The following is a 226,965-nucleotide window of genomic DNA, read 5'->3' as shown; positions in this document are numbered from 1 at the left end:
AATCTTGCCGATTGGACCAAACAGGTCTCGAATGGCTGAAATCACCGATGTACGCCCCTTGACCGGAGCGGCGCTCGGGGCTGCTCTGGACGACGTTGCCCGTCTGCGGATCGAGGTGTTCCGGGTCTGGCCCTATCTCTACGACGGTGATTTGGCCTATGAGCGCGAATATCTGCAATCCTACCGCGATAGCGACAAGGCCATCGTTGTCGGCGCCTTTGATGGCGACAGGCTGGTGGGGGCCTCAACCGGTGCCCCGCTGACCGATCACGCCGACGATTTCGCCGCCGCTTTCGCAGATACGGGCCTGACCCTTTCCGAGATTTTCTATTGTGCTGAATCCGTGCTGTTGCCCGCCTACAGGGGGCAGGGTGTCGGGCATAAGTTCTTTGATCAGCGCGAGGCGCATGCCCGTGCTCTGGGTTTCTCCAAATGCGCCTACTGCAGCGTGCAACGTCCCGCTGATCACCCGATGCGGCCTGATGGCTACCGCCCGCTGGATACATTCTGGCGTGCCCGAGGCTATGCGCCTCTGCCCGGGGTGGTCGCGCAGTTCGCCTGGAAGGATGTGGGCGAGGACAGCGACAGCCAAAAGCCGCTACAGTTCTGGATGCGGGATTTGTGACGGTTGGTGGGCGTAAGCCGCCCACTTGCCGTAATCTCACCACCCCATACTATGCTAGTGCCCTGAACAGACCTAGCCCAGCAGCGCTTCGATCTTGGACAGCGTAGCGGTGTTGACGGCGACGCCGTGTTGCGCGGCTGTTTCGCGGCAGCTTCGGCGGCCGTCTCCGGGCAAATGCGCGCCTTCTTGGGTGTGAATGGCAGACACGAGTTGCGCGATACCTTCCGGGAAACCGCCGGATGCGGTTGCGTCTGGGTCGATAGCAATGAAGAACTGCCCTGTCTTGGGTGGGCCGCCCGCCGTTCCCGAAAAGGGTGAGGCGTGGATACCCAGCGTCGCCCCTGTCAGCGCGGCAGCCAGAATCTCGGTCAGAAGGGCCACGCCCACGCCTTTATAGCCACCCGATGGTGCCATGGAGCCTTTGAGCCCCACATTCGGATCGGTTGTCGGATTGCCATCGGCATCCAGCGCCCAGCCAATCGGGATCGGTTTGCCTTCGCGCGCATGCTTCATGACTTCGCTTTTGGCGATGGTGCTGGCGCTTTGGTCGATCAGCAGGGCGGGTTGGCCATCGTTTCCGGGGACCGCGATTGAGAATGGGTTGGTCCCGACCACGGGCTTGGCGCCGCCGGACGGAGCGATAGAGGCAGGTGCATTGGTGAAGCCAAGCCCCACAAGGCCCGACTGTGCCAACCGGAAGGTGTGATAGCCCAGAACGCCGCAATTATAACTGTTGCGGATCGCCAGAACCGCGACGCCTTGCGCGCGCGCCGCAGGGATCAGCGCCTCGAAACCTTTGTCAATCGCTGCATGGGCGAACCCGGTCGCTGCATCAACCGTCACCACGCCGGGGCGCGGCTGGGACAGTTGAGGCGTGGCTTGCCCATCCACCTTGCCACACTGAACATGCTCGGCGTAGATCGGGATATAGGCCAAGCCATGGCTTGCCACCCCGTCCGCCTCGGTCGCTGCGGTTGCAACAGCCAGGGGCCGGGCGTTCTCGGGGCTGGTGCCCGCAGCCACCAATGCGCGGAAAGACAAATCCTCGATTTCAGCAAGGGTGAGGGTACGGGTTTCGATCATGTCGGTCTCTCATTCAGTCGTTATCGGATAGGCCAGCCCCGGCCCCCAACAGGCGGGATTCTTCGGTCGCGGGCGCATAGGTGCGATGGGCAAATCGGTTGAGCGTATCCCAGCTTGCCGAATCCGGCGTCGCGCGGGTTGCTTGTGGTCGAGGGGTGGTGATCTGACCGCCCAGCGCGACTTCAACGCCATCAGAAAGCGCGGGCCAGTCCTGCCCGGCAGTGAGGCATCCACCGTCCGTTGTGGCCATGAACTGGCCGGTCGTAAGGGTGATCACCGAATTCTGAGCGCGGGCCGCAGACGCCGCGAAGGGCATCAGAAGGATCGGTGCCGCAAGGTTTCGGATACGTATCGGACCCGCGCGCAGCAGGTCAGATCGATCGGATAGTAAAGCGCCCGTGATGATCGGACAAAGCGCGCCCTGCCCGGCCCAATCCGCGTGCGCCGCGACCGGTCGATGGTCCCTGAGCGAGGCAGCCAGACCTTGTTCGAGCAGCTGCGCCAGGGATTTCGCGCCATCCATCCCTTGCGCACAGAGCCAGCGCGTGGCCTTGCCCGCCTCTTCCGCCAACCCCCAAGGGTAACCGGCCCCGCGCGTGGCGCGCTTGGCGGTGGCTTCGATCTCGTTCAGCGACACATTCACGGTGCAAGCTCCGGATAGACCCACATATCAGCGGTTCGGTTGTTCAGATCCTCGGGATACGGCGCGCCAGCATACATGCAGATGCGCACCCAACGATCCGAACGGGGGTCGAAATGGGTTGCACCAAAAAACGAGAGTTTGGCACGCAGCATGTCGATCGGCAGAACATCGGCGCTGATCGTGTTGTCGCGGATCTCGCCGTAGGGCGCGACGCGGCTCATTTGTGCGCGGCGAATTGTGTGGCGGTGTTCGGGATGCTCAAGCAGAAAATCGGCAACGGGTGCTGTTTCCGGCCATTGAGAAAGCAACTTGTGAGCCAGAGCGGCATCGCGCGCTGGTGCAAGCGGCTGTTCATAGTCTGCAATCGGCTCATCAAATCGCTCGCCCAGTCGCGGTTCGAGCTTTTCTTCCGACACATACCAGGCGCGCGCGCAGTGTTCGGGCGCGCTCCAGTCCAGATCCAGCGCCCAGCCAAAGCTGGCGCGGATCAGGTCACGCACCCCAGCAACGGGCATCGCGCCGTCTATCACATGCGCCGTCCGGCTGCTGTCTGCCATACAGCTGGTCAGCCCATCGACCAGATCGCCGTAGGGTTCCAGGATCAGCGAGGCCAGCAGTTCCTGCCCTTCCTCGCTCAGCGCATCCTGCGACCAGAGGATCAGCCGGTTCCACGGATAATTCCGGGTCAGGTCGGTTTGGTCCAGATACTCGGATATTGCGCCCAGATCGGTATTCAGCGCGGCCAGTTTCCCGATCTGAATGGGGTGTTCGGACCGCCACCACGAGGTCGAAAGCTTGCTGCGCTCAAACACATCGCGAAAGCAGGCCAATTCAGCCTCTGAGGCTGTTTCGACGGACCGGACACGGGCAATGGCCTCTTCCCGCACCATGATCCAGTTGTTGAACAGAACGGGATGGTTGACGATGAAGGGCGCCATGCCCAGCCCGGTCGAGTTGCCGATGCCCAGCCAGCGCGCGATGTCGGGGTCCAGCTCTGCCGTCTGGTCGCCGCCTTTGGCGCGGGCCATGTGCTGCACCAGATCACGCACGAAAGTTCGTGTCAGATAGACCGACAGCATCTCGGCCTGAAATGGCGCGCTGACCTCATCACGGTCTGCAATCTTCTCGCGATCCGCTGCGCCGAATTTGCCCGAGCCGTAAACGGCGGTGGTCCGCATCAAGTAGCCGACCTTGTAAATCTGTTCGAGATCGGGTTGCTGACCGGCAGCCAGACGGTCTACCACATGCGCCCACAGACGCACCGAACGGTTGGCACGCGACAGAGACAGTTCGTTTTCGCTCACCCGCCCGGCCTCTTGCAGGGGCACGTTCCGCGACAGGCGGTCGATGTCATCTTCAGTCGGGATACCGTCAAAAAGCGCGAAGGTCGCGTCCCAGGCTTCGGCAATCACGCGATCCGAGCGTTGCTCAGGCGGCAAATCATGGGCGAACGCCACCAGCGAATAGGCCCGTTCCGGGCCTTGCGCGGTATAGACCGCGTGGCCAACACCTTTGTCGTCAATCTGGAAGACCGCGCGCGTGAACGTCCAGTTCTCAGCCGCCATCCGGCGGGTCAGTTGCCGCATGAAGCTGAGGCGGCATTGATGCAGCGATCCCAATCGCGACAGGCGCATTACCAAGGCCGGGTCGCGGCGCGCGATATGAGGGCTTTGATCGGTCATGCGCTTTGGGGGCCGAAATTGTCGGTGAAGAAGCGATACCAGTTGCCACCCATGATCCCGGCGACCTCTTCGGTGTTCATGCCTGCGGCGCGCAGGCCGGATGCGATATTTCCAAAGTCGCGGTTGTCCTGAAACCAGCCCGGCATCGGCGGGAAACCGGGGGCCGAGGCCGAGCCTTCGCCGTAATCGATCTGTTTCGTCCAGCGTCCGACCCGCATCCATTCAACCACGCTGTCGGGCTGATCCTGACACAGGTCGGTGCCAATCCCCAGATGGTGGGCACCGTATTTCTCAGCCGTGCGGGCGATCATCTCACAGAAACTCTCCAACGTGCAGTCGGACTTGTCTTTCAGGTGATGAGGATAGACCGAAAAGCCGAGCATCCCACCGTTTTGTGTAACCGCACGGATCACGTCGTCGCGCTTGTTGCGCAACGCGGGTGACCATTCGTGCGGATTGGCGTGAGTGATAGCGATGGGACGCTCGGACAGTTCGGCGGCCTCGATGGTCGACCGGTCCGCCGAATGGCTCATGTCGACAACAAGACCTACACGGTTCATTTCTTTGATCACCTGCTTTCCCATGCGGGTGATGCCGGTGTCTTCGGCCTCGTAACAACCGGTCGCCAGCAGCGACTGGTTGTTATAGGTCAGCTGCATGAAGCGGGCACCCAGGTCATGCAGGATCTCGACCAACCCGATATCGTCCTCGATCGGGCTGGGGTTCTGGAACCCGAAGAACACCGCCGTCCGCCCGGTTTCGCGGGCTGTGTCGATGTCGCTGGCCCAGCGGCCTTTCATGATCAGGTCGGGGTATTGCTCGAACCAACGGTTCCACTTTTCAAAATTCAGAACCGTTTCTCGGAAGTTTTCGTGATAGGCGATGGTGACGTGGATCGCGTCCACGCCGCCTTCGCGCAGTTGGCGGAAAATCTTTTCCGACCAGTTGGCATATTGCAGCCCGTCGATCAGCATCAGACCGGGCCTGCGCTGATATAGGCGGTTTTGACGGTGGTGTAGAATTCCGCCGCCGCCTTGCCCTGTTCGCGCGGACCATAGGAGCTGTCGCCGCGTCCGCCAAAGGGCACGTGGTAGTCGGTGCCTGCGGTGGGCAGGTTCACGGTCACCACACCGGTGCGCGCGTTGCGGCGGAAATGAGTGGCCCGGGCCAGCGATTTGGTCACGATGCCTGAGGTCAGGCCGAAATTGGTGTCGTTGACCACGCTCAGCGCTTCGTCATAGCTGCCGACCTTGATGACGCTGGTCAGCGGCGCGAACATCTCCTCGCGGTTGATGCGCATGTCGTTGGTGGTGTTCAGGAACACGCCCGGCGACATGTAGAAGCCATCATGCGGCATTTCCAGACGCTGACCGCCACAGGCCAGTTCGGCCCCTTCGGATTTGCCCAGATCGACATAGGCGAGGTTTTCGTTCAACTGCTGCTGACTGACAACGGGACCCATCTGAGTGCCCTCTTCCAGCGCATGACCAACCTTCATCGCCTGCGCACCTGCGACGAGCTTTTCGACAAAGGCATCATGGATGCCCGCGTGAACCACCAGCCGCGACGAGGCGGTGCATTTCTGACCGGTTCCACCGAATGCGCCACCCAACGCCAGCGTCACCGCCAAATCCAGATCGGCGTCGTCCATCACGGCCAGTGCGTTCTTGGAACCCATCTCCATCTGTACTTTGGTCAGGTTCTGAATGGCGGCGGCGGCGATGCCCTTGCCCACTGGCACGGAACCGGTGAAGGAAATTGCGTCGACCTTCGGGCTTTCGACCAGCCGTTGGCCGATGCTACGCCCAGACCCCATAACGAGGCTGAACAGACCCTTGGGGATATCCTGCCGCTCGATGATTTCGGTCAGAGCCACTGCCGAAGCCGGCGTAATGTTGGCAGGCTTCCAGACCACTGCGTTGCCATAGCAGAGAGCAGGTGCAATCTTCCACGACGCCGTCGCGGTGGGGAAGTTCCACGGGCTGATGATGGCGACCACGCCAACCGCTTCGCGCCGCACGTCAATCTCGATATCGGGACGGACGGAATCGGCGTTCTCGCCGATCTGGCGCAGGCATTCGGCGGCATAGTAGGTGAAGAACTGACCGGCGCGGAACACTTCGCCTTTGCCCTCGGCCAGCGGTTTGCCTTCTTCGCGGGCCAGCAGCGTGCCCAGCTCTTCGGCGCGGGCCATCAGTTCAGTGCCGATGGCGTTCAGCACAGCCTGTTTGCGCTCCAGCCCGTAAGCCGCCCACTCGGCCTGTGCGATACGCGCCTGATCCAGCGTCGCCTCAAGCTGATCGGCGCTGGCCTGAGCAAACATGCCGACCAGATCGCTCAGGTCCGATGGATTGCGGTTTTCAATTTCGCTTTCGCCCGCCAGCCATTCGCCAGCGATCAGGTTCAGTTTGGTCACGTTGCGCCCCAGAGTCAGAATTTGTTCTCCATAGGATGGATTCTTCGGGCGACATCAGTCAAACTCAAACAATTGAAGTTAAGTTCAGGAAAATTGAAATTTGACACTGAAGATCGAAATGCTGCGCTGTTTCTGTACCGTTGCCCAAACCGGCAATCTGGTCGAGGCTGCAGACCGGTTGGGCCGCACCCAATCGGCCCTGTCGATGACCCTGAAACAGCTTGAGGATCATCTGGGCAAGAAGCTGTTTGAAGGTGAACGTAAAAATCAACTCTCCGCACTGGGAGAGCAAGTGTTCGATCTGGCGCTGCAACAGGTTCGGCAGTTCGATCAGACAGTCCAGAATATCGAAGCTGCAGCCCATGCCGAGCAAGGCCTGATCCGCATCGTGTCGGTCCCGTCTGTCGGCGCGCTGATCTTTCCGAACCTTCTGGAGCATATGAGCAGACAGTACCCCGGTGTACAGATTGAGCTGCGCGACACCGACACCCAGCAGGTGCTGGACGCGCTGACCGGTGATCAGGCGGATATCGGCATCGCCTCGGGGCTGCATGCGTTGAACGGGGTCAAAGCCGTTCCCCTGTTCGAGGATGCATTTGGCCTTGTAGCGGCTTCGGATCATCCGCTGATCACACAAAAGACGCCGCCGACCATCGTGGATTTGCAGAATGCTCCCTTCATACGCAACGCGTTGTGTGACCTGATCCAGACTCCGGACTTTGCAGCCGTGGCCGAGACAGCCGAGGTCACCATCCACAACACCCATTCCCTGATCACGATGGTCCGGTCCGGAAGATGGATCACCGTCCTACCCAAGACGGTGACCGAGTTCCTGCCCTCGGAGGTCGCCTTCTGCCCCATCGCGAATCTGCACGACAAGCGGCAGGTCTATCTTTATCTTCGTGAGAGGACCCGCTTCCCCTCTCTGACAAGGGCCTGCAGTCAGTTTATCCTGTCGCACGGATTTTCCTGACCGGGAAACGTCAGACACCGCTCTGCACATTCTCTCGCCATGCTGTGAGCAAGGTTTATTGGGCAGAAACCAAGGGCAACCACATCTTTCTATCAGGCCCACAAGTGGTGTCAGAGATAGGAGAGATGATGAAAAAGTCCATCACGACATATCTGCCCGCACTCGTTGTTTTGCTGGCCGGGCAAGCTGTGGCTGCGCAGGAGATCGCGGTGCATGGCCCATCGGGATACAAGCGCGTCTCGGCATCGGATGCCGCTTTTCATGGCACGGCGGAGCCGCGTATTACGCGGTATCACACGCTTGCTGTGAACCCGGCGCAGGTTGACTTTCCGGTTGTGAAAATCAACGTGCACAAACCCAAGATCAAGCTGAAGATACACAAGAAACCCAAGGTGAAAATATACAAGCAGCCGAAGCAAAAGCAGCTGTATCATCACCCGGCATACAAGCGCCCTAAATATCGGCACCCGGCGTATAATCATCCCAGATACCGGGCGCAGAGGCTGCATCTGCGGTCCAGAGCCTATCGCGCGCCGCATTACCGCTATGCCCCCAAGCGGTATCGGCGGCACTAGCCGCCGCGCAGGCGTTGCATGAGATAGACTTCGCTGCCTTCGGGGATTGGTTCGGTCAAGCCACTGGCGATGACGCGCCCGTCTATGGCAATCGACACGCCCGCATCAATCGGGGCCTGAAGCTGCGGATGCGCGCGCACCAGTTCGCGCAGCAGCTCTCCGGTGGTTTTGGCCTCGACCTCGACCACCTCGCAACCCCCGGTCAGAGACCGGAGGCTGGACCAGAGGTGGACCTCAACCATTGTCCTTGAGCGCGGCCAGAATGCGCGGCGGGGACATCGGCAGTTGCTTCAGCCGCACGCCCGCTGCGTTGGACACAGCATTGGCGATTGCGGCCAGAGGTGGAACGATGCCGGTCTCGCCCACACCACGCACACCGAACGGGTGGCCGGGGTTGGGCACTTCGACGATCACCGTGTCGATCATCGGCAGGTCGCTGGCAACGGGGATGCGGTAGTCGAGGAAGATCGAGTTCTGCAGACGACCGTCGTCGCCATAGATATATTCCTCGTTCAGCGCCCAGCCGATGCCCTGCGCGGCTCCGCCCTGATACTGGCCTTCGACATAGGTCGGGTGGATCGCCTTGCCCGCATCCTGAATGACCGTGTAGCGGGTGATGCTGGTCTTGCCGGTTTCCGGATCAACCTCAGCGTCGACGATATGGGTGCCGAAGGATACACCCGCGCCTTCAGGCGTGGCCTCGAAATGGCCCGAGATCGGGCCGCCGGTCGCGCCCATATGGGCGGTGATATCGGCCAGCGGGCGAGGGTCGAAGTCACCGGCGTTGGGGCCTGAGGGCACAGCACAGCCGTTCTCCCACTTCACCGCATCAACCGGAATACCCCAGCTGGCTGCGGCACGGGCGCATAGCTGCTCGACCGCATGGCGGGCCGCCTTGATGGTCGCCAAGCCCGAGGCATAGGTCACGCGGCTGCCGTGGCTTACATCATTGTAACCCAGCGTTGCCGTATCGGCGACGGTCACGCGGATATTCTCGTAGGGAATACCCAGAACCTCGGCCGCCATCAGCGCCATTGACGCGCGCGAGCCGCCGATATCCGGCGTACCGACCATGACTTGGGCCGAGCCGTCCTCGGACAGGGCCAGAGAGACCGAGGTTTCGCCGCCATGGTTGAACCAGAATCCGCAGGAGATCCCGCGCCCCTGCCCCGGCTTCAGCGGGGCTGCGTAATGTGGATGCGCTTTCGCAGCTTCCAGCGTTTCGACTAGGCCGATGCGCTCATAGGTCGGGCCATAGCTGGCCTTGGTGCCCTCATGAGCCGCGTTTTTCAGACGCACATCCAACGGGTCGAGGCCCAGTTTGTTGCACAGCTCATCCAGAACGGATTCAACGGCAAACGCGCCCATCGGAGCGCCCGGTGCACGATAGGCGGCCTGTTTCGGGCGGTTGGCCATCACGTCATAGCCGACCTGACGCACATTGGTCAGGTTGTAGGGCGCAAAGGCGCACATGGCGGTCATGTCGCCGGGTGCACCCGGGAAGGCTCCACCCTGAAGGCGGAAAATGCCCTGAGCCGCCGTGATGGTGCCGTCTTTCTTCATGCCGATCTTGATATCCATCGACGCGGATGAGGTCGGGCCCGTGGCGCGGAACACCTCGGACCGGGTCATCACCAGCTTGACCGGGCGGTTTGCCTTGCGGCTGAGCGCCAGCGCGACCGGCTCGATGAACACTGTGGTCTTGCCGCCAAAGCCGCCGCCGATCTCGGACGCGGTCACGCGCAATTGCGAAGTTTCGATCCCCAGCAGCGCGGCGCAGGTTTTCTGCGCGATCCAGTGACCTTGGGTGGTGCACCACAGCTCACCCTTGCCATCCATGCCCAAGGAGCCCATGCAGGCATGCGGTTCGATATAACCCTGATGGGTGGCCTCGGTGACAAAGCTGTCTTCGACGACCAGATCGGCCTCGGCAAATCCGGCTTCGACATCACCATGGCCGCTTTCGTGATAGCGCACTACGTTGGGGTGCATGCCCTCAGGCACAGAATAATCCGCCGCACCTTCGCGGATGACGGGTGCGTCGGGGGCCATCGCCTTGTCCACGTCGGTGACATGAGGCAGGACCTCATATTCGACCTCGATCAGCTTCAGCGCATCGCGTGCCGCCAGGGCCGATGTCGCTGCAACTGCCGCCACCGCGTGGCCGTCATAGAGCGCCTTTTCACCCGCCATGACGTTTTCCAGCACGTTCCAGAATTCGCCTTCAAGCCCCGGTTTGAACGGGACATCGGCGAAATCGGCGCGGGTCACGACGGCTTTGACATCCTTGTGGGCCTCGGCCTTGGAGGCGTCGATCTTCACGATCCGCGCATGCGCATGAGGCGAGCGCAGGATGGCGCCGTGCAGCATGCCGGGGGCCGAGATATCTGCACCGAACTTGGCGCGGCCCGTCACCTTGTCCAGACCGTCGGGGCGGTCAGGGCGGGTGCCGACAAAGGTGAAATCAGATTTGCGATCGTCCAGAGCCATTATGACGCCTCCCGCATTTCAGCCGCCGTATCCATCACGGCGCGAATGATCTTGTCATAGCCGGTGCAGCGGCAGAGGTTGCCTGCCAGCCAGTACCGGGTTTCCTCTTCGGTCGGGTTGGGGTTCTTTTCCAGCAGCGATTTGGCCGCCACCAGAATGCCCGGGGTGCAGATGCCGCATTGCAGGGCGGCATATTCGATCATCTTCTTCTGCAGCGGATGCAGGACGTCGCCGTCCGCGATCCCTTCAACCGTTTCGATCTGCTTGCCCTCAGCCTCGACGCCCAGCATCAAGCACGAGCACACCAGACGGCCGTCAACGCTGACCGAACACGCGCCGCAATCGCCGGTGCCGCAGCCCTCTTTCGCTCCAGTCAGGTTCAGCTTGTCGCGCAGACAATCCAGCAGGGTTTCGCGTGGATCACAGAGGTATTCAACCGCGTCCCCGTTCACGGTGGTGGATACGTGGAACTTGCTCATACGTCTTCTCCCTTCGCGCGGGCATAGGCGATTTTCGCGGCGCGTTTGGCCAGTACACCGGCCACTTCGGTGCGGAACGCGATGGTCCCACGTTTGTCATCGATCGGGTTACAAGCGGCAGAGGCCGCAGTTGCCAGTGCTTCCAACGCCGCTTCATCCAGCGTGCTGCCAATGATCGCCTTGGCGCAATCTTCGACCAGCAAGACAGTCGGAGCCACGGCACCCAGCGACACGCAGGCTTCGGTAATGGTGTCCCCATCCAGCCGCACGTTAACGCCCACACCAACAACCGCGATATCCATCTCGGTGCGCGGGATAAAGCGCAGGTAAGCATCACCGCCGTTTTCCCCGCGTGCGGGGATGTTGACCGCCGAGATCAGTTCACCTTTGGCCAGTGAGGTCTTGCCGGGTCCGGTCGGGATGTCTTCGACCGCCACCTCTCGCGTGCCGTCCGGGCCAGTCACGGTGACCGTAACGCCCGCCGCAACCATCGCTGGCACCGAATCCGCTGCAGGTGATCCGTTGCACAAGTTGCCGGTTAGCGTCGCACGCCCCTGTACCTGAGTCGATCCGATCAGGTCCATCGCCTCGACCACCCCCGGCCAGTCGCGGCCCAACTCGGCGTGCTCGCTCATCTCGGCACCGGTCGCGGCGACGCCCAGCGTCCAGCTGCCATCGGCGTTGCGGGTGATGTCGCTGACGCCGTCGATCTTCTTGATGTCGATCAGCGTATCGGGCGTCACCAGTTCCGAGCGCAGCTGCACCAGCACATCGGTGCCGCCTGCCAGAAACCGTGTGATGCCCGTCGCGTTTGCGGCCAGAGCTGACGCCTCGGCAAAGCTGTCGGGGCTGTGATAATCCATGAAAATACCTCGCACCTGTTGATCAGGATAGACTGGGGTTCGCCGGGGACGTTAGTCCAGCAAATCGGCGGCGTCCATGGCTGGATCGACCAATTTTTCTAATTCAAAATGTCGTTTTTTCACCAATGATCACAGATCGATCTCGATCACCCCGTCTGGTTCGGCTGCCCGGCTTTGGCACAGGATGATCGCGCCCTCTCTTTGTTTGTTGGACAGGACAAAGTCGCGATGTTCGATTTCGCCGGATATCACGCCGCATTTGCAGACACCGCAAATGCCGTCGGAGCACTTCAGATCGACGTGGAAACCCGCTTCGTTCAACACCTGAGCAGCATCCTTGTCTGCCGGAACGGTCAGCTCCCGGCCCGATTTCGCCAGCCTCAGAGTGAACGGGTGATTTTCATATTCGGGCTGTTCGGGGACCGAGAAATACTCCAGATGCCGCGCCTCTTCGGGAAAGCCCTGCGCCTCGGCAGCCTGCATGACGCCGTCCATATAGCGGTCGGGGCCGCAGGTGTAGACATGCCAGCCGTCCTGATATCCTCCCAGAATCGCCTCCAGATCGGCGCGCGTGCCTTCATCCGAGAAATGATAGTGCACGTGATCGGCCCAAGGCATCGCTGCCAGATCGTCCAGATATCCGGCACCGGCGCGGGTGCTGGCGGAATAATGCAGCTCGAATGGCTTGCCCAACCCGTACAGGCGATGGGCAAAGGCAATCATCGGCGTGATACCGATACCGCCGCCCATCAGGAAGGTTCTGGTCGCGGTCTCGTCCAGCTCAAAGTGGTTGATCGGTTTCGAGATGAAGACCTTGCGCCCTTCATTGAAGATGCGATGCAGTAACGCCGAGCCTCCGCGCCCTTCATCCTCGCGCAGCACACCGATCTGGTAGGTTGTGCGGTCCGAAGGGTCGCCCGACATCGAATATTGCCGCAGGAATTCAGGCGAGACCAGCACGTCCAGATGCGCCCCAGCGGTCCATTCGGGCAAAGGCGCGCCGTCGAAGGTCGAGAATTCGTACTTAGTGACGTCCGCAGTCATCTTGTCGACCTTGGTCAGTTCGACCCGCATCACCGGAGCGTCCCCGGCGACCTGATAGCGATGGATGACCGACATATCGCCAGCCGCTTTGCGCGTCTTGTAGTCTTCGGCGGTGAGCATCGCTTCGTATGCGGCAATCCCGGCTTCGCGGTCCATGTTGAACGGGTATGGCCAAGGATGCGGTGCCAAGGGCGCAGGGTAAACGGCGAGCGTCTGGTCTTCGTATTTCAGATCGAGGTCTTTTTGCAGATCCCGCCGGTTCAAAGAATGCTGGGATGGGCGATAGGCCCCGTCGGGTTCCAGTTCGATGTCCCACCACCACTTCTTGGTATCATTCAGACCGCCATTGCCGACCGCATCATCCAGTTTGGCCAAGGCAGGCGCGGCTTGGGGGATATTCATCGCGGCCCATCGGAAGGGGCGCTCCTTGAAGATGCCTTCGAGATTCCACGGGCAGGTCTTCATACAGCGCCCGCACATCGCGCCTCCGGGCGTGGTAATTCGGTAGGTGGCGCATTTCTGGCTGTCGGATTTCCAGATTTCGTAACCGTTGAACATCAGCTTCGGCCCGGCAGTGATCGCGCCCGAAGGGCATTCCCGCGCGCACTTGTTGCACGACTCGCAAAAAGTTTGCAGGCCGAAATCGATGGGTTTGTCATGCGTCATCGGCATGTCGGTTGTCACGACACCGGATTTCAGGCGTGGGCCGAGATAAGGGTTCAGGATGACTTCGCCGATCCGGCTAACCTCTCCCAATCCCGACAGCAACAGCAGCGGCGGTTGCAGCACCTCACCATCCATCACCGTATGCGCTTTGGCCTTGTAGCCGAGATTGCGGATCTGCTGCGCGATCACGCCCCCCAGCAGCGAGAACCGCAGATAGGCCCGCATCGATTGGGCGACGCTGATCCAATCGTCACCGCTGGCACCTTCCATCGTCTCATAGCCCTGATCGATGATCATGCTGATCGCTTGATCGTGGGGCGGAACGATCTCTTCCCCGGTGGCGTCGTGGGAATACCAGCTCCACTCGGGGCACCGGCTGAGGCCGACCGCATCGACCCCAAGGAAATAGGTCGCGGCCTTGATATTCTGGGCATTTCTTTCGGCATCTGTTGGCCGCGCCGCTTCGGCTCTGTCACCGTCCTGCAGCAGAACAAACGCGCCCAGCGCGCGACGTTGGGCAAAGCTGGGGGCGGATTTGCGCACGTAGTGCCCGCCCTTGGTCGCATCCTGCAGCGATTTACCCATGTCACCGAACTGGGCCCGTGCGAACATATCCGCGCGCTTGGGCACGCGGGCTACGTTTTCCTCGTCGATATAGGTGGTCGGAGTGTCGACCCGTTTGAGGTTCTCAAACGGATGCGCCCCGTCCACATAACGCCGCTTGGCATAGGCATCCCGGTTCAGCGCGTTCTTTGCAAAGCCCGCACCCAGCCACCAAGCGGGTCCTTGCGTGCGGAACCAAGGCTGGTCGGCCATCGGGCGCAGTGGGCGGTCATGCGCGATCTCCATCTCGGTGGTCACGGCGGCCAAACCGAACCGCTTGCCTAGCCACGGCACCACAACCGCGCCGTCCTCGACCGAGGCCAGTCCCGCCGCAACCGCCAGCTTGCCCAGATCGACCTCGGACGACATTGCCGTATGCGCACGCGCATCGAAGCCCAGCAGGCGGATGTAATTGGCAATGACCACCGCATTCTCGGTCGCCAGCAGGCACGCACGATGATCCTGCGCATCGCCGATCCAGTCTGTACCCGGCTCTGACGGCTCAGGGTCGCGGTTGAACTCATAGAGGAACACAATCGCATGACGATGAGAGTCGATGGGTTTCGGCGCGGCCTCCATGCTTTCTTTCAGGTCCGCCATGATCACGTCGATGCCCGAGGCAAGTGTCTTGGTCTGCCGCGTTTTGAGCGCATGGGCCAGCCGGTCGATATCCGGGTTGCGCCGCGGCTCAGCCAGCATCGCCTCCGCAGGCAGCGGCCCGCAGCCCATCATCGACGCATCATTGAAATAGCCGAATGCTTTCAGATGGTTGGCACGATCCACAGGGTTGGCAGGAATCTCCGAGGCAACCGGATTCACGAACCCATCCCGGATCGCGTCCATCATCGCCTGAAATTCGCCCATCGCATTCACGATGCTTTCGGGCTGCTCGGGCCTGTGAAAGCTGAGTGCGCGCATCGGTTCGACCAGCGCCAGATCAGGCATCCGATCCTGCCGCGCCAGCCGTTCCAGCGGGAACGGACCCATGTGAACAGGTCTGTTCTTGTCCGAGAAAAAGCGGATCCCCATTGCGCGCCTCCTGCTTGCTGCCCACTCCCCTACCCCGGCATGGACACCAAAACCATTCATGAATAATCATAGATGGTATGAGCAGAATTGATTTCACAGATCTCGACGGCAAGGTCCTGCGAGTGTTCCTGACGATACTCGAAGAAAGCTCGGTCTCGAAAGCCGCGGACCGGCTGGGCGTGACGCAATCGGCTATCAGCCATACGCTTGGTAAGTTGCGGCAGGTGCTGGGTGATCCGCTGTTTGTCAGGTCCGGTCAGGGACTGACCCCGACCGAGCGTGCGCTATCGCTGAAAGAGCCGGTACAGCAGGTATTGGACAGCATGCGCGCGCTGACCGAAGGCCGCCCGTTTGATCCGCTGTCCGAGCAGATGGACGTTCAGATCGCCACAAATGATATGCCGCGCGAGCTTATATTTCCCGATCTGTTGCGGGAAACGCGTGAAGAAGGCGTTCGGTTGCGGCTGGAGTTCATCCCCTCGGGCGTTCCCGACCCGGACCTGCTGCGTAGCGATCGGTGTCAGTTGATGCTGACCCCTCTGCCGCCGGATGGGCCGGATATCTTTCAGAAACGGCTGATTACCAGCCCGCTGATAGTATTCTACGACGCCTCCCGTCGCGATCCGCCCAAGGATTGGCAGGCCTATTGCAACAGCGACCATGTCGAGGTGCGCTTTGCCGATGGGCGAAACGCCCGCGCTGTTATGCGTGGCGTGGATCAGAGCCAGATCAGACCGCCCGTCGTGACCTTGCCGCATTTCAACGCGATCCCGCCCTTCGTGAAAGGCAGCGACCTGATCTCGACCGATACGGCGTTGATGAAACGCGGTCCGCTTGCAGCGCTGGACTGCGCGCCGCTGCCGTTCAAATGCGAGCCGGTGTCGATCTATATGGTCTGGCACCAACGCTCGGCCAACGACCCGGCACATCGTTGGTTACGCGAACGGATTGAGGCCATTGCCACAACTCTTCAGACCTGAGACAGCAACCAGTCGCGCATCTGTCTCACCAACTCTGGTTGACGCGGTTTCTGCGGGGTGACGATGAAAAAGCTCAGGTCATCAACCAGCACCTCGGAGAGCGGCTGCACCAACCGACCCGAGGCCAGTTCTGCCGACACAAGCGGTGCGTTGGCCAGCGCAAACCCCTGCCCAGAGATTGCGGCATCTATCGCCAGGCTTGTCTGGCTGAAACTCATCATCCGGGGTCGCCCATCGACCCCGGCGCGTTCCAGAAACAGGGGCCACAGCCCATGGGAATCGCTGAGCAGAACGTGCTGCATCAGATCGTCTGGACCAGAGATTTGCGCGGCAAGCTCCGAGCTGCCAACCACCACGAACTCGGTCGAAAACAGGGGCGTCGCCTGCAAGCCCTGTGCAATCGGCATTCGGCTTTGACGCACTGCGATGTCGACTCCGTCCGACCTGAAATCCGCCAACCGCTCGCGCGCGTCGACCTGCACCGAGATGTCGGGATGTCGGGTCACAAAATCACTCAGACGCGGCACCAGCCATTTTGAGGCAAAGCTGGGCGTGACCGAGATCGTGATCTGCCGCTGATCGGCCAAATCATCTACAGCCTCTTCGATCAGCCGAAACGCCCGGCGCAGCGGTGCGTGGAACCGACGCCCCGCTTCGGTCAGGCACAAACCGCGTGGAAGGCGTTCGAACAGCGCCGTTCCCAGCCGCGCCTCAAGCCCGCGCACCTGTTGCGCAACCGCCCCCTGGGTTACGCCGATTTCTTCCGCGGCAAGGCGAAAATTCAGGTGACGCGCCGATGCTTCAAAGGCGCGCATCGCGTTGAGAGGTGGAAGAGCGGGCATTCCCTGACTGTAGATTTTCTACTGCCACCGCGCAACAGAACTGATTGGTAAAATTGATCTTGCTGCGCCATCGTCTTGCGAAACAAGGCATAGGAGTGTGTAGATGGAAAAAGTAGCTTTGATCACCGCAGGCGGCAGCGGCATGGGCGCAGACAGTGCGCGCAGATTGGCGGCGGACGGGTTCAAGGTCGGCATCCTGTCTTCCTCGGGCAAGGGTGAGGCGCTGGCGCATGAGTTGGGCGGCGTGGGCATCACCGGCTCGAACCAATCAAATGATGATCTGCAAAAGCTGATCGATGCAGCGATGGCCCATTGGGGGCGGATTGATGTGCTGGTCAACTCGGCAGGTCACGGCCCTCGCGCGCCGGTGCTTGAACTGACGGATGAGGATTGGCACGCCGGCATGGATGTCTATTTCATGAACGCCGTACGGCCCACACGATTGGTAACCCCGATCATGCAGGCGCAAGGCGGTGGGTCGATCATCAACATATCGACCTTTGCCGCCTTCGAGCCTGATCCGGTGTTTCCGACCTCTGGCGTGTTCCGCGCAGGGTTGGCGGCATTTACCAAGCTGTTCTCGGACCAATACGCTGCCGACAATATCCGCATGAACAACGTATTGCCCGGTTTCATCGACAGCCTGCCCGAGAAGGAAGAGTTCCGCGCACGCATCCCACTGGGCCGTTATGGGCGCAGCTATGATGAGATCGCCTCGGTCGTGGCCATGCTCGCCTCTGAAGGCGGAGGCTACATCACCGGACAAAACATTCGCGTCGACGGTGGAATCACCCGGTCTGTCTGACGTCAGAACCGGGCCTTGATGAGATGCGTCAGCGCCGCGCCGGTTTCGAAATAGGCGCGGCGCAGGCCAGTCCAGCGCTCGCTGTAATCGGACACCGCAGGCACCGGCAAAAGCACGGGGTCGTCCTGTAACAAGCTCTGCGCGGTCAGGCGGCCAAACACGGTGCCGGGACCGATACCGCGACCCGAATATCCGTGGATGGCAAGCGCGTTCGGTCCGATCCGGGTGATCTTGGGGATATGGTCCGAGGTCATGGCAATGCGCCCGTGCCAGCCTTGTTCCAAGGGTTGATCGGCCAGTTGCGGGTACAACTCGGCCAGTTTACGTTTGGCCCACGCGGTATGTGTCGCGCTTCCCGCATGGGCAAGATCGCCCATCGCACCGAGGATGAAGCGCCCCTCGTGATCCATCCGGAACGAGGTCATGATCAGGCCGGTATCCCACGCCCCCTCACCGCCCGGCAGAATGCTGGCCCGCAGATTGTCAGACAGAGGTGCCGTGGCGTATTGGAAATAATAGACCGGCACATAAGCCGGTGCAGAGTCGGCCAGATTCTGGTGATACGCGTTGGTCGCCTGGATCACCGACTTTGCCCGAACGGTGCCTTGTGGCGTCGTCAATATCCAGACATCGCCATCATGCCGCGTCGACCGCACCGGGCTTTGTACAAAGATCTGCGCGCCGGCCTCCTGCGCCGCGCGCGCCAGACCGCGCACATATCCCAGTGGCTGGATCGTACCTGCACGCGGGTCAAATAACGCTCCTTGAAACGCCTCGCTACCGGTGCGGTTCGTGGCCTGATCCGAAGAAAGCAACTCGACCGGAGCACCTGTCGCGCTCAGTTGCGCGTAGCGGGATTGCAGGTCGCGCAAACCGGCCGCCGAATGCGCGCAATGCAGGGTGCCATTGCGGACCGGGTCGCAATCGATCCCATGTGCTTCGATCAGGTCGAACACCTCGGATGGAGCCGCACCCAGAAGATCGATCAGGCGGTTCCCGGCTTCCGTGCCCAGATATTTGCGTATCTCTTCAGGCGGCAACCACAGGCCCGCATTGGCAAACCCAACATTGCGACCGGAGCCTCCATGCCCGATCCCCTGCGCCTCAAACACACAGACCGAGGCCCCCGCCTGCGCGGCTGTCAGAGCGGCCGAACAGCCGGTATACCCACCGCCAATGACCGCAAGATCGACGGTGATGTCGCGTGTCAGAGGTTGGCTTTCCACATGCTCGCGGCAGGTCTCTGACCAAAGGGACTGATCATGATCGCTCACATCGCGCTCCTTGCAGTATTACGGGTCCATTAGGGCGCAGGATCAGCCGGTTGCAAGCGCCCTTTGATCGTCACGACCCATGGCGATCAGGAAGGGCTGCGCCTCTTGCCGCGCCTGGAACGCGGCTTTGTCACCCATGCGACGCCAATCAGACAGAACCAGCGACTGCGCAACTGCGCCGCCCAAGGTGGCTCCGGGTCCGGTGACAATGAACAGATCGGGTGCAAATTCACGAGCCGCAGTCTGGAGCGCGCGCGTGAAATCGTAAGGTTCGGTCACCTGATGGCCCAGAGTGTAATCCCACAGCGCCTGCGTATCCGTCGCCCCCGGCCACCAGATTTTACCGCGCCCGTCGATCAGGGGGCGATCCGGCTGGCCGAAAAGGTCCGCCCCCAGCCGCGCCCGACCTTCGGCCGCAACCGGCGCTTGCAACGCCGTGTGGAACGCGGCGTGGTTGGCCAATCGCATGGGAAAGCGTTCCTGTACCGTTGGCTGAGAAGCCTCGAACGCTTTCAGGCCGTCCTCGTTGCCTGCAAGAACCAGCATGCCGCCGAGATCAATCGACAAAGCCAATGTGTGGCCTTCGATCTGGTTGATACGCGCCACGTCGGCCAAAAGGTCAGCCTTGCGGGTGGCGTCATTGGCCCAGCTATCGTCTGTGAAGGGATACACGAGTTGCCCGCCGATCAGATGCTCCTGCATCAGTGTGCCCATGGTGTTCACCACACGAAAGCCGTTCTCGGGCGACAGGGCACCGCCGGCGGCCAGTGCGATGTACCATCCCATTGAATTGCCCGTGACGGCCACCACTTCGATGTCCTCGGCCAGCGTTTGTGCATCAGCCAGCGACGCAGCATAGATCAGCGGGGACGCCACATCTCCGCGCGAGTATTTACTGACGGTGTAGCGGTCCGCACCATCCAGAGCGGTGACGGCCTCCTGCCCGGCCTCGGCGCGGATGGCGTCAAAGTCGCGGAACATCTGCATTCGGTCAGCGTGGTGGCGGTGCAGATAGCCCAGTTCAGGCTTGTTATAGGTCCCTCGACCGGGACAGATCACAACGGCGGTGCGGGTCATGATGCGCCTCCGGTCAGATTCAACGCTGCCGCGACGATATCGTCTTTTGAGGGCAGAGGCGCAGCATAGGAAGGACCAGTAGCGATGAAACAATCCTCGGCCACCACGCGGGCGGTTGGGGTGGAGGGACTTTCTTCGGCGAAGAAAGTCATCAGCGCCTCGGACTGGCTGCCAGTCTTGCGGCATTCGTCAACGATCAAAACATGCGCGCATGTTTTGGTGGCTTCACGCAAAGCTTCGACCGGCAGAGGAGCCAGCCAACGCATGTCGACAATCCGGGTTTTCAGACCCGCCGCCTCAATTTCGGGCAAAGCCTGTTGCGACAGGTAATGCCCGTTGCCATAGGTCACGATGGCGAGATCGGTGCCATCCCCATGTACGCCCACCTCGCCCAGCGCAATTATTTGATCCCGCGCAGGATAGGTGGTCATCCATCCGCCATCCTGCGCCCCGTGCAGATCACGCATGGGATAAAGTGCAATCGGCTCAAGAAACACCACCACGCGTTGTTCTTCACGCGCCAATCGCACGCACTCGCGCAGCATCTGCACCGCATCCGCCCCGGTCGAAGGGCAGGCGATAATTACACCGGGGATATCCCGCAAAACGGCCAGTGAATTGTCGTTGTGGAAATGCCCGCCAAAGCCCTTCTGGTATCCGAGCCCCGCAATCCGCAGCACCATCGGGTTGGTGAACTGCCCGTTCGAGAAGAACGGCAAGGTTGCAGCTTCGCCCCTGATCTGGTCCTCGGCATTGTGCAGATAGGCCAGAAACTGGACCTCGGGGATCGGGATGAAACCATTGTGGCCCATACCGATCGCAAGACCCAGAATGGATTGTTCATCCAGCAGCGTATCAATCACCCGGTCCGGACCAAAGCGTTGCTGCAGCTTCTGTGTCACGCCATAGACGCCACCTTTGCGGCCCACATCTTCGCCCATGCAAACGATCTCGGCATGTTCCAGCATCTGATCGGTCAGCGCCCAGTTGATCAGGCGGCTCAGCGGTTGGGGCTCATCCATCGCGCGCATGTCCCCGCCGAAGGCTTTGGCCCGCGCCTCGGCGCTGGGGCCGTTGGTCGGTTTACATGGGCGCTTGGGCGGGATCAGGCTGGCCATGACCTCGGCCGCATTGGCCAGATGGGGGCGTGAGGCAGCCTCCGCCGCCACGCGGTCGGTGCGAGCGCAAGTCTCTTCGTAGATTTTCAGCGCCTGATCCGGGGACAATGCCCCCGCCTGATCCAGCAGGCGCACGGAATGCAACAGAGGGTCGTTGGCCTCATCCGCCTCAACCTCGGCTTTCGGCAGGTAGGTCGTAGGCACATCCGCACCGGCATGGCCATAAAGACGCACGGTTTTCAGATGCAGGAAGGCCGGTTTGCGCCGGGTGCGGACATAGTCAGCAGCCTCCTGCGCCACGGCGAATGTCTCGTAGATATCAAGGCCATTGGCCTGGAAGTACCTGATCCCGGGCCGATGCTCCATCGAGGCCTGAATCCAGCCCTTGGGGGTCTTGACCGAAATTCCGATCCCGTTGTCTTCGCAGACAAACAGCAGCGGCAGCGGGGTCGATTGCACGCTGGTCCAGCCCGCAGTGTTGATCGCCCCCTGCGCGGTCGAATGGTTGGCTGAGGCATCGCCGAAGGAACACATCGCGATCCCATCTTCAGGAAGATTCCGATGTTCCGGATCATGCCGCCGCGCCGCACCCAAGCTATAGGCTGCGCCGACAGCTTTGGGCAGGTGGCTGGCAATCGTAGAGGTCTGCGGCGGGATGGTCAGAGCCTTGGAGCCCAGAACCTTATGCCGCCCGCCCGAGGTGGGGTCTTCTTTGGAACAGGCAAAACTCAACAGCATGTCCCAGGCGATCTGCTGGCCCGGCACCTGTTCGGCGCGGGCGATCTGGAATGCGGCATCGCGGTAATGCAGGAATGCGATATCCGTCGGCCGCAACGCGTGGGCTACCGCTGCCATCCCCTCATGTCCTGAAGACCCGATCGTATAGAACCCTTGCCCCGCCTTCTGCATGGCGCGACTGGTCCGATCCAGGGCGCGGCTGAGCACCTGTGACCGAAACAGCGACACGGCATCAGTCGGACTGAGCCCCGGTCGCGGAGGCGCACCTTCTGGCAGGTCGCGCTGTGCAACGCGAGTCAGGAAGTTCTCATGTACGATCTGGGCACGGTCCATGGGTCTTGCCTTGTCTGGTCGGTGTCATCGGCCCGTCGGCCACTGGCTAATTTGTCCCGCGCTCTGCCGGGGATTTCAAGCTCAACACTCTGGCGAGCATAGGGGCCATTTTGAACTCATCGCTCTGGCAGCGGGAAAAAACCAGTGCTATTGCATCCAAAAGGTATGAGGTTTCATCATATGATTGCGCCACGCCGGTTTCTTCCGTCTATCTCGTCCCTGCTGGCGCTAGAGGCCGTGGATAGACTGGGCAGTGCATCAGCCGCAGCAGAAGAGTTGTCTTTGACACAAAGTGCAATCAGCCGTCAGCTGAAGACGATGGAAGATCAGTTGGGCGTGCAACTGATCGAGCGCAGCCAGATGCGTCTGCATCTGACACCTGCGGCCAAAGACTATGTGCAAACCGCAAGGTCCGCGCTGCAGGAACTGGCGCAGGCGGCGCTTAAGCTGAAGGCAAACCCGGCGGGCGGTTCACTGGACCTGTCGATCCTGCCCGCCTTTGGCATGCATTGGCTTGCCCCCCGGCTGCAGGGTTTTGCCCGCCGCCACCCTGAGGTCACGGTCAATCTGGGCACCCGGCTGAAGCCGTTCGATTTTGCCTCTGAACCCTTCGATGCAGCCATTCATTTCGGCCAGAGAGACTGGGCAGGGGTCCACTATCTGCCAATCATGCGAGAAGAGGTGCTGCCGGTCTGCGCACCGGGGTTGATCGGAACCACCACCGACCCGTTGGAGGCCCTTCGCACCGCCCCATTGCTGCATCTGGAATCACGTCCGGACGCCTGGGAGAGATGGTTTGAAATGCAGGGCCATTCCGTCACCGGCTTGCGGGGGATGCTGTTTGATCAGTTCTCGACCATGATACAGGCCACGATACATGGATTGGGCGTCGGCCTATTACCTGCATATCTGGTGCAGGACGATCTGGAGGCCGGGCGTCTGGTGCCCGCTTGGGAAGGACCTCCTGTCAGTTTGGGCGACTATTATCTCGTCTGGCCCAATGACCGTGCCACGCCCGAACCGCTGAAATCCTTTCAGGATTGGCTAAGGGATCAACTGGCTTCGAAGTGAGGTCAGAACTTGCCGTTGTCATTTTTCCATTGCTCACGCGGCGCAATGGCTTCGACGGTGTCCCAGTGTTCGACAATCTTGCCATCCGCGATGCGGAAGAGATCATAGAACGCGCTATGCTTCCCCTGAAACTCACCCTCGCAGACGGTCAAAACAAAATCGCCCTCGGCCAAAACCCGATGCAGGTGCCGATAATTCACCTTGTCTGGGTCTGACAGTTCAGCCCGCAACGCCGCAATGTCATCGGACAGGCGCGGATTGTGTTCCACGTAGGCAGCCTCATCGATGCAAGAGGCGAGTTGCTCCAAATCACCGCCAATAAGAGCCGCCTCAACAAAGGATCGAACGAAAGCCCGGTTCTGTTCGGTCAATGCAGGATCACCAACCTCAGTCGACCCATCAACCATACTGTGACCCGACGCATTGGGGCCTTGGCGGGCCTGTATGTTGTCCCAATGCTCCACCGCCTGCCCATCTGCAAAACGGAACACCTCGAACCCGATATTGCGACGCGAGAAATCATACTCGGTATGGGCAAAAACAAACGCCCCATCCTCGAACACCCGGACGATGTTGACGCGCGGAGAGGTCTCAGACAGGCGCTTGAACAACGCAGCCAACCCCTCGCTGCCTTCATGGGTCTGCGGGTTATGCTGGATGTAGCGCGCCTCGTTCACCACCGAGATCGGGCCGGGATCACCGGTTTCGATGCTTTTGAGCAAGGCGCAGATGCGGGATTTGTTCGACGCCGCCATGAGCAAGTTCCTTTTTGCCGAACCAACTTGTGGCAATCATGGCAGGCGGATTGCGCATCGGCAATGTCGGTGCGCGTCAAAGGCTGCGCGACCTTCGGCCTTGCGTCCTGCGGACGGCAGGAGGGCCAGGCAGGCGCGGGCGGGAGCGCTTTGCCTCAGACGTCCAGCGAACGGGCGATGAGTTCTTTCATGACCTCATTGGTGCCGCCATAGATCATCTGAACCCGCGCATCCGCATAGAGCCGCGCGATCGGGTATTCCATCATGAACCCATAGCCGCCGAAAAGTTGCAGACATTCGTGCATGATCTCGTTCTGCACTTCAGAGCCCCAGTATTTCACCATCGAGGCGGTGGCCGCATCCAACTCACCTGCCTCAAGCTTGCCGATGCAATCGTTGACGAAACTGCGCAGCACTTCGGCCTTGGTTTTGCATTCGGCCAGTTTGAAGCGGGTGTTCTGGAAATCCATTACCCTCTGACCAAAGGCCTTGCGCTCCTGCACGTATTTCACCGTCTCGGCGATGGCGAAGTCAATCGCGCCCAGCGCCATGATGCCAATGGTCAACCGCTCCCATGGCAGCTGTTTCATCAGTTGATAGAACCCCTGCCCCTCTTCCGGGCCCAGCAGGTTGGTCATGGGCACTTTGACGTCTTCAAAGAACAGCTCAGCCGTATCGTTGCCCTTCATCCCCAGCTTCTTCAGGTTACGCCCGCGTCGGAACCCCTCGGCCCCTTCCGTTTCGACCGCGATCAGCGACACCCCCTTGGCGCCCAGCGATTTATCGGTTTTGGCCGCGACGATCACGAGATCGGCGGACTGACCGTTGGTGATGAAAATCTTGGACCCGTTCAGCCGATAGGAATTGCCATCCTTTTCGGCGCTGGTCTTGACCGCCTGCACGTCCGACCCGGTGCCCGGTTCGGTCATAGCCAGCGCACCGATCATCTCACCCGACGCAAGTTTCGGCAGCCATCGCTGTTTCTGATCCTCGCTGCCATAGGCAGTGATATAGTGGGTTACGATGGATTGGATCCCGTACCCCCAACCGGCGTCCCCGCGTGCGGTCTGCTCATAGAGCGTCACGGAATCAAATCCCATGCCGCCACCCACGCCGCCATACTCCTCGGCAATCGAGCCCGCCATCAGGCCCGCCTGCCCGGCCTGCAGCCAGAACGCGCGATCCACGACACCGTTTTCGATCCAGGTTTCGGCGTTGGGCACCAGTGCATCATCCATGAACCGGCCCGCCATATCGGCAAACATCCGGTGTTCGTCAGTAACCCAGGCGGCGGTGCTGGTAAAAAGCGACATCAAAAGCTCTCCAGATCAAGTGTTTGTTCAACGCTATCCTTGCACGCGATTCCTTCCAATCCATGTGACGTTGCGTCCGCGCAGTTCGCTACGCAACGTCCCTTTGTGCGCCAACCTCTTGGGATCACATCTGAGTTCCACCGGGTGACAAGCCCATCCCAAGCGGCTTTTATCCTTGCCAACCATATCGACGAGAGAAAACCCATGCCGCGTGCCTTTTCCGAACTGACCTTCACACCCGCCGTGCGCGCCCACCAAGAGCGCATGGGTTCGGCGGACGGTTATGCAAAATTCATCGAAGGTGGGCCGCAGCAAGGCCACCGGATTGGTCCGGCTGAGCAAGAGTTTATTCAGGCCCGGGACGGGTTCTATCAGGCCACCGTGTCCGAGACAGGCTGGCCTTATGTGCAGTACCGTGGCGGACCGATTGGATTTCTCAGGGTTCTGGACGACCGAACCATCGGCTATGCGGATTTCTCAGGCAATCAGCAGTATATTTCGCGCGGCAATCTGGACGGCAACGACCGGGTTGCGCTGATCCTGATGGATTACGCAAACAGCCGCCGCCTTAAGATACTTGGGCGGATGGCTTTCACCGAAGGGGCAAATGCTGCTGCCCACCTCTTTCCAGAGGGTGCCGAAGCCAAGGCTGAGCGCGCCGCGATCCTCCATGTCGAAGCGCTGGACTGGAACTGCCCGCGCCACATCACGCCCCGCTTTACTGAGGCCCAATTGAGGCCGCACATGAACGCGCTGGGTCAGCAATTGGCTGAGCTGCAGGCCGAAAATCAAAGACTGCGTCAGGAACTGGCCGCATTGAAGTCTGCAACCACCTAACCCGCGCCAAACCGACGCGGGCCAGGGAAATGATGGCTCAACCCTTGACCTTCCCGTGACTGGAACCCTTATGTCAGGGGCGAAAGTCACTTTTGGGACGACTCGGATGTCGGCATCACAACACGATCAGATCAAGATTACGGGCATGAACTGCGCCTCCTGCGTCGGCCGGGTTGAGGCCGCGTTGGGTGCGTTGCCCGGCGTCAGAGAGGCCGCGGTGAACTTTGCGACCGGCACGGCGGATGTGACTCATGACACCGCGCTTTCGGATATTCTGACTGCGTTGGATACCGCGGGCTACCCTGCGGCGACACGTCAGGCACGTTTGAAGATCGATGGGATGAGCTGCGCGTCCTGTGTCTCCAGGATCGAGCGTACTCTGCATGCCATCCCCGGTGTGACGGAGGCATCGGTCAACCTCGCCAATGCAAGCGCCGTGATCGACTATGCCGACGGCTTGACCGATCCGGCATCGCTGGCAAAACGCGTGTCCGAGGCCGGATACCCAGCCAGACCCGCCGATACGGGCGCAGAGGATCAGAATGAGAAAGCCGAAGAACTTGCCGGTTTGCACCGTACGACACTGATCGCGGCGGCGCTGGCCGTGCCGGTGTTCGTCCTTGAGATGGGCGGGCATATGATCCCGGCCTTTCATCAATGGATGATGGCCACAATTGGGGCACAGACCAGTCATGTGATCCAATTCGCCCTGACCACGATATTGCTGATCGGTCCCGGGCGCGTGTTTTATGCCAAAGGTATCCCCTCGCTTCTGCGCGGCGCGCCGGACATGAATGCGCTCGTCGCGCTGGGTACCGGGGCTGCGTATCTTTATTCGGTGATTGCAACCTTTGTACCGCAGGTGCTGCCGCAAGGCACCGCCAATGTGTATTTCGAGGCCGCAGCCGTCATTGTCGTCCTGATCCTGCTAGGCCGTTTGCTGGAGGCCCGTGCCAAAGGGCGGACCGGGGCCGCCATACGCAAACTGGTTAGGCTGCAGCCCAAAACTGCACGTGTCGAAAAAGATGGTCAGCTGATCGACCGCCCCATCGCCGAGATAGTGGTCCGTGACATCGTTCAAATCCGACCCGGAGAGCGCGTGCCTGTGGATGGTACCGTGCTGGACGGCAATTCTTATATCGATGAGAGCATGATTACGGGCGAGCCCGTGCCCGTTGGCAAAGCCATCGGTGACCCTGTTGTTGGCGGGACAGTTAACGGCACCGGGTCTCTGCGCATTCAGGCGACGCATGTGGGCGCGGATACGGTCCTGGCGCAGGTCATCGGGATGGTCGAGCAGGCGCAGGGGGCAAAGCTGCCCATTCAGGGGCTTGTCGACCGGATTACCTATTATTTCGTCCCTGCCGTTATGGCGATTGCTGTGCTGACGGTAGCGGTGTGGTTGATCTTTGGCCCTGCCCCGGCCTTGCCATTGGCTTTGGTCGCCGGGGTATCGGTCCTGATCATTGCCTGCCCCTGCGCGATGGGTCTGGCGACGCCGACCTCGATCATGGTGGGCACGGGCCGCGCGGCCGAGTTGGGCGTACTGTTCCGCAAGGGCGACGCGTTGCAACAATTGCAACAGGCCAAGGTCATCGCGCTGGACAAAACAGGGACGCTGACACTGGGCCGACCGGAACTGGAAGAGGTCATCATCACCAACGGATTTGACCGCGCCGAGGTTCTGCGCCTCGCCGCCGCTGCCGAGGCCCGGTCCGAGCACCCGATCGCCACAGCGATCACCCGCGCGGGGCCAGAAGCCTTGCCCGATATCGAAGCGTTCGAGTCCCTGACTGGCCTCGGCCTGCGCGCTCAGATCGAAGGGCGCGACGTGCTGGTTGGCGCAGATCGGCTGATGGCCCAGAATGACATTGATCTGGGCGAACTGCAGACCGAGGCGCAAAAGCGCGCTGCACAAGGTGCGACACCGATCTATGTCGCCATCGACGGTCAGGCCGCAGCAGCTTTGGCCGTATCCGATCCGATCAAACCGGGTACGACCGAGGCGCTGACCCGCTTGCATGATATGGGCGTAACGCTGGCGATGATCACCGGCGACAATGCACAGACGGCTCAGGCTTTGGCCGACCGTTTGGGCATCGATCATGTCACAGCCGAGGTGTTGCCCGATGGCAAGGTCGCCGCGATCTCAGCCCTGCAGCAGCAGTTCGGTGCACTCGCTTTTGTGGGCGACGGAATTAATGATGCTCCGGCGCTGGCAACGGCGGATATCGGTGTTGCGATTGGCACCGGCACCGATGTGGCGATTGAAACTGCAGACGTCGTACTGATGTCAGGCGATCTGCGCGGCGTGGCCAATGCGGTCGAGATCAGCCGCCGGACCATGCGCAACATCCGGCAGAACCTTGGCTGGGCCTTTGGCTACAACACGCTTCTGATCCCGGTTGCTGCCGGGGTGTTGTATCCGTTTGGCGGGCATCTGTTATCGCCGGCTCTGGCCGCAGGAGCGATGGCGCTCTCGAGCGTCTTCGTCGTTTCAAACGCGCTGCGCCTGCGGCGTGTAAGAGCCAGCCTGCCGGAGGCGCAGACCAATACGAGCCAAAGAGAGGTGGCGGCATGAATATCGGAGACGTCTCGACCCGCACCGGCCTGCCTGCCAAGACAATTCGGTATTACGAGGACATCAACCTGATCAAACCGCTGCGCGACGACAACGGATATCGGCGTTTTCGGGATCAGGACATTCACAAGCTGAACTTTCTGGGCCGCGCCCGCGCCCTGGGGTTCACGATCGAGGATTGTCGCACTCTGTTGGCGCTCTACGAAGACGAATCCCGTGCCAGCGCTGATGTGAAACGCGTGGCGCGCGATCATCTGGCCCGGATCGATGCGAAGATCGTCGATCTGAAGGGCATGCGCGATACGCTCAGCCATCTTGTCGACGCCTGCGCCGGAGATGACCGCCCGGATTGTCCGATTCTGAAAGACCTGGGCCACAAAGCGTGACGCGGGGTTGCCCTTTGGGCTCAGCTTTGCTTTGTCTTCGCTGAACATTCCGGCGCGATGCGCGCGCCGGACAGCGGAGGGGATCTCAAAAATGGCAAAAGTCGCGTTCCTTGGCCTGGGTGTCATGGGCTATCCGATGGCGGGGCACCTGCAGGCTGCAGGGCATGAGGTCACGGTTTACAATCGCACCGCAAGCAAGGCCGAGACCTGGGTTGCACAGCATGGTGGCGCGATGGCGACCACGCCGCGCGCAGCGGCGGAGGGTGCGGATTTCGTGATGGCCTGCGTCGGGAATGATGACGATCTGCGCATGGTTTGCTCTGGTGAGGAAGGTGCCTTTCACGGGATGGCGGAGGGTGCGATCTTTGTGGATCACACCACCGTTTCAGCGAAAGTGACGCGCGAGCTTTATGCGGCCGGTCAAGCGAAGGGTATTGCTTTTGTCGACGCGCCGATCTCGGGCGGACAGGCGGGCGCTGAGAATGGCGTGTTGTCGATCATGTGCGGTGGGGATCAGGCGGCTTACGACAAGGCCGAGCCTATGATGCAGGTCTATTCGAAGATCTGCCGCAGGATTGGTGACAGCGGCGCGGGTCAGATGACCAAGATGTGCAACCAGATCGCCATCGCCGGGCTGGTGCAGGGCCTGAGCGAAGCGTTGCACTTTGCCGAGAAAGCCGGGCTGGATGGCCGCGCTGTGGTGGAGGTGATCAGTCAAGGCGCCGCAGGCAGTTGGCAGATGGCGAACCGCTATGAGACCATGCTGGATGATCATTTTGAGCATGGCTTTGCCGTGGATTGGATGCGCAAGGATCTGGGGATTTGTCTGGAAACTGCAGATGAAACCGGGGCGTCCTTGCCGGTGACTGCTCTGGTCGATCAGTTTTACAAGGATGTGCAGAAGCTGGGCGGGGGGCGTTGGGATACGTCCTCTCTGTTCAAGCGGTTGCGCGCGTTGGGGTGATCGAAGAGGGGGCTGTCTGCCCCCCATCGCGCCTGTCGGCGCGATTCCCCCCGAAGATATTTTTGGCCAGATGAAGAGGATCCCCTTTGGGGAGAGCTAAGGGGTGTCGCATGAGCGATTTGAACGCATATTGGGCCGGGAAGCTACGCCAACGCTGGGGGCTGGATGCTCGGTTGACGCGGTTGGATGGGGAATATGACCTCAACTTTCTGGTGCAGGCGACCAACGGTCAGGATTATGTGCTGAAGGTCATGCGGGCGGGGTGTGAGCCCGGATTGGTCGATTTGCAGATCAAAGCCTTGGAACATATCGCTTCGGCAGCGCCCGGGCTGCCTTTTCCAAGGGTCTTCCCCGATCTCTCGGAAGCGATGTTGCCCGCAATTGAAGATGAAAGCGGAACGGAACGGTTGGTTTGGTTGCTGGAGCGGTTGCCGGGTGAGTGTTATGCGCGCAGCGCGCCCAAGACAGAGGATCTGATCCTGAAGCTGGGTCGCGTGCTAGGCGCGACAGATCGGGCGCTGGAAGGGTTCGATCATGCGGGTCTGCATCGTGAGGGGTTCAAGTGGGACCTGATGCAGGCGGGTTGGATTGCCGATCAGTTGGAAGCAATTGAGGACACTGTGCGGCGTGCCCTGTTGCAGGATGTTGTGGCTGGCTTTGATGCCATTCGCAGCCAGCTGGATGATCTGCCCAAACAGGCCATTCACAATGATGCAAATGACTACAACATTCTGGTCGAGGGTGAATTGAGCGAACGCCGCAGCGTCTCGGGCCTGATTGATCTTGGAGATATGTGCGCCGCACCGCGGATATGCGATCTTGCGATTGCCGGAGCCTATGTGGTGCTGGATCATCCCAAGCCCGAACGCGCGCTGGCAGCGCTGGTGCGCGGCTATCATGCCGCCAACCGGTTGCGCGCAGATGAGGTCGATTTGATCTGGCCTCTGTTGCAGATGCGGCTTGCGGTGTCCGTTGTGAACTCGACCCTTATGGCAGCGGAAAACCCGGATGACCCTTATGTGACGGTCAGTCAGGCCCCGGCGTGGCGATTTCTTGAGAACACATCGCTCAATGGCCATTTGATGTCGGCGCGGCTGCGCTCGGCCTGTGGTTTGCCGGTGGTGGACGGAGCGGAGCGCATACATGCCTATCTGGCCAACCATCGCGGGCAGTTCGCGCAAATGTTCGGGCAGGATTTGAGCGCAACGCCCATGGGCTCGCTTTCGGTTGAAAATTCGACCTGGCCTCAGAACCCGTTCCACATGCCCCTTGAAGAGGCAGCGCGCGTGGGGGAGGAGTTCGGTGAAGGCCTTTGGCTGGGATATTACAACGAGCCCCGCCTGATCTATGCCGAGCCGGGTTTCCGCAAGGGGCCGTGGAAGGCCTCGGATCGGCGGACGGTGCATCTGGCTGTGGATGTGTTTGCGCCTGCGGGGACCGTTCTGCATGCGCCGCTCAGTGGTCGGGTCGAAGCGGTAGAAAACCGCGATGCGCATCTGGACTATGGCGGGGTGGTGATCCTGCATCATGAGACGCCGGATGGCGATGCGTTCTATACGCTTTACGGCCATCTTGACCCCGAGGTCTGCGACCGTTTGAAACCGGGAGATCCGGTGGCGCAGGGCGCGGCTTTTGCGCAACTGGGGGACGCCACGCAAAACGGCGGTTGGGCGCCGCATGTGCATTTCCAACTGGCGTTGACCACACGAGGCATGCAAGCCGACTGGCCCGGCGTGGCCGATCCGGATGAGTTGGAGCTGTGGAATGCTGTCTGCCCCAACCCGGCTGCGCTGTTGAACCTGCCGGACGATAAGGTCGCGTATCGCCCGACGGACAAGCAGAAGATTCTGCAGGGGCGGCACAATCACTTCGGGGGCAACCTCAGCCTGACATACGATGATCCGGTCATGCTGGTGCGCGGTTGGAAGCACCATCTGTTCGATGAATGGGGTCGCCCCTATCTGGACGCCTATAACAACGTGCCCCACGTGGGGCACGCGCATCCGCGGATTCAGGCGGTCGCAGCGGATCAGCTGAAGCGGATGAACTCGAACACCCGCTATCTGCACCCTGCACAGACCGCCTTTGCTGAGAAGGTCTTGTCAAAACTCCCCGACCGGTTAGAGGTCTGCTTCTTCGTCAACTCCGGCACCGAGGCCAATGAGCTGGCCTTGCGTCTGGCGCGGGCGCATACCGGGGCGAAGGGGATCGTAACGCCGGATCACGGGTATCATGGCAATACCAACGCGGCGGTGGCGATCTCGGCCTACAAGTTCAACAAGCCGGGCGGCGTCGGCAAGGCGGATTGGGTGGAGCTGGTTGAGGTTGCGGATGATTATCGCGGCCCGTTCAAGCGGGACGATCCCGACTGCGCCACAAAATTCGCGAATTTTGTCGATCCCGCGATTGCCGCTTTGCAGGAACGCGGCCACGGTGTCGCTGGATTCATCGCAGAAACCTTCCCGTCGGTCGGAGGGCAGATCATTCCGCCCAAAGGATATCTGCCTGCCGTCTATGATAAAATCCGCGCTGCGGGTGGTGTTTGCATCGCCGACGAAGTGCAGACTGGGCTTGGTCGTCTTGGAGAGCATTATTTCGGCTTCGAACATCAGGGCGCGCTGCCGGATATCGTGGTGATGGGCAAACCCATCGGCAACGGGCATCCTCTGGGTGTGCTGGTCACGACCAAAGAGATCGCACAAAGCTTTGATAACGGGATCGAGTTCTTCTCGACCTTCGGCGGATCAACTCTGTCCTGCCGCATCGGTAAAGAGGTGCTGGATATCGTTGATGACGAAGGCCTGCAGGACAATGCCCGCGTTATGGGAGCCCGCCTGATGGAAGGGCTGCGGCAGATCGAAACCGATTTCCCGCAGGTCGGCGATGTGCGCGGCATGGGTCTGTTTCTGGGTGTCGAGTTGATCAATCCCGATGGTTCAGAGGCCAGCGAGATCTGCAGCTATGTCAAAAACCGGATGCGGGATCATCGCATTCTGATCGGCAGTGAGGGGCCGAAGGACAACATCCTGAAGATCCGCCCTCCGCTGACGATCGAAGCCGAGGATGTGGATATGATCCTCTGGGCCCTGCGCGATGTGTTGTCCGAGGTGGGCGATTACACGCCAGAGCCTTCTTGCGATCATGATCATCATCACGCCGGTTGCGGCTGCTGTTAAAAGACAAAACCCCGGCAAATGGCCGGGGTTTTGAGTTTGCCGATCAGTGGAGCACCGAGCTTGGGGGTTGATGCCCTGTCGTCGGCAGGGGGATTGAGGCGGTCATGCGGCGCAAGGCCAGACCAAGTTCTTCTGACAACGACGCCAGAGCGGGGGCGAAATCCGGGCGCACGATCAAAGAGGCCATCATCATCGCATCTTCGCGCGCACCTTCGGAGGCCGCGGCAATCATCTGGGCAAAGCAGTTCTCATCAGCGCCCAGACAGGCGCATCCGAGCCCGTGCCGAACCAGTGGTCTCCGCCCGTGATGAGCACAGAGCGCGCACAACCGATCCAGCGTCAGCATCGCGGCCCGACCATGATCCACGCCCAGCGCTATGTCGAAATCGCTGGCCGCATTGGCACGACCGGTTTCACCATCGCCCCAAAGACGCAGGTACATCACAGCACCTGCCTCAACTGGGGTCAGATCGGACAGTCGTCCAACAGCGGCACCGCCGCGCGATGCAGGCGCGCTCATTTCGTCAGGATCAATTTGCCCGCGCGGGTGATGCGCAGGGTGTAAAGCTGATCACCAAGCTCGATATGAGCCAGGTTCCCGCCTGCGGTCAGGTCTTCTGCCTTATGCGCGGGCAGCATCGAGATAGCATAGCTTTGGGTCGGATTGGGGGTCTGCGCGTTCATCGGAGCATCTCCAGAGCGTTTTGGCACTTGGCCTTATCTGTTCGTGGTTCGCTTGATCTGGCTGACCCGATCTCGGGTTGGCTGACTGTTCTCAACCCTTAATCTGATAAAAATAGTAAGATTTGTCAACCCTTGGTTTTTTAGGCATTTCAACCGCTTCCTGTTGCACAGATCGCCGCTGCGCCTTAGGCCTTGGGCGTACCTGAACAGAGACGGAATCGAACATGGTGGCAGTTGTAGTATTTGACCTGGACGGGACTCTGGTGGACAGCATCGCCGACATCGCAAATGCCGCGAACCGGATGCTGACAGATCAGGGACTCACCCCCCTGCCCCAGGATACGATCCGAAGCTTCGTCGGCAACGGCTTGCCCAAGCTGGTCGAGCGGGTCATCGATCATTGCGGGATCGACCGGGATCGACACCCGGAGCTAACACAGCTCACTCTGCGCCATTACAATGCCGTCGCCTGTGATCAGACCGCCGTCTATCCCGGCGTACCCGAGGCGCTTGAACAACTGCGTGCCATGGGCTGCACTCTGGGCGTATGCACCAACAAGCCCGAAGAACCGGCGCGTCATGTCTTGGACGCACTGAATCTGTCACAGTATTTCGACGTGGTCTTTGGCGGCGACAGCCTGAACACCCGCAAACCCGATCCTGCGCATCTACACGCCAGCTTCGAGGCCCTGCCTGATACCGGCCCCCGCATATTTGTCGGAGACAGCGAAGTCGACGCTGAAACCGCGCACAGGGCGAAGGTGCCATTCCTGTTGTTCACCGAAGGCTATCGCAAATCACCGATCACCGAGATGCACCATACGCTCAGCTATGCCGACAGCGCGGAATTGCCCGATCTGGTGAACCAGATCCTCGGGGACACACCACAGCACTCATGACCCCTAAAAAAAGAGAGAGGGGCCGGCCAAGGGGGTAAGAAGCCAGCCCCTCATCGGGGGAAATTTGTGAAAGTGGTACGGGCGTTCTGCCCGGTGTTAATGAATAATTAACGTATCTACCCAAGCGCCGAAATTGGGGGATTCCCGTAGAGCAGCGCTTTTTTGTCAAAACTCCAGCAAAATAACGTCCATCCGGGTGCGTTTTGCGACCTATCCGGCAGACATTCCGGCGGCTGCGCGGGCGATCACAAGTTCTTCGTTGGTAGGTATGACCATCAGCTTCACGGCGGACGACTCGGTCGAGATCACACGTGCACTGCCGGCATTGGCTTTCTCGTCCAGCTCAGCCCCGAGCCACCCTAGATCCGAGCAAATCTCGGATCGTATCAAAACCGAATTCTCTCCGATCCCACCGGTGAACACTACAGCGTCCAGACCACCAAGCACCGCTGTAAGCGATCCCAGTTCCCGGCGGGCACGGAAGGTGAAGTACTCGATTGCCCGCTTGGCCTCAGGCGTATCCGACTGTTCAAGTGTGCGCATATCGTTGGACAGACCCGACAACCCCAGAAGACCCGACTTGCGATATAGCAGGTCCGATATCTCTTCTGCCTCCATACCCTTCTGCTGCATCAAGTACAGCATCACGCCCGGATCAAGCTGACCGCAGCGCGTGCCCATCGGCAAGCCATCCAGCGCTGAAAAGCCCATGGTCGAGCCCACCGAGCGACCTCCATGAATGGCGCACATTGATGCGCCATTGCCCAGATGCGCCACGATCACCCGCCCGGAATGCACCCCTGGCGCAGTCTGGGCCAGGTGACCCGAGATGTAGTCGTAGCTGAGCCCATGGAAGCCATAGCGACGGACACCCATGTCATAATATTCAGTCGGCAGCGCGAAGGTATCGTTCACCCACGGGTGATGACGATGAAAGGCTGTGTCGAAACAGGCCACCTGAGTGGCCTCGGGAAAGCGCGCCATCGCGGCCCGCGCACCGGCTAAGTTATAGGGCTGGTGCAGCGGCGCGAAGGGTTTCAGCGCCTCCAGTGCGCTTAGAACATCGGGGGTAATGGTAGCGGGCCGGTCGTTATCCGGACCTCCGTGCACGATGCGGTGCCCCACCGCAGCGACCCGGGCTGCGGGAAACTGGTTCTGCAGCAGGCTGAGAACCCGATCCAGCGCGCTGTCGTGATCGCGGATTGCATCCGAAACCTCGTCGATCAGTCTGCTGCCATCCGCCCCACGCAGGCTGACCGACGCCCCCGGGCTGCCGATCCTGTCGACCATTCCAGTGCAGACCGGGCTGGGATCGCCGTCGCCCCGAGCGAACAGCCCGAATTTCAGCGACGAGGAACCAGCATTCAGCGTAACGATATGATCCATCAAACCTTTCCAGACAACCGCGCCGCATGCAGCGCCGCCACGGCGCAAGAGGCAAGGCGCGCCTTGTCATCATCCGCACGGCTGTTCAGAATGATCGGCACCCGCGCCCCCAGCACCACTCCGGCACCTTCGGCATGGGCAATATAGGTCAGCTGTTTGGCCAGCATATTGCCAGCGTCCAGATTGGGTACGACCAGAATGTCGGCGCGGCCCGCCACTTCCGAAACAATCCCTTTGGTGCGTGCTGCCGCAAGGCTAACCGCGTTGTCCATGGCCAGAGGACCATCGACCAGACCGCCCTTGATCTGCCCACGCTCGGCCATCTTGGACAAAAGAGCCGCGTCGATAGAGGAGCGGATCGCGGGGTTCACCGTCTCGACCGCCGACAGAACACCAACCTTCGGCGCGCCGATACCGATTGAAATCGCCAGATCGATGGCATTCTGGGTGATGTCGATCTTCGTTTCCAGATCAGGCTCGATATTGATGGCCGCATCGGTCACCAGCAGCGGATGAGGCTGCCCGGGTACATCCATCACAAACACATGGGTAAAGCGTCGCCCGACTTTCAAACCCCTGTCACGCCGGAGCGCGGCGCGCAGCAGGTCATCCGTGTGCAGATGGCCCTTCATCAGGGCCTCGGCACGACCATCCATCACCAGATCGACTGCCGTGTTGGCGGCATCGAAATGGCCCGCAACAGGGATAATCTCGGTCTCGCCCAACGGCAGATCAATCTCTTTGGAGGCTGCCAGTATCTTGTCGGGATCACCGATCAGGATCGGTTCGATAATGGTCTCGCGCGCCGCCAGAAGCGCCCCGCCGAGCGAGTTTGGCTCTTCCGGGGCGATCACGGCAGTGGGGATCGGGGGCAACGGGCGCGACCGATCCAGCAACGCGTCGAAATGCCGGTGCCGCTGCACCACAAGACCGGGCACTTCGATCTCATGAAATGACATCTCTTTTTCCGGCGCGGTAACCACTGCCGTGCCAGAGACGATCACCGCATCATCGCTGGGTCGGATCACCTGAGTTTCCAGAACCACCTCTCGGTTCTCGCGCTTTTCGACGACCGTAACGCGCGCCATCAGTTCCTCGCCCGCATGGGCGCGAGTGCTGAAATCGAAGCTTTGCGACTTATAGAGCGTCCCAGCACCCGGCAGGATATTCCCCAGCACGGCCGATATCAGAGCCCCGACAAACATCGCGGGCGCAATCGCCTCATCTATGTTGTCGCCATCTCCATCCTCGGCCGCCAGATGCAGGGGGTTATGATTACCGGAGTTCGACGCGAAGACATAAAAATCATCCTCGGTGCAAATCCGTCTTAACTCGGCCGTATCGCCAATCTGTAGCTGATCGTAGGGCTTGTTGTGGTACTGCATGGATACTCTCGACGGCTGATTTGTACCGAGCATTATGAGATTTCAGGTAAATATCCAATGACGTTCGCGGAGTTTTCTAGGGCTCAAAACCATCTGGCACGCCGAAGAGCGGCGTATCCAGCGTTGTGCCTTTCAACGCGCCCAAGAATGCCACCAAATCGGCGATCTGGGAGTCGGTCAGCTCCAACGGCTCAATATCGATCTTCTGGCGCTGGCGGTCCATCTCAAACCGGTCCTGCCAAACGATGAAATCCACCTTGGCCAGCCACGGTACATCCGGCAACCCAGCCATTTCAGGGGTCCAGGCCTCAAGGCTCTGCGATGGATTCAGGTGGTGACGGATGATGCCTTCCAGATCGGGAAAGGCGCCATTATGGCCGTAGGGCGCTGTCTCGGTCACGTTGCGCAGCATCGGGGTGCGAAAGCGATAGGCGTCCTCAAGCCGGTCGCTTTCCCCCATGCGACCCACATCGCGGGCATAGGGGTCCCATTGGCGGGTCTTGCCTGGACCGAAAGGCGGCAGGCCCAGCGCGTGGAATTTCTGATCCGACAGCAAAGGTCCCGAGTGGCAGTTTGCGCATCCCGCCTCGCCAAAGAACAGGGTCATGCCGTCGTGCTGCTGCGGCGTTAAAGCCGTGTGATCCCCTGCCAGGTATTGATCGAACGGGCTGTCCATGCTGCGCCATTCCAGCGCCATGAATGCCGCCAGCGCGTTGGCGACTTGGGTGATCGTTATGTCTTCGGTCGTATCGATTTCGTCGAACGCCTCAACCATAGCAGGGCCATAGCGCGGATCGGTGCGCACGCGTTTGGCGAGAATCGGCCAGCCCTTGTCGATACGGTCATGCACCGCGCCGGTGACCTGATTTTCCGCCACATTCCCGGCCATTTCAAACTGAGAGGTCAGCGGAAAAAGCGCCTGCGCGGCCAGCAGCGAATTCAGCCCTTCCGGCAGCCATTCCTGCGCGGGCGAGTTGAAGCCGTTGCCGTAGACATCCGAAATACTCAGGCGGCCATCATGAAAAACAGTATGGATGTCCTTGGCCCCAAGGTTCCACAAACCTGGTGAATTGCGCGGAATGCGCTTGCGGATCTTGTCTGCACCGATGCCCGGCGTGCGATCTGGCCCCAGGCCCTGCCCGCCCTCGCCGATGCCCAGCGACAACCCGTCCGAGGTGCCGAAATCCGGGTGGTGGCAATGAGCGCAACTGATGTTCTGGTTGCCCGACAGGATCGGGTCGTAAAACAGTTGATGACCAATGGCGGCCTGTTTCATATCAAAGGGGAGGAAATCATCATCCGTCAGCGGACGCGGCAATTCCTGAGCAGCCGCAGCCCCTGCCAAAAGGAAAGCAATCCCATGCGTCAGCTTGTATTTGCCCTTTGCCTTCTCGCGACCCCAGCGCTGGCTGAGTTGGAACAGGCACGCAATCTGATGGAGGCCGGAGAGTTTGAAGCAGCGCGCGAGGAACTGCTGCCCGCCGCTCGGTCCGGAAATGCCGAAGCCGAGGAATTGATCGGTGTGATGTACGGGTTGGGGCTTGGGGTCAAACAGGACTATGAGCGGGCGTTTGAATGGTATCTGCGCGCATCGATGAAGGGGCATCCGGGGGCGCAATCCGGCATCGGCTGGTATTATGAGCTGGGTCTCGGCATGCCCGCGCCTGATCTGGTGCGGGCCTATATGTGGTACACACTCAGCGCGATTGGCGGCGATCCCGATGCAGCGATCAGCCTTGAGGAAGTGGTCAAGAAAATGACGCCGGAGCAGATCGAAAGGGCGCATGTTCTGGTCAACGACTACAAAGGGTGGATGTACCCGTTTCGGTGAAGGCCGGGCCACGAGGGCCCGACCCAATATCTCAGTTCAGGTCCGCATCGCGTGAGGCGTTCACGTCCGCCTCGGCTGCTGCCACAGCGTCCGTCAACGCTACAAAGATCTCATCGCCACGTGTCACATTGGACTGGAACCAGTCATAGACCGGGGTTGCAGCCTCTTTGAACGCAGCCTTCTGGTCGGGTGTCAGGACATAAAGGTCACCGCCACCGGCGACAAAATCCTCATAAGCCTGAATCGACTTGCGCTTGGGCGAGGCAAAGGTCGCCTGCTGCAGAGCATAGAAGCCGTCCACGACGACACGGCGCATATCCTCGGGCATCTCCTGGAACTTGGCGTTGTTCATCCACCACAACGCGCCCATATAGGCGTGGCCGTCCAGCGTGACATATTGCAGGCCCGCGTCAGGGAATTTCATGCCCATGATGTCAGTGATACCGTTCTTGGACCCTTCAACAACGCCAGTCTGGAAGCTGGTGAACAGTTCCGGCCACGGGATCGGGGTGGGTGATGCACCCAGCGCCTTCACCAGTTCCTGCGGCAGGTCGGCGACCACGGTGCGGATCTTCAAGCCCTCCATGTCGGCGGGCTCAGCAATACGGCGCTGGGTGTTGGCGAAGTTGCGCCAGCCGCCGGTGTTGCCGATGGTCATCAGTCGGATCGCGCCGCCGGAATCCTCAAGCGCCATGTCACGCATGGTGCGGGTGAAATCGCCAGAAAGGACATGCTCGGCAATGCGGTCATCGGCCATCAGGTAAGGCAGGTCCAGAACCTGCACATAAGGAAAGATGCCCGAGGCCCCGCCCGAGGTGGAGATATAGATGTCGATGGTGCCATCGGCCACGCCCTGCAGGCACTCAGCACCGTTCGAACACAGCTGCGTGCCGATGAACAGCTCAACCTCGATGGCGCCGTTCGAGGCAGCCTCGACATAGTTCTTGAAGACGACCAGCCCGTCATAGTCTTCGTCATTTTCGTTCGAGTTGGCAGTGGCGCGCAGCGTATAGTCGGCAGCGGTCGCGACCATGGCGGACGCGGCCACCAGCGATGTGGCCACCGCTGCGGTTTTCATAAATCTTCTGAGCATGCGTTTCCTCCCTGTGATACTCAGTTCAGTTTGCAAATCCCGTTATCCTCGGGATCGTCATGGATAGTGCGGGGATATAAGTGATCAGAAAGATCACGATAATTTCGACTGCCAGAAACGGCAGGATTGCCTTGGCGATGGTCTCAACCCGTTCGCGTGAAACTGCGGCAGCCACAAATAGAACCAACCCCATGGGCGGTGTGGCCAGACCGACGGTCAGGTTGACGCTCATGATGATGGCGAAATGGATCGGGTCTACGCCGAGGCTGGTGAAGATCGGACCAAGGATCGGGCCAAGGATGATGATCGCGGGGCCTGCGTCCAGAAACATGCCGACGATGAACAGCAGCAGGTTGATCAGGAACAGCAGGATCAGCGGGTTTTCCGACAGGCTGAGGATCAGCGAGGCCAATTGTTCCGGCGCATGGCTGAGACTAACGACCGTCTTGAACGCCATCGCCGCGCCGACCAGCAACAGGACGACCGCCGAAGTCATGCCTGCATTGCTAAGTATTTCGGGAACTTCCTTCAAAGTAAGGGTGCGCAGAACAAAGAAACCGATGATGAAGGCATATCCCACGGCCACGGCGGCGGCCTCGGTTGGGGTGAATATACCGCCAAGAATACCACCCAGAATGATCACTGGTGTCATCAGCGGAAAGAACGCTTTCAGACTGGCCTGACGGCGTTCGGGCCAAGTGTATTTGCGGCTGGCGACTGGGAAGTCATACCGATCGGCCATGACCTTGATCATAAGCATCAAGCCAACGCCAACCATCACACCGGGTACGATACCAGCAAGGAACAGCGCCGCCACACTTTCACCCATGACATAGGCATAGATGATCATAATACCCGAAGGCGGGATGATTGGCCCGATCACCGAACTGGCCGCCGTGATCGCGGCGGCGAATTTGCGGGTATAGCCCTGCTTCTCCATCGCCGGGATCAACATAGATCCAAGCGCCGAGGTGTCAGCCACGGCAGAGCCCGAAAGGCCAGCGAACAGGATCGAGCTCAGCACGTTCACATGTGCAAGGCCGCCCCGCAGGTGGCCCATCAGGGCCTGACTGAACTCGACGAGACGGATGGTGATGCCGCCGCGGTTCATCAACTCTCCAGCCAGCATGAAAAACGGAATGGCCATCAGCGGGAAGCTGTCCATGCCGTTATAAACATTGCGATAAAGCAGCGTGATGTCGTTGGTCTGACCGCTGAGCCACAGCAAAATACCCGGAGCGGCCAGCAATGCAAAAAAGACCGGCAGGCCGATCAGCAGGAAAATCAGGAATGTGGGCAGGAACCAAATCAGCATTTATTCAGCCCCCACCGCAGCTTCGGGAATCTCAGGCAGAAGATGCCCTCCGCCCAGCATGGTCACGATGGACCGCAGGATCAGCTCGATATTGACTGAGATCAGAAGGATGATCCCCACCAGCAGTGACGCCATCATCCAACTGCGCGGGATGCGATACCATTCATCAAACCCGAAAGAAGTGGGCAGATACAGAGCCGCAGTGGCGAACCGGCCACCAAAGCCGGTAACTTCGGACCATCCAATGTTCACGGCAACCAGAAGGACAGCCAGTGAAATCAAAAGCAGAAACAGATTGAGCGATAGGCCAAGCACGCGCGGCAGAAAGCGCTGCAGCATGTCGATGGCGACAAAACCTCCGCGTCGGAAGGCTGTGGGCGCCATCAGGCCCGTCATCCAGAGCATACAGAACCGCGCAGCCTCGTCCGGCCATGGCAGAGCGTTTCCAAGAACGTATCGAAAGAACACCTGGATCAGGATTGCGACTACCATGACTGCAATCGCAACGACACCAACCGCGCGGCCCAGTCGCAGCACGGTTTCGTTCACGAATGCAATCGGCGCTAACGCCGATGCCAGTCCGCCCATGCGGATCCTCCCTTGTTCAGCCGCGGGTTCGCCCCGCAGTCGTCATATCGCGCTTAGTTCTGCGCGAATTGGCCGAGTTTTCCGGCAAAGAATGTCAGCGCGTCTCCATCCGCCATGCTGACTTTCAGAACTTTGCCCACCACGATCACATGATCGCCCGCATCGTGATAGGCGTGCTGCTCACATTCGAACCGGGCAAGACTGCCCGGCAAGAGCGGGGTGCCGTTTACACACCGATCATGTTCGATATCACGCAGGGCATGGGCGTCTTTTGAACAGCCAAAGCACAGCTCGGCCTGTTCAGCAGACAGGACATGCACGCTGAAGTGGCGCGCAGCGTGAAAATAACGGAACCGGCGCGAATTGCGGTCACCCGCCCACATCACCAGCGGTGGGTCCAGCGACAGGGACGAAAAGCTGTTGGCCGTAATGCAGATCGGCCCATCCTCGCTATCGCAGGTCACGACAGTGACACCGGTGGCAAAGCGACCAAAAGCATCGCGCAGGGTTCGTGTGTCGTCCTTGTGCGGGATGAAAGTGTGGTTCATATCGCGCGAGATTGCATTCATCATGGCACCTCATGTCCCAGCGCCGCCTCATACAGGCGGTACCAGCTTTCACGGTCCAGCTTGACCTTCAAAGCATCCGAGACGCGCTTGATGCGGTCCAGATTGTTGGTGCCCAGCACCGGCAGGATGTTTGCCGGATGTGCAAGTAGGAAAGCAACGGCCACTGCGGCTCGGTCCACACCAAATTCTGCGGCGATCTCATCTGCAACAACACCGACCGGTGGGTTACCGGCCATCAGTAAGCCCCCACCCAGCGGCGACCACGCCATCAGAGGGTGACCGTGTTGTTGGTGGAACGCCAGATCGCCATTGGTAAACGGGCTGATCTCCCCAAGCGAGATTTCAATCTGATTGGTGACCAACTGGGTTTTCATCGCCGACTGCAGCAAAGACCAGTCCCGCGGGCGGAAGTTGGACACGCCAACCGCGCCGACCTTGCCACTGGCGACCACCTCATCCAGCGCTGCTCCGGTTTCATGGTGGTCCATCATTGGATCAGGGCGATGGATCAACAGCAGATCGATGTGATCGATCGCCATTTCGGACAGAGACGTATCCACCGATTTCAGAATATGCGCGCGCGACGTGTCGTAGTATTTGACCTTGGCCTCCGCATAGCGACCCATTGGCGCGACGATGTCACATTTAGTGACGATTTCCATCTTCTGGCGCAGGCTGGGATTGGCGCGCAAGGCATTGCCCAGAACGGCCTCGGCCGCGTATCCGCCGTAGATATCTGCTTGATCGAAGGTAGTGATGCCCTGATCCAGACAAGCCTGAATCTTGGCCTCGACATGCGCGGTCGAGGTGTCACTGTCATCACCCAAGCGCCACATGCCATAGACAAGGCGGCTCATTTCCAGCGTGTCAGATAGTTTCACACGTTGCATTAGCGACGAACTCCGTTGCCCAGCGGGGTCGCCGGGGTGGTTGCTGGCACGCGCCCGTAGGCTTCGGGAAGCGAGCAGGTTTTCAGGTTGAGCATCACGCGGGCACCAAAATGTTTGGCCTCGTCCATGTGCGGGTAGCCCGAGAAGATGAAGGCGCGGATGCCCATCTTCTGATATTCTTCGATCTTGGACATGACCTGATCGGTTGACCCGACCAGCGCCGCGCCACAGCCCGACCGTGCGCGTCCGACGCCTGTCCACAAGCCCGGCTCGACATAACCGTATTCATCCGCCAGATCGCGGTTCTTCGCCTGATGCGCCACGCCCAGAGAGGTCGCGTCCAGCGCCCGTTCGCGGATGGCGCGGCCATATTCGTCATCCAGTTTCGAGACGATGTAATCCGCATATTCCTGCGCCTCAGCCTCGGTATCCCGAACAATCATGTGGACGCGCAGGCCGTAATCCAGTGTGCGGTTGTAATTCTCGGCCACAGCGTGAACGGCCTTCATCCGTTCGGCCAGTTGGTCCTTCGTCTCAGGCCACATCAGGTAGACATCGCAATGCTCGCCGCACAGGTCCAAAGCAGACGGCGAGTAGCCGCCGAAATACAGCAGTGGGCCACCGGTCTGGTAAGGCCGAGCCGGGTCGGTGGTCAGGCCTGAAAAGTTATAGACCTCGCCCGCATGGTTGATTTCGTCCTGCGTCCAGGCCTGTTTCAGGATCTCGACCACTTCGCGCGAGCGCTGATAGCGGAACGCGCTGTCGGCTTTCTCGCCGGGGAAGTCGGAAGAGATGATGTTGACCGTCAGCCGCCCCTTAAGCATGTGGTCCAGCGTCGCGATGGTGCGGGCCAGCATGATGGGCTGCATCTCACCACAGCGTACAGCAGCCAGCAGATTGATCTTTTCGGTGATCGGCGCGCAACCTGCGACGAAACTCAGCGTATCCTGACCGACCTGATAGGACGACGGGCACAGAATGTTGCGAAAGCCTTGCGCCTCGGCTTCTTTCACGATGCCCGAACAATGCTCCCAACTGGATCGCAGATCACCGTCGGGCACACCGAGGAACTGGTAGTCATCCGAACACAGCGCTGCGAACCACGAAACCTCGGCCGCATCCAGATCAGGGGATGTGATGGGGACGATGCTCATTTGATTCACGCTCCGTACATCTTTGACTTTCCTCTTGCGTAGCAAGCGCATTGATGTAGATCAATAGTGTATCAATTTTTCCTGCGACCGAGTGAAGCGCGCGCAAGTGACCACGAACAGCCGTAATCCCAACGCCCTGCCGATCTATGTCCAGATCTCAGAGCTGCTGATCCGCGATATCGCGGCAGGCCGCCTGATGGATGGCGAGCGCCTGCCGCCTGAAAGGGATATGGCCGCCAACCTGAATGTTTCGGTCGGAACCTTGCGAAAATCGCTCGCCGAGCTTGAGAAAAAAGGCATGTTGGAGCGTATTCAGGGCTCGGGCAATTACATCCGCGAGACCGGAACGCAGAACAGCGTCTATGCCATGTTCCGGCTGGAGCTGCCCGAAGGCGGCGGGTTGCCGCGCGCCAATGTCCTGTCGGTCGATCATCTGCACAAACCCTCAGATTTGCCGGAATTCGGCCAGTCGAAATTCGGATCGCGGGTCCGCCGGATGCGCTATCTGAATGATACAATCATCGCGGTCGAGGAAATCTGGCTGGACGAATCGGCCGGGACAATCGATCAGAGCCTGCTGTCTGACTCGCTTTATCGCTACTACCAGCAGCAGCTTAGCTTCTGGATCACACGGGCCGAGGATCGTGTCTCGGTCGGTGCCCTGCCCGACTGGACGCCCAGTGGTTTCACCAAACCCGCCGGCCAGATCGTGGGGTATATCGAGCGGTTCAGCTGGTCAGAGAAGGCCGAACCTGTCGAGTTTTCAAAAACATGGTTCGATCCGGATCGGGCCACCTATGTCCAACGCCTGAAGTAAAAGGAACTGCGCATGACCCGGACCATCAATTACGGGCTGATCGGATGCGGCATGATGGGGCAGGAGCACCTGCACAATATAGCTCTGCTTGACGGTACGCGCGTCGCCGCAATATTCGAACCTGATCCGGAGATGGCGCAAAAGGCGCAAGCCATCGCGCCGGATGCGCAGATGGCCACGTCGATACAGGACCTGCTGGCGATCAGTGATCTGGATTGCGTTGTCATTGCCAGCCCCAACCACCTGCATGTCGAACAGTTGATCGAAATCGCCCAGACCCGCCCCCTGCCCCTGCTGGTCGAGAAGCCACTATATAACAATCCTGCCGATCTCGACCGGCTTGAGCAGTTGGAACGCGACTACCCGCACCCGATCTGGGTCGCGATGGAGTATCGCTATATGCCGCCCATCGCGGCGCTGATCGATGAAGCCGAAGCCACCAGCGGCGGGATCAGGATGCTGTCGATCCGCGAGCATCGCTTTCCGTTCCTTGAGAAGGTCGGCAACTGGAACCGGTTCAACCGCAACACAGGCGGTACATTTGTCGAAAAATGCTGCCATTTCTTCGACCTCATGCGCCTGATCCTGCAATCGGACCCGGTGCGGGTCTCGGCAAGCGGTGGGCAATCGGTCAATCATCTGGACGAGACCTATGCGGGCGAGACGCCGGACATTCTGGACAATGGCTATGTCATCGTCGATTTCGCTTCGGGCGCACGAGCAATGCTGGAACTGTGCATGTTCGCCGAAGGGTCACGCTATCAGGAAGAGATCTGCGCCATCGGTCCCGCCGCCAAGGTCGAGGCCCTGATCCCCGGACCGGGCCGTTTCTGGCCTGACCATCTGGGTGAGGCTCCGGTACCGCAACTGATCGTCAGCCCGCGCGATCCCAAAGGCCCGGTTGCACGCGATATTCCGGTTGAACCCGAGTTACTGGCCGCCGGGGATCACAACGGGTCAACCTACTACCAACACAAGGGCTTTCTGGAACTGGTGCGTGGAGAGCGCACAGCCCCGGAGGTATCCTTGCGCGATGGCATCTGGGCGGTGCGCGTCGGGCTTGCCGCGCAACAAGCGGCAGAGCGCGGAGAGACTGTAACCCTTTCACGGTAACAGCCGCTCAGCGCAGACCCGCGACCGCTTTCTGCAAAGCCACGATCAACGCATCCCGCTGCTGCGACAGCGCGGCGGGTGCCTCGCCCTTGGCCTCAGCGGTGACGCCCTCGACCAGTGTGCGGGTTACGTCTTCGGTCAGACGGACCTCGCCCAGATCATCCCACCACCCGTTGAACGTGTCGGTGAAGTGATCGCAGAACGCCTGCAATCCGCCCTCACCCGCGCCAAGGTTGAACAGCATCGTCGGCCCCATTGCCGCCCATCTCAGGCCGGGACCGGCCCAGACAGCCTTGTCGACATCTTCAACCGAAGCCACGCCAGAGGTGACAAGGTGGATCGCCTCGCGCCAGATCGCGGCCTGCAGGCGATTGGCGACATGGCCGGGCACCTCTTTGTGCAGACGGATCGTGGTCTTGCCGACCGACTGATAGAATGCCTGCGCCTGTTCGACGACACCATCGGCAGTGCGGTCATTGCCCAATACCTCGACCAGCGGGATCAGGTGCGGAGGGTTGAACGGATGCCCCAGCACAAACCGCGCAGGATCATTCCAGCCCGGCTGCATCTGGCCGAGGGTCAGCCCCGAGGCCGAGCTTGCGACAACAGCCTCTGGCGACAAGGCAGGTTCGATGGCGCGGAACGTGGCATGTTTGATCTCCAGCCGTTCCGGGACGTTTTCCTGCACGAATCCGGCCCCTTCGACCGCCTCAGCCGCACCGGGAAAAAAGCGGATCGCATCGGGGGTGCCGTTTTCGGTCAGACCAAGCTCAGTCATCGCGGGCCATGCGGTATCGATGTAACGGCGCACATTGTCCGCAACCTTTGGGTCGGGATCGAACAGCGCCACCGAGCGACCTGATGCCAGAAACAGCGACGCCCAACTGGCCCCGATCACGCCACCGCCCAAGCAGGCGGTATGTTGAATTTCCATCAGAACAATCCCGGATTGAGCGGAGACGCCGCGGTCATGCCGCCATCCACCGTGAATAATTGCCCGGTTGCAAAACCTGCCTCATCCGAGGCCAGCCAGACCGCCATGCTGGCAATATCCTCAGGCTTGCCAAACCGCCGTGTCGCGTGTCGCGCCAAGGCATCGCTTCGGGCCGCCCGAGGGTCAGCGGCCAGATCGAACGCTGCATCGAGCATTCCGGTCTCGATCCAGCCGGGGCAGATTGCGTTGCACCGGATGTGGGGGCCATGATCGATAGCGATTGAGCGTGTCAGCCCATGCACAAAAGCCTTGGACGCGTTATAAAGCGCCATCGACGGGTCTGCGGCCGTTCCTGAGATTGAGCCGATATTGATGATGGAGCCACCTTCGGCCATGCGCGGGATGAAAGCACGGCAGAGGTTGAACACGCCCCGGCAATTGGTGCCAATCACCATCTCCCAATCAGCATCCGAACTGTCCGGCACTGTCTTTTCGACCTGAACCCCAGCGTTGTTGACCAAAATGTCGAGGCCGTCCATTTCTTGCGCCAGGGCATCGACCGCTGCTGCATCGGTGACGTCCAGATTGTACCAGTCGATTGCATCAGGCAGCCCCTCGGGCCTGTCACCGCGCCCGCACGTCGCTACTTTGCCGCCTTCCCGTACGAAAGCTCCGACAATCCCGCGACCGATACCTCGTCGGCCGCCGGTCACCAACGCTGTTTTCCCTGCCAACCGCATCACTGGGCCACCATCACGTGGCGCACGGACATATAGGCGTCCAGCGCATAGACCGACATATCGCAGCCAATGCCCGAGCCTTTCATCGCAGGCCACGGCTTGCCAACGTCGAGGGTACCCAGGTCGGGCAGTTCACCAATATGCGTCTCGACCACATCAGCGATGGCGAGAATGTATCCGGCGCGCTCAGCCGGTGGGGTCAGGTGGTAGCTTTCAAACGCCTCATGCGCCGCCTGCGCCGCGGCTTTGATCTGTTCGGGCGTTGCTTCAGGGATCTCGACAATCGCTTCATCGGCGGACGGGTCGAGAACCGGTAAAGGCTCTCCCAGCCCGACAACGCGCTCACCATTGATCAGCATATCTGTTTGCATATCCATCCCTCACCTAAAGTCGCATCTGCTGCACTTGCGCTGACAAGCCGCCGTCCAGCACCCAAAGCTGACCGCTGGCATAGCGCGCCTCATCCGAGGCCAGCCAGTTGACCAGATTGGCGATATCCTGAGGCGTTCCATATGTCCGCATCGGATGCACATCGCGCACTGCCTGCTGTAACTGGTCGATGGTTTTGCCGCCACCACCCGAGCCATCGCCGGTAAAAAAGCTCTGCAACATCGGTGTATCCACGTAACCCGGGCAGATCGCATTGACCCGAATGCCATCGGGGCCATGGTCGCAGGCCATCGCCTTGGTCAGTGCGTGTACCGCACCTTTGGTGGCGCAATAGGCGGCCAGCCCGGGATCGGCGATGAAGCCATCATAGCTGCCGAAATTGATGATCGAAGCGGAAGGACCTGATGAGGCCGCCTTGCGCATCAGCGGCAACGCATGTTTCGAGGTCAGAAACGTCCCCGTGACATTAACCGCAAAGGAAAGGTTCCATTCCTCAAGCGAGGTGTCTTCGATAGTCTTTTCGATCTCGATCCCCGCGGCGTTGACCAGAATATCCAACTGACCTGCTTCGCGGTCGACCTGCGCCATTGCGGCAACTGCGTCCGCTTCCTGCGTGACATCCAGCTTGACGAAATGGCTGCCATCATCGTCATGGGCGTCCAACGATCCCTCAGGCGTCAAATCAGCCGCGTAGACGCGCGCGCCTTCGCGCAGAAATCGGGCAACGATAGCTCGCCCGATCCCGCCTCGCCCGCCGGTGACCAGCGCGGTTTTGCCGTCCAGCATCATGATTTGGTCTCCTTCAAAGGCGGATAGCGATAGCGGGTGGCTGCCACGGTCCAGTCCATGTGATTGCGCACATATTGCTGGCTGGCATCCGAAGGCGGATTGTAATCCCAAGGCTCGCCCGCCCCGGCCTCCATCGCTGCGTGCAACGCGCGACGGGACTTCTGGGTGGCGATCACGTCAGCGCGCAACTTCTCGCTGTTCCAGCGTTTGGCGACTTCATCAGCGAAGTGCGACGATTGCGCCGCATAGGTCGGATTTTCGGCCAGATTCACCTTCTCCAACGGGTCGCACGACAGATCGTAAAGCTGCGGGGGATCGGGATCGCAATGGATGTATTTCAATGTACCGCGACGGATCATGAAAACCGGATAAGGCGTCATCTCGGCGCAGTATTCACCAATCGCTTCATCAATCGCATCGGCGTCTCCCCGTGCCAATAGCATCAGCGAGCGGCCATCCACCGGCTCGCCGAACATATCGTTCGAACCCCCGGCGATATCGACGAAGGTGGGCAGCATATCGACCAGCGAACACGCATTGGCGGCAGAGCCCTGCGCAACGCCCGGCCCGGCCATCACAAGAGGTACGCGGGCCGAGTGTTCGAAGAAGTTCATCTTGTACCACAACCCCCGTTCACCCAGCATATCGCCGTGATCGGCGGTGACGATGATGATGGTGTTGTCCAGCTCCCCAATCTCTTCCAGCGCGTTCACCATAGCGCCGAGTTTGCTGTCGAAATAGCTGACATTCGCCAGATAGGCCCGCCGCGCGCGCAATACCTCTGCCTCGCTGAGCGGCACGTAGCTGGCCTCGATCCCGTCCATAACCCGTCGCGAGAACGGGTCTTGTTCGTCAGGTGTCAGGGTGAATTCCGGCAGTGGAACATCGGTGTTAGAGTAGAGGTTCCACCATTCCGGCTTGGCCACATACGGATCATGCGGGTGGATAAAGCTGGCCACGAGGCAGAACGGAGCTTCATCCCCAGCCGCCCGATCTCGCCCCCGGTCGATCAGCCAGCGGCGGGCGGCGAATTCAACCTCATCGTCATAGTCGGTCTGGAACGTGGCAATCGCCTCGCCGCTTTCCTTGACCGTTTGCATGTTGTGATACCACTTGTCGATCCGCTCATCCGGGGCTTCCCAATCCGGGGTCCAGGCGAAATCGGCCGGGTAGATATCGGTGGTTACCCGGTCCTGAAACCCGTGTTTCTGATCGGGGCCCACGAAGTGCATCTTGCCCGACAGGCAGGTGCGATAGCCCAACGCCGTCAGGTAATGCGCAAAGGTGGGAACCGAGGCGCGAAATTCGCTGGCATTGTCGTAGGCGGCAATCCGGCTGATCAACTGGCCAGACATAAAGGCAAAGCGCGATGGCGCACAGAGCGGCGAGTTGCAATAGGCCGCGTCAAACCGCATGCCCCTTGCAGCCAGCGCATCGATATGCGGCGTCTTAACAGTCGGGTGCCCATAAGCGCCGCAGAAATGCGGTGCCAACTGGTCGGCCATCACTACAACGATATTAGGCCGCCTCACGGAGCAGCCTTTGCGTAAGCATCCAGAACCAGCCCGTGGAAGTGATGCACCGCATGTTCCGATTTGCCCGAGCCGCTGGGATCGTGGACGATCCGTCCCTGAGTAAAGACGGGTGTGCTCATCCCGCGCTGCACGCTTTCGACAATATCGATATCTTCGCGCTGCAAAACCTCGTCGAGATAGCGGATCGCTTCCAGTTCCATCTCATCGGGTTCGGGTGTTTCGAGGAAGAAATCATAAGTCTCCAGCGTCCGGTCAGGGCCAATCGGAATGATGTTTAGCACGATCATCGAGGACCGGCCGGGATACCGCATCAGGCAGGTCGTCGGCCACAGCCACCAGACTGCATGGGTCCGCACCGTGGCGTTCGACACGTCATAGGCGGTATTCGCGCCCTTGCCCGCTTCGGCCATGTGGCTGGAATAGATGCCATATGTGGTCACCTTGTAGGTGTCCATATCGACCAGATCGCAGAAATCCTTATGCGCCGTCGGGCAGTGGTAGCATTCGAGGAAATTGTCGACGACATTCTTCCAGTTCGACTTGATGTCATAAGTCAGGCGGTGGCCGAAAGTCAGGTTCTCGATATCCGGTGCCCAGTGGCGGATCTCCGTCTCCAGATCGCCCGACACCTGATGCAGAGGCTCAGCCTCCGGGTCGAGATTGACATAGATGAATCCCGCGAATTCTTCGACCTGAACCTGATCCAGACAGATATCCTTGGTGCTGAAATCGCTCAGATTTTCCGTCTCGGGCGCGCGAACAAGCTGGCCGTCCAGTTTATAGACCCACGCGTGATAAGGGCACATGATCCGCGTCGTCTCGCCTTCACCCGACAGCAGGTGGTGGGCGCGGTGTTTGCAGACATTGTAGAAAGCGCGCAAGACGCCCTCGCGGTCGCGAACAATGGCAATGGGGCGGCCTGCAATCTCGACCGTTACATACGATCCCGGCGCGCGCAGCTTTTCGACGTGGCAGACCCATTGCCAGGTTTTGGCAAGGATCTCATTCAGATCGACCTGATGCCACGCCGGGTCGACATATGCCTCGGCTTTCAATGAACTGGTGTTGAACGGGTCGGAACTGTACCCGTCGGAAATGCGTTGGAACTGTTCTTTGGACGGCAGCTCGCTCATATGCGTCTCCACAATTCGGGGCTTGTCAGAGCACCGGGCTACTGGCTTTCGCCGCATATGATCTTCTGAAATCGAAGTTTCGTCTAAACTTTTTTCGCCATATTCTTAATTTTTTCAGCCATTGGTGTGCATCCCTCAGCCCGGTTTGCGATGCATGGGCCAAGCCCTGTATTCGAACGGCACGCGGCCCTCGACCCGATCCTGACTGGGCGGCAGGCCAAACCGTTCCTTATACGAACGGCTGAAATGTACCTGACTGGCAAAACCGGATGCCATGGCAACCTCGGCGATTGGCATATCGGTCTGGGTGACAAGCCCCCTCGCCCGGTCCAGCCGGATATCGCGATAGTAGAGGGCCGGGGTCTTTCGGATATGAGTGGCAAACAACCGGTCGAGTTGCCGGTGCGAAATATTGGCCTGTTTGCATATCGCAGGGATCGGTAGCGGATCTTCCAGATGCGCCTCCATGATCTGGATCGCCGTTTTCAATGTCGCGGGAATAATCGTGCCCAAGGGCTCATTGCCCTCGGGCTGCTGCAGCGCCGATGGCCCCCGAAACCGGTCGTGAAAGATATAGCGAGCGGCGGCATTCGCCAGCGCAATCCCGTGGATACCTTGCAAAAGATGCAGAGCAAAATCCACCGACGCCCCTCCTCCGCAGCAGGTCGCCCGGTTGCCGTCGAGGACATACAAATTCTCCGTCACTTCGACATCCGGATAAAGCTCCTGAAAGGCATCGATATGTTCGTAATGCACAGTCGCCCGTCGCCCGTTCAACAACCCGGCCTGCGCCAACATGAACGCCCCTGTATCTAGCGCCCCAAGCAGCACCCCTGTGCGCGCCCATTGGTGTAACGCGGTACTGATCTTTGCCGTCAGGTGCCGTTCAGGGGTCCAGCTGGAAGAGACGATCAGTATATCCGCCGGCTGCGCATCAAAGCTGCTCAATGTCGCTGTCTGCGTCCCGGCCCCGTTGCTTGAAACGCAATAGCCGCCAGCCTCAGACACGAAATCCCACGTGAAGTGTGGCTTGCCGTCCAGATAGTTCGCCGCCCGGAACGGATCGATGAACCCCATCGTGGCCGACATGTTGAAGTTTGGGGTCACCAGCAACAATATACGGGTCTGCGAGGCTGCGGATTGTGTCATCACCCGATCACCTCACATAGCGCGGAACGTTGTAGCGTGCGGGATATCCACCTCGACATACATAAGAATTCTCTAATCCCGCTGCTGACAACCGACAAGCCCTTGGGGAATTGTTGACGCAATGTGCGATCTAACCAAGGCGTGTTTTGTTATATCCGCCGGGCCCGGATCTCATTTCCGTCAGATGACGGGCATCGCATTGTGCAACGCCCGAGGCCTTTCATGCTCAGAGAAATCCAACTTAGAAAAGCTTCGCCCATGGCTGAACAGAAGCTGGCTGGTGCGGATCCCGTAAAGCCGATCTACAAAAGACAGAGGCAGAATTGCTGAGGTCAATTAGACCGAGACTAATTTACGTTCTTAACTGCCGCATAAAGCTGACGAAATCGTGCCAATCGCCGTGAAAGTGGCACTAAATCATCGGGCTCAAACCTGTCCATTGCCGTGGGCTGTTCTGCAAGATCGGCTCTGCCCAAGGTACCATCACCAAAAGCTGCCAGACGAGCCGCGCCATAGGATGGACCGGAAGTCGCTCCGTCTGAGCGCACGATAGGTTTCCCGATTACCGTCGCAATGAGACTCAATAACAGATCTGATCGGCTGCCACCTCCGATGGCGGCAAGCTCCGGCAGACTATCTACTGTATCGCCGAAACTCTGCGCGGCATCGGCAAAGCAAAAAGCTATAGCCTCCACCACGGAACGACAGATGTCTGCGCGTGTTGTCGAATCTTCAAGACCAAAGAAACCGGCCCGGATATGCGGATCCCCAAGTGGGCTGCGCTCACCTGTCAGATACGGTAGGAAAATCGGCACGCGTTCACCGCTGACCGTTTCAGCGAGCGCAACAACTTCGGCGGCGGACACCCCCAATTGATCACCAATCCATGAAATTGGCCTCGCCCCGTTCAACATCGCCGCCATTTGATACCAGCGGTCGGGCAGAGTATGCGCATATGCATGCACATAGCGTTCGGGGTTGGGCTTATATGAGCGATCCGCCACAAATAACTGGCCCGACGTTCCGAGAGAGATGAAGCCACGCCCCGGTTCGGTAGCGCCCAACGATACCGCCCCGGTTGCCGCGTCCCCTCCCCCGGCGACCACAGGAGTCCCGGGCTTCAACCCGGTCTCTGCCGCAGGGCGCGCTGTCACTGTTCCAACAACCGTGTGCCCGTCGTGAACCGGAGGCAACCAATCGAGGGCTACTCCGGTGACTTCGGCTATTCCGACATGCCATTTGCGCGACGCCTGATCGAGCCACATGGTTCCGGCGGCATCGGACGTGTCGGTTGCCAGCTCTCCGTGCAGGCATAAGCCGATGTAATCCTTGGGCAGCAGGATATGGGCAATTTGGCCATAGCATTCCGGTTCATGTTGTTTCAGCCACGCAATCTTGGGCGCAGTAAAACCCGGTAAGGGTAGAACACCCGCAATCTGCCCGATCTGCGGTTCGGCGGCTCGCAGTTCATCGCATTCATGCGCTGCCCTGCTGTCATTCCACAAGATTGCTGGGCGGATCGGGCGCAGATCGCGATCCAGTAACACGGCGCCATGCATTTGGCCGGACAATCCGATGGCTTTCACCTCAGATAACGCGATTTTCCCGGCAAGCAGATTTAATGCGTCGCGTGTCGCTTGCCACCAAAGATCCGGGTGCTGCTCTGACCAGCCAGGTTGCCGAGATGTTGTCTTGAGCCCCACAGAAGACGTCGCCACAATCCGATCAGCATCCGTGCAGACAAGCTTGACTGCTGACGTTCCGATATCGATCCCCAAATACATTGAAACCCCTTGCCCGCGTCAAAGCCCGGAACTTGCCTGACTCTTGATTTTTTATCGCGCGCAAAGAATATGTAAAGTTAGGATAAGATCAAGGCGGCGAAGATCCGCAGGCAGACTGGCATGACCAAAATTAAGAACATGGAAGAGTTCGCGGCCCTCAGCGGCATCTCGCGACCCACGGTTTCTAAGTACTTCCACGATCCCGATAGCGTTCGACCAACGACACGGGCGCGCATTGAGGAGGCGCTCGAACGGTTTGACTATCGTCCGAATATCTATGCTGTGAACCAGAACCGGAAGCTGACCAAGAATATCGGCATCGTCGTGCCCTATCTGGCTGATCCGTTCTTTGCCGAAATCGCGCGCTATCTGGAACAAAGCTGTATTGCAGCAGGGTATCGCCCATCCTTGTTCAGTTCACATGGCGAGCAAAAGCTGGAAACCGAAATTCTGGACGGCCTGCAGTCCATGAAACCCGCGGGGGTTCTGTTGGCACCGTTGGGGCGAATTTCGGACCGATCAGCGATCGAAAAATTCTGTTCCAATGTGCCGACTGTTCTGTTCGACAGTAACCTTGATGGTCTGGGGGCCGCGTTTATTGGGTCGGACAATTTCAGTTTTGTGTCGCAGACTGTGGAATACATGACCCGGACGGGTGAGCCTCCATCCTTCTTTGAAATGCGTACACCTGCGAACCCCAACGCCAATAAACGGCGAAAAGCCTACATTGAGGTGATGGAACGCCTCGGGTTCGAGCCGCATATCATCAAAGTTGACGGCACAGGCTGGGCGTTCGAAGAAATCGGGCACAGGGGCGCGCTGAAAGTTCTGGAAGAGCGTGGATTGAAGACGGATTCTGTTTTGTGCAGCAATGATCGGCTTGCCATCGGCTTTCTCGCAGCCTGTTTCGAGCGGGGGATTCGGGTCGGTCGGAAGGAAGATTGCACGCTGCGCGTCGCCTCGAATGACGATCATCCATTCGCAAAATTTACGTGCCCGTCTCTGACCACAGCAGCGCATGACTACGACAACGTAGCCGGACGAAGTGTCGAAACTTTGTTCGAACTCATTGAAAGCGGGGGGAAATTCGATACTCGAGCCGAAACGCTTTTCCCTGCGCGGCTTGTATTGAGGGATTCTGCATAACTCACAATTCTTAACGCGCGTAAAGTTTTTATTGACGTCGCGACAATTTACACTCTACGTTCTCTGTATGACATCCAAGCTCAGGGAGGACAGGGATGTATCTGAAACACGCACTTCGTGCGGCGACTGCTTTGACTTTCGTCGCCACGGCAGCAGCCCACGCGCAATCCATCACGATCGCCACCGTGAACAACGGCGACATGATCCGGATGCAGGGCTACACCGATAAATTCACCGAAGCGACCGGCATCGATGTCGAGTGGGTGACGCTGGAGGAAAACGTGCTGCGTCAGCGCGTAACCACCGACATCACTACCAAGGGTGGTCAGTTCGATATCATGACCATCGGCATGTACGAGACGCCCATCTGGGGCGCAAATGGCTGGTTGGTTCCGTTGGACGGCCTGTCCGACGAATATGACGTTGGTGACATCCTGCCAGCCATGGCTGGCGGTCTGAGCCATGAGGGTACGCTGTATGCGGCACCTTTCTATGGCGAAAGTTCCATGATCATGTACCGCGCGGACCTGATGGAAAAAGCGGGGCTTGAGATGCCCGAAGCTCCGTCCTGGGAGTTCATTAAGGAAGCAGCGGCGGCAATGACCGATCGCGACGCTGACATCAACGGAATCTGCCTGCGCGGCAAAGCTGGTTGGGGTGAAGGCGGTGCTTTTATCACTGCCATGTCCAACTCGTTCGGCGCGCGCTGGTTCGACGAAGACTGGAAGCCTCAGTTCGATCAGCCGGAATGGGCCGACACGCTGAACTTCTATGTTGAAATGATGACGGAATCTGGCCCTGCCGGTTATGCCACCAATGGTTTCAACGAAAATCTGTCCCTGTTCCAACAGGGAAAGTGCGGCATGTGGATCGACGCAACTGTTGCGGCGTCTTTCGTGACCAACCCTGACGATTCCACAGTTGCGGATAAGGTTGGATTTGCGCTCGCGCCTGACACCGGTCTGGGCAAGCGGTCCAACTGGCTCTGGGCCTGGGCGCTCGCCATTCCAGCCGGAACACAGCAGGAAGATGCGGCCAAGCAGTTCATCGAATGGGCTACGTCAAAAGATTACATCGAACTGGTGGCTGAAAGCGAAGGCTGGGCCAATGTTCCGCCAGGCGCGCGCGTTTCTTTGTACGAAAACCCTGAATACCAGAAGGTTCCGTTCGCCAAGATGACACTGGATTCGATCCTGTCGGCTGATCCGAACAACCCGACGGTGAAACCGGTGCCATATGTCGGCATCCAGTTTGCAGCGATCCCGGAATTCGCGGGCATCGCAACACAGGTAAGTCAGGAATTCTCGGCGGTCTATGCCGGGCAGCAAACGGTCGAAGAAGCGCTGGAGAAAGCGCAGGCCTTCACCGCAGAAGAGATGGAAGCCGCAGGCTACTGAGGCACACTCCCCGGCGGGCGGGCAGAGATCTGCCCCCCGCTCCCTACTTTCACAACTCGCGTTTTTCTCGCAGGCTACGCTAACGCCTGAACAGAGAGGGTTTGCGTTATGGCAACTCAACATTCCCGATCCGTTGCGCGCCTGATGATGGCACCCGCAGTGGTCCTGCTGCTTGGCTGGATGCTCGTGCCTCTGACGATGACGCTGTATTTTTCCTTCAAGAAATACCTGCCGCTGCGTGGAGGTGATCTGGGCTGGGTCGGTTTCGACAACTATATCCGGTTCGTTTCGTCCAGCTCTTTCTGGCCCGCTGTCCAGGCGACACTGATGATTGTCGGTGGTGTACTGGTGATCACGGTGGTGCTGGGCATCGTTCTGGCGATGCTGCTGGACCAACCCATGTGGGGGCAAGGTGTCGTCCGCATCCTCGTGATCGCGCCCTTCTTTGTCATGCCAACGGTTTCCGCGCTGGTCTGGAAGAACATGTTCATGGACCCGGTGAACGGCCTTTTGGCCCATCTATGGCGCTTTTTCGGGGCCGAACCGATCTCATGGCTGTCCGAAGCCTCGATGACTTCGATCATCATGATTGTCTCATGGCAGTGGCTGCCCTTCGCGACCCTGATCCTGCTGACCGCGATCCAGTCTCTGGACAGTGAACAGCTGGAAGCGGCCGAAATGGATGGTGCCCCAGTGCTGAAGCGGTTCTATCACATCGTCCTGCCTCATCTCAGCCGCGCGATCACCATCGTGATCCTGATCCAGACGATCTTTCTTTTGTCGATCTTCGCCGAAATCTTCGTGACCACCGGCGGCGCATTCGGCACCCGCACCCTCACCTACCTGATCTTCCAGCGTGTGCTGGAAAGCCAGAATGTTGGCCTCGGATCAGCCGGAGGTGTCTACGCAATCATCTTAGCCAATATCGTTGCGATCTTCCTGATGCGCATCGTCGGCAAAAACCTGGACGCGTGAGGAGGTAAGACCATGGCCCGCGCCGTCACAACCCGCCGTAAATCACTGAACACTGCCCTGGCCTGGGCCATTGGATTGCTGATCTTTTTCCCGATCCTCTGGACGATCCTGACCAGCTTCAAGACCGAAGCGCAGGCCATCGCAAGCCCGCCTCTGTTCCTCAACTTTGACTGGACGCTTGAGAATTATGCCGTCGTTCAGGAGCGCTCAGACTACATGCGGTTCCTGTGGAACTCGGTCATCATCGCGGGCGGTTCTACCATTCTGGGCGTGATCATCGCAGTGCCGGCTGCATGGGCGATGGCCTTTGTGCCCTCGAAACGCACCAAGGATATTCTGCTGTGGATGCTGTCCACCAAGATGCTGCCTGCGGTTGGTGTGCTTTACCCGATCTACCTGCTGTTCATCCGTCTGGGCCTGCTGGACACGCGTGGCGGGCTGGTCGTGGTGCTAATGCTGATCAACCTGCCGATCATCGTCTGGATGCTGTACACCTATTTCCGCGAAATTCCGGGGGAAATTCTGGAGGCCGCGCGGATGGACGGAGCGACCCTGAAAGAGGAAATCCTCTATGTCCTGACGCCCATGGCCGTGCCCGGCATCGCCTCGACTGTGCTGCTGAACTTCATCCTGGCTTGGAACGAAGCGTTCTGGACCCTCAACCTGACAGCCGTTGATGCGGCCCCGCTGACGGCCTTTATCGCCAGCTATTCCAGCCCCGAAGGCCTGTTCTTTGCCAAACTCAGTGCGGCCTCGACCATGGCAATTGCGCCGATCCTCATCCTTGGCTGGTTCAGCCAGAAACAACTTGTCCGCGGCCTGACCTTCGGCGCTGTGAAATAAGGAGCACTCCTCATGGGACGCATTCAACTCAAGTCCGTGACCAAAAGCTTCGGCGACGTGCAGGTCATTCCCCCGCTGGACCTGACTATCGAGGATGGTGAGTTCACAGTCTTCGTCGGTCCGTCCGGCTGCGGTAAATCCACCCTGCTACGCTTGATTGCAGGGCTGGAGGATATCACCTCAGGATCAATCGACATTGACGGGTCCGACGCCACCGACGTGCCGCCCGCCAAGCGGGGTCTGGCGATGGTGTTCCAGTCTTATGCGCTCTATCCGCATATGACCGTCCGCAAGAACATCGCCTTTCCCTTGCGGATGGCCAAGCTGGATCAGGCCGAGATCGACAAGCGCGTCGAAGGCGCGGCCAGTGTGCTGAACCTGACCGACTATCTGGATCGCCGTCCCGGCCAATTGTCTGGTGGCCAACGCCAGCGCGTCGCCATTGGCCGCGCCATTGTCCGCGAACCGGCTGCGTTTCTATTTGACGAGCCGCTCTCCAACCTCGACGCTGCCCTGCGGGTCGGCATGCGGCTTGAGATCAGTGAGTTGCACGAACGTCTGGCAACCACGATGATCTACGTGACACACGATCAGGTTGAAGCTATGACCATGGCCGACAAGATCGTCGTTCTTCAAGCCGGTGTCATCGAGCAGGTTGGCAGTCCCCTGGAACTCTACCGGACGCCACGCAACCTGTTTGTCGCTGGTTTCATCGGCTCGCCCAAGATGAACTTCATCGAGGGCGAAGAGGCCGCGAAACACGGTGCCCATACCATTGGCATCCGCCCCGAGCACATTGCTGTTTCGGAAACCGAGGGCGAATGGTCCGGGGTTGTGAGCGTCTCTGAGCATCTAGGCTCGGACACCTTTTTCCACGTCCATGAAACCGGTCTGGCCGAGACAATCACTGTCCGTGCAGATGGCGAGGTCGGCTTCCGCCATGGAGATCGCATTCACCTGACACCACGGGCAGATGTGATTCACCGCTTTGACACGAAAGGCTTGCGGATCGAATGACGCGTCTGGCAGGCAAAACCGCTCTGATCACCGGGGCCGCACGCGGCATCGGGTTGGCCTTTGCCAAGGCCTATGTGGCAGAGGGTGCGCGCGTTGCCATAGCCGACATCGACATCCAGCGCGCTCAGGATGCAGCGACCGAGATCGGCGAGGATGCATTTGCCGTCGAGATGGATGTGACCAAACAGCAGAGCATAGATGAGGCTGTGGCAAAAACAGCAGCCCATTTCGGCCCCATCGACATTCTGATCAATAACGCAGCCATCTTCACTGCTGCACCAATTGTTGAGATTGAGCGTGCCGACTTCGACCGTGTTTTCGATATTAACGTCTCAGGAGTTTTGTTCACAATGCAGGCCGTCGCGCGCCACATGATCGAACACGGTACCAAAGGTCGGATCATCAACATGGCGTCGCAAGCCGGGCGACGGGGTGAGCCTCTGGTTGCCGTGTACTGTGCCAGCAAGGCGGCGATCATATCCCTGACTCAATCCGCAGGCCTGAACCTGATCAGCCATGGGATCAACGTTAACGCCATCGCCCCCGGTGTGGTGGATGGCGAGCATTGGGATGGTGTTGACGCGTTCTTCGCCAAACAAGAAGGCAAAGCCCCCGGTCAAAAGAAACGCGAAGTTGCGGCGGCTGTTCCCTATGGCCGGATGGGGCGAGCCGAAGACCTGGCCGGAATGGCGGTGTTTTTGGCTTCTGACGAAGCAGAATACATCGTCGCGCAGACCTATAACGTAGACGGCGGAAATTGGATGAGCTGATGGACCCTGTGGCGCATGAAAAACACCCGGTGTCTCTGCGGCGCGACAACTTGGACGGCTTGCCCGCAAACGTCAGGACACCAGCATATAAGCCTTCGGACCTGACGCCGGGCATTGTTCATATCGGAGTCGGCAATTTTCACCGCGCGCATCAAGCCTGGTATATTCACCAATTGATGCAGCAGGGTCAGGCCCATGACTGGGCGATCATCGGCGCCGGTGTGCGAAGCTACGATGCCGACATGCGACAGCGTCTGCTAGAACAGGACTGCCTGACAACGTTGATCGAACTGGATCCAAATGGAATATCTGCCGAAGTGACCGGTCCGATGATCGACTACCTGCCGATTGGGGCAGGCAACGCCGCACTGATCCTGAAGATGGCCGATCCATCCACCCGGATTGTATCGCTGACGGTAACCGAGGGCGGGTATTATCTGGATGCCAATACCGGTGCCTTCAACTCGGATCATGAAGACATTCGCCATGATGCGAATAACCCCGACCGGCCTTGCACGGTCTTTGGTGCCATTGTTTCGGCGCTCAGGTGGCGGCGGGAGAATGATCTAAAACCCTTCACCGCGCTAAGCTGCGATAACCTTCAAGGCAACGGGGGAATCCTGCGAAACTGCGTTGTTGATCTGGCGCGTATGTCCGACCCTGATCTGGCCAACTGGATCGACCAGAACGGCGCGTTCCCTAATTCGATGGTTGATTGCATCGTGCCCGCGACGACCGACCAAGTAGTAACGCGATGCCGCGCACTTGGTGTCGATGACGGCGCACCGGTGTCGCACGAAAACTTTCGCCAATGGGTGATCGAGGACGAGTTCTGCGCCGGACGGCCGCCGCTCGAACAGGTCGGTGTGACACTGACCCACGATGTTCACAGCTATGAGACGATGAAGCTGCGCATCTTGAACGGAGGCCATCAACTGCTCGCAAATGTCGGGGAAATTCTGAGCATCCCGACGATTTCAGACTGCATGCAGGATCCGGACATCCTGGCGTTTTTTGAGAAAGTTCAGGCTGAAGATATTTTGCCCCATGTTGAAGCCGTCCCCGAAACCACAGCAAAAGAGTATCTTGGACTAGTTGAGAGGCGATTTTCCAACACCGCGATTCACGACACGACGCGCCGGGTCGCGTTTGACGGTTCGGCACGTCATCCAGGGTTCCTGCTGCCATCGTTGCGCGATGGCCTCGCGTCTGGGTCTCCGACGAACGGGCTCGCGCTGGCCGAAGCTTTCTGGTGCCGGATGTGCGCCGGCATTCGCGAAGATGGCTCCGAAATCGCCCCCAATGATCCTCAGTGGGAGAACTTGCAAAAAACCGCTCTGGCGTCAAAAGCCGATCCAGAGCTTTGGATCGAACAACGCCAGTATTATGGCGACTTTGGCCACGACACGCAATTTTCAGAAGCCTTTGTCACCTGGCTGACCACGATCTGGCGACGAGGTAGCCGAACAGCCATAGCCGACTATGTTGCCCGTGATTCAATGTTGTACTAGCCAAACGCAGCAATGCCAGACCGGTCGCGAAAAACACTTTTCAACTTGAGCACCTTGGCTTGACGAATCCGCAGTCAATTTGCAAAGCACAATTCTCTAAGGTTGGGTTCAACAACCACAGGCTCTCAGAAAGCGTCTAAAGTCTAGCTTGCCTCTGCGCATCCCGGATAAGAGCCGCAAGCCGGTAAAACCCATGCGCCATCTTGGTAAAGGGTGTCAGCAGGAAGAACGTCAGGACTGATCCAAGGTGGATTGCAAGAAGCGCGGGCATCAGAGCTGTTGAGCCTAGGGCATAGAGCACCAACCCGCTGAAGCCCACAAAGCCCAGCAACAGGATGAAACCGATATCACCCCCCCATGCTGAAGGGTCACCAAGTTCGCGGTCAGACTTTTGCTTGAGCAAAGCCATTGCGCCGCAACCCACGGTCAGCAACACGCCGCCGGAAATGCCGAACAGTTTAGGTAAAGACCAGAATCCGTATGGCGCGTGCATTCCGAAGCCATAGTGCATGACGGTCGCTATCGAGGTCGACGCAAAGCACAACAGGAAGCCATACATGATGGCCTGATGAATGTGGCGGCGACCCTGACTGAAGCGGTCTTCGTCCTCGAAATTACAGCCCTCGCCATGCCCTGCGGCCAGATCCTGCATTTTTGCGGCGCGTTTGAAGGCGGCTGTCATGTCGCGAAATTGAATGGGCTTCCCGCCCACCTCCGTCCAATAGCGCCTTAGGCTGATCGCTATGCTAAACAGCGGCAATAAAAACGCGGGCGCAAAGATCGCGACCATCGCATTGTGGGACAGGACGGCGTAAAAGCCCTCCCCTCCGCTCGATCCAATGGCGCGAATAGCCCAGAACAGGAGGGCAAATCCGATCACAAGCGCTAAGGTTATAGCTCCGCCATGTGTGTGGAACCGACGCGCCAGAGGTTGCGGCCAGGCGAAGCTTTCCCAGCTGTCTCGACGAACCTCGGCCAAAGCTTTCGGCAGGTTCAGGTCGAACTCGTGAGGTGCCGTGTACTGACAGGCGTAGTAACAACCCCGGCAGTTGTGACAAAGGTTGGCCAGTTGCGTGATGTCACCGTCCGAAAACGCGCGTTCGGCATGTAGTGATGGGAATACCGAGCAATACCCCTCGCAATACCGGCAAGCGTTGCAAATTTCGGCCTGACGGCGGGCTTCTTGTATCAGTTCAGTTTGCATAGGCTGCGGCCTCACGTCCTGCGATGCGTCCAAAAACGGTTCCGATGGTCATGCCAAATCCGGCCAGATACCCCTGCCCCAATATCGACCCGGCCATGGTCTCGCCGGCCGCCCAAAGGTTCTTGATCTTTCCGTTGGCGGTCGAACATTGAGCCGTATCGTCGACCTTTAAGCCCAGATAGGTGAAGGTCACACCGGTTCGCAGCGAGTAACCATAGAACGGCGGCTCGGTGATCGGACGCGCCCAGTTGGTCTTGGGCGGGGTCAAACCCGAGGTGGTAACACCGTCCAACTCAGTCGGATGGAATCCACTGGTATCACCGCATGCAGCATTGAATTCAGTGACGGTAGCCTGCAGCTTGTCGGCGGGAAGACCCATCCTTTCGGCCAGTTCTTCCAACGTGTCCGCCTTCAGCGGCGGAAATACCGACGGCATGAACAGGTTCAGCGATTTGGCATCGATGATTACATAGCCAACCTGATCCGGCTGCGCCGCCACCAGACGGCCCCAGATCGCGTAGCGTTTGGGCCAGACGTCTTCGCCCTCGTCATAGAACCGCTCAGCATCTTTGTTCACGACGATAGAGAACGGCACACAGTCCAGACGGGTGACAATGCCACCGTCAAATTTCGGCGCACGCCCATCGATGGCGACGGCGTGGCATTGGGTCGGGTCCCCGACGCTCTCGACGCCTTGGTCCAGAAGGTCGGCCAGCACCACGCCCCGATTATACGGCGTGCCCCGGATCAGGAAGTTCTTTGCAGGCTCACCCCATGCCCGGGTCAGCCAATCCGTGTCGGCCTGAAACCCGCCCGAGGCCACGATGACCGCCTTGGGCGCAATGCGATGAGATTGACCTTCATAGGTATAGTCGATCCATTCGATCTGCTCGCCATTCAGTTCCAGATGCGTAACCGCAGCCTCATATAGCACATCAACGCCCAGAGCTGCGGCTGTCCGATAATACGCATTCACCAAAGACTTACCGCCTCCCATGAAGAAGGCATTGGTCCGCGCCAGCGATAGCGTCCCTGAAAGCGATGGTTGAAACCGAACCCCGTGCTCTTCCATCCACGGCAGACATTCTTCCGAGGTGCGGATCGCCAGACGCGCCAAATGTTCGTCGGTTTTACCTCCGGTGACTTTCAGCAGGTCCGACAGGTATTCGTCCTCTCTGTATTCCTCAATCAGCGGACCCAGCGGAGATTTGTGCATGCAGCGAAAATTGCGCGTGTGGCGCGAGTTACCGCCACGGTAAGGTTTCGGAGCCGTTTCGAGGATCAAAACGCGGGCCCCTGCCTCAGCGGCAGTCATCGCAGCGCAAAGAGCGGCGTTGCCGCCACCAATCACAGCGATATCGTAAGCTTCCTTTTGGGTGGCCATGTCCTGTCTACCTACTGATTTTCGTCGGTTGTTCGATCGCGTTCCTGTAACGCCCGGATGCGCATCCGTTGTGCGGCCTGAATATGCGCGCGCATCTCTGTTTCGGCCGCCGCACCATCTCGGGCTTTCAGCGCAGCCATGATGCGGCGGTGCTCAGAGACTGCCGTCTCAGCCCGGTCACCATCCAGCAGTTGCGATGGCCCCAGGATCAGCAGCGCCTTTTGCAAGGACAACATGGATTTCGCGAGAAACCGGTTCTTGGCTGCATCCAAAAGTGTTGCGTGGAAAATCCGGTTGATCCGAGCCGCATCCGGGCCTGTGCCCGCCTCGGCCAACCGATCATTCAACACGTCCAACTCATCCAGCTCGACATCTGACGCTGCCCTTGCAGCTAGGCGTGCTGCGGTACCTTCAAGCACAGCACGCATCTCATAAAGCTCCATCACCTCGACGTAATCCAGGCTGCGAACGGTCGCGCCCTGCCGAGGAACATGGGTGACCAATCCGTCGGCTTCCAGTTGCCGGATCGCTTCACGCACCGGGGTGCGGCTGACGCCCAGCCGTTCCGACAGCTCGATCTCGCGCAGACGTTCACCGGGCAGAAGGGTGCCCTCGCGAATCTCGTCCAGCAGACGCTGATACGCGGAATTGCCTTGCGGGCCGGGCTGTAAAGGGTCGTCTTGGATAGTCATTACGGGCTCACTTGTCTTCTTGCGTCCATTTGTATACATTTGGATACATAACGAGTCAACATTACCGGAACCCACGCCTTGCCCGCCCAGAACAAAACACCTTCTCTTCTGAAAAAACGGGCCGTTACGCTGGGTCTTGCACTTCTGGGCACCGGAGTTTTCTGGGCGCTCAATCTGCCGCTGCCCTTTCTGTTCGGCCCGATGAGCGCATGTTTGATTGCAGCCTTGGCTCATGCCCCCATGAAAGGATTCGGGCAGGTTTCGGTTGCGGCCCGCACCATACTGGGCGTGGCAGTGGGGGCTTCGATTACCCCGGCCCTGTTCGCAGAACTGCCAAAGATGGCAGCATCGATTGCGCTGATCCCGTTCTTCATTCTGCTGATTGCGCTGGTTGGAGTGCCATTCTTCCGCAAAGTCTGGGGCTTTGACTCCACCACTGCTTTCTACGCGGCCATGCCGGGTGGGTTGCAGGACATGATCATCTTCGGCACTGAGGCTGGCGCCAACCCGCGCACCCTGTCCCTGATCCATGGTACGCGCGTTCTGATCATCGTAACGCTGGCCCCGCTGTTTCTGACGGTGTTTTACGATGCCCAGCTCACCAACCCGATCGGAGAGCCCGCGCGCGACCTGCCGATACATGAATTGGCACTGATGGTTCTGGCTGCCCTTATCGGCTGGAAAGGCGGTGAGCGCATCGGCCTGTTCGGAGCGTCCATCCTCGGCCCGATGATCCTGACGGCTGCCTTATCCTTGGGGGATTTCATCCATACCCGACCGCCGCGCGAGGCCATCCTGGCAGCACAGTTCTTTATCGGATGCGGGATCGGTGTGAAATTCGTCGGCGTTACATGGGTCGAATTGCGCCGGGTCGTGGCAGCAGGCTTCACCTATGTCATTGTCCTTGCCATCCTGGCAGCCGCTTTCACCGCCGTTGTCACCACCTTGGGCTTCGGTCGCCCAGTCGAGGCTTTCCTGGCTTTCGCCCCCGGCGGACAAGCTGAAATGACAGTTCTAGCCATCGTCTCGGGTGCGGATCTGGGCTTTGTCATAACGCACCATCTGACAAGGATCGTGCTGGTGATTATCGGCGCGCCCATAGCGGCCAATCTTATTTTGCGCTGGTCCAGACCTCGGGATTGATCATGTGGATCGGAGCGCCGCCGCCAAAAGCGTCCACCTGATCGAAAATGTCTGAGAACTGTAGGTCGAACTCGTCTTCGGTCACAAAACCAATATGTGGCGTCGCAATCAGGTTTGGATGCGCCAGCAACGGGTCATTCGGGTCAGTCAACGGTTCAGTATCAAACACATCAATCGCTGCTTTTCCGGGGCGACCGGCGTTCAGAGCTTCCAGCAGGGCACCGGGTTGTATAAGCCCGGCACGCGAAGTGTTTACGAACAACGATCCCGGTTGCATCGCGGCGAAATCGGCTGGTGTGATAATTCCTTTGGTATCCGGTTTGAGGCGGACATGCACTGAAACCACATCGCTGTCACCAAAGAATGCGTCTCGACTGGATGCAACATGCGCGCCATCGGCCGTGGCACGCGCGCGGCCATCGCTGGACGACCACCAGGTAACGTGCATTCCAAAGGCTTCTGCGTATCCGGCAACGGCGCGGGCTATGCGCCCATAACCGTAGAGGCCGAGCTGACGACCGCGCAATGTCTTGCCCACTCCGGCTTGCCAATGTCCCGCCTTGGCCGAAGCCATCTGTGCAGGCAGATCCCGCATGCCAGCCATTATCAAGGCCCAGGTAAGCTCAGCCGCGGCATAAGACGGCGTGCCCCCGTGCATGTTCGAGCAAAGCAGCACGCCGTGATCGGAACAGGCTTGCACATCCACATGCGGATATACGCTGCGTTGGCTGATGAGTTTCAGATTGGGCAATTTCTCAAGCAAAGCGCGAGTGACTTTGGTGCGCTCCCGAAACAAGACCAACGCCTCTGCATCCTGTAAGCGAGAGGCCAATTCGCCAGTATCTTCGACATGATCCGTCCACACTGTTACGTCGTGTTCGGCGAGCTTCGCAAAACACGGCAGGCTGCGCAGCGTGTCAAACCAGTCATCCAGAATGTGAACTTTCATCGGCTTTCAACACCTTGACCGGTTTCCAGTCGCCTCGGGGTCGGAACAAAGTGCGGGGCCTCAAGCGCGGCCAGTGCGTTCCGAACACGTTCGCGTTGGTCGAGCAAATGATTGAATTGCTCATCACAACCGGCGACCGGCGTCGGATATTCGGCAATGTCGCGGCGCAAAACCATTTGCGCCAGTTTGAGTTCCTGACATGCGATTTCCAGGCATTCGCAATAGTCGTCCATCGCAGCACTCCTTTATGTATACCATAGTATACCAATTGGACAATCCGCAATCAACTCCCCTTCCAGACGCTTTGCGGAACATAGACATGGCCATCCGCCAGCTTACGCGCCGTTCGCACCAAACCCGCCGCCTTCAAGTCGAACCCCTCCTCAGACGAGAAATCTACCAGCACGTCGATTTTCCCTGACGCGTGTTCCAGCACAACATCGGCCGGGCTGGTTTCCGGTCGCTCAAGCAACCCATCAGCAACGGTTCCCGGCGTCAGCGCGCAGGATGCCATGCATTGTGCACCTGTAACTGCCATCGAAGGGTGCGTCTTCCATGGCATGAAATACCGGACGGAAATCGTCCCGCCATCGCGGGCAGGTGACACGATCCCGAACTTCGGCGTCACGGATTGAGAAACATCGCCCATACCCATCAGCTTTCCCGCTTCGATTCGCACGGCCTCCATGCAATCAAAAAACGCGCGGTTGGCATCCAGGTCTTCAGCACTTTCATACCCAGTCAAACCAAAATCCGAAGCACGGGCGATGGCCATCGGCATCGCAACATCCATGCAGGTCAGCTCAATCCCCTGAACCGTGTCACGCAGATTGCCCGTGGGTAGAAAGGCCCCGGTTGACGAGCCGACGACCCCCATGAATTTCAGTTGCACAGGCGCAGCACAACCGGGCACACCGGCAATCTCGGTATCTCCGTCATAGGTCAATCGGCCATCGGGTGTTTGCATCTTGGCGACAACCCGTGCCCCTGTGTTGACGGCCAGAATTCGGATTTCCGTTTCGTCTCCGGCGGGTTCGATCAAACCCATTTCGATTGCGGCAGGTCCGACCCCGGACAGGATGTTCCCGCAGGTCGGCTTAAAATCCACCAGTTTTTCTTCGACCGAGACCTGAGCGAAGAAGTAATCGATATCTGCCCAATCATCTTCGCTGACCGACAGCATAGCGACTTTGGTCGTGACTGCAGCGCCACCCCCGATCCCATCGATGTTCAATGGATGACCAGCTCCGACCGCGGAGATCAGGACGTCAGCCAGAGTATCCAGATCCTCTGGCAGATCACATCGGCGGAAATACGGGCCGCGTGACGTGCCTCCACGCATGAAGACATACGGAATTGCCGTTTGAGTCATCTCAGGCCCTCCTCAACAATGCTTGTCAGAACTTCGGTGAATTCGCGGGTGCCGAGCGCGCCTTGCAGGTCTCGCGTTCGGGTTTCGGGTAACGCGAGTGCCGTGCACACGGACGCGCGGATCAGGTCAGCGGCCTCCGTTTCTCCGAGATGCCGCAGCAGCATTTCGGAGGACAAAATCAGCGAGACCGGATTGGCCATGTCCTTGCCAGCGATATCAGGGGCAGAACCGTGCTGGGCCTGAGCGACAGAGTGACGAACACCAAAATTCAGGGACCCGGCCAACCCCAGCCCCCCTGCCAGTTCAGAGGCTAGGTCACTTAGAATGTCGCCGAACATGTTTGTGGTGATCAAAACGTCGAAGCGCGAGGGATCGCGCACCAGATGCGCCGCCGCTGCATCGACGAGCATTTCGTCATAAGTGACACCCGGAAATTCCTCGGCCACAGCTCTGGTGCAGTCGAGGAACAAGCCGTCCGTCATACGCATAACGTTGGCCTTGTGAATGACTGTCACGTGTTTGGCTGGGCGTGACGCGGCCAGTTCAAATCCAGCCCGTGCGATATCCATGCTGGCCGAACGCGTTACCTTCCGGAACGCCAGCGCGATATCGGGCTCGGGCATGAACTCTCCGCCCCCGGCGAACATGTTGCGATCGGCGTAGAACCCTTCGAGGTTTTCGCGCATCACAACCAGATCGAACGCCTTGCGGGACGGGGCATCCAATCCCGGCCAAGTTCTGGCCGGGCGGTGGTTGGCGAACAGCTCCAGTTCCTTACGTAGAACTCCTGATGGGTTGCGTCCGCCCTGATCGACAGGCGGATAGCTGTTGTGTGAAACTGGCCCGAGGATGACTCCGTCAGCGCGCTTCGCGGCCTCAGTTGCCGCGTGCGGGATCGTTGAACCTTCCGCCTTTAACGCGACAAATCCGATATCCTTATGTTCAAACCTGATTTCTCGCCTAAAGGATGGGCTGGCGGCACGAAGAACCGCCAGCGTTGCGGCCATGATCTCTGGCCCGATGCCATCCCCTTCGAGGCACAGCAACTCTAAATGATCGCTCATTTCAGCGGCCATGGCAGGCTCACCATGTCCTGCAACAGACCCGGCGGGAAATCCCGGTTCAGCGCCCCTGCCATGAAGCACATGAAGCCGATTCCGCAAGCCGTCAGGATTAGCGTCATCTGCCAGCTTGAACCGGCACGAATGCGGAAGAAGGCGATCAGGAACCCGATCAGGGCGAGGATGAAGCCCACAAGCCATGTGGCCGCGATAAGAGAGCCGAACCACGCCAAGGTCGACCAGAGGCCGTGGGGGGCGCTGGCATCTTCGCCGGCGATCTCCTTGTCGGCAAAGATCGCATCCCCCTCAGGTCGCCGCATCATCTGGATCAGCAAGATCACGCAGCAGAACAAAGAGACGCTGCCGATCACCAACGGGATGATCTTGTCGGTCATGTTGTAGTCGGGGATCATATTGGCGTTGACCAATGCCACGATCAGATAGGCCATGATCACCAGCAGGAAAACCAACGGCGCGCGCTTGCTGCCGGATTGAACCTCACCCTCGGCCATGATCATCTTGGCCTGACGGATGCCCAGAATGACCGAAGCCACAGTGATCACGATCAGGACGATCACGATCGGGCTGAAAACGTATTCCATGCCTTCGCCAAAGCTCTTGCGGAAGCGGAACGAGGCGATCTGGAACGCCTGGTTGGTGAATTTCTCAACCGGGTTCGACAGCACGAACCCAATCAGGAAGGCCGGGCGCGACCAGTCGAAACGGCGCAGGAAGATGCCGATCAGGCCGATGACAAACAGGGCCAGAAGGTCTTCAAAGTTCTGACCGGACTGGAATGCCGCGAAGCTGATCAGCATGAACAGAAACGGCGCCAGATAAGTGAAGCGGATTGTTGTCAGTTTGGCGATCCCACCCGAGGCTGCGATACACAGGATGGTGCCCACCACGTTGGCAAGAGCCAGCAGCCAGACAATCGAATAGGTGATGTCGAGATTATCCTTGAGCATGCTAGGACCGACCTCGATATCGCCGGATCCCAACAGTGCAACAGCGCCGATAAAGATCGCCATGGAACCCGAGCCGGGGATACCAAACAGCAGCGTTGGGACAAGCCCCCCGCCCTCCTTGGCGTTGTTCGAGCTTTCCGGCCCGATGACGCCACGCACTTCGCCTTTGCCGAAGTTGCTTTTGTCTTTGGTCGATTGAACCGAATGGCCATAAGCGATCCAGTCTACCACCGAGCCTCCGAGGCCGGGGATGACACCGACAACCACGCCAATGATAGAACAGCGGACCGACAGCCAGATATTCGCCGCCCAGTCTTTGACGCCATCCAGCCAACCAGCCCCTAGCGAAGCGCCCTTGGCAATGGACCGGTCTTGTCGCAACAGCGAGACGATTTCGGGTACCGCAAAAATGCCCAAACCTACAATGACTAACTTCAGACCATCCGTCAGATAGGGAATGTCATAGGTCGCCATACGTAGCGAACCGCCTGCGTCCGCCTCGCCAATCGTACCGACCATCAGGCCCAACCCTGCGGCGGCAACGCCTTTTAGCGGGATACGCCCGGCGAGAATGGCGACCATCGACAAGCCAAGAATGGTAATCATCAGCATCTCGGGCAGACCGAATGCCAGAACGATGGGCCGCGCGACCAGGATGAACATGGTCAGGAACGTTGCGCCGACCAGACCACCAAACAGTGATGAAGCAAAGGCCGCTGACAATGCCCGCGCGGCCTCACCCTTTTTCGCCATTGGGAAGCCGTCCAACACCGTAGCTTGCGAGGCTGAGCTTCCGGGGATCCCCATAAGAACCGATGCGAAGGTGTCAGAAGTCGGAACAACGGCGACCATCCCGATCATCAGGGCCAGACCAAGGATCGGGTCCATCCCGAACATGAAAGGCAGCAACAAGGACAGACCAGCGATACCGCCAAGCCCCGGGAAAACACCTACGGCCAGCCCCATGACGACACCGAGAACAAGGTACCCCAGAACAATAGGTTGCAGGATCAGACCCCACGCGTCACTGAGCGCAGGAAGAGCTGTGGCGAAAACCTCCATAGCGGCCGCCTTTCATAAATTGTCTTGTGTTTGGAAAAGCGCGCGCCCGACATTGGGGCACGCGCGGTGGTGTTTGGGCTTAGTTCAGCTCGACACCATAGGCTTCTTTGAGCCAGTTCAGGACATAGGCCTTGGCGTTGTCATCGACGTTTGTCGCGGTTTGCAGCGCCGACTTGGAGCCGTCGCCCACAAATACCGGGTACTTACCAACGCGTTTGGACGAAATGTCAGCAAAGTCTCCACGCTCGGTCACAGCCTGGAACGCTGCTGTGTATGCATCGACAACTTCCTGAGGTGTGTCACCGGGCAGGAAGGCCAGCTTCTGAACCGGGAAACCTGCGACAAAGAACGCTTTCCAAGCGTCCCACGCCTCACCACTGGTTTCACAGCCATCTGTTGCTTCGCAAACTTCTTTGAAGGTCGGAATATCAGGAAAGGTCGGGTCACGAACGATGTTCCCATCGGCATCCAGCGCACCCCAGGTCATCATTGGAACAGCCTGACCGGCCTCAACCAACGGAGCCGAACCACCCAGATATCCGGATGAGGTCTGATAATCGATGTTGGCTTCACCGCGTTCGAACATCAGACGGCCATCGCCGCGACCCTTGATGCCAAAAACCGGCTCAACATTCATACCCAGCATCTGCCATGCCAGCAGCGGCACAAGGTCAAGACGCGTCGCGCCTTGCGAGCCATAGATGAAGTTGGTGTCTTTCAGCGCATTTGCGGAGCCATCAAATTTGGCACCGTCCTCGGCGTTCAGATAGGCCACACCACCGGTCCCGGATGCCATGACCGGGATCCAATCGTTGTATTCATAACGCACGCGCGGATCGCTCAGCAGATACGGGAACTGAGTCGAGCCCGAGGTGCCAAACAGCAGCGTGCCATCATCGTGGCTCTGCTCCTGAAACCAGTTCGCGCCCTTGGTCGAACCGGCACCAGGCATGAATTTAACGACCACCGTCGGTTGACCCGGCAGCGCTTCGGACAAAAGCGGGGCAAAGAAGTTGGCCCATTTGGCAGACCCGCCTGTTTCCGAGAACGGGATAACCCACTCGATGGTCTTGCCCGAGAAATCAACTTCGGCTGCGGCAGGTGCTGCGATACCGGCGGCGGCGATCAGCCCCACGACGGCACGACGGGTGAATTTGGAAATGGCCATTGGTTCCTCCCTGTTGACCAGACAACCACGTCGGCGCGCTCTGCGCCATCGTGATCGCAAATAGAACTGTGGGGTTGATTCCCCCTCCCATCTGGCAATCATGGAGCGCCAACCTTGCGTGAAACTTGCAGGAGACCCGATGCGGATCGTCATCGTCGAGGACAATGAAACCCTCGCCAACGCTATTGCCTACCGCCTGCGTGATCGCGGTCATGCCGCAGATGTGCTGACTGATGGCGATGAAGCGGCCCTTTACCTTCAGCAAGAAGGCGCGGACCTCATTGTTCTTGATATTAATCTACCGGGTCAGTCAGGGTTGGATATCTTGAAATCTCTGCGCAATCGCGGCGACGGAGTTCCTGTTATCCTGCTCACAGCGCGTGCCGAGACCAGCGACAGGGTTTCGGGTCTGGATATGGGCGCCGACGACTATCTGGTGAAGCCGTTCGAAATGGACGAGCTGGAAGCACGCATCCGGGCGCTGTCTCGCCGCAAACAGCTCGATTATGGCGCGCGTGAGACCATAGGCGAATTGGAATTCGACCGCGTTGCACGACAGGTCAGCGTAAATGGCGGAGTTCTGGATATTCCGCGCCGGGAAATGTCCGTGCTGGAATGTCTGCTGGAACGACGCGGCAGAATCGTTCCCAAAAGCCAACTGACGGACCATGTCTATGGGGTGGGGGCTGATGTCGATGACTCAGCCGTTGAACCTCATGTATCGAGGCTGCGAAAACGTCTCCAGAATTTTGGTATCAGGATAAAGACAGCGCGCGGCCTTGGGTATCTGCTTGAGGTCGAAAAGTGATTGGACACCGTTCGCTCAGGCAAAGGCTTTTCGTCCTCATTCTGACACCCCTAGTCCTGCTCGCGATCCTGCTTGGATATTGGCGATTTACGGTAGCCCAGCAAACTGCGCAGGAGTTGTTTGACGACAGCCTGCTATCTGCGGGCCTGGCGATTTCGCGCGATGTCACGATTTCTGAAGGCGATGCACTGCTGCCCTCTACGCGGAACATGATCCGAGATGCCTCGGGCGGAGAGGTCTTCTATCATGTGACAGGACCCGGCGGAATTTATGTGACCGGCTATGCTTACCCTCCAACCAGTGCAAGACCTGAAGATCAAAACCCCTATGAGCCCTTCTTTTTTGAAGCGATTTACCGGGGCGAACCTGTCCGCGTCCTCAGGATGACTGAACGGATCACTCTGGACAATCTTGTGGGGGATGCGACGGTTACGGCATGGCAACTCATGGCTGACCGCAACGCCTTCGCCAATGAATTGTCGATCCGCGCCATCATCCTCATGGGCATCCTTCTCGCCACTCTGGCACTTGTTGTCTGGTTCGGCGTCGCACGCGGCCTCAGACCTTTGCTGGACCTGCAGGACGCAATCGACCTTCGTTCGCCGGATGATCTCAGTGAGATCAAACGCCCGGTCCCGGTCGAAGTGCATGGCATCGTCCAAACACTGAACCGACTGTTTGGGCAGGTCGAACACAGCATCAACGCCCATCAAGTGTTTATCTCAGAAGCAGCGCATCAGCTGCGAAATCCGGCAGCTGCGGTCCAATCCATGGCCGAAGCTCTGCGTGACGCGAAAACGGATGGCGATAAAGAAGAGCGCATCGCAGAACTTGTGACCGCAGCGAAAAACTCTGCAACCGTGGCCGAGCAATTGTTGTCGCTCGAACGGCTCAGACACCCGACGCATCTGGGTAAGGCAGATGAGTTTGATTTCCGCTCAGTTGTCGAAGACTCCTGTGCGGAAATGGGTGTTCATATCCTCGCGAAGGGGATCGAATTCGAGGTCACCATGCCTGATGACGTGGTCTTGGTTTCAGGCGATCAGGTGTTTTTGGGCGAAGCGATCAAGAACCTGCTCGACAATTCCCTCAAGCACGGTGGGGAGGCGTTGAGCAGGATTTCAGTATTATTACAGCGTGATGATAGCACGGTGAGGCTGACGGTAGCCGATGACGGCGCCGGGCTTACACCCGACCAAAGCGAAGCGGCTTTCGGTCGATTTTCGCAGCTGGAACACTCACAGGGAAGTGGTCTTGGATTATCAATCGTCTCCGCCGTGGCGCAACGCCACGGAGGGCAGGTTTCGATCGATCCATCTAACAAAGGTGCAAGCCTTACGCTCACATTTCCGCATCAAGCAAGTAACCTTTAACGGCTGGTCAATAGGCAATACTCTCTCGCTTTGATGACGCGTTGATCGGCTCCGGTGTGATCATGTTAACCGCCTGCCTAATTCGGGCACCGAGAACACGGAAAACTCAATGCTCACGTGACAGAAGATTGGGTAGCGACGCATACATATTGATCTCGTTGCACACCAGCGGCTTAAAAATAGAGGGGCGATACATGTTGGTCACCGACACAAGCACCGAACTGCTTTCGTTGGGGCATCGAGCTCACTGATGTCTAACACTGAGTCTTTCAAACCACTTCATACGTTGTACTGGCGAGATTTTACGTTCTCAGAGTGCCCACTGGAAATCCAAACCGTAATACAAGAATAGAAAACAGGGACTATATCTATCGCTTCAAACCGTTATGTAACCCCTCACTCCACTTTCGTAGCTCGTCGAGAAACCCGAGCGCTGTGCGGCCAAACTCGGTGATGGAATACTGAACGGACACCGGAGCGGTATTCATCACTTGCCGCGTAACCAGGCCCTGCTCCTCAAGCTGACGCAACCGCTCGGTGATCATCTTCTTGCTGGCCCCTCCGATCATGCGGGACAGATCATTGAAACGCACAGGACCATCCCTGAGGTGCCACAGGATCGATCCGGTCCATTTTCCGCCGATGATCCGCATTCCACGCTCGATGGCACATGGCTCCAGGCAGGCCTCCGAGACCTGTCGACGTCCTTTGGCATCCTCGTTAATCCGTGCCAGCATCGTCGTCCTTTCACTCAGGAAACTAGGTTACTAAAAGTATACTGGTTGATTTCTGCAACCTGCATCCTCAAGTTCCCTCTGAACCCAAGACAAGTCAAGGGTTCAGAGATTGTACCTATAGGATATGGACATGAGCAAAATCCTGATCGTGAACGGCACCCAGCCCTACGAATTCGCCCCCGGGCGGTTGAACGCCAGCCTGACGGACCATGCGCGTGAGGCGCTGACAGCCATGGGGCACGAGGTGCGCGTGACCACCGTTGCCGATGGTTACGACGCGAATGCCGAGGTCGAAGCGCACCTTTGGGCCGATACAGTTATCATGCAGTTCCCGGTGAACTGGATGGGCGTCCCGTGGATTTTCAAGAAATACATAGATGAGGTTTACACGGTCGGGATGGATGGTCGTCTGAGTGCAGGGGATGGCCGTACAACGGACGCGCCCAAGGCCAACTACGGTACAGGCGGCACGCTAAGCAGCAAGACATACATGCTGTCGGTCACGTTCAATGCGCCAAGAGAGGCTTTCGACGACGCATCCGAGCCGTTCTTTGCCGGTGGCAGCGTTGATGATCTGCTGCGCCCGATGCACCTGAACGCAAGGTTCTTGGCCATGCAGCCCCTGCCAACTTTTGCAGCGTTCGATGTTATGAAGAACCCGGAGATCGAAGCCGATTTTACCCGCTTTGATGCGCACCTGAAGGCCGCATTTGCCGAGGTCGAACATGTCCCGGCCTGATATCCACCTTTATACCGCCGGCACGATGAACGGCTACAAGCCGGTCATCTTTCTGGAAGAGGTAGGTGTGCCCTACGACCTGACTCACATCAACTTTTCCAAACAGGAACAGAAAGCGCCGGACTATCTGGCGCTGAACCCTAACGGTAAGATCCCGACTATCGAAGATCGTGCAGAAGGACGCGCTATCTTCGAATCCGGCGCGATCCTTTGGCATCTGGCCGAAAAGTATGGAAAATTCCTGCCGCCGGACCCGGTCAAACGATCCGAGGTGATGCAGTGGATGTTCTTCCAAGTGGGCCACGTCGGCCCGATGATGGGGCAGGCGATGTACTTCCAACACATCGCCGCACCCAATGGCCATGAAGAGCCCTTTTCAATCCGTCGCTACGTGGACGAAAGCCGCCGCTTGATGGAGGTGATGAACACGCGTCTGGACGGGCGCGAGTGGATCGCCGCAGACGAATATACCATCGCTGACATGATGCTGTACCCGTGGGCGCGTGCTTATGTCTGGGCACGGGTAGATGTGTCAGACCTGCCGCATCTGAATGCATGGTTCGACCGCGTTGATGCCCGGCCGGCCGTGCAGCGAGCGCTGACCATCCCCAAAGCAAACCCTCAATTCTGGGATGCAGACGCAGATGCCAGCGCCTTTGCCAAGGAGAACGCCGCGCGTTTTTCCGGCGATGTGAAAGGAACCTGAACCGTGCAAGACGCTCTCTCCATCCGTGTCGACATCGTGTCGGACGTTGTCTGCCCGTGGTGCGTGATTGGCTATCACCAACTGGCCAAGGCCGCGCACGATGCCGGGATCGAACTAGATATCCAATGGCACCCGTTCGAGCTGAACCCCCAAATGGCCGAGGGCGGAGAGAACCTGCGCGAGCATCTGGCTGCAAAATACGGGACAACTCTGGAAGGATCGATCAAGGCGCGTGCCCGCTTGACGCAGTTGGGAACCGCGCTTGGGTTTACCTTCAACTATGCGGACGACATGCGGATGTATAACACGTTTCGCGCACACCAACTGATCGACTGGGCCTCTGAACAAGGCAAGGGGCACGACATGAAACAGGCGCTGTTTGCAGCGTTCTTTACGCGCCGCGAGGACGTCTCGGACGTGCAGGTTCTGTCTGATGCAGCTGCCAGTATCGGATTGGACCGTGCTAAAGCTTTGATTATGCTGCAAAGCGGGGAACGGGCTGACAGCGTGCGCCAGAAAGAGCAGTTCTGGATCCGTCAAGGCATTCAGGGCGTCCCTGCAATGGTGTTCAACCAACGTCACCTCGTGACTGGCGCGCAAGGCGAAGAGAACTACACCCGAATCTTGCAGCAACTGCAAAACGATCAGGCCGCGTGACGCCTGCAGAGCCCGTCGCGGTTCGAACACCCCATGACAGATGCTTTTTGCCCGGCATGCCCTTGCCGAACAGCCATCGCAGGGGTTGTATGGTGCCAGTCTGCGCGACAAGCTTGGTGCAATACCAAAATCAGACATAAGGTGGCCGCATGTCGGCCACCTCAATCTATCAACTTCATGAGTTCATTCTTTATGGCCCTGCACGAACACCCCATGTGGCGAAAGCCTCAACATCACCAAGACCTTGACCATGCACATGACCACGTCCACTGGGCCGAGCTGTTCTATGACCTGATCCATGTCGTGACGATCTTCCTGTTGGGCAACTACCTGTCGCACCACCTTGATTTGCACGGATTTCTTGTGTTCGCAGGGGTTTTCATCACGCTGTGGTATGCGTGGGGTGAGCTCAGCATTTTCAATTCGATCTACATCAGCACCGATTTCTGGCACCGTCTCATCATGTCGGTGATGATCTGTACGGTGATGTTCATGGCCGCGGCGATCCCTGCGATTGACGGCAAGGGCTGGGTCTTTTTCGCCTTGGGCTTTGCCGCGAACCGGGCCATGATTGCAGCGCTTTACTATCGGGCTCGACGGGTCAATTCCTCGGGTGAGTCGATGTCGTCCGTGCAGATCCGCAACTTCTCGATCTTTGCGGTTATCTTTGCCATCACTGCATTTCTGCCGACACCTCTTGCCTATTGGGTATTCGCCGCCGCAATGGTGGCCACGCAGGCATTATACATGATCCCCGGTGTCACTGTCCTGCGTTTCGAGCGGTTCGTTCCGCGGCTTGGTCATATGGCTGAACGGTTTGCCCTGCTGACACTTATCGTATTGGGCGAAGGGTTCTTCAAACTCGTTGTCACCCTGTCCGAAAAAGGCATCTACAAAGTCTCGCCCGATGTGCTGGTCAACTTCATCATCGGCGGCGTTTCGATGTTCGTGATGTGTTGGATCTATTTCGATTTTGTCGGCAACGCCAAACCGAAGGACAAAAAGGTGTCGACCCTGGTCATCTGGTGGCTTGCGCACCTGATATTGATGCTTTGCGGCGTCATGGTCGGTGTGGCCCTTGCTGCAGAGGTCAAAGTCGGGTTCTGGGAGCCATACCCAATTGAATATGCCGCCTTTGGCTGTTTCGGCCTAGCCGGTTACATCGCCATGCTTTGGGTGCTTCAGAACGTCATCGAACACCGCCTTGCCTCGGATTTCGGGCGCTGGGATGTGCGGGTGTTCGGGATCATTCTGGCAATTGCCTGTTTCTATATCGTCCCACATGTCCCTTCATTGGTTGGCAATCTGGTCTGGGGTATCGCCCTACTCTCGCAAATCGCGTTTCCGTTGATGCGCGCCTGGTCGAAGTTTCGACATGAGTGAAGCTGTGACAGGTTCAAGCGGGCTGAGAAGACGAGTGTATTGGTGGCTCGAACGCCCGGACCGGGCTGCCAAGGGTCCTTGGTTGCTGGAAATAGCTCTGATCGCCCTGATAACTCTGAACGTGGCCGCTGTCATCCTTGAGACGGTCGACTCTATCTACGACCGCTGGGGTTTCGCGCTTAACCTGTTCGAGGGTCTTTCTCTGTTCGTATTCGTGGTCGAATACGTGGCCAGACTCTGGGTCGCGGCGGAGAACCCCAAGTATGAAACGCGTGCGTCCTGGGCCGTTTCTCCGATCGCCATCATCGACTTGCTGGCGATATTGCCAGCGCTGCTCTACCTGCTCTTCCCGGTTGACCTGCGTCTGCTACGGACCTTCCGTATGTTGCGGCTACTCAAACTCACGCGGTACTCGCCCGCACTCGGCATGTTGCTTGCCGTGTTCGAGGAGGAGGCTGGCGCTTTTTTTGCAGGTTTCTTCATCCTGATGGTGATGCTGATCTTTGCGGCGAGCGGTGCTTGGCTGGCAGAGCATAAGGCGCAACCCGAGGCGTTCGGTTCCATCCCCGCGGCGATGTGGTGGGCGATGGCGACATTGACGACCGTTGGCTATGGCGACGTGACCCCCGTAACGGTCGCGGGCAAGGTTTTCGGCGCTGCGATCACAGTGATCGGCATTGGTATGGCCGCTTTGCCCGCAGGGATCATCGCCAGCGGTCTGAATGATCAGTTGCACCGCCGACGCGCCAGCCTGGAGCACGAGTTCCGAAAGGCGCTGGAAGACGGCGACATCTGTGAGGCGGACGAGGCAGACATCGATGCCGTTCGCAAGCAGTTGGGACTGTCTCGCCGCGCGGCAGACCATATCCGGGATCGTGTGCATGCTGAAACGTTGTCAGAAACCGATCACTGCCCTACCTGCGGTCAACCGACTGAGCAAAAGGTTAAGACCTGAGCGATCATTTGGTTCCAGTATCGGTTGGTTTGTCCGCTCCAAACAGGCTGTCCACGGTGCCCGAGATTTGCTGGGAAAAACTGTCTGCCAGCTCTTTGGCGTTGGCTTTTCCGTACATTCCGCTGATCGCGTTCAGGGAAATGGCAAAATACTGTACCGCTCCGATCAGTTGAAAGACTTGAGTGCGCAGTTCGGTTTCACTGGCATCCTGACCAACTGGAGTACTGCGAGAAATTTCCACTAACCTGTCCAGATAGACCTTCATAGGCCAAACCTTTGCGTTCTCATCGGCGTCCAGCAACGCCCGAACGGTCAGGCGTGCGTCATCAGGCCGTGACAAGTTGGACGCCAGGAAACGATTGAAATAGGCTTTGAGGTGCATCATCGGGTCAGGGTGCTTTGCCGCTTCAACTTCGGCAAATTGCCGATCAGCGAGACCAGAAAGAACCTCGGAGTACAGCCGTTGCTTTGTCCCAAAGAAGTGTAGCAGCGCCTGTTTTGAAACACCTGCTTCACCCGCCAATGCAGCAAGGCTTACGCCATGATAGCCGTTCGCAGCAAACTGTTTCGAGGCAATTTCCAGATAGCCCGCCCTCGCATCATTCTGCCTGTTCATCTATCGAACTCCGTTTCTGACGTTAAGTATCAGATGCACTGCAACTTACCAAGTGGTAAGTAACTTACCGATTGGTAAGTGGAGGATCAAGCGATGGACAGACAAACCGAAATCGGGCTGATAAAGGAGATCATCGGGCTCGCGGATCAGAAATCGGCTTTTCTTGACGACACCATCGCGCATTCCCCGATTTCACGCTATTCCAGCCCCGAACGATTCGAGCGCGAGCGCGCTATGATCTTTCAGCGACGCCCCGTCATCGTCGCGCAAAGCTCGGAGCTAGAAGGACCCTGCGCTTTCCTCACCAAACGGTTCTTTGACTTACCCGTTCTGCTGACACGTGACGAAGATGGAATGGCCCGCGCCTTTCTCAATGTCTGCCGTCATCGCAGTGCAACGTTGGAGCGAGAGGCCAAAGGCTGCAAGCGCGTCTTCACTTGCCCGTACCATGCCTGGAGTTGGACCAACGAAGGTGAGTTGCGAGCCGTGCCGCAAGAAGCACAGGGATTTCCCGATCTGCCCCGCGCCGAACGCGGCCTACGCCGATTGCCCTGTGTCGAAATGCACGGATTTATTTGGATAGTCGCCAATCCCGATGCCGCAGAGATGCCCAATATGGACAATTGGCTTGCGGGTATTAGCCGCGATCTGGACTGGATTGGTTTAGATCAACACCGCATCGCAGCGATTCAGGAAATTGACATCAAGGCAAATTGGAAGCTGTTGATGGAAGGCGGGATGGAAGCTTATCATTTCCGGGTTGCTCACAAGAATACAATAGGCCCCTATTTCCCTGACAACCTGCTGACATACCAGATGTTCGGCCCTCACATGCGTGCAATTCTGCCTCGCATTTCGATGCCGGATCTGCGCGATACACCCGAAGACAAATGGGAGATCCGGCGGGATGCCAATATGGTGTTTACCCTGATGGCGAACACTCAGCTTCTGGTGCAGCAGGATCATGTTATGTGGTTCCATTTCGAACCCATCGCCCATGACTTGACCCATGTCCGCATGGCAACGTTGGTTCCGAGATCCGCGCCAGATACGGAGGAGATGCAGGCGCATTGGGATAGAAACCAAAAGATCACTGTGATCGCCTTGACGGAGGATTTCGAGTTGGGCGAAGAAATCCAATCCGGCTTTGCCTCGCGCGGCAATCCAAGCCATCTATTCGGGCGTTTCGAGGGGGCACTAAACAGGTTTAATATCTGCATCGAAGAAATGCTTGCGAATTAACGACCTCAGACCTTTGCCTTAGCGGTTTTGGGTTTCGTACTGATGCACTAACCTGCAACGGCGCTTCGGTTGCGGTTAAGGTAAGTTTCAAAATGCAATCGCTGTTCCGGTATTCTATTGGTTGCATTGGGCTCGTCGCAGGCATTCCCTGAAACCAAGATCAATGACTGCTGTCGGGTGGATTGAAGTAGATGGTGCCTTTGGTCGACGGTTGAGCTGACCATTTGACCAAGGGTCGCTTCACATGAAACCTGTTTGGTGTTGTTGCCAGTTTGTTATGGCGCTTATTTGCTTTCAGTGGTTGTTGTGTTCCGATCAAAATCGGGCGCTGGAAAGCCGGTGCCCAATGCCACTTATGTGCGAGAGACCAACCTTTAGCGACTATTCATGACGGGTCCGTTTATCACCTAACTCCTGGTCTTGGCGCTGGGATATCCTACAAGGCGCAGGACATCCTTTTGGGTCATGTTTCCCAAGGTGGCTTTGCGCCAATCTCCGCGATCAGAAAGTCGATGAACACTCGCACTTTCGGGGACAGTACGTTGGACTTGGGATAGATCAGCCACAAGACATTGTCTTCTGTGGCCTCAAAGTTCGGCAACACCTGTGTCAATCGGCCTGACTTCAGTTTGTCATGTACACTCCACAGAGCGTTCAAGGAAATACCGGCCCCCGCGAGTGTGGCACGGACCTGGCTTTGGCCGTCGTCGATAATCAATTGCCCTTTGGCCGATGCAGGGTCGAAGACGGCTTTCTCACCTGCTGGCCCTGTCAGCAGGCGCGGTTGGCGATTTTGAAAGGCGATCAGGTGGTGGGTTGCCAGATCCGCAGGTGTTTTGGGAATGCCGTAGGTATCGAGATAGTGCGGAGCAGCGCAAAGAATGCGGCGGTCATCGGCCAATTTTCGACCTTTCAGACTGGTGTCGACAAGCGGCGCATTCCTGAGGGCAAGGTCGTAGCTCCCTTCGATCAGATCGAACTGCACATCCGACAGGCGTAGATCAAGCGTGAGGTCGGGGTGCTGTTGAAGGAACTTTGGAAGGATCGGTGCGATGTAGAGTTGCGCAAAGGTGCTTGGCGCAGCGAAGCGCAATGTGCCCTGGATCGCTGACGTCTGCTTGCCCAGCGCCGCCAGTGCCGCCTCTTCCTGCGCGATGATCTCGCGCGCGAAAGGCAGGAAATCGGCACCCTCGACCGACAGCGACACTTTGCGCGTCGTACGGTGCAAAAGTTCGGAACCCAAGTTCTGCTCCAACTTGGCGAGCTTTGCGCTGGAGACGGCTGGGGCCATGCCCAACGCGCGCCCCGCAGCGCTGATGTTCAACATTTCAGCAGCACTTACAAACAATCGTAGCGCGTCTGTATCAAGACCCATTATACTCAAAACCCGAATTATCAATCCATAAGTAAGCAGTTTATCTGCAATTTGATCGGCATTAAATCCTTTTCCTAGACGCAACAGAGCTCAGGCAGGAGGTGCAAATGACACGTACGGCCACAGTCAACTACCATGTGCACAAACTCCATCGGCAAGCTTTTGAACTTGATGCAGGTGGGATCGCAGGTAACCTGATTTCCCCCGAGCTGGACCCGAAATCCGTTGTGCTGGCAGACAACCGCGCGACATCCACATCTGTCACATTTGCAGCTGATTCCATTGAATTCACATCGCTCTCAACGCAGGTCCGGGACTTTGCAGGCGACGCCTGGAAACAGACATATGATGCGGAACTGACAGCGATGCCTTTGGACAGGCTGGGCGCGCGGGAGGTTGTGATCTTTGATCATACTGTTCGGGTGGACGACCCTGAGGCAACGCGCAAGCCCGCACGAAACGTCCACAGTGACTACAGCAAGGATGGAGCCGAGCAACGGCTTGTTGACCTGTTGGGTGCCAAGGCTGCCGCGGAATGGGCGCAAGGTCACTACGCTTTTGTCAATGTGTGGCGCCCTGTGGAGCATCCGATCAATTCAGCACCCCTTGGCTTTGTCCTCCCGTCATCGGTTGAGTCATTCGACTGGATACTGCTGGATCTGATCTATCCCGACCGCGAAGGGCAAATCATGGGGCTGGTGGGAAACCCCAAGCATGAATGGATATATCAATCCAAGATGACGCCGGATGAGGTCGCGATTTTCAACATCTATGACAATCAAGGCCTTCCATCGATTGCGCACAGCGCGCTCGATATGGTCGAGGATCCAAACGTCACTACAATTCGCAAAAGCATCGAGAGCCGCACTTTGGTGCGTTATTAAAGGGGGCCTGAGACATGTTGGATGAAATGCAGCCTGCTGATTTTGCCCAAATCAATGTGGCCTATAACCGGGTGTTTCGACCGGGACGGCTGAGCGTTGGCCTTGTGTTGCCACTCGAAGCCTATGCAGTCGGTGCAGAGCCGACGCTTCGTAGTCATCTGGAAGCCGCGCGGAAAGCGGAGGATCTCGGGTTTGCAGCACTTTGGCTGCGCGACGTGCCCTTCAATGTTCCGAGCTTCGGGGATCCCGGGCAGGTTTTCGATCCATTTGTCTATCTGGGCGCGCTTGCCGCGGTGACGGACCGGATTGCGCTTGGAACGGCGAGCGTGATCCTACCATTGCGTCACCCCGCCCATGTGGCCAAGGCAGCGGCGTCAGCGGATATGCTCTCGGGTGGGCGATTGCTGTTGGGCGTTGCTTCCGGTGATCGGCCCGAGGAGTACCCGGCAATGAACCAGAGCTATGACGACCGTGGGACTCGTTTCCGCGACAGCATTGACTACATCCGCGCGGTCGGATCGACCTATCCCAAGTATGAAAGCGCGCGGGGCACGCTGTCTGGCGGCATTGATCTGTTGCCAAAGCCGCATGGCACCCGCCTGCCGATGCTAATCACCGGCGGAAGCCAGCAAACACCCGATTGGGTGGCGCAGAACGGAGACGGTTGGATGACTTATCCGCGCAATGCGGCTGCCCAGGGGCAGGTTATTGCGGACTACCGGAGGCGCGTGAAGGAAGCGGGCCAACCGGACAAACCAGTCATGCAATCGCTCTATGTCGATGTCGTTGCCGATCCCGCTGCACCTCCGCGCCCGATCCACCTTGGGTTTCAGTCTGGGACTGATTTTCTGCGCAGTTATCTGCGCGAGATTGAAGCGCTCGGGGTCAATCACGTCGCACTGAACCTAAGGTTCAATCAAGCCTCCGTCGACACAACCCTCGAACATCTGGCGGACGCTGTACTGCCTGACTTTTCCTAAAGGATCAGACCCGATGACCAAGACTATTCTCATTACAGGTTCAACCGACGGCATTGGCCTGCTCACGGCAAAGAAACTGGCCGCCGACGGACATAAAGTGCTCTTGCATGGACGCAGCGCATCTAAATTGGAGCGCGCCGCTGCCGAAGTCGGAGGTGATGTCGAAACCTATACCGCTGACCTGAGCGATCTGTCCGCCGTTCGAAAGCTGGCCGAAAATGTGCGTGCCAAACATGACAAACTGGATGTGTTGATCAACAACGCGGGCGTGCTGAAGGCCCCGCAAACCGTGCTTGAGAATGGGCAGGACATCCGCTTTGTCGTGAACACGCTTGCGCCTTATCTGCTGACCGAATTGCTACTGCCGATCATTCCCGCCGACGGGCGCGTCGTGAACCTGTCATCGGCCGCACAGGCCCCGGTCAACATCAATGCGCTGCAGGGCAATGTCCCACTGACGGATATGGAAGCCTATGCCCAAAGCAAGCTGGCCATCACCATCTGGACCCGGGAATGGGTCAAAACACTATCCAATGCGCCGGTGATGGTCGCTATAAATCCCGGATCACTTTTGGCCTCAAAGATGGTGAAAGAGGGCTTTGGCGTGGCCGGGAACGACATGAGCATTGGCGCTGCTATCCTGATTGATGCGGCTCTGGGTGCGCGGTTCGCCGACGCTTCAGGTACCTATTTTGACAATGACAGCGGGGATTTCGCGGATCCACATGCCGCAGCGTTCGACAAAGGTCACGCTGCCGATGTCATGAACACCATCAGAGGCTTAATCAACCAGACGAGCTGACCCGAGCGGCGCGCTAGCGCCAAACACATCCATCTTTACCTCTCCCTCTCCCTCACGCGTGCCGCGTCGAGGCCCAAGAAAGGACTGCCTGATGAAGTACGAGAATTTTCAAACTTTTGAAGTAGCCGTCGAAAACGGCATCGCCACAGTGACATTCAACTTTGGCTCCGTGAACGTGCAAGGCCAGGAAATGCTGGCAGACCTCAACAGCCTGGCCATGCGGCTGGAGCGCGACCGCGATACCAAGGTTGTAATCTTTCAATCCGCCAACCCGGAAATCTGGGTTTGCCACTACGATACCGACCTGCTCAAGGACATGTCGACCGAGGCGGTATCCCGCGAGGACGCTCAGCTTCTGGACCTGCAATCGGTTTGCGAACGGATCAGTAAGGTGCCGCAAGCTACCATCGCAAAGCTGGAAGGGTTTGCACGCGGCGGCGGGCATGAGTTGGCACTGGCGCTCGACATGCGCTTTGCTGCGCGGGGAAAGTACAAGTTCATGCAGATGGAGGTCGGTATGGGCATCTTGCCCTGCGGCGGTGGTGCCTCGCGCATGGCGCGCCAAACCGGCCTTGGCAAAGCACTTGAGATCACCTTGAGCGCGCAAGACTATGACGCGGATGATGCAGAGCGTCTGGGCACCATCAACAAGGCTTTGGAGCCGGATGAGATTGGCCCCTATGTGACGGCGCTGGCCGAACGGATCGCAAAATTCCCAGCCGAGGCGATCAATGCCTGCAAGCAGATGGTCTATGAATCCATCGACAAGCCCATTGATGAAGCGCTGAAAGCCGAAGCGTATTGGCTCTATCAGGCCACCAGCAAGACCCCGGCTGTCAAACGCTTCACCATCGCGGATGAACAAGGTTTGGAACACGACATCGAAAACCAGCGCAAATGGAGCGATCTGGTGATGCAGGTGCAGGACATCAGCTAATCCCAACGACTTGATCACGTCAGGGCGTCCGGTTTCGACGCATCTTCTGACGTGGCATCAGAAAAGGAACATCCCAATGAAAGCAATGGTTCTGAAATCCTACGGACCCGACGCGCCGTTCGAGCTTGCCGAGATGCCCGACCCGGTCGCGACATCTGGACATGTGGTCGTCAAAGTGGCTGCGACCAGCGTCAACACTGTCGACACGATGATCCGAAGCATGGGCGCAGAGCTGCCTCTGTCCCCCGGGCTGCCTGCTGTGCTAGGTATGGATTTCTCTGGCACGGTCGTTGCGATTGGCGACGGTGTGACAAGTTTTGCCATAGGCGATGAGGTGTATGGTTGCGCTGGTGGATTGATGGATTTCCCGGGCGCTTTGGCGGAGTACATTAACGCAGATGCGCGCCTGATTGCCCACAAACCCAAGACGCTGAGCATGCGAGAAACCGCGGCTCTGCCTCTCGTCGGCCTCACCGCCTACGAAGGGCTGACACGTGCCGGTGTTGGCGAGGGGCAAACCGTGCTGGTTCAGGGCGGCGCTGGTGATGTTGGCCATGTCGCCGTGCAAATCGCCCGCCACCTTGGCGCAACCGTGTCCGCAACAGGTCGCGGTGCTGATCAGTTGGCCCTGATCGGAGGACTGGGTGCGCGTCCCTTGGATTTCACAACGCAAAAGGTCGAAGACTACGTGGCCGCGCACACTGGTGGCGCGGGCTTCGATGTGGTGTTTGACAGCGTCGGTGGGGCAAATATGACGAACTCATTTGAAGCAGCCAAGCTCAATGGCCATGTCGCCTCAACGGTTGCGATGGTCGAGATTGATCTAACGCCTGCGCATTTCAAAGGCCTGTCCCTACATGTCGTCTTCATGTTGATCCCAATGATGCATGATGTCGGGCGGCAAACCCATGGCGACATCCAGCGGACACTGGCGGATCTGGCGGATGCAGGCGGGCTCAAACCCATTGTTGACGAGCGGAAGTTTGGGTGGGCCGATGTCGGCGCCGCTCATGCACATCTGACGAATGGGGATGCGGTCGGGAAAGTTGTTGTAGAGCTGTAATTTGATCCAACTGAGATTGGTGCGCACTCAATGATCGTGTGCGCCAAGACGAGGGCTCTTCAGAGGAGCAGATCAGAACCGGCAAAGTGTTTTGGAAACATCGATTGCAGAATAAACAAGCAGATCCTCAAGGCCTCCTCGGATTTGAAGATATCTGAGTGCAAATGGTAATCGGTCCACAGCCCTTCCAGCAAAGCAATCAACGCGTCTGTTGCAAGTTTGGCGTCTACGTCCTCGTATTCACCATCGTTCTTTATTTGCTCCAACAGCGCCAGAACCACCGCTCGGAAACTTTTGTCTCGTGAGTCGATAAAGGGAAATACGTGTGGGTTCGAGAGCGCTTCAGCCCGAAACGAGAACCAGATCGCAACGTCCCTCGCATTAAGAACCAAGGGGTCGAAATCCGCCTTAATGATGGAAATCAGCTTTTCAGCAGCGTCCAGCTCTGAATCGTCTGCGATTGCCTTCCACTGCCCCACATAGCGCGCCGACAAATCCTCGGCCACAGCGAGAAGCAGCTTCTCTTTGGAGCCAAAGTGCAGATTCACCATTCCCCGCGACAAGCCTGACAATTCCTGAATTCTCGCCGAAGTCGTTCCGCGAATTCCGTACTTATGGATGGAGTCCGCAGCCGCCTGGATCAGCTGCTTTCGGTTCTGCAACCTACTCAGATCGCGAGCATTGGTTGGGGTATCTGGTTCGAGAGTAATCTTGTTTGTCCTTCGCTGGGGCGCTCGCTCTTTGTTTTCTCGCATCTAGTGGAGCAGAAGTTCAAGAATTGACATTGAATGAATATTTGTTCATTTTGTGATATATATTACATCCTGGTGCTACATGATCCCATCGAACTCCGGCTTTCCGTCCATACGTGATTGGGACAACGAACATTTCCTCCACCCGTGGGAGGGGATGTCATATCTGGGTCAAAATGAACGGACCTTCACCGAAAGTGGGCTTGGCGTTCATGTCGTGACAGAGGACGGAAAGCGCCTGATAGATGGGCCTGCCGGGATGTGGTGCGTTCAGCTGGGCTATGGAAACACCGAGATCGCTGATGCAATGGCCAAGCAGGCGAAAGAGATGGCGTATTTTTCGCCATTCAACAACGCAAACTCTGCTCCGGCCCAATTGGCACATGAGATCGCCAAGAGAACACCGGGAGATCTGAACCATGTGTTTTTCACGACCGGCGGCTCAACGGCTGTCGATAGCGCTCTGCGTTTTGTACAGTTTCGCAACAACCTGTTGGGCAAACCAGAAAAGAAAATCGTTATATCGCGGCAGAAGGCCTATCACGGATCGACCTACCTGGCGGCTTCGGTATCCGGGAAAGAGCGCGACAAAGGGTGGCTGGACCAAGCCTCTCACCTGACGCGCTTCCTGCCGAACGTGAACCCGTATACCCGCCGCACCGGTCAGACGATCGCAGACTTTCTGGATGAAAAAATCGCTGATCTGGAAAACATGATCCTGCAGACCGGGGCAGACAAGGTCGCGGCTTTCATCGCAGAACCGATCCTGTGTTCTGGTGGAGTCATTGTTCCTCCGCAAGGGTATCATAAGCGCTGTCTGGAAATCTGTCGGAAATACGATGTCCTGTATATATCGGACGAGGTTGTGACCGGATTCGGGCGGCTGGGATATTGGTTTGCTTCCAAAGATGTCTTTGGGATTCAACCCGACATCATCACCTGCGCCAAGGGCATGACGTCTGGATATGTACCCATGGGGGCCTGCATCATCTCTGACCGACTGATCAAAGACGTGAGCGGTGAGAACGCACAAAACGCGACATTCTCGAACGGCTTCACCTATTCAGGTCATCCGGTGAGTGCGGCAGCGGGTCTGAAGACAATCGAAATCATGGAACGCGACGGCGTTCTGGAGCATGTCCGTGCGATATCACCCTTGTTTGAAGAACGCCTTCGCACTTTGGGAGACTTACCGCTCGTTGGCGACACCCGCGGCATGGGGTTGGTTGGCTGCGTCGAATGTGTTGCCGACGCCAATGCCCACAATCTGCTGGATCTCGATAAGTCGGTGGGCGCGTTGATTGATCGGCATTGTCAGGAGAATGGGCTGATCCTGCGGCCGATCATCAACATGTGTGTGTTTTCTCCACCGCTAATCATTACGGAAGATGAATTGAACCGGATGTTCGACATCCTCGAAAAGGGTATCCGGCTGGCGACGGAAGACCTGACGCACCAGGGTGCTTTTCGAGCTTAGATTACAACAGAGTGGCATCGCAATATTACGATTTGCGATGCCTTCGTCGCCCTCAGCAGCGCTTAGCCCGCTCGCATCGCCTCGGGCGGCAATTTGATCGGGAACTTGGATCGAACCTCTTCATCCACCTTGCTGCCAAAGTAGTTTGGATAGTGATTGGACAGGATATCCTCCACTATCGACCGACTCCGCTCGAACATGTCCTGACGACCGGCTTTCTCCCAGGTATCAGTCAGTTCCCGGTCCATCAGGGTCGGATAGACATACTCGGTTTCCATGTATTGCAAGGTCTGCGCGTTGCCGAGGAAATGACCGGGGTCGATTGCGCATTCATGGATGACATCGATCGAAAGCGTGTCGTCGCTCACTTCAATCCCGCGAAGCGTTCGCGAGATCATGCCCGCAGCCTCGTTATCGATGACCATGGACTCAAAGCTACATCCCATCAGGCTGCCAACCATCCCGCCGAACTCGCAGAGCCGGTTGGCTCCGGCGTGGGCCGCCAAAGCGAATGTCAGCGCCTTTTCCAGACCGTATTGCGCATCGGGGATCTTGGAATCCGTCATGCCACATCCGACACTGGTGGGCAGGTTGTAGAAGTTACCCATCTGGATGGCCGCAGCTGAAATCAGTGCCTGCTCACCGCTGCCGCCTGTAAAGGAGCCGGTGCGCAGATCGGTGATGAAGGGCCAAGCCGCAAAGACCACTGGGGTCCCCGGGTTGATCAGGTTTGCGATGGCGACGCAGGATAGAGTTTCGGCTACAGCCTGCGCCAAGGTGCCCGCCAGCGGCGCAGGCGACGTCGCCCCGGCCTGCGGCGGGACAGCCAAGTCGCAAACCAACCCCATCTTCGCTGTATCGATCAGGATTTCCAGATTTTCCCGCCCGAACCTTAGCGGCGAAACGATGGGGCAGCCTCCAAAAATGACCGAGGGTTTTTCAAGAAACTTGCCCTCGCCACCCGATGCCAGATCGAACAGATGGATCGCGTCCTGAATATGCTCGCGCGTACGGAACGTCAGGCAAGATGGCTTCTCGCTACCCGCCAAGATGGCGTAGAGCATGCTCATATCGTGCTCGTAGTCCTGCGGCACATCCGTTGCCAGAACCGTATCACCGGTCATGTGAATGTTGTCGAGCCGGTCGACCAGGCGAGTGAAATCGTAAATATCCTTGAGCGTTGATGGCCGGTAACTGCGCGTGTCCGCATCAAATGTAGTCACCGCTGTTCCGGAGTTTGCGTAATACACCTTGTCCTTGGTGCAGTGCATGTCGTCCTTGCCCGCCCGCGATCCGCGCGCGTGCACATAGAATTCACTGGCGGCCTTGGCCAAAATGTCTTCCATCAGGGCGCGGGGAAAACACAGCCTGCCATGCGCGTTCACCGTTGCCCCTTTGGGCAACACGAGATCGAGAACCTCTCGTGTGGGGTCCCCTACCCCGGTGCGTTCCAGAATGCTGAGCGCAGCTTCGTGAATACGCGCCATATCGGCGTCCGACAGTGGTTTGTATCGCCCACCTGAAATGCCCGGCCAGATTGCCTGCGAGGCGGCATTGCTGGTCCGCACGGCGGCTCGCGCTTCACGCCCGCCCCCGCGCCGTCTTGATCTGCGCTGCGTTAACTCTGTCATGGTTTTCTCCGAATTCTGAGCGTGTCAGATCATGCTGAAATAGTTGTGATAGAAACCGGGAATGCTCCATTCCATCTCGGACAGCGGTCCCGGCACGAAGCGGTGGGAGTTTACGCCTTCCTGATTGTGACGGATGATCCGTTCGTCATCGAGCGATGTGACATGCCACAGCCATGTCAGGGCATCCTTATCATAATCGCGACCCTCTTCAGCATCGCCGCGCACGTACCAGACAATCTGAATATCAGTTTCCTGCAAGGCACGCGGGACAAACCGATACCCAACCACGTGATCTGCATAGACGAGGAAGTAGTTCAGCGTCCCAATCCCCAGATCGGTGGCTCCGCCATCATGAGTTTTTAACTCACCCAAGGGTGGTGCCAGTGGGGCGCCGTCCTTGCTGCCAGTCAAATAGCCGGGGAATAGCGGGTAGCGCCGCCAATAGACATCTGCACCCGGCGCGACCGCGTTTTCTCCGGTCACGTCCAACTCCTCCAAGGGAATTCCGGCTTCTTCCATCCGCTCATGAAGAGCCCCACTGAACTCCAGAACCTGAGCGGGGTCTTTCAGCGAATGGCTGCGTGAATAGTCCTGATGGGATGGCGCGCAGTGATAACATTCCAAATAATTCTCCAAGGCCAGTTTCCAGTTCGCAGGAACCGGATACGAGGCTTCATGGGCGACTTTCAGATTCTCAAAATCGAACGGATTTGACAGAGGGGCCAACCTCTCCAACGCAGTATCCAGCGACGGGGCGTCTTCTGCTGTGCAGACAAAAATCAGACCTTGGAAGATCTTCACCTGAACCGGAAACAACCCATATTGATCCGGATCAAAATCTGACCCCATTGACCGTCCGTTTCGTAGCTTACCATTCAGGTCAAAAGTCCACGCATGATAGGGGCATATGAAGTTGCGCGCCTTGCCCTTTTGTTCAATGCAAACCCGCGATCCCCGGTGGCGGCAAACGTTCAGATGCGCACGCACCTCGCCCTCGCGATCCCGAACGACAATGATGGACTCGGGCCCATAGTCGAACAGGAAGTAGTCACCGACTTCGGCAATCTGACTGACATGGCCGACCCAGATCCAGTTGCGGTTCCAGAACGTTCGGATATCGTTTTCGTATACTGCCTGAGACGTATAGAAATGACGCGGCAACGCGAACCCTTCCCGCTGTGCGCCCATCAAGTCGCGCATTACTTGCAAGTCATCCTTTGGCATAGCGCACCTCACTCGTTTCAAGGGAAACGACCTCCCGACGGAAAAACTCACGGTCGATATGGTCCGGATCACGTTCGAAGTTTCGGGCTGCCATGTGACCAGAATAAACGGCGTCCGCTATCAATCCGGGGCTCGCGGCATCACCAATCAGTTCCAGCTTTGTCAGCTGGTTGTCGGCCAAGCTTCGCAGCTCATCGTAGAGGGTGGTTTCGCGCGCGCGCTGCGTCACCAACACCACAGAACCGCATTCGATGGATTGTTCTCGCCCTGTATAAGCGCACCGCAATGTCACCTGACCGGGCGCAACGCTGGCCAAGGTTTGTGACAACAGCAGCCGAACGCCTTTTTCCAGTAGGCTGCGCTGTACTTTGGTCTGTTCCAGCGTCAACTCGGTAAACGGCGAAACCATTGAGGCCGGCGTTGCAAAGACGATCTCTCGCCCGGCCTGAGCCAGGTGATCCGCCAGCACTCCGCCGAGATAAGCTTGATCATCATCGTAGACCATAATTGAGCCGTCCGCCGGCATTATCCCGGACATGACGTCGTCCGGCGTGAAAACCTGAGAGCCTGCGCCTATTGAAACGCCCTGAAACGCGGATTTCCCGCGACCATCGCGCCGCCATATTGCCCCGGTTGCCAAAAAGACATTCGGAATGCCCAGTTCAACAACCTCACTTGCTGACAAGCGGCTGTCGGTAAACAGCTGAACATTTCCGCGTTGCTGCAGGTCGTAGATTCTGTGATCCGTCACGCGTTTCCAGGCGGATAGCCCGGTCAGGCCAGACTCCTGCAACACGCGGCCACCAAGCTCTTGTTTCGCTTCGGCCAGGGTGACCTCGTAGCCCCGGCGCGCCAGCTGCATGGCGCATTCAAGACCGGCTGGCCCACCGCCAACAACAAGCGCGGATTCCTCTTTTCCACGGCGCTCTATGATCTCAGGATGCCATTTTCGCCGCCACTCTTCGCCCATCGTCGGGTTTTGCGTACACCGGATAGGAACGCCCAGCGCATCGGATGAAACGCAGATGTTACAGCCGATACACTCGCGAATTTCTTCGACGCGACCCTCTTTGATTTTGTTGGGAAGAAATGGATCGGCAATCGATGGACGTGCTGCGCCGATAAAATCAAGAATGCCCCTCCTGACCAGCGATACCATCAAATCCGGGGAAGAAAGTCGCCCGACACCTACAACGGGCTTGGAGGTCACCTGTTTGACGAATTCGATGTATGAGGTTTGAAAGCCGTCTCGAGGCTCAAAGCGAGTTGTCGCAGAGTCGTTGCTCCAATCCGCAACGTTTACGTCCCACAAATCCGGCAACTCTGCCAGCAACTCGACAACAGCACGACCTTCTTCCCGCGCTTGCATCCCATCGGACCCGAGCATTTCATCAACCGCGAAACGGATGGCGATGGCGCAATCGTCCCCAACCTCTTCTTTGGTCTCTTCCAGAAGTTCTCGTGTTAGCCGCACCCGGTTCTCTAACGAGCCGCCGTATTCATCGGTCCGGTCATTGAACTGCGGCAACAAAAAGTGGTGCGGCAGGGTCATGTGATGCCCGGCATACACATACACAACGTCAAAGCCTGCCTCGCGCGAGCGCCGTGCTGCCGCGCGGTGCCATTTGCGAAACTCGCGAATGTCAGACTTGTCCATCGCCCGTGCCTGCTTTGGGTAGGCGGTTTGTAAGGAGAGTTCTGAAGGCGCCAGTAAGGGCGCCCGGCTCAGGTGGTTTTGCGCATGGTGGCCGTTATGCGCCAACTCAATGGCCGCCAGTGAACCCTTGTCATGCACCGCTTCGGTCATAAGGCGAAGCGCCGGAATATCCCGCTCGTCCCAAAGCCGGTTTTCGGCATAAGGGGACAGATCAGACGTGGGGTGAATTTCCGTCTCCTGATTGGACACAACAGCCCAACCACCTTCGGCCTTCATCGCCCGCATGGCGGCTTCGGCCTGCGGTCTTAAATGCCCCATGCCATTGCAGTGGGGCACTTGGTAGAAACGGTTTCGGGCTGTCACCGGCCCGATCTGAACCGGTTCGAAGAGAACAGAGTATCCGTCAGCGCCTGACATCGCCGCGCTTCCTCCAGAAAAATTGGAAATATTTCTGCCGGAATGGAAGGGCCGCTTGCCCTGCCATTCCCTGCTGTGTCGTTAAGGTGTTTTTAGAAGCCTGCTTTGATGCGTTCGAACTCCTTCAACATCTTGGCTTCAAGCTCGGGGTTTACCGCGTCGAAGAACAGGCTGCCGTCAAAGAAGCTGTCAACGTCCGAGAACCCATAGGTTTCGATCAGCGCTGGATCCGCCTGCGCAAACGCGTCCTCGTTGGAATGGGCATACCCCCAGCTTTCGATGATGTATTTGCCGCTTGCAGCAGAGCTGAGCGCGTTCAGCATGTCATAGACCTGCTCGTCGGATTGTTTGGAGGACTTCAAATGCACATAGCCACACACCCACGTGGCAATGCCCTTATCCACATCGCGCATCATGACCGCGGGCGTCTCATTCCAGATCAGGTTCAGCTCTGATTGGTTCCAACCCCAACCCAGCGTAACCTCTCCGCTGGCGATTGCCTGATCCAACTGACCCGCATCAGACCAATAAAAGCGAATATTGGGGTGTATGGCACGCAGGTAATCCGCCGCTTTCTGGAATTCCTCGTCGCTCATATCGGTATAGCTGGAGGCACCGGTTGCCAGCGCGGCCATGGCAAAGGCGCTGGAGGCGGCGTCCGGAATGGCAACTTTGCCCTGATAGGCAGGGTCCATCAGCAATTGCAGCGATACATCATCCGCCGAAATCATATCGGTGCGATAGATCAGACCCGTGTTGCCCCACTCGAACGGCACCATGTAGGTCTGCCCGTCAATCGTGATGCCGTCGACCTCTTTGATCTTGGGCATCAGCTTGTCCCAGTTTGCCAGCTTGCTGGTGTCGATCGGTTTGAGCATATCTGCCGCAACCCACTTTCTCAGCGCGTCTGTGCAGGGATGGGCCAGATCAGCCTCAAACCCGGATTGAAGCTTGGTAAACGCCTCTTCCACGCTGCCGAAATAGGTATAGCTGGGTGCGCCGCCGTATTTTTCGACATAATCGCCGTAGAAGCCCTGATCCTCATATCCGGACCAGTCAAAGACGGTCAGATCGGCTGCATTGGCCAGCGCTTGGTTGGCGGTAAAGGTGGCAATGACTGCTGCCGTAAGTGATGCTGTTTTATTCATGTGTCTCCTCCCAAAGATTCTCGTTTGCCTAAGTCGATTACCGAGGCGCTTTGAACGCCAAGCCAGACGGTATCGCCTCGGGTGTGATCGACTGTGTGAAAGTAGTTTGGTACTGCGACGGCGATGCTTTCGGGCATTCCGTCAATACGCACGTAATAGTGGACGCTCTCACCATAGAAGGCGACGTCCGACACCTCGCCCTGTACATAAGCGTCATACCCATCCGGCTGTTTCGCGCTGATCTCCAATTGCTCGGGCCGAACGCCGACCAGCAGTTCCTTGTCATGCACCTGAACATTGGGGTTCACCCCGATCGTCATCCGGCCAAAACCCTGAACATCTACTTCCAACGCTTCCGAATTCTCAGCCGTCACCTCAGCATTCAGAAAGTTCATTCCGCCGATGAAAGACGCCACTTCGCGATTACATGGCTGAGAATACAGGACCTCCGGCTTGTCGACCTGCTTGAGCTGTCCGGCGAACATGACACCGATCCGATCAGACATGGTCATCGCCTCGTACTGGTCATGCGTGACCATCACGAAGGTAATTCCAAGCTTTTGCTGAAGGCGGCGCATTTCCAGCTGCATGGCTTCGCGCAGGTTCTTGTCCAACGCGGAAAGGGGCTCATCCAACAGCAGCACCTTCGGCCGCATAACCAGCGCACGAGCGAGGGCCACACGCTGGCGCTGGCCGCCAGACAGCTCATTAGCCTTGCGGTCCTGCAAGCCGCCAAGCTCGACCATCTCAAGCGCTTCGGCGACGCGCTCGTTGATTTCCTTGCGCGAGAGCTTTGTCTTGCGCAAGCCGAACCCGACATTGTCGCCAACATTCAGGTGCGGAAAGATTGCATAACTTTGAAACACCATATTGGTGGGACGTTTGTTAGCAGGCACCTCTCCCATCGTCCGACCATCGATCCGAATCTCGCCCTCTTCGTGATCCTGAAAACCTGCAATGATACGCAAAGCCGTTGTCTTTCCGCAGCCCGAAGGACCAAGCAGCGAAAAGAACTCACCCTCTTTCAACGTGAGGTTCAGATCGGACACAGCCACAAAGGAGCCAAAGCGTTTTTCGACGCCCTGAATTTCGATGATGTTCTGTTCGCTCATCATATTCGTTTCCTTTGGCTTCAATCCGAGGATTGTGTGGAACGGCGGCGGAAATACTCAGCAATCAACAACAGCAGGACTGAGGACATCAAAAGCAGCGACCCCAGTGCCAGTGTGTTGGGCAGTTTTGCCGGGAAGCGGATCTGGCTCCAGATATAAACCGGCAATGTCGGGCTGTTGCCGGACAGGAAAAAGGCCAGCACGAACTCGTCAAAAGACACGGTGAATGTCACCAGCAGGCTGGCAATGATGCCGGGTGCAACAATTGGCAGGGTCACGCGCCGAAATGTTCCCACAACGCTTTCGCCAAGGTCGAAGGCAGCTTCTTCCAGAGACTGGTCAAAATCGTCAAAAGCGGATTTCATGATCGAAACTGCAAAGGGCAGCGCCACAAAAACATGGCCAAGGATCACGGTTGTCAGCGATGGTTTCAACCCGATACTTATGAAGAGAACCAACATCGAACTTGCAACAATGATGCCGGGGATGACCAGCGGGAGCATGACCAGCCCTTCGGACACTTCCCGTCCCGCGAAACGGTATCGAACATAGGCCCGCGCGGCGAACAGCCCCAAAGACGTTGCCATCAGAGCGGTCACACACCCGACGATCAGCGAATTCACCATCGCCTGTAGCAGCGTGTCCTGCTGACCCAACTGCGCGTACCACTTCAGCGTGAACCCTTTGAGCGGGAAGGCCACGATGGTTCCGTCGTTAAACGAAAACAGCGGCAAAAGCAGAACCGGCAGATAGAGAAACACCAGGTAAGCGACTGCATAGACAAGCAGCCAAGGGATACGAAATGCCTTGCTCATCGGATCCTCCGCCCCAGTGCGGTGACGACCACCACGAACAGGATTGCGACGCAGCCGACCGAAAGCATGGCAAGCAGAGATAGCGTTGCACCCAACGGCCAGTTATTGGCGGCACCGAATTGCACCTGAATCAAATTGGCCACCATTTTGCCCTGCGATCCGCCGACCAGAGCCGGGGTGACGTAATCCCCCACCGTAGGGATGAAAATAATCAGACAAGCCGCGATGATCCCCGGCACTGTCAGGGGCAAAGTCACGCGGACAAACCTTTCGAGTTTGCTGCAGCCAAGGTCGGTTGCGGCTTCCAAAAGGCTACGGTCGATCTTTTGCAGCGACACATAAATCGGCAGGATCGCAAATGGCGCCCAGGCGTGGGCGAGCGTCAAGACAACGGCGAATTCGTTATAGAGTAGAAATGTCAGCGGTTCCTGTATCAGCCCCAGAGAAATCAAAGCCGAGTTCATCACACCGTTAAAGCCGAGGATCAGCTTCCAACTGAACACCCGCAGCAGATAGCTGCTCCAAAACGGAATGGTGATCAGCAATAGCCAAAGCGTCTTCTTTTGCGTCCGAAACGCGATGAAATAAGCAATCGGATAGGCCAGACAGACGGTCGCCAGCGTCACCGCACCCGCAATCGCAACCGACCGGATCATCAGGTGCCGAACCAAGGGGTCAGTGAACGCCTCTTGGTAATTCGCCCAGGTCAGTGTCCGGTCAATCTCGACATAGGTCTGGGTCCAAAAGCTGTAGGCGACAAGAATACAAAGAGGCACGGCCACAAGCAGGCCGACATAGAGCGTCGCAGGTGCGCTCAGTGCCAGGCCCTTGCCCGTTTCACTTCTTATGACTCCGGCCATACTTCCCTGCTGAACTTTGTTTTCGGTGGCACAACGACATTCATCACAAAATGGACAATCGTCCATTTAAATCTGGAATTTTCGGACTGGCTGTGTCAACTGATATTTTCACAAGCGGAGCTGGCCAATGTCGCATGAACCGCTAGAAGGCACCGCAAGAGACTGAAAACAAACAGAACCGCCTGACCAAATGACTGGAAGACGCCAAGAAATTCGTGAACGGAACCGCCTATCTCTGATCGAGGCAGTACTCGACTCGGTTGCCGAGAAGGGAATTTCCGAGACCTCAGTCAGTGAAATCATTCAACGTGCCGAGTTATCCCGCGGCATGATTCACCTTCATTTCGGCGGCAAAGACAACCTCGTGGATGCAGCTGCCCGTCACTCGTCCGAACAATACTACAGTGGCATCAACTCTTTGCTGGAAACAACCGGACAAACTGGCCAGGAACATATCGAGATGATTGTTCGGGGTGATTTGAGCGAAACCATCCTCAACAAGAAGAATGTCTCCATTTGGTATGCATTTCGAGGTGAGGCCCGAAACAGAGCCGCAATCGCTGCCTTCTCAGATACGCGCGATGCAAAGCTTCGAAATCTGGTTTTCAACGCTTTCGCTCGCATTGCGAAAGAAGCTGAACTCGAAGACCCCAATCAGGTCGCACGCGACGCAACTCATGGCACACTCGCAATGCTGGAAGGTATGTGGACCGACTACCTGCTCCATCCGGATTCATTTGATCGTAACGAGGCAATGAGAATTGTGTTCCGATTTTTACGAGCGATGTTCCCCAAGCACTTTGACCTGACCGGCGCCTTGATGTTCGAATGAAATCTGCGGCTAGAGGTCATTTGGTGACAATAATGGCCGTGTCGCCTGACGCACCACAGTTCCACAAACTGTGGCGCTCCATCTGACATTACCTATCCGCACATGAAAAACCTTTTTTTATCAACACACTCTTATCACATTGGCGCGGTAGACTGATCAAAAATTTCAGAATGAATTACTTTCATTTAGTGAAGCGATCGAAGGCCTCGCCGCTCCTCCTTGAACAGCAAATCGTCACTCGGTTGCTCTAGGTTTTGCTAGAGTCCGAACCAACAATCTGAATAGAAGCGGCGTATCAATGATCCGGCGAGCCGCCGTTCGCCGTAGCGTTCTTAAAAGTTGGTAGTGCGGACGTTCCGGCTATTCGCTGCGCGTGCACCAACGGCGGCTTTTGGAAATTAGGGCCGCACGCGCAAGGCGGTGCGATCTAGCCAGGATCTTGACCAATCAATAGATCGACTCCCGTATTGAGCGAGGGCAATTCCACTAGGCCTCAGCCGACATCTGGCAAAATTGAGATTGGAGCACTGCCAGTTAAACTGAAATTCGGGGATCATTTGGGTTCTTGGCAAACAATGCCGTTGCATAAAGGATCTTGAAAATTCTGAAAACTTGGAAACCAAACTTCTTGAATATGCCCTGTTCAGCTGAAGAAAATGAGCGCACCAGAACTTGTGATCTAATGTGCCCGAGGCTTGCTAGGCGCGAAATTATTTCATCGGCCTGGCTTCGCTGTTCATCCTTACCATAGTTTCTCAACGCCAGTGCGGAATGAAGGGCATCAGCAAAAAAGGACTCTAGCAGTAGATCCTGCGCTAGAGCAGCAGTTTTCTTGAATTCACCTGCCGCTGCGGCAATAATAGCCAGGTTGCGAAGAACCATTGTGTCATTGCCGTGATCGGCTTCCCAGACCAAACTATAACGACGTCGAAGCTCCGCTTTTGTTAAGTTTTGTGAAAGTGATGCTGCAAGATACTGAGCCATCGCATCTCGGTCACCCATTGCGATCTTCGCTTCTAATTCGTCCCAGTTCATTAAGTATCCTAGCAGTCACCGCTACACTGTTCTTCACAGTCATCGGCCTTGTGCATCGCGTCAATACCGAGTCAAATTTCAATCGTGAGTCCCTGCGCAGAACAGAAGCAGTCTGCGTGCCCGATGCTCTCGGCGAGCTCGGTGATTGTTATCTGAACCATCCCGAGATGCAGTTTCACAATCTGCTGGCGCATTTTGTTGGCATCCATGGCTCGTGGCCTCCGTCCGGGACTGGCTTTTACGCCGGTGTTGAAACGAACGTTCCAACACCCCCGATCCTAGGGGCATCTCCGTCGGGCAATCAAGAGCCAATCCGACTCCAAACACCCCGTAAATGCTTGATTTCCGATGTTAGTTTTGATTATTAACTTACGTTAGGAGCGCTCTACGTGAATGTTCAATTCTGTTATTAGCTTAAGTAGTGAAACAGACGTTTCTAGACGAGGGAAATGCCTTGCGGCGGTCACGCCATCGATGCGTTGTGAGCTCAGACGGCCACAACACGGGACTGCCGCACTGAACTGTCTTTGAGACCAGGAGAGGTGCTGGGAAAGAGGAGTTGGCAACAGCTGATTTACATTTGGAAGCCGGTGTAGATATGTAGGCTCCAGGAAGGTGCGGCTTATTCTTTCAACCGGAAGAGGTCCGCGACATCAAGATTCAGAGCGTCGGCTATTTTGATGACGGTATTGAGACCGGGATTTCTCTCTCCGCGCTCAAAACCACCAATATATATACGGTCCAGATCCACTGCGTGGGCAAAGCTCTCCTGCGAGTAGCCTTGCGCCTTGCGGGCAGATCTCAGGTTGTTCCCGAAATCATTTGCTGTGAACCGATTTCTCATCCCCTGAAACGGCAAGAAAGATGTCTAATCGTCTACGGACTTATCGTATCATTTCGTGGGAAAGGCTTTATTCTGAGGATGTTCACATGTTTGATGCGTACCCTGACAGCAAGATCGAAGCCAACTCAGAACAATTTGCGGAGATACGCAGGATTGCCAAATCCCGCCTAGCCGCAATCAACAGCATGCCCGGCGCCGGTCTCGGTTCAAAGTTCAGACGCCACCTCGCGCTTTCCAGACTGAATGCACAGCTTTCATTTTTTTGGCTGGGCGATCCGCAGAGATGGAACTCTGTTTGAGGTACGGGTACGCGGAGAACCGGTGAAGATGTGCCGGGATGCGAGGTCACAGCAAGCTCGGGGAAGCGTCGAAGAAATCAACGAACAAGCCAGGATTATGTATACCGAAACCGGGAAACTGTTCGATCCGACAACAGGCCGTCGTTTGCCAAATTCCGAACGACATCGATTTGGTATCGTTTAGCACCAACGGCCCTTAGCCGACTTTGAGTACTACGTTGGATTTCTGCAACCGCGCCCGCATTCCGGACATTCGCTGCAATCGCGAGAACAAAAAAGCCCGCCGTCTGGGATCGCGTGAGAAAAGCGACAATTGGCTCTTGATCGTGAATTTCGATTTCATTTCTGCATTCTGAGTCGGTTATCGAATTTGACCGTCCCGCGAAATATTGAGAAAGCCCACAAAAGAGCTCTTTCATTTATTCAGAACGACGAAGGAGTGCATGCGCTAATAACTTTGCAGGGCGTATCTCCGGCATTTCGAAACCTGTGTGGCAATATGCTTGAGAAGTAGTATGCGTCCCCGGGGCCCAGAACCCTGGACTGCCCATCTACCGTCACTTCAAGACGGCCCTCTATCACAACCGCACATTCCTCTCCTTCGTGCGACAGTTCAGATCGACCCGAGTCGGCACCGACATCGTACTCTTCTATGAGCATCTGGAGTTTTCTGTCTCGGCGCTCTCCTGCGACAAGCAAATATGAAACACCGGGGGATCCAAGGTCGCGCATTCTTTCATGCGGGTAAAAAAACGACTCCTCGTTTTGCAATTCAAAACTGAAGAAAAAACCCAAATTTACGTCTACTGCAGCAAGGATCTTTTTGAGCAGCGCCACGGAAGGCTGAGTTGAACCACTTTCGATTTGAGAAATCGTTCCGCTACCCACTCCCGCGCGTTTGGCCATTTCGCGTTGACTGAGGCCCTTGGTCGTCCGAATCAACTTTAGACGACGTGCTGTTTCGAGATCTGATGACAAAACCGTTACTCTGGTGATTTCTTGCTTCGGATCGAAAGCATTCTAAGGGCGCAACGATTTTTTTCAATAACTTACAGATTAAAATAAAGCCGGGTGTGCGGAAGACCTGAACTCTGCAAGGATTTGTCATCAAATGAAAATCTGCTTCACGAGGAATGAACGTGCTCGATCAACCCAACACAATGTCATCGTTCTGGATGCCGTTTTCAGCCAATCGTGATTTCCTTCGCGAGCCCCGAATGATCCAAGCTGCCGAGGGGATGTATTACACCAGTTCTGATGGTCGGAAGGTTATGGATGGTACTGCCGGATTGTGGTGCGTCAATGCAGGTCACCGTGATCCGTTGATCGTTGAAGCGGTGCAAAAACAGGTGCACGAGCTGGATTACGCACCGAACTTTCAGTTCTCCCACCCTCAGGCGTTTGAGTTGTCGACAAAGCTGACTGCGATAATGCCTGAGGGAATGAACCACGCCTTCTTCACCAACTCTGGCTCCGAGTCCGTCGATACGGCGCTGAAGATCGCGCTGCATTACCACCGGATGCGCGGTGACGGCGCGCGCACGCGTTTGATCGGGCGTGAGCGTGGCTACCACGGTACCGGTTTCGGCGGTATCTCGGTCGGCGGTATCGTGAAGAACCGGATGCATTTCGGAACACTCCTTACAGGAGTGGATCATCTGCGCCACACGCATGATCCAGAAAAAAATGCCTTTTCACGCGGCTGCCCGGAGCACGGTGCGGAGCTGGCGGATGATCTGGAACGATTGGTCGCGCTTCACGATGCATCGACCATTGCAGCAGTGATCGTTGAGCCGATGGCCGGATCCACTGGTGTGCTTCTGCCGCCGAAAGGATATCTGAAGCGGCTACGGGAAATCTGCGACCGCCATGGCATTCTGCTGATCTTCGATGAGGTCATCACCGCCTTTGGTCGCTTGGGTGCGGCGACAGCATCGGAGTATTTTGATGTGAAGCCGGACATCATCACGACGGCCAAAGGCCTGACCAACGGTGTTATTCCGATGGGAGCGGTCATCGTATCCGACAAGATATATGACTCGGCGATGGCAAACGCAGACGCACCAATTGAGCTGTTCCACGGCTATACCTACTCTGCCAATCCGGTGTCTTGTGCCGCCGCGTTGGCAACTCTGAGGAGCTATGAACAGAACGACCTGTTCCGCCGAGCAGCTCTACTGGCTCAGCCCTGGGAGGATCAGCTTCACAGCCTCAAAGACCTGCCGAATGTCATCGATATCCGCAATCTGGGATTGGTGGGCGCGGTTGAGCTTGCGCCGCGACAAGGCGCACCAGGTGCTAGGGGCTATGACGCGATGAAGCGGGCCTGGGACGCCGGAATAATGATCCGCGTCACCGGAGACATCATTGCCTTATCTCCACCACTGATCATCTCGGAACCCGAAATAGCGACACTCTGTCAAACACTTGGAGAGGTATTGGCTGACCTGCCATAACCCCTGACTTCTAACCCCAAAAAGGACTGACATCATGAAAGATGCATCCCCGATCGCTTTGATCGGCCACTACATTAATGGCCAAATCACCGCTCCATCTGGTGAGAATACGCAGCCGGTTTTCAATCCCGCAACCGGTGTGCAAACCGGCGAAGTGTCGCTGGCGAACGTCCAGACAGTCGACGACGCAGTGGCCGCGGCAAAAGCAGCGTTCCCGAACTGGTCGAACACACCGCCGATCCGCCGCGCCCGTCTTATGAACAACTTTCTGGCTCTGGTGCGCGAGCACAAAGACGATCTGGCGCGTGCCATCACCGTCGAACATGGCAAGGTGTTCACGGACGCCCAAGGTGAAGTCGAGCGCGGTATTGATATCATCGAGTTTGCCTGCGGTATTCCGCAACTCCTCAAGGGCGATTACACGGAGCAGGTTTCCACTGGCATGGACAACTGGACCACGCGTCAGGCATTGGGCGTTGTCGCCGGGATCACGCCGTTTAACTTCCCGGTCATGGTGCCGATGTGGATGTTCCCGATCGCCATCGCCGCGGGCAATACCTTTATCCTGAAGCCGTCGCCGACCGATCCGTCCGCAGCGCTGCTGTATGCGGATCTGATGCAGAAAGCCGGTTTCCCCGATGGTGTGTTCAACGTCTTACAAGGTGACAAGGTCGCCGTGGATGCGTTGTTGGAGAACGACGACGTCAAGGCCGTGTCCTTCGTCGGTTCGACCCCGATTGCGAACTACATCTATGAAGTTGGCGCGCGGCACGGCAAACGCGTTCAGGCTCTGGGTGGCGCAAAGAACCACATGCTGGTTATGCCCGATGCCGACATGAACAAGGCTGCGGACGCCCTGATCGGCGCAGCCTTTGGCTCGGCAGGCGAACGCTGCATGGCGATCTCGGTTGCTCTGCTGGTTGGTGATGCTGCCGATAAGTTAATGCCGGTCCTGAAAGAGCGCGCCGAAACTCTGAAGGTCAAGAATGGCCTAGAGCTGGACGCCGAGATGGGACCGATCGTGACGGCTGCTGCGCGCGACCGGATCAAGGGCTACATCGACTCTGGCGTTGCAGAAGGTGCTGACCTGCTGGTCGATGGCCGCGACTTTACCGTCGCAGGCCACGAGCAAGGCTATTTCCTGGGCGGCACCCTGTTCGACAACGTCACCCCCGACATGAAGATCTACAAGGAAGAGATCTTTGGCCCGGTTCTGTCCTGCGTCCGCGTCTCGAACTTCGCCGAAGGCCTGCAACTGATCAACGACCACGAGTTTGGCAACGGCGTGTCGTTGTTCACCCGCGACGGCAATGCTGCACGTGAGTTTGGCAAGCAGGTTCAGGTCGGCATGGTCGGCGTCAATGTTCCGATCCCGGTTCCGATGGCCTGGCACGGTTTTGGCGGCTGGAAGAAGAGCCTGTTCGGCGACATGCACGCCTATGGCGAGGAGGGTGTGCGTTTCTACACCAAGCAGAAATCCATCATGCAGCGCTGGCCCGAAAGTATCTCGGAAGGTGCCGAGTTCGTCATGCCAACCGCAAAATGATCATCCGTTCCAAGGAGTGAAGAATATGTTCATTGGTGTTCCCAAGGAAATCAAGAACCACGAGTACCGTGTTGGCCTGACCCCTGAAAGCGTAGCCGAACTGGTTTCTCATGGTCACAACGTCATCGTCGAGACCAACGCCGGCACAGGCATTGGGGCTGATGATGATGCCTATCGTGCCGCTGGCGCGGAGATTGCCGAAACCGCAGCGGATATCTTCGCCAATGCGGAGATGATTGTGAAGGTGAAGGAACCTCAGGCCGTTGAACGCGCTATGCTGCGCGAAGGTCAAATCCTCTATACCTATCTGCATCTGGCCCCCGACCCGGAACAGACCAAAGATCTGGTCGACTCGGGCGCTGTATGCATCGCTTATGAAACCGTCACCGACGACAATGGCGGTCTGCCCCTGCTGAAACCGATGAGCCAGGTTGCCGGTCGCATGTCTATCCAGGCCGGTGCCAGCGCTTTGGAGAAAGCAAAGGGCGGTCTGGGCGTATTGCTGGGCGGCGTGCCCGGCGTGAAGCCCGGCAAAGTCGTGGTTATCGGCGGCGGTGTTGTTGGGTTCAACGCTGCTCAAATGGCCGTCGGTTTGCACGCGGACGTGACCATTCTGGACCGCAATCCGGCAGTGCTTGAGAAGCTGGAGAACCATTTCGAGGCGTCCGCCAAGGTTGTCTATTCGACCAAAGCCGCATTGGAGGAAGAAGTCACCAATGCCGATCTGGTTGTCGGTGCTGTACTGATCCCGGGTGCTGCTGCACCCAAGCTAGTCACACGCGAGCTGATCTCGAAAATGAAACCCGGTGCGGTCGTCGTGGACGTGGCGATTGACCAGGGCGGCTGCTTTGAAACGTCCAAAGCTACCACTCACGCAGAGCCCACCTACGTTGTCGACGATGTGGTTCATTACTGCGTCGCCAATATGCCGGGCGCAGTCGCCCGAACCTCGACCTATGCACTGAACAACGTCACGCTGCCGCACGCTCTGGCTATTGCCAACAACGGCTGGAAGCAGGCGCTCGCAGACAATCGCCATCTGATGAACGGCCTGAACGTGGCCCACGGAAAGGTGACGTACAAGGCTGTGGCCGATGACCTTGGATACGAGTTCATCGCCCCGGAACTTTGCTGAACTGAAGCAAAGAAATGTCCCGCCGCGCGCAAGGCGGAGGGACGCACACCACTGAGGAGGAAACCTTAATGATTACGAAGATTAACCGCCGCGCTCTCGGCGCGATGGGTGGTGCCGCTTTGCTTGCGGCAACCGCGCTTTCGACAACCGCTGCAGCGGAAGACATGACACTGCGTTTTGCAGGTGTCTTCCCGATCGATCACCAAGGCACAAAAATGATGGAACAGGTCGCAGCGGATGTTGCAGCTGCGGATGTCGGACTGACTGTAGAAGTCTTTCCGGCAAACCAGTTGGGTTCTGGTGAAGCTCTGTTTGAAGATGTTGCACGCGGCAACATCGATCTGGCATCAGCGTTCATCTATGCCGATACCGATCCACGCCTGGAATTCCTGTCCATGCCGTTCCTGCTAGGCGGCTGGGATGACATGGAAAGCACGCTTCTCAACATGGATTCCGAGTTCAACACCATCCTGCAGGAAATCACGGACGAATATGGCGTGCGCGTCATGGCGCAGAACCCTGAAGGGTTCATTGGCATCGTTTCGTCACAAGAGCCCGAGAACTGGAATACCTTTGACGACAAGGGCATGAACATTCGCGTCTGGTCTTCCAGCGTCGTAAAGTCGATGGTCGAAGAACTCGGTTACCAGGCGACCACCATGGCATGGGGCGACATTTTCCCCGCACTTCAGGCCGGCATTGTCGATGGAGCAATCTGCTGCACCAAAACCGCGACCTACTCGATCTTCGCCAAGTCGGACGTTGGAACCCATTTTGTCGAATACAATTCGATCTCAGAGCTGACAACTTTCTACGCGTCGCAGCGGACACTCGACAAGCTGAACGACGACCAGCGCGCCGCGCTGCAAGCCGCGATGACGAAGGCGTCCGAAGACTTCTTTGCCTACAACCGTGAGAATGACGAAGTGTTCGGCCAGAAATTGCTCGACAAAGGCTACACCATCCTGCGCCTGAGTGACGAAGAACAAGCTGCGATGGCCGCACATGTCCAGGAAACGGTCTGGCCCGCGATGGCACAAAACGTCGGTCAGGACATCATCGACCGCCTGCTGGCAGCAAAAGAACAGCAATAAACACGGAGAAGAAGGGCCAGCAAATCAGCTGGCCCTTTTTTGGTCTTTGGCTCAACTAAGGGAGGGAGAAAGATGTCTAGTTCTGAAGCTGAACGTCCATTGGTCGTCGAAAGCGCAGAAAAGAAGAGCTCGCAAAAAATCACTGACGAGTTGCCAGTCATTATTGGGTATCCGCTGAAAGCAGTGGCCTTTGCCATGAGGCAGATCGTCATGTTTGCCGGTTTCCTGATGGCATTCACGTTTGGAGCTGTTGTTGTCATCCGGTATGGATTTGGCGGTGATCTGTTTGCCTACGAAGAATGGCTTTTGGGTATCAGCATCATCGGCTTTTTTGCAGGTGCTGTTCTGGCCTCTGCCCGTAACCTGCACATCAACGCGGACATTCTTGGCATTGTGATCCAAAACCCTCGGTTGATTTGGTGGCGCGGCTTTGTCGTGCTGACAGTCGAGGTGCTTGTGATCCTTTTCCTCATGTACGCCTGTTACGTCTCGCTGCTTGATGACTTCTCATTCCCCCGGCTGCGCGCAACCCCGGTGCTGCGCATTCCATTTGTGACCTGGCGGATAGCAATCATGATTGCCTTTGGCCTCATGGCGACGTTCACGGCAGCATACTTGTACGTACACATCCGCAAGGGGCTCGGGCTTCCCTTGAGATCAGAAATGCAAAAAGGAGAAACCCAATGATCATCGGAGGAAGTCTCCTAATCGTCTGCTTTATGCTGTTGTTAGGCGTCAGCGTTTATGTGGCATTCGGATCGGTTTTGATTTTCATCGCCCTTGTCGGAGATCAATCCATCACCGGTTACTTGCCCACCGGTTCTACAGGTATCCGATCACTTGTACTTCTGGCGATCCCACTCTTCATGATCGCCGGTGGCATCATGGAAAAAGGCAAAATCGCCGCCCCCCTTGTCTCTCTGGCTGAAATGTTCATTGGCCATATCAAAGGAGGATTGAGCGCTGCTGGAGTGCTGGCCTGCGGTGTGTTCGGCTCCATTTCCGGTAGCGCCAATGCAACGCTGACCTGTATCGGCGGCATCATGATGCCCCATCTGAAAAAGGCTAACTATCCGGGTGGGCAATCGGCAGCTCTGATAGTGGCGGCAAGTCCGCTAGGCCTGCTGATCCCACCAAGTTCGTCGCACATCCTTTATGGCTGGGTCGCACAGCAGCACGTGCTGAAGTGCTTTTTGTCTACGGTCATTCCCGCGATCATCCTGATTACGCTTCTGATTGTGGTCAATCAGTTCATGCTGCGGAAGTATGACGACATCGATCTGACGGAACGTCCTAAACCGTTTTTACCGACCTTTGGAGTACAGGCGCGTTTGGCCGGACCTGCGCTGATGATGCCGCTGATCATTCTGGGTGGTATCTATGGCGGTATCATGACACCGACCGAAGCCGCCGGTATCGCCGTGGTCTACTCGATCCCGATCGCGATCTACTTCTACCGCGGTCTGACTTGGAAAACACTAGCACACACCATCCAGAATTCCGGTGTTACGATTGGCGTGGTCATGGTCATGATCTTCATGGTTCTGATCGTGTCGGACAACCTAATCTCGCAAGGCGCCCCTCAGTTGGCCAAGGATCTGGTCTATTCCGTGTCGGACAACCCGATTGTCATCCTTCTGATGATCAACGTGGTGATGATCCTGATCGGGATGTTGATGGATGATATCTCGGGCCTACTTCTGGCGACACCGATCCTACTGCCCATCGCACAGAGCACCGGCATGGATCCGATCCATTTTGCGGCCGTGATTGGCGTGAATCTGGGAATGGCGAACATCACCCCTCCAACTGCGCCACTACTCTACCTTGGAGCTCAGGTCTGTGATGAGCCGGTTTCGCGCATGCTGTGGCCGACTTTAATCTTCATAGTCTTTGCCTGGCTTCCGACGCTGATGCTGACAACTTTTGTACCAGAGTTGGCCCTCTTCCTACCTGACCTCCTGCTCAGCAGATAATGGACGGAAAGCGCAAAAGCCCAAGACGGAACAGTACGCACCCCATTCTTACGGTTGGGGTGCCTGATCTCCCAAAGAAGACGTTGGAGAGACTGGTTCACAGCAGAAAACCGGAATCTAAAAACAGAGGTTCGAAATGTACAAAAACATCCTAGTCGCGCTGTCTCTGGAACACGGCATCAGTGATCACGCACTTTCAGCGGCACACGCCCTTGTGTCGGAAGGTGGAAAAATCACTGCCGCGCACATCCATGAGCCCCCAAACAGACAGATAATGTACTATATGGATGAAGGGATCGCAGAAAAATCTCTCCAAAAAGCAAAGGCGCGTTTAGCCGAGCGCTTAAAAAACGAAACTGAGATTTCTTCTGTCTTGATAGAGAGTCAATCGGCAGGGAGAGCGATCACCGAGTATGCAAACAAACATGGCATCGATTGTATCGTCCTTGCTTCGCACAAACCTGGGATGAAAGAGTTCTTTTTGGGTTCAACAGCCGCTCTCGTCGTTCGACACGCTCAGTGTTCGGTGCATGTACTCCGTCTGTGACTCTGGCGCCCGCAGCGTGTCAGTAACTCTGTCCTTTGAAATCTGCGGTGATGAGCACGTCACACTGCGACCAAGGTCTGCTATTGACGCAACTACCAGAATTTCACTTTGCGACATTTGAGAGGTAGGGCTCACCGCCGACCTCGGCGGCAACGCGGCATCTTGTGATATCCTCTTTCGTCAACGTCGGGTTGTCGTTGTGGGCGGGCATGGCGGATCGGAGGATCAGTTATGGAAACACCAAACTTACCTGCCTTTCGCGCGCTTCGCCCAGCTTGGAACAAGGGACGCATCGTCGGTCAGAAACGGCCGTTAAAACCCAAACACGTCTGGGCAATTTGAGTAAGATTATAGCTCGCAGAGAACAATCGCGACCTCGCTCTCTTCAATATGGCCAAGCGCTGCATGTGAAATATTTTGACGACAGGCCTCGGTTAGGACGGCCCAATCCTGCCGTCCAGTGGGCAACTTCGAAGCTGCGGTGCGGCCCGTCAAACCTGCCGTTTGTTGCGAGCGGAAAATCGGAGGCTGGCGGAACTCATGCAACGCGCAACTCAGAGGGCGTTAAATCCCACCCACCATAACCCAATCAACTGCCTCGGATATGTCATCTGCCACGAAGGAAGGTGCTGGGTCGTATCGCTTTTCCTCGCCAGGACAATACTTACCGGTGCGTACCAGAATGGCTTTGCCAACACCCGCTCTTAGCGCTCCAGCGACGTCGTTTTCAGCGTCATCGCCTATCATGATGACTTCCGCGAGAGGCAGTCCCATGCTGTCTGAAGCTGCTTGGAAAAACGTTGCTGATGGCTTTCCAAGGACAAGAGCTTCAACTTGAGCCGCGTATTCAAGGCCATGGACGAAAGCTCCGGCATCAAGGCTAAGTGCTCCGTCGGCATCGCGAAACACGCGGTTCGCTGCAAGCGCCAAGAACGGGGCACCTTGGTCAAGATTGCGAAACGCTGCATTTAGGCTTTCGAAGTCAAAGTACGGTCCCGCATCAGCTACGACCACAGCGACAGGTTTTCCCGAAACGACTTTGTCGAAGTCTTCGTTCAGATCTGGATGCACCAAAAAGTGAGGAGAATACCCGTTTTGATTCAACCAGTCACATGCAACCTGAGAAGGAGTGATGACTTCGTTCGTGTCGACCGCAAAGCCGAATTGATTCAGTCTTTCGACAATTAGCCGCTTGGGTCTGCGAGTGGTGTTTGTGAGAAAACGGATTGGGGTCTCTTCCGTTCTGCATCGAACCACTGCTTCCTTGGCACCCGAGATCACTTGCGTTCCGTTGTAAAGAACACCCGATATATCAAGGAGAAGACCATTAGCCATGATACCTCAATGCTAGTGCAGGTCTTCTGCTTTAATCAAGCAGAAGACCCAATCGAGCGCGAACTCGGTTGAAAATTGTCTCCGCATCGATGGTATCCATGGCCCAAAGCCGACCTTGTACCCGCTCTTCAGTTGCTGCAATCGCTACCCACATTGCTGCCATTCACTGCGACTGCGAAGGTAACCTAAACGAACGCAATTCATTTTGCGTTTGACACAAACATTGCCGATCACGATGCCTCGTAGTGATTGAACACTTTTGTTGCGCCAACCTTGCGGATCAGGAAGACCGAATAGGCCTCCCGTTCGCTCTCCGGCCCCATACCGGGCGAGCCGTAGGGCATGCCGGGCACGGACAGCCCCACTGCATCAGGGCGCTCGGCCAGAAGGCGCCGGATATCGGTTGGCGGCACATGGCCTTCGATGACGTATCCCTCGACCAGGCCAGTATGGCAGGAGGCCATCTCATCCGGGATACCCTTGGTGGTTTTATATTGCGACAAGGTCTCCCAAGATGCGTTCTGCACCTCCACCTCGAATCCTTCGCGTTGCATGATGTCAATCCAAGCGCCGCAGCACCCGCAGGTGGGATCCTTGAGGACCTGCACCAGCGGTTTAGTCGTTGCCAAAGCCGGCGTGACCAGAGCAGTGCCGGAGGCACCAAGGCCAGCCAGGAAAAAGCGGCGGTCGAGTGTCGGGGTGGTCATGTCAATTCCTTTCCGTGTTCGCGGCTGCGGTGTGACTTTGGATCTTGTGACCGAAACCGCGGGCAAGTGTCATGATATGTGTCAAGCGGGCAATCATGAGCCGCCCAGCATCTATTCGCTTTCGGTGCGTACCGCCTGCATCTCGCGGATGCGCTCAGGCCAGGTGGATTTGATATATGCCAGGATGTCCCAGATCTGCTGGTCGCTCAGGCTATCGCCAAATCCCGGCATGCCACTGGCAAAATCGGACACGCCGCGGGCTTCCAACGCCGCATCACCACCCTGTTTGGTGTAGTCAAACAACAGCGCATCCCCGTGGTGCCAGGTATGGCCGGTCTCGTCACGCGGCGGTGCAGGCATTGTGCCGTCATCATTCGGAGCACGCCAGTTGGGCTGCCCTTCCAGATCGGCACCGTGGCAGGACGCGCAGAACTCGACATAAAGCACCGAACCTTCCTCAACATCGAACTCTTTCGGTTGCTCTGGCGGTTTAGTCTGTGTGCCTGAAGGCGCGAGTCAGGCGACCGCAGTAGCGATGACGACAAAACCGACCAAGGCAAATGCACAGATTGTTCTGGTTTTCATTGCCTCATCTCCCTTCATGTTCGTTCATCAGATAGGTCGCGATAGCCGTCCATACGAGGCGTAGCGTCGATATAGAAGGGCTCAAAGACGACCCCGGAGCGGGCGCAGCATATTGTAGATGGGGTGAAACGGGGCTGAAGATGACGGCCCAATCCCGCCATTGGACAGCGAGTATCGCCGCTGCGGTGCGGTCCGTCGGAGGAAACATTCGCTGCAGTAGCGAAATTTGGTTACTCCCAGCCTCGCAGGCTGCGTATTGATGCCACCGTTCAACTTGATTGCGTCAGCAACCGCTTTCGCCAACGCTGGCAGCGATTAAACCTCTCATAAATACGAGCCAATTGTTGAAAAATCTAACAGCATCTCACTCCTGATCTGCCGGGTATCTGATAAGATACGGTTTCTGGCTCAACGTAACCACCAAGGATTGGACATACAGTGGCTTGGGCGAACATTGCTGAGAGAAAATGAGTGCTTTTGCGGTCGGTGGTGATGCTAGGTGGCGTTGGTCACTGGTCCGAAACTGCGAACACTTCCATCGGTTCGCGGATGCCTTTCATTTCAACTGCGCCACGGCTTTCCGCTTCAATGTCATCTTCGACTGCGGCCCAAGCGCGTGGTGAGATCAGAATCTCTCCATCTTTGGCGATATCGCAGAGGCGAGCGGCAGCGTTCACAGCGGTTCCAGACGCCGTGTAGTCGAATCGTCCGGCGGAGCCGACCATGCCAACCGTCGCGTAACCCATTGAAACTCCTACTCCGAACCCTAGCCGGTGGCCAAGCTTCTTCCATTTCGCTGCGAGCTCGCGCATTTTCGCCCGCATAGCTATAGCGAGCCGGACCGCATCTCCGGCGGGGTCGTCGCATGGCAGCGGATCGTTAAAGATAACCATAATCCCGTCGCCCATTCGTTTATCAACGCCACCGCCATATTCTGATATCAACACACCCATTTGCTCGTGATATGCTTGCAAGACCTCAATGGTTTCTTCCGGTTCTGCAGTCTCACAAAAGGCCGTAAAGCCTCGAATATCGCAGAACAACGTGGCGATCAGTGCACGATGGGAGGATAGACCTTGTTCATTTCCCGAAGATACAAAGGTCTCGGCTACGGCCGGAGAGAGGAACTGTTTTAGTCGGCCGATCCGCGCGATCTCATCAACCTGCTCCGCAACCTTCGCCTCAAGCGAAGTATTCAAAGATTGAACCTCAGCGGTGCGCGATTCGAGCGCCTTGTACTGACGCACATTTTCAAGCGCGACGGCGGCCTGTGCGGCGAATGTCTCAACCAGGGATATTTGGCTAGCAGTGAACGGTTCCTTTTCTGTCTTCCAGAGAATAAAGCAGCCGACGCCACCGTCAGGACTCAAAAGAGGAACGAAGAGGTTGGTACGGATGCCCTGTCGTTCAACGAGCATGACATAGCGGTCATGGCCGGAACGATACCCTTCTGTCTCTCGCATGTCGTCAATCAGGATCGTGCGCTGCTCAACTATCGCCTGCGCAACCAATGAGTCTGCCGGGTCCATTGGAACCGCGCCACTATGATAGTGGGCGAGCGTCTCAGGTGTCGAGCCGCGGTTCGCAGCCATAACCTGCGCAGCATCGCCTTCTCGGCCCAGGATCAATGATGCATTCGGAGCCCCACATAGTCGGGTCGCATTATCGAGTATGGCCTCGAAGATCGGTTGTTCGTCTTCTCGCACACGGCTCATCATTTCCATAATTTCGCGCGTTGCAAAAGAACGTTCCAACCTGTCGCGAAGTTCTCGAAACTGGCGCACATTTTCCAGGGCAATAACCGCCTGTGCGGCAAAAGTTTCTACCAAGGCGATTTGTTCATCCGAATATGGACGGACTTCGTGCCGGAAGATGATAAAGCAACCGATCCCCTCGCCGTCCTTGATCAGAGGCACAAATAGATTTGTGCGAATGCCCTGAAGATCGCAAACCTCTACAATATTTGGCACGCCTGCCCGATATTCATCTGTGTCCTTCATATTAGGAAGGTGGATCGGGCGTTTTTCAATGATTGCACGGGCTGCGAAAGATTTTTCGGGATCCATTGGAACCCGTTTTTGGGCGTAGATGTCCTCTGTGCTTTGAATAGCTCCATGATGGGCGATCATGGTCTGAAACTCATCCGCTTCGCGACCCAGGATCAGCGCCGCGAACGGTGCTTCGCAAAGTTTTCGAGCATTTTTGAGAATAGCGTCAAATACGGGGCTTTCATCATCGCTGGCGTTGCTGATCGCATCAAGGATTTCGCGGGTTGCGGCGGCCTGAGCAAGTCGTGACTCCATCGCGCTAATCTGGCGCGCGTTTTCAATTGCAACTGCGGCTTGATCGGCAAAGGCCTGGGCCAACTCCAGTGCTCGGTCATTGAATGGATGCAAACGGGTTCGATAGACTGTGAAAGCACCGATCAACTGATCGCCCGAAATGATAGGGATTGCGGCGAAGGACCGGGCTTTGCCCAGCTCTCTCGTAGCGATTCTCAGGGGCGTGTTCTGAATGGCCGGATCTTCAGCCGTAACGTCCACAACGTTCACAACTTCGCGGCTGACCGCCATCCGTCCGAGTACAGTGGTGGAGGAAGGGGTGAATACGCCCTGTTCGGCGAACCAGTCACTGAACCCCTTTGTGATTCCGAGCGAGCGCATCTCGCTGAAGGCCAAATCGCCGTGATGCTCAAAGAGGACCCCAAATTCAGCTTCACAAATGTCGAGCGCGTACTCGAGAAGAGCATCAAGCACTTCTTCCAATATGGTGTCGCGGCGGTTGATAAGGTTCAGAACATCCGCCATCATTCGCTCGCGGCGCATTGCGTCATCAAGTTCAAGCGCCAGATCGGCCTTCAGCGCGACCTCGTCAGCATTTGCAACTGGCCCCGCCGGATCGACCAGTAATTTTGCCAGCGCAATTTTCGATGTGATATTCAGCTTGCTGTAAACGGTGCGAAGATGAGATCTGACGGTGGTGGGTGAGATGCCGAGATCGCGAGCGATTTCCTTATAGCTTGCACCATTAGCATAGGCAGCGGCGACTTCTTGCTCTCGCTTGGAAAGCGTTTCAACCTCTTCGATCTGTTCGGACATTATACCCCCGTACAAATGTAGGAGGAGGATACCCTACATCCCTCCTGCATCAAGTGGTTCATCTGGACGATATCGCCGGAGCCTGTCGTTGTTCATGTTTAGTCTACGAAGACGCGGAGATCGTTCTCGGCGTTCAGACAAAGGAGACAACCAGATGAGTATGACCAAAAACGCTAAGGCATTCTTCGAAGCCTGCGAAACAGGCCAGGGCTGGGATAGCTGCGCGCCTTACTGCGAAACTAATGCCAGCTTCTCCTGCCAGTCAGACGCCTTGGCGGATGTTCACACGGTTCAAGCCTATGCGGAATGGATGAAGGGCTTACTGACGCCAATCCCCGACGGGAAATACGAATTGAAAGGCTTCGCCCAAGATAACGAACGAGACGTCGTATTGGCCTTTGCAGTCTTTCACGGAACGCAATCCGGCGAAGGTGGCCCTGTGCCCCCAACGGGCGCGACTGTCGCTTCCGACTATGTTTATGCCTTAGAGTTCGCTGGCGGAAAGATCACCCATATGACCAAAGTTTGGAACGACGCAAACGCGCTAAAGCAACTGGGTTGGGGTTGAACATTTCGCGCTTGTGATCACATCAGCTCATGAATTATTCTTATTAAAATGAGTGAAGCGCTTGCCACGAGCGCTTCCCAAGCTGCCCTGTCTTTTGGTTGATTTATAGACGTGTAAAAAGAACAACGGATTCCAAAAGTTGCGAACACACCGTGTCTGGCGTCAGCGCCAACTAGATACACTCGGTGGTACCAGTGATCACCAGCCTAGGAGCTGACGATCTTCATCATCACCATTTAGACTGGCCAGGCGTCAGATCTCATTTGTTGCATGTAATGATCCAGAAAGGCGAAGTACCTGAGTACTGCTGAAGCTGAAGTTCAGCCGTCCCTCGGTATTAATCAGCTTGGCCTCGCTGCGGGTCTCTGTTGCAGTTCGAAACTAGTTTTGAGAGGCTCAAATCGTTTCGATTGTGACGGCCCATAGCAGACCTTGAACCCGGCCATCTGATGCTGCTGTGCGGCCCGTTGAACCTTCCGTTCGCTGCGGGCGCAAAAATTCAAACCCTACCAGAACTCGCGTATTGCGGGACTTTTGCCTGGCGTCGCATTGAGAACAGACACGCGTTTGGCGACATTCCTAGATAGTGGGATGACCTCTGCTGATTCCATGACTAAATCTACGGATCGCACCCTTGCTGGCGTTGCGCTGATGCTTGGATTTTGCCTGACTGCTCCTTTGCTGGATGTTGCTGCAAAACTCGCGTCGGCCAGTGTGCCAGTTGGGCAGATAACGGCTGCTCGCTTTGTAGTGCAGTGCGCGCTCATGGCTCCGTTTGTCTTGGTAATGGGACTTTCACTGCGTGTGGCGCGCGGCGCGTTGTTGGTAATTGTATTCCGATCGTTACTTTTGCTGTTCGCGACCTTTTGCTTCATTGCGGCAATCCGAGTAATGCCACTTGCCGATGCGTTGGCAATTGTGTTTGTAGCCCCGTTTATTGTCCTGTTGGTCGGCAAGTTTTATCTTGGTGAAGACGTCGGTCCTCGTCGTGTCGGGGCAGCTCTTGTGGGGTTTGTTGGTGTATTGTTCGTCATCCAACCTAGTTTCGCGGCCTTTGGCAGCGTCGCACTAATTCCGCTAGGTACGGCATTCGCTTTCGCTTTCTACATTCTTATAACGCGGGGATTGTCGCGACGGATGCACCCCGTGGCTCTACAATTCCACACTGGCCTGATTGCCAGTTTGTTTTGTATTCCGACCTTAATGGTTGCGCAGGGTTCTGGCTCCGAGCTTTTTGATCTTGTTTGGCCGACAGAAATCGCGTTTCTGTGGCTTTTCGGGGCTGGTTTTTTTGCGACTGTGAGCCACATGATGATGACATATGCTCTTTCCTTCGCGCCTTCTGCCACACTGGCCCCACTTCAGTACTTTGAGCTGCCGGTAGCGACTTTGTTCGGTTATCTTGTTTTCAAAGACTTTCCTAACACGCTTAGCCTAATTGGTATTGGCATCATCATCGGTGCAGGGCTGTACATGATACATCGCGAAAGGGTCGCAGCCAGACAGTTGGTCACAGAGCGCGCAGCTCCTCCAATCTAAGGCTACGCGCGCTCGCGGCCCATTTTACGACTTTTGAGCAAAGCAGAATCTAAGATGATCGCTTCCGCCGAGCTGATCTTCGAACATTTCGCATTATCGGACGGCTACGGCCCTTCGCAAACCAGCGGGAAGGCACCGATTTCTGGTATCGTGAGCGTACCCACGGTGACGAAATCGTCACCTTCGACGGCTGTTATCAATCGAACCGAGGCAACGATCCGGCTGTATTCGGGATTGGCGAAGTCGATGACAGTGTGCATATCGACATCAGCCCCCTGCGCTACGATGATTGGTATCGCACCATCGATCTCTGTTAGGCTCCAGTGTTTGCCGTCTGCGTGAATGGTCGCACTCACGACTGCAAGACCAGGGACAGTTCCCAATCCGAGACCAACAACTGCGCCTGATCCATCGGGGGCTTCGCAATACAACTCAACAGTTGCGAATGCCGAGGTTGCCGAGAAGAGAGCAAAGAGCATCAGCGCAGAAGTCCTGATCATGAGCATTTCCCTTCGTTCGCAATCCGGTCAAAATATATCTTAGGTTCACAGTTCTCAATAAGCGTGTCTCGTTGAGGTCGCGGATTATACCGTGATGCAAATCCACGCGATGCATAATAATCATTCAAGTTACAATTAGTCCGTATCAAAACCATCAATCAGCGCGCCGATCCGGCAATCCAGCAGCACGTAAATCGTCAATAAAGCCGTCAGGAACGCTTTTATCTAAGAACTTTCCGCTGAGACTGTGTCGTTGGTCCTCAATCGTATAGTTAGGCTGATTTTCCAGCAATTTGTCTATCGAGCCTTTGGCTTCCTCAAGCCGCCCCGATCGTACGTACAGTGCCGCCTGCGTACGGCGCGCCAAGTTAGGTATTTTCGTCATCCGGTCTATCGCTTCGAGACCAGCTTCATATTCACCGGTGAAATACAGCGCCCAGGCGAGGCTCCAAAGGTACCAATCTGGATGATGGGGGTTCAGACGGATCGCGGTTTGGAGTCTTTCAACAGCCTCGTTCGCGCGGCCAAGGTAAACCAGCGTTTCAACGGAACCCGCCAATACACCTGCCGAGTTGGGGTTAAGCGCGATGGCGCGGTCATACTCTTTTTCGGCTTGCTCAAGGTTATTGGCCTGCATGAACGTGTGAGCGAGAACCCAATGCGCCAAAGAACTGTCAGGATCGAGCTCAACAGCTTTGCGAGCCGCCGCGAAGGCAAGGTCGAGGGCTTGTTTTCGCGGTCGATCGGCACACCATCCCCAGCGATCACAGTTGATATGCACCCAGGCGAGGCTGAAATAGGCAACCGAATAGGCCGGATCCAGCTCGATAGCCTCTTCAGCCAACCGTTTGGCTTCTTGATTGCCTGCCGGTGTGAACTTCAACCGTTCCGCGCGGCTCAGATAAACAAGCTCATATGCCCCAGGGCTTTGAGTGGGTTGACGCAGCAATCGGTCGTATTCAGCGAGGTCGATATTCTGTTCCAGTGTCGCGACAATCGTTCGGGTGATTTCATCCTGCAGCGCAAAGATGTCCACCATGTCGCGATCATACGTATCAGTCCAAATCGCATTCCCGGCCGCCGCGTCTATGAGGGTCGCATTCACGCGAAGCTTGTCACCTGACTTTTGCTGACTGCCTTCCAATACATACCGCACGCCCAGTTCCTTGGCGATATCGCGAAGATCTGCCGACTTGTCTCTGTAGAAGAAGCTAGAGTTTCGGGCGATTACGAAAAACTCAGGAAAGCGGGAAAGTTTGGCAATGATCTCTTCACTGATCGCGTCGCTGAGGTAGCCCTTGTCGCTACCCTGGCTCAGGTCACTGAATGGCAACACGGCAATCGACGGCTTATCCGGCAGCGGACGTTCCATTTCTGCTATCTTCACCGGCTGAAAATCAGGTGCGTTGAAGCGCCACACGACTAGTCCGACAACAAGGATTAGAGCAACAAAGACAACACCAGCCGCCCGGGCAGCGGACGGAATTCGGTTTGGCTTAGTGATCTTGACAGAAGATACCAGCCGCGTCGCTTTTTCATTCAGCTCTACGTTAAAGACCGGTACAGCCAGTTCAATATTCTTGACCTTCACTCGGCCCAAATCTTCGAAGTCCAGATCCAGTTTTCCGCGAACCTGGCTAAAGACGTTGCGGTGAACACAAACTCCACCGGGTTGAGCAAGGCTTTCGATCCTTGCAGCAAGGTTTACACCGTCCCCGTAAATGTCCCCGCCCTCATCAATCACGTCTCCAACGTTGATTCCGATGCGGAACTCAATTCGGTCGCCAGCGGGAACACCAGAGTTCCTTTCGGGCATGCCGCACTGTATTTCGACTGCAAAACGAACCGCATCCACAACGCTGGTAAATTCCATCAACGCCCCGTCGCCCATCAGTTTGATGGTTCGCCCTCCGTATTGAATAGCCTTGGGGTCAATTAGTTCCGAACGATGCCTTTTGAGAGTTCTTAGTGTTCCCGCCTCGTCGTCTCTCATGAGGCGGGAATAGCCGACTACATCGATAGCAAGAATGACCGTGAGTCGACGTTTCACTAATGACTCCCCCTTAAGGAAGGTTAGGGAAGAACGATAAGAATTTCCACATGGTTCAATTATGTTCAAACTGATGAGCGCCCGGCTTGAAAACGCATTATCACGGCCCAGATCAGACCTTGGCCGGAGCCTTGGAATGCCGCGAGTGCAGCCCGCCTTGCGGACATTCGCGGCAAACGCAAAATAAGAAGCTGGATGAACTCACAGCAGTTCTATTTTGCACAGGACCATGCAACATATGCTTAGCGCCGTCTAGTCTACCCGGCGCCGGAATTCGGACTCGAATACACCGAAGGAATAGACATTTGCGACGTATTTGACTGCGTCAGTCGATTTTTCCCGATCGATGTAGACGTTGTTACACTCTTCGCGGTCGACATGGACCGCCTTCGTGCGATGGCAGTACTGACCGTCCCGGATCACCCAACGCGACGTGATTGGCTGGCCATCCATCCAGCCGAAAAACATAACGGTCACCCCCTTGGACGGGCGATCCTGCCGGTAGGGTGTACCGAAGGGGCCGGTGTCGACAATTTCCTCGTACTCATCCGAGAAGAGCGCGACCAATTCGTCATGCCTCAATCTGTCGGCTTCCCGTCCCTTCTCGAAATCAAATGGCGAGGCTGGCATTCCGGCGGCGGAAAGCGCTTCGGCCCACAACGCAAAGAGAGCCGGGTCCGAGTACCGTCCGAAGTAACCCTGTTGCCAAAGGAGGTTGTTCCAGACTGTTTCCTTCAAAAACAGGTCCATGAACTGTTTCCCGATCTCGATGTCTCCTTTCCGGGCATGTGCCGCCGCTGCCAATATGTACTGGTCGATCCGATCGCTTTCTTCGGGCGGTACACGATTCAGAAGCGCAAGCGCCAGGTCGGTTTCGTCCAGGAGAAAGCGATGAAAGGCGAGCTCTCGCATTTCCGAAGCATTGAGCCGGGGCGAAAGGTCTTGGTAGGCTGTGAATTCGGTGCGCGCTTCGTCATAAAGCCCGGCCGCGAGAAGAGCCTGGCCTAACACGTACCGCAGCCGGGGTTCATCAGGTTGCAGGAAGACGGCACCCCGGGCCTCGGTCAAGGCAGCATTCCATTGGCGTTTCTCGATTTTGATGCCGATCTGAATCCCGAGGGCATCTGGATGGGTGTCGTCGACGTCGAGGATATAGCGGACTGTCCGTTCCGCTTCCTTGAGCGCGTCGAGCGTATATCGGATGGTGTTATAGCTGCGGCTCCAGATGATGAAGTTTACGGTGGCATAACCTGCATGCGCGGCCAGAAATTCGGGATCCCGCTCGATCGCGTATTCGTAGAGAGGGAGAGATTGTTCCATCTCGAAGAAGTTCCCGCTGGCAAGGAACCTTTCGGCCTCGGCATAGGCCATGAACGCGCCGGTATCGGTTGTGGACGGCGCCCGCAACACGGCGCGTTCCGGCGCCGACAGGGGGCCTATGAGTTTGGCGGCGGCCCCTTGTTTGAGCCCGGCCAGAAAGTCGAAGACGTCTGCCGGCGCCCCGTGGGCGCTATCCTCCCAGATCACCGCGCCGTCGTCGCCGAAATCTCGGAGGTTTACGGCCAGCTCAATCCGGTCGCCCGCCCGGCCCGCCGTTCCGCCGAGCACGTAGCGTATGCCGGTCTCTGGGTCGATCTCACCAGGCTCGGGCGCGATCCCCTTGTATCCTAGGGACACGGCATGGGGGACGGTTTGCAGACCCTCGAGCCGGGACAGCGAGGCGATGAAATCCTCGGTCGCGGCGTCGGCGATCTGTCGGTCCCCGGCCGTAGCAGCGGCAAACGGTACGATCAGCAGGCGGTCGCCCCCCGGCTGGGGCGGTGCCAACCAGAACCAGGCGAGATACCCTGTAGCAAGAAGCACCAAGGCAAACGCAAAAATCCCGAAGCGCATGTTCGGCTTGCGAGTGCGGTGGGCCGTGACGACGGTACCGGCATCTTCGGGGTTTGGAAGCACCGCAAAGGCAGTGATTGGATCTTGTATGTTCTTGACCTGTTGCGGGCCAAGATCCGCGAAGCCGAGATCGAGCTTACCGTGGACGTTCAGAAAGACCGGCTCTGATATGCAGATCCCTCCGGGGTCAGCGCAACCTTCCAGGCGGGACGCGATATTCACCCCGTCACCGAAGATATCGTCGCCATCATGCACGATCTCGCCGAGGTTGATACCGATCCGGTAGGCGATGCGGCGGTCTTCGGGGATGTCCATTTCGAAGTCGGGCATCTCGCGCTGCACCGCGACGGCCCATTCGACGGCGCTGACCACACTTGCGAACTCAAGCAGCGCACCGTCGCCCGTCGTCTTGACAATTCGCCCCCCGAAGCCCCGCACCGCGGGGTCAATCAGATCGGTACGGATCGCCTTTTGGCGCGCTAAGGTGCCAGCCTCGTCCAATTGAACGAGGCGGCTGTAGCCGACCATGTCAATCGCAACGATGGCCGCCAACCGGCGTTGAAGCACCTCCTGAACCAAACCGATCCCTCGCACCATAATTGAGGACAGTATAGGAAGTTCTCCGGAAGATGACGAGTTGGGTGCTTAAGGCCGGTGCTCGCAGTCACCAGTGCCTGCCCGAACAGTTTAGGGCGGCCCATTAGCTGCCGTTGATCGGTGGGCTTCGTCGCAGCGGCGAGCCCGTCAAAGGAGACATTCGCTGCGGGTGCAAAGCTTTGATACAGTTCTTAAAGTTACCGGGGGCGGTCTGGTTCGTTGGGGTTGCGTGTAATCAAGCTTTGTATTTCGCTCATTGCTTCAACCGGCAAGGCACCGAAGGTCAGTGCTGCTGAAATAACCTCAATTTGTTCTTCTGTCCGAGCGCCCGGAATCGGTACGTATGTTTCAGATTGGCCCCATATCCACCCAAGAGCCCCTTGCACAAGAGTTCGGTCATTTGAAGTCAGTAAATCCCGAACCGCATCAAGTTGTTGCATGAGATCCGGGTTTGCTTTGCCATCCTTGTAGTACTCCATCCAGCTTTCACCGGATGCGCGCACATCGTCCGGCGCCATGACGCTGTTCTGATCGTATTTGCCAGATAGCAACCCCATCGCAAGGGGTGAGCGGATTAGCGATAATAGCCCTTCCTCTTGGACAACTTGTTGCATCCGGGGCGCGTCGAAAAAGACGTTCAACACGTATTCCACTGCGCTGAATCCATCCCTGGATGAGGCTACCCGGGCGCTTTCGGAATGGTCGGTGCTCCAACCATAGGCACGCAACTTGCCGGCCTCTTTCAACCGGTCCAGTTCGTCAAACACTGCCTCGGCCCGGGAAACTGGCATATCGTTCACATGCAACAGCAAGAGATCAATCCGATCCCGTTCCAGCCGCGACAGGCACCCATCAACGGCAGGGCCAACTTGATCCGGGGTGAAAGGGTCAAACGAAATCTGCCTGCTTGCCTCATCGATCCCAACCCCGATCTTTGTGACAATCAGGGCGTCGGGCCGATGCTTTAACGCTTTGCCTAACAAACGTTCCGAATGCCCCGCGCCATAGGCGGCAGCAGTGTCAAACAATGTGATCCCACCATCCAATGCGGCGTGGATCGTACGAATCGAGGTTTCGTCGTCTGATCGGGTATAACCCAGCGACTGTTCGCCCCAATACATCTTGCCACCGATCGGCCAGCATCCCATGCCAAGGGGAGATATTTCGGATTCGAGAAAGTTCATCTGTGGACCTCGTGACTGATCCTTCAGAAAAAAAGCCATCACAGTCTTTTCATCAACAACACAGAATGTAAGCTTTATTTCATGAATGAAAGCAACTTTGACTGGGACAACCTGCGGCTTTTCCTTGCGGTTGCCAGAGCAGGCGGGCTTGGGCCAGCGGCCGAACAGACCGGCAAGAGCGCACCCACACTGGGTCGGCGCATGATCGAGCTTGAGCGTAACCTCGGAACTGAGCTGTTTCACCGCAAACCGCGAGGGTATGACCTGACCGAAGACGGTCAAACGCTGTTGAAAAAGGTGGAAAGCATCGAGGCGCGCGTCATACCTGTCACTGACAGCAGCCTCGCCAGCGCACCACCTTTGGTCAAAATCTCGGCCGGGACATGGGTAACACGGGTTTTGATCGGCACAGTCGGAAAGCTTACCGGATCAATGCCGGTTCGGCTGCGCTTCATCTCGTCAGAAGAGGTGTTGAAGATCGGACACCGGGAGGCCGCGATCGGCATTCGAAACCACCGACCAGAAGAGATCAACCTGGCGGGTCGCAAGATCGGGCGCGTTCGGTTTGCGGTCTATGCCGCGGACGCAAGCGTTTTGACCTGGGCGCGGGTCATGTCCAATACACCTTCGGCAAAATGGTTGAAGGCGCATTCGCAAAAGGACGACGCCATCGAAGTGACGGCGCCGCAAAATGCGCTGGAGCTTGCAAATGCAGGGCTGGCCCGGGCAGTTCTGCCCACCTTCATCGGAAACACGCAGCCGGGTTTGAAACCAGTCTCACCCCTGATTGATGATCTGGAACATGATCAGTGGTTGGTCACACATCATGAAGACCGATTTCTTCCAGAGGTGCGGCATGTCATTGACCGCACCCATGCCGTGATGTCGGAAGCTTGTGAAAACGGGTGAACCGAGGCTGCAGATGCCTATTCACCCAACCGTTCCATCAACCTCGCATATGCTGTCTGGCCGCGCCGGAATGTTGGCAGACGGAAGAACTCGTCCGGGGCGTGTTGGTTTTCATCCTCATGTCCGAACGCAAACATGACCGCATGTAAACCCAGTTCGTCCAGCAAGGTCGACATCACAGGGATCGAGCCTCCAACGCGGGTTCTGTACGCGGGTTTGCCATAAACCTCTTCGAGGACCTGTCCCGCGATCGCGGTTGCGTTGTGTCCGGCCGGTACGAGGAAAGGGTCCGCACGACCGGGATTGCGAGATACCTGTGCCGTCACACCCGGCGGGCAATGAGCTTCGACATGGGCCGAGATCAGGTCAAAGACCTTTTCGGGATTTTGATTGGCGACCAGTCGGCAAGTGATTTTGGCCGAGGCCAACGCAGGCAAAACGGTCTTTGTGCCTTCCCCTTGCCAACCGCTGGTCAGCCCGTTGACCTCAAGTGTCGGACGTGCCCACAAATTTTCACGTGTCGTATACCCCGGTTCGCCCAACGTGGCCGGGGCTCCGGTCTGAGCCAGATAGGCCGCCTCATCCCAAGGCACTCGCGCAATTGCGGCGCGGTCTTCGTCCGTCAAATCGACGACATCGTCATAGAAGCCATCCACCGTGATCCGACCATCGGGCGATTTCATGCTGGCCAGCAACTGGGCCAAGGCCATTGCCGGGTTTGCGACGCCGCCGCCATGCATACCAGAGTGCAAGTCCGATTTCGCGCCCTGAACCGAGATCTCAAGCGAGGTGAGCCCTTTCAGACCCAGCACCAGTTGCGGTGTCTCGGTATCCCACTGGCTGCCATCGGCGGAAAAGATCATATCGGCCTGAAGCCGGTCGAGATTTGCCTCGATAAAGGGGGGAAGGTCGGGGGATCCGATTTCTTCCTGGCCTTCAAAGAAAAACCGGACGTTGACAGGCAGCTTCCCAGTCTCCGCCAGCAAAGCCTCGGCCGCTAGGATCGGGATAAACATGGCGCCCTTGTCGTCGGTCGCCCCACGCCCATAGATCCGATCCCCACGGATCGTCGGCTCGAACGGAGGTGAGGACCAGAGCTCGAAAGGTTCGGCAGGTTGCACGTCAAAATGGCCATAGATCAGGATTGTAGGTGCTTCCGGTCCGGCGTGCAGCCAATCAGCGCAGACCACCGGATGGCCTGCTGTCTCCATCATCTGAACGTTTTCCATTCCCGCCGTGACCAACCGATCAACCACCCACTGCCCGGCCTTTCGAACATCGCCCGCGTTTTCGGGTTTGGCTGAAACCGATGGAATACGGATGAAGTCGCATAGCTCTTCGACAAAGCGCGATTGGTGTATGTCGAGATATTCGGTCCAGCTCATTCCATGCCCTCTCTGATGCTGGCACTTAACTTACGAAACTGCACGTGGCTCGCAAGCCTGCGGAACACAACCAATTACCTGCAAAAATCAAACACGGTCGAGCGATACTCGGCTCATTCCTGCCGTTGGCTGCCAGTTGGTGACGCTGCGACACCGCCCGCCGAAGCTGTCGTTCGCTGTGGGAACAAACCGACACAACATGCTGCATTAGCATCGCACATCGGTAATGCTCTCAGAAAGGCATCAAGGTAAGGATATTGCGAGACATTGGAAGCTGAACTATCCTGCGAGAACCTCTGCTTCTAGAATGCGTGGTAGCCGGAAAGAAGCGATTTTTCATTCTTGATGTGACGTGCGATCAATTGCTTTTGCAGCTTCGCGGATGGGATTGGGCGTGCGGGTTTCGGGGCGTATTCGAATTCGGCAAGTTCAGGAAAGATGCTCAGGATTTCTGAACGTGCCTCCGTACTGATAGCCTTGAGCACCTCGGGTCCGGTAAACAGGCTTTCCGACGGTGCGCCCTCGGCATAGATCACCTCGTGTTGATCAAAAAGAAGGTGAAAATACTCGACGCTATCCACATCTTGATCGACGAAAATACCGGGCAGAGCAGTTAAATTGACCGCAGGCACCAAAACCTCGGAAATCCCAAACATACGCTCGACAATCTTTGAAGACACCAACATCCGGTGCTGTCGAGACACAACAAGATCACGTCGGGGCAAGCCGTTACCCAAGGCTCCAGCACTGATACGAACCGGACGCAACTTGGGGTTTGCAACTAGTCCCGAAGCAGAAATTCCGCGACGAAACACGCGCAGCAGCGTAGCAAAACCGGCTCCCTCATTCGTGGGATCAAAAACTTCGACCTGATCGCCGGCTTTTAGATCCTCGACTACCTTTTGACCGTCTCTTAAGCGAACATTCGTTCCGCCGACGAAACACGGAACAAAGTCGGGAACAGGCAAATTCACGATTGGGCTCGCAAACGCTCCTTCACCCAGCGCCGTGATCGTAAGCAATGTGTCGAGGGGTGGGATATCTCCTATGAAGCCGATGAAGAACCCTTGTTCGGCTCCGCCGCCGAACGCATTGTTGCCGCTGGAATCATAGTCGAAAACGCCAATCGTATAGGTGTTGGTGCCATCTGTGACTTCGTAATTATAATCCCAAGCAATTGCATTCCCCAGATAGGTTTGCGTGATGTCATCGGGGACCTCATTGGTTACTCCATCTCCCTCGATGATGTTAGGGTCAACGCCATCAGTGATGGTGATCGTACTGTATGAGGAGATCTGAAATGTGGTACCAACACCGCCGAATTGGGCCTGAGCCGTGGTCAGCGTCGTATCCGTCCGAAATGCACCGAAGATATTTGCCATAACCCTTGTTCAGGCCAGTTCTTCGCCGCGATTACCTAAGCAGCTTGAACCCACCCGCCTGACCTCAATTTGCTGTCTGCACATTTCCGCGCGAAGACATCTATAGTGTAACGGTTTGCGCAACATTTGCGAATTATTCAATTTTTAGCCTGCTCTCTATTCGCAATCAACATCCGTGCGTGTTCGTCGTTATCCAGCGGCTGTATTTCTCAGCCAGTCTGAAAACGCTGTGCTATCAGGAAGATCAGAGGCCCGTCAGATCAAGCCGAACTTGAGTACTGAGGGCGGGTAATCGCCAGAGACCTCTGCACACGCCCCAACAATTTGACACCAAGCGGCAACGGGGCTTTGCACAACTCTTTCAAGCGCGCAAGGAATTGCGGTGCCTTCGAAAGCGGTCCATTTCAGCCATTTGAACAAAACAAAATTTGAGATGACTGCTTCCGCCGAGTGACCTCCGTGCACTACGCAAAATTGGACGGTTAAGACCCTTCGCAAACCAGCGGGAAGGCACCGATATCTGGTATCGTGAGCGTGCCCACGGTGACGGAATCATCACCTTCAACGGCTGTTATCAATCGAACCGAGGCAACGATCCGGCTGTACTCGGGATCGGCGAAGTCGATTACGGTATGCATATCGACATCGGCCCCCTGCGCCACGATGATTGGTATCGCGCCTTCGACCTCTGATAGGCTCCAGTGTTTGCCGTCTGCGTGTATGGTCGCACTCACGACTGCGAGACCAGGGACAGTTCCCAATCCGACACCAACAACTGTGCCCGATCCATCAGGGGCTTCGCAATACAACTCAACAGTTGCGAATGCCGAGGTTGCCGAGAGGAGCGCAAAGAGCCCTAGTGCAATAGTCCTGATCATGAACATTCCCTTTTGTTCGCAATCCAGTCAAATTATATCTTAGGTTCAATGTTCTCAACAAGCATGTCTCAAAGCGGGTCAAAGGCACGGAAACGCTGGCATGCGCAGACCACTACGTTGCCCCAAATCATTGGCATCGCCCGGCTGGAACTTGACTGATTCCGATAAGAGTTTGCACAACCGAGCGGACATTCAACTTCTGCGCAGCAACCGAAGCATAAATGTCCCAGACTAAGATGTGGTCGGCCCGTTGCAGACATTCGGCGCGTATCCGAAGTTTTGTGCTAAGAGCGCTCTGCAGAAATTCGAGTGGGCGCGAATTCTGAAACCGTTTGGCATTCATGCAGACAGATGGATGTTATTTGAACAATTCTATCTTTCCACGGGATCCAAGTAGGGAGCTACAGTCGATCGGTTTTTTCAGAGCATGGATGTGATCAATTTGCATCATTCAACAGACCGCTCAGAAATTCGTTAATATATCATTAATCGGAACATCAAAAAGCCATCATTTTTTTGCCGCTAACAAATACGCGGAGGTTTCCGCGCAAAAAAAGTTGCGGTGGTTTCCAGACCACTCTTAAGGGGTGAACAAGATGTTTCGAGTAAGCGGTTTGAACCGCAAAGCGCGCCGTCGTGCAGCAGCACTTTCTAAAGTACAGACGAACAAATACCATCAAGGAAAATCCGCTGCATATCGCGCTTTCGCCGCTCCAGTTACAGCCGGTGCGATAGGTCTTGGCGCATCGATTGGAGTGGCAACTCCTTTGGTTGCGCAAACGGTTGTTCCTCCGCCAAATGGTCCTTGTACTGTTGCGGGTGTCCTCGCCACCTGTACGGGAGATGTTTCAACGGGTGTTCAGGCAAACGGGCCAACGCTCGAAACGCTCAATATCAATAACGTGACAGCTCCGGGAATTGCACCAGGCGGTGGTACAGACGGCGTGGCTTTCAGCACACCAACAGGTAACGCAACCCTTAACGTCCAGACGAATGGAACCGGAGGCATTGTCACGACGGGGAACGGCGCCGATGGGCTTGTTGTGGATGCAGACGGCGACGGGGATGTTTCGATCACATCGACGGGCGACATTGCAACCGACGGACGTCGATCCTTTGGAATTCGATCCGACCTTGAGGGTGACGGTGCAATTTCGGTTAACTCGACGGGCAATATAACGACATCCGGACGCAGCAGAAGCGCCGGTATCGGCGCTACTCAACAAGGTGGTGATGGCGATGTGTCAGTGGTTTCAGCGGGTCGTATAAGCACATCGGGCAGCCGTTCAGACGGAATTTACGCCAATCAGGACGGTGGAGACGGCGTGGTATCGGTCAGCTCAGCGGGCGACATCAGCACAGCTGGAAATCGATCAACAGGCATCACCGCGCTTCAGAGTGGCGGCGAAGGGGATGTCTCGGTGGTCTCGGATGGCAATATCTCGACGGCCGGAAACAACTCTGGCGGTGTACTTGGACAGCAAAGCGATGACGATGGCGATATCGCGATCCAATCGACCGGAAATATTACTACAGAAGGAAACAACGCGAACGCCATCTTGGCGCGTCAAAATGGCGGCGATGGGGATATCACGGTTGAATCCGAGGGCAACCTCTCGACTACCGGAAACAACGCTCGTGGGATCTTTGCCCGGCAAGACGACGGTGACGGCGATATCACGATCCGCTCGACCGGAAATATCACGACAGAAGGCAACAACGCTGATGGCATATTTGCCCGCCAAAGGGGCGGAGACGGAGATATCAGCGTCACTTCGTCGGGCAATATTTCGTCCGCAAGGGACAGCATCCGCGCGCTTGTGACCAATGATGGCGACATTAACATTACAAACCGGGGCGATGTCAGCGGTGAAGCAGCGGGCGATGGTATCAACGCAATAGTGAATGGCGCGGGTGATGTCGTCATCGACAGCATCGGGGATATTACTGGCAGAGAATACGGGATCTACGGCGCGGCCAATGGAACAGGCAACGTAACCATCAATTCCAATGGCAACATTTCTGCTGACGAAGAACATGCGATCTTTGCTGACGCGGAGGACGGGAATGTGACCGTCAATGTGACGGGCGACGTCCAATCGCGCGACAGCGATGCGATTGATGTGGAAACCGGCAGCCCCGGAGGCGTGATTGACGTCACTGTGGTGGGCAATATCACTGGCGGTGCAATCGGAATTGACGCTGATGCCGAGGATTCCGGTGATATCACCATTCAGGTCACAGGTGATATCCGCGCCGGTTCGGATGACGGCATCGAAGCCGAAGTTGACGGTGATGGCGACGTCTCGATCACGATGAACGGTGATATCGAAGCAAGCGAGCACGGGATCCGCAGCTTTGTTGCTGGTGACGGAAACATCTCGGTTGAAGCGTCGGGTGACATAGCGGCTGAAAGCATTGATGGCATCAACGCTGAAATAGACGGAAACGGTGATATAACCATTACGGCAACCGGTACCATTAATGCCGAAGTTGACGGAATCTTCGCCCATGTGACAGAGAATGGCAACATAAGCCTAACAAACGCTGCATCCATAACCGCAAGAAACGACGAGGGAATTGACGCCGAAATCTTCGGAGATGGCGATGTCTTCATTAGAAACTCGGGGCGGATAACCTCTCGCGAAGACGATGCGATCGAAGTGGATGTCGAGGGAAGCGGCGACGTCAGCATTGTGAACTCTGCCCGGCTTACCGCCGATTCCGACGCGATCGATATCGAACTAAACGGTGACGGCGATGCTCGTGTAACCAACAGCGGAGCGTTGCGTTCGCTGGACAATAACGGGATAGAAGTGGACGTGGACGGAGCCGGTTCGATCACCATTGTGAACACCGGAAGTATTGATGCGTTCGAATACGGTATCGAGATCGAAGATCGTGATAACAATGCCGCCGCAACCATCACAAACTCGGCCCGTATCACCAGTCGCGAAGGCTTTTCCATCGTATATGGCGGCGACGGGAACGACACGTTGAATCTCGAGCCCGGCTCGATTCTGAACGGTTCGGTCGATTTCGGCAATGGCAACGATGGCATGGGGGGCACGAACCCGAATGACATCGACACGTTGAACTTTGCGCACGGGATGAATGCGGTTGTCAATTTTGCTGATGCATCGGGTGACGACAATGACCTCGCGTCCGCCCCTGAAGTCGTCAATTTTGGAGGGGCCGGCGTTTTGGCCAACAACGGCCTCACGGCGGTATCGGTAGATACGACAGGATTTGCGGCCCAAGGTACCTTCATCAGCGATCTGACAGACGCAGTATTCAACACGATTGAAACCGCCAGCCCCTATGCGTCCGGGTCATCGGACGGTCAGGTCAGCAGAAACCTGGGTCCTTTCGGGTATGTCGAACAGGATAACGGTCCATATGTCTGGGCTACGGCCTTTGGCGGAGATCGCGATGTTGAAGAAGACGGTTCAAATCTTGGGTTCAGCCATCGTATGTACGGTTTCGTAGTTGGAGCCGAAACGAATGAACTCATCGATAATAGCGATTTTGGTGTTCTTGTCGGATATGACAACAGCCATATCTCGCTCGATCAAGACGCAGGCGATACCGATATCAGGTCATATTTTGGGGGCGTTTACCTCGAAAGGGACTACGGACGATACAGCATCAACGCGGCGCTTCTTGCTGGCGTAACCGACAATGAAGCGACCCGAAACGTTGATGGCGGCGAATCGAAAGGCGATTTTGACGGCACGTTCGTTTCGCCATCGCTCTCGATCTCGGCACCCATCAACGCCTTGCCAATTCCTGCCTTCTTCAGTGCACGCGCAAGCTATGTCTTCCTGAAACTTGATGAGTATACCGAAACAGGAACCGCGTATCCGCTGACGGTCGAGGATCGGAACGTTTCGATCTTCAACACGAGGGTGCAAATGAACTTGCCCCGCCTCTACGAGGCCGCAAATGGATCGAGCACCTACGTGAACTGGGCCGTTGGAGTAGATGCATCTTTCGATGCAGGATCCGACGATGTGGACGCAATCGTGGCAGCGACACCCTTTTCTTTCGTAGCTTCCACAGAAGATGCAGCTGCAGGGTTTCTTGGCTTTACGCTTGAACATACATCTGCAGATGGAAACCGATCGATAGGCTTCAGCGGCGAGTTTCAATCAACCTTTGGTGGTGGATCCAGCGTTGTCGGAGAACTCACAGCTTCCATAAGGTTCTGAAACAACGAATGGCCGTATTGCTTAATCAAATGTTGGTTCTTAACAGCCTCTTCAAACTGACTGCCTGAACATGGGAGCGCCTGTTTAGTTTCGTCACGCATGTCCAAGCCATCTCCGCTTACGAAATCACAAGGATTCTTTGTATCTTAGAATCCAGCCGTAGACGTCGCCCGCGAAGGTCGGCTTTCGCATGCGCTACCGGATAGGTTTGCAACTGCAGCGACGTCCACTTTCCACCCGTATCAACGCCTGATAATGTCTTCAGCCCAGCGAAATCTCAATCGTTTGTCCCTGTCAGACTTGCGAACGGCCCCGGAAGAAAAGCCGCATATAGACGACCCCGAAAGGGTCAAAATCGCCTTGAACATGAGGACATGATCGGAACGCATCGGATTTCTTCCCTCTCAAACAGCAACATTTAATTGATTGCTAGAATCGGCCTAACAGACGCGATTCTCACAGGTCAACAGCTTAAGTTTTCATCTCAGAAGGCACCGCTATCCAGATCTCCACCGAACAACTGGATGGCGTTGATTCACTTCGTTTCCCTCAGGCAGAAACCCGCCTACAGATTAGTGTTAAAAGTCAATTTAGATATTAACTTTCAATATCTTACGGGATGCCTTTTAAAATCAATATAAATCAACCGCTAGCCTGAAAGATGCTATTCTTTGCGAAAATTTCATGCCTGAGAACCTTGATGATTTATCCGATTTCGAATGACGTGGTTTCGAATTAACAGCATAGGTTGTTGACAGCTGATCTGAGCCAAAATTAAGGAAAACCAACCAAGCTTCAGTTGGCGGACTTTCGCCAATTCACCGGTCGCTTTTTGTGGTTGATCCATAAGTTCGGCCAACGGGGGCGGCGCTCAAAACAAAACAAAAGCAAAAGAACAGTGCCTTGAGGCTTTCGCTGATACAGACTTTTTAAAGTCCGAAGCTGCGATTGCACAAGACCAATAGGTCTTTTGGCAAACCTGTGAGAATTGACGGGAGGTAGCGCTCAAAACCTACTTTCTTAGAAACGCTCATTCACTTTTTCTCGGGAAAATCCCTGCTGTCTTCTGCAGTAGCTTTATCACCTGCTTGCGTTCATCTGCCGACAGGTCTGCGAGAACATCGTCATTCACCTGTTTCACGATCCGAGGCAGTTCCGACGCCTTCTTGCGACCTGCTTCCGTCAGATAGATCAGAAACGATCTTCGGCTGTTGGGGTCAGGGCGACGCTCTGCAAAACCGGCTTCAACTAGTGCGTCGACATTCCGACTGGTAAAATACTCAGGGAAATTCAACTTCTGACCGAGTGATCGCTGGTTGATGCCGTCTTCATCTGCCAACAACATCAGGTTGGCGAAGATTTTGATGTCAACGTCCACCTCCTGCAGCGCAAGCTTCATTTTCGTATCTATGTCGCGCGCAAGCGTTTGGATCAGGAAGCCGAAACTCCCTTCCCGAATGTGCTTTGTACTTTTGATCTGCGTCATCAGGAATGCACCCCTGATCATGGCAATAACCCCGAAGCTTGCAGCGTACAAGTGTTGCATATGTTTTGCATTTACAATTCTTGTATCTGCAAGTATTGCGATTACAAGTCAAGCATACCTTTGAGTCGAACTTTTCGAAAGGCTTTCGCCATGACCAGAAAACTGGCCGCCCTGTCACTTTGCATATTCTTCGCCAATCCAATGACTGCCACCGCAGAAGAAAACGAGGGTCGCAGGCTTGCGGAACTTGCCTTTGCCTCCGTTGACAGCGCAGATCGCGGGTTCATCGACATGGGCGAGTTCACCAATTTCGGAACGGATGTGTTTGTCTCGATGGACAGTGATGACAGCGGCAAGATTTCTCTCGAAGAGTATTTAGCCTGGGACTACGGCATGGCATCTGTTGCGGAAGACCGTGACCGGGTCGATGCTTATGAGACCGCTCTGAGGATCGTCTTTGCCTTCCGCGACCGGAACGGAAACGGAGAGATCAGCAAGACAGAACATCGCCAGTCGATGAATTTTGATTTCCAGCGCGCAGACCTGAACGGTGACGCCATCCTGACAGAGCGGGAGTTCCTTGACGGGTTTCCTGTAATGGTGGCCCTGCGTGCCGCCCTTGATCTCGATCTTTGATTAGTTGAACCGTTAGAGGGAGTAGATGACATGCTCAAACGGCACGGTATTTTTGCGATCATTGGTCTGATTGCGCTGTTTGTGGTCCTGCATCTGGGCTTTTCGCCGGAGGAGCACAGTTCGAGAACAACAGGCACGACACTGCTGGGTGGTATCGCCTTTCTTTTGATGACATGTTCGATCGTCCTGTCCACGCGCGCGTCCATATTCGAGGACTGGTTCGGTGGGTTGGACCGGATGTATCAGGTGCATCGTATTGTGGGCGTTTTGGCCGCCTTGTTTGCGCTGGTACATTTCTTCGGCGTCCCAAAAGCACTGCCGGAGGGGGCGAACCCGGCCGTAAACGCGCTGGTCCCATCAGCCCCACTGGGCATGTTGAGCCTGATCTTTCTGGTGATCGGGCTCTTCATCGCACTGAACCGCAAGATCCGCTATTCCTTCTGGCGGCCCACGCACAAGATCATGGGACTGGTCTATATTCTCGTGTTTGGTCACTTCTTCACAGCGCCGCCCGTCTTTGTTGCTCAATTCAGCGCCTCTGGCCTTATGCTTCTGGCGGCCGGGATCGTGGGCATCCTCTCTATGCTTTACTCGGTGTTTGGCATGAACCGGCGCACGGCTGTTCCCTTCAGCATCGAGGTGGTGAACCCATTGGAACGGGCAACTGAGGTTGTGTTGAAGCCAGCCAGTCAGTCTCTGGAATTCAAACCAGGTCAGTTCGCCTTTGTTGAAATCTCTGGCAAAGGTTGGAGCGAACCGCATCCCTTTACGATTTCCAGCGCGCCCGGCGAAGACCGTTTGCGCTTTACCATGAAGGTGCTGGGAGACTGGACCAGGAAGGTCCGCGAAGAGTTACAGCCCGGTGTGGATGTAAAGGTACGCGGACCGTATGGCCGATTTGATGCGGCAAATGCGGGAGACAAACAAATCTGGTTGGCAGGCGGCATCGGCCTGACACCGTTCCTGTCAAAAATCCGTGCAATGCAACCCGATGACAAACGTCATGTTCATCTCGTTTATGCCGCGCGCGAAGCTCAGGACGCGATCTTTCTGGACGAACTCAAGGAGCACGCCGCGCGATTAAGCAACGTCACTCTGGTGCCGTTGTTCTCAGATGAGGGCAATTTTGCCCGCGTCGATATGATGAAGCAGAAACTACCCGATCCGTTGGACAGCTATGAGTATTTCATGTGCGGCCCCAAACCCATGGTCGACGGGATCATGAAGGACCTCAAGGCGGAAGGCGTGCCCCGCCACAAAATCCACACCGAGGCTTTTGAGTTCCGATAACGCATAGTTGCAGGCAGACCTATCATGAAAAAGCTTTTCTCCTTCATCGCCGAGATCGGCACCATCATGTATGTGGGCGGTATCCTGTCTCACATTGTGATTGGCGCGATCAACGCACACCCGACGCCCGAAACCGCAGCGCTCATCTATGATTATAAACTGCAGAGTGCCTACATCCTGATCCTGCCGGGTCTGGGTCTGAAGATCCTGATCGACCTGATCCTTTTCTTTGGGTTCAACGAACGCGCCTGGTGGATGCGGATCAAGTTGGCGATGACGGCTTTCCTGACCATCAATGCTTTTGTGTTCCTGGTGCCGATGATGCCCCAGCTTCTGGACCTGGCGCAGGCGTCAATCCCGGAAGACACGCTCAGCGAGGCCTTCATCACGCTGGAAAACAGAGAAAAACTGGTTGGGATGTCGAACGTGATACCGCTGATCACGGAAATGCTCATGGGGGCCTTCAAACCGCGACTCTCCAAAGCGGAACGCGCCCAAACCGCCGGGGTTGCTTGAGGCCGCAGCCGGCCACCTTACACCGACACGTCTGACATGAGGAATGGTCTACCATGAATCTTCGTCCCTTGCTTTTCCTGCCTCCAATCGCTCTTGGCGTGGGTGGCTTCATGTGGATGACCCGTCCAGACGAAACGGCCCAGACACCTCCGGCGGAGACGGTGACCGCCGTGCGTGCCATGACACTGACACCCACCGAAGCCGTGCCTTCTGCGTCCGGGTATGGCCGGGTTGTCGCCGAAGACACCTGGCAGGCCATCTCGCAGGTACAAGGGCGGGCGGTTTTTGTTGACGACAATCTGACGGTTGGCAGTGTTTTGCCGGCGGGCACAGAGATCATTCGCATTGACCCGCGCGATTATGAGATCGGCCTGTCCCGTGCGAGCGCTGCTCGAGACACAGCGCAAGCGGCATTGGATGAGCTAGAGGCAACAGAAGCCAACACCAAAGCCTCCATCGCGCTCGAAAGCCGGATCAAAGACGTGCGACAGGCCGAGTTGTCACGGCAGGAAACCTTGTTGCAACGCGGAAGCGCGTCGCAGGCCGTTGTGGACACAGCCATCCGGGATCTGCTGTCGCAGGAAAAGCTGGTTCTGAATCTTGAAAATGCATTGAGGCTGCTGCCAGCACAGCGCGCCTCCTTCGAAGCGACAATTAACACGCGCGTTGTGGAGATCGAAGAAGCACAGCGCGCATTGGCGAACACGTCCGTCAAGACTCCCCTCATTGGACGCGTGGTCGCCAAATCGGTGTCACTGGGGCAATTCATCCGCCTCGGTGACACCCTTGCCACACTTGAAAGCACCGCAGCCTCAGAAGTTACTGCGGAATTCCAAACACGGGTGCTGGGCAACCTGTTTACCGTTCTGGATGGCATCCGCCCTTTGGAGGCGAACCCCGACCTCGATCTGGCCGATGCCTTCGCCCTACTCAAAAGGTTTGACCTGCGCGCAGAGGTGGTGATGTCGACCAGTAGCGAGGAGTATGTCTGGCCCGCTGAGCTTGTCCGTTTTGATGGCAGCGCAGATCCAACCACCGGGACTGTTGGGCTGGTGGTCCGGATCGAGAACCCCGGTGGACCTGATCCGGACCGGCGCGGACCGCCATTGACTAATGGCATGTTTGTAGAGGTACGCTTATCAGCGCCGGAACCCGTCACCGCGCTGCGCCTGCCCCGATCAGCCATTCACGCCGACGGTGATGGTAGCTTTGTCTATACTGTTAATGATCAGTCGCGGCTGGAGCGACGCTCAATTGAGACTGGCTCCGCACAGGGTGGCTTTGTGGTCATTCTTTCCGGGTTGATGCCCGGTGATCAGATCGTTCTTTCCGATCCAAAACCAGCCGTCGTCGGAATGCTCCTTGAGCCACTGGACACCGAGACAGGTCAGGGCTCATGATCCGGTATTTTGCGCATCACCCGATTGCCGCAAACCTGGTTTTGCTCGCGGTTTGCTTTGTGGGCATCTCGTCCCTGCTGCAAATGGAGCGCGAAAGCTTTCCCGAGTTCACGGCGAGCGAAGTCGCTGTGTCTGTCGAATACCCCGGTGCCTCGGCCAGCGATGTAGACGAACAGGTTTGCCTTGTTCTTGATGATGCCCTCGGTGCGGTGAACGATCTGGAAGACTTTGAATGCCTGTCCGTGGAAAATCTGGCTACTGCAACGCTGACGATGGCAGAAAGCGGCGACATCGGTCAGTTCTACAACGACATTTCTTCTGAAGTCTCCAGCATCAATGACCTGCCCGATGAGGCAGAGCTCCCCTCAGTTTCAATCCTTGGTCAAACAGAGGTTATCGCATCCATCGCCGTCTCCGGGATCGACACGCAAAGCGCGTTGATCCAATACGCAGATGCCTTTGCGGATGATCTTGCCGCCTTGCCCATGATCGCGACCGCCGAAGTCACCGGTATTTCGGACGCGGAATATCTGATTTCCTTCGACCAGCTTGCCCTGCGCCGTTTTGGAGTTAGTCCCAAGGACGTTGCGGATGCGGTTGAGGCCCGGAGCCTACGCGCGCCGCTTGGCACCGTCTCCACCACCGGGCGCGATGTGACGTTGCGCTATTTCGATGCGCGTCGCTCGATTGATGATCTGGAAAACCTCATCCTGCTGGAAAACCCGGATGGGGGTGTGGTGCGCTTGCTGGACGTGGCCCAAGTGCGCCTGACGGAGGTGACGTCGGAACTCCAATCCTACATCGACGGTGATCGCGCGGCGATTATTCAGGTCAGCAAGACCAAGACAGACGATGCCATCAAAGCCTTTGCACAGGTTGCAGAACGGATCGCCTTAGAAGAAGCAAGATTTCCAGACCCGTTTCGCATCTCAGTTGTGAACAACCTGACCGAGACCGTGGAGACCCGGATCAACCTCGTTCTCGGCAATGCGGTTCAAAGCCTCTTGTTGGTGGTTCTGGTCATGTGCCTGTTCTTTTCCTTGTCCGAGGCGATCTGGATTTCCTTCTCGCTGCCGTTTTCCTTCCTGGGCGGCGTTTTTCTTATGAGCCTAGTTGGGGTCACGATCAATACCATCTCATTGATCGGATTGCTGATGGCGATTGGCCTGATCATGGATGACAGCATTGTCATCGCCGACAATATCGCAAAATGGCGGCGCAAGCTCGGGCCAAAGGAGGCGGCCGTCAAAGGCGCGACGGAGGTGATGCCCGGCGTCATCTCGTCGTTCCTGACCACGGCCTGTGTTTTTGGGCCTCTAATGTTTCTGTCCGGAGAGACCGGCAAGGTCCTTCAGGTCATCCCGATTGTGCTGCTGCTGACCATGATCACCAGCCTGGTTGAAGCCTTTCTCATCCTGCCTAATCATATGAGCCATACGCAAACCGATCCTGAGAAGAACGCCCAGCGGGCAGTGCCGAGATGGCTCGATCATATCAGGGACCGCATCATCATCCCTTCGGCAGCTGCTTTGCTGCGATGGCGCTATGCCACTTTGGGCTCGGTCTTCGCGATCCTGATCCTGAGCATCGGGTTTCTGGCATCCGGTTTGGTCAAGGTGGTCGGGTTTCCAGAGACCGAGGGCGATACTGTTGAGGTCCGGTTTGCATTGTCTTCCGGCCTGCCCATTGAGCGAACCCGAGACACCGTTGACCAGATTATGGCTGGGCTCGAAAGGGTCGACGCAGACCTCACGCCCAACACCGAAGAAGGGCAGCCGTTGGTTGAGCGTGTTCTGGTGCAGTATTCGGTCAATCAGGACGTCAAGGATAACGGGTCCTACACCGCGACGGTCACTGCAGATCTGTTGGAAAGTGATCTCCGGAATATCAGCGCCAATGAAGTTTTGGCATATTGGAAACAGGCAACCGGCCCGATGCCGGATATCGTGCAGATCAACTTTACCCAGATTGCAGCGGGCCCCGGTGGGGATGATCTGGATGTGGAGCTCACCTCACGAGATCTGGAGGTCTTGGAAGCAGCTAGCAATGCCCTTCTGGAAAAGCTGATCCTGCGAGACGATGTAACCGAGGCGTATCAGGATTTTGCAAAGGGCCGCACAGAAATCCGACTCTCACTAACCGAATTCGGATATGTCAGCGGCCTGACACCACAAGCGGTAGCAGGACAACTCCGCGCGGCCTTTTCCGGAACAGAAACCGACAGCTTCCGCCAGCAAAACTCAGAGGTTAGCGTGCGCGTCGAGTTGGGGGACACCGTACCAACGCTTGCGGATCTGGAGCAATTCCCCATCACAATCGCCGGGGGGCAGCAGGTGGCTCTGGCCTCCGTTGCCGAGATTGAGCTGACAGGGGCTTATGCGCAGATCACCCGCAAGAATGGTCAGGCAGTATCCCGCATCATCGGAAAGATCGACCGATCGGCCACCACCTCGACGGCCATTTCGGCACTGATCACCGAAGAAATCGGGCCAAAGTTGCAGACGCAGTATCCCAGCGTGAGCATCGGGATCGGCGGCGCGACGGAAGAGCAGCAAAAAACACAGTCTTCGATTTCCAATGCCCTGCTCATGGGACTTGTGGGCGTTTACCTGATCCTTGCCTTCCAGTTCCGCAGCTACACGCTGCCCTTCATGGTGATGCTGAGCATCCCATTCGCCCTGATCGGCACGATCCTGGGCCACTATGCGATGGGCCTCGACATATCCATGCCCAGCTTCATCGGCTTTGCCTCCCTCGCTGGGATTGTGGTCAACAACGCCATTTTGTTTTTGACCTTCTTTGAGGCAGAGATCGAAGGGAATGACTATCTGACCGCTGCTGTCGAAGCCGTGCGGCATCGGTTTCGGCCGGTCATTCTGTCCTTTGCCACCACCTTTGCGGGCCTCTTGCCCATGTTGTTCGAAACCAGCCCGCAGGCCCAGGTTCTCGTTCCGCTTGTCGCTGCAGTGGCCTTTGGCTTGCTGGCGTCAACGCTTTTGGTGATCTTTGTATTCCCTAGCATTCTCGGCATTTACTTCGACTTCGCAGACATCCGAAAGTGGTTGAAAAGCAGACTAGAGAAAGACGAGCAAGTAACCGAGTTATCCTCGCACATCGACTTAGGTCGGTGGCGCAATGGGTAACTTCCTGTTTAACTATTTCAACCTGTTTCGGGCATTGGCGGCGGCAATCTTCGACGGCCGATCCCTCCATCTTCTGGCCATGTCAGCCTCGCTGGTTGTTGTGAGCAGCACGTTTTACGTCCTTGTTGAGGGTTGGAGCATACTGGACGCCGCGTATTTCTCGGTCATCACGATGTCCACGGTTGGCTATGGAGACATCTACCCAACCACACCGGGCGGCAAGGTTTTTACGATGATATTCACCATTGCTGGCATCGGGATTTTCGTGGCCACGATCACAACCATCGCCACCATCTTTGTTAGAAACTTCAAGGTTCGGAAATAGGAGCCAAAATCGTCAAAAAAGTAGCGGATCGTTTCATACAGTTCTGGCTAGTACGTCAAGCTTTCTTGTTTGGACCAATCCAAATTTCTTCGAGCTTAAAGGTTGTCTACCGGGACCAACGTTGTCTTTCGACTATCACCTGTATGATCCTGAACCCTAAGTTCAGAAAAAGTATTTGATACCAATGTATGGACCATGCTGGTCGACGTCATAGGCAAATTCACCGGAACTCAGAGTGTCGCTATAGTCGACGCTGAAATAACGATACCCGAATGTGAGCGCAGTTTTCTCCCAGGGTTGATAGTCGAAACCAACATTTGCTCCAACCTGGAGGTCATTTCCACCGGCACCAAACCCGCCAAGTTCTAGAGACGCAATCCCAGTCCATTTCTGGTTTAGTCGCCACATTCCGCGTATGCCGGCGACTGGTTCTATCCAACCCTGATCTCCACCCAATGTAGGTGGATTTCCCGGTCCAGGGGTAGTTATGTCGATTTCTTGACGGATGGAGTTGTACCTCAGACCACCTTGGAGATCGATTGTATACCTCTGGCCGCTGCTGCCGTATTCGCCATCTAAAATACGGTAAGCCCCAAGCACACCAAACCATTTTTGACGAACGTCGACATTAACCCCGGCGCCCAAAGGGCCAGGCAGAGTGGAATCCTGTTCGATCCCCACATAATTTGCATCCACGATGAACCCAAAATCACCGCTCCATGCTTCGTACCGACCGGCTGCCGCGAAATCGAGCACATCCAGAACGTCACCAAGATCCAGATCCAGGTTTGCGGATCGTCCAGCCACGGTTGACGTTCCCGTGGTTCTTAGGGGTGTGAACAGATAGAATGAGGCTCCATGACGCCAACCGGTTTCGTCTTGACCAATCGCGGGTAGTGATTGAGCAGACACAAAAGCTGGCAGAGCCATAAGGCTTGCCGCAAGTATTATGGGGCTGCGTAGTGCGGTATGGGGCATGACTGATTCCTTTAGAAAATCGCGACTTAATAATTGAACCTAAGACCGAGCCCGGCGCCTTGGTCGTAGGGGCGATCAGCACCGATCCCGATCAATACATCTGCATAGAGCGCTACTCCGGGGCTCAGGTTCTTTCCGATCTGGAATTCTGCGGTCGCGGGCCAGGCGTCATTCTCCCAATCATAAGGCGCTTTAATATCTGCTTTGACCCAATACCCCTCACCAAATGGCTGAAGTGCAATCAGGCGCATCGCGGTTTGGCTGACATCGGTCGGTCCATTGTAAGATGCGAAATGCTGAATCAGAGGGATCAGTGTTAGCCCGGTGTTTGTGTTTGCAAAGGCGAAGCCTCCGAAAGGAGCGATTTGATCAGACCCGGTACCAATACCTTCATCGGGGTCGCCGAAATCAAGTATCCACTCCAAACCAAGCGCAGACTTGACGCTCCATGTGTCATTTAAGGGTTTTTGTGAGGGGAAGTAGATCAGCTTGAAGCTGGTCTTTTCGAACCCATCGAACCTCTCTCCGGTCGCATTCGTCGAATTGTAATGTAGCTCGTATTTTAGCTTCAGATCGGGGCGCAGCATGTATGCACCATCAATGAACATGTCCTGACGGTCCGCGCCCCCTTCCAGATCGAAATACTGATAGCGAATGTCCGTGTTGTTCACGGCAGCTAGTGGGTTAGACGCATTTTCTTCGGCTTTGGAGTTAGAAGCCATCACGAGCAACGCCGAGGTTAAGACTGCCAAATGAAGGGAGATGCGGGTCATAGTACACCTTAGGAAAATTCATGCGACCGGTTAGACGGCGGCGTCTTGGCACCGCCGTCTCGAGTTTGTCATTGCCAGCTAGAAAAGACTTCTCGGGCCAATTCGCTTTCGGGTCTGAGATTTTCAATTCCCTCATAAGGGACACCCTTGCCGAGCGGTTTGTGAGGGTGCTTTTCGATGGACTTATGGTGGCGCTTCAACATGTCCTGGAATGATGCCCCGGACCACAGCGAATACCCAACAAGCGGATGCTCTTCACGGGGATCTCGATAGACATTGAAGACCGGGGCCGCAGCACCTGGCTGACCGGGGGCTGGCAGATGCATCTTGAACTCTTGCTTCACGACCGAGCGCAAAACCGGCCCTTCATACACATAGACATAGTCGCGGCGCGAATTGCCTTCTCCCTCAAGCAATAGTGCCGTCTGGTCGATACCATCGATGACACGGTCGCGGGGAATACGGTCTGTCGCACCTGCTATACGGGCGAAGGTAGTAAAAAGGTCCGATACATGTACGATGTCGCCTGCCGCACTGCCCGCCTCGATGGCGCCGGGCCAACGAATGAAGGCATCAGTTCTCACGCCGCCTTCGAGGTGCTGTGTCTTGCCGCCGCGATAAATCAACTGATTAAGACCTGACGTTCCTTCGTAGTGGTACATCAAACCATTGTCAGCCATGATCATCACGACGGTATTATCTGCCTTGCCGGTTTCATCCAGTTTGGCCAGAACCTCGCCGATCCAGCCGTCCAGAACCTGCAGTTTATCTGCATGAAAACCACCGTTGCGAGATACGGCCTGATCCGGATAAGCAAAGTTCAGCGGATAGAGCGGCCAATATTGCATGAAGAACGGGTCGTCCTGCGAGGCAAGGCGATCCAATTGCTCTAGTGCCTGTCGCTGGTAGCGCAGGTTCATTTCTTCGTATTTAGCCTGTGTCCATTCTTCGCCCGGCGCCATGTCGACTTCGCGAGCAAGGCCGCCTGCTTCCCCTTCGACTCCGGTTACCAGACCGTAAGGCTTAAATCGCTCATCCAGCTGGAATTGGTTGGACTGACCAGAGGGATGGAAGCCAAGCATGTTGTTGGCAACCATAGCATCCCGGGTCATTAGGCTGAGTTGAACCTGCTGATGCAAGGGGAATGCGGCCCAATCAAACCCTTGGTTGTGCGGATAGGCCTGCTCAATATCACCTTGATGCCATTTCCCAACGTGCGCAGTGTTGTATCCTTCTTCTTTCAGAATCTCGGCAATCGTGACTTCTTCGGCCGCAAGGCCTTCGCCAACCAGCGCAACTTTGACCTCTTCGACGCCTGCACGCACCGGGTGACGACCGGTCAACATGGCCGTTCGTGTCGGTGTGCAAGATGGCTCAGTGTACATTCTCATCAAAGACATACCTTGCGAGGCAAAGTCATTGATGTTGGGCGTATCGAAACCGGTGACGTAGTTCATCGTCCGATTGCCCATCTGACCGAAGCTCACATCGTCGATCAAAATGTAGAGGATGTTGGGTGGCTGGCCGCCATTAGCGTCTCGGATGTCGGCAAGTTTCGCCTCAATCTCGGTGTCCTGCGCATCCCATTGCTCGCCAAACTGTGCGCGAAGGAACTCAAACTCTCCATCATGGATAACGGGCGCATCTTGGGCTAAACCCGAGCCGGCCATCAGCACCATGGCTGAAGCATGTTTCAATAATGATCTCATCGGTATCCCTTCCCCTATGGATTACATCTTTCCTGCGCGCCGCAGCGATTGGACAATTTCATCCCGAAGACCATCTAGGGTATCGCGGATATCGCAGGCGAACTGGTACGAGTGGCTTCCCGGCTCGATGCCCATTGATTGATACTCGTCGCAAAGAAGCTGATAGTCGCGGCAGATCTCATCGAATACCGTGTCCGCACGCCGTAAGTCCGCAATTGCGGATTGGTGGTCGGGAAACAGTGTATCAAAGATGTAACCTTCCAATTTCGATGGCTCGTTCGATGGATCAGCAGACTGTCCTGAGTTTTCGCCGAATTCACTTCTCATAAAAGGTTTATCGGGGCATAATACGGTGTAACCAATTGCGTAACTTTCTGAAAATATGGGATTATCCAAAGACACATCTACTGCATTGAATGAGAGCGGGTCACCTGCGGCCAACGATGTGCGGGCGGCACTTCAGCGGCTTGTCAAGTCTTCGACTTTCGCGGGTTCGCAGCGATTGCAAGATTTTCTGGTGTACGTGGTCGAAGAATCGCTCAACGGTCGTGCAGACGATATTCGTGCCAAGACCATCGCTATGGATGTTTACGGTGGGACCCTGTCAGAGATGTCGCGCCGTGAAAACGTCGTTCGGGTCGACGCTGGCCGCTTGCGTCGTAAGCTTGCCGAATACTATGCCGAAGACGGCTGTTACGAGGGCACGATATTCGACCTCCCAAAGGGCGGATATGCGCCGGAAATATCTGTAAGATCACCCGAGACGATTCCACCGCCTTTGTCTGAACCGAACATCGCGTCGCGCAATTGGCCTCGTCCTTTCCTGATGACTACGTGTCTCGTCGTACTAGCCGGCTTTGCCGCTGTTGTTCTGTTGCTACCTACAAATAGTGAGGTTCCAATCAATTCACCGGCTGATGGTTTGAGCCGTGATGAGCGCAGTGCTATTTTTGAAGCATCACCCATGCGGCTTCAGGCTGTAAATCTGGCCAACTCGGGTCGGGACTTGATCTTTCCTGCGCTAGAGCCAGCCCGGCTGAACGCTGCTCTGACCGTATTTGAAGGCGCAATCGACAACGACGAAAGCTATTTCGGAGGCCATGCTGGTGCTGCACAGGTTGCCGCAACAATAGCGGTCGTTTCAACGAATTCAGATCTGGCTCATGAAATGCTGAGTTACGCGGACGCGCACGCCAACAGGGCAATTGAGTTGGCTCCGGAATCGGGTTGGAGCCAGTCTGCCAAAGCGTGGGTTGAATTTGCCAAAGGGAATTGGCCCGAGGCCATGGAACTTGCCCAAAGAGCGCAGCGTTTGGAGCCAGATGACGTACATGTTTTGGAGTTCGTATCGCTGATACTGCTCTATTCAGGTTCGTTTGAACAAGTAGTAGCGATCAGCGAAAACGCGCTTTCGAAAATCGACTTGGAGCGGGGCTACGTATTCCAGAACGCGATGGGGTCTGCAAAGTTCCACATGAACGATTTCGAAGGCGCTGTATCCGCCTTTGAACACGTGACAGAGAAAGGCGGCCCTGTCGGCCCTGTCTCTGTTGCTTATCTGATGGCGGCTCATCAGATGCTTGGCAACACAAGTAAGGCTCAGGCGCTATCGGATAAGCTCTCGCATGAGTGGCCCGACAGTCGCGTCGATGTGCTGTTTCAAAGACTTTTCGCAAATCCGGAATACGGGGAAGATCTTGGTAATGCGATGAAACAAGCTAATTGGAAACCAAAAAACTAGAGACTTGAGCGCAAGTTGCAGCTACGGGTGCCTTTCCGGTACGAGCCATTGTCGGTGCTTGGACAAGAAAAAAGTCGACCTTCTTACAGACGTGTCACACAAATCCGGATTTGGCAAAGTTCAACATTCTTTACCGCAACACGAGGGAGGAGTATTCGGCCTCGACCAAGGCCGCCGCATAGGGTGGCCATGAATTCGTTCGTATTTGGGATGCGATATGCAGGCGTCGAGAACATCCAGCCAGATCTCCCGAAGCAACCTTTACAACTTCGGCTGAGCGGGACTTTGCGGTCATTTGGTGTGACCAAACTCGATCGGTGAGAGATTTGAAAGCAGTTACTTATAAGATAGATATAGTTGAGGTCTTCAGTGCTGCATCGAATAGCTCAGATACGTTCTAGCATAGAAAGCTCCAAAGTATGGGAGTTCGCCACCAAGACTGCATTCCGGTTGGTTGTCAGCGGAGTAGTTGTTTTTGCCGCTGCTTTGGCAATGATGGCTTGCTCGCTTAATAAGGGAGGCGACGCGAAAATGGGCGATAAGGGCTCGTTATGTATCTTCGCCCTACAAAGCACGGTTGGCGGCTGTCTTTCTCGTACGATCCTAGCCTCTACCGAAGCAGACCCGAACAGTGCGAGTCGTACAAAGTTAAGGCTGCCACCCTGCCCGTTTAAGCTGGGTCATCAGATTCTCTGCGTCTTCCGGACTACGGAAGAGCTTGTACATGAACTCTTCAATCCGGCTGTCTGGCCAGGCTTCTTCGTATTCGACCATGTGTTTGCGGGCTTCTTCTATCCGGCCTGCAGCTTGAAATGATGCAATGAGATGAGCGCTGTTGATCTCGCTCACTGGCTCGCCGGACGCCGCTGCTTCCAAAAGGTGATCTATGGATTCTTGGTAGTCACCCAAATAGAAACTCGCATTTCCAAGAACATTGCGCCATGGAAAGCGCGATCCAACGCGACCTGCATGGATTTCGGGATCAGCACTTACGATGGCCCTATCAAAATCTCCTGAGAAAAACGCAATGATCGCGTCAAACTCACGAACAATGAGGTCAGTGGGGTCGAGTTCGACGGCCCGGGTGGAATACCGGTTGGCTTCGTCAAATCTCCTTTCGAACATCAAAAGGAGAGCCATCGCCGACTGGCTCCAAGCTTCAGATGGTGCGAGACGCAGGGCTTCTTCTGCATAGCTACGGGCTTTCGCCAACATCTTTTCTCGGTCAGGCCCATCTGGCGCAAGCCCGCCGAACATTGAAGCCGCTTGAGCCGCACCAGCATAACCCCCGTAGTAGTCGGGACTCAGTTCTATTGCTCTTTCAAACAAAGTGAGCCCGGCCTGCAGTCGCGTTGGCTGGGTAGCAGGGAAGAGCATCGTCTGCGCTTCTTCTGCCAGATTCTTTGCCTGTAAAGCAGTCGGGGACATCTCGAACAAAACCGAGCGCTCAACCTTTTGGCGCTGAACGTCATCAGCAAGTGTCAATGTTGCAGGTTCGTCGTTCCGTGTTCCTAGGAAAACAGCTGCTGGAGCAAGAAACGCCACGACAACAATTCCGGCAACAAGCGCGATGCGGCGTTTGGGAGATACCTCTTCTGGCTGCGTGGTAGTCCGCACGCCTCTTTCGAATTGTGGAGAATACCCGCCTTTGGCAATCTCAATGCGCAGCGGATCAGCTGCACCTTCCCCTGAATAATAGGCACTCAACCTGCGCCTAAGGCGCCCTGCATCGACGCGCACGACATTGGCTGTGGCAATATCTTCTTCCGATCGTCGTTGATAGACGTCTTGGGCAATCAGCTTGCCAAGGATCTTATCGCCCCGCCCCTCAACGCTTTCGGTCACCACGTAGGTAAGGAAGTCACGCAGACGGTCGGCGCCAGAAAACTCCTTGCTGGACAACACGCGCTCGAGCGCACCCAGTATTTCCTGCTTTGCTGGAAGATCCGGAGAGTTTTCTTCCATCACGAGCCTCCCCCTCAATCGGCGCGTTTCAACGTGTTTTCGGTCGGTTACCTCCCATATGTAACCGTTACATGCCGTGAAATCATATATCTAATTGTCATTCAGCGTTAGTCAAAATCCAGGCGGGAATAGGGGAGGACCGCATTGGATATTGAGGCGCTTTGGGAAGCAGGCTTATCCGAATGTTTCGCGGGTGATTTCGACCGGGTGAGCACACTGTTCACCCGTGACGAAGGCTTCGCGGAAATGTGTCGCGACTTTGTAGAGATAAACGCGCTGGCCATTTCTGCGCACCCGACAGATCCGCACGTACGTGACTGTCTCACCGGCCTCAAAGACGAGATTCTAACGCACTTTGTGAATTCGAGGCCCTGAAACGGCCTGAACCACTTGAAGGCAAAAACAACGGAGTGAAAATGAAACTGACGAAACTGGCAATCGCGCCTCTGGTGCTTGCTGCTCAGCCATTGCTGGCACAGGAAGCGCCGATCAATCATGACGCTGAGTATTACATCCTGCAATCGCAACGCAGCGCACAGTGGGCTGAGGATGATGCTGCCGTTGATGATGCGCTGGCAAGCTTTCGCGAGGCGAACGGCGGCAAAGCGCCAAATATCATCAGTGTTCTGATTGATGACCTGGGCTTTGGCGATATGGGCATCCCAGAATTGAATGCTCTGCGTGGATATGAGACGCCAAACATAAACGATTTCTCAGACGAAGCGATGCGTCTGGTGCGCATGTACACGGAGCCGTCTTGCACCCCAACCCGTGTTGCGCAAATGACTGGTCGCTTGCCGGTCCGTATGGGAATGGGCGACACTGCGGTTGATATCGCGGGCTTTGGCCTACCGGGTGACGAGGTTATCTTGCCGGAAGTTCTGAAACAGGCCGGCTACGCAACCAGTCACGTTGGCAAGTGGCACATGGGTGACATTGCAGAGAGCTGGGCCATGAACCAGGGCTTTGACTATGCCCAGATGGCGGTACACCAGCAAGGTCAGCTTACGATTTTCAATGACGACGCCATCAAAGAGGGCGTGTCGGTCGCGAACAATGACTACTTGCCCACATACACCTTGGACGCATTCTTTCGGCCTGACGCATCGCACATGATGACCGTCATCGAAGGCGAAGCCGGAGGCCCGATCCGTGAGATTCGGATGGAAGAAGGGGAGCGATGGAACGCCGCCAAATATGGTGAAATGAACCAGGCGTTCCAGGATAAAATGATGGAAGAGCTGTCCCGCCTTGCAGGCGGGGAAGAGCCGTTCTTCCTGCAATACTGGCCGATGCTGCCACTCGACAACACGCGAACCGGTCGCGAGGGGCCACAGTCGCCGAATGGGGGCCTTTACGCGGACAAGATGCAGTTGGTCGACCGTTGGTTAGGCGATATGTTTGATGAAATGGAGACGCTGGGCATTGCTGACAACACCATCGTGGTGGTGATGGGCGACAACGGCCATTTCACCAAGTACTCGCCCCAATCCGGCTATACCCCGATGATTTTCCGTGGCGGCAAATCCGATACGACCGAAGGGGGTGTACGTACAGACGCCTTTATCCGTTGGCCTGGAATGATCGAGCCGGACAGCATGCTGAACAACATTATCCATGTGTCGGATATCTATACAACCCTGGCGCGCTTCGCTGGGGCTGATCAGTATATCCCCCGTGATCGGCTTGTAGATGGTGTGGACCAGACAGCGTCAATCCTATTCGACGACGAGCAAAAGGGACGCCGTGACCATGTCATTATCTATTCCGATGATAAGCCAAAGGCCATTGTAAAGGACCAGCTGAAGCTGAAGCTCCCGCCTCCAGGTGAGAACCCGATCGTGGCGAAATTCTACAACCTCTACCATGATACACGCGAGGAATACTCGGTTTCGACAGAAGTCGGCGCATGGGGTGGCCAGGAGTTCGTGCGTATTCTCGCCCGGCATAAGGCGCGTAAGGAAAACTATCCGGACACACTTCCGGCATTTGGGATGCCTTACGAAGGGGTTGAGAACATTCGACCCGAAACGCGGGAAGCCGTGGACGCCTTCATCGTCCGCAAGGAATCTCCCAATCAATGACCGAGATTCCGGCGGCCCTGATCTTGGGCCGCCGGGCATTTAGTTGTCACACAAAGTTGGAGAAGTTGCATGAAACAACTTTTTAGTACCACCGCGTTGACGGCGATCATGACTTGCATCGCCGGGCCATCGCTTGCTGATCAAAATAATTGGGACTTTCGCGCATTTATCTATCTCTGGGCACCGGAATTGGGTGGTACCACGGTAACCGGCGAAAGCATGACCGTGAGTTTCTCAGACTTACTGGATAACCTTGATTTCGGTCTGATGGGAGCGCTGGAAGCCAACAACGGTCCGATCTCGGTACTAGGCGATTTTCAGTACCTCGATATAAGCGCAGATCAAGACAGTGCTGTTGGACCCGGTATCCCGGCCAGCGCGGATGCAGAAGTTACAGGTTTCGTTTTCACTGGCTCCGTCGGGTATGATTTCAGGCATACACAGGATGGTCAGTTGGTCGGTTTTGGTGGCTTCCGCTACCTCGACATGGACACAACGGCGAACCTTGCTGTTGGCAATGGTTCCCAGCGCGTTTCAGGGTCAATCTCCAACACTGATGCCATTGTAGGTGTGCGAGGCTTGTTTCCCCTTGCTGACCGTTGGGCCTTTTCATTCATAACCGACGTCGGCGGGGGTGATAGCGATCTGACCTGGCAGGCGGGTGTCACGTTCGACTACCAGATCAACAATTGGAACCTGAGTTTTGGATACCGCCATCTCGACTGGAATATCGGGAATTCAGACGTTGTGAGTGATCTCTCATTCTCCGGACCCATAGTCGGCGCGAAGCTCTCGTTCTAATGACTTAGAAGAAACAAGAATAATCGTCTCCCAAATATTGGAACCTGCCTGAATGGCCTTCCTATTGCTGACGGAGCTGATTGGATGATGAATACCTGATGAGGCACAATAAATGCTGATTGTTTTGGCACTGTATTTCGGGCTCGCCTGGCTCGTCTTCTCAAAGCTCCGCCTGTTACCATGGAACGCAGTCTCCAAGACAGTCATCTATGGTGGCAGCATTCTCATCGCGTTGGTTGTCATCGGGGCATTGAATCATACGACACCCACAGGCACGGCATCAGTCCAAGGCGCGGTGATCAATATTGCGCCCAACGTCTCTGGCCCTGTGACAGAGGTAGCTGTGAAACCCAATCAACCTGTCGCAAAAGGCGATGTCCTCTTTCGGATCGACAACACCGAATACTCCGCAGAGGTAGCCCGGCTTGAAGCCGCTCTTGCTTCAGCGCAGGCCGAAGCGGACCAGCTTGGCCATGACCTGATAGCTGCTGAGGCAGATATCGCATCCCTTGAAGCCCAGCTAACCTTCGGAATCGCGCGCCGCGATGACATCATCCGTCTCGCAGAACGGGGCGCATCGTCAGAGTTCCAGCTGCAGGAGGCCGTTTCCACGATTGAGCAACTTGAGGCGAGCTTGCGCGCGGCAGAAGCACGAAAAGCGGGTCTTGAGAGGCGTATCGCAGCGCAGGTGGACGGCGTTGATGTAGGAGTCGTCGAAGTGGAGAACATGCTGGCTCAGGCCCAATGGGCGCTTGAACAGACTGTCGTTCGTGCGCCTGCCGATGGTTTGGTGACCGGGCTGTCACTACGGCCCGGCAACAGGGTTACGACATTGCAGGGCGCGATCAATTTCGTCGTTCCCGATGATCGTGTGCTGATTGCGACCTTGCCGCTGAGCAGCCTCGGGAACGTCTCTGCAGGCGACAAAATCAGGATCGCAATGCGTAGCACTCCGGGCCAGGAGTTTGAAACGACCATCCGAGATATTCCCCCCGCAACGAGCGAAGGAGCACTTGATACCAGGAGTGGCCTCCCCTCTCTCCGTGAACTGGCCGGATCTTCGGAATACATCGTGATCGCAGACATTCCGAGCGACCTGAGTGACAAGACGACAAAGCTTGGTGCGTCCGGCACGGCCCTGGTGATTACCGAAGAGGCCGGAGCGATTTCGGCGCTGGCAGAAATCCTGTTCTGGATCACAAAGAAGCTGAATTACCTATGATCAAAGCGATGCAACAGAGGCGTGTCTATGTCGGTAACGATTAGGTCTTGCTGTGCCCCAAGTCCTCAAAACAATGCGAATGCAGCGGCATTCGCGCTGAGAGCCAGTGCCGCAGCGCCGATGCTGGATGGGACAGTAGAGATCCCTGGCGGCAGCCCAATCGTCGGCACTTCGCACCCGTTGATAACTGACGATGGAGAAGAGACGCGCCGGTCCAAGCCGCTCAAGCCATTTCGCATCGGTACAACAGCAGTCACCAATGAGCAGTTCAAAAGCTTTGTCGATGAAACGGGATACGTCACGGATGCCCAAAGAATTGGATGGTCCTTCGTATTCTGGCTCGATGTGCCGGATGATACCCCTAACCCTCTCGGCGTTGCTGGTACGGAATGGTGGCGTCGCGTTGAAGGCGCCAACTGGCTTGACGTAAACGGTCCCGGCACGTTTGAGACCGTCTGGTTTCCAGATCACCCTGTCGTACAGGTCTCCTGGAACGATGCCCGGGCTTACGCAACTTGGGCAGGTGGCCGATTGCCGACTGAGGCTGAGTGGGAACACGCGGCGCGCGGCGGGTTGGGGGATGTGAGATATCCTTGGGGCGAAGAAGACCCGAACGATCGCGATTTCTTTCCCTGCAATATTTGGCAAGGCACTTTCCCTCATCGGAACACTGAGTTGGATGGCTACGCAGCAACCGCACCTGCTTTGTCATTTAAGCCAAACGGTTATGGTCTTTATAATGTCGTTGGGAATGTTTGGGAGTGGAATGCCGATCCATACCGAATTCCCTCCTTAAAGAAAAACGTCCGCAAGAAACTCGATAGGATGAAAGGCTTTCGACTGCTGAAGGGCGGATCGTACCTTTGCCACGCTACCTATTGCTGGCGCTACCGAATTGCGGCCCGATCGGGAAACACCCGGGATAGCACCACCACACATCAGGGCTTCCGCGTGGTGTTTGATGTCTGAGTGATTGTCATTTTCCAATCATGGGACTGGAGCAGTTTCGCCGTCCCAGAGTTCAAGGAAAAGACATGCGGACGAGGTTTGAATTCAGGGCGTTCTGTTTGAGGCCCCAATGGCAGCAACGGCGTACGTAGCGGCCTATCACCGCCGTCAACGTGTTTGAGAAAAAGGCTTTTTGGCGCGGTGCAAGTTGTGCGCCCGCAAGTCAAATGGGAGGAAGAAATGCAACTTACAAAAGCAATCACAGGGATCGCGGTAGCTGGGTTCATGCATCTGTCACTGGGGCAACCCGTGAATGCTCAGGGGCTGCTGGACAAAGTCACAGAGGGCGTTTCTGGCGTCGCAAAGAAAGTCGGAGATACCGCTGATACTGCAAGCGAAGCTGTTTTGGATGCGACTGACGGTATGACAGCAGCTCAAATTGACGATGGAGTAAACAAAGTCCTTACGCAGCTCTACGCAAGCTCACCTGAGACCAAAGAGCTGTCTGAGAAGGCTGTTGCGGTCTTGGTGTTCCCCAAGATTACCAAGGGTGGCCTGGTGGTTGGTGGTCAATATGGTGAGGGAGCATTGCGTGAAAACGGCAGTACGACCGGATACTACAATATTGCGGGTGCCTCATATGGGTTTCAGGCAGGTGTTCAGCAATTCTCATATGTCATGTTTTTCCTAAATGACACAGCACTTGAATATCTTAACAGCAACAACGGTTGGGAAGCAGGCAGTGGTCCCACGCTGGTTGGCGGCGACCAGGGATGGTCAGCTTCGATGGGCACAAATGATCTAAACGGAGATATCGTTCCTATAGTCTTCGGCCAGGAAGGTCTGATGGCAGGGACAAGCCTTCAGGGAACGAAAATCAGCAAAGTCCAAAAGTGATCCACTCTGAAGCTACTCAGGGTGCAATACCGTTTTGAACGACGGGGTCGGACAGACATGCCGGTTCCCCTGCGATGAGGTCAGTCCAATGGAGACATTCTTCGTGTCTATTGGTAGCGCGTCGTGTCCGCCATCAGCACCCATGGAACAGACTAGGTTGATTGCGTAGCGGAGGATTTCAGGCTCATCGTAACCATCAGAGAGTGGAGATGAGAATGAAATCCGGGAAACAGAAAGCGTCAGTAGAGAGAGTTGTCAAAGACATCCGCAGGAAGACACGGCGCCAGCATTCGGCAGAGGAGAAGATCCGTATTGTGTTGGATGGGCTTCGTGGTGAAGACAGCATAGCGGAGCTGTGTCGCCGTGAAGGAATAGCTACGAGCCTGTATTACAGCTGGTCGAAAGAGTTCCTTGAGGCCGGTAAGAAGCGGTTGGCTGGCGATACCGCACGCCAGGCTACCAGCTCTGAGGTGAAGGATTTGAGAGCGGAATCGTCGGCGCTGAAAGAGGTAGTCGCCGACCTGACCCTTGAGAACCGGCTGCTCAAAAAAAGCATGTTCGAGGATGGTGGAGACGACGAATGAGATATCCCGCATCCGAAAAGCTTGAGATCATCCGGCTGGTTGACGGTTCGCACCTGCCGATCAAACGCACACTGGAAAAGCTCGGCATTCCCAGAACGACCTTCTACCGCTGGTACGACAGGTATCTGTCTTTCGGCGAGGCCGGGCTTGAGGATCGCCATTCTCGGCCGGTAGGGTTTGGAACCGCATCCCCGACAAGGTGCGCAAGCAGATCGTGGAACTGGCTCTGGAAGAACCCGAGTTATCGCCCCGCGAGCTTGCGGTGCGGTTCACCGACACCAGGCGCTACTTCGTTTCTGAGGCCAGTGTTTACAGGCTTCTGAAGGCACAAGATCTGATCACTAGCCCAGCCTGCATCACCATCAAAGCGGCGGATGAATTCCATGAGAAGACTGTGCGGCCGAACCAGCTTTGGCAGACCGACTTCACCTATCTCAAAGTCATCGGTTGGGGCTGGTTCTACCTGTCTACGATCCTGGATGATTACAGCCGTTACGTTGTCTCTTGGCGCCTTTGCACCACGATGAAAGCTGACGATGTCACAGGAACACTGGAAGACGCTTTGGCTGCATCAGGTTGTGACAGTGTCACCGTTGCCCACAAGCCCCGGCTGCTCAGCGACAACGGCAGCAGTTACATCTCTGGCGAGTTGGCGAAATGGCTGGATGAGCAGGGTATGGATCATGTTCGGGGAGCGCCCAACCATCCGCAGACCCAGGGCAAGATTGAGCGATGGCATCAGACGATGAAGAACCGTGTCCTGATGGAAAACTACTATCTGCCAGGAGCGCTCGAACAGGCCATCGGCGACTTCATCAATCACTACAACCACAACCGATACCACGAGAGCATCAGCAATCTGACACCCGCCGATGTCTATTTCGGTCGAGCCGAAACAATCCTCAGACGCAGAAAGGAAATCAAACACCAGACAATCCAGAAACGCCGCTTGCTGCATCATCAGAACGCGGCGTAGATTGAAACTACGGCGAGCCTGATCCTCCTAAGCCAATCAAACGCTCGTGTTCCAAATCATTCGATGACGGACACCCCAAGGGAACTCGCCTAAGTCGCCTCAGTCAGCAATACCACCCAATACCTTCGGACAAACAATACAGACAGTCAGCGCTTTTCAGCTTCCGTCGGTGGATTTTCAGATCGTAGTCAGAGGCCGTTAAGTGACCGTAGTGGCCGTGTCACCTGACGCACCACACAAACTTCAATCTAGATCTGCTAACCACATTTCGAATGACCGCAGCTGCGGCACGTCATGCATCCTTCGATCATCACCATGTCAAACTGGCCGCAGGACGGGCAAGCTTTGCCGCGTGGGGCATCCATGTTGACCACTTGCGCCTGAGGATCGGATTTCAGGCCCATCCCTTCGCCTTCAAGGAAACCAATATTGACCATGTGCTGTTCGATCACTCCACCAATCGCAGCCAGAATCGAGGGGATATACTTACCTTTGACCCAAGCCCCGCCGCGTGGATCAAACACCGCCTTCAACTCTTCAACAACGAAGGACACATCGCCTCCGCGCCGGAACACCGCCGAGATCATCCGGGTCAGGGCCAACGTCCAGGCATAGTGCTCCATGTTTTTGGAGTTAATGAACACTTCAAACGGTCGGCGGCGACCGCCATGAACGATGTCGTTGATCGTCAGATAGATTGCGTGCTCGCTGTCAGGCCATTTCAACTTGTAAGTTGAGCCCTCCAGCGATTGCGGGCGGTCTAACGGTTCGGACATGTAGACTACCTCGCCACCGTCGACCTGATGCGGCGCATCGGCGCTTTCGCCCGGGGCCTTGTCAGCGCTTTCGGATACGGTCAGAACTGAGCCCGTAACATCATTCGGACGATAGGTGGTGCACCCCTTGCAGCCCTGATCCCAGGCCTGCATGTAGACATCCTTGAAGGCATCAAAGCTGATATCTTCGGGGCAGTTGATGGTCTTCGAAATCGAGCTGTCGATCCATTTCTGCGCTGCCGCCTGCATCTTGACGTGGTCAGACGGGGACAGCGTCTGCGCATTCACGAAATACTCTGGCAGCTCGGTGTCGCCAAACTTATCACGCCACATCTGCACGGCGTAGTCCACAACCTCTTCCTCGGTGCGCGAACCATCCTTTTGCAGCACCTTTCGCGTATAGGCATAGGCAAAGACAGGCTCGATCCCCGAGGAGACATTGCCTGCATAAAGCGAAATCGTCCCCGTTGGTGCAATAGAAGTCAGCAGGGCATTGCGGATGCCATGCTCGCGGATCGCGTCACGCACATCCTCGTCCATCTGCTGCATAGTACCACTGGCAAGGTATTTCTCGGCGTCAAACAACGGGAACGCGCCTTTTTCCTTCGCCAAATCGACCGACGCCAGATACGCGGCGCGGGCGATCGCGTGCAACCAGCGCTCGGTCTGACGCGCCGCCTTGTCCGAGCCATAACGCAGGCCCATCATCAACAGAGCATCGGCCAGACCCGTCACGCCCAGCCCGATGCGGCGCTTGTCCTGCGCTTCGGCCTCTTGTTCGGCCAGCGGGAATTTCGACGCGTCAACCACATTGTCCATCATGCGGACAGCGGTGGCGACCAGTTCCTTTAGCGCGTCCTCATCCAGATGGGCGGCCTCCTCGAAAGGTTCCGCAACCAGTCGTGCCAGGTTGATCGAGCCAAGCAGGCAGGCACCATATGGCGGCAGGGGCTGCTCGCCGCACGGGTTAGTCGCGGCGATGGTCTCGACGTAGCTGAGGTTGTTGGCCTGATTGATGCGGTCGATGAAGATCACACCGGGTTCAGCATAGTCATAGGTGGCCTGCATGATCTTGTTCCACAGATCACGCGCCTGAACAGTGTGATAGATCTTGCCATCGAACACCAGCTCCCACGGGCCATCAGCCTTGACGGCCTCCATGAAAGGATCGGTCACCAGCACCGACATGTTAAACATGCGCAAACGGGCCGGGTCGGACTTGGCAGTAATGAACTGCTCGATATCCGGGTGATCGCAACGCATAGTCGCCATCATCGCCCCGCGGCGCGAGCCTGCGGACATGATCGTACGGCACATGGCGTCCCAGACATCCATGAAGCTCAGCGGGCCAGAGGCATCTGCCGCGACCCCTTTCACATCCGCGCCACGCGGGCGGATGGTCGAGAAATCATAGCCGATCCCCCCACCCTGCTGCATTGTCAGCGCGGCCTCTTTCAGCATGTCGAAGATACCGCCCATGCTATCGGGGATCGTGCCCATGACAAAGCAGTTGAATAGGGTCACCTGCCGCGCGGTGCCCGCCCCGGCGGTGATACGGCCAGCGGGGAGGTATTTGAAGTCCTCCAGCGCCTCAAAGAATTTCTGCTCCCAATGCGCCGGGTCCTTTTCCACCCGCGTCAGGTCGCGGGCGATGCGTCGCCAACTGTCCTCAACCGTCTGATCGATGGGTGCACCATCCGCCTGCTTGAAGCGGTATTTCATGTCCCAGATCTGCTCGGCGATGGGGGCGGCAAAGCGGCTCATTGGTGATTCCCTGTGCTGAAAGAGGCATTCAGACTATCCTAGATCACACCTTCACCACAACACCTTGATGACACTGCGCAGTGAGCTACAATATAAGGATTAGTCTTGGGACGACTCTGTGGGAAAGCTGTGGATAAGTATGTAAACCTCATCAAACTTTCGGTCGGATCGGAAAGCGTCGACACGTTGATGGCGTGGCAGGACAGCCGAAAGCCGCTCTATGAAGACGGTTTCCCGCGCCACGTCACCCGCATGTGGCCCAAGCGCGAGGCTGAGATTCTGAATGGCGGTTCAATCTATTGGGTGATCAAGGGCGTCGTGCAATGCCGCCAGCGCATCCTCAGGCTGGATGAGGTGCGCGGCGAGGACGGTATCCGCCGTTGCGCCATCGTACTGGACCCCGAGGTGCACCGCACGCAAAATGCCCTGAAACGTCCTTTCCAAGGCTGGCGGTATCTGAAACCCGAGGATACGCCTGCCGACCTGCCGGAAACTCGCGAGCAGGACGACACCCTACCCGACGATCTGAACCGCGCACTGGCGGATATCGGCGTACTTTAGCGCAGGCGATCCAGCAGATCGTTCAGTATTGCTTTTTCGTCCGCGTCGCATTTCGCAACCCGGCTGCGCCACAACGTCGCCTGTGACTGCAGGATCAACCCGTCCGACAGAATTTTCAGGTGGTTCGCCCGCAGCGTCTCGCCGGTCGAGGTGATGTCCGCAATCGCCTCGGCGGTTTCGTTGACCACAGTGCCCTCTGTCGCGCCCTGGCTATCGACCAGCGTGTAATCTGCGACGCCTGCGTCGGTCAGGAATTCCCGAACCAAGCGATGATACTTCGTGGCGATGCGCAGCCGGTGACCATGGGCTTTACGGAAACCCGCCGCTGCCGCGTCCAGATCATCCAGAGTATCAACGTCGACCCAGCAGGCAGGCGCCGCAATGATCAGATCCGCCTTGCCAAAGCCCAGCGGCGCGACCTCTTCGACCTGCTGTTCCCAGCGCGGCAGCTTCTCTTGCACCAGATCGACGCCGGTGACGCCCAGATGAATGCGCCCGGCGGCCAGTTCACGGGGGATTTCTCCGGCGGAGAGCAGGATCAGCGAGACACCGTCGATCCCCTCGACCTTACCCGCATATTCGCGATCCGATCCGCTGCGCGACAGGGTGATGCCGCGCTTTTCGAACCATGCGAAGGTTTTATCCATCAACCGGCCCTTCGAAGGCACGCCCAGTTTCAGGCTCATTGCGCGCCCTCCTCGACTTCCAGCATCAGATCGGGGCGGATCACACCGCCGATGGCAGGGATCTCCGAGCCGTCACCCAACTGCCGGGTCAGCGCGTCATAGCGCCCGCCAGTTGCGACCGGCGGCAGATCAGGGCGGCCTTCGGCGTAGAAGCCAAAGACAAAACCGTCGTAATACTCCATCGATGTCCGGCCGTAGGATGCCTCAAAATCTAGCCGATCAACATTCACACCCCGCGCCTGCAGGGCAGCGATCCGGGCCTCGAGCCGATCCAGAGCGGGTGTAATCTGAGGCAGGTCGACCGCTACGTCGCGCAACTGTTCCAGCGCGAATGGCATGGTCTCGCGCACGTTCAGCAGCGTTTCCAGCCCGGCCAGTTCATTGTCCGAGATCGGCGGCGCGGCTCGGTCTTCGCGCAAAGCTTCGATCCGTTCAAGTATCTCCGGAGCGCGGCGCTTGCCGATCATGGGCGTATCCATCACCAATGGGTCGGCAGCGTCCAGCAGCGCATCCCGGCCCTCGGGCCCTGATTTGCGTCCGGCGTATCTGTCCAACAAAACGCGGAACCGGCGTGGCCGCCAGAGGTGCCGCATAAGCGCGGCTTTGCGACGGTCGGTTGTTTTCAGCCCGGCAACGGCAGCGGTCAGAATGCCGATATCGCCGGTCGCTGCCCGCAGCGGCAACCCACGCAGCTGCAGGGCAAACAACGAGAACACTTCGGCATCGGCCCCGGCGGGATCTTCGCGGTCAAAGACTTCGTAACCGACCTGAATATACTCGTTGGCCCGGTCCGGGTCGTGCTCCTGACGGCGAAACACTTCGCCGGAATAAGTATAACGCGCGGGCTCAGCTCCTTCGGACATGTGCATCTGGACCACCGGCAGAGTGAAATCCGGGCGCAGCATCTGCTCACCCCGCAGCGCGTCCGAGGTCACGTAGGCACGCGCGCGGATATCTTCCCCGTAAAGATCCAACAGCGTCCCGGCCGGTTGCAGCAGGGGCGTGTCCACCACCTGCGCGCCCGCCGCCTCGAACCGGACACGCATCATGGAGGCGCGGGCCTGTATCTGGGAACGGTTCGCCATGGGTTAGTCCTGACTGTCCAGAATTTCACGCACTTTGGCGACCAGATCGCCACGTGGCACTTCGAACTGGCTGGGGCGTTCTTTCCATTCCTCCAGCGTGGCGCTCTCGGCGATCTTGGCCCCAAGGATCAGGTCCTTGATCTGCACAATACCATTCGCCTTCTCATCGCCGCCTTCGATCACCGCAACCGGAGAGTTCCGTTTATCCGCATATTTCAGCTGATTGCCGAAGTTCTTGGGGTTGCCCAGATAGACCTCGGCCCGAATACCGGCATTGCGCAACTCGGCCACCATCGCCTGATAGTCGGCCATGCGGTCGCGGTCCATCACTGTGACAACCACGGGGCCTGTCGCCTGCGCGGTGATCCGGCCCTTCTCGCGCAGAGCGGCCAGCAGGCGGTCCACGCCAATCGAGATACCAGTTGCAGGCACTTCCTGCCCGGTGAAGCGTTTGACCAGATCGTCATAACGCCCGCCGCCTGACACCGATCCAAACTGCCGCTTGCGGCCTTTCTCATCGAATATCTCAAAGGTCAGTTCGGCCTCATAAACCGGCCCGGTATAGTAGCCGAGGCCACGTACGACCGAAGGATCAATCTCGATCCGATCCGCGCCATATCCGCCCGCATCCAGCAGAGCACCAATTTGTTCCAGCTCGGCAATACCATCCGCGCCGATCTTGCTGTCGCCTACGGCAACGCGCAGATTGGCCAGCGTCCCGGCAGTATCTGCAGCTTTGGAGGTCAGGAAGGCGATCACAGGCTCGGCCTGATCGTCGCTAAGGCCCACGCCGTCGATAAACGCGCCAGACGCATCCAGTCGGCCCTTGGTCAGCAGCTCGCGGACACCGGCCTCGCCCACCTTGTCGAACTTGTCGATGGTGCGCAGGACATTGTCACGGGCGGCGGCGTCTTCACCCAGTCCCATCGCCTCAAGCACGCCATTCAGAACCTTGCGGTTGTTCACGCGCACCAGATAGTCGCCGCGTGGAATGCCCACAGTCTCCAAGGTGTCCGAAAGCATGGCACAGATCTCGGCATCCGCAGCCATCGAGGCCGTGCCGACCGTATCCGCATCGCACTGATAAAACTGGCGATACCGCCCCGGCCCCGGCTTTTCGTTGCGCCAAACCGGACCCATCGCATAGCGACGATAGGGCGTCGGCAGATCGTTTCGGTGCTGCGCATAGACGCGGGCCAGAGGCGCGGTCAGATCATAGCGCAGGGCCATCCAGTCGCCGTTGCCGCCTTCGTCAAACTCCTGCCACGCAAACACACCTTCGTTCGGGCGGTCCACGTCGGGCAGGAACTTGCCCAGCGCCTCAACCGTCTCGACCGCGCTGCTCTCCAAAGCGTCGAACCCATAGCGATGATAGACGCCCGCAATCGTCCGCAGCATCTCGGTGCGCTGCGAGACTTCCTGGCCGAAATAGTCGCGGAACCCTTTTGGCGTGACGGCCTTGGGGCGGGGCTGTTTCTTGGGCTTGGCCATATGGGGCGTCCTTGGGGCTTAGTGTTCCGCGCGCGGTCTATCCCATGGCCTGCATCGGGGCAAGGCGGGGTTTCACTGGCCACGGCGTCACAGGGTCGCTATGAGACGCGTGTAAGGAGAACTCTATGCAGCATCTGGAAGAACAGATCGCCCATCTGACTCGCACCGTGGACGAGTTGAACGCGGTTGTGACCAAACAACAGAGCGAAATCGACCGCCTCACCCGCCGGATCGAGATGCTGCTACAGCGCGAGGCCGAACGGGCACAGGAAGGATCAGGCGGGGTCGTGTTCGGCGACGAACGCCCACCGCATTACTAAGCGGTCATAACCCCAGCGTAGATTTCACCGCGTTATCGACCACTCCTCCCAACAGGGCATCTTTGTCCGCTGCGCAACCCTCGGACAATGCAGCGATGAAGGTTTCGCGCAGTTGGGCTTTTTCTTCGTCGGTCGTCGCATGATCTTCGATATTGATCTGGCGATTGTAGAGCGACAGGGCCGTCATCTTTTCAACAACGGCCACAACAAAGGCTTCGTCACCATCCGCTTCTTCAGCAATCGAGGCGCATGTGTAGTGCATCACAGGCAACGCATCCTGCACCATCTGATCTGCAGCCTCGTCAGCTATCGACCAACCCGGCAGTAACACGCAAATCCCTGCAAAAACACTTCTGAATGAGGTCATACGCATGGCAGTCATTTCCAGTTATGTCCGATAATCGCCCCGGCTACACCACCGATCGCCGCGCCCTTGCCGTCACCGATCAGCGCACCAACACCGGCACCAATCAGCGCGCCTTCGATAGTCTTTTTCTTCTTTTTATCATCCGCAAATGCCGCGGTCGCCACGGTAAGCGAGATTGCACCCGCCAAAACCATCGCTCTGGAGCCAATACCTGAAAATGCCAAACCAATGCCCTCCTGTTTCACGCGTAAAGAGTGTGCAAAGGCAGCCTATCTGCGCGAAAACGCTGTGGCAATAAAACCGGCTTCTAAATCTCTTCGACCGACATGACACCGTCCAGCGATTTGATCGCCCCTTTGATCTGCGGGTTGATGGGGAAATCCTGGCCCAGGTCCATTTCGACATCCCCCGGCAGGGCGGGGTCCAGCAGACACAGCTGGATCGGCCCCTTACTGGCACCCTTGGCCGCAGTGCTCGCATCTTCCAGCACCTTTGCCACGGTCGGCAAGACCTCTGGCTGATCCAGATAGATACGCAAACCTGTTGCTCCGGCCTCGGCCACGACCGCATCGACCGGGCCGACAGATCGGCCCAGAAGCTTGAGCTGATCGGCCTCCATGGTTGCTTCGGCGGTCAGAACCACCTGCGCGCCGGTCTCCAGAAACTCGCGCGATTTCTCAAGCGTCTCCGAGAACAGCGTGACCTCGTAAGCTCCTGTCGGATCGGAGAGCTGCGCAAAAGCAAAGCGGTTGCCGCGGGCCGATTTCCTCTCTTGCCGTCCGGCGACGACGCCTGCCATTTTGGCAATCAATGGGCCTGAGCGGGCCTTTTCGATCACCTCATCCAGCGTCAGTACCTGTTTGCGCTTGAGCGCTGGCATGTAGTCGTCGAGCGGGTGGCCGGACAGGTAGAACCCGATCGCTTTAAACTCTTCGCTCAGACGTTCAGCTGGCAGCCAGTCGGGGCTGGGCGAAAGGCGCGGCTCGGGCAGGTCGTCCCCTGCTTCGCCAAACAGCGAGACCTGGTTGGAGTTTCTCTGCTCGTGGATCGCACTCGAATAGCTCACAAGCGCATCGAGGCTTTCGAACACGCGACGTCGATTGCCGTCCAGTTGATCGAACGCTCCGGCACGCGCCATCATCTCAAGCGGACGTTTGCCAACCTTCTTCAGGTCAACCCGGCGGGCAAAGTCGAACAGGTTGACAAAGGGCTTATCGTCTCGCCCCGCAACCACGAGATTCATCGCTTCAACACCTACGTTCTTGAGCGCGCCCAGCGCGTAGACAAGTTCTCCATCCACCACGTCGAACGTTGCAAGCGAACGGTTTACGCAGGGCGGCACATAAGGCAGGTCCAATCCTTTGCGGACCTCCTCAAAGTACACCGCCAACTTGTCGGTCAGATGAATATCGCAGTTCATGACACCCGCCATGAACTCGACCGGATGGTTCGCCTTCAGCCAACCGGTCTGATAACTGACCACCGCGTAAGCAGCGGCGTGAGATTTGTTGAAGCCGTAGTTGGCGAACTTGTCCAGCAGGTTCCAGACCTCGGTCGCCTTGGCCTCGTCCACATTGTTCTCAGCAGCGCCCTTGAGGAATTTGGGCCGTTCAGCATCCATCGCCTCCTGGATTTTCTTACCCATCGCGCGGCGCAACAGGTCCGCGCCGCCGAGGCTGTAGCCCGCCATTTCCTGGGCGATCTGCATCACCTGTTCCTGATAAACGATAATGCCTTGGGTTTCGTCCAGAATATGGTCGATGGAGGGATGTAATGTGTCCCGCTGGCTCAGCTTGTTCTTAACCTCGCAGAACTTGGGGATGTTCTCCATAGGGCCGGGACGGTAGAGCGCGACCAGCGCGATGATATCTTCGATGCAGTCGGGCTTCATACGCTTGAGCGCATCCATCATGCCCGAGCTTTCCACCTGGAACACCGCAACCGTTTTGGCCGCTGAATAGAGCCTGTACGTCGCTTCATCATCCAGCGGGATGGCGTTGATCTGGTTCACAGCTCCGTCAGCGGGTTCGTAGAGTTCCGTGCCATCGGGCGCTATGTGAAGGTCACGCCCGGATTTGAAGATCAGATCCATTGCGTTCTGGATCACAGTCAGCGTTTTCAGGCCAAGAAAGTCGAACTTGACCAGCCCGGCCTGCTCCACCCATTTCATGTTGAACTGTGTCGCGGGCATGTCGGACCGAGGGTCCTGATAGAGCGGCACCAGCGCATCCAGAGGGCGATCTCCGATCACAACCCCCGCCGCGTGGGTCGAAGCGTTCCGCAATAGGCCTTCGACTTGTTGGCCATAGGTAAGCAGACGCTCCACCACCTCTTCGTTTCGCGCCTCTTCCCGCAGACGCGGCTCGTCTTTTAGCGCCTTTTCGATGGAAACCGGTTTGACGCCCTCTACCGGGATCATCTTGGACAGGCGATCCACCTGCCCGTATGGCATCTGCAAGACTCGCCCGATATCGCGGACTGCAGCCTTCGACAGCAACGCACCAAAGGTGATGATCTGCCCCACCTTGTCGCGCCCGTATTTCTGCTGAACATAACGGATCACCTCTTCGCGGCGATCCATGCAGAAATCGATATCGAAGTCGGGCATCGAGACCCGTTCGGGATTCAGGAACCGCTCGAACAGCAGGCTGTAACGCAACGGGTCAAGGTCGGTGATTGTCAACGCGTAAGCCACCAGAGATCCGGCACCTGAGCCCCGCCCCGGCCCCACTGGAATGTCATGATCCTTTGCCCATTGGATAAAGTCCGCAACGATCAGGAAATACCCGGGAAAGCCCATACCTTCGATGATGCCGAGTTCGAAATCCAGCCGTTCCTGATATTCTTCGGGCGTTACCGCATGCGGAACAACGGCCAGACGTTTCTGCAAACCCTCATTGGCGATGCGGCGCAGTTCTGCCACCTCATCATCCGCGAATTTCGGTAGGATCGGATCGCGGCGATAGGCCATGAAGGCGCAGCGTCTGGCGATCTCGACCGTGTTCTCAATCGCTTCGGGCAGGTCGGCGAACAGTGTCACCATCTCTTGCTGCGACTTAAAATAATGCTGCGCGGTCAGGCGGCGGCGGCCTTCCTGCTGGTCGACATAGGCCCCCTCGGCGATACAGATCAGCGCGTCATGCGCCTCATACATATTCGAGGTCGGGAAATAGACATCGTTGGTGGCGACCAGCGGAAGGTTCTTGGTATAGGCCATCTCGACATGGCCACGCTCGGACAGACGCTCGGCCTCGGGCTGACCGTCCTCCCCGGGGTGCCGCTGTAGTTCGATATACAGGCGGTCCGGGAACATCTCTGCCAGCCGATCCACCAATGCCTCTGCTGCCGGGCGTTGCCCTTGCTGCAACAGCATCCCCACCGGCCCGTCGGGGCCACCGGTCAGACAGATCAGACCGTCTGATCGCTCCGCCAGCTCATCCAAAGTGACCTGCGGCAACTGACCACCCTTGTCTACATAGAGACAGGAGCTCAGCTTCATCAGGTTCTCATATCCCACCTCTGACTGTGCCAGCAGAACCAATGGCGCAGGAGGTTTGGTCTTTTCACCCGGCTGCACCCGAACGTATGTGAGATCAATCTGGCACCCCATGATGGGCTGGATGCCAGCCCCGCTTGCGGTTACCGAGAACTCGAGGGCTGAGAACATCGAATTGGTGTCTGTCACCGCAACGGCGGGCATGTCCATCTGCTCGCACAAGCCCGGCAACTTCTTCAGTCGCACGGCGCCTTCCAGCAGTGAATATTCGGTGTGAACGCGGAGGTGAATGAATCGAGGGGTACTGCTCATGACCCCTACGCTATCCCAGCCAGCGGCGCTGCAAAAGCGGGAACCGACGCTTTTGAATGCTTAAAAAATCGACGTTGATTATTTGGCTTTTCTAGAAGGTGCTTCGGGATTGATCTGGGGCCGAGTTCAAAAAGCGCTTTATTTACAAGCGACTGACTTTTAAACAAACGCGATATTTATAAGCCGCGCGGGTCCAATGGTGTATCATATAGGCAGTTTTTCTTGCCAGATAAGGTGCGCTGTTTCTAACATCTGATGGCAAGCTAACGCCCGCCACTCTTTCTACGTCGCATCGAAGGAGGGCCAAACGGGCGCAACCGGGTAACGCGACGGGTTTCTCGAATGAATATCACGTTTCTTCTGAACGGAGAGACAGTGGAGTTGACCGACGTTGATCCGACGGCTACCCTACTGGACTGGCTGCGCGAGGATCGCAGCCTGACCGGCACCAAGGAAGGCTGCAACGAGGGCGATTGCGGTGCTTGCACCGTCATGGTGACGGATGACGGTGGCCACAAGGCGTTGAACTCCTGCATCCTGTTCCTGCCTCAGCTACATGGCAAAGCCGTGCGCACCGTCGAAGGCGCAAGCGGCCCGAATGGCGAGACGCACCCGGTGCAACAGGCGATGGTAGACCTGCATGGCTCGCAATGCGGCTTCTGCACCCCCGGTTTTGTCATGTCGATGGTTGCCGGTCACGCGACTGGCGCGACGGATCATGACACTCAGCTTGCCGGAAACCTGTGTCGCTGCACCGGCTATGCGCCCATTATCCGAGCAGCGAAAGCCGCCGAGGAGCAACCTGTACCGGTTTGGGTCAAAGACAAACCCGTCGCAAGCCCTGCCGCGTCGCCGATGCTGCCGGGATCGTCCGACGAGCTTGCGGCTGTCTATGCCGAAAACCCCGATGCCACTCTGGTGGCCGGAGCGACCGATGTGGGTCTGTGGGTCACCAAGCAGTTGCGTGATCTGGACCCAGTGATCTTCCTCAATCGCTGCGAAGATCTGAAAGAGATCACCATCACCGACAAAGAAATCCGTTTCGGCGCCATGGTCGATATGAACCGTATAGGGGAGGCGCTTGCTGACCTGCACCCCTCTTATGCCGAAATGATCCGCCGCTACGCCAGCGTTCAGGTGCGCCACGCCGCGACCGTCGGTGGCAACATCGCCAATGGCTCGCCCATCGGGGACAACCCGCCTGCGCTTATTGCTTTGGGCGCAACTTTACACCTTCGCAAAGGCGAAGCCCGCCGGTCCCTTCCTTTGGAAGAGTTCTTTATCGACTACGGCAAGCAAGATCGCGCACCCGGTGAGTTTGTCGAAGCCGTCAGCTTCCCGCGTCAGACAGATCGCCTGAAAGCCTACAAACTCAGCAAACGGTTCGATCAGGACATTTCAGCTGTGTGCGGGTGTTTCAATATCACCGTTACGGACGGAGCAGTCACCGAAGCGCGCATCGCGTTTGGTGGCATGGCTGGTACTCCGAAACGGGCATCCCATGTCGAGGCCGCACTGATCGGCAAACCCTGGTCGCGCGAGACGATTGGCGCCGCGCTTCCTGCCTTTGCCGACGATTACTCACCACTCACGGACATGCGCGCCTCGGCCACCTATCGTCTGGAAACCGCCAAAGCGATGCTCGAGAGGTATTACTTCGAAGATCAGGGCGAGGTGACCAACGTATTGGAGGTGTCGGCATGAGCGTGACCAAACCCCTCCCCCACGATGCGGCCCCTTTGCATGTGTCCGGCTCGGCCCGTTATGTGGACGATATACCGACGCCAAAGAGTTCTCTGCATCTGGCCTTTGGGCTGAGCCCGATCGCCAAGGGCAAGATCACATCGATCGACCTGTCAGCTGTGAAAGCTGCCGAAGGCGTTGTCATGGTGATGACTGCTGAGGATTTGCCCTTCGCAAACGATGTCTCTCCGTCGATCCATGATGAGCCTCTGCTGTCAGACGGCACCATTCACTATATCGGCCAGCCTGTATTTCTGGTTGTCGCAACCAGCCATCTGGCCGCTCGCAAAGCCGCACGGCTTGGGAAGATCGACTACGCGGAAGAAACCCCGATCCTGACAGTCGAAGAGGCTCTAGCCGCTGACAGCCGGTTCGAAGGTGGCCCGCGCATTTACGCCAAGGGTGATGCAGATGCGGCTATCTCTGGCGCGACCCTCGTGATCGAAGGGTCTTTCGAACTTGGCGGACAAGAGCACTTCTACCTCGAAGGTCAAGCTGCATTGGCCGTGCCGAATGAAGGCGCGGACATGTTGGTGCACAGTTCGACCCAACACCCGACCGAGATTCAGCACAAAGTAGCCGACGCTTTGGGTGTTCCCATGCACGCGGTCCGGGTTGAAACCCGCCGGATGGGCGGAGGCTTTGGCGGCAAGGAAAGCCAAGGCAATGCTCTGGCAGTGGCTTGTGCTGTTGCAGCGCGTGCAACCGGCAAAGCCTGCAAGATGCGCTATGACCGCGATGACGACATGATCATCACCGGCAAGCGCCACGCATTCCGCATTTCCTACAAGGCCGGGTTCGATGCGAACGGGCACATTCAGGGCGTCTCGTTCCTACACCACGCAATCTGCGGCTGGGCACAGGACCTATCTCTGCCCGTCGCGGACCGAGCGATGCTGCATTCAGACAATGCCTATCTGCTGCCAAATGCCCGGATCGAGAGCCACCGGCTGAAGACGAACACCCAATCCGCCACCGCCTATCGCGGGTTCGGAGGCCCTCAGGGCATGGTCGGCATCGAACGCGTTATGGATCATGCGGCGTATGAGTTGGGGCTGGACCCAGTCGAACTACGCCGTCGCAACTATTATGAACCAGCGCACAAGGTTGCTGAGGCTGCGCCGGCAGAGAAACCACTGGGTCACCCCGACCCGCATGAAGACCTGACAAGCCGGGGCGCAGTTGAGATGGGGGACACCCCTGTGCGCCCCCTGCCCGCAGGCGGCAACACCACGCCCTACGGGATGGAGGTCAGCGATTTCGAACTGCACGGCATGACCGAAGCTCTGCTGAAATCCAGCGACTATGCCGCGCGCAAGGCAGCGATAGAAAAATGGAATGCCGAGAACAGCGTGATCAAGAAGGGCATCGCCTTCTCTCCGGTCAAATTCGGGATTTCCTTCACGCTGACTCATCTGAATCAGGCGGGCGCACTGGTGCATGTCTATCAGGACGGCTCGGTCCACCTGAACCATGGCGGCACCGAGATGGGGCAGGGTCTGTTCCAGAAGGTCGCTCAAGTCGCAGCATCCCGCTTTGGCATTCCGCTGGAGATGGTCAAGATTACTGCCACAGATACCGCCAAGGTGCCGAACACCTCGGCCACAGCAGCGTCTTCGGGCAGTGACCTGAACGGTATGGCAGTGAAAGCCGCCTGCGACACGATCCGCGACCGGATGGCTGACTATCTGGCCGAGCGGCACCAAGCCGATCCGTCAACTGTTACCTTCTCGGACGGCCACGTTTCGGTCGGCGAAGAACGCTATACCTTCGCCGAAGCTGCTGCGTTGGCCTATCAGGGTCGTATCAGCCTGTCGGCAACCGGGTTCTACAAAACACCCAAAATCGAATGGGACCGGATCGCCGGGCGCGGTCGTCCGTTCTTTTACTTTGCCTACGGAGCCTCAATCACCGAGGTCGCCGTCGACACACTGACCGGCGAGAACCGCATCCTGCGCACCGATATTCTGCATGATGCCGGTGCCTCGCTGAACCCAGCGCTGGATATCGGACAGGTTGAGGGCGGTTATGTGCAAGGTGCCGGCTGGCTGACGACCGAGGAACTGGTCTGGGACGGCAAGGGCAATCTGCGCACGCACGCGCCCTCGACCTACAAAATCCCGGCCTGCTCGGACCGACCTGACATCTTCAACGTTGCACTTTGGGACGGCGAGAACCGCGAGGACACGATCTATCGTTCCAAAGCCGTCGGAGAGCCGCCGTTCATGCTGGGCATATCGGCGTGGCTGGCGTTGTCGAATGCGGTTGCAGCCTGCGGCGACAGCTACCCGGCGCTGAATGCTCCTGCCACGGCCGAGGAAGTCTGGCACGGCGTCCAAAGGATGAAGGGAGGCATCTGATGGGATTTGATCGAGAGGCTTTGAGGGAGGCGGTCAAAACCCACGGGAAAGTCACCCGGGTGGTCATTGCTGCGATCAAGGGGTCATCCCCGCGCGAAGTCGGCGCTGCAATGCTGGTTTGGGAACACGGGCAAAGCGGCACAATTGGTGGTGGGGCACTGGAATTTCAGGCGGCAGAGATCGCGCGGAAACAAACAGCCCAATCCCGCCTGACCCACCACGCGCTCGGTCCTGATATGGGGCAATGTTGCGGTGGAGTGGTTTCGCTGTTCAGCGAAGTCTTTGATCTAAAGGCGGTTGCAGCGCTCGACGACACGATCATAGTGCGGTCTGCCTCGGAAGGCGAAATGCCTCTGTCCGTGAAAAGGTTGCTGGCAACTGAGCGCGGTCAGGGGATTGCGCCCGAACCGCAACTGATCGACGGCTGGATGGTTGAGCCGGTCCACAAGCCAACCCGGAACCTATGGATATTGGGCGCAGGCCATGTCGGACGGGCACTGGTGGATGTTCTGTCCCCCTTGCCCGACATTGCGATCACCTGGGTCGACACCGGACCTGAGCGCTTCCCAGCCTTGGTCCCAACTGGTGTCACTACAGTTCCAGCTGCCAAACCGACCGAGCTGGTTCGCCATGCACCGGTCGATGCCGAGCACCTTGTGCTTACTTATTCACACAATCTGGATCTGGAATTGTGCAACCGGCTGCTTTTGCACGATTTCCGCTTTGCGGGGCTGATCGGCTCAGCTACGAAATGGGCGCGATTCCGGTCGCGGCTGGCAGCCCTTGGGCATTCGCCCGAGCGGATCAGCCGGATCACTTGTCCAATCGGCGATCCCGGCTTGGGCAAACACCCGCAAATGATCGCCGTCGGTGTCGCCGCGCAACTGTTGCGTCCGGCCCGACAAACCGAGTTGAAGAAGGACCTGAGCGCGTGACCACTCCACTTTTGAGCTTGCAAGGGCTGACCAAGGCCTATCCCGGCGTCGTGGCCAATGATCAGGTGTCTTTTGACATCGGCGAAGGCGAGGTTCACGCCTTGCTAGGCGAAAACGGCGCGGGCAAATCCACGCTGGTGAAGATGATCTACGGATTAGTGAAACCCGACAGCGGCACGATGCTGCTGCGCGGCCAACCTTTTGCGCCGCCAGAACCGCGTGCGGCGCGCGGCGATGGGATCGCGATGGTGTTCCAGCACTTCTCGCTGTTTGACGCACTGAACGTGGCCGAGAACATCGCGCTGGGGATGGAGAACCCGCCCCCGATGGGTGACCTGGCCTCGCGTATCCGCGAAGTGTCCGAGACCTACGGCTTGCCTCTCGACCCCTACCGAACCGTTGGAGACCTGTCCGCAGGTGAACGCCAGCGGGTAGAGATCATCCGCTGCCTGCTACAGGACCCGAAGCTGTTGATCATGGACGAGCCAACCTCCGTTCTGACACCGCAGGAGGTTGATATCCTTTTTGAGACGCTGAACAAATTGCGCTCCGAAGGCACCTCGATCCTCTATATCTCGCATAAATTGGAAGAAATTCGCACCCTGTGTGACCACGCGACGATCCTGCGTCTGGGCAAGAATGTGGGCGAGTGTGTCCCGGCTGAGACCTCGGCGCGTGACATGGCCGAGATGATGGTGGGCTCGACCCTGCAGACACCGGAGCGATCGGGGCGTGAGTTCGGGGATGTTGCGCTGGATGTCAGTGGGTTGTCGGTGCCGTCGCCATCAGAGTTCGGTACGGCGCTGAAGAATATCCACATGACCGTCCGCAAGGGCGAGGTTCTGGGCATTGGTGGCGTCGCTGGGAACGGCCAGGACGAACTGCTGGGTGTGCTGTCAGGTGAAATTCAGACGGCCGCCGACGCGATCAAATTCAACGGTCAGCGTATTGGTAAACTCGGCCCGACTGCCAGGCGGAAACTAGGCGTGCTGACCGCGCCCGAAGAACGGCTGGGTCACGCGGCGGCGCCGGATATGAGCCTGACCGAAAACGCCCTGCTGACCGGTTCGGTCCGCGAAGGGCTTGAGAGTAACGGCTTCCTTAAATGGACCGAAACAAAGAGCTTTGCTGAGAAGATCATCAGCGCTTTTGACGTCCGGACGCCGGGCCCTGAGAACGCGGCGCGCTCGCTGTCGGGAGGGAACCTGCAGAAGTTCGTGATCGGTCGCGAAGTGTTGCAGAACCCGGATGTTCTGGTGGTGAACCAGCCGACATGGGGCGTGGATGCGGCGGCGGCGGCCTCGATCCGGCAGGCCATTCTGGATCTGGCGGCCAAGGGAACTGCGGTCATCTGCATCTCGCAAGACCTCGATGAACTGATGGAAATCTCCGACAGCTTTGCCGCACTGAACGAAGGACGACTAAGCGCCCCGCGCGAAACCACGGGCCTGACCGTTGACGAGATCGGGCTGATGATGGGCGGTGCGCATGGCATGGAGGTGGCCCATGTCTAAACAGTTAAAAGAAAAGAGAAACACGGGGGTATGAGCAGATGATTGTGTTGGAGAAACGGCCTCAGCCGTCCAAGGCGTGGTCTTATTCCACCCCATTGGTCGCGGTGCTGGCAACGATGGTTTTTGGCGGCATCCTGTTCGCCATTCTGGGCAAGAACCCGGTCGAGGCCATCGGCACCATTTTCTGGGAACCGCTGTTTGGTGAGTTCGCGTTCTATTACCGCCCGCAATTGCTGGTTAAAGGCGCGCCGCTGGTGCTGATCGCCATCGGTCTGTCACTGGGCTTCCGCGCCGGTATTTGGAATATCGGGGCCGAGGGGCAGTACATCATGGGTGCCATCTTTGGCGCCGGTGCTGGTCTGGCCTTCTACCCTCTGGATGCGTTCTACATCTTTCCGATCATGGTGATTGCGGGCGCGTTTGGCGGCTGGCTGTGGGCGATGATCCCGGCCTTCCTGAAGGTGCGCTTTGGTACCAACGAAATCCTTGTGTCGCTGATGCTGGTCTATGTGGCCGAGCAGATGCTGGCCTCGGTTTCGCTGGGTCTGTTGAAAAATCCCGAAGGGTTCGGTTTTCCGGGCTCGCGTAATCTGCAGTCCTATGACAGCGCTCATAATGCCGAGCTGATTGCAGGATCAGGGATGCATTGGGGTGTCGTCACGGCTTTGATCGCTGTGATCTTCGCCTATGTGCTGCTGAACCGACACATGCTGGGCTTCCACATCCGCCTGACAGGCGAAGCGCCTCGGGCCGCGAAGTTTGCCGGTGTGAACCCTGCTCGCCTGATCCTGTTCTGTTTGGGTCTGTCCGGCGCTCTCGCTGGTCTGGCGGGGATGTTTGAAGTCTCGGGCCCCTCTGGCGTGGTCAGCATCGACTTTAACGTCGGCTATGGCTTTACCGCGATTATCGTGGCCTTCCTGGGCCGCCTGCACCCGGTGGGCATCCTGCTGGCTGGTGGGCTGATGGCGCTGACCTATATCGGCGGTGAAATCGCGCAGTCGCAGCTGGGTCTGCCTGCCGCTGCCATTCAGGTGTTTCAGGGCATGCTTCTGTTCTTCCTGCTGGCTTTCGATCTTCTGACAAACTACCGCATCCGTGCGGCCCGTAGCGAGGTAGCGTAATATGGACCTTGGTGAAATTAACCCCGTCCTTCTGGTCGCCTCGCTGATGGTGGCCGCAACCCCCCTGCTGCTGGCCGCGATCGGAGAGCTGGTCGTCGAAAAGGCAGGCGTCCTGAACCTCGGCGTCGAAGGCATGATGATCGTCGGCGCAATCAGCGGCTTTGCGATCTCGGTCGAAACCGGCTCACCCTGGTTGGGCTTTATCGCGGCTGCCATAGGCGGTGCGGTTCTGTCGCTACTGTTCGTATTGCTGACGCAGGTGGCATTGGCCAACCAAGTGGCAAGTGGCCTTGCCTTGACCCTCTTCGGCCTCGGCTTCAGCGCCCTGATGGGCCAGAGCTATGTGGGCGTCAAACCCCCGGACATGGCCGATATCCACATCCCATTGATCAGCGATATCCCGGTGATCGGCCCGATCCTGTTCCAGCATGACCCAATCCTCTATGTCGGCATCGCGTTGACGGCGGCCGTTTGGGCCACGCTGAAATACACCCGTGTCGGTCTGATCCTGCGCGCGGTGGGTGAAAACCACGATGCGGCACACGCGCTTGGATACAAAGTCATCAAAATCCGCATCATGGCGATCCTGTTCGGTGGCGCTTGCGCGGGCCTTGGTGGGGCTTACATCAGCCTGATCCGCGTCCCTCAATGGACCGAAGGTATGACCGCCGGCGTTGGTTGGATCGCTCTTGCGCTGGTGGTCTTCGCCAGCTGGAAACCATGGCGGGCCTTGCTGGGCGCCTATTTGTTCGGCGGCATCACCGTGTTGCAGCTTAATTTACAGGCAGCGGGCGTTGCCATTCCTGTCGAGTATCTGGCAATGTCGCCCTATATCATCACGATCCTTGTGCTTGTGATCCTTTCGGCCGACAAGAGCAGCGCACCTGCCGCATTGGGCCGGACCTTCCATGCCTCACACTAGGGGCTAACTAAACCAACTTGGGGAGTAACACATGAAATTCACTACACTTCTGGCAAGCGCCGCCATGGCGCTGGGTCTGGCCTCGGGGGCCATGGCTCAAGACAAGACCAAGGTCGGTTTCGTCTATGTCGGCCCGGTGGGCGACGGCGGTTGGACCTATGAACATAACAAGGGCCGCTTGGCCGTAGAGGAAGAGTTTGGCGACAAGGTTGAAACCGTCTTCGTCGAATCCGTTCCCGAAGGTCCGGACGCCGAACGCGTGATGACCCAGATGGCACTGGAAGGCGCTGATCTGATCTTCACCACATCGTTTGGTTACATGGACCCGACGATCAACGTGGCCAAGAAATTCCCGAACGTGAAGTTCGAGCACGCGACCGGTTACAAGACCGCCGACAACGTCTCGGTCTACTCGGCCCGTTTCTACGAAGGTCGCGCCGTTCAGGGCCATATCGCAGGCAAGATGACCAAGTCGAACATCATCGGTTACATCGGTTCCTACCCGATCCCCGAAGTGATCCGCGGCATCAACTCGGCCTATATCCACGCCAAGAAGGTGAACCCGGATGTCGAGTTCAAGATCGTCTGGGCCTACACCTGGTTCGACCCAGCGAAAGAGGCTGATGCCGCCACCGTTCTGATCGAACAGGGCGCGGACGTGATCCTGCAACACACCGACTCGACCGCGCCACAGGCGGCTGCGCAAGAGGCGGGCAACGTCGTTACCTTCGGTCAGGCCTCGGACATGAGCGAATACGCTCCGTTCCCGCGCGTCAGCTCGATCATCGACAACTGGGCGCCTTACTACATCGCGCGCACCCAAGCGGTGATGGATGGCTCGTGGGAGACCGTGAACACATGGGACGGCATCCGCGAAGGCATGGTTGAGATCGGCGAGATTTCAGATGCGGTTCCCGCCGACGTCAAGGAAGAAGCGCTGGCGATGAAAGCCTCCATGGCTGCGGGTGAGTACCACCCCTTCACCGGACCGCTGAAAAAGCAGGATGGCAGCGACTGGCTGGCTGAGGGCGAAGTGGCCGATGACGGCACACTTGCGGGCATGAACTTCTACGTCGAAGGGCTGGAAGGCGAAATTCCACAGTAAGATGAAATTCCGCAGTAAGATCGAGACAAGCTGACTAACCAAAGGCCCGCACATCAGGCGGGCCTTTTTTTGATTCAGATTACCGGATCACCCTGCGTGATCAAAAGCGGCGCGAAGCAGCGGGCGGTATTCGGGCAAGGCCAGATTCGACAAGTCTCAGGCTTGCTGCAAGCTGAACCACTCAAGATGCGAGTGTTCATGGTTGTTGATAACGGGAGCCCCGCCCTGCCATTTCTGGACCAGAAAAAACCGGTAAACCGGCGGCGTTTCAGCATTGACCCCGGTATCGACGATTTGATCGAAATAGCGGGGTTCGATGGGTGAAATGGCGATTTCCTCGTTCAGTTCACGGATAAGAGCCTGCTCAGGCGTTTCTCCGATTTCGATTTTTCACCAACGAAATCCCAGCAATTCGGATAGGACGCCCGAAAATGCGCGCGCCGCCCGAGCAGCACTTTTTCGTCCTGCATGATAATGGCGCACGCATATTCGGAAGAGCGGTTGGGACCGGTCATGTAGCTTACCTGAATGCCTTGTCTCAGCAAAAAGCTGGAACCGGTTTATTCCCGCTCAATGCCCGCTCAGAACCAGCGTGTTCACTGGCATCAGTATCAAGCGCAACCGCAGGCCCGCTGCATGAACGACGCCAATCGTATCCACCACATGCAGGAATGACTTTTTCCAGAAACCCAGATCCTCATGCTCTAACCGTTCGTGATTGTCGGTATAGACATTCGCCAGACAATTGCTGCCCGGTGGTACATCGTCGGCCATGCTCTCATAGAGCGGCTCAAGATAGACAAGGATCGAGCCTGGGTTGGTGTTGTTCTGCACGTCCCGCAGCTCATCCGTGGGGCGGATCTGGCCCGAGGGGATCACATCCTGCACCTCGACCACCACCACGGGGATCACGGTGAAAGGTTTGGTCATGCAGCCCAGCTCTCCGATCATGCCGGGTTTGATGACCTGCGCGGACAACTGGTTAAACGCGGCCTGAAACCGGTTGTGACCCGAGTTGGATGGCACAAGAATACCCGCAGGGCGCAGAAGCGGGCTGACATAATCGCCAACCTGCAAACCGAATTGTTCAACCCGACCACTCACGCCCGCACTGACCACGGTTTTTTCGAGTTCCGTGAGCGCCGCATCCAGCTGCGCGTTGGCGCTGGCCAGTTGCGCAGGGATCAGCTCTTCGATCTGTTGCACGACGGCTGCGCGCTGCGAGACCGCTGCGTTGACCTGGGCCTCGCGTTCGGCAACCAGATTTTCGAGCCGGTCGATTTCAGCCAGACGCACTGCGCTGGATCCTTCATCGCGTAGGGTTGTGTTACGCTCCAGATCCTCCAGCGCCTGATCAAGGGCGGCACGCGCGCCCGCGATCCCTGCCTCAGCCTCGGCCAGATCGGTCTGGGCCACTTTCAACGAGGCTTGAACCTGTGCGATCTGCGCATTGGCGGCCTCAACCTGAGCGGTCTGGGCGAAATCCTCGATCCGGAAGATCGGTTGACCTGCGGTGACCTGTTCATTGTTGCGCACATAAACCTCGGACACGCGCCCGCCCAGTTGCGGCAGGATCGTCACGGTGCGGAAATAGGACGCCGCAGTTTTGCTGGATGGGTGGAAGTAAAACAGCGTCGTAATCACCGTCAGCGCCAGAATGGCACAGGTCGTGAGGCCCCAGCGCAGCTCGTACCACATGGTGAACAGGGTGATCTCATGCCCGATCCGCTTGCCTTGCACAAAACGACGGAACAGATAGTCGGGAAGCACGGTAATCAGTGCGCACAGCATCGTCTCAATCATGGTTCAATGCCCCTGCACTTCTGGTTTGCTTGGTTCTGGCTCGGGCTCCGGAGCCGGCGTCTGCCCCGGTGCCAACGACCGGATCGCGTCAGCGATTGAGCGCAATGGCGCTGCAAAGTCAGGAAACTGGAAGCCAGCGACCAGTACCGCAGCAACCCAGAAGATGCCATTATGCGTGAACAGAGCCAGAAGCGCCAGAATCCCAACCAGTTGGAATTGCGGATGATTTGTCTCATGCGCCATCTTTTCCGGTATCGAATGCAGGGTAAAATACGCCACGCCGATCAGAACAACCATGGCAACGGTGAAAATCAGCATGAAGGTAAAAAGATAATCACTGCCATCTGCCTGCGTGACATAAGCGGGGATATGGCCCGTTGCCATTGGATGAAGGTCTGCCATGTCCACGTTGTCTCCAAATCTTCTGATATGTGCACTAAAACCAGTCTGGAAGCGTGCGATCAAGTGTCCGATACCTTGAACTTGCGTCTTTTCGGGCGACGATGCCCATGCAATGGTCCGCTCAGACTCAAATACAACCCGTTCGGTTCGGGATATCCGGATCAGAAAGGCGCGAATGATCGATTTTCTAGTGATCGGAGGCGGTATTGCCGGTCTCAGCACCGCTGCACGCTTATCCGCACATGGTGAAGTAATCGTTCTCGAAGCTGAGGACGCGTTGGGCTACCATACGTCAGGCCGATCTGCCGCCCTGTTCGAACAGGAGTATGGGCCGGATTCGGTTGTGGCGCTGTCCAAAGCCAGCGCCGCCTATTTTGAGGACAACGATTATCTCACCCCGCGCGGATTGATGCTGGTAGCGGCAAAGCATCAACAGGATCAATTTGAGAAAGACGTAACTGACCTTGGCGTTCAGCCGATAGATTTGGAGGAGGCGCTGCAGCGCATTCCGATCCTGAATCTTGCGTCGGTGGGATTTACCGCGCTCAGCAATAGCGCTCGGGATGTCGACACAGATCGTGTCTTGCAGGACTTCGCGCGCAGAATCCGAGCGGGCGGAGGCAAAGTCCTCACCCGTCAGAAGGTGACGCGCATTCGCAAGTCCGGACACTGGACCGTCGAGGCGCAAGATACGTTCGAGGCACGTCAGATCGTAAACGCTGCTGGCGCCTGGGTGGATGAGGTCGCGCTGATGGCCGGAATTGAGCCAATCGGGATCAGTCCGTGCCGCAGATCAATGGCACGTATTCCTGCGCCCGGTGGTCACGATGTTCGCAACTGGCCCATGATGCTGGGTGTCGGGGAAAGCTGGTATGCCAAACCGGATGCAGGAAAGCTCCTGGTCTCACCTGCCGAGGCGGACCCGACCACGCCCCACGATGCCTATGCAGACGATATGGTATTGGCCGAAGGTCTGGCCCGCTATGAAGCAATGGTGACTGAGCCCGTCACACGTCTGGAAAGCAACTGGGCCGGTTTGCGCAGCTTTGCCCCGGACGGCACGCTGGTTCTGGGGCCCGACCCTGCGGATCGGTCATTCATCTGGTCTGCCGCTCAGGGCGGCTATGGCTTTCAGACAGCGCCTGGGGCTTCACAACTGGTTAGCGATCTGGTGTCAGGTTCGGCACCGACGATTGATCCCGATGCAGTTGCGGCGCTGAAACCCGAAAGGCTCCGCCGATGAGCAAGCGTAAGTTGCCCTCGAACGCCAGCGTCGCCAACGAAGGGGATGGTGGCAGATTGGTCGCCCCTGCAGCCAGCCGGAATTCCGACGTCCTGTGCGATTTGCTAGATCGCGTTGCCCCCCAATCGGGTGATGCGTTGGAGCTTGCAAGCGGAACAGGTCAGCATGTTCTTGCCTTTGCCCAGCGCCTGTCCGGCCTGAACTGGCAACCCAGTGAAATCTCTGCAGAACGCCGGGCCAGTATCAGCGCCTATTCTGCGGGATTGCCCAATGTTGCGCCTCCGGTTCATCTGGACGCGACTGTCCTTGGTTGGAGTCAGAGTTTCGACCAGAAAGACCTTATCGTTCTGATCAATCTTCTGCATCTGATCAGCTGGGCCGAGGTAACGGCTTTGGTATCCGAAGCGGCTTTGACCTTGCGACCCAAGGGGCGTCTGGTTCTTTATGGGCCTTTTATGCGCGCAGGCGAGCTGACAAGTGATGGCGACAAACGATTCCATGACGCTCTGATCCAGCAAGACCCGGATATCGGCTATAAGGACGATACACAAATGCAGGAACTTCTACGCGCCAACGGGCTTGAGTTGCTTGAAATCGCCGAGATGCCAGCGAACAATCTTGCCTTCGTCGCAAAAAAACCTGCGAACTGATCAAGATCAAAGTCGAGTTTGCTGCTCCGCTTCATATGCTATTTTTGATATGTATGAAGAGGAGCTTTGCTATGACCTGGCAAAACGCGCTGGATGAAACCCGCAAGGGCTTGCGTAACTTGAACAGCACCATCCCTGATACCGCGCGCGCTTTTGGCGCATTGGGGAAATCGGTCAAGGAAGGCGGTACGCTGGATTATAAAACCAAGGAATTCATCGCCTTGGGCATGTCCATAGCCGTACGCTGTGAACCCTGCATTTCCCTGCACACCGAAGCTTTGATCAAGGCTGGTGCCTCACGCGAAGAAGTGTCGGATGTTTTGGCCATGGCCATCCAGATGGGGGGCGGACCGTCGATGATGTATGCCGCCAAGGCCTTGGACTGTTTCGAAGAGCTGGCCGGCAGCTAACTGCGTCACCTTGTCCCTAACGGATCGAGGTCTGCTGCACGTTTCACACAGACAACGCCAGACAACGATGGAGAAAATGAAATGAAACCAATCTTTGCCGCTCTCATCGCGACTTTTCAGCAAGTGCCGCATTCGCCGCCAGCCATGCGGATGAGGGGCTGGAACATTTCTTCGAAAGTTGGGACCTGAACAGTGACGGGGTTATCAGCCTGCCAGAGGCGACCGAGCAGCGCGAAGGCATTTTCTACATGTTCGATGCTGACGAGAATGGTGTTCTCGACACTGCAGAATATGACCTTTTCGACACAACCCGCGCTGCCGCGACTGAAACCGGAGCGGAGCGCAGCAAAGCGATGCAGGCAGTCGATACGCTGAAACGTGAATTCAACGACTCGAACCAGGACGGGCAGATCAGCCATGACGAGTTCATCACCGGAACTGACATCTGGCTGAAAGCGCTGGATCGCAACAAAGATGGGCAGGTCAGCTTGGTCGATTTCCAGCAATCCTGACAAAAAAGGCCCCGGTCAGAACCGGGGCCTTTTGATTTATCCATCCTTGCGGATGACCTCATTCTTCGGATCGTAGGGGCTGTCGCAGGTAACAACTGCATCCCAAAGTTTGTCCTGCATTTTGACCTGCAGCTTGGTGCCTTCGACCGCCAGTTCGGGCTTCACATAACCCATACCGATGGATTTCTCGAAGGCGACCGAGTAACCGCCCGAAGTCAGACGGCCGACGCGCTCTCCCTCCGGCGTATAGAGCACCTCGCGACCCCACGGATCGGCATCGTCCGGGCCATCAATCAGCAGAGTGCAGCATTTCACACGCACGCCGGTCTCTTCCAGCTTGGCCTTGCCGTGGAAGTCCTTCGACAGATCAACAAACCGCGGCAAATCGGCTTCCAGCGGAGTCGCGTCGCGGCCCAGCTCGGTGCCGAAGGCGCGATAGGATTTCTCCTGGCGCAGCCAGTTTTGGGCGCGTGCACCGACCAGCTTCATACCGTGCTTCTCACCGGCTTTTTCCAGCAGGTCGAACAGGTAGTTCTGCATCTCGATCGGGTGGTGCAGTTCCCAACCCAGCTCACCGGTATAGGCCACACGGATCGCATTGACCGGGCACATGCCCAGTTCGATCTGACGGGCCGACAACCACGGGAAGCGCTTGTTGGACAGCGCGGTATCCGGGTCAGCGTCTTTGATGACCTCTTTCAAAACGTCGCGCGACTTGGGTCCGGCGATGGCGAAGACGCCCCACTGCGTGGTCACGTCCTGGATTTCGATGTAACCGAACTCCTCCATCTTCTCTTCGGCCGCCTTGCGCAGATAGTCGGCGTCATATTCGGTCCAGGCACCGGCGGAGACGATGTAGTAGTTGTTCTCGCCATAGCGGACGATGGTGTATTCGGTGCGGGTGGTGCCGTGCGAGGTCAGCGCGTAGGTCAGGTTGATACGACCGACCTTGGGCAGCTTGTTGCACGTAAACCAATCCAGGAACTGGGTCGCACCGGGGCCTTTGACGACATGCTTGGTGAAGGCCGACGCGTCGATCAGGCCAACGCCTTCTCGGATCGCCTTGGCTTCTTCGACGGCATACTGCCACCAGCCACCACGACGGAACGAGCGGCTTTCCTTGTCAAAATTGTCCGACGCGTCCAGCGGGCCGAAATAGTTCGGACGTTCCCAGCCGTTCACCCAGCCGAACTGAGCTCCGCGCGCCTTCTGCCTGTCATAGGCCGGAACGGTGCGCAGCGGACGGCAGGCCTCACGCTCTTCGTCGGGGTGGTGCAGGATGTAGACGTGCTCATAGCACTCTTCGTTCTTGCGCGCCGCGAATTCGGTGGTCATCCAGTTGCTGCTGTAGCGTTTGGGGTCTAGCGAGGCCATGTCGATCTCGGCTTCGCCGTCGACCATCATCTGCGCCAGATAGTAGCCGGTGCCGCCAGCAGCGGTGATGCCGAACGAGAAACCCTCGGCCAGCCACATGTTGCGCAGGCCCGGCGCCGGACCAACCAACGGGTTGCCGTCAGGAGTGTAGCAGATTGGGCCGTTGAAATCGTCCTTCAGGCCGGATTCAGCGCAGGAGGGAACGCGTTCGGCCATCGCCATGTACTGATCCGCGATCCGGTCCAGATCCAGCGGGAACAGGTCGGCGCGGAAGCTGTCCGGCACGCCATGTTCGAACTGCGCAGGAGCGCCATGTTCGTAGATACCCAGAATCCAGCCACCGCGTTCCTCACGCGCGTAGGATTCGTTGTCGGCGTCGCGCACAACGGGGTGTTCGGGGTTGCCCGCTTCGCGCCATTTGACCAGCTCGGGGTCTTTGTCCATGACGATGAAGGTGTGTTCAACCGGGATCGCAGGCATCTTGATACCCAGCATCTTGGCGGTCCGCTGTGCGTGGTTACCTGATGCAGTCACGACATGCTCGGCAGTGATCACAACCTGCTCATCTGAAGGAACGAGATTGCCACCCTTCTCGACCATCTTGGTGCAGGTAACTTCCCAATGGGTGCCGTTCCAGTGGAACGCATCGGCCTGCATCTTGCGAACAATGTCGACACCGCGCTGACGCGCACCTTTGGCCATCGCCTGAGTGACGTCGGCGGGGTTAATGTAGCCGTCCTCGGTGTGATAGATCGCGCCCTTCAGATCGCTGGTTTCGATCAGCGGCCAGCGTTCCTTGATCTGATCGGGCGTCAGCCATTCATAAGCAACGTCACATGTCTCGGCGGTGGACGCATAGAGCATGTATTCATCCATACGCTCTTGCGTCTGTGCCATGCGCAAGTTGCCCACGACAGCAAAGCCGGCGTTCAGGCCGGTTTCTTCCTCAAGCGTCTTGTAAAAGTCGACCGAGTATTTGTGGATGTGGGTTGTCGCATAGGACATGTTGAACAGCGGCAGCAGACCGGCCGCGTGCCATGTTGATCCGGACGTCAGTTCGTCCCGTTCGATCAACATCACATCGTCCCAGCCCGCTTTGGCCAGGTGATAGGCGATCGAGGTCCCGACGGCGCCGCCGCCAACGACCAGTGCTTTGACTTGGGTTTTCATAGCCGGGTGTCTCCCCTTGAATTCAGTTGACACCATATGGCGCATTTGCGCGCCCCGGCGCGACATTCATCCGACCAGTGATATAAGAAAAACGACCCACGCGATGAGCCGGGTCGTTTTTGTGTCTTATGAAGGGTCGCTATCCGCCGCCGAGAGTGCAGTGCTTGAATGCGCCCTTGGTCAGGCAATCGCTGCTTGTACCTGATCCGCCTTTGTTTACACGGACCACAGTTTCCTTGTCAGAATCGGATTTGCCAAAAGCCGACATCAAACCGCTCAGAAACCCGCCACCGGTGGCCTCGGGTTCAGCCTCCTCCGAAGCGGAATCTCCACTGAATTTGGCAAACAGCTTTCCAAAGACATTCCCGCCGCCTGTCTCAGCCTTCTGAATTTCGCCATCCAGGATATCCGCCAGCCCCTTGCGGTATCCAACCTGAACCAGGTCTTCTGACGATTCGATTCTATTTGCCGTGAGGTCGAAAGCATCGTTAGGCAAGCCATATTGGCTGGCCAGTGTGTTGGCCATCAACGAAAGCTCATCAATGTTTTCAAGCCGCAACCGCGCCAGTTCATTGCGCAGTTTGACGAATTCCTTGCGCAATGCAGCCATCTCGGCCGCCACATCGCCCTCGCGTTCCGGATCGGATTTCGACCCGTTGCCGACACCGGGCACCGGTTGACTGAGCAAAGCGTTCAATTCGTCATAATCCAACTGCTCCAGAAACCCGCGCAGCTTCGGCGCGGGCGCATCTGAATAGATTTGCAGACGGATTTCTTCCCCCAGACCAATGGTCGCCTTATAGATATCAAACCCGGGGTCAGCTTCCAAATCCGTGATCCCGGCGGTGACCATCGACCAGAATGACCGATCATCTACGGTGATCACACTGTATCTGTTTTGCGCAAACTGAAAATATGCCACGCCGCCTATGATGCCGAACGGCGTGTAATCCCGCGCACCCGTGCCCAACCCTTCCATGGACATGGCGATGTTACCAGCCAAGGTGTTGGACTTTGCGTTTGCTCTGAACCGCATCTGAAGCCAAACGGTATGAACGCCGTTTTCGTAAACTGCACTGGTCCGATCAAGCTTGATGGCCAGTTGTTCGACCTCTTGAACCGCGAGTTTCTTGGCGAGCGGTCGGGCGGCCTCGCTTATGTTATCCTGCAGAACCCCCTCGCGAGCATCACGAGCATAGTCAGCATCGGCGATAGCGCGACGGACCCAACCGTCAGCCGATGCGGGGAGATGGCCTCTGGGACCTTCTTTCCAACGTTTCTGCCGCTCACGCTCAATTTCTTCAGCAGCGAGTTCGGCCTGATACAAGTTGAACCGTTGATTGATGGTGTCCACATACCCGCCAAACGACAATCTGCCTTCGGTTTTCTTGTCCTGTTGGAAATAGTCCAGACCTGCAACAACTATGACGGCGATCAACAGGAATCCGATGAACCGCAATACACCCATGAATAACCTCGGAATCAAATACTGCTTTTGCCCGAACCACTCACATAAAATTGAGGCGTTGTTATGACCAACCCTCGTAAGTGGGGTCAGAGAATCTTGCCGGGATTCATGATGTTATCGGGATCCAGTGCTGATTTGATCGCGGACATGTAGCCCGTCGCTGCGCCAAGTTCCTTGACCAGATAGGGGCGTTTGCCCTGCCCGATCCCGTGCTCTCCGGTGCAGGTGCCGTCCATCGAGATCGCCAGATCGTTCAGCCAACCGACGAAAGTATCGGCAGCAGACACTTCTTTCGGGCTGTCCATTTCAAGCAGCACCAAAGTGTGAAAGTTGCCGTCACCGACATGACCAACGATCGGAGCCTGCAAGCCAAGTTCCTCCGCCTTGCCCTGAGCCGCCGTCACACATTCGGCCAGTCGCGAAATCGGAACGCAGACATCAGTTGAAATACCGCTCGCCCCCGGGCGCAATTGCAGACAGGCCCAGTACATATCGTGCCGCGCCTGCCAAAGCTTGTTGCGTTCTTCTGTCGTCGAGGTCGAGGCGAAATCCGTGCCACCGAAATCCTCGGCGATCTGACCGAAGCTGTCGGCCTGTTCCGCGGCACCACTGTCTGATCCGTGGAACTCAAGCAACAGCAGTGGGGTTTCAGGCAGGTCTAGCCCGGAATAGGCATTGGCGGCACGTACAGACATCTGGTCCAGTAGTTCAATACGAGCCACAGGTATGCCGTACTGGATGGTCATCATCACCGCCTGACAAGCCGCATCCACGGTCGGGAAAGAACAACGGGCCGAGCTGATCGCCTCGGGAATGCCCTGCAGGCGCAGAGTGATCTCGGTGATGATCCCCAGTGTCCCTTCAGCCCCAATCAACAGGCGCGTCAGGTCATATCCCGCCGAAGACTTACGTGCCCTGTGGCCTGTGCGAATGACCTGCCCGTCGGGCATTACCGCCTCAAGACTCAGCACGTTATCCTTCATCGTCCCATAACGCACCGCGTTTGTACCCGAGGCTCGGGTGGCCGCCATCCCGCCCAGCGAAGCATTGGCGCCCGGATCGATAGGAAAGAACAGTCCCTGATCACGCAGATATGTGTTCAGGTCGGCACGGGTCACGCCGGGTTGTACGGTGCAATCCAGATCGCCCGCATTGACCGACAGAATTCTGTTCATCTGGCTCAGATCAACCGACACTCCACCTGCAGGCGCGTTCACATGCCCTTCAAGAGAGGTGCCCGTGCCAAACGGGATCACCGGCACCTTATGCGCGGCACAGGTTCGGACAATCTCGGCCACTTCTTCGGTGGATTGCGGAAATACTACTGCATCGGGGCTCTGGTTCTCGATCCATGTGGTTGTGTGGCCGTGCTGTTCGCGGATCGCCGCTCCGGTTTGCAATCGATCCCCGAAGCGTTGCTTCAATATCCCCAACGCCGTCTCGATCCCGGCCTCGTTGCGTGGCAAAGTGGATGCCTGCACCATCATGTTCCCCTTTGCGCCTGAGGCTTACAGCATTGCGGGCACGACCTGATCTGGCGGACGGTGACCATCCTCGAAGGTCTTGATGTTGATGATCACCTTCTCACCCATCTCGATCCGCCCTTCCAGAGTTGCCGAGCCCATATGCGGCAGCAACACCACGTTGGGCAGTTGCCGCAGTCGCGGGTTCACATCGGTGCCGTGCTCATACACGTCCAATCCGGCCCCAGCGATTTCACCCGCACGGATCATGCGGGTCAGTGCGTTTTCGTCGATCACCTCGCCACGCGACGTGTTCACAATCACCGCCGAAGGTTTCATCAGCTTCAGCCGCCGCGCGTTCATCAGGTGGAAAGTCGAAGGTCGATGGGCAGTTGATCGAGATGACGTCCATCCGGGCAACCATCTGATCCAGACTGTCCCAATAGGTTGCTTCAAGCTCCTGCTCGATCTCAGGGCGCAGGCGGCGGCGGTTATGGTAATGCACCTGCATCCCGAATGCGCTGGCTCGCCGGGCAACGGCCTGCCCGATCCGACCCATGCCGAGAATACCCAGGCGGCGTCCACCGACCCGGCCGCCAAGCAAAGCTGTCGGTGCCCAGCCCTCCCAATCTCCTTTTTGCATCACGCTCAGCCCCTCCGGGATGCGGCGCGTTACAGAAAGGATCAGCGTCATCGTCATGTCCGCTGTATCATCGGTCAGCACTCCGGGCGTATTTGAGACCAGAATGCCGCGCTGCCGGGCGGTTGCCACATCGATATTGTCGACACCGGCTCCATAATTCGCAATCAGGCGCAAATTTTCGCCCGCTTGCCCCAGAATGCCTCCGTCGATTGTGTCGGTGATGGTCGGCACGAGCACATCGGCCTCTTTCACCGCTGCAACCAGCTGATCGCGTGTCATCGGCGAGTCATCGTCGCGCAACCGCACATCGAACAGTTCACTCAACCGGGTTTCCACTGCTTCGGGCAATCGTCGCGTAACGACAACACTCAGACGTTCTCTTGGCACCTCAGCCCTCCTACCGCTTTGCAAATCGCCGCGCGCCATGGCATCGTGGCGCAGGATGACACGGGGCACAAGAACCCCTTGGGCATAGACCCGAGCTTTTTTCGAAACACGGTCAACAGGCAATAAGAGCAGGCAGGCAGTGAGTGCGAGGTTTTCAGTGAAACGCCGTGTGATGACGGTGATTGCCGCATTTGTTTTTGCGTTTGCCACCGGCGCTGTGTCCGCGCAGGACAAACGCGGCCCGGTCACGAATCTGCCGTTGCCACGCTATGTCTCGATGAAAGCTGCCGAGGGCAATGTCCGCCGTGGCCCATCCCTGACCCACCGAATCGACTGGGTGTTCAAACGCCGCGGCATGCCGCTGCAGATCACCGCAGAATATGGAAACTGGCGGAAGGTACAGGACCGCGACGGTGCTGGAGGCTGGGTTCATTATGCCCTGCTGTCAGGGGTGCGAACAGTCCTGGTTGAATCGGACTTGCTGCCTGTCTACGCGACAGCGGACCCTAATTCAAAGGTCAACGCCCATTTCGAAACAGGCGTAGTGGCGCGGCTGGGAACCTGCACCCCCGACTGGTGCCGTATCTCTGCCGGGGGGTTTCGTGGGTGGACGCTCAAAAGCAACCTTTGGGGCGTTGATGCTGCCGAAATCCGCGAATAGCTATTCCGCAGCCTCACCCCCGCCACGCTGAGCCAGCTCCTGATCCAGAAGCAGCAGATTCCAGCGATCCGTACCTGCCGCCTTCACCTTATCGAGAATGGAGGTAAACAAGTCCTCTTCCTCGATCTGTTCGGCCAAAAACCAGTTCAGCATGTTTTGCGTGCTATATTCCTTTTCAGCCTGAGCCAATTCGAACAAAGCGTTGATCTGTCCCGTCACAGTCTGTTCCTGCGATAAGGCCTGCTCCAGCACGTCGACCGGCGACGCATAATCCGAGTGCGGTTTCGCAATCCCTTCCAACTCAATTCGCGCGCCTCGCTTGGCGACAAAATCGAAGATCCGCATCGCGTGTGTTTCCTCTTCGGCCGAATGGCCCCGGAACCAACTGGCAAATCCTGGCAAATCCTGAGCCTCGAAATAAGCCGACATTGCAAGATAGCTGTAGGAAGCGTTCAACTCATTATTGATCTGCTTGTTCAGCGCCTCGGCGACTTTTGGGTTCAGATTCATCGCGTGCTCCTTCCAACTCAGTGGCGTGTGGTTGGAAGATAGTATCAGGGATTGATATCCTCAATGGCGAGGCTTCTTATTTTATAATAATAAACAATACCTTACAATTTTCCTTCTGTAGCTGAGTTTCACCTGCAACTGCATCGGCCGTCTTATCTCGGGCATTGATCTTCCCCTCAAACTCTTCGCGCGCGGGCATAACAGGTAAGCAATGAAGACGCCGATATGGTGTTGAATTATCGGATCACATCCACCGCAAGTGTCATTCAAAATTATTTCCAGATTGATGACACTTTTGTCCTAAAAAGCTCTTGAACCCCGCAACCAACAGTCGTAGATAGCCGCTCACCGTTGGGGTGTAGCCAAGTGGTAAGGCAGCGGTTTTTGGTACCGTGTATCGTAGGTTCGAATCCTACCACCCCAGCCATGATTTTCCCGTAACATATTGATTTTGAACAAGGTTTTATAATCTCGTTCCGTAAATGTTGCGGGATGAGGAGAAATCCCGCAACATTTTTGAAGTTGCCTGCATCTGGCGCTTTCACTAAGGCTTTGAAATAATTGGGGAGTCCCTTTTTGTTTGAGGCAAGATGAAATACGTTCCACCGTCGACTGAAGAAACCGCATTCAACTGCCCACATTGTGGCGCGCTGGCCAAACAGTTTTGGCGGTCAGCCTACGCGCATCCAATGGACAAAGACGCGACACCTCAAATCTGGACGCGCGAACGAGTCGACAACTTCGACTTTGATCAGTTTAAGGACGAAGTACGCGAGGATATGCGAAGATTGGTCGAGCGTTGCGCAACCGGTGCTCCTTTTTTTGAAAAGGATGAAAAGTACGTAAATTCTCACATTGGGAACCTCTGGTTGAGCCGCTGCTATAACTGCGATCAGCTTTCGGTTTGGATTTACAATCGTTTAGTTTATCCTGTTGTTGGGAGTGCCCCAGTAGCGAATTCTGATCTACCAGCCGAAATTAGGCGTGACTACGACGAGGCAAGTGCGATTCTTGATGTGTCACCTCGAGGTGCTGCGGCGCTAATCCGTCTGGCAATACAAAAGCTATGTGTGGAGCTTGGGCAGTCGGGCAAGAACATAAATGAAGACATTAAGTCCCTTGTTCAGAATGGTTTGGACACTCGTGTTCAAAAGGCGCTGGATGCTGTGCGCGTCATAGGAAACAATGCCGTCCACCCGGGCCAAATTGACCTTCGAGACGACCGAGCGACCGCCGAAACCCTGTTCCGGTTGTTAAACCTTGTCGCAGAGAAGATGATCTCAGAACCGAAGCATGTCGACGAAGTCTATGCAACTTTGCCCCAGTCCCAATTGGACGCGATTCAAAGACGCGATAAGAAATGACAGGTTTCTGCGTTGCAGAAATTCCCGCAACAAATCCCGCAACATTTTCTCGCCAAACCAGCTGCAACTTATTGAAATTAAATGTTTTTTGAGAAAATCAGAATCCTACCACCCCAGCCATGATTTTCCTCTGTGTCGTCCGGTATGAATCGGAACTTGTCCGGCTTGAAACGCAACTTTTGTCGAGTAAGAGCGCAACTTTTACCAAAACTGGCGGTTTTGCAATTGGCTCTCAGCCCAGTTGGCTGGTTGCCTAGTTTTAAAGAACTGCCACGGTACATGAGGTCTGGAGGTCCTGGAAACAGCACCAGGGCGGGAACAGGCCGAGAAAATTCTGGGCGAAGAGCAGTGCCGGGAGTTGGAGATGATTTTCCCGAATGCGTTTCCTTCATCTGGAAATTCCGCCATGAATGATGCCAGAACCTTTGCTGTTGGAAAAAAAGCCAGAAAGCTATTGCAGAGACATAGGCAAAACAAAAAACCCATCTATGCCTAGTCGTTTTAGGGGTCGAGCGCGCCTGAGTGCTAAATCCTTTTTCTAGCAAAATTTGGCTGAGCTGCCGTTTGTTCCAAGCGCGGCGGATTCAAACATAGAGCCCAGAACGTCCGATGCTGCACTCTGTACGAATGTCAGCTTTGGGTCGAACTCTGATCTTGTCGCGTTGAGGTTTCTTCAAGGCGTGTTTTGAGACGGCCCACAACTTCTTGCGTTGTCGCAATATCATCTGGCGACAGACCTTTCGAGAGTTCATTCACCCATGGGATTTGCTTCGCAATCGCGGCTTCGTATAACTCCTGCCCCTTTCGAGTCATGACAACCAAGTGCGCCCGCTTGTGGTGTGGGTTCGGCTGAAACTCCACCATGCCTTCTTTGCTCAATTCATTGATGATCCGTTGTACGCCCTGCCGGTGAACGCCCATCGTCCGTGCATGCCAGGCAACGGATTCCGGTCGATCAGAATAGGCGATGGCACCAAGAATCTGCCATCGGGCACTTGTTAGACCGAGTTCTGATACGAGGCGATCACCGGCAAGCTGCAATCGACCGTTCAGCCGAAACACATCCAGTATCAATGCTGTCACGGCTTCTCCTTCTTCGGTCCTTCGCGCATCCGGCATGTCGATTCCTCATTTTATTTGACAACGTGTTGTCATTATGCTTGAAGCTTCCTAAATATGACAACATGACACCAAAATGAAACTACTTTCAAGGAGTACCGAAATGGTCAGCTTCAAACCCCTCGACCCCGAGTTTCCTATTGAGCGGCAATTGGGCATCGACGCTGGACCCGTCGTTCTTGTCAATCTCTTCACAGTCGATCCCGGTGACCAAACCGCCTTGGTTGAAGCTTGGAAGAGCGATGCCCAATGGATGAAAAAGCAGCCGGGTTACATCAGCACTCAACTGCATAAGGCTATTGGTGACGGCAGCATGTACCTGAACTACGCGGTCTGGGACTCTGTTGCGGACTTCCGCGCCGCGTTTTCAAACCCCGAGTTTCAGCGGCAGCTCAGCCACTATCCCTCAAGCGCTGTGACCGCCCCCCATCTGTTCGAGAAGGTTGCGGTGCAAAATTGCTGCACGGCCTGACGAAATCTTTTCCAAAAGCCAATTTGAGTGGACCGCTATGAAAACAAAGATTCACGCCATCACGGGCGGCATCGGCTTTGTGATGATCCTCCTCTTCTGGACATCAACAGCCTCCAGCGAGCTCTTTGCGAGCCATGAAACAGTCGCAACCGTCAAGGCATTGATCTTGAAAGGCATGTTCATCCTCATCCCGGCAATGGCCATCGCTGGCGGGTCAGGCATGGCAATGGGCCGGAAACGCAAGGATGCACTTACGAAGGCCAAGAAAAGCCGCATGCCTGTCATTGCGCTGAACGGCTTGCTGATCCTCGTACCGGCTGCTTGGTTTCTGGCTGGCAAAGCCGCTGCTGGCGAGTTCGACAGCACCTTTTACACAGTTCAGGTGATTGAGTTGATCGCTGGCGCAGCCAACCTCGCGATGATGGGATTGAACATTCGCGATGGCTTGCGAATGACCGGCAAAATTCGGAGGCCTCGCTGAGAGCTCGATTCTAGTCCAAGCACTGGCGAAATTGTCGACATTCGAGCAAACGCAGCGAATTGGTGCATTGTTGGGCCAAGCGGATCTCAAGATACACCTAACACAGTGTCGGCCTACTGGTCGCTTAGAACAACCAAAGCTTGAAAGTGCCAAGCGCAACAAACCGCAATCACCCGTGACGGGTGTTATGTGAAGCAATCTCTGGTTGAGTGGTCCGTCCGTCCACAGCCTACCGGCCCAATCACCTAACACCACATTGAGCGGCTTTTTCCCGCCCCATTGATCTTGTTCGCCCAGTCCGATATTCAGACGGGCTGCGTTTTCGGCCGTCTATCCGAGCCCAGCCCGAACCAACGAGCCAACCGATGGAGGGTGCCATGTAGTTCAGAAACTGCATGAAAGGCCAATGACATGGCCCACTACAAACGCAAACGTCCCCGTACCGTGCTTGGGAACGGGTACTCACGCCTAGGTCTGAGCCGTCGTCTCGGAAAAGACCCGGATGAGGTCCGGTGGCTTGGCAATTGGCCACGCTATCACGACATCACCTGTCACACGCGTCCAACGAGACGCAAATCCAAGGCTCTTGCGTCCGGCATCCTGAAAGGCGCTGATCCTGACGACCTAGTCTGGCCCGATGGGCGCAAGCCCCACCACTATTATTGGTGAGTATGTGCGGCGGAAGCATTCCATAACTCCGCCGCGCACTTTGGCTCAGGTGGCCGTTGAGACGACCGAAGCAGTTTGGCCCGTTGCGGCCATCGTTAGATCACGAACCGAGTCCAGCGTCTTTTCTCACTATGAACCGCAGCAAGTTATTGCCCTCGGTCATGAGGTCGTGGCGATCTTCGTTCTTTTTCACTACGGATGCCCACGCCATTTGATCCTGTATGAACCCCATGTAGCTCCCGCACGCGTTCAAGCGTGATGAGTTTGGGTGCTGAAATTTCCGTACCCAGAACTTTCGCGCCGGTCTGCAGCGGATAGTTCTCCCGTACAAAATCCTGCACGCAAGCCCTGAGCTCCGCTGTTGCCGGGTCCTCTTCAGTTTCTTTCAGCCAGGTATAGAATTCGCCCATATCTGTTGTGAAATATGACCGCTTGGTGGAAGACCGACGCCTTGCACGTTCCAACTCGGATTTCAGGGTTTCCGGTCCATTCTTCAAAACCTCGAACCCAGTTTATGACTCAAAGGTCACAATTCAACTGATGTCCAACATCGGGGGCGCCTTCCGATGTCGAACGTTCACCTTGCTTCTGGTCCAACTATGACGGTTGGGTCAGGTTCGTGTGACGTTCAACACGGTGTCGGGCGACTCATAGTTTTGCCATTGGCACGCGGCCAAGTCATTGATTTTGAATCAACTGGATTTTCCTCGATGCACTAGTTTTGCCTTTTGCGACTCAAAGGTTTTCCATTGCGTTGGAGCAGAGTGATATCAGCCATTCGTCTCAGGTGCAGAGAAAGCCCAGAAAGAGCCCAACCTGTACCCTGGATTTTATTGCTGCATGCGCTTGTAGCAGTAACAACATTGCAACTGCCGAATATCTTGTGCGGCCAAGCAGCGGAAAGAACTGTCATTCATGCAAATAGCAGCGATGCTCGCGGCGGCAGTTCACAGTTTGCTCAACAAAGCCGTCCTTCACTTCATCCGCAACAGCTATCGCCTAGCTGAATTGGTGGACACGGGACCGTGGCATATGAACAGTAAACACAACAGTCGCCTTCCAACGGCTTCAAAACTGTTTTGCACGACTTGCATTCATAGAACCACTGGCAAGCATCCGTTGGCATTTGCTCGGTTTCGCTGTGGCCGCACTTCGGGCAAATCAGGGTGCTTTCTAGGACTACAGTTTGTTTTGTCATAGTCTCACATCTGCATGATCAGGTAATCGTTAATCCGTGCCTCGTTAAACACAACGACCCAAGCCACGCCGGTGATTAGAGTTGTTCCTGCAAGCCGCCATTTTAACGTCGGTAAGGAACCGCGCCGATAAGATACCAGCCACGATATCGCGACGAGCGCCGTTGAAATCGTCAGCACATAGTAACTCGCTGCCGCAACCTTCCCAAAGATTGCCAACCAACTGCCGCCCAGCCCCAGTAACATCATCATCATGGGCAAAACGCAGCAAGTCGCGACGCCAAGCGCTGATAGCGATCCCAAATAGCTGAGGCTAAGGTACTTCTGCATTCTGTTTCCCTGATGGACTACGTCGCGCGGAGTTGTAGAGACAACAACCTCTCGTATAACTTCTGTAGCCACTACAGGATCAAGACAGGAAATCTCACATGTTTGCGATTGGGGAGGCATCCCGGCAAAGCGGTGTCGGAATTGAAACTATCCGCTACTACGAACGCGAAGGGATCGTGCCGAAACCAGAAAGGGCATCGAATAATCGACGCATGTACTCTGCGCACGATGTGGGACGGCTTTGTTTTCTAAGGAAGTGCCGAGACTTGGGTTTTGCGCTTGCCGATGCAAAGGTGCTTCTCAACCTGTCCGAAGGTGATAGCGAGGATTGCCAATCCGTTAAGGAACTGGCCGAGCTTCATATCTCCAATGTGCGTATGAAGATAATCGAACTTAAGCGATTGGAGGCCGCCCTGAATGAACTTACGGCCAACTGTAACATCGGTAACGTTTCTTGCCCGATGCTTACGCAGATACGGACCTACTAATGGCACTTTGAGGCTCGCAGTCGCCCTATGCCAACGCAGCATGACCCAAGATTCGGGCCGCGCAGAATCTACCGTTCGTTAGAGAGGTCAACTCGTTGATTTAGTAATGTTTCAATCAATCAATGAACATTTGTGCCTGGCCGCGGTGTTCTTGAAGCACGCGGCGATTTCGGACAGTGAGCCCTACCTGCCGTGCCTGAGCAATCAATTTGCTGCATACGCATTCGGCAGGTTTTATCGGAAGCCGACCTCTGATTTCCGAACCACAGAGCAATGGTTCTGCTTATCTTTGTCCCAAATTGGGCTGGGCAGACTTAGATCTTCTGTTGCTTTCCGTTGTATCAAGGCTTGTATCGTGTGTACTCGAAGTCCATATACACAGGGCTTACGTTTTTCTTTTTCGACCTGCTGTCTCCCAAACTCGGCGTTCAGTCTTTCGATTCAGACCGACCACGCCGAGTCGCCGCAATAATGCGGGCGGCAAGTATTAGGAGACTTCCACCATGGCAAATGGCACAGTAAAATGGTTCAACTCGACCAAAGGTTTTGGCTTTATCGAACCTGAAGATGGCAAGCGCGATGTGTTCGTGCATATCTCAGCACTTGAGCGTTCCGGCATCAGCGAATTGAAGGACGGCCAGAAGGTCACTTTTGACGTCGAAGCTGGCCGTGACGGGCGCGACAGCGCCGCCAATCTGGCACTGGCCTGACCTTTTACGGGCACCCTTATGGGGTGCCCGTTTGCACAATGGGCTGCTAAAAGCCCTTGGAGAACAAGTCAGTTGCAACAGCAGGAATTGACCCGGGCGCTCGCGCAATACCGTGTGCCCGATACGAAGCGTAGCGTTTTTGAACTGACAATCACTGTCATCCCCTTTTTCGCGCTATGGGGCGCAGCGTGGTTTGCGCTATCCCTTAGTATCTGGGTCACTGTTCTATTGGCCATCCTGGACGCCGCATTTCTGGTGCGTATCTTCATCATCATGCATGATTGTGGTCACGGATCTTTCTTTAGAAGCCGCACCGTTTGCAATTGGACCGGCCGGGTTCTGGGTGTTCTCGCCCTGACACCCTATGACGTCTGGCGGCAAAGCCATGCGATTCACCATGCCTCAACCGGTAACCTTGATCGGCGTGGTATGGGTGACATTCCTACATTGACCATTGAGGAATACCTGAAACGGAATTGGTTCGGGCGTGCCGCTTACAGGTTAATCCGGAACCCTTTTTCCTGTTCTGTATCGTACCGGTCTACACGTTCTTTTTTCAAAATCGCTTGCCCTTTGGTTTCATGCGGTCAGGCTGGCTGTATTGGGCAAGTGCAATGGGAACAAACGCCGCGATTGCGGTGGTCCTGGCTCTGATTTTTTGGGCCGGAGGCATTGAGGTTTTAGCGTATGTTTTCCTGCCAACCATGATCGTCGCCGCATCGATTGGTATTTGGCTATTCTATATTCAACACCAGTTTGAACACACGACCTGGGAACGGGAAGAAGTGTGGAATCTTCAGAACGCCGCATTCTATGGAAGTTCTCACTACGCCCTGCCAGGCATCCTGCGGTGGTTCTCTGCCAATATCGGTGTGCACCATGTTCACCACCTTGCCAGCCGCATACCGTTCTATCGGCTAAACGAAGTTTTGCGTGACCATTCTGAGTTGGAAAACTGCCAGCGTATTACTCTATATCAGAGCCTTCATTGTGCGCGATTGCATCTTTGGGATGAAAAAAGTCAGCGCCTGATGACATTTTCAGAGGCTTTGTCAAACGCCAATCCCAAAAAGAGCTTAGTGTAGTCTGGCGCGGACCAAATAGGCTTCAATAGTATCACCGCCGAGGGCGCGGATAGCCTCTAGTCGGTGAAGACCTTCAATCAGCACGAACCTTTTGTTGTCAGCGCGTATCTGGATCGGGGTCTTCTGGCCATTCTTCAGGATATCTTCGGCCAGCGTCAGAACTTTTTGTTGATCAAGCGTTTTCGCCCGTTTCACAGGTACATAGATCAGGTCGAGCGGATATGGTCTTTTCTCCAACATAAGCTACGTGAGCAACCTTTCGTGCATTTGTTGCGGTTCGAAGTTCGCTACAAGAGCTGGGGCTGGAACGTACGTCATAGAACCGAACGAACAGCGTCGCGCAGTTCCTGATGCATGATCCAGGTTGCTGGCTCATCTTCACTTTCGATGTGAGAAAATGCCAGGACCTGAGCGGCGCCATCATTCTGTACCGATCCGGCGTCGGGTAGATCTAGTTCCAGGTATTCTGCGATCAATAGTCCGATTTTCTTGAAAACCTTGATGGACGCCTCGCGCGATTTGTAACCGGCCGCCTGAGACAAGTGACCAATGGTCAGACCGTCCTTGCCTGCGATAGTAAGTGCTTTGAGCATTGTGACCTGCGCAGGGGTGAGCCTGATCTGTCGCAACGCCTCGGTATATTCTCTTTCACTGGGAACGAGGGTGCCAGAGTTTCCCTCCAAACGGCGTTGACCGCTACGCTTCCTGTCTCGTTCTTCGAGAATTTCTTTTAAGGCTTCAATGGCCAATGCTGGTGTTTCGCCAACTGCATCGGCAATCATTGCCTGCGTTTTAGCCGGTGGCTTAGGAAATGCCCTTGCAACACAATTGCCGCTCAGAACGCCAGCCTTAATCATGTACTTTCCAAATTCTTCCTCAATCACTCCTGATACGTCAGCGTTCCGCAACTTACGAACACTGCGGTCCTGAAACGCTCTTTGTTCCAGACCATGAGCTGACATCTTTGAACCGGGAAGGGTTACTTGAGGGGCATTTTTACGCATCAGAGAAACACCACCACAATTATCGCTGCAACGCACACTGCTAACGCAATAGATATCTTAATCCCATAAGACCGGCGACGCACCTTTTCGGCTTTGAGAATTTTACCCAGGTTTTCGTCAATCGAGTTATGGTTCACGGCTTAGTCCTTCCGGATTTGTCAGGCGGCTTTGGTTTCCACCAACTTATTGTCGCGGCACATTTTCGGTGCACTGGTCGTTCTGTCTCGTGAACGGCCGGTTACATTCCCAACCATCACCTCTTCGATTCAAATGAGCGTTTGAAGGGACAAGAATCGCAACGCACTTGTCCCGGTTTGCGCGAAAACCACGTTCGCATTTCCATCCGGAATAAGTTTCAGGCGCGAGGTATGCATGCTGTGGAACTGCCACAGGCTCACAGCCGCTATCCGCTGCCCTGTAACCTCTGATGCACACCCAACCATCCGCGCTGTTTTTGTCAGTCAGGCGGCCGTTGCTCGGGACACTAATCGCAACACAATCCTGGTCTTCCTTACGAAATCCCCAGTCACAGTGTACTTCCTGTGCGCCAAACCGGGTTTCGACGTACCCATTTTGAGGCGCAATCAATTCTTCGCATTTTTCTCCGACTCGTCGGAAGAGCCGATTGCACTCCCATCGATCTCCAGTCGATGCAAGATATGCGTTTTTAGGAACTGCTATTTCCTCACAAAGATCTCCAACACGCTGGAATCCATGGTTGCATTCCCAAACTGGACCATAGGAACTACCGGTCAAATGCGCATTTTGAGGTGCGTTTGCTCTTTGACACGATCCGTTCTTGTTTTCGAAACCTTCGTCACAAACCGATCCGTCGGCATTGCCTGCGACTTGGGCAGGAAGCTGCGTTCCTGAGAGCAACACCAAGAGTGTCGGGATCAGGCAAAGAACGCGGCGCAAAAACACGATGAATGACTGAATGAAGCGGAGCCTGAGACCTGATCTATCGGGCATCAAGCACGCAATTTATGAGCCATGTGCTGTTCATACGGCGCCTTCTTTAATTGGTCACCCGATGACTGGGGCTTGTCAGGTGACAGTTGCGAATGCTTGCGAGGAACTAGCTCATCACGAAGACCCCAGTGAAACCCGTTCCTATGCTGGGGCACATGCTACAGTTATTCTGAAGGCCATTGGATCATCGAAGCCGGCAGCATCGCGGCGACGAGTAACTTTCACCAATGCACTTTTGTGGTCCTTAGCCAGAATAGAGTCAAGGAAGTTTCCCTTGTCGCAATGCAAGTACCGCCAGGGCAGGTAGTTTTTGAAACTGCCGGTGACCAAGATCCTTGGTGAACTACCGAAAGAAATTGTCTGGCCTGAGTGCGGCGAAAGAGGAGTATGTGATCAAGGCTTCCCCGTGACTATGAATGACTGGCCTGATAACATTGGCTGCAACGCAGCGATTTTCGCGCCGCTTCTGCACAAGTACTCGCGGCGTGATCAAATGGCCGCTCGGTCCCGCACCCTGTAAATTGCGCCTGAGCCGAGAAAACTGTGCTGCGAGCGTACGCAACAAGATTTTGACACTTCCGCTCAGGGCACGCTACGTCCCACTCCTGCGTAAAAGAACTAGAACCACTATGGATTGGCGACCGACAGCGCCGCTCGCCAAACTGTCTCAGATGTCTATGCGCTCTGCAATGCTTAGCGCGTCTTCCAATTCAACGCCCAGGTATCGCACGGTGCTATCGACCTTTGTGTGCCCAAGCAGAAGTTGGACCGCGCGGAGATTTCCTGTCTTGCGGTAGATCTCAGCTACTTTGGTTCGGCGAAGCGAATGCGTGCCATATCCGCTCGGTTCCAATCCGATTGCGGTCACCCAGTCTCGAACCAGCCTGCCATACTGGCGCGTCGAGATGTGTGGTCGATTATGGAATCGGCTTGGAAACATGAACCGGCTAGCAAACATTTCCGGTGATTTTACCCATACCAATACAGTTTCTCGCGTGTTTTCCGTCAGTTCGAATTGAACAGATCGCTTGGTTTTGCTCTGGATCACCGAAACACGCTCACGGACGCGATCGTCTTTGACAAGATCGGTCACAGCGAGTTTGACCAGATCGCAGCCGCGTAGCTTGCTATCAATCGCGACGTTGAACATTGTGAGATCACGCATATTTCCAGAAAGTTCGAGCCGGGCACGGATCGCCCAGACCTGTTTTGGGAGTAGCGGTCGTTTCTGACCGATGATCCGCCCTTTGTTCCAAGCTCTGGGTTTTGGGGTGACTGCAGGTAGTTGGACTCTTGGCATATTTTGCACTCCGATCCACCCTCCGCACCCAAGCAACAGCACCGCGCTGACCACCGAATAGTACAAGCGGCGTGAATGCCTGCTGTCCGATTATGAATACTGGCATGGTTTAAGTGTGTGCATTAGGCGGCTTGAGCCCATATCACTACGCATAAGAACGGTTCGAGTCCAAACCGCGCGTACGCTTCGTCTTCAGCACCGATTACCGATCGGGTTCCACGTTAAAAGGCCCGGGTCAGCACCAATAAGATAAAATGAGATATGATCAGAAAAGCTGGTAAGACCGGCGTCAGGTTATCAGCGACGCCGAGCTAACCCAGGGCTTACTGATACGCCATTTCGCCACGCGCTCAACCCCTTGCAGCGTCGACAAATCCGCTCTCCGAACCCTTCGCTCCAGAATGGCGTTCTGCAACGAAGACACGGGCGTTCTTGCGGCACGTCATTGTGGGCGCGAGCCATGATCGTATCTGCTTCGTTGTCGGAGTCTTCCATCAGTTCTTAGCCTCGATTTCTGTTTTGGTTAATACAGCGACTGGAAAAGAAAGTTCCGAGCCCTAAGCCTTGAGATTGAAGGAGCTGCCTGGTTCAGACTGTCCGATGGGACGGCCTGTAATCCGAGGGGTTTTAATAGGACGAACTGGCATTCCTTCGTTCTCAGCAGCTTGGACAGCGAAAGCATACCGAGAACCGCTTGCGCATCCTCGTGGTATGGCTCGTTGATCTGATGATCCGTCGTCTGCCTCAGAAATGAGCGACTCCGAGTAGAGGTGCCGAAGTTGAGTCTCAGACACACCATCCGCTTCCATGATCAGTTGCACCATCGGATCGGCCAAAAGTTGGTCGAGCAAGAATTGTGACAACTCTTTCGCAGACAATTTATCTATTGCGCGTGCTCTGTCCAAATCAGCAAGAGAAACGGTCAAGGTTCGCGCCAGACCGGGGTGAGATTTCCGTGGATGCAGAGAGATTAGCACTGATGCTTTCCAGGCTTCTGGATCCAAATAATCTGGTGGTGCGGAAAGCTCAGTTTCTATGTCGTATTCGCCCGCCGGGAGTAATTCGTCAAAGCCAGGGAAAGTAAACGGCCTGGAAAAGACTGCGATTGTCTTGCTGGTTATCTGGTTCATTTGGGTAGTTCTCCTTTGCTGATAGCGCTCGGAGATGCAGACAAAAACAAGCCACCCTCTCCCGGCAGGGTATTATGAACTTTGAGGTTTCGGCTTTGGTTTTTCGGGGACGGTGTCAGGCGCTTCAGACGTAACTTCTTTTTTCGGCGCGTCCGCATCGTTTTCCTTCAGTGCGGCAGCCGCTCTGGTCGTCAAGTCCTTGAAAGACATCATTTTGATCCTTTGATTGTCCGCACCACCCACGAGCCCAGATGGGGTGTGAAAAGTGAATGCGGATACCACCAATATAGGTATTGGTGGCCCAATTTACTACGTAAAGCCGTAGAATAAGACGGGTGGCTGAAGCAGAACCGAGGCGGCGGCAACCTGGCGCGCTACTTTCGCTTCGAATATGGGCGATCAGTGTTCGCTGCGGTGCAGTCAACCAATGCGCCATCACCATGGAAGACTTTTGCTACATCGGGTGCAGCCATGCCGCGCGAGAGCGCGCTATAGTTCAATTTCAGCTTCACCTCGCCACCAGGGCGAAGCAGACAACTGGTGTTTTCAACAACGATATGATCACTGGTGGCTCCGACGAACGTGACGCCAGCAGGGAATATTAGACCCGCCGCATCGGTGTCCTGGAGTCCAATCGCAAGGATCGACCGAGTATTCGAAGGACTGTCTAAAGTCACACACTGCATTGAAGGTATAGGATAATTCATTTGCAAGGGATTTGGATTTGATTTGGCTTTCGTTTCGATCACTTCCGCCCAAAGCGTAAAAGCATCTGTGTAAAGCCCGCCGATCGCGTGCCCCGATACGGGATCGGTACCCAACAGGATAGCCTCACCCAGACGCAGGTTGTTGATCTTTCCGGTCGCACCCTTGCCAAGCGCCCATGGCAAACTGGCGGAGCCGCCGCCTGACACTGTTTCAAGAGCGGGTCCAAACGCGCGCTCGGTGTCGATGGCAAGCGACGAAAGCAATGCCATTGCTTCTGCAGAGGGTGCCACATGACCCAGACAGGCAAAATTTGCGCCAATCCCCTTCAGAGAAATCCCTTCCATTCTAAGAATTTGAAACACAGTGCTTTCAAGGTGTTCAGGCGGGATTCCTTCCCGCATATCCCCCATTTCCACCATCAGGATAATGTTGTGAGTAATGTTCTTTCCCAGCGCACTCATGGCCAGGCTTGCGATAATGTCCATCTCTGTGTTGAAGCTTACATCGCAGTAATCAACAACTTGCGCGACCTGGCTCAGCATGGGTGTTCGGATCAAGGATATGGAGCACGAGATTCCAGCATCGCGCATACGCATGATATTGCTGATCCGCGCGTCCGCCAGCCCTGTCGCGCCGCCTTCAAGCATAGCATTCGCAATCTCAGGGTGACCGCACACGGCTTTTGTCACGCCTGTAACCGTAATTCCACGGGGTCTAAGGCGATCGACAAGGAACCGTGTGTTGTAAAAATTTTGCTCAGATCAATGTCGATACGCAGCTTGCTCATTCAATCGTCGTTACAGGTACGTGCTGCAAACGCGGAAAGGCAGAAAGAACCATGTTCACCAAGTTTGATGAAGGACGGTTCAGAGCGTCAGTGACCGGGAGGTACAATTTGCAGTTATAATCTGTGATGGCCTTTGAAATCTCAACATCATTCATTCCTTCATGGTTGATCGTCATGCCAATTACCTCTGTGTTCGCAAAAGCCTCGATCAGGGTGATTTCATCGCAAGGGTCGGGCATAGTCATGTTGGGGAAATCACATCGACGTTTTCGTTTAGGCGCGTGTTGAAGAATAACTGCATGTGGCTGACTGCCTCGCAGAATGAATGCTGATGTGCAAAAGGCCGGATGGCTTAGCGCGCCCTGGCCCTCGATCACTATGACATCCGGGTGTTCATCTTCAGATGCTGCAACAACAGCGCGCTCAAGCTCGCCACAGCAAAATTGCGGCGGCACCGAATCCATCGCGACACCATACTTGGCGCCCTGCATCAATCCTGTCTGGCCGGTACCGACCAAAACTGTTTTGATCCCATGCGCGTTAAGGGCACATGTCAGGATTGTCGCGGTTGTACGCTTTCCAATTGCACAATCGGTGCCGAACACCGCGATGCGGATCGCCTGGACGTCTCCAATACTGCCATCTAACAGGCGCAGGTCGGGATTGGGCCGCGGCTTGCGAATGTCGCGTATCGTGACATCGTGAATTTTGGCAAATCCGGCGAGCTCTTTATCATCACTAAGAAATTCATGCAGTCCACTCACGATGTTCATTCCGAGCGTTATCGCATCCACAACAACTTCGCGATCCTCAAGGGACATTCTGCCGCTGGCCGGCGCCATTCCGTAAATAAAAGTGTCGGGGATCGTAGCTTCATTAGCGACGGCGGCATCAAGATCATCGAAGATGGGAACCTGATTTGCGAAATTATCAAGCACTTTGCCACTGTCACAACCGCCATACGTGCTGTCGATCACCGAAAGAACGCGATAGGCCTGTGAATGTCGAACCAGACCATTAGCCGTCTTGCCATCGATCTTTGCGAAGTTTCCTTCGCAATACACAATTGCAGTCGGTGTATCTGTCACGAGTGTCTTGCGGTGAAGCTCTGGAAAAACTGCTTGTTCAGGCGCCAGCTTTTGCGCATCGCTGGCAATGAACTGCTTGGCATCCGACGCAATGGGTACGGGTTTCATATTTGTTCCTTTTTAGAGTGTGAAACGCGCGTCCTTGGTAAGGACGGGCAAAAATTGTGAAGTTTGGGAAAGTGGGCTTTCTGTCTGAATTCTCACTGGTTCAGAACACACAGCCCTTCTGATCGATGATAGTTTTTGTGGCATTGCCACCCATTGCCGGATCGGTCGATATGGGCATTTGCCGGTAGCTCGATTGCATTGCAGCGATCACCGGACGCCTCGTAGCCACGTTCGCATTTCCATCCAACTCCATGGATCGCGTCATCGTAGAAAGCATTTTCAGGCACAAACACGGCATCGCACCGTCCGTCGCGCTCAAAATACCCACGCTCGCACGTCCAGGGACGCCCGCTGGTTGATGCGTTCAGAAAACCGTTTTCCGGCACCGCTACTGCCACGCATGCTTCTCCGTCTTTTTCGTAGCCACGGTTGCAACGCCATGCAGATCCATAAGTGCTATTCGTCAGGTAAGCATTATCCGGCACCACGATTTTCTGGCAGCTATCGTCTACTCTTGTGTATCCACGCAGGCACCGCCACCTCTCACCTGATGGATCGAGATATCCACCTTCAGGCACAATCACTTCAGTGCATGAGGTGCCGCCAACTTCAACAAAGCCGTGCATACATGCCCACCCTGAGCCGTAGGTTCTGTTTGTGGGGTATGCATTCCCCGGCACGACAATGGCCACGCATTCTTCGCCTTCCAACCGATAGGACAAATCGCATTCCCAACCGTCGCCATACTTATTGGGATGCGCGTTATCCGGGATCGAATTTGTTTCTGCCGATGCGGGACTTGATGAGATAAGGGAGCCCGTCAAGCAGCTGAAAACGCCAACAAACAGCGCCGTCATGAAGTGAGAGTAAAACCAGTGCTGGTTTTTTCGATTTGTCCTGGTGCAAACGACGTTGTCCGAATGTTGAGTGATTGAGTTACGATCCATCCAGGTTCAGCCCCTCAATGCAGGCCTGTGCTAGATCTTTGTTGGGGGTTTGGGATCCCGGTACCGTTGCCCAGCCGGCTGCCATAACGGCATCCTTTCGCTTGAAAGAAGTAGCTTCTTTGATCGTCGTTATTTTTCGGCGCGTTGGGTGTCAGTTCTCGCCATGTCGACGCAGATCGGAACCAACGCAGCGATTACATTGTCGCGGGACATGGCGTTGGCCATCTTGTCCGCGTTACTGCCGGTCATCCATCCACCCCAAGAAAATCCAACGACGCCTACGAAAACCCCTCCGATCAGGGCGCCGTAGATTCCGGGTTTAAGCCATTCGGGCGTGTTCATAATCTATTCCTCCTGCGGGGAAAGCGCCGCATCGCTGTCATTGTTAGATGTGGCCAAGGTTTGGTCTTGCTTGAGCGCCAGTTCAAAATCTTCTGGGTCAATTGGGCGCATTTCCGTGCGGCCTGGCTTGCTGCCTTTGCCCTGAACTGTCAGGTAGGTTCCGGTTCTGCGATATGCTTCGAAACTCAGGCCCTGTAGTAGTTCTTCAACAACAACTACTTCATACTCGCCTGCAGGAAGTTCATCCGGGTAGCCGGACAAAGAGAACGGATTTGAAAACGTCACCAAAGAACTGGACGATCTCGTGCTCACCTTGGTCCTCCATATAGTTTGTTGGATCTTCCCCGCGCAGTCTGCCGCGGTACACGCTCGTAAGCGCTGCGGTAGTACTGGCGTTGTAATTTAGAATAATGTGCAAATGGCAGACGCGCGCTGATCGATGTTAGTCTGCGGCCAATGACCTGAGATTTTATTGGAATCTCAAATGCATTTGGTGCCCGAGGATCAGGTACTGCCAAAAATTGACTAACCTGCGTCAGTGCAACGATGTTTGGATTCCGGCAACGTGATGTGTGTTGGCGGGATATTTGCTGGCGTGTTCTTAACGAGTATTTGAGAAGCGCAGGAAATCCAGTACCGCAATCGGACTGTATTTATCTTGCGCTTCTTTTTCGGTGAAATCCAAAATCTGCCGAAGCGAATGGCGTCTCTAACCAGGTAACTATCATCAAAATCCCGGCATCGCTGAAGGGGTGAACCTATTGCTTCAACAGTGGCCCGGCCTGATCCAGATAAGTGGGGTCAAAACCGGCCAACGTCACCAGTCCGTCATAATCATCAAATGCCACTTGCCCGGATTGAAAAGTAACCAACCCCTTCTCCCGCAGTTGCCGTAGGACACGATTAACATGCACGGCACTCAGTCCCAGCGCATCGGCAAGGTGGTATTGTGTCAGGGGGCAAGTGTATCCCGTCTTGTTTGCCATCCCGACCTGAGTCAACCTCACACCAAGTTCCAAAAGAAAATGCGCCATGCGCTCACCCGCATCTCGCCGTCCTATGTTGACCAGGTGCTCAACCACCATCGCTTCATCTCGAGATACCGCCCAAAGAATTGCTGTCGCCAGCCGGGGCGTCTGCGCAAATGCTTCCAGGAGATCATCCACTACTACTTCAATGGCTTGGATTTCCATGATTGGTTCTATGCTGTGATCCGAGGTGTGCAACAAAACGCTTCGCAAGCCCAGAAAGTCACCCGGTATTTGGAAATCGACGATCTGACGCGACCCGTCAGTCTGGGTTTTGTAGGAACAAACCCAGCCCGAGGCCAGAATGTAGGCCGCCTGCTCTGATTGCCCTTGATGCACAAGGTCACGTCCGGCTTCAAAGGTTCTGCGACGCTTGTGCAGGCGTGCCAATACCGCAAGTTCAACCTCAGTCAGAGCGACGAAGTTTGAAAGCTTTCGGGTGAGTGGACTATTTTTGATAGTGCGCAAGTGTTCTTCCTTCATCGATGAGCAGCCCGCGAAACTATCCGACGCCAAGACTGCTTTCGATCAGTTAAGTATACAGCAATCTATGCCAGTATGGTGCAATTCATCGTGGCGCTTCCATGCTTGGACGCCTGTTAGAAAAGGACGTCTACCATGGCTGACCGGCAAGACCATTCAGGAATGGCCGCACTCTCAATTTGTGAAGCGCTTTTGCTTGCAATTAAAGATCGTGAGCTTCTGCCCGAACATGAAATTGTGGGAGTTCTGCATGACGCAGCTGCTGTCCACGAAACAGCGGTCGGCAATAACGATGAAAAGGACATGCACCAAGCCGCCGCTGTTCTGATAAACAAGATCATTGCTTCCGGCTATCGCGTTCGGCAGTAACGTTAGTTTCCTGTCAGAAAAACAAGATTACGCTCGTCAAAAAAGCATAACAACAAATAGAAGCACTATTGGTGCTTCGTTCCCGATCAATTCAAACACGAAGCAAGAACCAAAGATCCAATCTCTGCAATATCTCAACTTAATGAAAAATTCCACGACCGCGAATTACTCCCTCTTCCCCGCCACCTGCATGAGCCACAACGAGAATTTGCTTACTGGCTGAAGGCCCGCATGGCCTGTCCTACTGCACTGCCTGCGACAACGCAAACGTTGGCTTTGTTCGGCGTCTAAGTTGCTGATCCTATGTGCCTCGAAACTACAGTTTGATAGTATCGCATCATCATAGCTTTGAATGACCGGTCTGGCGACAACAGCTGCAACGCAGCGATGAATGTGCTGCGACAGCAAATCAATGCTGCGTCAGCAATTGCCGCAATCGCACAAGTCCGGTTTGTCCGCACCTTACCAGTTCGAGCACCGCGCGGCGAATGGCCATCCGTCCCAGATCCGTCTTTCACGGATCTCGCGGCGAAGGTGTCGGCAGAGCCCAACCTGTACCTTGGAATTTCTCGCTGCGTGCGCTCGCAAAATGAAAATTGCCGCAAGCGCTTAGATTTCTGCGCCGCAGGTAAGCGGGAAGACCGGCCATTCGTTCAGGGTGCGGCGAGCTACGTACAGGAAGCTTACTGGTTGCGAATATTCTCGATCTTCGCTGCGGGTGCGGGGAAGCCTATTTCGGTCAATGAAGCCCATTGCTAGATAAAACGAAGGGGGCCAAGGCCCCCTTCTTGTGACTTAGCTTACATCATGCCGCCCATGCCGCCCATGTCGGGCATGCCGCCTGCAGGTGCGCCTTCTTTGGCGGGCTTGTCGGCAACCATCGCTTCCGTCGTGACCAGCAGGCCAGCAACCGATGCCGCATCTTCCAGAGCAGTACGAACAACTTTGGCCGGGTCGATCACACCAAACGAGAACATGTCGCCATATTCTTCGGTCTGAGCGTTGAAGCCGAATGCGGCATCCGAAGATTCGCGTACTTTGCCGGCAACAACCGCACCGTCGACGCCCGCGTTCTCAGCGATCTGGCGCAACGGCGCTTCAATCGCCTTGCGCACGATGTTGATGCCTGCATCCTGATCGGCGTTTGCGCCTTTCAGAGTCTCCAGAGCTTTACCGGCCTGAACCAGAGCAACACCGCCGCCAACGACCACGCCTTCCTGAACAGCAGCGCGGGTTGCGTTCAGAGCATCGTCCACACGGTCCTTACGCTCTTTCACTTCAACTTCGGTCATGCCGCCAACGCGGATAACGGCAACACCGCCTGCCAGTTTGGCAACGCGCTCTTGCAGCTTCTCACGGTCGTAGTCGCTGGTGGTTTCTTCGATCTGGGTGCGGATCTGAGCAACACGTGCTTCGATCTCGGCTTTCTCGCCAGCACCGTCGACGATGGTGGTTTCGTCTTTGGTGATCTCGATTTTCTTGGCGGTGCCCAGCATGTCCATGGTGACGGACTCGAGCTTCATGCCCAGATCTTCGCTGATGACCTGACCACCGGTCAGGATTGCGATGTCCTGCAGCATGGCTTTGCGGCGATCGCCGAAGCCCGGTGCTTTGACAGCAGCAATTTTCAGGCCGCCGCGCAGTTTGTTGACAACCAGAGTTGCCAGCGCTTCGCCTTCAACGTCTTCTGCGATGATCAGCAGAGGCTTCTGCGACTGGATCACCTGCTCGAGCAGCGGAACCATCGGCTGCAGCGAGGACAGTTTCTTTTCGTGCAGCAGGATCATGCAGTCGTCGAGCTCTGCGATCATCTTGTCTGCGTTGGTGACGAAGTAAGGCGACAGGTAGCCACGGTCGAACTGCATACCTTCGACAACATCGGTCTCGGTTTCCAGACCTTTGTTTTCCTCGACGGTGATAACGCCTTCGTTGCCAACCTTCTGCATCGCATCCGCGATCTGCTGGCCGATTTCGGCTTCGCCGTTGGCCGAGATGGTACCAACCTGAGCAACTTCAGCGCTGTCTTTAACTTCACGCGAAGCGTCTTTGATACCTTCGACAACCTTGGCAGTTGCCAGATCGATGCCGCGCTTCAGGTCCATCGGGTTCAGGCCAGCAGCAACCTGCTTCAGACCTTCGCGAACGATGGCTTGAGCCAAAACGGTTGCAGTGGTGGTGCCGTCGCCGGCTTCGTCATTGGTGCGGCTGGCGACTTCTTTCACCATCTGCGCGCCCATGTTTTCGAACTTGTCTTCCAGTTCGATGTCTTTGGCAACGGTTACGCCATCCTTGGTGATGCGCGGCGCGCCGAAGGATTTGTCCAGAACCACGTTGCGGCCTTTGGGGCCCAGCGTCACTTTAACGGCATCAGCCAAAATATTTACACCGCGCAACATGCGATTGCGGGCATCGGTCGTAAACTTGACGTCTTTAGCAGCCATGTGACTTGCTCCTTAGTATGTTGTTTGTTGTTACCTGGTGAACCTGAGGCGTCAGGCGGCTTTTGCCGCAGCAGAATCCTCGATGATCCCCATGATGTCGCTTTCTTTCATGATCAGCAGTTCTTCACCGCCGATGTTGACTTCGGTGCCCGACCATTTGCCGAACAGGATCCGGTCACCTACGGAAACGGCCATTGCGATCAGCTCGCCGTTGTCCTTGCGTGCGCCTTCGCCGATTGCAACAACTTCGCCTTCGCTGGGCTTTTCTTTTGCGCTGTCTGGAATGAGCAGGCCGCCAGCGGTTTTTTCTTCGCTCTCAACGCGACGAACCAGCACACGGTCATGTAGAGGTTTGAAGGCCATTCTGAATTCTCCTCAATTGGCGATTCATCCTATTAGCGCTTCCAGCTGGAGAGTGCTAACAAGCGAGATTTCGGAAGGGTAAATCACTGTTTCAAGAGGTTTGACTGTAAATATTTTTGGCGTCGCGGCGCTCAGATAAAAACGTTATAAATCAACTTAATAAATAAAAATGGGTAGCTCAAAAATTAACATCTAATACGAAGCAATGTTACTTCCCGACTGCCGATCAGCACAGGTTCGCGGGGCGCTTCGCTGCCGATAGTCTCACACCCGACGATTGATAAATTCAAGCCTCCTCACATAGAGCAAAAAGAAGCCCATGATATGCGGCTCAACGAAAGGCCGGGCCATGCGCCCATACTGTCAGAGAGTATCGCTCGCCCTGCTCAACCGGCGTCACCTGATGTAGCAAAAAGCTGGGAAAGACTGTCGCGCTTCCCTGATACCGACTGGCTGTCACTGCGTAGGCATCAGGCATGATCTCAAGGTCGCCCCCGTCATACATTCCCGGCTTGCTGAGCTGAACAACCAGCGTCAGTTTCCGTTTTCGAGCGGTCGGGCCATCTCCTATATCGGAGTGCCAGGCAAAATGACCCCCATCAGAGGCCTTGTAGCATGCAACCTGCGGGCTCTCGGAGAACTCCCGCAGATCAAAGTCAAACTTGTCAGTGTTGGAACGGCGCACCAGGCTAATGAGACGCGCCATGACCCATCCGGTTCCATTGACGTCGTCCAGCCAGGTCACATCACATCTGCGCAAGTTGTGATCCCTGTTCTGGCCGACCAGCAAGGCCTCATTTGCCGGGGCTTGCTTCGATGCGGCAACAATTTGCTCGCATTCCCGGGAGGTGAACGCTCCGGGAATCGAATGTATTTCCATCATCCTGAACACCATTTGTCAGATTGCCGCTGAATATTGCGACAACCTGCTCATGTCGCTGCGCCGTTTTCGACCAAAGCGTTCGAAAGCGACGCTTTTTTGTTTGTGAGACGCAAAATTATTTGGGATTTGCGGTTCCAAGACCACGTGCCTGTTCAACCATGATTCATACTGGGTTTCGGAATGGCAAATGCCCGTCGGACTAAAGTCTCACGTCACATTCAGACCAAAAGCGGCATCATTGCCGTCGCGAGGCTTAAGACGAGGAAAAACCCTGCCATGTCAGTTATCGTCGTCAGCAAAGGGCCGCTGGCGACCGCTGGGTCCTGACCGATGCGCTTCAACAGCAAAGGCAGGACGCCGCCGATTGACACAGCTATGATTGTGTTGAGCCCAAGCGCTCCTCCGATCACCAAACCCAGAAACGGATTGCCTTTCCACATCCACGCAACGGCGCCGATCAGAAGCCCCAAAACGAACCCGTTGATCACTCCGACCGACACTTCCTTGATCCAGACCCGCATGGCATCAATCGGTCGGGCAAGGCCGAGGGACAGTTCGCGCATGCTCACGGCGACGGCCTGATTGCCCGAGCAGCCGCTCATGTCGGACACCATCGGCAGGAAAACAGCGAGCGCGATCACAGCAGCGAGGGTTTGTTCGTAGGCGGCGATCACGCTAGCTGCGATCACGTTAAGAACAATATTGGCCGACAGCCATTGTAGACGCCGCCGCGCCCGAAGTGGAATCGGCATCGACCGAAGTTCATCGCCGAAGACACCCTGACGTTTCAGGCTGGACGATTCCGCGCGTTTCAGCAGAGCTTCATCGACGGCTGAACGTGAGACGACACCCACCAGATGCCCGTCCGCCTCGACGACCGGCAACCCAAGAAACGGGTGTTCACCGAACAAGTCTTCCAGCTTCTCCAGCGGCATGTTGGCCTGGACGGTAATTGGGGGCACCATGATATCAGTCAAACGCGCGCTTCGGCGAGTGGACACGAGGCTGCGTAATGAGACCACACCAATTGGAGTGCCATTTGAGTTCAGTACGTAGGGATGCTGGCCCCGATACCGTTCGAGGTCATATTCTTCGTTGGCGAAGCGCCTGAGCACTCTTCCCACTGTATCGGTCTCGGAAAATGTGAAGGCTTCTGCAACCATGAGGCCGCCCGCGACATCGTCCTCGTACTCGACCAAACGACGAACTTCTGCGGCATCTTCGGGATCCATCCGAGTAAGGATCGCCTCCGCATCCGCGTCTTCAAGCTCTCCAATGACATCAGCCTGAACATCCGAATCCAGCTCTTCGATAACCTCTGCGGCTTGCTCCGACCCCATGCGCTCGACAAGATCGACTGCCAGCGCATTCGGTGCCTCTTCGACAAGTTCGGCAGCCAATTCCGGTGGCAGCAACGAAAGTGCGATGCTCCGCTGTTCTCCTGGAAGATTGAGTAACTCACGCAATGCATCGCTCAACGGAAGAGGATCAAGCAGGTTTGCGAGTTCAGCCCCGTCACGCTCTGACAAAGCCTGCTGCAACTGCATTTCCAGTTCCTTTGGGAAAGTATCTGTGTCGCTCATATTCAATTCTTTGATGGGGATTCTGGTCAATGTTGGACTTATAGCAGATTTTAATTGTCTATAGACAAATAATTATTGCCAATATAGGAAAAGTCATGCGTGAAAATGACTGGATATCCATGACCGCTGAACGCTTGGCGGAACTTTACGATCAGGACTTTGGCGGTAAGGCAAATGGACGTTATCGAATTCCGGATAAGCTCGTGCGTCGGATCGCAGGGCGCAGGCGTTTATACGAAACTGACATCCGTGCATTGTCGGTCTCGCTTTTCGAACTTGGGTACGTGTTAATCGATATGGACACGTTTTATGTCGTGATGAGCGCCAATTCGTTTGTGAACTACAGACGTGCCAACGATGACTGCATAGAGTAGACGCTATGGTGAAGCGTGCGGCACACCCAGAAATCATAGGTTGGCGTGAACGCATCAGCCTGCCCGACTTCGGAATAGAGAATATCCCGGCCAAGATAGACACCGGTGCAAGAACCGCAGCACTCCATGCTGTAGATCAGACAGTGTTTGAAATTGACGGCGAGCGATGGGTTGAGTTCATGATACCAGTCCAGAACCGCCGTTCACCAAACCGGGTTCGAACCAGAGTTGTCGACGAACGCGAGATCAAGAACACAGGTGGTGTCCCAGAACGTCGACTGATCGTTAGAACGCAGCTTTTGCTTGGACGGCATCGTTGGCAGATCGACGTCTCTTTGGCCAACCGTGCGAAGATGGAATTTGATCTGATCCTTGGCCGCACCGCCATTCGCAGGCGGGGGATTTTAGTCGATCCGGGTCACTCCTATCTGCTGGGTTCCGGAGAAGCTCCAACAGGGATCAAGAAGAAAGCCAGACGCAAGGACCCGGAAGGACAACGCCAATGAAATTTGTCATGCTGGCCCGGAACCCGGACCTTTATTCGCACCGCCGTCTGAAAGAAGCCGCCGAGCAGCGCGGCCACGAGCTTGATATCGTGAACACGCTGCGCTGCTACATGAACATCGCTTCACGCCGGCCGGAGGTCTATTACGATGGTAAGAAGCTCGGGCGTTATGACGCGGTGATCCCCCGGATAGGAGCGTCGGTCACGTTCTATGGATTGGCCGTGCTGCGGCAATTCGAAATCATGGGTGTTTTCCCACTCAACGAGTCAGTGGCGATTGGCAGATCGCGCGACAAGCTGCGCTCCATGCAGCTCATGGCGCGGGACGGCATTGGTTTGCCGGTCACCACCTTCGCTCATGATCCGAAACAGACCGGCGAAGTTCTCAAACTCGCGGGCGACGCTCCACTGGTGGTCAAGCTGCTGGAGGGTACGCAGGGCATCGGGGTGGTTCTTGCCGACTCAAACCGGTCGGCAAAATCCGTTGTCGAGGCTTTTCGCGGCGCGAAAGTTAACATCATGGTCCAGGAGTTCATCAAGGAAGCGGGCGGCGCAGATATTCGTGCGCTTGTGGTTGGTGGCCGTGTTATCGCGGCGATGCAGCGGAAGGGGGCCGAGGGAGAGTTCAGATCCAACCTGCACCGGGGTGGAAGTGCCCAACCCATCAAGATCTCGCCCGAGGAACGCTCTACCGCCGTGCGTGCAGCCAAGACGATGGGGCTGAATGTCTGCGGCGTAGATATGCTGCGCGCCAATCATGGAGCGGTTGTCATGGAGGTGAACTCCTCACCAGGACTTGAAGGGGTGGAAAAGGCAACCGGCATTGATGTTGCGGGCAAGATCATCGAGTTTCTGGAAAAGAACGCCACCAAGGGAAACACCAAGACCAGAGGGCGCGGATAACGGCTATGCGCGAGCCATTTGAAATCGGTGGTTTCACCGTCCCGGCAGGCACGCGGGCTACGCTCGATCTGCCGGTGAGCGTGATGTCCGATCATACGCCTGTCAGCATGTCAGTGCATGTGGTTCATGGCCGCCGCCCAGGACCAGTCCTATTTGTCAGCGCGGCAATTCATGGCGATGAGGTGATTGGCGTCGAAATCGCACGGCGATTGCTACGGGCACCTCAACTCGACAAGATCGCGGGCACTTTGCTGGTTGTGCCAATCGTGAACGCGTTCGGCTTCATGACCCAATCGAGATACCTTCCGGACAGGCGCGACCTAAACCGGTCGTTTCCCGGCAGCGAGGGTGGATCATTGGCGGGCCGCCTCGCACATATCTTTATGACCGAAATTGTTGAGCGTTCCGATCTCGGTATCGATCTTCATTCTGCCGCGATCCACCGCACCAACTTGCCTCAAATTCGAGTTTCTCCGGCTTCGGATGCGACGATCAGATACTCCGATGCGTTCGGTGCACCGGTCGTCATGATTTCCAAGCTGCGCGACGGGTCCCTGCGAAAAGCGGCACAAGAGCGAGGTGTCGATGTGCTGCTGTTCGAAGGGGGAGAAGGGTTGCGTTTCGACGAGCTTTCGGCTCGGGCGGGTCTCGCAGGTATTCTTCGGGTTATGAACGCGATGGGCATGGTCGCCAAGCGTGGCATCGCTCCCGTGCGTGAAGCGCCGGTTCACGCACGGACGAGTTCCTGGGTGCGCGCTCCGGTCGGTGGTTTGCTTAGAACGTTCAAGGCGGCAGGCGAATATGTGGAGGTCGGCGACTTGCTTGGCCGGATCTCGGACCCTTTTGGTGAAATCAGAATGGATGTTCTTGGAGAAGCGGACGGTATCATTGTGGGCCGCACCAATTTGCCATTTGTGCACGAGGGTGATGCCTTGTTTCATATCGCCAAAACGACGAGCGCCGATGTTGAAATGCGGGTCGACATGATCGCCAATCAGCTCGACGGCGATCCAATGTTTGATGAGGATGAGATCATTTAGGTGGTCAGAAAACAAGAACGCGGGGCAGTTGCCTGCCCCGCGCCAGATTACGAGATTGTACGCAATACGCGGCTCGCTTTTACCTCCCAAACTGCGAGCGCGATCAGCGCCGATCCCGTTAGCCATGCATTTGCCGTCGCCACAATGTGGCCGGTAAAGCTCAGGGCCGCAGGTGCGGCAATTAGAGAAACCCCAAGTGCCGATACCGGAGCCACCCGTGCGAGAAGGTGGCTCCGGTCGCCAGCGCCAGCCATGACCAAAGCACCAAAGCCAGTGGCCATGAAGACGAGAGCTTCAGATTCAGCCATACCCTGTAACAGGGTTTCCTGACGAAACAGGAGAAATGGGGACAGAACCAGCCAGATACCCATCGCGGCAAGCAGCCATTTCTGGGGTGGGATTGGCTTTCTCATAACCGTGACGACCTTTGTTTACTGATCCCCTACTGGGCCGGGAAGAAGTTCTGCATCGACAGCGGTAACGAATTCGCCGTCATTGATGAACCCATCGGAATCCGCATCAATCTCCAGGAAGAAATCTTCCGAGGCTTCAGGGTACTTTGTCTGAAGCTCAGCCAAAGACGCCATACCATCACCGTCCATGTCTAAGTCGGCAGGCGTTGCGAATGCCGGAAGGGCAAACACTGAAGAGAGCAGAGCAACAATAGAAACTCGACTCATTTTTCTTCTCCATGAGAATATGGGCTACCTTTCATGGCGCGCCCAGTTTGAGGTTGGTGTAGCGCGTGGGCGTCGGTTGGGCTTCTCTGTTACCCAGATTGCAACGGCTCCGCAGATCGGGACCTCCACTACAATATGAGAACGGTTGATTTGCGTTCCGACCTGGTGGGGACACTTCCGCGCTACGCAATGGATATGGCACAAACGTACCCTATTGAATAACGAATTTTTCTCGCGGATAATATCGAATATCCGAATAGGTGACCCATGGACATTGAACTTGCCCGGACCTTCCTGGCCGTTGTTGAAACGGGTACTTTCTTCGATGCTGCTGCTCAAGCGCGGAAAATCCGGCGCGACACTCACGCCTGCAGTTCGGCGTTTCCTTATCGCATCAGCTATCTGCTGACCAATTGCAGCCTCACCATTGGCAGAGATTGTGCCGACTATTGCGATCTCGGCTGTGTCACCGACGGGGGCGAGACATCGATTTCACTTCGGTCACAACAGCCGCGACGGCCTTGTCGATCCCGCGTTTGATATCCATGGGGTTCATGCCCGCAGCCACGGCTTTCATGCCCTCTTTGACGATGGCATGTGCCAAAACGTGGTAAATGGCTATCGCCGAAATCGACTACAATAGGCCTTCAGGGAAAATTCTGAGGACACCTCAATTTTCGCCGAAACTAGAGCCGCATAGTCTCCGACCCCCAATCAGCCTCCCTTTGCAAGGTCTCTGCAGGTTCCCAATAATCCAGGTCTGGCGCGTCATCGAGGCACTCGAAATCGTCGATTTCCTGAGCTGTATCTTTCCGCAGCGGGCGGTCATACAGACGCCTGATCACCTCGAATGGATACTTGGCGAACATCGGGATTGGTCGATCAAAAGCAGTCATCGTTTCCTCCTGGGAGCATCTACTGGTCAAGGTGGCTGGCCGTCTTCAGCACCCTAATGAACGAGTGTCATCTTGCGCTGGATTGCTGTCACTGCAGGGTTGGACGTCTCGGTTAGGATCGCTTTCAGAACGGCCATCACATTCTGGCTCATCTCGCGATCAAAAATTGCGTAGGCGGAATAGGGAATGCGTGGTGCGTCCGTGACAACATCGAACTCCAAATCTGACAGGTGTTCGCAGATCAATCGATACGGAAAATAGCCACTGGCTCCAACGTCCTCCACATAATCGACAACGGCCGGGCTAGCATCCAACTGCAGGTTCGGTGTCACAAGATGTGGAAAGTACAGAAGATGCTCGGCCCTGAACTGCGGACCCCAGTCGAGGAACACATAAGAATTGTCTGGCGATGACTGCTTCTTGTCATGGCCCACAAAGACATATTCATCACGAAACAGATGCGCACGTTCACCCACATCAAAGAGCGAGGCATCATGCGTAATGACAGCATCCAGGCTTCCAAATTTGAACTGTTGGGCAAGCGTTTCCGGGGTGCCAACGACCGTCTTGATCGCAGTCTTTGGTAGCTCATTTCTGATCCTGAAGAAGGACGGCAGAAGTATATGCTCCCACAGATAGGAGGTCGTTCCAATCTCCAGCGCAACTTCGATGTCTTCTGGCAACGCAACTTCCAGTTTTGCCTTTGTCCAGGTGCGTATCAACGCCCTAGCATGCGGCAGGAAATGCCGACCAGCTGGCGTGAGGTTTGGGGCAGATCCGTTTTCCTTGAAAACCTGCTTGCCCAGCAGACGTTCCATAGCAGCGATTTGATCGCGCACCGTCGCTTCCTCCAGGCTCAGTCTTGCCGCGGCCTTACGGAAACTGCCGGTTTCGACAATCGCGACAAATGCTCGTGCAAACTTAATGTCCATCTAGCTACTTCCATGCGTTCCGGAATGGTCCAAAGGAGTGAGGGGCGGTTTCCCACCCCTCGGTGACAAACTTACTAAGAACTCAACTCGGTTTGAGACTTCACCAGTGCAAACAGAGTTGTCACCAAAACACCAAGACCGATCAGTCCGGTGTACCAAGCCGCCACGACATTGCCGGAAAATCCGAACAACCAGGGCGACGTGATCAGTCCAGCTCCGAGAATACTGCCAATGGCAATTTGAATTGCACGGTGCCTCTTGTATCAGAAACCCGCGATAACAAGGGCAAGCAGGCCGAATACCATCAAGGTCACCGCTTCATTGGTTACCACACCTTGAAACAGGGCGCCTGGTTGAACATCAAAAAGGGGGACAGGGTCAACCAGAGCCCAAATGTGGTATCGAGCCATCGGAACAGATCAAACGTTTGCATGGCAAGCGTTCCCTGGTCGGCTTTACTTATCGCCTTCGGGATCAGCGATCAGGTCGTCATCGATCGCAACGAGCATCTCTTCGTCATTGACGAGGCCGTCACCATCAGTGTCGATTTCCTGAAACACCTCTTCTGTCAGGTCAGGGTAGACCACCTGAAGTTCCGCCATCGACGCGAAGCCGTCGCCATCCGTGTCAACATCGGCGGTCATTGCGCCTGCCGTTGTGGCAAGAATAGAAGCGAGGAAAATAGCGTAGAAAATGCGATTCATTGTATTCTCCTTTTCGATTGGGCTGCCCTCAAGCAGCCCTTGTTGTTTTTGGGCGATCTCGGAGGCGCTTAGCGATCCGAGTTGTGTCCGGCTTTGGCAGCGCCGACCGTTGGTTTGTCCTTGGACCCGGTTTCGACGCGGGTTTGGGCTTGGGCTTGGGTTTGGATGTCGATTTCATGTGAAATACTCCTGATCACAGCGAGCGAGAGTCGCTCGCAGGATCAAATTCTCACATTCGTTCAAACTTGAATAACGAACTTAACATGACGATGTTATCGTAGATGCAAATAGGTGCCGAATGGATATCGAACTCGCCCGAACCTTTCTTGCTGTCGTCGAAACCGGTAGCTTTCTCGAAGCCTCAGATAAGGTGCACGTTACCCAATCGACGGTAAGCATGCGCATCAGAACCCTTGAACAACAGCTTGGGCACCCCGTCTTTGAACGGAGCAAGACAGGGGCAACTTTGACGCCAGCCGGAGTGCATTTTCAGCGGCATGCAGTCACGCTTGTGCGAACGTGGACGCAGGCAAAGCTGGATGCCGCATTGCCTGCCGAACTCTATGCCTCACTTGAAATCGGTGCATTCCCCAGCCTGTGGGATGGGTTCTTGACCACAGCTATGCCAGGCTTGGAGAACACGTTGCCAAACGTGGCCGTCAAAGCGTCCTGGGCCAACGCAGTCGATCTGAACCAGCAAGTCGAAGATGGTATTCTAGACCTCGCAGTCATGTACCGTCCCAGAAATACGGTTGGGCTTGTTGCACTGCAGCTCTTTGAAGACGAATTTGTCCTCGTCAGTAGCGACATGGAAGAATTGGGAAACCCACTCGGCGGCCGTTACATTTTTGTTGATTGGGGACCCGAATTTCGGGCGGATCACCTACTGAATTTTCCTGACCTTGTCACGCCAGGCTTGCACCTGGAAATCGGAACACTTGGGCTGCAATACCTGATGTCCACACCAGCGTCGGGTTACTTTCCGCGCCGAATTGTTGAAACAGGGATCAAGGACGGATCGCTACGAATCGTAAATAATGCACCTAGGTTTGCCTACGCAGCTCATGCTGTTTTTAACAAAGAACAAAGTGACAGCTTTCCAGGCCAGGCGGCCAGTTACCTGAAGGAAGTCGCAAGATCCTTGCTGGTCGGTGCAAAGTGAATGCGTTGACGCATACTGCGTCAGCGCATCCGATCACCAAGCTAGTCGATCATCCCTCCGGTGACGAAACCTCAGGGCTGGTAGGGATCAGTGTCTCAGTTTCTCCGTCGCCGAAGCAGCCGCTGACGAAAGCGACAGCGACGACAAGAACAACGGTCGCCGCGACACCCGCAATCCATAGACGTCTGTCTTTCATGGTGAGTGTGTCAATCGCTGAAGCCAAATTTTCGGATAATGCAGCAAAAGATGCCTGCATACGCTTTTTAGCGACATGCAGGCCTCAAGCCCGCTGTTGGACTCAAGTGGTAGCCGGAAAGCTAGTTCTGGGCGGGTGAATCGTTAAAATCTTCACGCCGGGTTTTGGCATGTTTCTTGGCAAACTTGCGCAACTGTTTTTTTGACTTCAAGCGAGACAAAATGCTCGTAGGGCTGCGATCCTGGTCGCGGATATACTTATCTACGGGTTTCTGCTTAGCCATCTCTGATTCCTCAGACCAACGATTTCATCATTGCTCAAAGCTACGCGCGCCACGGAATTCTGAGAAGCGAATTTATCTGCGCGTTGATATTTGTTTTGTCAATACACCCTCCTTAGACGCAGTCTATTTTCGGACATCTGGCTCCGAAGTTGACGGGGTGAAATAAAGTTTCCGATTCCTGAAGCGGCCATTGGCGTGACTGCAGCGAAGGTTTTCTTTGCCTGGATAGTGTTGAAAAAATCGGGATTTGGGCCGATCACAGGTGTCGCGTCAATTGGTCAAGCTTTTCGTTTCAGCCCTTTGGTGCTGATTGTGGGTCCAGTTCAACGAGGTTCCTGAGGTTGTGCGGTGGCTGCAAGTTGGAACTGTTCGTGTACAGAGACCGTTGGCAAATTCCTGCGAGGCCTGGCCTCGGACGAAGGCGATTTTGAGCGCTATCGCAGCCGGCATCCATACATAGTTAACGATCTCGGTGAACTTGTCGGCGTGGTTTTCTTACGAGGTCTCATGACGGCAAAGCACCAGTTGCCGGGACGTCAACCGCTGATCGTCACAGGGTGAATCGATTTTGTCGGCTTACCAGACCTCTGACAGCTTGACCTGAAGGCCAAGATCGTCTCTGGAGCCTTCCGAGGCTCACCCAGCCGGCGCCAGTAGCGCAATGAATACAGGGCAATTCCCCGCCCTTCACCTGCCTGGAGCCGCCGTGTTGATTGTTATCAAAACACTCGGCAACTGCGATTGAGATGAGCGCAACCCCTACGATTCTGGCACTTAGCGCGACCGTGTACTGTTCGGCGTAGCCGAGCGCCGACGTACCTCCCAGTATTTCAATTCCCAATGCTATTCCCAAGGCACCACGAACCCAGCAATAATGTTGCGAATTCAATACTGCGGTCACCAACGCCTGAAAACCTATGGACATCGAAACAAGAACCACCAGGGCCGAGGTTCCAATGGACAGGCTGGCCTGGCTGAGCATGACGAAGGGGGACAAGAGTAGCGAGAGGCCTGCGGCACCTAGGAACAGTCTTTTGATCCGTGTGCTGTTAGACATGTGTCGATCACTCCGCGACGACCGGATTATGCGTCAGTTACCGGGTCAGTGACGAGTTCTTCTCCGACCGCTTGCAGGAATTCTTCATCATTGACGTATCCGTCGTCATCAAGGTCGATCTCTCCGAATAGTTCTTCTGTCACTTGAGGATAAAACGCCTGGATTTCGGCAAAAGACGCCATTCCATCACCATCGGTGTCGATTTCGGCGGGCATTGCAAAAGCCGATGTCACCATCAGCATCGCGAGTAGTGCACCTATTGATACGCGGCTCATGATTTTCTCCATGAATGGGGCACCCATAGGATCCCAGGTTGAGATCTTCATTCTTGATGCGGCGGCCCAAGAGCGGGACCGTGAAAACTCCTCACTCAGGCGTCGGCGTCACGAGAGATCGGGAGCGACACTTCTCACAATATCATGGATCGTGTTCCGAACATGTGTCGGCTCCAGACCGCTACACAGACAATATGGGGTCAATCGATTGGTTTGAAAAACAAATTTATGTTGACGCTGATATCAGAACTACAAATAGATAAGTATGGGCATTGAATTTGCACGGACATTCCCAAGGAGGCTGAGATCCATCAGGGCTTCTTCGCCGCCTTGTTCATACAGTTCCTTGAACCGGTAGAAGCTGTCCCGCGAATAACCTATCACCTTGTAGGCCTGTGAAACGCTGCCGAGTTGCTTGGCCAATTCCAGCAGCCCCAGCTTCGGCTTGATGATCTTTTCCTGAATGCTTGTCATTGATCGACACTCTTGCTTGCGCTCCAAAAGAGCAGAAATGTCAGATCAAGTCGTGTGTTTTACACATAATCAACGGTCAGCATTCGCGTTCGTCCTCTGGAAGATCAGCTTGGTCAGCCTGTCTTCGAACGCGGGAAGAGCGGAGCAAAGTTAACGCCCGCAGGAAGCCAGTTTCATCGCCCCGCCCAGGCGTTGGTGCGAACCTGGTCTCAAGCACGGCTCGATGTCTCTCTGCCGGTCGTCTGTGACATGTTGTTGGAATTCGGTGCCGTACCGAGTTTGTGGCACAAGCTGCTGATCGATGCGCTCCCGATGCTTCGGGAAGCCCAAACTAAGGTGTTGCACACGCGAGCAAGTACTGCGCCAGCCAATACCCGCAGGGACGATGGCGGCAAAGTCCCACGTCGTTCGCATAAACCTGCCACGTGGCGACGGTACGTTTTGGAATATGGTCGTTGAACGCGGTTTGAACGGCCGCTGTGGCAACACTTGCTGTGACATGGCTAATTCAGTGCTGCTCCTGCGAGACGATGCTGCGTCAGCGAAAGCCACAGATCGAATGACAGCAAAGTCCGCATTGCAGTCTTCGTCGATCCGGACCTCGAAAGGCAGATTTTCGCAACCAACGGATGATTGACAGCGTCGTAATAAACCGCGCATCTCACTGAAGCGGTTTTATGTGAAGCGATCTCTGGTTGAGTAGTGGCCATTCAGTGGAACGAGTACAAAAGGCTGCCTCGCGCAAACAGTACTCGCGCAGCCCACACCGCCGCACATCTTTTGGGGACAGTGGGATTTGGACAAGCCAAACGCCCCTGTCCATCAGGGGTAAGACGCTGCCTTCCCCCTCGGGCAACCCTATTAGACAACACCGTGTCCTCGGCTGCGCCTGCGGGCCGCACCACTATTGTCGAATAGCATTGCCTCGCCCCCATCCGCGTTCGCCACGTGGCAGATCAGCAGGAACAAGCGCCTTCGGCGTCTGATCTGCAAATCAGCCCTGATTTTCCCGAAAGGGAAGTCAGGATCATTGAAATCGGTCTAGGTGCTGGATGAAGGAAGTGTGGCGAAAATGGCAAGGTTCTGTCGCTGGTGGCAGAACTATGTGTCGCCTGACACACGGTACAAGTGGCGGACCGAGGAGGATTCGAACCCCCGACCCCTTGATTCTGTAGTCAAGTACTCTATCCAGCTGAGCTATCGGTCCGCGTTGGTGAGGCGCTATGTAGACCCGGGGCTGAGCGCGTGCAAGCGGATTCTGCAAAAAATCTTCAAAAAGTCACGCCGCCCCGGGGAAGCCTTATTTCAAAGACAGTTCCCTGCGCTCCGGTATCCTTCAGGAATAGGTCGCCACCATGGCCACGCACCAATTCCTGCGATATTGCAAGGCCAAGACCGGATCCACCCTTTCGAACCCCACCCTGAAATGGCGTGAACAAATTCTCACGTGCTTTGGGTGGTAGGCCGGTCCTGTATCGCTGATTTCGATACACCACTCGGTGTCCTGTTCCACAGCGGAGACGGTGATCCGACCCGGCTTGCCCGCAGCAATAAGAGCCTGACGGGCATTGCGTACGAGGTTCAGAATAACGCGGTAAATCTGTTCGGGATCGGCGCGGATCACCAACTCCTTGGGGACGTCATTGACGATTTCGACACAGGCATCGGCGATAGCAAGCTGTTCGCTGGCAACAACATCAGCGGCAACGTCCTGCAGGTGCACCATGGTCAGGGTCGGGGCCGGCTCTTCGGCGCGACCGAAAGCCAGCGTGCTTTCGCATAAAGACACCGCACGGGTTATCGAGTTGACCAGCTTTGGCGCCAAGCGACGCACCAGCGGGTCGTCACTGGTCTCGATCCGGTCAGTGAACAGCTGTGCCGATGTCAGGATATTGCGAAGATCATGGCTGACCTTGGCGACCGCCCCGCCCAGTTGTGCCAACCGCTCGCGTTGCTTCAGGGCCTGCGTTAGATCGGTTTGGAGCGTCTGAAGCGCCTCTTCCGCCTCACGCAGTTCGGTCACTTTGGAGCTGGGGGAGATGATACCGCGCGCGTCCTCCGGTGCGGTTGCATAGCGCTGCATATAGCCGACCACGCCTTTGATCGGACG

At 56.5% G+C, this 226,965-nt stretch carries 211 protein-coding genes, 2 tRNA genes and 7 pseudogenes (1 of these 220 only partly in view); 97 read left to right on the top strand and 123 right to left on the bottom strand.

The window, feature by feature from the left end; all coding sequences use genetic code 11:
- Both ACR3EM_RS01100 and ACR3EM_RS01095 read left to right on the top strand, forming a co-directional pair.
- Positions 1-39, top strand: partial view of a ketosteroid isomerase-related protein gene (locus ACR3EM_RS01100; protein ID WP_480468981.1) — the final stretch only. The gene continues 360 nt to the left of window position 1, outside the view; only the last 39 of its 399 coding nucleotides appear in the window; its start codon lies beyond the left edge, outside the window; the stop codon is at positions 37-39.
- Positions 32-625, top strand: coding sequence for a GNAT family N-acetyltransferase (locus ACR3EM_RS01095; RefSeq protein ID WP_480468980.1), 594 nt, complete (start codon positions 32-34; stop codon positions 623-625). Before ACR3EM_RS01100 ends, ACR3EM_RS01095 begins: the two co-directional genes overlap by 8 nt.
- A 72-nt stretch (positions 626-697) precedes the next feature.
- Here the strand turns inward: ACR3EM_RS01095 and ACR3EM_RS01090 are convergent, their stop codons facing one another.
- Genes ACR3EM_RS01090 through ACR3EM_RS01070 form a run of 5 tightly spaced genes read right to left on the bottom strand, consistent with a single transcriptional unit; the run spans position 698 to position 6,449 of the window.
- Positions 698-1,708 carry an Ldh family oxidoreductase gene (locus ACR3EM_RS01090; protein WP_480468979.1) on the bottom strand — a complete coding sequence of 337 codons (1,011 nt, stop codon included), beginning with the start codon at positions 1,706-1,708 and terminating at the stop codon, positions 698-700.
- Between the two features lie 13 nt (positions 1,709-1,721).
- On the bottom strand, positions 1,722-2,351 hold the full coding sequence (locus ACR3EM_RS01085) for a DUF3726 domain-containing protein (protein WP_480468978.1): 630 nt from the start codon (positions 2,349-2,351) through the stop codon (positions 1,722-1,724).
- Complete coding sequence (locus ACR3EM_RS01080) at positions 2,348-4,033, bottom strand: hypothetical protein (protein WP_480468977.1); 1,686 nt, start codon at positions 4,031-4,033, stop codon at positions 2,348-2,350. The genes ACR3EM_RS01085 and ACR3EM_RS01080 overlap by 4 nt, the downstream gene beginning before the upstream one ends.
- Positions 4,030-5,007 carry a membrane dipeptidase gene (locus tag ACR3EM_RS01075; protein WP_480468976.1) on the bottom strand — a complete coding sequence of 326 codons (978 nt, stop codon included), beginning with the start codon at positions 5,005-5,007 and terminating at the stop codon, positions 4,030-4,032. Before ACR3EM_RS01075 ends, ACR3EM_RS01080 begins: the two co-directional genes overlap by 4 nt.
- Positions 5,007-6,449 carry an aldehyde dehydrogenase family protein gene (locus ACR3EM_RS01070; RefSeq protein WP_480468975.1) on the bottom strand — a complete coding sequence of 481 codons (1,443 nt, stop codon included), beginning with the start codon at positions 6,447-6,449 and terminating at the stop codon, positions 5,007-5,009. Before ACR3EM_RS01070 ends, ACR3EM_RS01075 begins: the two co-directional genes overlap by 1 nt.
- Positions 6,450-6,549: 100 nt before the next feature.
- On the opposite strand from ACR3EM_RS01070, the gene ACR3EM_RS01065 reads away from it, so the two are divergent.
- Together ACR3EM_RS01065 and ACR3EM_RS01060 are read left to right on the top strand one after the other, a co-directional pair.
- Positions 6,550-7,422: a LysR family transcriptional regulator gene (locus ACR3EM_RS01065; RefSeq protein WP_480468974.1), complete on the top strand. Its 873-nt coding sequence runs from the start codon at positions 6,550-6,552 to the stop codon at positions 7,420-7,422.
- 128 nt (positions 7,423-7,550) lie between these two features.
- Entirely contained in the window at positions 7,551-7,997 is a 447-nt protein-coding gene (locus ACR3EM_RS01060) for a hypothetical protein (protein ID WP_480468973.1), read from the top strand.
- On the opposite strand, the gene ACR3EM_RS01055 is transcribed toward ACR3EM_RS01060, so the two are convergent.
- From ACR3EM_RS01055 to ACR3EM_RS01035, 5 genes are all read right to left on the bottom strand, one after another.
- Positions 7,994-8,239 (bottom strand): MoaD/ThiS family protein, encoded by a 246-nt coding sequence (locus ACR3EM_RS01055; RefSeq protein WP_480468972.1) that lies wholly within the window; start codon positions 8,237-8,239, stop codon positions 7,994-7,996. The two genes, ACR3EM_RS01060 and ACR3EM_RS01055, sit on opposite strands and share 4 nt — an antisense overlap.
- Complete coding sequence (locus tag ACR3EM_RS01050; protein ID WP_480468971.1) at positions 8,232-10,487, bottom strand: xanthine dehydrogenase family protein molybdopterin-binding subunit; 2,256 nt, start codon at positions 10,485-10,487, stop codon at positions 8,232-8,234. Before ACR3EM_RS01050 ends, ACR3EM_RS01055 begins: the two co-directional genes overlap by 8 nt.
- The gene (locus ACR3EM_RS01045; protein WP_170408211.1) at positions 10,487-10,966 is read right to left on the bottom strand and encodes a (2Fe-2S)-binding protein; all 480 of its coding nucleotides are present in this window, start codon (positions 10,964-10,966) and stop codon (positions 10,487-10,489) included. The genes ACR3EM_RS01050 and ACR3EM_RS01045 overlap by 1 nt, the downstream gene beginning before the upstream one ends.
- On the bottom strand, positions 10,963-11,829 hold the full coding sequence (locus tag ACR3EM_RS01040; RefSeq protein ID WP_480468970.1) for an FAD binding domain-containing protein: 867 nt from the start codon (positions 11,827-11,829) through the stop codon (positions 10,963-10,965). Before ACR3EM_RS01040 ends, ACR3EM_RS01045 begins: the two co-directional genes overlap by 4 nt.
- 129 nt (positions 11,830-11,958) lie before the next feature.
- The gene (locus ACR3EM_RS01035) at positions 11,959-15,171 is read right to left on the bottom strand and encodes a reductive dehalogenase (RefSeq protein WP_480468969.1); all 3,213 of its coding nucleotides are present in this window, start codon (positions 15,169-15,171) and stop codon (positions 11,959-11,961) included.
- A gap of 77 nt (positions 15,172-15,248) precedes the next feature.
- Here ACR3EM_RS01035 and ACR3EM_RS01030 point away from each other — a divergent pair, with 77 nt between their 5' ends.
- Positions 15,249-16,151 carry a LysR family transcriptional regulator gene (locus ACR3EM_RS01030; RefSeq protein WP_480468968.1) on the top strand — a complete coding sequence of 301 codons (903 nt, stop codon included), beginning with the start codon at positions 15,249-15,251 and terminating at the stop codon, positions 16,149-16,151.
- Here ACR3EM_RS01030 and ACR3EM_RS01025 read toward each other — a convergent pair.
- A complete protein-coding gene (locus tag ACR3EM_RS01025) occupies positions 16,142-16,993 on the bottom strand; it encodes a LysR substrate-binding domain-containing protein (protein WP_480468967.1) in 852 nt (283 codons plus the stop codon). The two genes, ACR3EM_RS01030 and ACR3EM_RS01025, sit on opposite strands and share 10 nt — an antisense overlap.
- A gap of 103 nt (positions 16,994-17,096) precedes the next feature.
- Between ACR3EM_RS01025 and ACR3EM_RS01020 the strand changes: the two genes are divergently transcribed.
- On the top strand, positions 17,097-17,798 hold the full coding sequence (locus tag ACR3EM_RS01020; RefSeq protein ID WP_480468966.1) for an SDR family oxidoreductase: 702 nt from the start codon (positions 17,097-17,099) through the stop codon (positions 17,796-17,798).
- A gap of 2 nt (positions 17,799-17,800) precedes the next feature.
- Here ACR3EM_RS01020 and ACR3EM_RS01015 read toward each other — a convergent pair whose 3' ends face one another.
- The 3 genes from ACR3EM_RS01015 to ACR3EM_RS01005 are packed head-to-tail and all read right to left on the bottom strand — an operon-like array spanning position 17,801 to position 22,338.
- A complete protein-coding gene (locus ACR3EM_RS01015; RefSeq protein ID WP_480468965.1) occupies positions 17,801-19,072 on the bottom strand; it encodes an NAD(P)/FAD-dependent oxidoreductase in 1,272 nt (423 codons plus the stop codon).
- A gap of 42 nt (positions 19,073-19,114) precedes the next feature.
- The gene (locus tag ACR3EM_RS01010; RefSeq protein ID WP_480468964.1) at positions 19,115-20,149 is read right to left on the bottom strand and encodes an ACP S-malonyltransferase; all 1,035 of its coding nucleotides are present in this window, start codon (positions 20,147-20,149) and stop codon (positions 19,115-19,117) included.
- Positions 20,146-22,338 carry a dehydrogenase E1 component subunit alpha/beta gene (locus ACR3EM_RS01005; protein WP_480468963.1) on the bottom strand — a complete coding sequence of 731 codons (2,193 nt, stop codon included), beginning with the start codon at positions 22,336-22,338 and terminating at the stop codon, positions 20,146-20,148. The genes ACR3EM_RS01010 and ACR3EM_RS01005 overlap by 4 nt, the downstream gene beginning before the upstream one ends.
- A gap of 180 nt (positions 22,339-22,518) precedes the next feature.
- On the opposite strand from ACR3EM_RS01005, the gene ACR3EM_RS01000 reads away from it, so the two are divergent.
- A complete protein-coding gene (locus ACR3EM_RS01000) occupies positions 22,519-23,409 on the top strand; it encodes a LysR substrate-binding domain-containing protein (RefSeq protein WP_480468962.1) in 891 nt (296 codons plus the stop codon).
- A gap of 2 nt (positions 23,410-23,411) precedes the next feature.
- On the opposite strand, the gene ACR3EM_RS00995 is transcribed toward ACR3EM_RS01000, so the two are convergent.
- Both ACR3EM_RS00995 and ACR3EM_RS00990 read right to left on the bottom strand, forming a co-directional pair.
- A complete protein-coding gene (locus ACR3EM_RS00995; RefSeq protein ID WP_480468961.1) occupies positions 23,412-24,164 on the bottom strand; it encodes a nuclear transport factor 2 family protein in 753 nt (250 codons plus the stop codon).
- A 155-nt stretch (positions 24,165-24,319) separates the two neighbouring features.
- Positions 24,320-25,477 (bottom strand): acyl-CoA dehydrogenase family protein, encoded by a 1,158-nt coding sequence (locus ACR3EM_RS00990; RefSeq protein WP_480468960.1) that lies wholly within the window; start codon positions 25,475-25,477, stop codon positions 24,320-24,322.
- Positions 25,478-25,681: 204 nt separating this feature from the next.
- On the opposite strand from ACR3EM_RS00990, the gene ACR3EM_RS00985 reads away from it, so the two are divergent.
- From ACR3EM_RS00985 to ACR3EM_RS00965, 5 genes are all read left to right on the top strand, one after another.
- Entirely contained in the window at positions 25,682-26,314 is a 633-nt protein-coding gene (locus ACR3EM_RS00985) for a pyridoxamine 5'-phosphate oxidase family protein (RefSeq protein WP_480468959.1), read from the top strand.
- 106 nt (positions 26,315-26,420) lie between these two features.
- On the top strand, positions 26,421-28,895 hold the full coding sequence (locus ACR3EM_RS00980; protein ID WP_480468958.1) for a heavy metal translocating P-type ATPase: 2,475 nt from the start codon (positions 26,421-26,423) through the stop codon (positions 28,893-28,895).
- A complete protein-coding gene (cueR, locus tag ACR3EM_RS00975) occupies positions 28,892-29,281 on the top strand; it encodes a Cu(I)-responsive transcriptional regulator (protein ID WP_480468957.1) in 390 nt (129 codons plus the stop codon). The genes ACR3EM_RS00980 and cueR overlap by 4 nt, the downstream gene beginning before the upstream one ends.
- A gap of 91 nt (positions 29,282-29,372) precedes the next feature.
- The gene (locus tag ACR3EM_RS00970; protein ID WP_480468956.1) at positions 29,373-30,245 is read left to right on the top strand and encodes an NAD(P)-dependent oxidoreductase; all 873 of its coding nucleotides are present in this window, start codon (positions 29,373-29,375) and stop codon (positions 30,243-30,245) included.
- Between the two features lie 110 nt (positions 30,246-30,355).
- Entirely contained in the window at positions 30,356-33,421 is a 3,066-nt protein-coding gene (locus tag ACR3EM_RS00965; RefSeq protein WP_480468955.1) for an aminotransferase class III-fold pyridoxal phosphate-dependent enzyme, read from the top strand.
- Between the two features lie 43 nt (positions 33,422-33,464).
- Here ACR3EM_RS00965 and ACR3EM_RS00960 read toward each other — a convergent pair whose 3' ends face one another.
- Complete coding sequence (locus ACR3EM_RS00960; RefSeq protein WP_480468954.1) at positions 33,465-33,941, bottom strand: hypothetical protein; 477 nt, start codon at positions 33,939-33,941, stop codon at positions 33,465-33,467.
- Positions 33,938-34,105 (bottom strand): hemin uptake protein HemP, encoded by a 168-nt coding sequence (gene hemP / locus ACR3EM_RS00955; RefSeq protein WP_480468953.1) that lies wholly within the window; start codon positions 34,103-34,105, stop codon positions 33,938-33,940. The genes ACR3EM_RS00960 and hemP overlap by 4 nt, the downstream gene beginning before the upstream one ends.
- 224 nt (positions 34,106-34,329) lie before the next feature.
- Between hemP and gph the strand changes: the two genes are divergently transcribed.
- On the top strand, positions 34,330-35,004 hold the full coding sequence (gph, locus tag ACR3EM_RS00950; RefSeq protein WP_480468952.1) for a phosphoglycolate phosphatase: 675 nt from the start codon (positions 34,330-34,332) through the stop codon (positions 35,002-35,004).
- A 210-nt stretch (positions 35,005-35,214) separates the two neighbouring features.
- On the opposite strand, the gene ACR3EM_RS00945 is transcribed toward gph, so the two are convergent.
- The 3 genes from ACR3EM_RS00945 to ACR3EM_RS00935 all read right to left on the bottom strand — a co-directional run bounded on the left by ACR3EM_RS00945 (position 35,215) and on the right by ACR3EM_RS00935 (position 39,051).
- Entirely contained in the window at positions 35,215-36,390 is a 1,176-nt protein-coding gene (locus tag ACR3EM_RS00945; protein WP_480468951.1) for an acetate/propionate family kinase, read from the bottom strand.
- Positions 36,390-37,775, bottom strand: coding sequence for a bifunctional enoyl-CoA hydratase/phosphate acetyltransferase (locus ACR3EM_RS00940; RefSeq protein ID WP_480468950.1), 1,386 nt, complete (start codon positions 37,773-37,775; stop codon positions 36,390-36,392). The genes ACR3EM_RS00945 and ACR3EM_RS00940 overlap by 1 nt, the downstream gene beginning before the upstream one ends.
- A gap of 76 nt (positions 37,776-37,851) precedes the next feature.
- Entirely contained in the window at positions 37,852-39,051 is a 1,200-nt protein-coding gene (locus ACR3EM_RS00935) for a cytochrome-c peroxidase (protein ID WP_480468949.1), read from the bottom strand.
- 84 nt (positions 39,052-39,135) lie between these two features.
- Between ACR3EM_RS00935 and ACR3EM_RS00930 the strand changes: the two genes are divergently transcribed.
- Positions 39,136-39,606, top strand: a complete 471-nt coding sequence (locus ACR3EM_RS00930; protein WP_480468948.1) for a tetratricopeptide repeat protein — start codon at positions 39,136-39,138, stop codon at positions 39,604-39,606.
- Between the two features lie 31 nt (positions 39,607-39,637).
- Here the strand turns inward: ACR3EM_RS00930 and ACR3EM_RS00925 are convergent, their stop codons facing one another.
- Genes ACR3EM_RS00925 through ACR3EM_RS00900 form a run of 6 tightly spaced genes read right to left on the bottom strand, consistent with a single transcriptional unit; the run spans position 39,638 to position 45,215 of the window.
- Positions 39,638-40,699, bottom strand: a complete 1,062-nt coding sequence (locus ACR3EM_RS00925; protein ID WP_480468947.1) for a TRAP transporter substrate-binding protein — start codon at positions 40,697-40,699, stop codon at positions 39,638-39,640.
- Positions 40,700-40,724: 25 nt separating this feature from the next.
- Positions 40,725-42,014 carry a TRAP transporter large permease gene (locus ACR3EM_RS00920; protein WP_039540899.1) on the bottom strand — a complete coding sequence of 430 codons (1,290 nt, stop codon included), beginning with the start codon at positions 42,012-42,014 and terminating at the stop codon, positions 40,725-40,727.
- A complete protein-coding gene (locus ACR3EM_RS00915; RefSeq protein WP_480468946.1) occupies positions 42,015-42,602 on the bottom strand; it encodes a TRAP transporter small permease in 588 nt (195 codons plus the stop codon).
- A gap of 53 nt (positions 42,603-42,655) precedes the next feature.
- Entirely contained in the window at positions 42,656-43,171 is a 516-nt protein-coding gene (locus tag ACR3EM_RS00910; protein ID WP_480471875.1) for a flavin reductase family protein, read from the bottom strand.
- Positions 43,171-44,061 (bottom strand): aldo/keto reductase, encoded by an 891-nt coding sequence (locus tag ACR3EM_RS00905; RefSeq protein WP_480468945.1) that lies wholly within the window; start codon positions 44,059-44,061, stop codon positions 43,171-43,173. The genes ACR3EM_RS00910 and ACR3EM_RS00905 overlap by 1 nt, the downstream gene beginning before the upstream one ends.
- Positions 44,061-45,215: an LLM class flavin-dependent oxidoreductase gene (locus ACR3EM_RS00900; RefSeq protein WP_480468944.1), complete on the bottom strand. Its 1,155-nt coding sequence runs from the start codon at positions 45,213-45,215 to the stop codon at positions 44,061-44,063. The genes ACR3EM_RS00905 and ACR3EM_RS00900 overlap by 1 nt, the downstream gene beginning before the upstream one ends.
- Before the next feature lie 106 nt (positions 45,216-45,321).
- Here ACR3EM_RS00900 and ACR3EM_RS00895 point away from each other — a divergent pair, with 106 nt between their 5' ends.
- Positions 45,322-46,032 carry a GntR family transcriptional regulator gene (locus ACR3EM_RS00895; protein ID WP_480468943.1) on the top strand — a complete coding sequence of 237 codons (711 nt, stop codon included), beginning with the start codon at positions 45,322-45,324 and terminating at the stop codon, positions 46,030-46,032.
- A gap of 12 nt (positions 46,033-46,044) precedes the next feature.
- Positions 46,045-47,145 (top strand): Gfo/Idh/MocA family protein, encoded by a 1,101-nt coding sequence (locus ACR3EM_RS00890; RefSeq protein WP_480468942.1) that lies wholly within the window; start codon positions 46,045-46,047, stop codon positions 47,143-47,145.
- A gap of 7 nt (positions 47,146-47,152) precedes the next feature.
- On the opposite strand, the gene ACR3EM_RS00885 is transcribed toward ACR3EM_RS00890, so the two are convergent.
- The 8 genes from ACR3EM_RS00885 to xylB form a co-directional block, all read right to left on the bottom strand.
- On the bottom strand, positions 47,153-48,079 hold the full coding sequence (locus tag ACR3EM_RS00885; protein ID WP_480468941.1) for a 3-hydroxyacyl-CoA dehydrogenase NAD-binding domain-containing protein: 927 nt from the start codon (positions 48,077-48,079) through the stop codon (positions 47,153-47,155).
- On the bottom strand, positions 48,079-48,819 hold the full coding sequence (locus ACR3EM_RS00880) for an SDR family NAD(P)-dependent oxidoreductase (RefSeq protein WP_480468940.1): 741 nt from the start codon (positions 48,817-48,819) through the stop codon (positions 48,079-48,081). The genes ACR3EM_RS00885 and ACR3EM_RS00880 overlap by 1 nt, the downstream gene beginning before the upstream one ends.
- Complete coding sequence (locus ACR3EM_RS00875; protein WP_480468939.1) at positions 48,819-49,190, bottom strand: aldehyde dehydrogenase family protein; 372 nt, start codon at positions 49,188-49,190, stop codon at positions 48,819-48,821. The genes ACR3EM_RS00880 and ACR3EM_RS00875 overlap by 1 nt, the downstream gene beginning before the upstream one ends.
- 13 nt (positions 49,191-49,203) lie before the next feature.
- Complete coding sequence (locus ACR3EM_RS00870) at positions 49,204-49,998, bottom strand: SDR family NAD(P)-dependent oxidoreductase (RefSeq protein ID WP_480468938.1); 795 nt, start codon at positions 49,996-49,998, stop codon at positions 49,204-49,206.
- The gene (gene betC / locus ACR3EM_RS00865; RefSeq protein WP_480468937.1) at positions 49,995-51,530 is read right to left on the bottom strand and encodes a choline-sulfatase; all 1,536 of its coding nucleotides are present in this window, start codon (positions 51,528-51,530) and stop codon (positions 49,995-49,997) included. Before betC ends, ACR3EM_RS00870 begins: the two co-directional genes overlap by 4 nt.
- The gene (locus ACR3EM_RS00860; RefSeq protein WP_480468936.1) at positions 51,527-52,666 is read right to left on the bottom strand and encodes an aromatic ring-hydroxylating oxygenase subunit alpha; all 1,140 of its coding nucleotides are present in this window, start codon (positions 52,664-52,666) and stop codon (positions 51,527-51,529) included. Before ACR3EM_RS00860 ends, betC begins: the two co-directional genes overlap by 4 nt.
- Before the next feature lie 135 nt (positions 52,667-52,801).
- Positions 52,802-53,815, bottom strand: coding sequence for a GlxA family transcriptional regulator (locus ACR3EM_RS00855; RefSeq protein WP_480468935.1), 1,014 nt, complete (start codon positions 53,813-53,815; stop codon positions 52,802-52,804).
- 347 nt (positions 53,816-54,162) lie between these two features.
- A complete protein-coding gene (xylB, locus tag ACR3EM_RS00850; RefSeq protein WP_480468934.1) occupies positions 54,163-55,599 on the bottom strand; it encodes a xylulokinase in 1,437 nt (478 codons plus the stop codon).
- 120 nt (positions 55,600-55,719) lie between these two features.
- On the opposite strand from xylB, the gene ACR3EM_RS00845 reads away from it, so the two are divergent.
- From ACR3EM_RS00845 to ACR3EM_RS00815, 7 genes are all read left to right on the top strand, one after another.
- Positions 55,720-56,745: a LacI family DNA-binding transcriptional regulator gene (locus tag ACR3EM_RS00845; protein ID WP_480468933.1), complete on the top strand. Its 1,026-nt coding sequence runs from the start codon at positions 55,720-55,722 to the stop codon at positions 56,743-56,745.
- 95 nt (positions 56,746-56,840) lie between these two features.
- Positions 56,841-58,142, top strand: coding sequence for an ABC transporter substrate-binding protein (locus ACR3EM_RS00840; protein ID WP_480468932.1), 1,302 nt, complete (start codon positions 56,841-56,843; stop codon positions 58,140-58,142).
- A gap of 108 nt (positions 58,143-58,250) precedes the next feature.
- The gene (locus ACR3EM_RS00835; RefSeq protein ID WP_480468931.1) at positions 58,251-59,117 is read left to right on the top strand and encodes a carbohydrate ABC transporter permease; all 867 of its coding nucleotides are present in this window, start codon (positions 58,251-58,253) and stop codon (positions 59,115-59,117) included.
- Positions 59,118-59,129: 12 nt separating this feature from the next.
- Positions 59,130-59,960: a carbohydrate ABC transporter permease gene (locus ACR3EM_RS00830; RefSeq protein ID WP_480468930.1), complete on the top strand. Its 831-nt coding sequence runs from the start codon at positions 59,130-59,132 to the stop codon at positions 59,958-59,960.
- Between the two features lie 12 nt (positions 59,961-59,972).
- The gene (locus ACR3EM_RS00825; protein ID WP_480468929.1) at positions 59,973-60,977 is read left to right on the top strand and encodes an ABC transporter ATP-binding protein; all 1,005 of its coding nucleotides are present in this window, start codon (positions 59,973-59,975) and stop codon (positions 60,975-60,977) included.
- On the top strand, positions 60,974-61,747 hold the full coding sequence (locus ACR3EM_RS00820; RefSeq protein ID WP_480468928.1) for an L-iditol 2-dehydrogenase: 774 nt from the start codon (positions 60,974-60,976) through the stop codon (positions 61,745-61,747). The genes ACR3EM_RS00825 and ACR3EM_RS00820 overlap by 4 nt, the downstream gene beginning before the upstream one ends.
- Positions 61,747-63,258, top strand: coding sequence for a mannitol dehydrogenase family protein (locus tag ACR3EM_RS00815; protein WP_480468927.1), 1,512 nt, complete (start codon positions 61,747-61,749; stop codon positions 63,256-63,258). Before ACR3EM_RS00820 ends, ACR3EM_RS00815 begins: the two co-directional genes overlap by 1 nt.
- A 136-nt stretch (positions 63,259-63,394) precedes the next feature.
- Here ACR3EM_RS00815 and tcuB read toward each other — a convergent pair whose 3' ends face one another.
- From tcuB to ACR3EM_RS00800, 3 genes are read right to left on the bottom strand one after another with little or no spacing between them, the layout of a single operon-like run.
- Positions 63,395-64,462: a tricarballylate utilization 4Fe-4S protein TcuB gene (gene tcuB, locus ACR3EM_RS00810; protein ID WP_480468926.1), complete on the bottom strand. Its 1,068-nt coding sequence runs from the start codon at positions 64,460-64,462 to the stop codon at positions 63,395-63,397.
- On the bottom strand, positions 64,452-65,846 hold the full coding sequence (gene tcuA, locus ACR3EM_RS00805; protein ID WP_480468925.1) for an FAD-dependent tricarballylate dehydrogenase TcuA: 1,395 nt from the start codon (positions 65,844-65,846) through the stop codon (positions 64,452-64,454). Before tcuA ends, tcuB begins: the two co-directional genes overlap by 11 nt.
- An 11-nt stretch (positions 65,847-65,857) precedes the next feature.
- Positions 65,858-66,538, bottom strand: coding sequence for a GntR family transcriptional regulator (locus tag ACR3EM_RS00800; protein ID WP_480468924.1), 681 nt, complete (start codon positions 66,536-66,538; stop codon positions 65,858-65,860).
- A 78-nt stretch (positions 66,539-66,616) separates the two neighbouring features.
- Here ACR3EM_RS00800 and ACR3EM_RS00795 point away from each other — a divergent pair, with 78 nt between their 5' ends.
- The gene (locus ACR3EM_RS00795) at positions 66,617-67,681 is read left to right on the top strand and encodes an AbrB family transcriptional regulator (RefSeq protein WP_480468923.1); all 1,065 of its coding nucleotides are present in this window, start codon (positions 66,617-66,619) and stop codon (positions 67,679-67,681) included.
- Here ACR3EM_RS00795 and ACR3EM_RS00790 read toward each other — a convergent pair.
- From ACR3EM_RS00790 to ACR3EM_RS00765, 6 genes are all read right to left on the bottom strand, one after another.
- Positions 67,650-68,630: a D-2-hydroxyacid dehydrogenase family protein gene (locus ACR3EM_RS00790; protein WP_480468922.1), complete on the bottom strand. Its 981-nt coding sequence runs from the start codon at positions 68,628-68,630 to the stop codon at positions 67,650-67,652. The two genes, ACR3EM_RS00795 and ACR3EM_RS00790, sit on opposite strands and share 32 nt — an antisense overlap.
- A complete protein-coding gene (locus ACR3EM_RS00785) occupies positions 68,627-68,863 on the bottom strand; it encodes a hypothetical protein (protein ID WP_480468921.1) in 237 nt (78 codons plus the stop codon). The genes ACR3EM_RS00790 and ACR3EM_RS00785 overlap by 4 nt, the downstream gene beginning before the upstream one ends.
- Before the next feature lie 50 nt (positions 68,864-68,913).
- A complete protein-coding gene (locus ACR3EM_RS00780) occupies positions 68,914-70,002 on the bottom strand; it encodes a 4-oxalomesaconate tautomerase (protein WP_480468920.1) in 1,089 nt (362 codons plus the stop codon).
- The gene (locus ACR3EM_RS00775) at positions 69,999-71,066 is read right to left on the bottom strand and encodes an isocitrate/isopropylmalate dehydrogenase family protein (RefSeq protein ID WP_480468919.1); all 1,068 of its coding nucleotides are present in this window, start codon (positions 71,064-71,066) and stop codon (positions 69,999-70,001) included. The genes ACR3EM_RS00780 and ACR3EM_RS00775 overlap by 4 nt, the downstream gene beginning before the upstream one ends.
- Positions 71,063-73,093 (bottom strand): tripartite tricarboxylate transporter permease, encoded by a 2,031-nt coding sequence (locus ACR3EM_RS00770; RefSeq protein WP_480468918.1) that lies wholly within the window; start codon positions 73,091-73,093, stop codon positions 71,063-71,065. Before ACR3EM_RS00770 ends, ACR3EM_RS00775 begins: the two co-directional genes overlap by 4 nt.
- A 79-nt stretch (positions 73,094-73,172) precedes the next feature.
- Complete coding sequence (locus tag ACR3EM_RS00765; protein ID WP_480468917.1) at positions 73,173-74,261, bottom strand: tricarboxylate transporter; 1,089 nt, start codon at positions 74,259-74,261, stop codon at positions 73,173-73,175.
- 139 nt (positions 74,262-74,400) lie between these two features.
- Between ACR3EM_RS00765 and ACR3EM_RS00760 the strand changes: the two genes are divergently transcribed.
- Positions 74,401-75,069 carry a response regulator transcription factor gene (locus ACR3EM_RS00760; RefSeq protein WP_480468916.1) on the top strand — a complete coding sequence of 223 codons (669 nt, stop codon included), beginning with the start codon at positions 74,401-74,403 and terminating at the stop codon, positions 75,067-75,069.
- Positions 75,066-76,442, top strand: a complete 1,377-nt coding sequence (locus ACR3EM_RS00755) for a sensor histidine kinase (RefSeq protein WP_480468915.1) — start codon at positions 75,066-75,068, stop codon at positions 76,440-76,442. Before ACR3EM_RS00760 ends, ACR3EM_RS00755 begins: the two co-directional genes overlap by 4 nt.
- A 368-nt stretch (positions 76,443-76,810) precedes the next feature.
- On the opposite strand, the gene ACR3EM_RS00750 is transcribed toward ACR3EM_RS00755, so the two are convergent.
- The gene (locus tag ACR3EM_RS00750; protein ID WP_480468914.1) at positions 76,811-77,179 is read right to left on the bottom strand and encodes a winged helix-turn-helix transcriptional regulator; all 369 of its coding nucleotides are present in this window, start codon (positions 77,177-77,179) and stop codon (positions 76,811-76,813) included.
- 130 nt (positions 77,180-77,309) lie between these two features.
- Here ACR3EM_RS00750 and ACR3EM_RS00745 point away from each other — a divergent pair, with 130 nt between their 5' ends.
- The 5 genes from ACR3EM_RS00745 to ACR3EM_RS00725 all read left to right on the top strand — a co-directional run bounded on the left by ACR3EM_RS00745 (position 77,310) and on the right by ACR3EM_RS00725 (position 81,619).
- Complete coding sequence (locus ACR3EM_RS00745) at positions 77,310-77,918, top strand: NAD(P)H-dependent oxidoreductase (RefSeq protein WP_480468913.1); 609 nt, start codon at positions 77,310-77,312, stop codon at positions 77,916-77,918.
- Positions 77,905-78,624, top strand: a complete 720-nt coding sequence (locus ACR3EM_RS00740) for a glutathione S-transferase family protein (RefSeq protein ID WP_480468912.1) — start codon at positions 77,905-77,907, stop codon at positions 78,622-78,624. Before ACR3EM_RS00745 ends, ACR3EM_RS00740 begins: the two co-directional genes overlap by 14 nt.
- Positions 78,625-78,627: 3 nt before the next feature.
- Positions 78,628-79,281, top strand: a complete 654-nt coding sequence (locus tag ACR3EM_RS00735) for a DsbA family oxidoreductase (protein WP_480468911.1) — start codon at positions 78,628-78,630, stop codon at positions 79,279-79,281.
- A 177-nt stretch (positions 79,282-79,458) separates the two neighbouring features.
- Positions 79,459-80,664 (top strand): low temperature requirement protein A, encoded by a 1,206-nt coding sequence (locus tag ACR3EM_RS00730; protein WP_480468910.1) that lies wholly within the window; start codon positions 79,459-79,461, stop codon positions 80,662-80,664.
- Positions 80,665-80,698: 34 nt separating this feature from the next.
- Positions 80,699-81,619 carry an ion transporter gene (locus ACR3EM_RS00725; RefSeq protein WP_480468909.1) on the top strand — a complete coding sequence of 307 codons (921 nt, stop codon included), beginning with the start codon at positions 80,699-80,701 and terminating at the stop codon, positions 81,617-81,619.
- Between the two features lie 4 nt (positions 81,620-81,623).
- On the opposite strand, the gene ACR3EM_RS00720 is transcribed toward ACR3EM_RS00725, so the two are convergent.
- On the bottom strand, positions 81,624-82,235 hold the full coding sequence (locus ACR3EM_RS00720) for a TetR/AcrR family transcriptional regulator (RefSeq protein WP_480468908.1): 612 nt from the start codon (positions 82,233-82,235) through the stop codon (positions 81,624-81,626).
- 93 nt (positions 82,236-82,328) lie between these two features.
- Here ACR3EM_RS00720 and ACR3EM_RS00715 point away from each other — a divergent pair, with 93 nt between their 5' ends.
- Entirely contained in the window at positions 82,329-83,477 is a 1,149-nt protein-coding gene (locus ACR3EM_RS00715; protein WP_480468907.1) for an aromatic ring-hydroxylating oxygenase subunit alpha, read from the top strand.
- A gap of 463 nt (positions 83,478-83,940) precedes the next feature.
- Here the strand turns inward: ACR3EM_RS00715 and ACR3EM_RS00710 are convergent, their stop codons facing one another.
- Entirely contained in the window at positions 83,941-84,852 is a 912-nt protein-coding gene (locus ACR3EM_RS00710; RefSeq protein ID WP_480468906.1) for a LysR family transcriptional regulator, read from the bottom strand.
- A 107-nt stretch (positions 84,853-84,959) separates the two neighbouring features.
- On the opposite strand from ACR3EM_RS00710, the gene ACR3EM_RS00705 reads away from it, so the two are divergent.
- The 5 genes from ACR3EM_RS00705 (at position 84,960) to ACR3EM_RS00685 (ending at position 89,518) form a co-directional block, all read left to right on the top strand.
- Entirely contained in the window at positions 84,960-85,736 is a 777-nt protein-coding gene (locus tag ACR3EM_RS00705; protein WP_480468905.1) for a CmcJ/NvfI family oxidoreductase, read from the top strand.
- A 14-nt stretch (positions 85,737-85,750) separates the two neighbouring features.
- Positions 85,751-86,716 (top strand): LLM class oxidoreductase, encoded by a 966-nt coding sequence (locus ACR3EM_RS00700; protein WP_480468904.1) that lies wholly within the window; start codon positions 85,751-85,753, stop codon positions 86,714-86,716.
- A gap of 13 nt (positions 86,717-86,729) precedes the next feature.
- Complete coding sequence (locus tag ACR3EM_RS00695) at positions 86,730-87,518, top strand: SDR family NAD(P)-dependent oxidoreductase (RefSeq protein WP_480468903.1); 789 nt, start codon at positions 86,730-86,732, stop codon at positions 87,516-87,518.
- A 91-nt stretch (positions 87,519-87,609) separates the two neighbouring features.
- On the top strand, positions 87,610-88,455 hold the full coding sequence (locus ACR3EM_RS00690; protein ID WP_480468902.1) for an enoyl-CoA hydratase/isomerase family protein: 846 nt from the start codon (positions 87,610-87,612) through the stop codon (positions 88,453-88,455).
- Positions 88,456-88,531: 76 nt separating this feature from the next.
- Entirely contained in the window at positions 88,532-89,518 is a 987-nt protein-coding gene (locus ACR3EM_RS00685; protein WP_480468901.1) for a zinc-dependent alcohol dehydrogenase family protein, read from the top strand.
- A 59-nt stretch (positions 89,519-89,577) separates the two neighbouring features.
- Here the strand turns inward: ACR3EM_RS00685 and ACR3EM_RS00680 are convergent, their stop codons facing one another.
- A complete protein-coding gene (locus ACR3EM_RS00680) occupies positions 89,578-90,273 on the bottom strand; it encodes a TetR/AcrR family transcriptional regulator (protein ID WP_480468900.1) in 696 nt (231 codons plus the stop codon).
- Positions 90,274-90,352: 79 nt separating this feature from the next.
- Here ACR3EM_RS00680 and ACR3EM_RS00675 point away from each other — a divergent pair, with 79 nt between their 5' ends.
- On the top strand, positions 90,353-91,747 hold the full coding sequence (locus ACR3EM_RS00675; protein ID WP_480468899.1) for an aminotransferase: 1,395 nt from the start codon (positions 90,353-90,355) through the stop codon (positions 91,745-91,747).
- Positions 91,748-91,809: 62 nt separating this feature from the next.
- Here the strand turns inward: ACR3EM_RS00675 and ACR3EM_RS00670 are convergent, their stop codons facing one another.
- The 7 genes from ACR3EM_RS00670 to ACR3EM_RS00640 form a co-directional block, all read right to left on the bottom strand.
- A complete protein-coding gene (locus ACR3EM_RS00670) occupies positions 91,810-93,378 on the bottom strand; it encodes a trimethylamine methyltransferase family protein (protein ID WP_480468898.1) in 1,569 nt (522 codons plus the stop codon).
- Between the two features lie 24 nt (positions 93,379-93,402).
- A complete protein-coding gene (locus tag ACR3EM_RS00665; protein ID WP_480468897.1) occupies positions 93,403-94,602 on the bottom strand; it encodes an aromatic ring-hydroxylating oxygenase subunit alpha in 1,200 nt (399 codons plus the stop codon).
- Positions 94,589-96,676, bottom strand: coding sequence for an FAD-dependent oxidoreductase (locus tag ACR3EM_RS00660; RefSeq protein WP_480468896.1), 2,088 nt, complete (start codon positions 96,674-96,676; stop codon positions 94,589-94,591). The genes ACR3EM_RS00665 and ACR3EM_RS00660 overlap by 14 nt, the downstream gene beginning before the upstream one ends.
- A gap of 92 nt (positions 96,677-96,768) precedes the next feature.
- Entirely contained in the window at positions 96,769-97,824 is a 1,056-nt protein-coding gene (locus tag ACR3EM_RS00655; protein ID WP_480468895.1) for an ABC transporter substrate-binding protein, read from the bottom strand.
- The gene (locus ACR3EM_RS00650) at positions 97,821-98,936 is read right to left on the bottom strand and encodes an ABC transporter ATP-binding protein (protein WP_480468894.1); all 1,116 of its coding nucleotides are present in this window, start codon (positions 98,934-98,936) and stop codon (positions 97,821-97,823) included. The genes ACR3EM_RS00655 and ACR3EM_RS00650 overlap by 4 nt, the downstream gene beginning before the upstream one ends.
- 20 nt (positions 98,937-98,956) lie before the next feature.
- A complete protein-coding gene (locus ACR3EM_RS00645; protein ID WP_480468893.1) occupies positions 98,957-99,751 on the bottom strand; it encodes an ABC transporter permease in 795 nt (264 codons plus the stop codon).
- Positions 99,748-100,611 carry an ABC transporter permease gene (locus tag ACR3EM_RS00640; protein ID WP_480468892.1) on the bottom strand — a complete coding sequence of 288 codons (864 nt, stop codon included), beginning with the start codon at positions 100,609-100,611 and terminating at the stop codon, positions 99,748-99,750. The genes ACR3EM_RS00645 and ACR3EM_RS00640 overlap by 4 nt, the downstream gene beginning before the upstream one ends.
- Positions 100,612-100,801: 190 nt before the next feature.
- Here ACR3EM_RS00640 and ACR3EM_RS00635 point away from each other — a divergent pair, with 190 nt between their 5' ends.
- A complete protein-coding gene (locus tag ACR3EM_RS00635; RefSeq protein WP_480468891.1) occupies positions 100,802-101,443 on the top strand; it encodes a TetR family transcriptional regulator C-terminal domain-containing protein in 642 nt (213 codons plus the stop codon).
- Between the two features lie 534 nt (positions 101,444-101,977).
- Here the strand turns inward: ACR3EM_RS00635 and ACR3EM_RS00630 are convergent.
- From ACR3EM_RS00630 to ACR3EM_RS00620, 3 genes are all read right to left on the bottom strand, one after another.
- Complete coding sequence (locus tag ACR3EM_RS00630; RefSeq protein ID WP_480468890.1) at positions 101,978-102,478, bottom strand: hypothetical protein; 501 nt, start codon at positions 102,476-102,478, stop codon at positions 101,978-101,980.
- A gap of 71 nt (positions 102,479-102,549) precedes the next feature.
- A complete protein-coding gene (locus tag ACR3EM_RS00625) occupies positions 102,550-102,687 on the bottom strand; it encodes a hypothetical protein (protein ID WP_480468889.1) in 138 nt (45 codons plus the stop codon).
- Between the two features lie 413 nt (positions 102,688-103,100).
- Entirely contained in the window at positions 103,101-103,322 is a 222-nt protein-coding gene (locus tag ACR3EM_RS00620) for a helix-turn-helix domain-containing protein (protein ID WP_480468888.1), read from the bottom strand.
- An 86-nt stretch (positions 103,323-103,408) separates the two neighbouring features.
- Here ACR3EM_RS00620 and ACR3EM_RS00615 point away from each other — a divergent pair, with 86 nt between their 5' ends.
- On the top strand, positions 103,409-103,621 hold the full coding sequence (locus ACR3EM_RS00615) for a hypothetical protein (RefSeq protein WP_480468887.1): 213 nt from the start codon (positions 103,409-103,411) through the stop codon (positions 103,619-103,621).
- A 423-nt stretch (positions 103,622-104,044) separates the two neighbouring features.
- Here ACR3EM_RS00615 and ACR3EM_RS00610 read toward each other — a convergent pair whose 3' ends face one another.
- Positions 104,045-104,599 (bottom strand): cupin domain-containing protein, encoded by a 555-nt coding sequence (locus ACR3EM_RS00610; RefSeq protein WP_480468886.1) that lies wholly within the window; start codon positions 104,597-104,599, stop codon positions 104,045-104,047.
- A 155-nt stretch (positions 104,600-104,754) separates the two neighbouring features.
- Between ACR3EM_RS00610 and aptA the strand changes: the two genes are divergently transcribed.
- The 8 genes and pseudogenes from aptA to ACR3EM_RS00570 form a co-directional block, all read left to right on the top strand.
- The gene (aptA, locus tag ACR3EM_RS00605) at positions 104,755-106,077 is read left to right on the top strand and encodes an omega-aminotransferase AptA (RefSeq protein WP_480468885.1); all 1,323 of its coding nucleotides are present in this window, start codon (positions 104,755-104,757) and stop codon (positions 106,075-106,077) included.
- Positions 106,078-106,111: 34 nt separating this feature from the next.
- The gene (locus ACR3EM_RS00600; RefSeq protein ID WP_480468884.1) at positions 106,112-107,623 is read left to right on the top strand and encodes a CoA-acylating methylmalonate-semialdehyde dehydrogenase; all 1,512 of its coding nucleotides are present in this window, start codon (positions 106,112-106,114) and stop codon (positions 107,621-107,623) included.
- 25 nt (positions 107,624-107,648) lie between these two features.
- Complete coding sequence (ald, locus tag ACR3EM_RS00595; protein ID WP_480468883.1) at positions 107,649-108,758, top strand: alanine dehydrogenase; 1,110 nt, start codon at positions 107,649-107,651, stop codon at positions 108,756-108,758.
- A 104-nt stretch (positions 108,759-108,862) separates the two neighbouring features.
- Positions 108,863-109,852: a TRAP transporter substrate-binding protein DctP gene (gene dctP, locus ACR3EM_RS00590; RefSeq protein WP_480471874.1), complete on the top strand. Its 990-nt coding sequence runs from the start codon at positions 108,863-108,865 to the stop codon at positions 109,850-109,852.
- A 72-nt stretch (positions 109,853-109,924) separates the two neighbouring features.
- Positions 109,925-110,539 carry a TRAP transporter small permease gene (locus ACR3EM_RS00585; protein ID WP_480468882.1) on the top strand — a complete coding sequence of 205 codons (615 nt, stop codon included), beginning with the start codon at positions 109,925-109,927 and terminating at the stop codon, positions 110,537-110,539.
- Positions 110,536-111,828 carry a TRAP transporter large permease gene (locus tag ACR3EM_RS00580; protein ID WP_480468881.1) on the top strand — a complete coding sequence of 431 codons (1,293 nt, stop codon included), beginning with the start codon at positions 110,536-110,538 and terminating at the stop codon, positions 111,826-111,828. Before ACR3EM_RS00585 ends, ACR3EM_RS00580 begins: the two co-directional genes overlap by 4 nt.
- 136 nt (positions 111,829-111,964) lie before the next feature.
- A complete protein-coding gene (locus tag ACR3EM_RS00575; protein ID WP_480468880.1) occupies positions 111,965-112,375 on the top strand; it encodes a universal stress protein in 411 nt (136 codons plus the stop codon).
- Positions 112,376-112,606: 231 nt separating this feature from the next.
- Positions 112,607-112,714: pseudogene (locus ACR3EM_RS00570) on the top strand (integrase); the annotation flags it as partial.
- 225 nt (positions 112,715-112,939) lie between these two features.
- Here the strand turns inward: ACR3EM_RS00570 and ACR3EM_RS00565 are convergent.
- The 4 genes and pseudogenes from ACR3EM_RS00565 to ACR3EM_RS00550 all read right to left on the bottom strand — a co-directional run bounded on the left by ACR3EM_RS00565 (position 112,940) and on the right by ACR3EM_RS00550 (position 118,100).
- Positions 112,940-113,710, bottom strand: coding sequence for a TIGR01458 family HAD-type hydrolase (locus ACR3EM_RS00565; RefSeq protein ID WP_480468879.1), 771 nt, complete (start codon positions 113,708-113,710; stop codon positions 112,940-112,942).
- Between the two features lie 230 nt (positions 113,711-113,940).
- Positions 113,941-114,417 (bottom strand): DUF411 domain-containing protein, encoded by a 477-nt coding sequence (locus ACR3EM_RS00560; RefSeq protein WP_480468878.1) that lies wholly within the window; start codon positions 114,415-114,417, stop codon positions 113,941-113,943.
- A gap of 111 nt (positions 114,418-114,528) precedes the next feature.
- Positions 114,529-114,882 (bottom strand): annotated as a pseudogene (locus tag ACR3EM_RS00555) (c-type cytochrome); the annotation flags it as partial.
- 629 nt (positions 114,883-115,511) lie between these two features.
- Complete coding sequence (locus ACR3EM_RS00550; RefSeq protein WP_480468877.1) at positions 115,512-118,100, bottom strand: GAF domain-containing protein; 2,589 nt, start codon at positions 118,098-118,100, stop codon at positions 115,512-115,514.
- A 154-nt stretch (positions 118,101-118,254) separates the two neighbouring features.
- Here ACR3EM_RS00550 and ACR3EM_RS00545 point away from each other — a divergent pair, with 154 nt between their 5' ends.
- Entirely contained in the window at positions 118,255-118,668 is a 414-nt protein-coding gene (locus tag ACR3EM_RS00545; protein ID WP_480468876.1) for an ester cyclase, read from the top strand.
- Between the two features lie 591 nt (positions 118,669-119,259).
- On the top strand, positions 119,260-120,207 hold the full coding sequence (locus ACR3EM_RS00540; RefSeq protein ID WP_480468875.1) for a DMT family transporter: 948 nt from the start codon (positions 119,260-119,262) through the stop codon (positions 120,205-120,207).
- A gap of 104 nt (positions 120,208-120,311) precedes the next feature.
- Here the strand turns inward: ACR3EM_RS00540 and ACR3EM_RS00535 are convergent, their stop codons facing one another.
- The 4 genes from ACR3EM_RS00535 to ACR3EM_RS00520 all read right to left on the bottom strand — a co-directional run bounded on the left by ACR3EM_RS00535 (position 120,312) and on the right by ACR3EM_RS00520 (position 126,431).
- A complete protein-coding gene (locus tag ACR3EM_RS00535) occupies positions 120,312-120,707 on the bottom strand; it encodes a hypothetical protein (RefSeq protein WP_480468874.1) in 396 nt (131 codons plus the stop codon).
- Positions 120,708-120,861: 154 nt separating this feature from the next.
- A complete protein-coding gene (locus ACR3EM_RS00530) occupies positions 120,862-122,757 on the bottom strand; it encodes an adenylate/guanylate cyclase domain-containing protein (protein ID WP_480468873.1) in 1,896 nt (631 codons plus the stop codon).
- A gap of 252 nt (positions 122,758-123,009) precedes the next feature.
- Positions 123,010-125,247 carry a tetratricopeptide repeat protein gene (locus ACR3EM_RS00525; protein ID WP_480468872.1) on the bottom strand — a complete coding sequence of 746 codons (2,238 nt, stop codon included), beginning with the start codon at positions 125,245-125,247 and terminating at the stop codon, positions 123,010-123,012.
- Between the two features lie 197 nt (positions 125,248-125,444).
- Complete coding sequence (locus ACR3EM_RS00520) at positions 125,445-126,431, bottom strand: aldo/keto reductase (protein ID WP_480468871.1); 987 nt, start codon at positions 126,429-126,431, stop codon at positions 125,445-125,447.
- 81 nt (positions 126,432-126,512) lie between these two features.
- Between ACR3EM_RS00520 and ACR3EM_RS00515 the strand changes: the two genes are divergently transcribed.
- Positions 126,513-127,340 carry a LysR family transcriptional regulator gene (locus tag ACR3EM_RS00515; protein WP_480468870.1) on the top strand — a complete coding sequence of 276 codons (828 nt, stop codon included), beginning with the start codon at positions 126,513-126,515 and terminating at the stop codon, positions 127,338-127,340.
- Between the two features lie 17 nt (positions 127,341-127,357).
- Here the strand turns inward: ACR3EM_RS00515 and ACR3EM_RS00510 are convergent, their stop codons facing one another.
- The 3 genes from ACR3EM_RS00510 to ACR3EM_RS00500 form a co-directional block, all read right to left on the bottom strand.
- On the bottom strand, positions 127,358-128,725 hold the full coding sequence (locus ACR3EM_RS00510; protein WP_480468869.1) for a dipeptidase: 1,368 nt from the start codon (positions 128,723-128,725) through the stop codon (positions 127,358-127,360).
- 302 nt (positions 128,726-129,027) lie between these two features.
- The gene (locus tag ACR3EM_RS00505; protein ID WP_480468868.1) at positions 129,028-130,107 is read right to left on the bottom strand and encodes a Hint domain-containing protein; all 1,080 of its coding nucleotides are present in this window, start codon (positions 130,105-130,107) and stop codon (positions 129,028-129,030) included.
- A gap of 482 nt (positions 130,108-130,589) precedes the next feature.
- Entirely contained in the window at positions 130,590-130,985 is a 396-nt protein-coding gene (locus ACR3EM_RS00500; RefSeq protein WP_480468867.1) for a hypothetical protein, read from the bottom strand.
- 755 nt (positions 130,986-131,740) lie between these two features.
- On the opposite strand from ACR3EM_RS00500, the gene ACR3EM_RS00495 reads away from it, so the two are divergent.
- Complete coding sequence (locus ACR3EM_RS00495; protein WP_480468866.1) at positions 131,741-135,196, top strand: autotransporter domain-containing protein; 3,456 nt, start codon at positions 131,741-131,743, stop codon at positions 135,194-135,196.
- A 1,030-nt stretch (positions 135,197-136,226) separates the two neighbouring features.
- Here ACR3EM_RS00495 and ACR3EM_RS00490 read toward each other — a convergent pair.
- Positions 136,227-136,682 carry a MarR family winged helix-turn-helix transcriptional regulator gene (locus tag ACR3EM_RS00490; protein ID WP_480468865.1) on the bottom strand — a complete coding sequence of 152 codons (456 nt, stop codon included), beginning with the start codon at positions 136,680-136,682 and terminating at the stop codon, positions 136,227-136,229.
- A gap of 150 nt (positions 136,683-136,832) precedes the next feature.
- Here ACR3EM_RS00490 and ACR3EM_RS00485 point away from each other — a divergent pair, with 150 nt between their 5' ends.
- Genes ACR3EM_RS00485 through ACR3EM_RS00460 form a run of 6 tightly spaced genes read left to right on the top strand, consistent with a single transcriptional unit; the run spans position 136,833 to position 143,992 of the window.
- Entirely contained in the window at positions 136,833-137,318 is a 486-nt protein-coding gene (locus ACR3EM_RS00485) for an EF-hand domain-containing protein (RefSeq protein ID WP_480468864.1), read from the top strand.
- A 30-nt stretch (positions 137,319-137,348) separates the two neighbouring features.
- Positions 137,349-138,608, top strand: coding sequence for a ferredoxin reductase family protein (locus ACR3EM_RS00480; RefSeq protein WP_480468863.1), 1,260 nt, complete (start codon positions 137,349-137,351; stop codon positions 138,606-138,608).
- Positions 138,609-138,632: 24 nt separating this feature from the next.
- Complete coding sequence (locus ACR3EM_RS00475; RefSeq protein ID WP_480468862.1) at positions 138,633-139,124, top strand: enoyl-CoA hydratase; 492 nt, start codon at positions 138,633-138,635, stop codon at positions 139,122-139,124.
- Between the two features lie 53 nt (positions 139,125-139,177).
- Positions 139,178-140,524: an efflux RND transporter periplasmic adaptor subunit gene (locus ACR3EM_RS00470; RefSeq protein WP_480468861.1), complete on the top strand. Its 1,347-nt coding sequence runs from the start codon at positions 139,178-139,180 to the stop codon at positions 140,522-140,524.
- Complete coding sequence (locus ACR3EM_RS00465; RefSeq protein ID WP_480468860.1) at positions 140,521-143,667, top strand: efflux RND transporter permease subunit; 3,147 nt, start codon at positions 140,521-140,523, stop codon at positions 143,665-143,667. The genes ACR3EM_RS00470 and ACR3EM_RS00465 overlap by 4 nt, the downstream gene beginning before the upstream one ends.
- A complete protein-coding gene (locus ACR3EM_RS00460; RefSeq protein ID WP_480468859.1) occupies positions 143,660-143,992 on the top strand; it encodes an ion channel in 333 nt (110 codons plus the stop codon). Before ACR3EM_RS00465 ends, ACR3EM_RS00460 begins: the two co-directional genes overlap by 8 nt.
- A 162-nt stretch (positions 143,993-144,154) precedes the next feature.
- Here ACR3EM_RS00460 and ACR3EM_RS00455 read toward each other — a convergent pair whose 3' ends face one another.
- From ACR3EM_RS00455 to ACR3EM_RS00440, 4 genes are all read right to left on the bottom strand, one after another.
- Positions 144,155-144,970 (bottom strand): hypothetical protein, encoded by an 816-nt coding sequence (locus tag ACR3EM_RS00455; RefSeq protein WP_480468858.1) that lies wholly within the window; start codon positions 144,968-144,970, stop codon positions 144,155-144,157.
- Between the two features lie 26 nt (positions 144,971-144,996).
- A complete protein-coding gene (locus tag ACR3EM_RS00450; RefSeq protein WP_480468857.1) occupies positions 144,997-145,692 on the bottom strand; it encodes a hypothetical protein in 696 nt (231 codons plus the stop codon).
- A gap of 119 nt (positions 145,693-145,811) precedes the next feature.
- Entirely contained in the window at positions 145,812-147,440 is a 1,629-nt protein-coding gene (locus ACR3EM_RS00445; RefSeq protein ID WP_480468856.1) for a sulfatase-like hydrolase/transferase, read from the bottom strand.
- 33 nt (positions 147,441-147,473) lie between these two features.
- Positions 147,474-147,893 (bottom strand): hypothetical protein, encoded by a 420-nt coding sequence (locus tag ACR3EM_RS00440; RefSeq protein WP_480468855.1) that lies wholly within the window; start codon positions 147,891-147,893, stop codon positions 147,474-147,476.
- A gap of 61 nt (positions 147,894-147,954) precedes the next feature.
- On the opposite strand from ACR3EM_RS00440, the gene ACR3EM_RS00435 reads away from it, so the two are divergent.
- Positions 147,955-149,193: a tetratricopeptide repeat protein gene (locus ACR3EM_RS00435; protein ID WP_480468854.1), complete on the top strand. Its 1,239-nt coding sequence runs from the start codon at positions 147,955-147,957 to the stop codon at positions 149,191-149,193.
- A 648-nt stretch (positions 149,194-149,841) separates the two neighbouring features.
- Here the strand turns inward: ACR3EM_RS00435 and ACR3EM_RS00430 are convergent.
- Positions 149,842-151,158, bottom strand: coding sequence for a tetratricopeptide repeat protein (locus ACR3EM_RS00430; protein ID WP_480468853.1), 1,317 nt, complete (start codon positions 151,156-151,158; stop codon positions 149,842-149,844).
- A 144-nt stretch (positions 151,159-151,302) separates the two neighbouring features.
- Here ACR3EM_RS00430 and ACR3EM_RS00425 point away from each other — a divergent pair, with 144 nt between their 5' ends.
- The 7 genes and pseudogenes from ACR3EM_RS00425 (at position 151,303) to ACR3EM_RS00395 (ending at position 158,670) form a co-directional block, all read left to right on the top strand.
- Positions 151,303-151,533 (top strand): hypothetical protein, encoded by a 231-nt coding sequence (locus ACR3EM_RS00425; RefSeq protein WP_480468852.1) that lies wholly within the window; start codon positions 151,303-151,305, stop codon positions 151,531-151,533.
- A gap of 41 nt (positions 151,534-151,574) precedes the next feature.
- The gene (locus ACR3EM_RS00420) at positions 151,575-153,242 is read left to right on the top strand and encodes a sulfatase-like hydrolase/transferase (RefSeq protein ID WP_480468851.1); all 1,668 of its coding nucleotides are present in this window, start codon (positions 151,575-151,577) and stop codon (positions 153,240-153,242) included.
- 69 nt (positions 153,243-153,311) lie between these two features.
- Complete coding sequence (locus ACR3EM_RS00415) at positions 153,312-154,043, top strand: hypothetical protein (RefSeq protein WP_480468850.1); 732 nt, start codon at positions 153,312-153,314, stop codon at positions 154,041-154,043.
- 112 nt (positions 154,044-154,155) lie between these two features.
- Entirely contained in the window at positions 154,156-155,265 is a 1,110-nt protein-coding gene (locus tag ACR3EM_RS00410) for an HlyD family secretion protein (RefSeq protein ID WP_480468849.1), read from the top strand.
- A gap of 27 nt (positions 155,266-155,292) precedes the next feature.
- On the top strand, positions 155,293-156,234 hold the full coding sequence (locus ACR3EM_RS00405) for a formylglycine-generating enzyme family protein (protein ID WP_480471873.1): 942 nt from the start codon (positions 155,293-155,295) through the stop codon (positions 156,232-156,234).
- A 219-nt stretch (positions 156,235-156,453) separates the two neighbouring features.
- On the top strand, positions 156,454-157,110 hold the full coding sequence (locus tag ACR3EM_RS00400) for a lipid-binding SYLF domain-containing protein (protein ID WP_480468848.1): 657 nt from the start codon (positions 156,454-156,456) through the stop codon (positions 157,108-157,110).
- 209 nt (positions 157,111-157,319) lie between these two features.
- Positions 157,320-158,670, top strand: a pseudogene (locus ACR3EM_RS00395) (IS3 family transposase).
- Between the two features lie 257 nt (positions 158,671-158,927).
- On the opposite strand, the gene ACR3EM_RS00390 reads toward ACR3EM_RS00395, so the two are convergent.
- A complete protein-coding gene (locus ACR3EM_RS00390; protein ID WP_480468847.1) occupies positions 158,928-161,210 on the bottom strand; it encodes an adenosylcobalamin-dependent ribonucleoside-diphosphate reductase in 2,283 nt (760 codons plus the stop codon).
- Positions 161,211-161,339: 129 nt separating this feature from the next.
- Between ACR3EM_RS00390 and ACR3EM_RS00385 the strand changes: the two genes are divergently transcribed.
- On the top strand, positions 161,340-161,771 hold the full coding sequence (locus ACR3EM_RS00385) for a DUF1489 family protein (RefSeq protein ID WP_480468846.1): 432 nt from the start codon (positions 161,340-161,342) through the stop codon (positions 161,769-161,771).
- On the opposite strand, the gene hisG is transcribed toward ACR3EM_RS00385, so the two are convergent.
- The 3 genes from hisG to hisS are packed head-to-tail and all read right to left on the bottom strand — an operon-like array spanning position 161,768 to position 165,033.
- On the bottom strand, positions 161,768-162,457 hold the full coding sequence (hisG, locus tag ACR3EM_RS00380) for an ATP phosphoribosyltransferase (RefSeq protein WP_480468845.1): 690 nt from the start codon (positions 162,455-162,457) through the stop codon (positions 161,768-161,770). The genes ACR3EM_RS00385 and hisG overlap by 4 nt on opposite strands.
- On the bottom strand, positions 162,454-163,542 hold the full coding sequence (locus ACR3EM_RS00375) for an ATP phosphoribosyltransferase regulatory subunit (RefSeq protein ID WP_480468844.1): 1,089 nt from the start codon (positions 163,540-163,542) through the stop codon (positions 162,454-162,456). Before ACR3EM_RS00375 ends, hisG begins: the two co-directional genes overlap by 4 nt.
- Positions 163,543-163,545: 3 nt before the next feature.
- Entirely contained in the window at positions 163,546-165,033 is a 1,488-nt protein-coding gene (hisS, locus tag ACR3EM_RS00370; protein WP_480468843.1) for a histidine--tRNA ligase, read from the bottom strand.
- Between the two features lie 125 nt (positions 165,034-165,158).
- On the opposite strand from hisS, the gene ACR3EM_RS00365 reads away from it, so the two are divergent.
- Complete coding sequence (locus ACR3EM_RS00365; RefSeq protein ID WP_480468842.1) at positions 165,159-165,353, top strand: SlyX family protein; 195 nt, start codon at positions 165,159-165,161, stop codon at positions 165,351-165,353.
- A 4-nt stretch (positions 165,354-165,357) separates the two neighbouring features.
- Here the strand turns inward: ACR3EM_RS00365 and ACR3EM_RS00360 are convergent, their stop codons facing one another.
- The 3 genes from ACR3EM_RS00360 to dnaE all read right to left on the bottom strand — a co-directional run bounded on the left by ACR3EM_RS00360 (position 165,358) and on the right by dnaE (position 169,528).
- Entirely contained in the window at positions 165,358-165,720 is a 363-nt protein-coding gene (locus ACR3EM_RS00360; RefSeq protein ID WP_480468841.1) for a hypothetical protein, read from the bottom strand.
- 11 nt (positions 165,721-165,731) lie between these two features.
- Positions 165,732-165,965 (bottom strand): YMGG-like glycine zipper-containing protein, encoded by a 234-nt coding sequence (locus tag ACR3EM_RS00355; protein WP_480468840.1) that lies wholly within the window; start codon positions 165,963-165,965, stop codon positions 165,732-165,734.
- Positions 165,966-166,027: 62 nt separating this feature from the next.
- Positions 166,028-169,528 carry a DNA polymerase III subunit alpha gene (gene dnaE, locus ACR3EM_RS00350; RefSeq protein WP_480468839.1) on the bottom strand — a complete coding sequence of 1,167 codons (3,501 nt, stop codon included), beginning with the start codon at positions 169,526-169,528 and terminating at the stop codon, positions 166,028-166,030.
- A 342-nt stretch (positions 169,529-169,870) separates the two neighbouring features.
- Here dnaE and xdhA point away from each other — a divergent pair, with 342 nt between their 5' ends.
- From xdhA to ACR3EM_RS00315, 7 genes are read left to right on the top strand one after another with little or no spacing between them, the layout of a single operon-like run.
- Positions 169,871-171,232, top strand: coding sequence for a xanthine dehydrogenase small subunit (xdhA, locus tag ACR3EM_RS00345; RefSeq protein WP_480468838.1), 1,362 nt, complete (start codon positions 169,871-169,873; stop codon positions 171,230-171,232).
- Positions 171,229-173,631, top strand: coding sequence for a xanthine dehydrogenase molybdopterin binding subunit (gene xdhB, locus ACR3EM_RS00340; protein WP_480468837.1), 2,403 nt, complete (start codon positions 171,229-171,231; stop codon positions 173,629-173,631). The genes xdhA and xdhB overlap by 4 nt, the downstream gene beginning before the upstream one ends.
- Positions 173,631-174,566, top strand: coding sequence for a xanthine dehydrogenase accessory protein XdhC (gene xdhC, locus ACR3EM_RS00335; protein ID WP_480468836.1), 936 nt, complete (start codon positions 173,631-173,633; stop codon positions 174,564-174,566). The genes xdhB and xdhC overlap by 1 nt, the downstream gene beginning before the upstream one ends.
- Positions 174,563-176,080, top strand: a complete 1,518-nt coding sequence (locus ACR3EM_RS00330; RefSeq protein ID WP_480468835.1) for an ABC transporter ATP-binding protein — start codon at positions 174,563-174,565, stop codon at positions 176,078-176,080. The genes xdhC and ACR3EM_RS00330 overlap by 4 nt, the downstream gene beginning before the upstream one ends.
- A gap of 38 nt (positions 176,081-176,118) precedes the next feature.
- Complete coding sequence (locus ACR3EM_RS00325) at positions 176,119-177,201, top strand: ABC transporter permease (RefSeq protein WP_480468834.1); 1,083 nt, start codon at positions 176,119-176,121, stop codon at positions 177,199-177,201.
- A gap of 1 nt (position 177,202) precedes the next feature.
- The gene (locus ACR3EM_RS00320; RefSeq protein ID WP_480468833.1) at positions 177,203-178,123 is read left to right on the top strand and encodes an ABC transporter permease; all 921 of its coding nucleotides are present in this window, start codon (positions 177,203-177,205) and stop codon (positions 178,121-178,123) included.
- A 31-nt stretch (positions 178,124-178,154) separates the two neighbouring features.
- On the top strand, positions 178,155-179,228 hold the full coding sequence (locus ACR3EM_RS00315) for a BMP family ABC transporter substrate-binding protein (RefSeq protein WP_480468832.1): 1,074 nt from the start codon (positions 178,155-178,157) through the stop codon (positions 179,226-179,228).
- A 156-nt stretch (positions 179,229-179,384) separates the two neighbouring features.
- Here the strand turns inward: ACR3EM_RS00315 and ACR3EM_RS00310 are convergent, their stop codons facing one another.
- From ACR3EM_RS00310 to ACR3EM_RS00295, 4 genes are read right to left on the bottom strand one after another with little or no spacing between them, the layout of a single operon-like run.
- On the bottom strand, positions 179,385-179,561 hold the full coding sequence (locus ACR3EM_RS00310; RefSeq protein WP_480471872.1) for a hypothetical protein: 177 nt from the start codon (positions 179,559-179,561) through the stop codon (positions 179,385-179,387).
- Between the two features lie 8 nt (positions 179,562-179,569).
- A complete protein-coding gene (locus tag ACR3EM_RS00305) occupies positions 179,570-179,743 on the bottom strand; it encodes a hypothetical protein (RefSeq protein WP_480468831.1) in 174 nt (57 codons plus the stop codon).
- Between the two features lie 55 nt (positions 179,744-179,798).
- Positions 179,799-181,031, bottom strand: coding sequence for an HlyD family secretion protein (locus ACR3EM_RS00300; RefSeq protein ID WP_480468830.1), 1,233 nt, complete (start codon positions 181,029-181,031; stop codon positions 179,799-179,801).
- A gap of 3 nt (positions 181,032-181,034) precedes the next feature.
- Positions 181,035-181,433, bottom strand: coding sequence for a hypothetical protein (locus tag ACR3EM_RS00295; protein WP_480468829.1), 399 nt, complete (start codon positions 181,431-181,433; stop codon positions 181,035-181,037).
- 175 nt (positions 181,434-181,608) lie between these two features.
- On the opposite strand from ACR3EM_RS00295, the gene ACR3EM_RS00290 reads away from it, so the two are divergent.
- From ACR3EM_RS00290 to ACR3EM_RS00275, 4 genes are all read left to right on the top strand, one after another.
- On the top strand, positions 181,609-182,676 hold the full coding sequence (locus ACR3EM_RS00290) for an NAD(P)/FAD-dependent oxidoreductase (protein ID WP_480468828.1): 1,068 nt from the start codon (positions 181,609-181,611) through the stop codon (positions 182,674-182,676).
- Positions 182,673-183,326: a DUF938 domain-containing protein gene (locus ACR3EM_RS00285; protein WP_480468827.1), complete on the top strand. Its 654-nt coding sequence runs from the start codon at positions 182,673-182,675 to the stop codon at positions 183,324-183,326. Before ACR3EM_RS00290 ends, ACR3EM_RS00285 begins: the two co-directional genes overlap by 4 nt.
- A gap of 71 nt (positions 183,327-183,397) precedes the next feature.
- Complete coding sequence (locus ACR3EM_RS00280) at positions 183,398-183,736, top strand: carboxymuconolactone decarboxylase family protein (RefSeq protein WP_480468826.1); 339 nt, start codon at positions 183,398-183,400, stop codon at positions 183,734-183,736.
- Between the two features lie 248 nt (positions 183,737-183,984).
- Positions 183,985-184,248, top strand: a complete 264-nt coding sequence (locus ACR3EM_RS00275; RefSeq protein ID WP_480468825.1) for a hypothetical protein — start codon at positions 183,985-183,987, stop codon at positions 184,246-184,248.
- 36 nt (positions 184,249-184,284) lie between these two features.
- Here ACR3EM_RS00275 and ACR3EM_RS00270 read toward each other — a convergent pair whose 3' ends face one another.
- The 4 genes and pseudogenes from ACR3EM_RS00270 to ACR3EM_RS00255 all read right to left on the bottom strand — a co-directional run bounded on the left by ACR3EM_RS00270 (position 184,285) and on the right by ACR3EM_RS00255 (position 190,753).
- Positions 184,285-186,792: a GcvT family protein gene (locus ACR3EM_RS00270; RefSeq protein ID WP_480468824.1), complete on the bottom strand. Its 2,508-nt coding sequence runs from the start codon at positions 186,790-186,792 to the stop codon at positions 184,285-184,287.
- 139 nt (positions 186,793-186,931) lie between these two features.
- Positions 186,932-188,260, bottom strand: a complete 1,329-nt coding sequence (locus ACR3EM_RS00265) for a cupredoxin domain-containing protein (protein ID WP_480468823.1) — start codon at positions 188,258-188,260, stop codon at positions 186,932-186,934.
- Positions 188,261-188,346: 86 nt separating this feature from the next.
- A complete protein-coding gene (locus ACR3EM_RS00260) occupies positions 188,347-189,744 on the bottom strand; it encodes an FAD-binding oxidoreductase (protein WP_480468822.1) in 1,398 nt (465 codons plus the stop codon).
- A gap of 24 nt (positions 189,745-189,768) precedes the next feature.
- Positions 189,769-190,753, bottom strand: a pseudogene (locus ACR3EM_RS00255) (2-hydroxyacid dehydrogenase).
- A 172-nt stretch (positions 190,754-190,925) separates the two neighbouring features.
- On the opposite strand from ACR3EM_RS00255, the gene ACR3EM_RS00250 reads away from it, so the two are divergent.
- Positions 190,926-191,414, top strand: a complete 489-nt coding sequence (locus tag ACR3EM_RS00250; protein WP_480471871.1) for an SH3 domain-containing protein — start codon at positions 190,926-190,928, stop codon at positions 191,412-191,414.
- Here the strand turns inward: ACR3EM_RS00250 and ACR3EM_RS00245 are convergent, their stop codons facing one another.
- Positions 191,415-191,924 carry a ferritin gene (locus tag ACR3EM_RS00245; RefSeq protein ID WP_480468821.1) on the bottom strand — a complete coding sequence of 170 codons (510 nt, stop codon included), beginning with the start codon at positions 191,922-191,924 and terminating at the stop codon, positions 191,415-191,417.
- Positions 191,925-192,276: 352 nt separating this feature from the next.
- Here ACR3EM_RS00245 and ACR3EM_RS00240 point away from each other — a divergent pair.
- Both ACR3EM_RS00240 and ACR3EM_RS00235 read left to right on the top strand, forming a co-directional pair.
- Positions 192,277-192,351: transfer RNA gene (locus ACR3EM_RS00240), tRNA-Gln, on the top strand.
- A 163-nt stretch (positions 192,352-192,514) separates the two neighbouring features.
- Positions 192,515-193,288 carry a DUF4145 domain-containing protein gene (locus ACR3EM_RS00235; RefSeq protein ID WP_480468820.1) on the top strand — a complete coding sequence of 258 codons (774 nt, stop codon included), beginning with the start codon at positions 192,515-192,517 and terminating at the stop codon, positions 193,286-193,288.
- A gap of 630 nt (positions 193,289-193,918) precedes the next feature.
- Here ACR3EM_RS00235 and ACR3EM_RS00230 read toward each other — a convergent pair.
- Complete coding sequence (locus ACR3EM_RS00230) at positions 193,919-194,371, bottom strand: MarR family winged helix-turn-helix transcriptional regulator (protein WP_480468819.1); 453 nt, start codon at positions 194,369-194,371, stop codon at positions 193,919-193,921.
- A 139-nt stretch (positions 194,372-194,510) separates the two neighbouring features.
- On the opposite strand from ACR3EM_RS00230, the gene ACR3EM_RS00225 reads away from it, so the two are divergent.
- From ACR3EM_RS00225 to ACR3EM_RS00215, 3 genes are all read left to right on the top strand, one after another.
- Positions 194,511-194,879 (top strand): antibiotic biosynthesis monooxygenase family protein, encoded by a 369-nt coding sequence (locus ACR3EM_RS00225; protein WP_480468818.1) that lies wholly within the window; start codon positions 194,511-194,513, stop codon positions 194,877-194,879.
- Between the two features lie 37 nt (positions 194,880-194,916).
- On the top strand, positions 194,917-195,360 hold the full coding sequence (locus tag ACR3EM_RS00220) for a hypothetical protein (RefSeq protein WP_480468817.1): 444 nt from the start codon (positions 194,917-194,919) through the stop codon (positions 195,358-195,360).
- 411 nt (positions 195,361-195,771) lie between these two features.
- Complete coding sequence (locus ACR3EM_RS00215) at positions 195,772-196,029, top strand: hypothetical protein (protein WP_480468816.1); 258 nt, start codon at positions 195,772-195,774, stop codon at positions 196,027-196,029.
- A 146-nt stretch (positions 196,030-196,175) separates the two neighbouring features.
- Here the strand turns inward: ACR3EM_RS00215 and ACR3EM_RS00210 are convergent, their stop codons facing one another.
- From ACR3EM_RS00210 to ACR3EM_RS00200, 3 genes are all read right to left on the bottom strand, one after another.
- On the bottom strand, positions 196,176-196,439 hold the full coding sequence (locus tag ACR3EM_RS00210; RefSeq protein WP_480468815.1) for a hypothetical protein: 264 nt from the start codon (positions 196,437-196,439) through the stop codon (positions 196,176-196,178).
- Between the two features lie 569 nt (positions 196,440-197,008).
- On the bottom strand, positions 197,009-197,227 hold the full coding sequence (locus ACR3EM_RS00205) for a GDCCVxC domain-containing (seleno)protein (protein ID WP_237217120.1): 219 nt from the start codon (positions 197,225-197,227) through the stop codon (positions 197,009-197,011).
- Positions 197,228-197,231: 4 nt separating this feature from the next.
- Complete coding sequence (locus tag ACR3EM_RS00200; protein WP_170499188.1) at positions 197,232-197,555, bottom strand: hypothetical protein; 324 nt, start codon at positions 197,553-197,555, stop codon at positions 197,232-197,234.
- A gap of 98 nt (positions 197,556-197,653) precedes the next feature.
- Here ACR3EM_RS00200 and ACR3EM_RS00195 point away from each other — a divergent pair, with 98 nt between their 5' ends.
- The 4 genes from ACR3EM_RS00195 (at position 197,654) to ACR3EM_RS00180 (ending at position 199,838) form a co-directional block, all read left to right on the top strand.
- Entirely contained in the window at positions 197,654-198,043 is a 390-nt protein-coding gene (locus ACR3EM_RS00195; RefSeq protein WP_170499190.1) for a MerR family transcriptional regulator, read from the top strand.
- A gap of 503 nt (positions 198,044-198,546) precedes the next feature.
- The gene (locus ACR3EM_RS00190; RefSeq protein WP_170430361.1) at positions 198,547-198,753 is read left to right on the top strand and encodes a cold-shock protein; all 207 of its coding nucleotides are present in this window, start codon (positions 198,547-198,549) and stop codon (positions 198,751-198,753) included.
- 18 nt (positions 198,754-198,771) lie between these two features.
- Positions 198,772-199,407: a fatty acid desaturase gene (locus ACR3EM_RS00185; protein ID WP_480468814.1), complete on the top strand. Its 636-nt coding sequence runs from the start codon at positions 198,772-198,774 to the stop codon at positions 199,405-199,407.
- Complete coding sequence (locus tag ACR3EM_RS00180) at positions 199,335-199,838, top strand: fatty acid desaturase (protein ID WP_480468813.1); 504 nt, start codon at positions 199,335-199,337, stop codon at positions 199,836-199,838. Before ACR3EM_RS00185 ends, ACR3EM_RS00180 begins: the two co-directional genes overlap by 73 nt.
- On the opposite strand, the gene ACR3EM_RS00175 is transcribed toward ACR3EM_RS00180, so the two are convergent.
- The 10 genes from ACR3EM_RS00175 to ACR3EM_RS00130 all read right to left on the bottom strand — a co-directional run bounded on the left by ACR3EM_RS00175 (position 199,830) and on the right by ACR3EM_RS00130 (position 209,735).
- Positions 199,830-200,078: a ParB N-terminal domain-containing protein gene (locus ACR3EM_RS00175; protein ID WP_170353732.1), complete on the bottom strand. Its 249-nt coding sequence runs from the start codon at positions 200,076-200,078 to the stop codon at positions 199,830-199,832. The two genes, ACR3EM_RS00180 and ACR3EM_RS00175, sit on opposite strands and share 9 nt — an antisense overlap.
- Before the next feature lie 74 nt (positions 200,079-200,152).
- Positions 200,153-200,842: a hypothetical protein gene (locus tag ACR3EM_RS00170; protein ID WP_480468812.1), complete on the bottom strand. Its 690-nt coding sequence runs from the start codon at positions 200,840-200,842 to the stop codon at positions 200,153-200,155.
- 1,639 nt (positions 200,843-202,481) lie between these two features.
- On the bottom strand, positions 202,482-203,114 hold the full coding sequence (locus tag ACR3EM_RS00165; RefSeq protein ID WP_480468811.1) for a tyrosine-type recombinase/integrase: 633 nt from the start codon (positions 203,112-203,114) through the stop codon (positions 202,482-202,484).
- Positions 203,115-203,671: 557 nt separating this feature from the next.
- On the bottom strand, positions 203,672-204,244 hold the full coding sequence (locus ACR3EM_RS00160; RefSeq protein ID WP_170720314.1) for a hypothetical protein: 573 nt from the start codon (positions 204,242-204,244) through the stop codon (positions 203,672-203,674).
- A gap of 374 nt (positions 204,245-204,618) precedes the next feature.
- Entirely contained in the window at positions 204,619-205,641 is a 1,023-nt protein-coding gene (locus tag ACR3EM_RS00155) for an alanine racemase (RefSeq protein WP_480468810.1), read from the bottom strand.
- A gap of 94 nt (positions 205,642-205,735) precedes the next feature.
- A complete protein-coding gene (locus ACR3EM_RS00150; RefSeq protein ID WP_480468809.1) occupies positions 205,736-206,935 on the bottom strand; it encodes an N-acetyltransferase DgcN family protein in 1,200 nt (399 codons plus the stop codon).
- 92 nt (positions 206,936-207,027) lie between these two features.
- On the bottom strand, positions 207,028-207,792 hold the full coding sequence (locus ACR3EM_RS00145) for a hypothetical protein (protein WP_480468808.1): 765 nt from the start codon (positions 207,790-207,792) through the stop codon (positions 207,028-207,030).
- Between the two features lie 219 nt (positions 207,793-208,011).
- Entirely contained in the window at positions 208,012-208,224 is a 213-nt protein-coding gene (locus tag ACR3EM_RS00140) for a hypothetical protein (protein WP_480468807.1), read from the bottom strand.
- A gap of 3 nt (positions 208,225-208,227) precedes the next feature.
- On the bottom strand, positions 208,228-208,536 hold the full coding sequence (locus ACR3EM_RS00135) for a hypothetical protein (protein WP_170499210.1): 309 nt from the start codon (positions 208,534-208,536) through the stop codon (positions 208,228-208,230).
- 446 nt (positions 208,537-208,982) lie between these two features.
- Positions 208,983-209,735 carry a Crp/Fnr family transcriptional regulator gene (locus ACR3EM_RS00130; RefSeq protein WP_170499212.1) on the bottom strand — a complete coding sequence of 251 codons (753 nt, stop codon included), beginning with the start codon at positions 209,733-209,735 and terminating at the stop codon, positions 208,983-208,985.
- A 135-nt stretch (positions 209,736-209,870) separates the two neighbouring features.
- Between ACR3EM_RS00130 and ACR3EM_RS00125 the strand changes: the two genes are divergently transcribed.
- Positions 209,871-210,104 carry a hypothetical protein gene (locus tag ACR3EM_RS00125; protein ID WP_010442296.1) on the top strand — a complete coding sequence of 78 codons (234 nt, stop codon included), beginning with the start codon at positions 209,871-209,873 and terminating at the stop codon, positions 210,102-210,104.
- A 387-nt stretch (positions 210,105-210,491) separates the two neighbouring features.
- The gene (locus ACR3EM_RS00120) at positions 210,492-210,863 is read left to right on the top strand and encodes a hypothetical protein (protein ID WP_480468806.1); all 372 of its coding nucleotides are present in this window, start codon (positions 210,492-210,494) and stop codon (positions 210,861-210,863) included.
- Positions 210,864-210,904: 41 nt separating this feature from the next.
- On the opposite strand, the gene groL is transcribed toward ACR3EM_RS00120, so the two are convergent.
- The 4 genes from groL to mgtE all read right to left on the bottom strand — a co-directional run bounded on the left by groL (position 210,905) and on the right by mgtE (position 215,374).
- Positions 210,905-212,545 (bottom strand): chaperonin GroEL, encoded by a 1,641-nt coding sequence (gene groL / locus ACR3EM_RS00115; protein ID WP_480468805.1) that lies wholly within the window; start codon positions 212,543-212,545, stop codon positions 210,905-210,907.
- A gap of 51 nt (positions 212,546-212,596) precedes the next feature.
- Positions 212,597-212,908: a co-chaperone GroES gene (gene groES / locus ACR3EM_RS00110; protein ID WP_480468804.1), complete on the bottom strand. Its 312-nt coding sequence runs from the start codon at positions 212,906-212,908 to the stop codon at positions 212,597-212,599.
- 331 nt (positions 212,909-213,239) lie between these two features.
- Positions 213,240-213,791, bottom strand: coding sequence for a 2OG-Fe(II) oxygenase (locus tag ACR3EM_RS00105; protein WP_480468803.1), 552 nt, complete (start codon positions 213,789-213,791; stop codon positions 213,240-213,242).
- Between the two features lie 218 nt (positions 213,792-214,009).
- The gene (gene mgtE, locus ACR3EM_RS00100; protein ID WP_480468802.1) at positions 214,010-215,374 is read right to left on the bottom strand and encodes a magnesium transporter; all 1,365 of its coding nucleotides are present in this window, start codon (positions 215,372-215,374) and stop codon (positions 214,010-214,012) included.
- Between the two features lie 95 nt (positions 215,375-215,469).
- Here mgtE and ACR3EM_RS00095 point away from each other — a divergent pair, with 95 nt between their 5' ends.
- The 4 genes from ACR3EM_RS00095 to ACR3EM_RS00080 are packed head-to-tail and all read left to right on the top strand — an operon-like array spanning position 215,470 to position 218,196.
- On the top strand, positions 215,470-215,748 hold the full coding sequence (locus ACR3EM_RS00095; RefSeq protein WP_480468801.1) for a hypothetical protein: 279 nt from the start codon (positions 215,470-215,472) through the stop codon (positions 215,746-215,748).
- Positions 215,749-215,753: 5 nt separating this feature from the next.
- On the top strand, positions 215,754-216,254 hold the full coding sequence (locus ACR3EM_RS00090; protein ID WP_480468800.1) for an ATP-dependent zinc protease family protein: 501 nt from the start codon (positions 215,754-215,756) through the stop codon (positions 216,252-216,254).
- The gene (gene rimK / locus ACR3EM_RS00085; RefSeq protein ID WP_480468799.1) at positions 216,251-217,156 is read left to right on the top strand and encodes a 30S ribosomal protein S6--L-glutamate ligase; all 906 of its coding nucleotides are present in this window, start codon (positions 216,251-216,253) and stop codon (positions 217,154-217,156) included. Before ACR3EM_RS00090 ends, rimK begins: the two co-directional genes overlap by 4 nt.
- A 5-nt stretch (positions 217,157-217,161) precedes the next feature.
- Positions 217,162-218,196, top strand: coding sequence for a succinylglutamate desuccinylase/aspartoacylase family protein (locus tag ACR3EM_RS00080; protein ID WP_480468798.1), 1,035 nt, complete (start codon positions 217,162-217,164; stop codon positions 218,194-218,196).
- A 47-nt stretch (positions 218,197-218,243) separates the two neighbouring features.
- On the opposite strand, the gene ACR3EM_RS00075 is transcribed toward ACR3EM_RS00080, so the two are convergent.
- The 6 genes and pseudogenes from ACR3EM_RS00075 to ACR3EM_RS00050 all read right to left on the bottom strand — a co-directional run bounded on the left by ACR3EM_RS00075 (position 218,244) and on the right by ACR3EM_RS00050 (position 221,348).
- Complete coding sequence (locus ACR3EM_RS00075) at positions 218,244-218,609, bottom strand: hypothetical protein (protein WP_480468797.1); 366 nt, start codon at positions 218,607-218,609, stop codon at positions 218,244-218,246.
- 18 nt (positions 218,610-218,627) lie between these two features.
- The gene (locus ACR3EM_RS00070; protein ID WP_480468796.1) at positions 218,628-218,876 is read right to left on the bottom strand and encodes an EF-hand domain-containing protein; all 249 of its coding nucleotides are present in this window, start codon (positions 218,874-218,876) and stop codon (positions 218,628-218,630) included.
- Between the two features lie 389 nt (positions 218,877-219,265).
- Positions 219,266-219,483: pseudogene (groEL, locus tag ACR3EM_RS00065) on the bottom strand (chaperonin GroEL); the annotation flags it as partial.
- A 79-nt stretch (positions 219,484-219,562) separates the two neighbouring features.
- Positions 219,563-219,772 (bottom strand): hypothetical protein, encoded by a 210-nt coding sequence (locus tag ACR3EM_RS00060; RefSeq protein ID WP_480468795.1) that lies wholly within the window; start codon positions 219,770-219,772, stop codon positions 219,563-219,565.
- Between the two features lie 53 nt (positions 219,773-219,825).
- Positions 219,826-220,704: a LysR family transcriptional regulator gene (locus ACR3EM_RS00055; RefSeq protein WP_480468794.1), complete on the bottom strand. Its 879-nt coding sequence runs from the start codon at positions 220,702-220,704 to the stop codon at positions 219,826-219,828.
- Positions 220,705-221,159: 455 nt separating this feature from the next.
- Positions 221,160-221,348, bottom strand: coding sequence for an EF-hand domain-containing protein (locus tag ACR3EM_RS00050; RefSeq protein WP_480468793.1), 189 nt, complete (start codon positions 221,346-221,348; stop codon positions 221,160-221,162).
- A gap of 358 nt (positions 221,349-221,706) precedes the next feature.
- On the opposite strand from ACR3EM_RS00050, the gene ACR3EM_RS00045 reads away from it, so the two are divergent.
- Positions 221,707-222,570 (top strand): LysR family transcriptional regulator, encoded by an 864-nt coding sequence (locus ACR3EM_RS00045; protein WP_480468792.1) that lies wholly within the window; start codon positions 221,707-221,709, stop codon positions 222,568-222,570.
- Between the two features lie 49 nt (positions 222,571-222,619).
- Here the strand turns inward: ACR3EM_RS00045 and ACR3EM_RS00040 are convergent, their stop codons facing one another.
- From ACR3EM_RS00040 to ACR3EM_RS00020, 5 genes and pseudogenes are all read right to left on the bottom strand, one after another.
- Entirely contained in the window at positions 222,620-222,766 is a 147-nt protein-coding gene (locus tag ACR3EM_RS00040) for a hypothetical protein (protein WP_480468791.1), read from the bottom strand.
- Positions 222,767-222,887: 121 nt separating this feature from the next.
- A complete protein-coding gene (locus tag ACR3EM_RS00035; protein WP_480468790.1) occupies positions 222,888-223,049 on the bottom strand; it encodes a hypothetical protein in 162 nt (53 codons plus the stop codon).
- Between the two features lie 550 nt (positions 223,050-223,599).
- Entirely contained in the window at positions 223,600-224,106 is a 507-nt protein-coding gene (locus tag ACR3EM_RS00030; protein ID WP_480468789.1) for a hypothetical protein, read from the bottom strand.
- 26 nt (positions 224,107-224,132) lie between these two features.
- A complete protein-coding gene (locus tag ACR3EM_RS00025; RefSeq protein WP_480468788.1) occupies positions 224,133-224,381 on the bottom strand; it encodes an EF-hand domain-containing protein in 249 nt (82 codons plus the stop codon).
- Positions 224,382-224,681: 300 nt separating this feature from the next.
- Positions 224,682-224,855 (bottom strand): annotated as a pseudogene (locus ACR3EM_RS00020) (helix-turn-helix domain-containing protein); the annotation flags it as partial.
- Positions 224,856-224,936: 81 nt separating this feature from the next.
- Here ACR3EM_RS00020 and ACR3EM_RS00015 point away from each other — a divergent pair.
- Positions 224,937-225,314, top strand: a complete 378-nt coding sequence (locus tag ACR3EM_RS00015; protein ID WP_480471870.1) for a hypothetical protein — start codon at positions 224,937-224,939, stop codon at positions 225,312-225,314.
- 670 nt (positions 225,315-225,984) lie between these two features.
- Here ACR3EM_RS00015 and ACR3EM_RS00010 read toward each other — a convergent pair.
- Positions 225,985-226,062: transfer RNA gene (locus ACR3EM_RS00010), tRNA-Cys, on the bottom strand.
- Between the two features lie 64 nt (positions 226,063-226,126).
- Positions 226,127-226,965, bottom strand: a pseudogene (locus ACR3EM_RS00005) (sensor histidine kinase); the annotation flags it as partial.

Source organism: Ruegeria sp. AH3, from assembly GCF_056536265.1.
The sequence above is the reverse complement of the archived record's forward strand: the minus strand, read 5'-3'. Positions and strand labels throughout refer to the sequence as shown.

What these genes read in the sequence shown, in the direction of transcription:
- hisG (WP_480468845.1), bottom strand. Translation starts at nt 162,457, where the DNA reads ATGAGCCTGAAACTGGGCGTGCCTTCGAAGGGCCGGTTGATGGATAAA.
- ACR3EM_RS00710 (WP_480468906.1), bottom strand. Translation starts at nt 84,852, where the DNA reads ATGGGTCTTGATACAGACGCGCTACGATTGTTTGTAAGTGCTGCTGAA.
- ACR3EM_RS00890 (WP_480468942.1), top strand. Translation starts at nt 46,045, where the DNA reads ATGACCCGGACCATCAATTACGGGCTGATCGGATGCGGCATGATGGGG.
- ACR3EM_RS00500 (WP_480468867.1), bottom strand. Translation starts at nt 130,985, where the DNA reads ATGATCAGGACTATTGCACTAGGGCTCTTTGCGCTCCTCTCGGCAACC.
- cueR (WP_480468957.1), top strand. Translation starts at nt 28,892, where the DNA reads ATGAATATCGGAGACGTCTCGACCCGCACCGGCCTGCCTGCCAAGACA.
- ACR3EM_RS00290 (WP_480468828.1), top strand. Translation starts at nt 181,609, where the DNA reads ATGATCGATTTTCTAGTGATCGGAGGCGGTATTGCCGGTCTCAGCACC.
- ACR3EM_RS00750 (WP_480468914.1), bottom strand. Translation starts at nt 77,179, where the DNA reads ATGCTGGCACGGATTAACGAGGATGCCAAAGGACGTCGACAGGTCTCG.
- ACR3EM_RS00585 (WP_480468882.1), top strand. Translation starts at nt 109,925, where the DNA reads ATGTCTAGTTCTGAAGCTGAACGTCCATTGGTCGTCGAAAGCGCAGAA.
- dctP (WP_480471874.1), top strand. Translation starts at nt 108,863, where the DNA reads ATGGGTGGTGCCGCTTTGCTTGCGGCAACCGCGCTTTCGACAACCGCT.
- ACR3EM_RS00875 (WP_480468939.1), bottom strand. Translation starts at nt 49,190, where the DNA reads ATGCAAACAGATATGCTGATCAATGGTGAGCGCGTTGTCGGGCTGGGA.
- ACR3EM_RS00455 (WP_480468858.1), bottom strand. Translation starts at nt 144,970, where the DNA reads ATGCCCCATACCGCACTACGCAGCCCCATAATACTTGCGGCAAGCCTT.
- ACR3EM_RS00870 (WP_480468938.1), bottom strand. Translation starts at nt 49,998, where the DNA reads ATGATGCTGGACGGCAAAACCGCGCTGGTCACCGGCGGGCGAGGCGGG.
- aptA (WP_480468885.1), top strand. Translation starts at nt 104,755, where the DNA reads ATGAACGTGCTCGATCAACCCAACACAATGTCATCGTTCTGGATGCCG.
- ACR3EM_RS00490 (WP_480468865.1), bottom strand. Translation starts at nt 136,682, where the DNA reads ATGACGCAGATCAAAAGTACAAAGCACATTCGGGAAGGGAGTTTCGGC.
- ACR3EM_RS00785 (WP_480468921.1), bottom strand. Translation starts at nt 68,863, where the DNA reads ATGGACGACTATTGCGAATGCCTGGAAATCGCATGTCAGGAACTCAAA.
- ACR3EM_RS00070 (WP_480468796.1), bottom strand. Translation starts at nt 218,876, where the DNA reads ATGAGTCGAGTTTCTATTGTTGCTCTGCTCTCTTCAGTGTTTGCCCTT.
- ACR3EM_RS00655 (WP_480468895.1), bottom strand. Translation starts at nt 97,824, where the DNA reads ATGAATAAAACAGCATCACTTACGGCAGCAGTCATTGCCACCTTTACC.
- ACR3EM_RS00285 (WP_480468827.1), top strand. Translation starts at nt 182,673, where the DNA reads ATGAGCAAGCGTAAGTTGCCCTCGAACGCCAGCGTCGCCAACGAAGGG.
- ACR3EM_RS00365 (WP_480468842.1), top strand. Translation starts at nt 165,159, where the DNA reads ATGCAGCATCTGGAAGAACAGATCGCCCATCTGACTCGCACCGTGGAC.
- ACR3EM_RS00940 (WP_480468950.1), bottom strand. Translation starts at nt 37,775, where the DNA reads ATGCAGTACCACAACAAGCCCTACGATCAGCTACAGATTGGCGATACG.
- ACR3EM_RS00830 (WP_480468930.1), top strand. Translation starts at nt 59,130, where the DNA reads ATGGCCCGCGCCGTCACAACCCGCCGTAAATCACTGAACACTGCCCTG.
- ACR3EM_RS01005 (WP_480468963.1), bottom strand. Translation starts at nt 22,338, where the DNA reads ATGGACCGTGCCCAGATCGTACATGAGAACTTCCTGACTCGCGTTGCA.
- ACR3EM_RS00225 (WP_480468818.1), top strand. Translation starts at nt 194,511, where the DNA reads ATGGTCAGCTTCAAACCCCTCGACCCCGAGTTTCCTATTGAGCGGCAA.
- ACR3EM_RS00485 (WP_480468864.1), top strand. Translation starts at nt 136,833, where the DNA reads ATGACCAGAAAACTGGCCGCCCTGTCACTTTGCATATTCTTCGCCAAT.
- groL (WP_480468805.1), bottom strand. Translation starts at nt 212,545, where the DNA reads ATGGCTGCTAAAGACGTCAAGTTTACGACCGATGCCCGCAATCGCATG.
- ACR3EM_RS01050 (WP_480468971.1), bottom strand. Translation starts at nt 10,487, where the DNA reads ATGGCTCTGGACGATCGCAAATCTGATTTCACCTTTGTCGGCACCCGC.
- ACR3EM_RS00985 (WP_480468959.1), top strand. Translation starts at nt 25,682, where the DNA reads ATGCCGCGTGCCTTTTCCGAACTGACCTTCACACCCGCCGTGCGCGCC.
- ACR3EM_RS00535 (WP_480468874.1), bottom strand. Translation starts at nt 120,707, where the DNA reads ATGATCAGGACTTCTGCGCTGATGCTCTTTGCTCTCTTCTCGGCAACC.
- ACR3EM_RS00390 (WP_480468847.1), bottom strand. Translation starts at nt 161,210, where the DNA reads ATGAGCCGCTTTGCCGCCCCCATCGCCGAGCAGATCTGGGACATGAAA.
- ACR3EM_RS00580 (WP_480468881.1), top strand. Translation starts at nt 110,536, where the DNA reads ATGATCATCGGAGGAAGTCTCCTAATCGTCTGCTTTATGCTGTTGTTA.
- ACR3EM_RS00685 (WP_480468901.1), top strand. Translation starts at nt 88,532, where the DNA reads ATGAAAGCAATGGTTCTGAAATCCTACGGACCCGACGCGCCGTTCGAG.
- ACR3EM_RS00575 (WP_480468880.1), top strand. Translation starts at nt 111,965, where the DNA reads ATGTACAAAAACATCCTAGTCGCGCTGTCTCTGGAACACGGCATCAGT.
- ACR3EM_RS00195 (WP_170499190.1), top strand. Translation starts at nt 197,654, where the DNA reads ATGTTTGCGATTGGGGAGGCATCCCGGCAAAGCGGTGTCGGAATTGAA.
- ACR3EM_RS00050 (WP_480468793.1), bottom strand. Translation starts at nt 221,348, where the DNA reads ATGACCGCCGATGTTGACACGGATGGCGACGGCTTCGCGTCGATGGCG.
- ACR3EM_RS01030 (WP_480468968.1), top strand. Translation starts at nt 15,249, where the DNA reads ATGAGCAGAATTGATTTCACAGATCTCGACGGCAAGGTCCTGCGAGTG.
- ACR3EM_RS00475 (WP_480468862.1), top strand. Translation starts at nt 138,633, where the DNA reads ATGAAAAAGCTTTTCTCCTTCATCGCCGAGATCGGCACCATCATGTAT.
- ACR3EM_RS00030 (WP_480468789.1), bottom strand. Translation starts at nt 224,106, where the DNA reads ATGTCTAACAGCACACGGATCAAAAGACTGTTCCTAGGTGCCGCAGGC.
- ACR3EM_RS00025 (WP_480468788.1), bottom strand. Translation starts at nt 224,381, where the DNA reads ATGAGCCGCGTATCAATAGGTGCACTACTCGCGATGCTGATGGTGACA.
- ACR3EM_RS00295 (WP_480468829.1), bottom strand. Translation starts at nt 181,433, where the DNA reads ATGGCAGACCTTCATCCAATGGCAACGGGCCATATCCCCGCTTATGTC.
- hisS (WP_480468843.1), bottom strand. Translation starts at nt 165,033, where the DNA reads ATGGCCAAGCCCAAGAAACAGCCCCGCCCCAAGGCCGTCACGCCAAAA.
- ACR3EM_RS00700 (WP_480468904.1), top strand. Translation starts at nt 85,751, where the DNA reads ATGTTGGATGAAATGCAGCCTGCTGATTTTGCCCAAATCAATGTGGCC.
- ACR3EM_RS00540 (WP_480468875.1), top strand. Translation starts at nt 119,260, where the DNA reads ATGACCTCTGCTGATTCCATGACTAAATCTACGGATCGCACCCTTGCT.
- tcuA (WP_480468925.1), bottom strand. Translation starts at nt 65,846, where the DNA reads ATGGCCACCCAAAAGGAAGCTTACGATATCGCTGTGATTGGTGGCGGC.
- ACR3EM_RS00165 (WP_480468811.1), bottom strand. Translation starts at nt 203,114, where the DNA reads ATGCCAAGAGTCCAACTACCTGCAGTCACCCCAAAACCCAGAGCTTGG.
- ACR3EM_RS00790 (WP_480468922.1), bottom strand. Translation starts at nt 68,630, where the DNA reads ATGAAAGTTCACATTCTGGATGACTGGTTTGACACGCTGCGCAGCCTG.
- ACR3EM_RS00415 (WP_480468850.1), top strand. Translation starts at nt 153,312, where the DNA reads ATGAAACAACTTTTTAGTACCACCGCGTTGACGGCGATCATGACTTGC.
- ACR3EM_RS00640 (WP_480468892.1), bottom strand. Translation starts at nt 100,611, where the DNA reads ATGGCCGGAGTCATAAGAAGTGAAACGGGCAAGGGCCTGGCACTGAGC.
- ACR3EM_RS00510 (WP_480468869.1), bottom strand. Translation starts at nt 128,725, where the DNA reads ATGAGCTGGACCGAATATCTCGACATACACCAATCGCGCTTTGTCGAA.
- ACR3EM_RS00130 (WP_170499212.1), bottom strand. Translation starts at nt 209,735, where the DNA reads ATGAAGGAAGAACACTTGCGCACTATCAAAAATAGTCCACTCACCCGA.
- ACR3EM_RS00635 (WP_480468891.1), top strand. Translation starts at nt 100,802, where the DNA reads ATGACTGGAAGACGCCAAGAAATTCGTGAACGGAACCGCCTATCTCTG.
- xdhA (WP_480468838.1), top strand. Translation starts at nt 169,871, where the DNA reads ATGAATATCACGTTTCTTCTGAACGGAGAGACAGTGGAGTTGACCGAC.
- ACR3EM_RS00265 (WP_480468823.1), bottom strand. Translation starts at nt 188,260, where the DNA reads ATGGGTGTATTGCGGTTCATCGGATTCCTGTTGATCGCCGTCATAGTT.
- ACR3EM_RS00840 (WP_480468932.1), top strand. Translation starts at nt 56,841, where the DNA reads ATGTATCTGAAACACGCACTTCGTGCGGCGACTGCTTTGACTTTCGTC.
- ACR3EM_RS00705 (WP_480468905.1), top strand. Translation starts at nt 84,960, where the DNA reads ATGACACGTACGGCCACAGTCAACTACCATGTGCACAAACTCCATCGG.
- ACR3EM_RS01035 (WP_480468969.1), bottom strand. Translation starts at nt 15,171, where the DNA reads ATGGGGATCCGCTTTTTCTCGGACAAGAACAGACCTGTTCACATGGGT.
- ACR3EM_RS01060 (WP_480468973.1), top strand. Translation starts at nt 7,551, where the DNA reads ATGAAAAAGTCCATCACGACATATCTGCCCGCACTCGTTGTTTTGCTG.
- ACR3EM_RS00860 (WP_480468936.1), bottom strand. Translation starts at nt 52,666, where the DNA reads ATGAGCGAGCTGCCGTCCAAAGAACAGTTCCAACGCATTTCCGACGGG.
- dnaE (WP_480468839.1), bottom strand. Translation starts at nt 169,528, where the DNA reads ATGAGCAGTACCCCTCGATTCATTCACCTCCGCGTTCACACCGAATAT.
- ACR3EM_RS00970 (WP_480468956.1), top strand. Translation starts at nt 29,373, where the DNA reads ATGGCAAAAGTCGCGTTCCTTGGCCTGGGTGTCATGGGCTATCCGATG.
- ACR3EM_RS00470 (WP_480468861.1), top strand. Translation starts at nt 139,178, where the DNA reads ATGAATCTTCGTCCCTTGCTTTTCCTGCCTCCAATCGCTCTTGGCGTG.
- ACR3EM_RS00935 (WP_480468949.1), bottom strand. Translation starts at nt 39,051, where the DNA reads ATGAAACAGGCCGCCATTGGTCATCAACTGTTTTACGACCCGATCCTG.
- ACR3EM_RS01020 (WP_480468966.1), top strand. Translation starts at nt 17,097, where the DNA reads ATGGAAAAAGTAGCTTTGATCACCGCAGGCGGCAGCGGCATGGGCGCA.
- ACR3EM_RS01090 (WP_480468979.1), bottom strand. Translation starts at nt 1,708, where the DNA reads ATGATCGAAACCCGTACCCTCACCCTTGCTGAAATCGAGGATTTGTCT.
- ACR3EM_RS00300 (WP_480468830.1), bottom strand. Translation starts at nt 181,031, where the DNA reads ATGATTGAGACGATGCTGTGCGCACTGATTACCGTGCTTCCCGACTAT.
- ACR3EM_RS00760 (WP_480468916.1), top strand. Translation starts at nt 74,401, where the DNA reads ATGCGGATCGTCATCGTCGAGGACAATGAAACCCTCGCCAACGCTATT.
- ACR3EM_RS00930 (WP_480468948.1), top strand. Translation starts at nt 39,136, where the DNA reads ATGCGTCAGCTTGTATTTGCCCTTTGCCTTCTCGCGACCCCAGCGCTG.
- ACR3EM_RS00965 (WP_480468955.1), top strand. Translation starts at nt 30,356, where the DNA reads ATGAGCGATTTGAACGCATATTGGGCCGGGAAGCTACGCCAACGCTGG.
- ACR3EM_RS00185 (WP_480468814.1), top strand. Translation starts at nt 198,772, where the DNA reads ATGGGGTGCCCGTTTGCACAATGGGCTGCTAAAAGCCCTTGGAGAACA.
- ACR3EM_RS00980 (WP_480468958.1), top strand. Translation starts at nt 26,421, where the DNA reads ATGTCGGCATCACAACACGATCAGATCAAGATTACGGGCATGAACTGC.
- xdhB (WP_480468837.1), top strand. Translation starts at nt 171,229, where the DNA reads ATGAGCGTGACCAAACCCCTCCCCCACGATGCGGCCCCTTTGCATGTG.
- ACR3EM_RS00480 (WP_480468863.1), top strand. Translation starts at nt 137,349, where the DNA reads ATGCTCAAACGGCACGGTATTTTTGCGATCATTGGTCTGATTGCGCTG.
- mgtE (WP_480468802.1), bottom strand. Translation starts at nt 215,374, where the DNA reads ATGAGCGACACAGATACTTTCCCAAAGGAACTGGAAATGCAGTTGCAG.
- ACR3EM_RS00180 (WP_480468813.1), top strand. Translation starts at nt 199,335, where the DNA reads ATGCGGTCAGGCTGGCTGTATTGGGCAAGTGCAATGGGAACAAACGCC.
- ACR3EM_RS00550 (WP_480468877.1), bottom strand. Translation starts at nt 118,100, where the DNA reads ATGTCCGAACAGATCGAAGAGGTTGAAACGCTTTCCAAGCGAGAGCAA.
- ACR3EM_RS00670 (WP_480468898.1), bottom strand. Translation starts at nt 93,378, where the DNA reads ATGACAGAGTTAACGCAGCGCAGATCAAGACGGCGCGGGGGCGGGCGT.
- ACR3EM_RS00720 (WP_480468908.1), bottom strand. Translation starts at nt 82,235, where the DNA reads ATGAACAGGCAGAATGATGCGAGGGCGGGCTATCTGGAAATTGCCTCG.
- ACR3EM_RS00360 (WP_480468841.1), bottom strand. Translation starts at nt 165,720, where the DNA reads ATGACCTCATTCAGAAGTGTTTTTGCAGGGATTTGCGTGTTACTGCCG.
- ACR3EM_RS00375 (WP_480468844.1), bottom strand. Translation starts at nt 163,542, where the DNA reads ATGGCGAACCGTTCCCAGATACAGGCCCGCGCCTCCATGATGCGTGTC.
- ACR3EM_RS00770 (WP_480468918.1), bottom strand. Translation starts at nt 73,093, where the DNA reads ATGGAGGTTTTCGCCACAGCTCTTCCTGCGCTCAGTGACGCGTGGGGT.
- ACR3EM_RS00325 (WP_480468834.1), top strand. Translation starts at nt 176,119, where the DNA reads ATGATTGTGTTGGAGAAACGGCCTCAGCCGTCCAAGGCGTGGTCTTAT.
- ACR3EM_RS00925 (WP_480468947.1), bottom strand. Translation starts at nt 40,699, where the DNA reads ATGCTCAGAAGATTTATGAAAACCGCAGCGGTGGCCACATCGCTGGTG.
- ACR3EM_RS00200 (WP_170499188.1), bottom strand. Translation starts at nt 197,555, where the DNA reads ATGCAGAAGTACCTTAGCCTCAGCTATTTGGGATCGCTATCAGCGCTT.
- ACR3EM_RS00205 (WP_237217120.1), bottom strand. Translation starts at nt 197,227, where the DNA reads ATGACAAAACAAACTGTAGTCCTAGAAAGCACCCTGATTTGCCCGAAG.
- ACR3EM_RS00140 (WP_480468807.1), bottom strand. Translation starts at nt 208,224, where the DNA reads ATGAACACGCCCGAATGGCTTAAACCCGGAATCTACGGCGCCCTGATC.
- ald (WP_480468883.1), top strand. Translation starts at nt 107,649, where the DNA reads ATGTTCATTGGTGTTCCCAAGGAAATCAAGAACCACGAGTACCGTGTT.
- ACR3EM_RS00220 (WP_480468817.1), top strand. Translation starts at nt 194,917, where the DNA reads ATGAAAACAAAGATTCACGCCATCACGGGCGGCATCGGCTTTGTGATG.
- ACR3EM_RS00460 (WP_480468859.1), top strand. Translation starts at nt 143,660, where the DNA reads ATGGGTAACTTCCTGTTTAACTATTTCAACCTGTTTCGGGCATTGGCG.
- ACR3EM_RS00270 (WP_480468824.1), bottom strand. Translation starts at nt 186,792, where the DNA reads ATGAAAACCCAAGTCAAAGCACTGGTCGTTGGCGGCGGCGCCGTCGGG.
- ACR3EM_RS00320 (WP_480468833.1), top strand. Translation starts at nt 177,203, where the DNA reads ATGGACCTTGGTGAAATTAACCCCGTCCTTCTGGTCGCCTCGCTGATG.
- ACR3EM_RS01095 (WP_480468980.1), top strand. Translation starts at nt 32, where the DNA reads ATGGCTGAAATCACCGATGTACGCCCCTTGACCGGAGCGGCGCTCGGG.
- ACR3EM_RS00315 (WP_480468832.1), top strand. Translation starts at nt 178,155, where the DNA reads ATGAAATTCACTACACTTCTGGCAAGCGCCGCCATGGCGCTGGGTCTG.
- ACR3EM_RS00235 (WP_480468820.1), top strand. Translation starts at nt 192,515, where the DNA reads ATGAAATACGTTCCACCGTCGACTGAAGAAACCGCATTCAACTGCCCA.
- ACR3EM_RS00910 (WP_480471875.1), bottom strand. Translation starts at nt 43,171, where the DNA reads ATGAATGCAATCTCGCGCGATATGAACCACACTTTCATCCCGCACAAG.
- ACR3EM_RS01080 (WP_480468977.1), bottom strand. Translation starts at nt 4,033, where the DNA reads ATGACCGATCAAAGCCCTCATATCGCGCGCCGCGACCCGGCCTTGGTA.
- ACR3EM_RS00690 (WP_480468902.1), top strand. Translation starts at nt 87,610, where the DNA reads ATGAAGTACGAGAATTTTCAAACTTTTGAAGTAGCCGTCGAAAACGGC.
- ACR3EM_RS00450 (WP_480468857.1), bottom strand. Translation starts at nt 145,692, where the DNA reads ATGGCTTCTAACTCCAAAGCCGAAGAAAATGCGTCTAACCCACTAGCT.
- ACR3EM_RS00715 (WP_480468907.1), top strand. Translation starts at nt 82,329, where the DNA reads ATGGACAGACAAACCGAAATCGGGCTGATAAAGGAGATCATCGGGCTC.
- ACR3EM_RS00160 (WP_170720314.1), bottom strand. Translation starts at nt 204,244, where the DNA reads ATGAACCAGATAACCAGCAAGACAATCGCAGTCTTTTCCAGGCCGTTT.
- ACR3EM_RS00920 (WP_039540899.1), bottom strand. Translation starts at nt 42,014, where the DNA reads ATGCTGATTTGGTTCCTGCCCACATTCCTGATTTTCCTGCTGATCGGC.
- ACR3EM_RS00650 (WP_480468894.1), bottom strand. Translation starts at nt 98,936, where the DNA reads ATGAGCGAACAGAACATCATCGAAATTCAGGGCGTCGAAAAACGCTTT.
- ACR3EM_RS00120 (WP_480468806.1), top strand. Translation starts at nt 210,492, where the DNA reads ATGAATGTGCTGCGACAGCAAATCAATGCTGCGTCAGCAATTGCCGCA.
- ACR3EM_RS00400 (WP_480468848.1), top strand. Translation starts at nt 156,454, where the DNA reads ATGCAACTTACAAAAGCAATCACAGGGATCGCGGTAGCTGGGTTCATG.
- ACR3EM_RS00125 (WP_010442296.1), top strand. Translation starts at nt 209,871, where the DNA reads ATGGCTGACCGGCAAGACCATTCAGGAATGGCCGCACTCTCAATTTGT.
- ACR3EM_RS00080 (WP_480468798.1), top strand. Translation starts at nt 217,162, where the DNA reads ATGCGCGAGCCATTTGAAATCGGTGGTTTCACCGTCCCGGCAGGCACG.
- ACR3EM_RS01040 (WP_480468970.1), bottom strand. Translation starts at nt 11,829, where the DNA reads ATGGATTATCACAGCCCCGACAGCTTTGCCGAGGCGTCAGCTCTGGCC.
- ACR3EM_RS00845 (WP_480468933.1), top strand. Translation starts at nt 55,720, where the DNA reads ATGACCAAAATTAAGAACATGGAAGAGTTCGCGGCCCTCAGCGGCATC.
- ACR3EM_RS00545 (WP_480468876.1), top strand. Translation starts at nt 118,255, where the DNA reads ATGAGTATGACCAAAAACGCTAAGGCATTCTTCGAAGCCTGCGAAACA.
- ACR3EM_RS00250 (WP_480471871.1), top strand. Translation starts at nt 190,926, where the DNA reads ATGACGGTGATTGCCGCATTTGTTTTTGCGTTTGCCACCGGCGCTGTG.
- ACR3EM_RS00835 (WP_480468931.1), top strand. Translation starts at nt 58,251, where the DNA reads ATGGCAACTCAACATTCCCGATCCGTTGCGCGCCTGATGATGGCACCC.
- ACR3EM_RS00505 (WP_480468868.1), bottom strand. Translation starts at nt 130,107, where the DNA reads ATGGCAAATATCTTCGGTGCATTTCGGACGGATACGACGCTGACCACG.
- ACR3EM_RS00730 (WP_480468910.1), top strand. Translation starts at nt 79,459, where the DNA reads ATGAGTTCATTCTTTATGGCCCTGCACGAACACCCCATGTGGCGAAAG.
- ACR3EM_RS00600 (WP_480468884.1), top strand. Translation starts at nt 106,112, where the DNA reads ATGAAAGATGCATCCCCGATCGCTTTGATCGGCCACTACATTAATGGC.
- ACR3EM_RS00170 (WP_480468812.1), bottom strand. Translation starts at nt 200,842, where the DNA reads ATGCGTAAAAATGCCCCTCAAGTAACCCTTCCCGGTTCAAAGATGTCA.
- ACR3EM_RS00420 (WP_480468851.1), top strand. Translation starts at nt 151,575, where the DNA reads ATGAAACTGACGAAACTGGCAATCGCGCCTCTGGTGCTTGCTGCTCAG.
- ACR3EM_RS00680 (WP_480468900.1), bottom strand. Translation starts at nt 90,273, where the DNA reads ATGCGAGAAAACAAAGAGCGAGCGCCCCAGCGAAGGACAAACAAGATT.
- rimK (WP_480468799.1), top strand. Translation starts at nt 216,251, where the DNA reads ATGAAATTTGTCATGCTGGCCCGGAACCCGGACCTTTATTCGCACCGC.
- ACR3EM_RS00095 (WP_480468801.1), top strand. Translation starts at nt 215,470, where the DNA reads ATGCGTGAAAATGACTGGATATCCATGACCGCTGAACGCTTGGCGGAA.
- ACR3EM_RS00280 (WP_480468826.1), top strand. Translation starts at nt 183,398, where the DNA reads ATGACCTGGCAAAACGCGCTGGATGAAACCCGCAAGGGCTTGCGTAAC.
- ACR3EM_RS00405 (WP_480471873.1), top strand. Translation starts at nt 155,293, where the DNA reads ATGTCGGTAACGATTAGGTCTTGCTGTGCCCCAAGTCCTCAAAACAAT.
- ACR3EM_RS00855 (WP_480468935.1), bottom strand. Translation starts at nt 53,815, where the DNA reads ATGACACAATCCGCAGCCTCGCAGACCCGTATATTGTTGCTGGTGACC.
- ACR3EM_RS00045 (WP_480468792.1), top strand. Translation starts at nt 221,707, where the DNA reads ATGGATATCGAACTCGCCCGAACCTTTCTTGCTGTCGTCGAAACCGGT.
- ACR3EM_RS00260 (WP_480468822.1), bottom strand. Translation starts at nt 189,744, where the DNA reads ATGGTGCAGGCATCCACTTTGCCACGCAACGAGGCCGGGATCGAGACG.
- ACR3EM_RS00665 (WP_480468897.1), bottom strand. Translation starts at nt 94,602, where the DNA reads ATGCCAAAGGATGACTTGCAAGTAATGCGCGACTTGATGGGCGCACAG.
- ACR3EM_RS00740 (WP_480468912.1), top strand. Translation starts at nt 77,905, where the DNA reads ATGTCCCGGCCTGATATCCACCTTTATACCGCCGGCACGATGAACGGC.
- ACR3EM_RS00175 (WP_170353732.1), bottom strand. Translation starts at nt 200,078, where the DNA reads ATGTTGGAGAAAAGACCATATCCGCTCGACCTGATCTATGTACCTGTG.
- ACR3EM_RS00520 (WP_480468871.1), bottom strand. Translation starts at nt 126,431, where the DNA reads ATGAACTTTCTCGAATCCGAAATATCTCCCCTTGGCATGGGATGCTGG.
- ACR3EM_RS00275 (WP_480468825.1), top strand. Translation starts at nt 183,985, where the DNA reads ATGTTCGATGCTGACGAGAATGGTGTTCTCGACACTGCAGAATATGAC.
- ACR3EM_RS00880 (WP_480468940.1), bottom strand. Translation starts at nt 48,819, where the DNA reads ATGCGGTTGGCAGGGAAAACAGCGTTGGTGACCGGCGGCCGACGAGGT.
- ACR3EM_RS00430 (WP_480468853.1), bottom strand. Translation starts at nt 151,158, where the DNA reads ATGGAAGAAAACTCTCCGGATCTTCCAGCAAAGCAGGAAATACTGGGT.
- ACR3EM_RS00780 (WP_480468920.1), bottom strand. Translation starts at nt 70,002, where the DNA reads ATGACTCAAACGGCAATTCCGTATGTCTTCATGCGTGGAGGCACGTCA.
- ACR3EM_RS00630 (WP_480468890.1), bottom strand. Translation starts at nt 102,478, where the DNA reads ATGAACTGGGACGAATTAGAAGCGAAGATCGCAATGGGTGACCGAGAT.
- ACR3EM_RS00820 (WP_480468928.1), top strand. Translation starts at nt 60,974, where the DNA reads ATGACGCGTCTGGCAGGCAAAACCGCTCTGATCACCGGGGCCGCACGC.
- ACR3EM_RS00035 (WP_480468790.1), bottom strand. Translation starts at nt 223,049, where the DNA reads ATGGCTAAGCAGAAACCCGTAGATAAGTATATCCGCGACCAGGATCGC.
- ACR3EM_RS00245 (WP_480468821.1), bottom strand. Translation starts at nt 191,924, where the DNA reads ATGAATCTGAACCCAAAAGTCGCCGAGGCGCTGAACAAGCAGATCAAT.
- ACR3EM_RS00060 (WP_480468795.1), bottom strand. Translation starts at nt 219,772, where the DNA reads ATGACTGCTTTTGATCGACCAATCCCGATGTTCGCCAAGTATCCATTC.
- ACR3EM_RS00565 (WP_480468879.1), bottom strand. Translation starts at nt 113,710, where the DNA reads ATGGCTAATGGTCTTCTCCTTGATATATCGGGTGTTCTTTACAACGGA.
- hemP (WP_480468953.1), bottom strand. Translation starts at nt 34,105, where the DNA reads ATGAACGCGCAGACCCCCAATCCGACCCAAAGCTATGCTATCTCGATG.
- ACR3EM_RS00675 (WP_480468899.1), top strand. Translation starts at nt 90,353, where the DNA reads ATGATCCCATCGAACTCCGGCTTTCCGTCCATACGTGATTGGGACAAC.
- ACR3EM_RS00775 (WP_480468919.1), bottom strand. Translation starts at nt 71,066, where the DNA reads ATGAGCGATCATTTAGAGTTGCTGTGCCTCGAAGGGGATGGCATCGGG.
- ACR3EM_RS00150 (WP_480468809.1), bottom strand. Translation starts at nt 206,935, where the DNA reads ATGAAACCCGTACCCATTGCGTCGGATGCCAAGCAGTTCATTGCCAGC.
- ACR3EM_RS01055 (WP_480468972.1), bottom strand. Translation starts at nt 8,239, where the DNA reads ATGGTTGAGGTCCACCTCTGGTCCAGCCTCCGGTCTCTGACCGGGGGT.
- ACR3EM_RS00885 (WP_480468941.1), bottom strand. Translation starts at nt 48,079, where the DNA reads ATGGAAATTCAACATACCGCCTGCTTGGGCGGTGGCGTGATCGGGGCC.
- ACR3EM_RS00625 (WP_480468889.1), bottom strand. Translation starts at nt 102,687, where the DNA reads ATGGATGCCAACAAAATGCGCCAGCAGATTGTGAAACTGCATCTCGGG.
- ACR3EM_RS01045 (WP_170408211.1), bottom strand. Translation starts at nt 10,966, where the DNA reads ATGAGCAAGTTCCACGTATCCACCACCGTGAACGGGGACGCGGTTGAA.
- ACR3EM_RS00145 (WP_480468808.1), bottom strand. Translation starts at nt 207,792, where the DNA reads ATGACGGCGCTGTTTGTTGGCGTTTTCAGCTGCTTGACGGGCTCCCTT.
- ACR3EM_RS00905 (WP_480468945.1), bottom strand. Translation starts at nt 44,061, where the DNA reads ATGCAACGTGTGAAACTATCTGACACGCTGGAAATGAGCCGCCTTGTC.
- ACR3EM_RS00525 (WP_480468872.1), bottom strand. Translation starts at nt 125,247, where the DNA reads ATGGTGCGAGGGATCGGTTTGGTTCAGGAGGTGCTTCAACGCCGGTTG.
- ACR3EM_RS00645 (WP_480468893.1), bottom strand. Translation starts at nt 99,751, where the DNA reads ATGAGCAAGGCATTTCGTATCCCTTGGCTGCTTGTCTATGCAGTCGCT.
- xylB (WP_480468934.1), bottom strand. Translation starts at nt 55,599, where the DNA reads ATGTATTTGGGGATCGATATCGGAACGTCAGCAGTCAAGCTTGTCTGC.
- ACR3EM_RS00825 (WP_480468929.1), top strand. Translation starts at nt 59,973, where the DNA reads ATGGGACGCATTCAACTCAAGTCCGTGACCAAAAGCTTCGGCGACGTG.
- ACR3EM_RS00090 (WP_480468800.1), top strand. Translation starts at nt 215,754, where the DNA reads ATGGTGAAGCGTGCGGCACACCCAGAAATCATAGGTTGGCGTGAACGC.
- ACR3EM_RS00210 (WP_480468815.1), bottom strand. Translation starts at nt 196,439, where the DNA reads ATGGGCGAATTCTATACCTGGCTGAAAGAAACTGAAGAGGACCCGGCA.
- ACR3EM_RS00305 (WP_480468831.1), bottom strand. Translation starts at nt 179,743, where the DNA reads ATGACCGGTCCCAACCGCTCTTCCGAATATGCGTGCGCCATTATCATG.
- ACR3EM_RS01025 (WP_480468967.1), bottom strand. Translation starts at nt 16,993, where the DNA reads ATGCCCGCTCTTCCACCTCTCAACGCGATGCGCGCCTTTGAAGCATCG.
- ACR3EM_RS00465 (WP_480468860.1), top strand. Translation starts at nt 140,521, where the DNA reads ATGATCCGGTATTTTGCGCATCACCCGATTGCCGCAAACCTGGTTTTG.
- ACR3EM_RS00075 (WP_480468797.1), bottom strand. Translation starts at nt 218,609, where the DNA reads ATGAGAAAGCCAATCCCACCCCAGAAATGGCTGCTTGCCGCGATGGGT.
- ACR3EM_RS00410 (WP_480468849.1), top strand. Translation starts at nt 154,156, where the DNA reads ATGCTGATTGTTTTGGCACTGTATTTCGGGCTCGCCTGGCTCGTCTTC.
- ACR3EM_RS00055 (WP_480468794.1), bottom strand. Translation starts at nt 220,704, where the DNA reads ATGGACATTAAGTTTGCACGAGCATTTGTCGCGATTGTCGAAACCGGC.
- ACR3EM_RS00900 (WP_480468944.1), bottom strand. Translation starts at nt 45,215, where the DNA reads ATGAGCATCGTCCCCATCACATCCCCTGATCTGGATGCGGCCGAGGTT.
- ACR3EM_RS00620 (WP_480468888.1), bottom strand. Translation starts at nt 103,322, where the DNA reads ATGAGAAATCGGTTCACAGCAAATGATTTCGGGAACAACCTGAGATCT.
- ACR3EM_RS00765 (WP_480468917.1), bottom strand. Translation starts at nt 74,261, where the DNA reads ATGGCCATTTCCAAATTCACCCGTCGTGCCGTCGTGGGGCTGATCGCC.
- xdhC (WP_480468836.1), top strand. Translation starts at nt 173,631, where the DNA reads ATGGGATTTGATCGAGAGGCTTTGAGGGAGGCGGTCAAAACCCACGGG.
- ACR3EM_RS00105 (WP_480468803.1), bottom strand. Translation starts at nt 213,791, where the DNA reads ATGATGGAAATACATTCGATTCCCGGAGCGTTCACCTCCCGGGAATGC.
- ACR3EM_RS00615 (WP_480468887.1), top strand. Translation starts at nt 103,409, where the DNA reads ATGTTTGATGCGTACCCTGACAGCAAGATCGAAGCCAACTCAGAACAA.
- ACR3EM_RS00745 (WP_480468913.1), top strand. Translation starts at nt 77,310, where the DNA reads ATGAGCAAAATCCTGATCGTGAACGGCACCCAGCCCTACGAATTCGCC.
- ACR3EM_RS00215 (WP_480468816.1), top strand. Translation starts at nt 195,772, where the DNA reads ATGGCCCACTACAAACGCAAACGTCCCCGTACCGTGCTTGGGAACGGG.
- ACR3EM_RS00800 (WP_480468924.1), bottom strand. Translation starts at nt 66,538, where the DNA reads ATGACTATCCAAGACGACCCTTTACAGCCCGGCCCGCAAGGCAATTCC.
- ACR3EM_RS00945 (WP_480468951.1), bottom strand. Translation starts at nt 36,390, where the DNA reads ATGGATCATATCGTTACGCTGAATGCTGGTTCCTCGTCGCTGAAATTC.
- ACR3EM_RS00695 (WP_480468903.1), top strand. Translation starts at nt 86,730, where the DNA reads ATGACCAAGACTATTCTCATTACAGGTTCAACCGACGGCATTGGCCTG.
- ACR3EM_RS00560 (WP_480468878.1), bottom strand. Translation starts at nt 114,417, where the DNA reads ATGACCACCCCGACACTCGACCGCCGCTTTTTCCTGGCTGGCCTTGGT.
- ACR3EM_RS00995 (WP_480468961.1), bottom strand. Translation starts at nt 24,164, where the DNA reads ATGGCGGCGTCGAACAAATCCCGCATCTGCGCCTTGCTCAAAAGCATC.
- ACR3EM_RS00190 (WP_170430361.1), top strand. Translation starts at nt 198,547, where the DNA reads ATGGCAAATGGCACAGTAAAATGGTTCAACTCGACCAAAGGTTTTGGC.
- ACR3EM_RS00040 (WP_480468791.1), bottom strand. Translation starts at nt 222,766, where the DNA reads ATGAAAGACAGACGTCTATGGATTGCGGGTGTCGCGGCGACCGTTGTT.
- ACR3EM_RS01010 (WP_480468964.1), bottom strand. Translation starts at nt 20,149, where the DNA reads ATGACCCGCACCGCCGTTGTGATCTGTCCCGGTCGAGGGACCTATAAC.
- tcuB (WP_480468926.1), bottom strand. Translation starts at nt 64,462, where the DNA reads ATGCAAACTGAACTGATACAAGAAGCCCGCCGTCAGGCCGAAATTTGC.
- ACR3EM_RS00660 (WP_480468896.1), bottom strand. Translation starts at nt 96,676, where the DNA reads ATGTCAGGCGCTGACGGATACTCTGTTCTCTTCGAACCGGTTCAGATC.
- gph (WP_480468952.1), top strand. Translation starts at nt 34,330, where the DNA reads ATGGTGGCAGTTGTAGTATTTGACCTGGACGGGACTCTGGTGGACAGC.
- ACR3EM_RS00515 (WP_480468870.1), top strand. Translation starts at nt 126,513, where the DNA reads ATGAATGAAAGCAACTTTGACTGGGACAACCTGCGGCTTTTCCTTGCG.
- ACR3EM_RS01075 (WP_480468976.1), bottom strand. Translation starts at nt 5,007, where the DNA reads ATGCTGATCGACGGGCTGCAATATGCCAACTGGTCGGAAAAGATTTTC.
- ACR3EM_RS00815 (WP_480468927.1), top strand. Translation starts at nt 61,747, where the DNA reads ATGGACCCTGTGGCGCATGAAAAACACCCGGTGTCTCTGCGGCGCGAC.
- ACR3EM_RS00990 (WP_480468960.1), bottom strand. Translation starts at nt 25,477, where the DNA reads ATGTCGCTTTTTACCAGCACCGCCGCCTGGGTTACTGACGAACACCGG.
- groES (WP_480468804.1), bottom strand. Translation starts at nt 212,908, where the DNA reads ATGGCCTTCAAACCTCTACATGACCGTGTGCTGGTTCGTCGCGTTGAG.
- ACR3EM_RS00960 (WP_480468954.1), bottom strand. Translation starts at nt 33,941, where the DNA reads ATGAGCGCGCCTGCATCGCGCGGCGGTGCCGCTGTTGGACGACTGTCC.
- ACR3EM_RS01000 (WP_480468962.1), top strand. Translation starts at nt 22,519, where the DNA reads ATGATTGCGCCACGCCGGTTTCTTCCGTCTATCTCGTCCCTGCTGGCG.
- ACR3EM_RS00915 (WP_480468946.1), bottom strand. Translation starts at nt 42,602, where the DNA reads ATGGGCGGACTGGCATCGGCGTTAGCGCCGATTGCATTCGTGAACGAA.